This window comes from uncultured Erythrobacter sp., assembly GCF_947499705.1.
GTDB lineage: Bacteria > Pseudomonadota > Alphaproteobacteria > Sphingomonadales > Sphingomonadaceae > Erythrobacter.
In genome coordinates this window covers 670,839-895,480 of record NZ_CANMPJ010000002.1, presented here as the reverse complement: position 1 = coordinate 895,480, position 224,642 = coordinate 670,839, and the positions used below count along the sequence as shown (strand labels likewise).

Below are 224,642 nucleotides of genomic sequence, written 5' to 3'. Positions count from 1 at the left end.
CAGCGCGATCACGCCGTTCGACAGCCAATCGATCACTTTGACTCCGAAATCGGTGCGCAGCACAAGCAGCGCCATCACCGCCTGTAACGCAAAAGCCGATCCAACCACGCGCGGATTGATGCGCCGCTTGCCCGAAGACAGCGTGAAAGCGATGAGTAGAATTGCTGCGATGCCTGCCAAGCTGAACAGGACGGACGTCATATTCTCGTTCACGGCGGTGCCGTTGCCCCCGAATTTCCCTACAGAAATGTCCCATGTGCTCACCGCGAAGGGCGCGCGGGCATGGTGGGTGGCAGTTTGTCACTGTCAGCGCAACTGTGAAACGCGCAGGCAGTGCAAGACTCGTGGGAAAGGTGCGCCCCGCCGACTTCCAATTTCCGGAAGCACACCTTACGCCTGCGACGATGAGCGAAACCAGCCCATCGGCCACCGATACCGCAGCCAATCCACTCGCCAACATGCCTTTGGGCCTGTTCGTCTTCCTGCTGCTCTATGGCGGGATGACGGTGATCGCGGGGGTTGTCGCCTTCAAACAGGTGCAATTGTGGCCCAGCAACCTTGCCGTCGAAGCCGGGATATTTGCGTTCCTGTTGCTGGTGGTGATCTCCAGCACCATCGCGCAGCTTTATGGAAAGAAGATGGCTCAGAAGCTCGTGTGGTGGGGCTTCCTGCCGCTCGGCATGTCGGCGGCGATTATCTGGCTCGTGCTCGGCCTTCCTGCATCACCGGAGATGCTTGAGTATCGCGCCACCGACCTTGCGGCGTTCGAAACGGTGCTCGGCCAAACACCGCGCATCATGCTCGCAGGCCCGGCCGCCTACATTACGTCGCTGCTGCTCAATATCTGGATTTTCGACCGGCTGCGCGGAGACGGCGAGGCAACGACTTTCGGCCTGATGGTGCGCGGTGCGATAGCATCTGCGCTCAGTCAGGCGCTGGATTCTGTGATCTTCGTGACCCTCGCTTTCTACGGCGAGTTCGACATTACCAACCTGCTGATCGGTCAGGTGATTGCCAAGGTTGCGCTGAGCCTGCTGCTGGTGCCGTTCCTGATCACATTCGGCGTAAAAGCCGCGCAATGGCTGGACAGCCGCGGCTGATCCGTCCGCGGTGCTGTACAGCGAGCTGAAAGGCACCCCTCTTCACAAAGAGTGATCTGCCGCTAAGGTGCGCCGCTTGAACGGGCCTTGGGGGACAGTGGCCCGCCAATCAAACAAAGGTTTATTCATCCATGGCCACGCAAGAATTGCCGCACGGGGACAGTGCCGGCACATTTCTCGGACATCCCAAAGGATTGTTCGTCCTGTTCTTCGCAGAGATGTGGGAGCGCTTCTCGTACTACGGAATGCGCGCTCTGCTGATCCTCTATCTTACCAAGCACTGGCTCTTCGGCGACAGCGATGCAGGAATCATCTACGGCGCGTACACAGCGCTCGTTTACATTACGCCCGTGATCGGTGGTTACCTTGCAGACAAGTATCTGGGCCAGCGAAAGGCGGTATTGTTCGGCGCCATTTTGCTCACACTGGGCCATATATTCATGGCGTTCGAGGGGGAACCTGCGGCTGGTACCGAGAACAACCCATTCGTCTTCGTTTTCTGGCTAGCGCTCGCACTTATTATTGTCGGCTCCGGGTTTCTCAAAGCCAACATCTCGGTGATTGTCGGACAGCTTTATCCGAGAACCGATGTACGTCGCGACGGCGCCTATACCATCTTCTACATGGGCATTAACCTTGGCGCCGCGATTGGCGCTCTGCTCTGCGGGTTCATCGGCGAAACCTATGGATGGGCCTATGGCTTCGGTCTCGCCGGGATCGGTATGCTTGCTGGCTTGGTCGTGTTCGTCTGGGGCAAACCGCTCTTGTTGGGTCGCGGCGAGCCGCCTGCCATCCTCGAAAAGAGCAAGGAACTCGCAATCTACGGGTTCGGATTCGCGCTTGTAGCTTTGTGCTGGATCGCGATCCAGTATCAGGACGCGGTCGGGGTCTTCCTTGGCACGTTCGGGGCCGCGCTGGTTTGCTACGTCCTCGCTATCGCCACCTTCCAGCTTCCCTATGGAAGCTATGCGGCGGCTCCTAAACCTGCGATTTATTCCTATGTCGGGCTATCGGCCCTGCTCGTCGTTTCCATGTTCTTCGTTGCCATGGGAAATACTGAGGCGCGCCTGCCCGCAGTCATCGGACTAGGTGGGGTTCTTTCGGTGATGATCTTGCAGATGATTGCGAAGACCGACCACGATCGGGACCGAATCGTCGCGGCGATGTTCCTAATCATTGTGTCGATCGTGTTCTGGGCGCTGTTCGAACAGGCTGGCTCTTCGCTCAACCTTTTCACCGACCGTCATGTGGATCGCGGCGGTGTACCCGCATCGGTGTTCCAGTCCATCAATGCGATCTACATAATCTTGCTCGCGCCGGTCTTCGCAACGCTCTGGACCTGGTTGGGTCAGCGCGGAATGGACCCGTCGACACCGATGAAATTCGGCCTTGGCGTGATTCAGGTCGGGCTGGGCTTTCTGGTGCTGGTCTGGGGTGCAAACAGCGTTGGAGTCGACATTCCGACGCCAGTGATCTTTATCTTCCTGATCTACCTGCTCCACACGACCGGCGAACTGTGTCTGTCGCCCGTTGGGCTTTCGGCCATGAACCGCTTGGCGCCAGCGCAGATCGCTTCCTTGATCATGGGCACATGGTTCTTCGCATCGGCGACGGGTAATTTCGCTGCGGGTCTGATTGCGGCGGCGACCGGTGCTGAAGGTGTCGGGGACGCTTCGGGCAAAGAGGTTGTGCTCGACGTCTATAACACCGTTGGTATCTACGCTGTCGGCATCGGCGTGGTCGTCATGGTCATCAGCCCAATGATCAAGAAACTGATGCATCTAGATACGCTCACCGATGAAGGCGCGCACCTCGCCGGCGAAGCCGAGTTGGGCGAACCGGCTGCCGCGGGCGTTCATCCAGAAGGCGAACTTAAACCCGGCGCTTGATTATGAATTGAGGGGCTGCGCTCCGTGCGCGGTCCCTCAGCTCACGCTTTCCGATATCGCATCCGCACGGTGAAAACCGAATCCCCGGCGAGAATACCGGAACGTCCTAGCAAGCGCCCGTTCTCCCAGTTCGACAAACCAAGCTCCGGCTTGCCCAGCGCAAACTGGCCATCGACCCAGCGCGTGTGATCGTCGCCGACAAACGGACATTCGACCGCGTTGAAGAACCGCTCGTGCTCCGCAGCGTTATCGCTCAGCAGCGTGGCGACGAAGCGCGGGCTGAAGGTGTTGAGCAAAGCGTAGCCATCGGCGAGTGTGTCGATCACTTCGATAGTAATCTCGGGGCAGTCATCCCATTCCCATTCGGTGCCCAGATTCGCCTCGCCCAATGGTACAAGATCAATCGCCTGCACACCGGCAAGTGACTGAACCTGCGGCAGCGTTTCGGCTCCCGCATGGACGATCATCCCGTCCGGATAGCTCTGAACAATCTGCTCGGACGCGGTGACAAGCGCCGCGAGCGCCGCGTCCAAATTCGCGCGAGGCACGCACAGCGTGTTTAGCGTGTTGCAAACCTTGCGATCGAGCGACCGGGCAACGACCGGCGCGATCCTTTCCTCGACCGCATCGTCGCCGACAAACATCCAGGCCCCGCCGCGCCCGTGCAGGCTTACCGGCACTCCGCTCTGCCGCGCAATCGCGCCGAGCATCGCCACCGCCTCGCCCGATCCCCGCGCAACGGCGAGGCCCAACCGGTCATCGCTGAACAAAGCCCAGCCAGCCCCGTGGCTCGTGTGATCGACCAGCGAGACAGCGCCTTGTGGCATCCCCGCCTCTTGCAAGGCAGGCTCAACAACCTGAGCGAGGATTGTGCGCGCCGTCCCGATCGCGTCAGAGCCGATCCGGAAGACCACACTGTTGCCAGTCAGCAGCACGCCGCAGGCGTCCACCACGACATTCGGGCGGCCTTCGAACACAAATCCGACCACGCCCAAGGGCGCGCGGATCAGATCGACCGTGAACCCATCACGCTCGACCGTCTCGATCACCGAATTGCGGAAAACGCCGAGCCCATGCCATTCATCCAGCCCGTCGATCATCGCCTGCCGGGCTTTGTCGTTGACCTTCAAGCGACCAACGGTGCGACCCTTGGCAAGCGCGCGCTCGACATCGGCAGCGTTGGCTTCGCAGATCGCCTGCCACACCGTGTCATCGCGCAATCGGCTCGCAGCCAGCTCAAAGAATTTGAGGATCGCGGCATCGCGGACTTGCGACATAGCGGAAAACGCCTCGAAGGCGTTCGAAACGGCCGTGTCAGCGGCCTTCGCTTCTTCGGGTGCAATGAGCAGCACATGGTTCTGACCGTCACCGCTGCCAACAGCCAACAGCCGCGAACCGGTGGCCAAAGCCTCGACCATCTCGGCCGTCACCACTTCCAGCGAGCCATCACTCATCACCAGAGTGCTGCCCACTGCGGGCAAAGATGTGGCTTCGCTACTCAACCGGATTCTCCATGCGCGTCTTTTGAATGCCTGAGGCACTGATGCATTCCAGCGCCAGCCTCAAGCATAATTCGCATCAAAAGAGAGAGGGGATGGTGAGCCCTGCAGGGGTCGAACCTGCGACCTACTGATTAAAAGTCAGTTGCTCTACCGACTGAGCTAAGGGCCCCCAAACGGGTGGTCGGCATGCTGTGCAGTGCCGATCGGAGCGCTCACCTAGGCAGGGCGCGCGGGCGGGTCAAGCGTGCATTGAAGTGCCGGACCGACAAACCGCTTTCCGGGTCGCGCCAGCCGGGCGCAATTGCGCTGGCCGGGCCAAGCACAAAGCTGCGCTCGCGGAAGTGCGGATGCGGGATCTGGAGGGGCTTGGAATACCAGGCGCCGCTGCTCCACAGCACGATGTCGAGATCGAGCACGCGGTCACCCCAGCGCCGGAACGTACGCCTGCCGAACTCGCGCTCCATTCGCTTGAGCGCGGCAAGCAGCGCTGGCGGGTCGTATTGGCTTTCGAGCAGCGCTGCACTGTTGGCAAAGCGGCGCTGTGCTGCGCCGATGGGTGCGGTGGAGATGATCGGCCCGCGGGCTGTGACTGTGCCGAGCGCAGCCAATTCTTCCATCGCCGCGCGCACGACCTCGCACGGGCGGCCATAGAGATGGTGGCGCCGATTCGATCCTAGCGCGATGAGATAAGTGCTGCTCAATCTCGATCCGCGTCAAATATCTTCGACGATGCGGCCATAGAGGTGTGGGCGGCGGTCGCGGAAGAAGCCCATGCCTGCACGGTGCGTGCGTGCACGGTCGAGGTCGAAAGTGGCGATCAGATAGCCTTCATCGTCCGCGCCAAAGCTTTCGACCAAATCGCCCCATTCGTCAGCGATGAATGAGTGGCCGTAGAATGTCTGAGCCGCGTCCGCTTGTCCTTCCGCTCCGATACGGTTGCTCGCCACCACCGGCATGCAGTTGGAGACCGCGTGGCCGATCATCGCGCGCCGCCACATGCGGCTGGTGTCGAGGTCCGCGTCATAGGGCTCGGAGCCAATCGCTGTCGGATACAGCAGCATTTCCGCGCCTTGCAGCGCCATCACGCGGGCCGCCTCGGGATACCATTGGTCCCAGCAGATACCGACGCCGATGCAAACATTTGCGCCATCTTTGCCCGGCACATCCCAGACCTTGAACCCGTCATTGCCCGGGCGGAAATAGAACTTCTCTTCGTAGCCCGGCCCATCGGGGATGTGGCTTTTGCGGTACGTGCCCATGACAGCGCCATCGGGACCGATCATCGCCATCGTGTTGTAGTAATGCTGTCCATCGCGCTCGAAAAAGCTGGTCGGGATCGAAACCTTTAGCCGCGCCGCCAACTCCTGCATCGCGATGACGCTGGGATGCTCGGCGGTCGGGCGAGCGAATGCAAAGAGCGCTTCGTCTTCTTCGCGGCAGAAATAGGGGCCGGAGAATAATTCGGGCGGCAGGATCAGCTGCGCGCCCTTGGCCGCCGCCTGCTCCACCAAATCAGCAACGGCGGCGATATTGTCCGCTTCGTTGTCTCGATTCAGCGAAAGCTGCAGGGCGGCGACTGTGATCTCGGTCATGCGCCGCCCGTTAGCGTCATTCAGGCTTGCGGAAAAGGAGCGTCATCCGGTCACTTTCACCGATTGCGGTATAGGTGTCGCGGTCCTCGTCACCCTTCGCGTAGCTCGGCGGGAGGGTCCAGACACCGTCTTCATAGTCGGCGGTATCGTTCGGGTTGGCGTTGATCTCGGACGCTTCGACAAATTCAAAGCCCTTGCCCTCGAAAAGCGCGACCAGTTCGTCCTGCTTGAGATAGCCCTTGTTCCCGTCGACATATTCGTCGGCGGCATCGGCTTTCGCGCGGTGCTGCACCACGCCAAGCATTCCGCCCGGCTTGAGCGCGGCAAACAAGGCTTCGGTCTCGCTATCGGCGATGCCCCAGCGCTTGAGGTTGTGCATCATGCGGAAGACCAGCACGCGGTCGACCGTGCCGTTGACCTCTTCGGGGATCGCGTTGCCAAAATAGAACGGCAGCTTCTCCGGTGGAATCTCGGTCGATTCCGATTGCCGGGCAGAGAAAGTTGCGCCGCCCTGACGGACCCGCTCGACAAATTCTTCGCCAAGGCTTGCGCCAGCTTCGGGAGCAAAGCCGACGCCGATATACTGGCCTTCCTGCACTACCAGCGGCGCGAGGATGCGCGTGTACCACCCGCCGCCGGGCGCATATTCGATTACCGTGTGGTCAGGCTCGACCTGAAAGAAGGCGAGCGTTTCGGCAGGGTTGCGAAACTCATCCCGCGCTTTGTCTTCAGAGCGAAGGTCGGATGCCAGCACATCTGCCAGCGCGCTTTCTGACGCAGCCGCTTCGGTGGTTTCTTCGCTGGTTTCTGCTGCCGGGCTGCAAGCGGCCAATGCCGCGACGCCTGCGAGGGAGAAAAGTGTGCGTGCGATCATGGCTTAGTTCGCTTTCTTGAACAGCAGCGTCATACGGTCGCTTTCACCGATGGCGAGATACTCGTCGCGCCGCGCATCGTCTTCGCCCGTCGCCAGCACCGGGGGCAGCGTCCACACGCCGCGTTCCCAATTGGCCGGGTCGTTGGGGTTGGCGTTGATCTCGCTTTCGGCGACCAGCTCAAAACCGTTCGCAGCGAAGATCGCGATCACATCGGCCTTGCGCATATAGCCGCGCTGGCGTGCACCGTAATCATCGTAGCTCGCACCTTCCGGAGCGCGGTGCTGCACAACGCCGACCATGCCATCATCCTTCAGCATCATCCGCGCGGCCTTGAGCACCTGATCGGCAGTGTTACCGATATTGAGCCCATGCATCGAACGGAAGATCACCACTCGGTCGACCGTACCCGCCACGTCTTCCGGCATTTCATCAGTCTCGAACGCAGTCACGTCGCTGGCATCGACGCCCATTCCTTCGGCGAGGCCAGACTTGAATGCTTCAGTCCAGCCTTTGGACCGCGCTTCCTGCGCGCGGGTGCGATAGGTGCGCCCGTCGCTATCCTGATTGAAGGCGACATATTTACCAGCCGGCATCAGGTACGGCGCGAGCACGCGGGTGTACCAGCCGCCGCCCGGGCCATATTCGGCCACCGTCATGGTCGGCTCGATCTGGAAGAACGCCAGCGTCTCGGACGGATTGCGATATTGGTCGCGTGCACGGTCATCATCGCGGCGCTCATGCGCCAACACTTCAGCTAGGGCCGGCGCAGCAGCGTGATCATCGGCTGTTGCGGGAGCAGCAACGGTCAGCATCGCCGCACCGGCGACAACGGCAAACGGAGCAAGAAGAGCAAGTTTCATCTGGGAGCCTCTCTCGAAAAATCCTGTGTGCCTGTCCTTACGCGCTGAGACCGTGAAGACAAGACCAACCGACAGCACTGGCAATGCTGGTCGACCTTCCTATGTCATTCGTCGAAACAGGAGATCGAATTGATGGAACAGGCAATCGTAGCCGGCGGGTGCTTCTGGTGCACCGAAGCGGTGTTCCGCGATGTCATTGGCGTGACCGAAGTCGAAAGCGGCTATATCGGCGGCGACAAGGCTGACCCGACCTACAAGGAAGTGTGCACCGGCTCGACCGGCCATGCCGAGGGTATCCGGGTGACCTTCGATCCGAGCGTCATCACTCTGCCTGAGATTTACGACGTGTTCCTTGGCACCCATGACCCGACCCAGCTTAACCGCCAGGGCGGCGATGTCGGCACGCAATATCGCTCGGCGATATTCCCGCTGTCGGACGAACAAGGCACTGAAGCTGAAGCCGCGATTGGTCGCTGGAATGCCGACAATGGTAAGACAGCAGTGACGACCGTAGAAGGTCTGGATGGCGGCGAGCAATCAATGCCATGGTATCCGGCAGAGGACTATCATCAGGAATATTGGGACGGCGAAGGTCAGCGCAATCCCTATTGCCTCGCCGTGATCCCGCCCAAGATCATGAAGCTGCGCAAGAGCTTCCAGAAGTATGTGAAAGAGTAGCGGCGGCTGGTTGGCTCGGAAGATCGATGGCACGCCAGTTCACAAAGTCGTATTCGCATTCCCATTCCATCGCCGATGATGGTTCGGTCGAATTTGGATGTTCGACCGATACCGCCGAATGGCCTTGGTTGACCCTTGGCTCGCATCATCCGATTGTGATCCAGGCTCAGAATTTCTGGACAAGCGTCGGCGCGATCATGGCACTTGGCGGAATGGAAGACGGTCAGTGGTCAGCGTTGACTTGGACCGACTGGCATTGCGGCGATCCCGGCACCGGAATGGCGGTACGCGGTCGCTACGAGCGCGAAAAGTCCGGCGATGACGAAACCTATGTGGTCGAGTTGTTCGATGCGGAAGGACGACTAATTGTCCGAATGCGAGGCCGGGGTGTCGTGTTTCGCAACCGCAATTTCGAGGAATGGCGCGATAAGGCCAAATCCAAAGCGCAGAAGCAAGCTGACAGCAAGACAATCGAGTTCGCTCCTGCCAACGCTTTGGGACTGGGAGCATCAGAACATGCCCTGATCAGTCAGCTCAAAAATGGCGAAGCGCCATCATTCGATGCCCTTATCACGCCGGAGAATGGGCTTCCTCCGGCCAATCCGATGCTTGGAGGTTCAGGCGATCATGTAAACTCGGTCCATATGATCGAGACTGCCCGGCAGGCGCTCTGCCTGCTGGAAGTTCGCCCGAATGTGGAGGTGATCGGCGGTGAGATGGAGCTTAATCGCTATGTCGAGCTAGGTACGCCGTTTACACTCCAGGTCGCGGACATATCGGGCGGGACCACACGCTTTTCGCTGGAGCAACTTGGCCGGACATGCGCGGTGCTAACCGTTCGGACCTAATCGCAGTTTAGCGCTTTACCCAGCGCCCGACAAAGAACCCGTCCAGCCCGCCTTGGTCCGCCAACATACCCGGATGGGTGCGGACCCAACCTTCTGCGGTCGGCTCGATCCCGTCAGGCAATTCGCCTGAGGTAATCGGCACCGACTCCAGATCGAACGTTGCGTCAATCCACGCCGCTTGCTCTTCGCCTTCTTCGCTTTCCAGCGAGCACACGGCGAAGACCAGCACTGTTCCTTCGCTCATCCACTCGACCGCCCGATGGATCAGCGATTGCTGGATCTCGATCATCTCGCCAATCTGGCGCGGGCCGATGCGGTGGAGCACGTCAGGATGTCGGCGACAGGTGCCGGTCGCCGTGCAAGGCGCGTCGAGCAGTATCGCGTCGAACTTCTTGGCCGGTGTGTAAGTCAGGGCGTTGGCCTTCACGATCTCCGCCTCCAGCCCGGTGCGCTTGAGGTTTTCGCGCAGCATCTCCAACCGCTTTTCACTGATGTCGAGCGCGGTCACCTGCCACCCCGCAGCAGCCAGCGACAGCGTCTTGCCTCCCGGAGCGGCGCATAGATCAAGCGCACGCCGACCTCCCCCTGAACCGAGCAAGCGGGGCGGTATCTGAGCCGCAAGATCCTGCACCCACCACGCGCCTTCATCGTAGCTGGGCATCCGTTCGATAGGCGTTCCGCGCGGCAGGCGGATATGGCCGGGAGCGAGGCTGACGCCGCCCATCGCAACCGTGCGCTCTTGCGTTTCGCCTGCGTCTTTGAGCGCCAGATCAACCTCGGGAGGATCGATCAAACCCGGCGCGATTGCCTCAGCACGATCTTCCCAGCGGGCCAGAACACGGTCGGGCAGTGTCGGCACATCCGGCAGGGATACTTCGCGCTTCATCAGCGTGGAAAACACGCCATGAGCCAGCCTGCGCGGCCCTCCGGCCAGCAATTCCAGCCCTGTCGACACCACCGCATGCGGCGGCGTGTCGAGCCGCAGCGCTTGGGCAAGCATCAACCGAAGCACGCTTCGCGGCTTGGCGTCATCAGGCAGGCGTTTTTTGGTCGCGCTGTCGATCAGCAGATCGAGATCGGTAAGCCAGCGCAGGGTCTCCCCGACAATCGCACGCGCCAACGCCCGGTCGGCAGGCCCTGAGACGCCCTGCATTGCGGCGTTTTCAGCCTGCTCAAGTGTCTCGCCGCGACGCAGCACCGCGTCCAGCAGTTTGAGCGAAGCACGGCGCGCGGGCAGTCCGGATACTTTGGGTTTCGATTGCGGCATGGCCTGCGCGCCTAGCCTTCCTTGAAACCAAGCGCCAGCACGCGCATTCTATTCCTATATGACAAAAGAAAAATCAGCCGCCGCGAAGAACTTCAAGAAGCCCGCGCACTGGACCAACGATCCGCCGCCCAAGCCTAAGGCGGTCGATCCGCTGAAGGATGAGCCGCGTGAGCTATCTCCCACGCGCTACGGCGATTGGGAGCGCGAAGGCATCGCCTGGGATTTTTAGAGAGGCTTGAAGTTCACCTTCAATCCATCCTTAGGCTGAGGGATCGGCCAAGGCTGCCATTCAGGCGAATACCCTTCGGCCACTTCGATCCGATACCGTTGCAGCAGCTGCGCCAGCAGCACCTTAATCTGCATGTAAGCAAAGTGCAGGCCCAAACACATATGCGCGCCGCCGCCAAACGGGACCCAGGCATATTTATGACGCGCCTTCACCTTGTCAGGCGTGAAGCGCATCGGGTCGAAGGTGAAGGGATTGTCCCAGTACTCCTCCGAGTGGTGCGTCCAATAGATGTTGATCCCGCACAATTGACCGGCAGGGATGCGATAGCCTTCGAACTCAAAGGTCTTGAGCGCGCGGCGCGGCATTGAGGGCACCGGAGGGATCATCCGCAGCGCTTCCTTGAATGCCATTTCGGTCAGTTCGAGCTTGCCCATATCGTCATACTCGAGCGAGCGAGGACTGCCGTCCCCATCCGGCCCGCCGGTCACAGCGAAAATCTCCTCGCGCAGTTTCTCCTGCCATTCGGGGTTCTTGGCGAGCAGATAGATCAGCGACGTGCCCGACGATGTGATCGTGTCATGCGCTGCCATCATCAGGAAGCTCATGTGATCAACCACTTCGTCGACCGGCAGCAATGAGCCATCTTCGCGCGTCGCCGTGGCGAACTGACTGAACATGTCCTGCCCGCCGCCTTCAGCCCGGCGGCGATTGGTCTCACGCGTAAGGAAATCGACCATATAGGCCCGGCCATCGACGCCTTTCTTCATCTTTGTGAAGGGCAGCGGTTTGCGGATCGGCGCGACCGAGGCTTGCACCATGTCGACAAACGCGGTGTTGATCTTGTCCGCTTCTGGCCCCCAAGGAATGCCGAGAAAACTGTCAGCCGCGAGATCAAGCGTGAGTTGCTTGATCGCAGGCTGGAATGTCATCGCACCGGCCCAGCCCGAGACCTCTCGCGCGATCCCGCTATTCAGCGATCCGGAATAATGCCGCATAGGCCCAGGCTTGAAAGCAATCGAAAGCGCGCGCCGGTCAATCCGGTGATGATCGAAGTCCAGCAGCATCAGCCCGCGCGGAAACAGCTGATCGAGCACCGGCCCCCAGCCTTGTTCGCTGGAGAAAATCTTGTCTTTGTTGAACAGCACAAGCTCGTTCGCTTCGGCACCGATCAGGGCAACATTCCAACCGCCAAAAGCATGGGTTTTGTAGACCTTGCCGTATGTGTCGACCATCCGCTTGGTATAGGCATGCGGATCGGCCAACTGTTTGAATGTATTGCCAATAACCGGAAGTCCGCGTTCGCCGGGAATGTGAGCTAGGTCCGCGTCAGACGGGATTCCTTCGCTCCAATGGTCGAATGTCGGTGCGGTTGGTGGGGGTTCTGCGAGAGTGGCCATCCCGGTTCCTCTAATTTCGGTTGCTTACAGCAATGTAAATGAGAGGCGGCTCTAAATCCAGCCGGAAAGCTCGCGCCGGAGCAGGCTTTCGAGCATCGTCAGACCGCTACCGCTGACATTGAGGCAATCGAGCACGGCATATTGCTCGCCGCCTGCCTCAACAAACTCGTCGCGACCTTCGAGCGCGAGCTCTTCCAACGTTTCAACACAATCGGCGGCAAACCCGGGCGCAGCGACAACCAACCGCTTGGTGCCCTTTTCACCCTCGGCAATCAGCGTATCGTCGGTCGCAGGCTCAAGCCATTGCGCCGGGCCAAAGCGCGACTGGAATGTCGTTTCGAACCGAACGCCTTCGAATCCTGGCTGGTCGGACAGGCGCTCGCGCAGCAACCTCGCCGTCTTGTGGCAGTGGCAATGATACGGATCGCCGCGCTCCAGCGTGCGCTGCGGCATGCCGTGGAAGCTCAGCAGCATGACTTCGGGTTGGAAATCGAGAGCACTGACCTGCCGACCTAGGTCGCTCGCCAATGCGCCGAGATAGGCATCGTTGTCGTGATAGGGCGGCAGGAACCGCAAGGCCGGTTGCCAACGCATTTCGCCCATGACCCGCGCCACTTCGTCAAACACCGTGGCCGTCGTTGCAGCGCAGTATTGAGGATAGAGCGGCGCGATCAGGATGCGGTCGCAACCCTTTTCGGTCAGCTCTGTCATTCGCTGCTCGATTGACGGCTTGCCATAGCGCATAGCGTAATCGACAACGATTTCCTGACCCATTTCCTCAGCAATCGCTTCGGCCTGCCGCGACGTTATGTCGGCCAAGGGTGAGCCGCGATCGGTCCAAATCTTTGTGTAGGCCTTGGAACTTTTCTGCGGGCGCGTGTTCAGGATGATCCCGCGCAGGATCGGTTGCCAAGCAATCGCGGGAATTTCGATCACGCGCCGGTCGGACAGGAACTGTTTGAGGTAACGCTTGACCGAACCGGGGTCTGGACCATCCGGCGTGCCGAGATTGACCAGCAAGACGCCGATCGACCCGCACTTCGCCGGCGGATGATCGTTGGGAAGGCGTTGAGGCTGCCAGGTCATGAGGTGTGCAACGCCTCAAATCGGCTCTGTATCCGCACCATATAAAGAAGCCGGACTGAAAAAGAGGCGCTCGCGCGGATCATAGACCGCTCGAAAGTAAGGGCAGGCGGCGCAGTCTCAACCCCGTGGCCGAAAACAGTGCGTTGGCAATCGCTGGCGGTGTCACTACCACTCCGAGCTCGCCAGGGTCGAAAGGCGGCGCTTCGCTAGCCATAAACTCGATCGCGATCTCAGGGCAGTCGGCGAGCGTAGGCAGACCCAGGTCGCTGTAGTCGAGACCGGTCGGCATGCCCGCGCGGTATTGGATGGCATTGCCCAGCGCGATGCCGATGCCGAATACCAGCCCGCCTTCGATCTGTTGGCGGGCAATATCTTCGTTCACGATCCGCCCAATGTCGACCGCGACGCTGAGCTTGGTAACGCGCACGCCGCCTTCGCCGGGCCGCGCGGTGGCAACGCAGGCAATCCGGCCACCGTCACTCGCCCCGCCGATCCGGTGACAGGCGAGACCCTGACCGCTCTGGTCCAATCCGCCGTCCCACTCGGCGATCTGCGCCGCGCGCTGGAGGCAGGCGGCGAGCCGGATATCTGCGCCAAGCAACGCCATACGATAGGATAGCGGCTCGCGAGAATGTGCGCTCGCGATCTCATCGATGAAACTCTCGATCGCAAAGGCAGTGTAACTGTTGGAGTTGCCGCGCACCCGGCCAACAGGAAGGCCAATCTCGACCGGCACATGCTCCACCACCACGCTGGGCAGCTCGTAAGGCGGCAAACCACCCTCGCAGGCGAGGACGTCCTTCTTGCCAGTGGCTTCACGGACCGCTGCCGAACTGGTCAGGTTGCCGAACAGGCGGTTGCCGAATTCGAGCGTGCTGGGCGGGCAAGCCAGACGTACGCGCAAAGCGTCGATCTGACCTGAGCCGCCTTGCGCCAGCTGCGCGCCAAGCAGCATGTAAGAGGGCGCACGCGGGCGCGAACGAATGATTTCGTCACGGCGCGGCCAGCTCAATTGCACAGGCTTGCCCAGCTCTCGGGCGATCAGGGCGATCTCAATGGCGTGATCGTGCTCCAGCCGCGCGTCGAAACTGCCGCCAGCAGGCATCGGGTAGAGAGCGACATCTTCGGGACTGAGCCCAATGGCCTTGGCTGCGGCCGACCTGGCTTGCTCCGGCGCTTGACTGGCCATCCATAGTTCGAGCCGTCCATCACGAAGCCGCGCGGTGGCAGTCGCCGTTTCAAGCGGCGCGGCCATCGCTGGGTCAACTTCATACCGGCGCGCAAAATCGACCCGGCCCATGCCCTCTTCGCCAAAGCCAGTTTCGGCGATACGGAAGGAAGGACCACCCTCAAGCATCGTGTCGAGCCGCCCGGCAATATCATCGCTATTGACCGGAAAGCTGGTCTTGAATTGCGGGTCCATCGCATCGAGCGCGCGATTGGCGCTCCACCAATTGTTCGCTGCAACCGCCAGCCAACGTTTGCCTTTGACTGCGCCGACCACGCCGGAGATTCGCGCGCCAGCATCGGCATCGAAATCGGTCAGCTCAGAGCCGTCCGAAGGGCCATGGCGGATCGCTGCATAAACAAGGCCAGGCAGGCGCACGTCGCCAGCGAATTGATAAGACCCGTCGACCTTCGATGGCAGGTCGATGCGTGAAAAGGCGACAGGCAAATCGGCGCCGGTTACCTGCGGCTCCGTATCCAGCAATTCAGGGCGCAGCGGCGGAGGATCGGGTGGTGATCGCTCAGCCGCGCCGGCCGCTAGCTCGCCAAAGGTGGCCGTTTGTTCGCCATATCGAACGAGACCGCGAGCAACATCGCATTGCTCCCAGGCGACATCCCAACGCGATGCCGCTTCCTGCGCCAGCATCGCCCGCGCCGCGGCGGCAGCGGCGCGGCACGGCGCTTCATAGGCAGCGAGCGAGGTACCCTCGGCGGTCGCGGTAAATCGGGATTGGCTGGCGAAGCGCTCGGCGAGAAAGTCATCGGTCGCCTCGGACAATCCCGAGGTAGTTGGGTCCCATAAATGCGACCAACGCTCGGCCAGCGGGACATTCGGATAGGCACCAGACACGGCTGCGGGTTCAACGGCGATCTGCCGCCAGTCTGCGCCCAGCTCCTGCGCGATGATCTGCGGCAGAAGCGTTGTGACACCCTGCCCCATTTCCAGCTGCGGGACGGCGACGGTGACTACGCCGTCTTCGGCCACCTTGAGCCACGCATCGAAAGCATGCTCGCCGTTCGCCGGTTGCAACGGGTTGGGATAGGTGCGCGGCATCACCCACCACGCCACCAGCAGCCCGCCCCCTAGGGCTGCCCCTGCAACCAATCCGCGCCGTGAAACTTCCACCGCGCTAGCCCGCCTTTGCCTCGAGCCAGCCGCGCAATTGCTCGGCTATGGCGGTGAAGGCGGCGGCGTTCTCGTCATCGGCCAGCGCAGGAGGGGTTCCGGCATCGCTTTTCTGGCGTATTTCGAGGCTCAATGGAATGCGGCCTAGGAACGGGATCTCAAGGGTGTCGGCAAATTTCTCGACTCCACCCTGCCCGAACGGATCGCTCGTCTCGCCGCAATGGGGGCAAGCATAGCCCGACATGTTCTCCACCAGTCCGATGATCGGAATGTCCCCCTGTTCAAACAGCTGCCCCGCCCGTGCAGCATCGAGCAGCGCAATATCCTGCGGCGTCGACACCAGCAATGCACCATCGGGCTTGTGCTTTTGCATCATCGATAATTGCACATCTCCGGTGCCCGGCGGCAAGTCGATCAGCAGCAAGTCCGTGTCTTCCCAGCGTGCATCGACGAGTTGCCCGAGCGCGCTGCCTGCCATCGGTCCGCGCCATGCCAGCGCCTTACCCGGATTGACCAGACTGCCCATCGACAGGAACTTGACCCCATGCGGGCTCGAAATCGGGATCAATTGCTCATTCTCGGCCACCGGCCGGTCGCTTTCATTACCGAGCAAACGCGGCTGCGATGGGCCGTAGATATCGGCATCAATCACCCCGACCTTGCGCCCCATCTTGGCGAACGCGACGGCAAGGTTGGTGGTCAAAGTCGATTTTCCGACTCCGCCTTTACCCGATCCGATGGCGATCATCTGGCGGCGCACGCGGTCGCCCATCAGGGCCACCCGAACTTCGTCAACTCCAGGCACGATGCCCATCTTCTCTTGAATTATGGCTTCAAGGTCGTCCCGCGCTTTGCCGAACAAATCGCCCGCCTCGGCGACGATAATCGCGCGGCCTGCGACCATCTTGGCGGATTTCACGCGCGCATCCACTTCGCCCGGCAAAACCGCGCGCAATTGCTCCTCGGAAGGGGCCGAATTTGGGGTCTCGGTCATACCGAAGCGCCTCTAGCACCAAAATCGACCGCTCAACCCCTGTTTTTCGCCAATCCCCATACCTATAAGGGTTGTATGCAAATTTTGGACGGTTTGAGAGAGCGCTTTGGTTTGGCCGGAAAAGGCCTCGCCATGGCTGGCAAGAAAAATCCCTGGGGCGGCGGCAAAGGCGGTGACGATACGCCCGAAACCGGAGATAACGATTCCGGCAAGTCCGGCGGACCGCGCAATCCGTGGCTGCCCGGTGGTGGCGGCTCGGACGATGGCAAGCGGCGCTCGGCTAACATCGAAGATATTTTCAAGAACCGCGGTCCAGAGGGCCCGCGTCGCGGCGGCGGCGGTGGTGGTCCGACGCTTCGCCTTCCACAGCGTCCCGGCGGCAAGAGCTGGGCTCCGATCGTTGTCGTCGCGGTGCTCGTCCTTTGGTTGGCAGCCAGCAGCGTTCACTTCATACAGCCGCGTGAGCAGGGCATAGTGACGTGGCTGGGGAGCAAGTACGCGCGCACTCTTTCACCCGGGACGAATCCTACTTTGCCGTGGCCAATCCAGACTGTGGCCGTTGAGAATGTGAGCGAGATTCGCCGCGAAAGCATCGGTGATGGTGGCGAAAACCTGATCCTTACAGGCGATCAGAACCTCGTCGACCTTAGCTACATCGTGCGCTGGAATATCAAGAACCTAGTGCAGTACCGCTTCCAACTGGCTGAGCCGGACGAAACCCTACGTGAAGTTGCTGAATCGGCCATGCGCGCTGCGGTTGCGGAAACCAGTCTCGATACCGTCTTGTCCGGTTCGGGTCGTGAATCTGTTGAAGCACGGGTAAGCATGCGAATGCAGGAAATTCTTGATGCCTATGGCGCAGGGATCGCCGTGCAGGGCGTTGAAATCGCCCGCACGGAAGCTCCGGAACAGGTCATCGAGGCCTTCAACGACGTGCTCGCTGCACGGCAGGACGCTGAGCGCAATCTCAATGAAGCGCGCCGGTTTGAGCAGCAACAGCTAGCCACCGCGCAGGGTGACGCGGCAGAATTCAACGAGATTTACGAGCAGTATCGCCTTGCACCGGAGGTGACGCGGCGACGGCTCTATTACGAGACCATGGAGCAGGTGCTGTCCAAGACCGACAAAACCGTGATCGGCAGCGACGGAGTGCAGCCTTATCTGCCTCTTAATGAGTTGCAGCGGCGCCAGAACCAAACCCCGACTCCAACAACGCAGCAAGGAGGGCAGTGACCATGACGGACGTCTGGCAGAAATATCGCATCCCTCTCATCGCGATCGGTGTAGCGCTGGCAGCCCTTGCGAGCTTCGTGGTCGTGGTTCCGGAATCGCATCAAGGCGTGGTAATCCGCACGGGTAAACCGGCGAAAGTCATCAATCCATTCAGGCCGGATCAGGCGTTCGGTTCGACGGGTGCAGGCGTGTATTGGCGTATTCCGTTCGTCGAGCAGGTTCAGATGGTGGATCGCCGTATCCTCGATCTGGATATGGAAGGCGAAACCGTGCTGTCGAACGATCAGCAGCGGCTTGAAGTGAACGCCTATGCGCGGTTCCGGATATTCGACCCGGTACTGTTCGTCGAGCGCTCGGGTTCGGAAGCACAGCTGCGCAACCAGCTCGAACCGATCCTCACTTCTGTGCTTCGCCAGGAACTGGGCCGGCGGACATTTGCCAGCCTGCTGACGCCTGAGCGCGGCAACGCGATGGTCAGCATCCGCACGTCGCTCGATCGGCAGGCGCGGCAATATGGCGCTCAGATTCTCGACGTTCGCATCAAGCGGGCCGATTTGCCGCAGGGCACCCCGCTCCAAGCGGCCTTCACCCGGATGCAGTCCGACCGTCAGGAAGAAGCGGAAACCATTCGCGCTGGCGGCCGCCGTGACGCACAGATTATCCGTGCTGAAGCCCGCGCCGAAGCCGCCCGTATTTATGCGGACGCCTATGGCAAGGATCCTGAGTTCTACGATTTCTATCGCGGGATGCAGAGCTATCGCTCGACATTCCTGCAGGGCGAAGGCGAAAGTTCAATGGTGCTGTCGGAAGACAACGAGTATTTCCGGCAGTTCCGCGGCCAGCGCTGATCTTTCCGGTACGGCGCTGGTAACCTAACGCCATTTGCCGACGAACGGTCTATACGATCCGGCAAGCGGCGTGGCGGCCATACCGTGTTCAATCAGCGTTCAGTGCGTCTGGGCGCATGATAGCGGCGTAACTGTTACTGGAACGAGCGTGCCTTTTCGGCCGTTCGGGAACTAGAATAAGGAACAAGAGGACGTGAACAAAGTGCGGTACGTTTATGGACTGACAAGCGCGCTTCTGGTCGGAGGTGCTGCTGTTTCGCTGATCACCGGCCAACCGGCTGGCGCTCAAGTCGCTCAGAACGACGATTCGGTGATGAGCCGCGTCGTCCCCAGCGCTGGCGCTCCGGAGAGCTTCGCCGACCTTACGCAGCAGCTGCAACCGGCGGTGGTCAACATCGCGACGCGCCAGCGGGTCGAAGTCAACAGCAATCCCTTCGCCGGAACGCCATTCGCCGATCTGTTCAACCGGCGCCGTGGTGGCACTCCGCAGCAGCCGCAAACCCGCGAAGCGCAATCGCTGGGTTCGGGTTTCATCATTTCGTCCGATGGCTTTGTGGTGACCAACAACCACGTGGTCGCGCCGAACAATCGCGCCACGCTCGAAGAAATCACGGTCACGATGCCCGATGGTACCGAGTACGAAGCTGAGCTTGTGGGTGCCGATGCGGCATCCGATCTAGCAGTGCTCAAGATCATTTCTGACCAGAGCTTCCCTTTCGTTCAGTTCGGCGATTCGAGCGAATCGCGTGTTGGCGAATGGGTCGTTGCAATCGGCAATCCGTTCGGTCTGGGCGGAACGGTGACCTCCGGCATTATCTCGGCCGTGTACCGCAACACTGGCCAGGGCGGCGCGTATGACCGCTACATCCAGACCGATGCCAGCATCAATCGCGGCAATTCAGGCGGTCCGCTGTTCGACATGCAGGGCAATGTCATCGGCATCAACAATGCGATTTTCTCGCCTTCGGGCGGCAGCGTCGGGATCGGCTTTGCTATCCCAGCTGAAATCGCGGCGCCGATTGTTGATCAGCTTAAGGACGGCCGCGAAATCGAGCGCGGCTTCCTCGGCATCGGGCTCGACTCCATGAGCGACGATCTGGCCGATTCGCTCGGCCTGCCGCGCAATCGCGGCGAGATCATCCAGAATGTTCAAGATGACAGCGCAGCCGACAAGGCTGGCCTGCGTCCGGGCGACATCGTGACTAAGGTCAATGGCCAGGACGTTACGTCCGAACAGACCGTGTCGTTCCTCGTCGCGAACCTCGAACCGGGTGCAGTCGTTCCAATCGAAATCCTGCGCGAAGGTCAGCGTCAAACCGTCAACGCAACGCTCGGCAAGCGTCCAAGCGAAGCCGAACTGGCGCAGCAGGCGCAAGTGTTCGATCCGGAATCGGACGAGCCGATGGACCCGGACGAGACAGACGACACCATCGCGGAAAAGCTGGGCCTGCAAGTGCTCGCCATGACCCCGCAGATCGCGCGTCAACTTGGCGTGGGCCAGGATACAAACGGCCTGGTAATTGGCGCGGTCGATCCGAATTCAGACGCGGGCCGCAAGGGTCTGCGCCGCGGCGACATCATCCTGTCGGCAAACTATCAGGCCGTGGCCACGGTTGATGAACTGCGCGAACAGGTGGTTGCTGCCGAAACAGACAACCGTGATGCAGTGCTCCTGCGCGTTCAGCGCCGCAGCCAACCGCCGCGTTTCGTTCCGGTTCGGCTGCGCTAACGCAGCTTAGGATTGCGACAACAAAAAGGGCGCCGGGGTTTCTCTCCGGCGCCCTTTTTCTATGTCTGAAACTTTCTATTGGCCGTCGTTTAGCCCTTGAGCGCCCTGCGGGCGTGACGGCGTGGGAACTTCTATCGGAGGAGGTCGCGGTGGCGGCGGTGGGTCACCATCGCTCGGCAACTCGCCTCCGGTTGCCTGCTCCAGGAAGTCTTCGCTCGCCGCTGGCGGAGGCTCCGCGCCTTCTCCTCCAGGCCTTTCACCCTCGACGCCGAATGGACTCTCAGATGGATCACGGCGTCCCGGTTCAACCAGATTTCCGTCTTCGTCGATGAAGTAGTAATCGTCGGGATCGCCCAGAAGATATTCCTCATCGGGTTCAAGCTGCCACTCCGGCAGGTTTAGCTCGATATCGAATTTCTCGATCGGGCGGTCTTTCACGGCATAGCGCATATAGGCTGCAAAAGCCTGCGCTGGGGCGCGTCCCCCTTGGAGTCCGCGCACCGCTCTTGCATCATCACGGCCCATCCAGACGCCCGTGGTGATCCCGCTTGAGAACCCAACGAACCAGCCATCCTTGTTGGAGCTGGTCGTACCGGTTTTTCCGGCAACAGGGCGCCCAATCTGCGCCGCTTTGCCCGTTCCGGTCTGCACAGCCGCCTGAAGCAAGTCCGTGATCCCCGCTGCAACATAGTCGGGGACCAACGCGTTTTCCCTAGCCTTCTTATGCTCGTAGAGCAGATCGCCGCTCGCGGTCGTCACGCGGGTGATGCCGTATGGTTCGACCGCCATGCCTTTGGCTGACACCGCTGCAAAGGCGCGGGTCATGTCGATCAGGCGAACCTCTGATGATCCCAGCACCATCGAAGGATAAGTCGAAACCGGCGTGGTGATCCCGAACCGGCGCGCCATCGACGCGACAGTCCCAAACCCGACTTCATTGCCCAGCTGCGCCGCGACCGTGTTGATCGAATACGCAAACGATGTGCGCAAGGTGGTATCGCCGATGTTGCGACCACTGGAATTGCGCGGGCTCCAGCCGTCGATTGTGACCGGCACATCCTTCACATCATCGGTCGGCGTGTAACCCGCCTCAAGCGCGGCGAGGTATACGAACAGCTTCCAGGAAGAACCGGGCTGCCGCATCGCATTGGTCGCGCGGTTGAAATTGGTTTCGACATAATCGGTGCCGCCGACCATCGCGAGGATCGCCCCGTCGCGGTCAAGGCTGACGAGCGCTCCTTGCGTACCCTCGGGCGTGTTCGATTCGATCGAAGCGGTGGCCGCGCGCTGCATTCCCACATCGAGTGTGGTCCACACTTCGATCGGCTCAAAGGTCTCTGGCAGCAGAATATCGAGCTGCGGCAGCGCCCAGTCGGTGAAATAACGCACCGAGTTCTGGCCAGTCTGCTGTTTGAGCTCGACTGTGCCGACATCGACCGACGCCTGATCAGCGGTGATATAGCCTTGCTCACGCATCAGCCGCAGCACAACCTGAGCACGGTCCACGGCGGCCTGCACATCGGCGGTCGGCGAATAGCGGCTTGGCGCTTTGACCAATCCAGCGATGATCGAAGCCTCGGCGACGCTCAGCTCTTTGGCCGGGTGGCTGAAGAACTTTCGGCTAGCGCTGTCGATCCCGTATGCTCCGCCGCCGAAATAGACCTTGTTGAGGTAGAGTTCGAGGATCTGCTCTTTCGAGAATTTCCATTCGAGAGCCATCGCCAGCACTGCCTCGCGCGCTTTGCGGTCGATGGTCCGGTTGTTGTTTAGGAAGACATTTCGCGCCAGCTGCTGCGTAATGGTCGACGTGCCGCCCAGCCGCGCACGTGTGCCCGTGATGCCTTCGATCAGCGCACCGGTCAGCCGAATCGGGTCGACGCCGAGATGCGAATGGAAGCGTTTGTCCTCCACCGCGATCATCGCATTTTTCATATTGTCGGGAATGTCTTTGTGATCGATCCATTCGCCGAAGCTCGGCCCGATCTCGACAATCTCGCTGCCATCGCGTGCACGGACCAGAATAGTCTGAGCATTTTGAGTGGCTTTCAGCTGGTAAAAGCTCGGGATTGATCGCGCCGCAAATCCCACGGCAAAGACCAGAAATATGCCAGCGAGAACCGCGGCGACAGTGCCCCCGATCGCTAGTCTTTTGGTCCAGCGCCAGAAGGGGGAGCTTGGCTTCTTGTCACCGCCGCGCTTCACCTTCTTCTTGCCGGAACTGGATTTGGTCCGGCGCGAGGTAGCGCCCGAACGCTCGGCAGCGGCGCGGCGACTGCCACGCTTACCCTTGTTCTGGAGACCGTCACCCCGTTTCGACATATTTGCTTATGAACTCATCTGCTTTTCGCTTAGGGACGGCCCTGCATAAGCGAGTTCGAACGCCGGGTGAACACACGGTTCAGCCGTTGTCCCTCGCGAATTGGACGATTGGCCTGATTTACGCGCGCATTTCGTCTCAGTCTTCAACGAATTCGAGCGCATCCGAATTGATGCAATAGCGCAATCCGCCCTCTTCGGGCGGTCCATCGGGGAAGACGTGGCCGAGATGGCCGCCGCATTTCCCGCAAGTGACTTCGGTTCGGATCATGCCAAACGAGCTGTCGCGGTGCTCGTCGATCGCGCCATCATCGGATGGCTTGGTAAAGGCAGGCCAGCCGCAGCCGCTGTTATATTTCGCAGCGCTGATAAACAGCCGCGTCCCGCACCCGGCGCACATATATTCGCCGTTCTCGTAGAACTTGTCGTACTTGCCAGAGAACGCGCGCTCGGTGCCTGCTTCGCGGAGAATGTGGAACTGCTCGGCGGTGAGGCGCTGGCGCCATTCGTCTTGTGTGAGAGACATTGGATCGGGATCGGTCATTGGATTACCTCATCATGCGGGACCAATATCGGTTCGTCAGAGACGAACCGCAAGGCCGACCGGCCGCCCGCAGCGGAGTCGAAGACGGTGCGAAACGCCACCCGATCTTTGATCGCATGAGCGAGGATGCCGCACCCCGGACAGGGTGCGAAAAACAAAGAATTTTCTATCCATCCACCAACGCGTAGTGCGCGGGCGGTTTGATCACGTCCATGCGCTCGGTCAGCAGCGGGCGGAAGCTCGGGCGGCTTTTGAACACTGCATACCAGCCGCGCGTCTGTTCGTGCCCGGTCCAGTCGATCCCGCCGAGATAGTCGGCAACTGAGATCTGCGCAGCCGCAGCGAGGTCGGCCATGCTCATCGTCGAACCGGCCAGCCACGGGCGGTTGTCGATCAGCCAATCGATATAGTCGAGGTGGCCATGCGCCATCTTCATCGCTTCGCGTAGCGCCTTGCTGTCGGGCGGCTGGCGCAGCACGATTCGCTTCTTCATCCGCTCGGACAGCAGCGGTGCGGTGACATCGGCGTAAAAATTTTCGTCGAACAAGGCAGTCAGACGGCGGATTTCCGCACGTCCTGTCGCAGTGCCATTAATCATCGGCGAGCGATCGACGGTTTCTTCGAAATATTCACCAATCGCCCGGCTATCGGCGATCACGATCCCGCGATCCTCATCCACGAGCACTGGCGTGCGCCCGGCTGGGTTGAGGTTGAAGAACATATCGGAAGCGGCCCACGGGTCTTCGCGCACCAGATCGTAGGCGATATTCTTCTCACCCATGAGCAGCCGAATCTTGCGGCTGAAGGGGCACAAAGGGAATTGATAGAGTTGAAACATCGCGCTCCGATCAATGCCTCAGCGGCACTCATTCGTCCACATGCTACACGGGCCTGATTGCAAATTCTCCCGCATTGTTTTCGTCATCGATCCAAACGGACCTGCTCCATCGAAGCGCGCATGCGTTCTGCCATATCGCGCAAGGCGGGAAGCATCGTCTGCATGCCCTCGGCCATCCCGCTCATCGCGTTCATGGCATCGGGCAGGCGTTCGGACACTTCGTCGGGTAGATCTTCTGCGCCGGGCGCCAGATCGCGCACCCGCGCATCGGGATCGATCGCTGGCCCTTCGCCGCCGGTGGCTTCATTCACGGCCTCAGCCAGCGGGCCTACCTGCAAATCGAGCAAGGTCCCGACCAGCACCTGCGCGATGGTTGCGGCCTGAGCCTGGAAGTCGGGATCTGCGAGCTGCCGCGACATTTCAGCCAATGCGGTTTCAGGAGCATCTGCCGGAACATCCTCGGCAAATGCGACAGACGGCGTGGTGAGGGCGAGCAAAGTCGCCGCGGCAATGGGCAAAGCGCGCATGACAATTCCTTTCAGCTTTTCGAATTGTCATCCTTCTAATTCATCTTCAATGACCTGAAGCTGAACGCTAGACGCCGGATGCCTCAAGCATCAGCAGGCAGGCGGGCATGACCTGATCGACTTCGCCCGCGTCCCACAGACGCTGCGCCTCTGTGCTGACGAGCCGCGAAACACCTTCGCGGTCGAGGCCCGTATCGTCCATCAGCCGCGCCAGCGCGACCACAAAGAATTCGCGCCCGCGCGTTCCAAGATCGGGCCATTTCTGCGCCGCCTCGTTACCGTTTGACTGCCCATAGGCGACCATCGCGAATGCTGCCGAACAGCGGATCGCGGCTTTGCTTTCCTGCGTTAGTTGGACCGGTTTCGCGTCGGCCTCTGGGGCAGGGCTTTGAGCCGCAAGCAAGGCGGCGACGATTGAGCTGAACATCATGGCGATGCGTTATAGCCAGCGCGATGAACCTCATGCTACCGCCGCGCTGAGTTTTTGATTCAGAGGAGAACCCCGAATGCTCAATCACGTAATGATCGGTAGCAACGACATTGAACGGTCGAAGAATTTCTACACAGCGGTGCTTGGTGTGCTCGGCGCAGGCGAGCCGATGGCGCATGTCAATGACACCGGCCAGACCCGGCTGTTCTACATCCACGATGGAAGCACATTCTCGATCAGCGAACCGATCAACGGCAAGCCGGCAGAGCCCTCCAACGGTTCAACCATCGGTTTCAAGTGCGACAGTCTGGAACAGGTGACGAAGCTGCACGATGTAGCGATCGCCAATGGCGGCACGAGCGTCGAAGACCCTCCCGGCCCACGTGAAGGAACGATGGGCACGATGAACCTTTGCTATTTCCTCGACCCCGACGGCCACAAGATGTGCGGCATCCACCGCGCGTGATTTAGCCAAAGTGTCCGGGCCCACCCGCACCCTCCACCCTTCCACCCGGAGCCTACCGGGATACAATCCGGGTGGAAGGGTGGAGGGCGCGGGTGGTTTGGAACAAGGATCAGCCGGGTGGCTGATCCGCTCGCAATAAGTTCCTAACGGCTTAACTGAAACACCGCGAATTCGGCGCGCCAGTTGGCACCTGCCGCGCCGATTTCGCTTTCATTGGCAAAGAACCAGGCGCGCTCGATCCGGGCGCGCTTTTCTTTTGCCAGATCGCGGAAATCATCGACAGTCACGTGGTGGATGTTCTCAGTCGCGTACCAGCTGACCGGCAGAGCGCGAGTGACCGGCATGCGGCCGCCGAACATCAGCGCCGCGCGGGTGCGCCAGTGGGCGAAGTTGGGGAACGAGACAAACGCCTTTTGCCCCACCCGCAGCAGCTCATCGAGCATCAGATCGGGCCGAATTGCCGTTTGCAGGGTCTGGCTGAGGATCGTGTAGTCGAACGCCTTGTCTGGATAGTTCGCAAGGTCGGCGTTGGCATCGCCCTGCACCACGGAAAGTCCGCGAGTGACGCAACGTTCAACCTTGGCTGGATCGATCTCCATGCCTCGCGCATCGACTTGCTTCGTACTTTCAAGCTCGCTCAGCAGCGCACCATTGCCGCAGCCGATATCGAGCACGCGCGTATTGGGCGCGACATGATCGGCGATCACTGCCAGATCGGGGCGAAGGTCTACGGAGGTCATTCGAGGAACCCCTGAACTACACGGTCGAGCTGGGCGTGTTCGAGCAGGAAGCTGTCATGGCCGTTGGGAGCGGAAAGTTCGACAAAGCTGACCTTGGCGCCCGCCGCGTTGAGTGCGTGGACGATGTGGCGGCTTTCCGATGTCGGATACAGCCAGTCGGTGTCGAAGCTCACTAGGCAGAAGCGCGATGACGTGCCAGCGAAGGCATCGGCGAGCTTCCCGCCATGCTCCTCGGCCAGGTCGAAATAGTCCATCGCACGGGTGATGTAGAGGTAGGAATTGGCGTCAAACCGCTGAGTGAAACCGCTGCCTTGATATCGCAGATAGCTTTCGACCTGAAAGTCTGCGTCGAAACCGAAGCTCTTGCTGTCACGATCCTGCAAGCGCCGCCCGAACTTCTCGGTCAGCCCCTCTTCGGACAAATACGTGATATGCGCCGCCATTCGCGCCACGGCGAGACCGTTGTCGGGCGAGGCTTCGCTCGCGTAGTAATCGCCACCCGCCCATGCCGGATCGGCCATGATCGCCTGCCGTCCGACTTCGTGGAACGCGATGTTCTGCGCCGAATGCCGCGCGGTCGAGGCGATCACCAAGACGCGTTCTACTCGCTCTGGCCAGTTGGCCGCGAGGCTCAGCGTCTGCATTCCTCCCATCGAACCACCAACTACGGTATGGAGCCGGTCGATCTTCAGTCCATCAAGCAGCGCCACAATCCCGCGCACCATGTCGCGGATAGTGATGACCGGGAAACGCATCGCATAGGGCTGTCCATCCGGGCCAATGCTGGCCGGGCCGGTCGAGCCCATGCAGCTGCCGATCACGTTGGCGCAGATCACGTGGAAACGGTTAGTGTCAATCGGTCTGCCTGGGCCAACCATCCGCTCCCACCAACCCGGCTTGCCGGTCACTGGATGCGTACTCGCAACATATTGGTCGCCGGTCAGCGCGTGGCAAATCAGCACCGCATTGGATTTGTCCGCCGCCAGTTCGCCGTATGTCTCATAGGCGATTTGCGCGCCGACAAGCGCCTGCCCGCTGTCGAGCGGGAGATTTTCGGCCATTTTGAAAAGTTGCGAATGGTCAGACATTTTGCGCTATACTGAGGAAAGTGCAGTGGTTGGGCTGATGCCCGGCTTCGCCCCGACAGGCTCAGCACGAACGGATAAGTTTGGGTTTGCCCCCTTAACCGTTCGCCCTGAGCTTGTCGAAGGGCTGTTTTTCTTTCAAGCGGCACGCGATGGAATTGAAACCCACTCCCAAACCCTGGATCGACGCGATCCACGCCTATGTTCCGGGAAGAGCAACCGCGAGCGATGGCCGCCCGCTTGTAAAGCTCTCGGCTAACGAAAATCCGCTCGGGACGAGCCCCGCCGCGTTGGCGGCACTGGAAGAGGCACGCGGAGAGGCGGCGAGCTATCCCGATCCCGACAGCAAAGCACTTCGGGCGAAGATTGCCGAGGTTCATGGACTGGATGCGGACCGAATCGTGTGCGGGACAGGGTCGGGGGAGCTGCTTCATTGCGTGGTGCAGGCATTCGCCGGTGCGGGCGATGAAGTGCTCTGTTCGAAATACTCCTTCTCGCTTTATCCCCTGTTAGCGCAAAAGGTTGGCGCGGTGCCGGTGTTTTCCGACGATGCTGACTATGCTGCCTCGGTCGACAACCTGCTTGCCGCGACAACACCAAACACCCGTCTGGTTTTGCTCGACAATCCCAACAACCCAGTGGGAAGCTGGCTGCCTGCTTCTGAGGTGGAGCGGCTGCACTTCGGTTTACCCTCAGATGTGCTGCTGGTGATCGACCATGCTTATGCCGAATATCTGGCGGACGGCGTCGACGATGGCGGCTTCGCGCTTGCCGCTGCGCATGAGAATGTGCTGGTCAGCCGGACTTTTTCCAAGGCCTATGGCCTCGCCTCGGAACGGGTTGGCTGGGCGACAGGATCGCCGCATCTGATTGATCTTATTAACCGTTTACGCGGAGCTTTCAACGTCAGCCGAAGCGGCCAACGGGCGGCATTGGATGCGCTTGGCGATCAGGACTTCGTGACCGCCAGCCGCGAGCATAATGCTGCCGAGCGCATTCGCTTCGCCGAGGCGATTGCAGCGCTGGGCAATCACGGCCTGCGTGCGGTGCCAAGCGAGGCGAACTTCCTTTTGGTGCTGTTCGAAGGCGATCTGACTGCCGAGACCGCGCGCGATGCGCTGGCCGGGGCCGGATACGCGGTCCGTCATCTCCCTGGTCATGGCCTGCCGCAGGCGCTGCGTATCACTATCGGCAAGACCGAGGACATGACCCGCGTCACCGCAACCTTGCGCGAATTGTGCGGAGAAGCGCCATGACGATCCGCAAAGTTGCCATTATCGGCCTGGGCCTGCTCGGCGGGTCAATCGGCCTCGCCGTGCGCGAACACGCGGCGGAAATCGCCACCACTGGATTTGATCGCGATCCCGATGTTCGCGCAGCCGCAGGCGAGCGCGGTCTCGCGGGCACGATCTGCGAGACCGCTGCTGATGCCGTGCGCGATGCTGATCTGGTGATCCTGTGCGTGCCCATGGGAGCGATGGGCGACGCGGCGCGCAACTTTGCCGATACCGTGCCGCCCAGCGCAATCATCAGCGATGTTGGTTCCTCGAAGCAGGGGGTGGCGGAGACCCTCGCGGCGGCCCTTCCGAACCACACAATCATTCCTGCGCACCCCGTCGCAGGCACCGAGCAGAGCGGGCCGAACGCTGGCTTTGCGACACTCTTCACCAATCGCTGGTGCATCCTCACCCCGCCAGCCGATGCCGACCAGAACGCGGTCGATGCGCTTGACGAATTCTGGACCAAGCTAGGCGCTCGGATCGAGATCATGGATGCCGAGCATCACGACCTTGTACTTGCAGTGACCAGCCACATTCCGCACCTTATAGCCTTCACCATTGTCGGAACCGCAAGCGACCTCGAAGACGTCACGCGCAGCGAGGTTATCAAATACTCTGCAGGCGGTTTCCGCGATTTCACCCGGATTGCTGCGTCGGACCCGGTGATGTGGCGCGACGTGTTCCTGTCGAACAAGTCAGCCGTCTTGGAGATGCTGGGTCGCTTCACCGAGGACCTAACGGCGCTCCAGCGCGCGATCCGGTCAGGCGATGGCGATGCGCTGCACGACCTGTTCAGCCGCACACGCGCAATCCGTCGCTCGATCATTCAGGAAGGTCAGGATGACGAGCGCCCAGATTTCGGTCGCAAGGATCATGGGGAAAAGACCTAGCTCGCCGACGTAGAAATCAATCGGGCGCGTAGCGACCGCAGCGATGCGGCCTTCAGGTCGCGTGAGCGAGGAAAGCCGAGGCGACGGATGTCGCCGCTGGCGTTTGAAGCCAAACAAGAAACTAATTCAAAGCATTAATTGCCGCATGAACGCGCTGCTCGGCTTCTGCCCGGGGCAAGCCAGCCGGCACTATCTCACCGATCCGGTAAGTGATGGTTCCCGACCGTTTCACCGCGCCATTGTAGAGCGGCCCGCTGTTCACAGCGACCGGGACCACGGGCAATCTGAGTAGCTTGTACAGCCCGGCAAAGCCCGATTGCAGTTGGGGTCCATTCCCATGCTCGACCCGCGTGCCTTCCGGGAAGATGACCAGCGGACGTCCCTCGTCGATCCGCTGCTTGGCCGTCGCGATCATGTGCCGCAGAGCCCTTGCCCCCTCGTCGCGCGCGACCGGGACCAGGCCGTATACCTTGGCAGAAAAGCCCCACCCGGGGATGGCGAACAGCTCTTGTTTGGCGAACACCGCCGGAAAGCTCAGCAAGCGCGGCAGATCGATCGCTTCGAAGTAGCTTTCATGCTTGATCGCGATCAGCACCGGCTCGTCGGGCAGAGTGCCGTCGACGACGATGGTGATGCCCAGCAGGTTCTGCACGCACCAGCGATGCCACCGTCCCCATGTCGCCACGACCCACTTCAACCGATGCCGCCCGAACGGAATCGCGACCACAGAAGCGATCACCAGCAACGCGCTGAACCCGTAAAACAACAGGTAGAAAACAAGGCTACGAAGGAGTGCCACAATATTCTCAGAAACCGAACAGACCAGCGATCCAACTGGCGAGCAGCTTGTGATATTCAAGGAACAGGCTGGTCAGGCTCGGCTCCGACGGCACAGCATCGCGCACGACCGTGACGCTATCGGGCAATGTCCGGTCCAATTCTCCGGCAGCGCGGCGCATGTGCCAATCGGTGGTAACGAGGCGCAATGACGTTACCTCATTGTCCTCGACCCACTGCGCGATTTCAGCGGCGTTGGAGCGTGTGTCGACCGCGGCGAAGCCGAGCGTGATGCAGCAATCCATCTGCGCTTGTTCGACTTCGAACTGCGCAGCAAATTCTTCGGGCCGCACTTCGCGATCAACCCCGCTCACGAGCATTCGCTCGGCCAGCCCTTTGTCCAGGACCTCCAGGCCTTGCGCGATCCGCCCGGCGCCACCGGTCGGTACGATAACCGCATCAGTGGTCATTTCCTCGGCCGGTTGCGGCAGCGACACTGTGAACCACAGGAAGCCGAGCGCCCAAATCAGAAAGAATGCAGAGATGATGTGTCTGATCATGTCGCCGCTCTCACAACATCTTCCGGAGCGCGAGCGCAATCGTGATCTTTCCTGTCAGCAGCGCCAACAGGACGCCTCCGATGGGAATGGCCGCAATGATGAGCCAATCGGTCACGCCCAGCCCTCCGCCTGCGATCATCCCGCTGTCGAGCTGCGAGAACTGTTGCCCCAACAGCCAGACTGCCGCCAGGCCGAGCACAAGACCGACAATCCCGCCAAATGCGGCGTCACGAACCACCGAGCGCTGAAAAATGCCGGTCAGCTGGGCGTCCGTACCGCCGAGCAGATGGATGATCTCCACCGTGTCGCTATGATTGGCGAAGGCGCTTCTGGCTGCGAGCCATACGGCTGCGGCGGTTGCAAAAGCGACCAAAGCGATCAGCGCCAAGGCCAGATATTGCAGCGCGGCGAGCGCATCGTAGACCGGGCGCAACCAATCGGATTGCGCATCGACACGCGCGCCTGGAACGGTTTCCTGCAAATAGCTCTGCAAGGCCTCAATTTCGCCCGTCTCCGCTTGCCGCGACAATTCGACATCGATCAACGCCGGGATCGGCAAGTCCTCACTGCTCGCGCCCTGACCCAGCCAAGGTTCCAGCAGCTCGCTGAGCTCTTCCTCGGGCACGACTCGAACGGACCGAACCAAGGTCTGCTCGGCCAAGGCTTCGGCGACGCGCTGCGTTTCCAGCGCGCGTTTCCCGGCGTCGGCTTCGACGATCTGAACCGTAACTGCATTGGACAGATCGCCTCGTGCGCTCTCTGCGAGGTTGCGAAGCGACAATCCACCAGCCGCTGCAACGACGACCAACGCAATTAGGATCGCGATCACCCACGGAATAGGTCCGCCAAAGCGCGTTTGTGGAAGCAAGCGCGACGCCAGATTGCCCCGCAGCGCGACAGCGTCTTTGGTTGCCGCCAATTTCGAAGGCTCTGCGGTGGTCGGCGCTTCGCTCATGGCTGCACCTCGGTCCGCGTTTCACTTGTACCACTTGGTCGCGGCGGGAAACGAAGCGCTCCGGTCGGGTCCGACAAGCGACCTTTATTGAGTCGCATGATCAGCGAATCCGGCACTTTCTTGAGCAGATGCACATCGTGAGTGGCGACAATGACGGTAGTACCAACCCTGTGGTTGAGCGCTTCAAACAGTCGCAGCAATTTGAGCGCCATTTCGGGGTCGACATTGCCTGTCGGCTCGTCGGCAATCAGAATCTTTGGGCGTGCGATCACGGCCCGCGCAATCGCCACGCGCTGCTGCTCACCGCCTGACATCGTCGCGGGGTCTGCTTGAGCACGGTGCGAAAGTCCGACCCATTCGAGCATGTCGGAGACCGGCTTGATCACATCGGCTTCGCGCGCGCCGCTAAGCCTGAGTGGCAGTGCGACATTATCGAACGCAGAAAGGTGGTCGACCAAACGGAAGTCCTGAAACACCACGCCGAGCCGACGCCGAAAATCCGGAAGGCGCACGCGCGGCAGCGTGATGACGTCCTTGCCAAACATGCGGATTGCCCCGCGTGAGGGTCGCTGCGCGAGGTAAAGCAGCTTCAGCAGGCTGGTCTTGCCTGCCCCGCTCGCTCCGGTGAGGAAGTAGAAACTGCCCGGAAATAGCGTGAAGCTCAGATCGCTCAGCACCTCCGGGTCAGTGCCATAGCGCAGCCCGACATTGTCGAATTTCACGATTTCGCTGGCGCGGTCGGTCATCGCCCGCCCCTAACGCAGGCCCGTCTTGCGGGGAAGCCCATCATCACATTCCCCATTATAGGCGCGCTCCAGTGTGGAAAAAAGGCGCGATTCGTCGCTGTAGCGCTGCGGTGCACTTGTGCGGGCGCGGGCCAAGCCTATTGAATCGCATTCGATGATCATCGCCTGTCCTGCCTGCGCGACCCGCTATGCGGTGCCAGAATCCGCCATCGGAGGCGAAGGCAGAACCGTGCGCTGCGCCAAGTGCAAGCATAGCTGGTTCCAGGATGCAGTGCCCCTCGATCTGACCGAACCAGCTCCTGCGACGGCATCCGCGGCCCCACCCATTCCGGCGCCTGCGCCTGCCCCAAAAGAGGAGCCCGCACCGCCGGCGCCTGCAAAACCGGACGCCGAGAAGAGCGGTGAAGCGCCTTCGATCAACCATTGGAAGACCGAAGACCATCCGTCCGATGGCATGGCGACACGCGCTCTACGGCAAGGATTGGCTCAGCAAGAGAGCCCTCCTGAAAGCGAACCGGAAGAAACACCTCCTCCGGTTGATGATGTCGATCCGCCATCCTTCGAAACCGACGAAGATCCGCTGGCCGATCAGACAGCAGATAGCGTGTCCGATTATGACGACCGTTACGATGAAGGCGAAGTGTCGCAGTTTGACTATTCGCCGCCTTTCACCGCACGCCGAAATCCGCTCAAGATGTGGACGGCAGCGGCTGCTATCTTCGCGCTGTTGGCCACGGCCACGATCGTTGCAGTCAATTATTACGGGGCGCCTGATTGGGCTCCGTTCAACCGTCCGACATTCGGGATCGGTCAACCCGATCTGGAACTCGATTTCCCGGCCTCGCAGCAGCGGACCGAGACGCTCGAAACCGGCGAGGACATTTTCCGGGTGCGCGGAGCGATCACCAATTCAGGCCGCGAAACTGTTTCGGTGCCCAGCCTGCTGATCGTTTTCCGGGACGAGCGCGAGCGGCAAGTTGGAAATTGGGTGGTTGTCCCGTCCAAGTCGCAATTAGCGCCAGGAGAAAGCCTGAATGTGACGGAGGCCATCTCCGACATTCCTGCCAACGCAAAAGCCGCCGAAATCGGCTGGTCGCCCAGCTGAACGTCATGCCAAGAACTCAGTTGAATTCGATCCAGACGGTGCCCGCCTTGTCGCGGCGGCGCTGCACGGGAATGTCGGAATTGCTTTCCACCTTTGCGCCATCGCGGGTCATGCGCAGCCGCACTTCCACCGGACGGATCACCCGGGCGCTGGCTGTCACATAGATCGGGCCTGCCGTCCGGCGACCACGCGGCGCATCGGCGATGGCGGGTGCGGCGCTTTGGGCGATCATCACGAAGGCAGCAGCCAAACTCATGCATCATGGTTGACGCGTTATTAACCCTGTTCGCAAGCGTTCTGGCGAGGAAGTCCCCCAGTGGGACATGCGTATGAAGGCTTATTGTGCGGTCTTGCGCGAAAGGGCGTTCAAATCTCTTGCGGTGTCGCAGACCCCTTGCTAGTGGCGCGCTCCTACCGAGGGGCGCCAGACAAAGCGCCCCGGTCTCCCGAGTGCGGTCGTGGCGGAACTGGTAGACGCGCAACGTTGAGGTCGTTGTGGGCTAACGCCCGTGGAAGTTCGAGTCTTCTCGACCGCACCAATTTCTTTTCTGAAAAGCTATGGAACTGTGCTCGGCTTGGCGCGCGCATTGCTGTTTCCATGTCTGGGCAACGTAGCGGCAAGACGCCGGAAATCTCACTTGACCTGTAACCAATCGCGGAAAGCTCCGAATTACCCCTCAGTGTGAGGGGATTTCCATGAATATTCGCGATCTGGAATATGTTGCCGCCGTCGACCGATACCGCAATTTCGGACGCGCCGCAGATTCATGCCATGTCAGTCAGCCGGCGCTCTCGGCTCAAGTGAAGAAGCTTGAGGAGCGGCTTGGCGTCGAATTATTCGCGCGCACCAATAGCGGCGTGAAGACGACCGAAGCTGGCTCACGGATTGTCCTGACCGCCAAGGATGTCCTGAGGTCCGCCCAACGGATTAGCGATACGGCTGCCGAATATCGAGATCCTCTTGCCGCGCCTTTGCGCATCGGTCTGATCCCGACACTCGCCCCCTTTGTTCTTCCCTATCTCAAGAGCTCGATTGGCGACGTCGCAGACGAGCTGGTAACCATTTTCCGCGAACAACCGACCCAGCAAGTGCTTGCCGAACTGGATTCGCGCATGATCGACGTCGGGCTGGTGAGTGGCCCTATCGAAGTGGGAGGATACAAATTCACGCCTGTGATCCGAGAGCCGTTCGGACTGATCGTTTCGAAGCATCATCGCCTCGCCAATGCTAAAGCGATTTCGGCGGACGACATTCCCATCGAGGAATTGCTGCTGGTAACCGAAGAGCACTGCCTGAGAGCGGAGACAGTCGCTCTTTGCCGCGACAAAAATATCGGCATTGATATGCCGGATCAATTGCAAGCCATGAACTTGCTAACCGTATCGCATTACCTTGCGGAAGGTGTTGGCTGTTCGCTCGTGCCGATGCTGGCGCGCCGCATTCTCCAGTGCGCCAACCCCGATATCCGCTTTGTCGAAATTGACGACGAGAACTACGGCCGCGACATCGGCTTCCTCTCCCGCGAAGGATGCCCGCGCGAGCATATCTTGATGGCCTTGTGCGAGCAGATCAGATCGGCTCCGCCAGAAGGAGCTGGCTCACTCCACTAATACCAAATTCTGCCAGTGAGAACTCGGTTCTGAGCGATCAAGCCGGCTTGCAATTGCAAGTCGGCCGCTTGGCGTTCTTCTGAGTTTTTATATTTTTTTCAATGTCTTGAATGATAGGTAGCGCTTATCGCAGCCATCACAAGGTTGTATTATACAGCCCAAGATTCTGACCATAAATGACTGCCTCGGAAGGCGGGTCACCTGACCCCTTAGGCCCGTCTTCCGCCCCTATTTGGATTGAAAGGCAGCACTATGAAAACCCCGAACTACCCAAGGACAGTCCTTACTCCAGGACGCCTCTTCCTAACCTCATCATCGCTCGCGATTCTGGTCGCAGGCTCTGCGCATGCACAGCAGGTTATCAATGATGGCGACGACGCAACTGTCACCTCGGCAGCCGATGGCGAGGCAATCTCCGCTGCTGCAGGCGTGACCAGCACCGTCGATGGCGCACCCGTCGTAGTGGTTGCGAACAATGACGTTACTCTCGACAATGCCGGAACGCTCGCGACCACCGGCGTGACGCAGACCGTTCAGGTCAACCAAGGAACCGCCGGTGCGACAATTAACAATGCAGTGACAGGCCGCCTTGAAGCCGATTCGCGTGTTGTAAATTTCGATGGCACAGACGCGACGCTGAACAACGACGGAGTGATCCTAGGCACCGGTAGCCAGCGCAACGGTGCTGTCTACGGCAACCGCACATCGAACAACATCACGATCAACAATTCAGCCACCGGCTCGATCGACGCAGGCGTGGAAGGCGCCGGGATCGCAATCGAAGTTGGCGGCGGCGGCGCACCACGTGGCGGCTCGATCACCAACGCCGGAACCATCCAAGGGCGCGGCCAAGCCTCGCCAATGGGCGGTACAGCTGGTGACGGCATTCGCTTCTTTGGTCCGGGCCTTGCTCCGGAATACATCTATGAAGGCGACATCACCAATAGCGGGCTGATCAACTCGGAAAGCACCCAGGGAACTGTTGCAGGTATCCGGTTTGCCAACCGTATTGGCTTTCAAGGCACACTGAACAATACTTCGTCTGGCACAATCTCTGGCGCGCAGAACGGCCTGTATTTCGGCAACGACGCCGATCACACCGGCGGCGTTGTGCTCAACTCTGGCGTGATTTCGTCCGACAGCCGCGCGCTTAACATCGATGGCACCGGCCTTGTCGTGAATAACCTTACAGGTGGCCGCATCATCGGTTCCGGCAGCCAGCGGAATGGTACTGTCTATGCGGATAGCACCGCGCAAGATTTCGTGCTCAACAACGCAGGCACCATCGATGCTGGCATGGCCAATCAAGGTGCTGGCTTCTCGGTTGAGCTGAGCGAAGAAGGCAACAACTTCACCATTCTCAACAGCGGCACCATTCAGGGCCGCGGGCAAGCAGGAGCAGGCGCTGCAACCGCTGGTGACGGCCTTCGCTTTGAGCGCACCCGTGTTACGGGGATGCTTGATGGCTCCACCACTGGACTGTTCACCGGAGACATCGTCAATTCCGGTCTGATCAACTCGGAAAGCACGCAAGGCACTACGGCAGGGATTCGCTTCGTCAACGGCACTTCATTCCAAGGCACGCTGACCAACGACGTAACCGGTGTCATTTCGGGCGCGCAGAACGGCCTGTACTTTGGCAACCTAACCCCGGCTGGCGGCGGCGATCACACCGGCAGTGTGGTCAACAACCTCGGCACCATCTCGTCGGACAGCCGTGCGCTGAACCTCGACGGTATTGGTCTTGTGATCAACAACTCAGGGTCGATCCTCGGCACCGGCAATCAGCGTAACGGGACCGTCTATGCTGACAGCACAGCCCAGAACTTTGAGCTCAACAACTTCGAAGACGGCGTGATCGACGCAGGCGAAGGCAATGAGGGCGCTGGCTTCTCTGCCGAACTCAGCGAAGACGGTAACGACTTCTCGATCACCAACGCCGGAACGATCCAAGGTCGCGGACAGGCTGGTGCAGGCGCTGCAACCGCTGGCGACGGCCTCCGGTTTGAGCGCACCCGCGTCGCCGGGATGCTCGATGGCTCGACGACCGGACTGTTCACCGGCGATATCATCAACTCCGGAACGATCTCGTCTGAGAGTGCTCAAGGCACTGCTGCTGGCATCCGCTTCGTCAACGGCGTCTCGTTCCAAGGCACGCTGACCAACGAAGAGGGTGGCATCATCGAAGGGGTCCAGAACGGCCTCTATTTCGGCAATGCTGTGCCAGCAGGCGGCGCTGATCACACAGGCAGCGTCGTGAACAATGCTGGCATTATCTCATCGGACAGCCGTGCGCTGAACATCGATGGGACTGGTCTCGTGGTGAACAATCTCACTACCGGTCAGATCATCGGAACTGGCAACCAGCGCAACGGCACCGTCTATGCAGACAGCACCGCGCAAGACTTCACCTTCAACAATGCGGGCATCGTCGATGCCGGTGAAGGCAATGAAGGGTCGGGCTTTGGTGCGGAGACCGCACCTGACGGCAACACTTTTGACCTCGTCAACTCCGGCGCGATCCAGGGTCGCGGTCAGGCAAGCGCAGCCACAAACGGCGCTGGCGACGGTGTGCGGATTGGTAATGTCGGCAATGTCGGTGTTTTCGACGGAACGATCGTCAACTCCGGTCTGATCAATTCCGAGAGCACACAGGGTACCACTGCGGGTATCCGCTTCGTCAACGGCATCGGGCTGCAAGGCACGCTGACCAACGAAGCAGGCGGCGTCATTTCCGGCGCGCAAAACGGCCTGTACTTCGGCAACCCAGTGGCCGGTCAAGGTGCAGATCACACCGGCGGTGTCGTGAACAACGCTGGCACGATCTCTTCTGACAGCCGTGCATTGAACATCGACGGTATCGGTCTTGTGGTGAACAACTCGGGTTCGATCATCGGCACGGGAAATCAGCGCAATGGTACGGTCTATGCAGACAGCACCGCTCAGAACTTTGAGTTGAACAACCTCGAAGGCGGTCTGATCGATGCTGGTGAAGGCAACGAAGGTGCTGGCTTCTCGGTTGAGCTGGCTTCGGCTGCTGATGGTGGCAACACTTTCGACATCACCAACGCTGGAACGATTCAGGGCCGCGGCACTGCCGCTGCTGGAGTACCGGGAGCCGGTGATGGCCTGCGCTTCGAACGCACGCGCAATATGGGCGCGCTCGATGGCACGTCGGACGGCCTGTTCGTTGGTAACATCACCAACTCGGGCACCATCGATAGTGAAGGTGATAGCGGCACAACTGCTGGCATCCGCTTCGTCAATGGCGTGAGCTTCCAGGGCGTGCTCGATAACTCAGGCACGATCTCTGGCGTTCAAAACGGCCTGTATTTCGGCAACCCAACCCCTGCTGGCGGAGGCGACTTCACAGGAGCCGTCGTCAACAACTCGGGTGTCATTTCCTCGGGCAGCCGCGCGCTGAACATCGATGGCAATGGCCTGACCGTTAACAACTCGGGATCGATCCTGGGTACTGGGGCACAGCGCAACGGCACCGTTTATGCCGATGGCACAGCCAACAACTTCACCTTTAACAACACAGGTGTGGTTGACGCAGATGTTGCTGGCTCAGCGGTTTCGTTGCAGCTCGGCACGGGCGACGGCGACCTCCGTAGCTTCACCATCGTCAACGACGGCACGCTCGCAGGTCGCGGCGAAGCGCAGGCTTCGGGTGCCTCGGCAGGCTTGCGTCTGTTCAACGGCGCTGGTGCAGGAACTACGGTCACGGCTGATCAGGACATCGTCAACACTGGCACTATCTCTGCCGAGACCGGCGCTGCTGTGTCGATTGAAAACGTAGCCTTCACCGGCACCTTTACCAACAGCGGAACCATTACCGGCCCGGTTGCGGTGGACGCGTCGACAGCTCTCGCTGCTCTGAACTTCGTGCAGAATGGCGGTTCGTTGGAAGGCAACTTCATCGGTTCGGCATTCGCGGACACGTTGGCATTCGGAGAAGGCACAGCAACGCTGTCGGGTGATATCCTGGGCGGAGTTGATGTGACGACCGATGCTGCAAGCTCGATCACGGTAAGCGGCGCTCGCTCTATCGAAGGCAACCTGACAGTCGGCGGCACGCTCGGCTTCGACCTTGGTGTCGACTCGCTGGCTGTCGATGGTGATACGGTGCTCGGCGCAGGCAGCGCCGTGAATGTTGCGACGGCGCAGATCGGTCAGGCTGATATTGGCTCGACCATCGACGTTCTGACCGAAACCGGCACTTTCACCAATAACGGTACGGCTGTGAACGTGATCGAAGACGACTTCCTGATCGACTACACGGTCAATCTGGGATCGATCTCGATCACCGCAGCCGCAGCAAACCTTGCCGGTGTGTCGGGAGATGCCAACGTCAACAGCTTCGGCGGTGCAATCACTTCGGCTGCGGCGAACAATCGTCTCTCAGCTCCGGTCTTCGCAGCATTGAACGGCGTGACTTCGGCCACTGATTTCGAAGCAGCGGCGCTTACCTTGCTCCCTGCTATCAATGACGGTGTCACTCGCGAGATTTTCGAGGCTCAGCGTCTCGCCAGCGCGCAAGTGCAGGACCGTCTAAGCGGTAACGGAGTGGGTCTGTGGGGCGAAGCGTTCTACCGCACCGCCGATGCCGATCCAACCAGCCTCAGCTCACTCGGATATGACGCCGACACGCTGGGCTTCACCCTCGGCCTCGACGGGAAAGTTGGCGAAAACACCACTGTTGGTGTGCTCTTCAACTACTCCGACATCGAAGTCGAAGCTGGAGGTCTGGCCGGTGCGGAGAGCGAAATCGACGCGATCCAGATTGGTGCCTATGCCGGGTTCGATCTGGGACAGGCCTATGTCAACGCAGAGCTTGGCTATTCGACAAGCTCCGTCGACAACAGCCGGACCGCGCTTGGTTCGCCGATTACTGGTGAGAGCGATGTCGATGGTGTCTATGGCAGCCTGAATGTCGGTTACAACATTGAGACCGGCGGCGTTGTCATCACTCCAAATGGCGGACTGCGCTACGCTGAACTCTCGCGTGACACCTTCACCGAGAATGGCGGTCTGGGTCTGACGCTCGACAGCGACAGCGCCGATTTCCTCGAAGCTCGGCTCGGCCTGAAAGTGGCCGGCAAAGCGGAAACCGGTGTGATCCCGTTCGCAAGCGTCGACTACGCCTATGACCTGAGCAGCGATCCGCTGGCGGTGAATGGCTCGTTCAACGGCGGCGCAGACACCTTCACCGTGATTGCCGACGAAGCGGGTGACTCGCGCTTCGACATCGCCGCTGGCGTCGACTTCGTGAACGAAGGCGGGTTGTCGATCGGTGCGGAATATCGCGGCCGCTTCGCATCGGACTACCAATCGCATTCAGGAGGTGTGCGGATCCGCTTCGCTTTCTGAACTGACTAAATTGGCTTGGGCTGCCTAGGCCAAGAGAAGCCCGTCGGTGATCCTCCTCACCGACGGGCTTTTTCTATGCGTTCGGCCTCAGGGCTGCAAAACGGGCGGCGTTTCAGAAGGAAGGCCAGAATCCCATGAGCCTCCCAGCGCCAGATTGAGTGTGACCCATTGCTCGATCCGCGCACGGCGCACGGCGACAAGGCTGCGCTCGGCGCCAAACAAGCGCTGCTGAATATTCAACACATCGATCAGGGCGATCTCGCCTTCGGCATATTGCAGCTGCGCCAGCGCATAGGCAGTGCCCGATTCCTCGGCAGCATTTTCAAGAATGACCTCGCGCTGGGCGAGAACCTGCACTTGATCGAGATTGTCCTCGACGTCGCGCAAAGCTCCCAGCGCGGTGCTTGCATACAGAGCGATGGCAGCACGGCGATTGGCATCGGCTTCATCTTCCTGCGCGCCGCGCAATCCGCCATCGAAGATCGGTTGGAGGACATTCCCAACAATCGACCAGAGCAGGTTCGGGCCGTTGAGAATGTCGAACAAATCGGTCGAAGTGCCGCCGCCGCTTGCGGTCAGCGAAACTGTTGGCAGCTGGGCGGCCTTCGCTTGATCAAGACTGGCAAACGCCGCCGCCACTCTACGCTCTGCCGCGATCACATCGGGACGTCGCTCCAGCATTTCTGAGGGCAGACCAGCCGGGGGCGGAGGCGGCGTCTCAGGCAGCTCTTCGACCAACGCAATTCGGTCTGCCGGATAGCGCCCTAGCAACACTTCGAGGGCTCGCCGCGCTGAACGCGCACCACCTAACGCTTGCGCCAAGCTATCGCGGGCAGTTTCCAGATCGGAGCCCGCGGTCGCGGTGTCCTGACGCGACGCGAAACCTTCGCGGTAACGAACCCGGACTATCCTATCGATCTCCGCCAGTGCCTCGACCGTGCGTGTTGCGACGCCAACCTGCTCTTGCGCCTCAATGCTAGCAAAATAGGCCGATGCTACTCCCTGAGCGAGCGCATATTGGGCAAACCGAAAATCGGCCTCGACCGCCTGCGCGCTGGCATAGGCAACGTTGCGACCAGATCGGACGCGGCCCCACAAATCGGCCTCCCACTGCGCCTGCACAGTCCCGGTGTAGACGGGGTCATTCGGCTGAAATGGCTGCGGGCTGTCGGTTTGGTCAACATTCAGCACCCCGTTGATTTGCGGATATAGCGGTGCACGCGCCTGACGTACCAACGCCAGGGCAGAATCGAGGCTGGCAGCAGCGGCGCGAATGTCAGGGTTATTCGCCTGCGCTTCGAGCACCAGCTGACTGAGCACCGGATCGCCAATTGCTTCGATCCAGCCGATCCTGACCTCTCCCGGTATCGCGCCATCGACTGCCCATTGGTCAGGAAGCGTGGGAAGGCTAGCAGCCGTGGCTTCGGCAACGTCTTCATCAGTGCTGAGCGTGGCACAGCCAGCCAGCAATGGGGCTAGAAGCGTCAATGGTAGAAGCGCACGTCTCATCATGCCGGTTGAACCTCCGGATCGCCGTCGCTCAAATCTACCTTATCGGTCTTGTCAGCGGTCTCATCGGTCGAAATCCTGAACACCGTCGCATAGACCACGGGCACAAGCACCAGCGTGAGTGCCGTCGCAAAGGTCAGTCCGAACACCAGCACCACCGCCATCGACTGGAAGAAAGCGTCTAAGAAAAGCGGGATCACCCCGAGCACGGTTGTTCCAGACCCGAGCAAAACAGGCCGGACACGGCTGGCGGCGCTATCAACCAAGGCATCGAAACGCGGCTTGCCTTCGCCAATCTCGAGATCAATCTGATCGACCAGCACAATGGCGTTCTTGATGAGCAACCCCGCAAGGGACAACACGCCGAGGATTGCCATGAATTCGAATGGCACGCCCATGACCACTAGGCCGAATACCACCCCGACCAGCGATAGAGGCACCACAGACCAGATCACCAGCGGTTGTCTGAGCGCGTTGAACAGGAAGATCACCACCAAGATCATTGCGCCAAAGCCAAACGGGATAGCGCTGGCCAATTGCCCATTGGCTTCGGACGAGTTCCCGGACTCGCCATCCCACACCAGATTGTAGCCGGGCGGACGCGGGATCGCGTCGACCAATGGTTCGACCCGCGCTTGAAGGTCGCCTGCGATCACTCCCGGTGCTGGATCGGCCTGCGCCTTGATCGACCAAACATTATCGGTGCGGCGCAACCGGCTGTCGCGCCACACGGTGTTGATCCCGTCGGTCACCTGCTGGACGGGAACCGCGGCGCCGGTCGGACCAATCACCTGGATCGTTCCGATGCCAGAGACATCGAGCCGCTCATTCTCGGGAGCGCGGGACATGATCGGGATCAGGTCGTCATTCTCGCGGTACACGCCGACGCGCTGACCGGAATAATTACGCGCAAGCGCTTCGCCGACATCCGAACGGCTGACCCCGGCACGTCGCCCTTTGACTTCCGAATAGACCGGTTCGATTGCGGGCACAGGCTGACGCCAATTGTCTTTGATCGCGATCGCGCCGCCATCCTGTTTGTAGATCTCCTGTGCTTCCGCCGCGAGACGGCGAAGCACCTGCGGGTCAGGGCCGCTGAAGGTAGCTTCGATCTTCGACCCGCCGCCGGGGCCGAGCACAAAGCGCCAGACCTTGCCCTGCGCCTGCGTGAAATTGTCGTCGATATATTGCTGAACCTCGGGGATCAGCGTGTCGAGCCGCCGGTAGTCGTCGAGCTTGACCAGCATCTGGCCATAGGCAGCGTTCGAGCTTTCGAACTGATAGACGAGCATGTAGCGCAGCGTCCCGCGCCCGACGAGCGTATGGACATGCTCGACCCCTTCAAGCCCCGCAACGTGCTCTTCCAACTTACGCAAGTCGGCATCGGTGACGTCGATATCGGTGCCTTCGGGCAACCAGTAATCGACTACCATTTGCGGGGTGGTCGAGGCCGGAAAGAAACCGGGGGTGACGAGACTGAACCCGGCAACCGAAGCCGCGAACAGAGCAACCGCACCGCCAATTGTTGGCCATCGCAGGCCAATGAGCTTGGCGACCAGGTCCTTGAAACCCTGCATCAACTTGCCCGATGGTTTCTCCTCCATCGGCGTGCCGCCCGAACCTTCGGAGCATTGATCCTCAACCGATTTGAACAGGATCGAACACAGGAACGGAGTGAGCGTGATCGCAAATATCCAGCTGTAGAGCAGCGAAATCAGGATCACCCAGAACAGGTCACCGGTGAATTCTGCGGTATCGCCGGGGGCAAGACCAATCGGCGCAAAGGCCAGAATACCAACCAGAGTTCCGCCAAGCAGCGGCCACATGGACCGCTTCACCACATCACTCGCAATATCGATAATCCGCCGCCCGCGCTGGCATCCGGTGAGAATACCGTCGGTCACCACAATCGCGTTGTCGACCAACATGCCAAGCGCAATGATCAGCGCGCCGAGCGAAATACGGTGCATCGGGATATTGCCCATATACATCGTCCCCAGCGTCGCCGCGATGGTCAGCAACAGTCCGATCCCGATCACGAGACCGGACTTGAGTCCCATGAAAATCACCAGCGCGCCGATCACAATCGCGAGCGCGATGATCACATTGACGACGAAGTCGAGCACCGACTTCTCGACGATCTTTCCCTGATGATAGAATTCGTGAAGCACCATTCCCGCCGGGCGCTGGCGCTCGATCTCAGCCAGCTTTGCCGACAGGTCTTCGCCCACCGCGACAACGTTCGAGCCGGACACCGCAGCAATGCCCAACACCAGAGCCGGTTCGCCGTCGTAATAAGCCAAAAAATCGGGCGGGTCGGCATAGTCGCGCGTGACGGTCGCAATGTCGCGCAATTGCACCACACGGCCATCCGCGGACGAAACCAGCAGGTTTGAAATGGCCTCAACCGAATCGATATCGCCGCTAGGCGTGATAATCAGCCGCTTGCCGTCGACATCGACCGTACCGCCGGACACAACCGTGTTCTGGGTCGAGAGCTGCTGGAAAATCGCATTGACTGTCGAACCAAGCGCAGCCGCATTCTGGCGCGAGATTTCGACATAGATGACTTCATCCTGCTCGCCCGCAATGTCGATCTTGCCGACACCGGGGACTGAAAGCAGATCCTGCCGCAGAGTCTTCGCATATCGGCGCAGTTCGGCCATCGAATAACCTTCGCCGGTGAGCACGTAATAGATCCCGAACACGTCGCCGAACTCGTCGAACACCTGGCTCGGCTGCGCGCCAGGCGGCATATCACCGGCTGCATCGTTCACCTTGTTGCGCAGCTTGGTCCAGATCAGCTGAAGGTCGCTTTTGGTCGGTGATGCCTCGAACTTAATCTCGACCGAAATCTCGGAAAAGCCGGCGGACGAAACCGAGCGGATTTCCTTTACCTCGGCCATATCCTGCAAAGCTTCTTCGAGCGGTGCTGAAACTTCGCGGGCGACCTCTTCAGGGCTGCCGCCAGGATAGGGTGTGAAAATCTGCGCCTGCCGGATCGTAAATTCAGGGTCCTCGAAGCGCGGCATGTTGGCATAGGCGAAATAGCCGGCGAACAACGAAAGCAGGATCACCAGCCACATGACCAACCGATTGCGGATCGAATAGGCGGCGAAATCCATCAAGCTGTCCGGGGCCGACCTATTGCTGCCACGGGCGAACTTTCTCGCCCGCCTGCAAGTATGCCCCGCCCGCAGATACGATCGTATCACCAACCGCAAGCCCGTCGGTCACGACGAGATTCTCACCCACTCCTTCGGCAATCTGCACATTGCGACGCTCAAGCACGAGGTCCCGGCCTTTCACCGCCCAGACATAGCGCTGATCTCCTTCTGCCATCACCGCAGCCAGCGGGACTGAAACCCCCGCAGGCGCTTGGCCCTGGTCGATGTCTTCGGTGTCGAAGAACAAGGTCGCGGTCATCCCGGTAAGGACCACGAGGTCGGATGGCGGGGTAAAGGAGAAATGCCCTTCGAAGGTCTGGGTCGAACTGTCCGCCTGCCCGGTCGCCTCACGGAATGTTGCTTCGAATTGACGTCCCGGTGCGGCATCGAGCTCGATCAGCGTGTTGAAATAGCGCACCCGGTTAGAATTGAGCACAAAGCTCGCCGGGACGTTGACGACCGCCTCGACCGCCTGGCTTTGCAGCACCAGCACGGTCTGCTGCGGCGCGACATTTTGAAATTGCTCGACGCTGGTGCGCCCGACAAAGCCGTTGAAAGGCGCGCGCAGCACCGTATCCGACAGATTCTTACGCGCCGTATCGAGCGATGCCTTGGCGACCTGACGCTGCGCATCGCGACTTTCCACCACACTGCGAGAAATCGCGTCCTCTGCAATCAGACGCAGGGCGCGCTCATATTCGCTGTTGGCGTTGTTGTATTGCGCTTCGGCTTGCTCGACCGCCGCCTGAAAACTACGCGCATCAAGCCGCGCAATCACCTGTCCCCGGCGCAGAGGCGCTCCGTCGATTGCATTCCATTCGGTGATCTGTCCGCCTACCTGAAACGCCAAATCGGTCGTGCGTACCGATCGCACGACGGCAGGCAGACTGTTCGATTGCTGCGTCGATGCTTCGGTCAATTGGAGCAGTTTGGCAGGGCGAGCCCCCTCGGGGACTGGCTCGACATCATTCGCGCCGCAAGCTGTAAGAATGAGAGCCGCGACCAACGGCAAGCCTTTGAGTGCTTTGCTCGAACCAGGAATGCGCATTGCTGCTCCTGTGGCTTGAATGGACAGCGCCCACCGCGCTTTCCAAGCCCTTGGGTAGCCAAGCGCAACCGATTCGCAAACCGGATTTCTGCCTCGCATGGGCGCGCCCTGTCGGATTTCGGTCGGCGGGTTAGACGGACTGCGCCCGGCACGCTACGCGTGGCGCCATGGGCCGAACTGCATCCTCGACCAGCGAAGACAGAGCGTTCGACCTGCTGGTCGCATGCGCCGACTGGCCGCGCAGTGAGCAGCGCAACGCGGTAATTCTTGAACGCTATGAAGCCTACGCTGACCTTGGTGGAGGCTGGAAACCCTTTTTGCTCCTGGTCAAACACCATCAATTGTCGATGCTGGTTGCAGATGCTCTGACGGGGGCCGGGATCGAAGCCCCCGATCGGTTTGGAGTGATCACCGAGCGGCAAAAGATGCTGGCCCTGTCGCTGTCTGGTGAAGCTGTCCGAACGGTGGAAGCGCTTGGTCAGGCCGGGATCGAAGCAATCACGCTCAAGGGCCCGCTCTTGAGCCAGACCCTCTATGGCGACCCCACCATGCGGCAGAGCGTCGATCTCGATCTGCTGGTCGATTGGAGCGATTTTCGAGCAGCACGCCAGGTCCTTGCCTCACACGGCTATCAATTGATGAGCAACGAGCCGCCGTGGGATGACTGGCGCATCGATCATTGGCGCAGATTGGCAAAGGACATCATGCTGTTCCAGCCGGAGCGGCAGATCGCGCTGGAACTGCATCACCGGCTGAAATCCCCAGCGACCCTGCTTCCCGGTCTCGGAAACGCGCAGGCGACCGAGACGGTGGAACTTGCGGGCCGGCAGCTACGAACTTTCAGGCGCGAAGACGTATTCGTCTATTTATGCGTCCATGCGGCGACGTCTTTTTGGAACCGCCTTAAATGGCTGGCGGACATTCGAGCGCTTCTGGCGGGTTTGGATGTCGGCGAAATCGCGCGGCTTCAGGCGCATTCGGAAGGCCTAGCGACCGGGCGCTGCACCGCGCTTGGCCTGATCTTATGCCACCGCCTTTGGGGCCAAGCCTTGCCACCGGAGATTCTGGAACAGCCAGCACGCGATACGCAACTGGCCGCGCTCGAAAATGCGTCGATGGAACGCTTGCGCGGGCCCGAGCGGGGACCCAGCGCGATAGGCAATAGTCTCGACCGCCGGCACCTTGTGCATTTGCGAGATGATCCGGCCTATCGCCGTTCACAGGCGGCGGAGTTCATCTATGATAACGAATTGCTCGAAGAATACCGCATTCCGCAGGCCTTGCGCTTTCTCTACCTGCCGCTGCGGATCATGATGTTCGTCCAGCGCAAGCTGGGCCTGCGGCATAATCCTGCTCGGATCGCGCTCAAACGCGCGGCAGAACGGACCTAGTCTTCGATTCGGCAGAAACGCCCGGCGTAAAAGCCAAGCGGGCGAATATCACCGCGCGATTGAAGCGAGCTGACCTCGCCGAAGATCATCGTATGGTCGCCCGCAGGGTAGCTCGACCAGTGACGGCATTCGATATGCCCGATTGCGCCTGCAATGATCGGTAAACCCGCATCGCTCCAGGCGAAATCGTCTGGCTGCATCAAGGTATCCCCGCGCGACGCGTATCGCTGAGCAAGTTCCTGCTGATCCGCAGCTAAGATGCTGATCGCGAACTCCGGAGCGCTCGCAAAGGCGTCGAACTGGCTCGAACCGTTCTGGATGCTCCAGCACACCAGCATTGGATCGAGTGACACGGACACAAATGAATTGGCCGTGATTCCGCTAGGCGAGCCATCCTGCTGCTTACGCGAAACGATACACACCCCGGTCGAGAAAAGTCCCATCACCCGGCGGAACGCAGCTGGATCAACCGGTGCTGGCGCAACTGTGTCTCGCAAAAGGGTCTCCGTTGTTGACCGGGTGGAATGCGGGCGATCTGTCAACCTGCCCCGCTTGTCAATCGAACGAGCGATATAGGGTTCGGTGCCCGTCGCACCAGTGCCTGGCACGAAATGAGAGCGAATGCGTCCGATTTTCGGGCACTCTTGCGCACGTTGCACGTTCAATGATCAACCACCGCCATTCGGCGGCGACCCTTTGGTGAATGCCAACAATTGCAGGACCGACAAATGATTGATCGCGTTAGCGAAGCTCTGAAAGACTTCCTGAAACAGGAAAGCGCAGGCGGCATCGTTCTGATCGCCTCCGCGCTGCTGGCTCTAATCATCGCCAACAGCCCGCTGGCCGATGCATATTTCGGGACTTTGGGCACCAAGCTCAACGTTTCCTTTGGCGCGTTCGAGATCAATAAAGCGCTGTTGCTGTGGATCAATGACGGGTTGATGGCGATCTTCTTCTTCCTGATCGGCTTGGAGGTGAAGCGCGAGATTATCGACGGGCAATTATCGAGCTGGGACAAAGCCTCCCTGCCGCTCGCCGCCGCCATCGGCGGCATGGCGATCCCTGCCGCCATCTTCGTCGCCTTCAACTGGAACTCCCCCGAAACCATTAGCGGTTGGGCAATCCCGGCCGCGACCGACATTGCCTTTGCACTGGGTATCCTGTCGCTGCTCGGGCCGCGTGTTCCAGTGGCGCTCAAGGCGCTGCTGCTCGCGGTGGCGGTGATCGACGACATTGGCGCGATTACCGTGATTGCACTGTTCTACTCAGGCGAGATCAAGACCGACATGCTGCTCGGCGGCGCAGTGATGCTGGGCCTGCTGTTCGCACTCGGACGCCTGCGGATCGGGTCGGCCATCCCCTATGTGCTGCTTACCCTGGTGATGTGGGTGTTCGTGCTCAAATCAGGTGTCCACGCGACGCTGGCTGGCGTCACCGCAGCTATGATGGTGCCGATGGTATCACGAGGCGGGACGCACCTGCTCGAGCATATGGAGCATGCGCTGCACAAATGGGTGGCGTTCGTGATCATTCCGATCTTCGGCTTTGCCAATGCCGGGGTGACTTTGATCGGTCTGTCGCCTGCGGATCTGCTGCAACCGCTGCCGCTTGGCATTGCACTGGGACTGTTGATCGGCAAGCAGGTTGGCATCGTTGGCTTCGCATTCCTCGCGGTGAAGGCGGGCGTGGCCAAGCTGCCCGATGGCGTGGGCTGGCGCAAGATTCACGCGCTTTCACTGCTTGCAGCCATTGGCTTCACGATGAGCCTGTTCATCGGCAACCTTGCCTTCACCGATCAGGCGCAGGTCGATGCGGTGAAGCTGGGAGTGCTGTCCGGATCGCTGATCGCAGCATTCGCTGGCTTCTTCATGCTGAAAGCGGCATTGCCTGACGTGCCCGCCGACCAAGGCGCAAACAATGGCAAGGATAAGGACGCTGCCCCTGCTTACGCTGAGTGAACCCGCCGCGCGCGCGCTGCGCACGAACGGAATTGAGCTATCCTATTTCGAGTGGAGCGGGCCGGCGGATGGCGATGAGCCGCCGCTGGTCTTCGCCCACGCGACAGGATTCCATGCGCGGGTTTTCGACGCGATCATCGCGCACTTCCCGCACCGCCGAATCCTGTCGCTTGATATGCGCGGGCATGGCCGGTCGACCGGAGGCCTGGTCGAGCATTGGGGAGAAATGGCGCGCGATATCTGCGGGTTCGCCGAGCAGCTGGGCATCGAGAACGCGGTCGGGATTGGGCATTCGATGGGCGCGCATACCTTGCTGCAAGCGGCGCATGACAGGCCCGGAGCGTTCGGCCAATTGGTGTTGTTCGACCCGGTGATCCTCGCGCCTGAGTTTTATGCCCCGAGCGAGCCGCTGTTCACCGCTGGCAACCCGCATCCCGCCAGCCGCCGCAAGCGCGACTTTGCTTCGCCCGAGGCGATGATCGAGCGGTTCCAGGACCGTGATCCCTACGACCTGTTCAACGCCCGCGTGTTCGAGGATTACTGCCGCTACGGGTTGCTCCCTTGCTCCGACGGAGAAGGCTTCGAGCTCGCTTGCCCGCCAGAAGTGGAGGGCAGCGTCTATGCGTCGAGCCGCAGCAATGCGGGCATTCTCGAAACCGCCAAACAGGTCGATATCCCGGTTCTGGTGGTGCGTGCCAAACAGCTCGATCTGATGGATTTCAAGAGCTCGCCGACGTGGCCGCAGCTGGCGTCGATCCTGCCGCAGGGCACCGACATGCACCGTCCGGATCGCACCCACTTCCATCCATTCGAAGACCCAGCCGACGCGGCGCGGATCATCTCCGAAGCGATGGCGGGTTAGGCGACTGTCTTCGCCGCTTCGAGCAGGTCGGCGAAATCATCGCGAGCGCGGCTGATCTCGGCTTCAATCGGCTGTGTCATGTTGCGGCGGATCAGTGCCGCGAGTCCGCCATAGAACTGGATCAACTGTTCGCGCAGGGGATTATCGGCAGCGACCGACTGCGCCAACCAAAGGGCAATACCATGCGCCCGCGCCAAGGGTTCACGCGGCGCACGCTGAGGGGCGCGTTCGAACGCGAGTAATGCCTGACCCAGAGCCGACACAACCTCTTCAAGGCAGATCCGCGTGAGATCGCCGCTGGCAGACGCCTCAATCCGCGCATCAAGATCGACGCGGCGATAGGCCTTGGCCGGGTTTTGGGAGAGCATCTGCACGCGCCTCTATCCTCGGTTGTTGAACTGCTCGACTTGCTGTTCGATGAAGCTGAGGGTCGATTGTGAGATCGCGATGCTTTGTTCGGCGCGGATCAGGTTGCGGGTCAGCCGTTCGCGCAGATTGTCCTGTTGCCCGGCGATGCGCTCCAGCCGCTCGTCATTTCGTTCGACCTGATCCTGATAGCGCTCGATCGAGCCTCCGAGCGAGCCTGGATCGGACAGGCTCGCATTGTCGCGCGCCAAGCCGTCCATCGTCGCGAACACGCCAAATACACCAGTGGTGAACATAGCCGCCGTCGCTTCCGGGCTTGCCGTCAGCGTCTCATTGAGCCGCGCTGCGTCGATTGTGAAGCTGCCATCGCGGTTGAGCGACAGGCCGAGATCGCCCAGCGTGCTCGGTTCACCCTCTGCCGCATTCGGCATCACCACTTCGCTGGTGAGCTGCGAAAGATCGCGCTTCAGTTCGCGTGCGCCCGGGTCGTTACCCAGCGTACCGCCCTGCGCCGCGGCGGTCTCACTGAGAAGGCGCACAACGTCGTTCAAAGCGGCCACAAAATCGTTCATCACGCCCGTGATCGCGCTGCTATCGTTCGAAAACGAAATCGTGGTCGGAAAATTGGTGTTGGTCGCGGTCAGCTCCAGCGTCATGCCTTCGGGCAAGCCGATTACCGTGTTGCTTGCGCTGGCGATCTGCACCGTATCGAGCGAGAACAGCGCGTCCTGCGAAGCCTGGCGCAACTCGCCGGCATCGCTGGCAGGGCTCCATGCCAGATAGCTCAGGTCGCCCGGTGTCGCACTTGGCGAGCCTGCGCTGCTGGTCGGTTCAAGCACGAAGCCATTTACGGCGCCTTCCTGCCCTTTGATCACCAGCTGCGCGCCGCCGGTTCCTTCAGCGACATAGGCGTCGAGCGAACCGCCACTGGCGCTCGATATTTTTGCAGCCAAGGTTGCCAGCGTGTCGGTCGCTTCGACAGTGATGTCGAGCGCGGTTTGGGCGCTGTCTTCGGTGAAGCTGCCGCCCGATACGGTGCCGAAACGGATTTGCAGACTGCCTTCGCCGACCAGATCTTCACCGCTCGAATAGCTCGGCATCACCAAGGTTTGGCTCTGCGCAAGCTGCGTCACTTCCAGCGAGTAACTGCCGCTCGGGTTGCTGCCAGTTGGAGTGGTGACGCTCGCGACCGCCGGATTGCCGATGCTCGCTTGCGGTGAAAGGTCGCCATTGCGGATGCGATCGCCGAGCGCATCGGCGAGGTCTGTCACAGTGGAGCGCAGCAACGACGCAGCGGAAATGCGCGCTTCGAGCGTCTCGTTGCGAGTCTCAAGACTGGTGCGCTGAAACGAAAAACTTGCATCCGACAGGTCATTCGCCAGCTGGACAAAGTCGACGCCGCTGCCCGCGCCAAGCGATCGGATAATGGAGGAGCCAGGATTTTCCATGGCTCGTAGAACGGCAGTTGGCGCCGATGCTTAAGCCGAATTCGCCAGCTTTCCTTCGGCATCGAACCGTAGCTCGGTCGGAACATCGACAATCGGCATTTGCGGATGCTCGCCGCGCTTTAGCGACAGGACAAAAGCGACCAGCGCCGCAATCGCGATGTAAAGCTCTTCCCGCACCATCTGATTGGCGCGGGTGGTGAAGTACACTGCACGGGCAAGCTGCGGATATTGCAGCACCGGCAGGCCCGCCTCGCTCGCCAGTTCGCGCATGGCGAGCGCCGTTTCGCCGCGCCCTTTTGCGAGCACCACCGGGGCGGGTGCGAGCGCAGGATCGTATGTGAGCGCGACCGAAAAATGCATCGGGTTGACCAGTACGAACTGCGCGTCCTTCATCGCCTTGCCGACGCTGCCGCGTGCCAGATCGCGCTGCCGCTGACGCCGCGCCATCTTGACCTCGGGCGAGCCTTCGGCCTGCTTGTTCTCATCGCGCATTTCCTGATGGCTCATCTTCAGCCGCTTGTTCCGCTGGAACAGTTGCAGCGGGTAATCGATCAGCGCGATGATCAGGAGGCCGATCACGAGCAGCCCGACCAGCGAGGTGACTGCATTCCAGGCATAGGCCAGCTGCGCCTGCAGCGACCCGCGCCCCAGACCGAGCAGATCAGGCAGGTTCGCCGCCGCCCAGTATCCCGCGATCCCGCCCAGCAAGATCAGTTTCAGGACGCTCTTGCCCAGCTCAATCAGGCCCTGGACGCCGAATATCCGCTTCAGGCCCGAGATCGGGTTGATCCGCTTGCCCTTGAAACCCATGTTTTCGGGCACCCAGCGCCCTTCGCCCAGCAGCAATTGGGTGGCCGACGTGATAATGATCACCGCGATCCCAATCGCAAAGATCGGCGGCAACAGCACCTCGGCGGCAAAGCCGAACAGCACGCCCGGCGTGAAATTCTCGAGTGTTCCGTGATCGAATCGCAAGCTGGCGAACGCCACGCGTTTTACCCCGTCGAACAACCATGGCCCGGCGCTGAGCAGCACGAAGCCGCCGGTGGCGATGGCGGCGGCGGTAGCGACTTCCTTGGACCGGAGGACGTCGCCTTTCTTAGCGGAATCGGATTTCTTCTTTTCTGTCGGTTCAAAAGTCTTTTCGCCGGAAGTGTCTTCGCTCATGCCGCCGACCCTCCCGGTGCGACCAATTCAGCTGACTGAAGCAGGGCCGCTTCAAGCAAGGCGGTGAATTGCTCGATCACAATCGGCATGACGATGATCAATGCGGTGATCCCGGCAAGGACGCCCGCGGGCAGGCCGAGCGCGAACAGGTTGAGTGCCGGAGCCGAGCGTGAGATCACGCCCGTGACCGTCTGAACCAGCAGCAGCACAACCACCACGGGCAGCGCAATCGCAGCGGCGGTGGCAAAGCCATATCCCATGAACAGCACGATTTCCTTCGCCGTCGCTCCGCCCAGCGCGAACGAGCCAGCAGGCAGTATCCGGTAGCTTTCGATCAGCAATTCGAACCACAGCAAATGCCCGCCAATGGCGAAGAACAGCAGCGTGAGTAGCAGCCCGAAATAGGTGCCCAGCGCGCCCGATTGCGCACCGCTGTTGGGATCGATCGAAGTGGCGATGGCGAGACCCATCGTGCCCGCGATCTGCTCGGCAGCGATCAATGGGACCGCAAAGGCAATTTGCAGCACAAACCCCAGCGCGACCCCGATCACCACTTCCTGCACCACGGCGAGAATGGCGGCGAAGCTCATCATCTCCGGCGGTTCGGACAGCGGCATCCAGATCGCGATAAACACCCCGAAGGCGAGCGCGAGCAGCGCACGCAGTTGGAACGGCACTGTCATCCCGCCCATAACCGGGGCTGCCAGCAAAGCCGCGCCGACGCGGATCGACAGGAACAGCAGATGCCAAAGCTGCTGATCGAGCGAACCGAAACCGGGATCGAGAATGTTCATCGCGCCGGACGATCGAGCCGCTAGATCGCAACGGCGGAGATCTGCGCGAAAATCTCACGCAGGAAATCGCCGAGCAGCGCCATCATGGTGCCGCCCAAGATTACGAATACCAGCGCCACAATCCCGAGCTTGGGGACGAAGGTCAGCGTCTGTTCGTTGACGGAGGTTGCCGCCTGAATGATGCCGACAATCAGACCGACGCACAGCGCCGCGATCAGCACTGGTCCGGCGATCAGCGCCGTAACCCACAAGGTCTGGTCCGCGAGCGCGAGGAGTTGAGCGTCTTGCTGCATGGTCAGACCCTCCTCAGGCGAAGCTCATTGCGAGACTGCCCATCAGCAGCGCCCAGCCATCGACCAGCACGAACAACAGCAGCTTGAACGGCAGCGAGACGATTGTCGGGGACAGCATCATCATGCCGAGGCTCATCAAAACGCTGGCTACGACGAGGTCGATGACCAGAAACGGCAGAAACAGCATGAAGCCGATCTGGAACGCGGTCTCCAACTCGCTTGTCACAAATGACGGGAGCAGGATCGAAAACGGAATGTCAGACGGATCGGCGAACTGTCCCACGCCCGCGAGATCAGCGAACATCAGCAAGTTCGCCTCGCGCGTCTGGCGCAGCATGAAAGCGTGAAATGCCTCGCCCGCGCTGGCGATGGCGGCGTCGGCGCTCAGCGCGCCGCTGGCATAGGGCTCAATCGCGGCGGCATTCACGTCGGTTAGAGTCGGCGCCATCACGAACAGCGACAGAAACAGCGACAGCCCGACCAGCACCTGAGTCGGCGGAGAGCCTTGCAGACCGATGGCCTGACGCAGGATCGACAGCACCACAAGGATGCGCAGAAAGCTCGTCATCATCAGCACCAGAGCGGGCAGGATGGAGAGCAGGCTCATCAGCACGAGCAGCTGCAAGGAGAAGCTTAGCGGCGTGCCTTCGCCTGCGCCTTCATCACTGCCGAGCGCGCGTTCGAGCGCTCCGCCGATGCCGGGCACGTCTTCGGCAGGGGCAGCGCCGGGGGCCGCAAGCGCCGCTTCGGGCAGGCCAAACATGGTTAACGCAGCAAGCGCCAATACGCCCATGATCGCTGGAGAGCGGTTCATCAGTCTTGCTCCGGCGCAGCGACACCGTCGTCGGCGCGCGCATCGGCTTCACTGAGACGCACCAAACCTTGGCGCGAACAACCGAGCAGGATCTCGCGGTCGTGAAACCGCACCACGGCCAGCTTCAATCCGGGCGACAGCAAAGTGGTCTCGATCAGCCGCACTGAGCGCGCCTTACCCTGCACGCCTACCATCCGGCCCTGCAGGTAACGCGTCAGCTTGAGGCTGCCCCAGATCATCAGACCCAGCAGCGGCAGCAGCAGCGCCAGCCGGAGGAAATATTCGACCATCATGCGCCCGTATCCGCCTCATCAAGCGTCGGTACAGCAGGCGTATCGGTGCTTGCAGGTGCGGGCGGTGCGGCGCCTTCCTCATCGCCCGCAAGGCTCACGATCCGCAGAGCGAAGCGCCCGTCCTCCGCCACGACTTCCCCCCGCGCGATCACGCGGCCATTGGCGGTCACGTCGAGTAGCTCGTCGGTCAGCCGGTTGAGCGGCACAACGCTGCCCTCGCCCAGTGCGAGCACCTCTTTCAAAGGCATATCGGTACGGCCGAGTTCGACCGAAAGACGCACGGTGACATCGCCGAAACGATGGAGCGCGGGGTTGAAGGCGGTCATCGGATCGATGCTCCCTGACTGATGCGTGTGAGGCGAATTGCCATGCGATCTTCGAGCGTTCCGACGCTGCCCTGGGCCATCACCTGCGAGCCGATGCGCAAAGGCACATCGCGCGGGACGGCGATCGGAATGCGGTCGCCGGGTGAGAGCTTTTCGAGCTTGCCCAGCGACAGGTCGAATTCGGCCAGCACGGCTTCGAGCGGAAGGGGAATGGCAGCAAAGGGCGCTGCGCCGCCATCGGCAGGTCCGACCGACGAACGGGCTTTTCGTGCGCCTGCCCCCATGCCCGGTAGCAGTCCATCCAGCATATCCTTCGCGACGGCGATCAGCGCTTTCCACTTGGGTCCGTCCGCTTCGCCGAACTCGATTGTGAACGCGGCGCAGGGCGTGGCCAAGCCAAACGGTTTCAACCGAGACGCGCTTTCGCTGCGTATGATCACCTCGCCATTTCCACTCGACTGATCGCCGCTGGCTGTAGCAATCACATCTGCAATCGTGGCAGCGAGCTGATCAACCATCAGACTTGCGGAGCGCGGCAATTGTTCGGGTGACTCGTCGGGTATTTTGCCGGATCCGCCGAATGACCTGTCGGTCAGCGCAATCGCTGTCGCGCAGTCAAATGACAGGAGCATTGTGGACGTGTCCTCGCCGCAGCGCAGCAGGCAATTGGCCGCAATCGCGCCGATCCGGTCGAACACTTCTTGGCCGTTTAGCCATTCCGCGTCGCCTAGTGTCGCGGTGATCTTTCCGCCCGACAGAAGAGCGCCGAGCCCTTCGGACAGAGCCTTGCCGATATCGCGCCGCCAGGCCGCAAGATTGTCGGCGCGCTCTTCCGGGCGCGGACCGCGCATGGTCAGCTCGGCGCAATGCTGCGCCGCTGGCCGTGCGGCCTCGAATGTCTGCGCCATCCTCATTGGACGAGAAACGCTTCGAAATGGACTGAATCGATCCCGCCAAAGCCTTCATGCTCCTCCAGAACGCCGTTGACCGCATCGGTCAGGCGCTTGGAGAGCTTGTCGCGGCCTTCGGGGCTGTAGACGTCTTCCTCGGGCGTCGCGGCCAGCTGCACCAGAAATGCCGAGCGGATCGCCAGTTCATGGTTCTTGACCCATTGCAGCACGCGCCCGTCATGCTGGGTCGAGACCGCCAGATCGACCTGGATCAGACCGGGGGAGTCGGACAGATTGGAGGTGAAGCTCTCTTCGAAACTGTAATAGGCGGTGCGGAATTCGCTACCGCCTTCGCCATAGACTGGATCGCCGGCGTCTTTGTCTTTGCCGCCAGCGGGTGCGTAGGGATCGGCCTCACCTTTGCGCACCAGTTTTGGCACGTCGGGCCCGCTCTCCTCGCCGCCGCCAAGCAGTCCGGCAGCAAATGCGCCATAGGCACCGCCCGCGCCGACGACGAGCATCAGCAGCGCGACGATGATCATCTTCATCATCCCGCCTTTGGGCTTGGCCTCTTCGGCATTGCCGTCGGCTTTGTCTTTCGCCTTGGCCATGAAATCCTATCTCCTCACGCCTGCGACGCCCCAACGGGCGAGGACTCAGGCAAACACTCCGCCGCCTCCAGCGATCGATGAAGGCGTTTCTGCTGCACCGGAACGATTGCTTTCATCGGCCCCGTGCGGTGTGGTGTCCTGCTGGGCCATTCGTGGTTGAGGCGACCCTTGCGATGACCCTGGGGAAGACCCGTAGTTTTGCCCGAATCCGCCCGAATTGCCGGAGAATGTCTGGGAATTGCCGCTGTTTTGGCCCTGTTCCTGACCGCGCTGCTGGTTGTGGCTGGTTGCAGTTTCGCTTGAAGCCGCCACAGCGCGCTCGCCGAGTGCAGCCTGGATCGCTGGAACGAATCCCGGATCGCGGCTCGCAAGTGTGGCGCGCAGATCGCCGCCTGCCGCATCGAGCCGCATGCTGACGAGGCCAAACTCGCCATGCCGCAGCAGGACTTCAGGCCGCGTAGTCCGTCCGGCTTCGCGCGCATCGGCCAGCGCGTCGATAGCTTGCTCGATCTGCGGGATCACGCGCGCTTCGGCTCGGATCTCAGAGGTGGGTGAGAGCGTGCCAGGTGAGGGTTGAAAGGCAGGCGCGGCGGGAGCTGGTGCTGGTTGGGGCTGCGCGGATTGCGCCGTATCAACAATTGTCAGAGAAGTGAGTGCCGCCGGGACGGGCGTTTGGTGTGACGAAAGCGCTGGGCCCGATTCAACTTTTGGAGCGACGCGGGGAGCAAGTTCAGGCTCGGCCTTCTCAATCGCAGCTCGCGGTGGGTCGGCAAGCGGCACTTCGGGTCGCACTGTTATTGGCAAGCGCCGCCGCTTATCATCGGTCACAGACTGGTCGGCGCGCATATTTCTCGGCGGCAGTGGTGCAGCGACCAAGGCCGGCTCTTCCTTAGCAGCAGGAGCTGCCTTTGCTGGCTCTGACTCCAGTTTGGAATTGATCTGCGCAGGATCGATTAGAGCGGCCGGCGCGTCAGTCTGATGCTCGGCGACCGGTCTTGCTGCGGCAACCTTGGCCGCCAACGGAGAATTCTCAGTCTCATGTCCACCCGTATCCTGCTGGGGGTCCGGCAAGTTTTGCGGCTCCTCAGGGCGAAGGTCTGGCCCTGTCTCCGCTGGCTTTGCCGGAGGACCTTTCTGCGACTCTGCAACAAAGGTCGAAACCGCTTCGGGAATTGCTACGATGCTGGTTTCGGCTGGCACAGGGTCGGGCTGCGGCTTGGGCATAGCAATCGGCTGCGTATGTGTAGTCGGCGGCGAAACCGAAATCCCGGCAATGTCCGGCACATCCTTGCCGAGATCAGGCAATCCCCTGCCGGGCTGAGCTTTGAGGTCGGGCGTCGTTATCGTGTCGGCCGACACATCAAAACCTCGCACAACAGGTTCGGTAGCTGGCTCGGGGGTCTTGAACGCGGCTGTGATCAAATCGTCAAACGCGATCGCGGCGCTCTTTGCCCCACCGTCCTGCTCCAGCGACCCGTCCTGCAACAGCTTCGCTGTTGGCGGACCAAACACCGCTTTTGGCGTGTTGGATGGCGCGGTCAATTCGGGCAGAAGTGGAATCATCTCTTGGTCCTTGATGAAGTTTGCTCAGGCCTATGCAGCTTGCGTGCCATTCCTTTGGCCATTCCTTTGGCCATTCCTTTGGCCATTCCTTTGGCCATTCCCTCCGGAATCGGGGTTTTGCGTAATTCTTCGGACCGCATCACGGCCCGGCGCGCTTCGGCGCCGCGCTCTTCCAGGCGCTTCAGGCGGCTTTCGGTTTCGGCGAGCGTTTCCACCTGCCAGTCCGCCTGCTGCCGCGCGTCCTCGCGGGCATTGTCGGCATCCTTGGCAAGACTGGCGAGGCCGCTGGCCAAAGCGCTGAGTTCGCGCAAGTCGGCTGCGACGCCAGTGACCGCACGCTGTCCGTATTCGCGCGCCATGGCCCGGCTGCGTTCGGCGAGCGATGCGCTCTTGGCTTCTTCGTCGAGCGTGTCGGCAAGCGCGGTCATCGCATCGCGGCGGGCGATCCGCGCGAGTATGGTCTGGCGCTCGGTCAGCCGCAACGCTCTGCGTTCACGCATGCGGAATCACGCTGGCCAATTGCGCTTGCGCCTCGGGCAGACTGACCGCTTCCCCGCGCGGTTGCTGAAGAAAGGCATCAATGGGTTGGGAGAGTTCAAGCGCCTGATCGAGCACGGGATCAGAGCCAGCGCGATAGGCCCCCATCATAACGAGATCGCGATTGTCCTCGCGCGTGGCGATCAAAGCGCGAAGTCGCCGCGCGGCCTCGCCGATCTCGGGCGAAACGAGATCCTGCATCACCCGGCTAAGCGAGGCAGGTACGTCAATCGCCGGGTAGTGGCCGCGCTGCGCCAGATCGCGGGACAATAGTATATGCCCATCAAGGATGGCTCGCGCTGTATCGACCACCGGGTCTTGCGCGTCGTCGCCATCGGCGAGCACCGTATAGAGGCCCGTCACTGCGCCGCCGGTCCGCGCAGAATTGCCCGCGCGCTCGACCAGTTTGGTGACCGCAGCCAATGCGGAAGGGGGATAGCCGCGCGCCGCGCCGGGTTCGCCGAGCACTAGCGCCAATTCCCGCGCCGCATGAGCAACGCGGGTAAGGCTGTCGAGGATCAGCATCACGCGCTTACCCTGCGCGCGAAAATGCTCAGCGACGCTGGTGGCATATTGCGCCGCGCGAAGGCGCAAATTCGGTGCATGATCGGCGGGCACCGCGACCACCACCATCCGCCCGCGCTGCGATCCGGCCATATGCCGCGCCACAAAATCCGATACTTCCCGCGCTCGCTCTCCAATCAGCGCGACGACCGTGATGTCGGCGACAGCGTGTCCGGCAATCGTATCGATCAGCACCGATTTGCCGACGCCCGATCCCGCGATCACACCCATTCGCTGACCCACGCCCATCGTCGCAAGCGCGTTGATTGCGCGGATGCCGCAGTCGAAAGGTTCCGTCACAGGGGCGCGTTCGAGTGCACCTTCGCGTCTGCCCGCAAGCGGCCACTGCGTCGCGCAATCCACACTTGGACCGCCATCGATCGGCTGACCAAGGCCATCGACCGCGCGGCCTAACAGCGCTTCGCCCACACGTACCGTGCCCGGATCACCATAAGCACGAACCACCGCTTCGGGCCGCAACAGGACTGTGTCGCCGAGCAGCATCATCAGCGAATGCCCGGCGCGAAATCCTATGACCTCGGCCAGGCTCTCACCCCCTTCTTCGGTCTCGATCGCACCCAGCGATCCGATTGGGAGCGGCAGTCCCGCCACCTCGACCAATCCGCCATCGCAGGCGACCACGCGCCCGGTCAGCACCGGCCCCGCCGTCAACGAGGCGCTGCGCATGCGCGCGAGTTCGAGCTGCAATTCGGCGATCATCCGCGCACGGCCTCGGCAATCGCGCGGCGCCATTCGGCGGGACCATCGCGCACCGCGCCATCCGGCCCTTCGAGCAACAACGACCCGCGCATTTGAGCGGGATCGGCCTGCACTTCCCAATCGGCGAGCGCGTCCTTGCCCAGCATAGCAATGTCGTCGGGGTGCAGGTGCAATGTCGATTGACCAGCCCCGCTGCCGATCCTTCGGGCCGCCCACTGACAGCGCTCGATCAAGCCTTCGCGGTCGACTGCGCTGGCCTCAAGCACCTGCTCGCACAGAGCGATGACGGTGTCGGAAAGCTCGCTCGCCAGGCTGTCGAGCGCTGCCTGGTCGAACGCGCGGAAGGTCAGGCGAATGTCGCGCTGGCGGTCCCGTTCGGCCTTTGCTTCGGCTTCGGCGGCAGCGCGTCCGGCGGCTTCGCCCTCGGCAAAGGCACGGGCTAGGGCATTTTGCTTGGGCTGCTCCGTAGGCGTCTCAGGTATGGACTCGATTTGAGCTGCCGCCGGCGCGGAAGCAAATGGCGACCCGGGCTGAAACCCGTCACGCCCGCTGAGCGCCGCGATCCATTGCGGCTGCGAGCGCTCCGGAGCTGCCAACTGATCAAACCACTCAGACGAATTCGCCATCGTCGCTTCCAATCGCGATTTCACCCTGATCGGCGAGCGCACGTGCGACCTCGACAATCTTGCGCTGTGCGGCTTCGACTTCGCTCTTGGCCAGGCGACCACGCATGTCGATTTCATCCTTGATGCCATCGGCGGCGCGGCTCGACATAGAGGCAAAGAATGGCGCGCGTTGCGCCTCTTTGAGACCCTTGAGCGCGTCCACCAATGCCTCGTTGTCGACATCGCGAAGCAGCCTGCCCATCGCCTGACGATCGAGTTCGAGCAGCATTTCGAAGGTGAACATCTCGTCTTCGATGGCTTCGGCGAGCGCAGGGTCGATCTGGGCAATGCTCGGTAGAACAGTCCGGGCCACTTCGCCTTCGGCGAGGTTGATCAGGTTCGCCGCTTCGCGCGGTCCTCCCAGCGTCAGGGTGTTCGCCCCGAAGCTTGCGCCGATCCGCTGCGAGAGCAGGCTGTCGATCATGCCAATGGCTTGCGATGAGACGGGGCCGATCTGCGCAACCCGGGTAACGACCGCCGATTGCACGTCTTCGGGCAGTGCGGAAAGCACCTCGGCGGCGGGCTCGGGTTCCAGCATCAGCAGCAAAGCCGCGATCACTTGCGGGTGTTCGTCTTCGACCAGTTTCAGCAGCACACTAGGCGCCAGCCAGCGCGCCATTTCGATGCTGCGCGGGCGCGCTTCGGGCTCAATCCGCTGCATCATGCTTTCGGCTTTGGTGCTGCCGAGCGATCGCTCGAGCATGGTGCGAACCTGCGCGCTCCGATCCTTTGCGGGCAGGATTTCGCGGTCCGCCTCGTTGACAAAGTCCCGCAATGCCTCCGCGATCCGTTCCTGATCGATGTCGCCCATGGCGACCATAGCGCTGCCGAGTGTTTCGAGCTCAGTCGGGTCGAGCCGCGCGAGCAGATTGGCAGCCTCCTCGTCACCCAGCAGCATCAGAAATACGGCTGCGCGGTCGACGCGGCTTAGAAGCTGCTTCGGAGCCTCGTCCGGACGTTCTTCTGTTTCGATGGCGTCTTCGCTGGTCATCAGGCCGCTCCCTCACCCGCTTTTGCGGCAGGCGGTTCGAGCATGCGTTGCAGCGCCTCAACCGCGCGTTCCGGCTGCGAGGCGGCGAGACGCCGGGCGAGTTCAACCTGCTGCGGCAGGTCACTTGTTGGATCGCCTGACGTTCCGGCTGCCGCTTCGATCACGATGGGTTTACCGCTCTCATCGGTCAGCTGCTCGGTATTGTCGTCCCCGTCATTTGCTTCGTCCTTTGAACCCTTCACTCGCGTGATCAGCGGCCGCACCGCCAGAAGCAGCACCAGCAACACTGCCAGCAAGGCCACGCCATTGCGCACGGCCATTGCGAACCACGGCTGTTCGTAGAAAGCGAGCGGCTCCATCTCGGTGGACTCGAAAGCGCTCACCACGACCTGCACCTGATCGCCGCGATCATCGCTCGCACCAACTGCGGCGCTGACGAGGTCCTGCACTTGCTCGGCTGTAAGCGGAGAGGCGGCTTCGAGCGCGGCTTCGCTGATGGCGACGGCGACGGAGAGCTTGACCAGACCGCCCGGACGGGTTGCGGTTACCGCCACTTCGCGCCCGAGCTCATAATTGCGCTGGAACGATGTTTCGGTGTCGGTTGGGGTCGCAGCACCTGCTCCTTCTTCACCTTCGATTGCGCCCGGTTCCGGCGCGCCGTCGACCAGTTCCGCATCGGGCGGAGGCGTGTTCGCCGTGACGCCGGGAATGCCGCCCGGACCGGTGCCCGCGGCTCGGGTCGAGTTGCGCTCACTCTCGCTGCGGATCACTCCATCGGGTTCATAGCTTTCACGCGCCGAGGTAATCTCGTTCTGATCGAGTTCGACCTGTACCTGGCTGGAGAAATTGCCTTCGCCGAGCAGCGGTGTCAGCAACGCTGTCACCTGCTCGCGCAATTTCGCTTCGAATTCGCGCTGCAACGTCAGACCATCGAGCGCTGTTTCGCGTTTGGATGAGAGCAGCCGTCCGTTCTGGTCCACCACCCGCACAGCGTCAGACGTCAAACCGGGAACCGAGCCTGAGACGAGATTGACGATCGCATCGACCTGGCTTTGCGACAGCGAACGCCCGCTCACGAGCCGCACCATCACAGATGCGCTGGGAGCGCTGGCGTCGCGCACAAACACAGATCGCTCCGGTGTTGCCAGATGCACGCGGACACCTTCGATCCCGTCGATCTCGCGGATCGTCAGCATCAATTCACGCTCGCGTGCCATCTTAAGCCGCTCGCCTTCGAGCGTCCGGCTGCTGCCGAGCGGGATGGAATCGAGCATATCGCTGGCCCCTTGGGGTGCTGGCAGGCTGCCTTCGGTCGCGACGAGTGATCGTGCGCGATAGAGATCATCTTCGGAAACGGTCATCACGCCGGTGGAACTGTCGATCGAGTATCCAATGCCACTGCGTTCGAGCGTTTCGACCACTTTGGCCCGCTCACCATCGGTCAGGTCGGAAAACAGAATGCGCTGCGGGCCCTGGGCAATCGCGAGGTAGAGCGCCGCGACCGTCGCAATCGCGCCCACGCCCACAATCGCTGGCAAGGCCCGCCGAAACGCAGGCTGGCTGGTGAAACCCGCCAACCGCGCGCGCCAATCGCCCGGTGAGACTTGCGTCAGCCCCGGAGTGTTCGCCGGAAGCCCGCCGCCACCGGCGGTCGCTGGAATAGCTGCATCAGCCACTTATCAGCTCCCCATCCGCATGATGTCTTGATACGCCGACAGCAATTTGTTGCGCACTTGCAGGGTCGCCTCGAAGGCTACGCCTGCTTCCTGCCGCGCCAGCATCACCTGGGCGATGTCGGTCACTTCACCGCGTTCGTAAGCGGTCTGCATGTCGCCCGAGCGTTTTTGCACGGCGCTGACTTGCTCCAGAGCATTGCCGAGCGTGTCGCCGAAGTTTGCGGCGGGCGCGGTAGGCGCAGCCGGAGCTGCGCCTTGAGTCGGTTCAGCCGCCGAGGCCGCGCGAACATTTTTCAGCGCCTGGCTACGCGCCAGCACTTCCTGACGGAGTGCCAACACGTCTTGCAGACCCGAAGTCGGGCGGATCGCGCTCATGCTTCACCTCCCGCGGCAAGCAGGCCGGATTCCCGCATCGAAGCGAGGCGATAGCGCAAAGTTCGTTCGGATATGCCGAGGCTGCGTGCAGTATTGGCGCGGTGGCCTTTGTGATCGTCGAGCGCGGCCAAGATCGCCTGCGCTTCGGATTGGAAAGCAACATCGGAGAGCGAACCACCCGCCGTGCTCGGAGCAGGGATTGTGCCGTCACTGGCGACGCCGCGCACCGGTTGATCGAATACGATATGCTCGGAGCCGATCCGCGCCTCTTCGCCTGCAAGCAGGATCGCCCGGCGAATGACATTCTCAAGCTCGCGAACATTGCCCGGCCAATTATGCGTGGCGAGCAGCGCCAGTGCCTGTCCGGTCAACCATTGTGGCATTCCTGAACGGCAGGCGTGGCGCAGCAACATGCCAAAGGCCAGTGGCGCAATATCGCCGCGCCGATCGCGCAGAGCGGCGAGTTCGAGCGGGAAGACATTGATGCGATAGAGCAGGTCTTCGCGGAACCTTCCGGCTTCGACCTCGGCGGACAGCGTGCGGTTGGTGCAGGCGACAATCCGAACATCGATCTTGATCGGCTTGGTCGCGCCGAGCGGCAGAACCTCGCCTTCCTGTAAGGTGCGCAGCAGTTTTGCCTGAAGTGCGAGTGGCAACTCACCAATCTCGTCGAGCAGCAAGGTTCCACCATCGGCTGCGCGGAATAGCCCTTCGCGCGCGTCGCTTGCGCCGGTGAATGCGCCCTTTCGGTGGCCAAACAGCAATCCTTCCAGCATCGCTTCGGGCATGGCGGCGCAATTGACCGCAACGAATGGCCCGCTGGCCCGCTTCGACATGCGGTGGACGAAGCGCGCGAACACTTCCTTGCCGGTGCCGGTTGGTCCTTCGAGCAGGACGGGAATCTCGCTTTTGGCGATACGCTCGGCGAGCGTCAGCAGCGCGAGACTTTTCTCATCGCCTGCGATCGGCCATCCGCCTTGTGCCGCGCTGGCAATCATGGCCGCGCGCGCCGCATCGAGCGAAGCGGCATTGTAAGAAAGCGCGACGCGATTCTCGCTCAGAGACGAAAGCGACGGAGCCTCAGCCTGACGCAGGTCGAGTTCGACCATGTCGCTGCGGCGACCGCCCGGCGGGCAGTCGAAGCGGCCTTCTTCGCCCAGCAAAAGCCGACCCCGCTGCCAGTTTGTGCCGAGCAGCGGCAAAGTCGGGCCGAGCAAAGCGCGGTGCCGTTCGTGCAGTGCCGAATCCTTTGGTCGAACGTTAAGCATAGTCTGATCGTCAAGCGACGTAGTCATTTCCACACGATTTCCCCTTTGGTGGACATGAATTGCCGCCCCTCCGGCCAAGATATGCAAAACTTAAGCCCCCGTAGGACCACCTATGAGCGTGCGATTGGGTATCTTGGCCTCGCGCGCATACGCGGGATGCCTCTGATCAAACCTTGCCATCGGGGCAGCGAAATCAGCGCTGAAAATTCATGCCCTTAAACATTCCGGCGGATGGTCGCTCTTAGCTCCAGCAGCTGCGGCCCCTTTCGCACTGCATGGACCAATCGGGAGTTTCACCAATGGCAGTTATCAACACCAACGTTTCGGCTCTTCGCGCTCAGAATGCGAGCGCACAGGCCGGCAACATGCTCGGCGACGCAATGGAGCGTCTTTCGACCGGCCGCCGCATCAACAGCGCCAGCGACGACGCCGCCGGCCTGTCGATCGCGACCGGCTTCACCTCTGACATTCGCGGCATCAACCAGGGCATTCGTAACGCCAATGACGGCATCGCTCTGGCACAAACCGCAGAAGGCGCGCTGGAAGAAGTCACCAACATGCTGCAGCGTGTTCGTGAACTGGCGATCCAGTCGACCAATGGTACGCTGGATGCGGAAGATCGCGGTTTCCTCGACACTGAAGTCACCGAGCTTGCGTCGCAAATCAGCGACATTCTTTCGAACACCGACTTTAACGGCGTCACCCTGTTCAGCACGACCAGCGGCACCGACGTAACCGTCGATATCGCCATCGACGCCGGTCGCAGCGTAACGCTGACCAGCACCGCAATCGACGGCACCAACATTGATGCCGCCGCGCTCGACGTATCTTCGAGCACGAACGCTGCAACCGCGATTACCAATGTGGATGCTGCGCTGAGTGATGTGAACACGGCGCGTTCATCGCTGGGTGCCGGGCAGAACCGGCTCGACTCTGCGATCAACAACCTGACCACGACAGCAGCCAACCTGACCGACGCCCGCTCGCGGATCGAAGATGCCGACTTCTCCTCGGAATCGACCAACCTCGCGAAGGCGCAGATCCTGGGGCAGGCTTCGACAGCCATGCTCGCTCAGGCCAACCAGTCGCAGCAGAACGTCCTTTCACTGCTGCGGTAACTGGACCTCGCCATTCGCCCCGCCGGGGGTTGGCAGGCAAGCCCGGGACCGAAAGGTCCCGGGCTTTTGCCGTTGGTGGATTTGAATTCGGGAAGTTCTACGCAGCAGCCTGGCCGAGCCGCGCAAGTGCCTGACCAGCCATACTGGATGAGCTCTTGGTCGCAGCCTGCGCTTCGCCGCGCAAACGCAAAGGTCGAAACACAATCTCGATCATCTGCGGGTCGCCGTTTCGCGGTGCAGCATTGGGTGTGACGAGGATGAGGGCATTCTCGCCAGTGCATTCATAGATCCCCGGCGCGTGCTCTGCCATGGCATCGAGCTGCGCCGCGATTGGCTCAGGCATGTCATCATTGAGAGCCCCACCCTTGAGCGATTTGATCGGCGAACGGGTAACGCTCTCGATCTCAACCCACTCGCAAGCGGCGCCAATCTGGAGCGCGATTGCCTGACCCGCATCGCCGATCGGCAACCGGGCAGCAAAATAGCCGTCATGGGTCGGCTTGGCTGCGATTGATGTTCGGGAACTGTCGGTCGCTCCGACATACAAAGCGGGGATGCCGATCTGGGCGGGCGCAAAGTCGTCATAGGTCAGCCCCAGCCCAAAGCGCATCTGGGTGAACAGCGAGAGCCGCGTGCTCATATCCTCCTGCGCCAGTTCGGCCGGCAGGAACATGCGCGACGAACCCTTCATGTAGAACAGACCGCGGCGCCGCATCCCATCGTGGGCGTGAGCGGCATCAAACAGCGGAACCATGCGCTCGCTGCCCATATTCACGTCATGTTCGAAACTCTTGACCACATCCAATTCGCCTGGTTGCGGCAAAAACATGAAACGGGCGAGCACGCTCGCCGCCGTCTCGCGCCAGCCGCGCTCACTGTACGGATTGTGGACGCGGATAATTGGCGGATCGAGCGCCGCTTTGCCAAAATCGCAAACACCCGCCTGCACCAATGTACGCACAGCGCTTTGCTTGCCTTTGACTGAGCTTTCCTTGCGGATTGGCTCGCCTTCATCGGAGTAATCGATCACCGATCCTAGCTCGCACGTCGCAAGCTGCTCGATCACAGCGACATTGGTGCACAACGCCTCAAGGAAATCGGGCGCAAAATGGCGCGTATCGATCAGGCCCTTCTTGTCCAGACCGCTCGCGGTCATCTCACGCAGCATCAGGTAACGTCCCGCGACATGCACGTCGAATGCGTCTTGCAACAGGCGATCGACCCGGTTCTGCGCCGATCCATTGTACCCCAGGTCGACCAGCATCAGCGTATCGCCCGGCTGCGGATCGACCGCGGCGCGAACATGCGCGACGAGCCGATCCGCAAAGGCGCGCGAGCGCCTGCGGGTGAGCTTCTGCCGCTGACCTCTGCGCAGTTCATTCAGCAAACGGTGGGCGGCTTCGGACTTCTCGGCATCGCTCTCCGGTTCGCCAACAATGCTGGCGATTTCATCATCGGTGAACAGCATCTGTCGCGCCAGCGTGCCGGGATTGAGCCCGTGTTCGAGCGCGACATGTTTCTCATAAGCTTCGCGCGTAGTGAGTGAAGCAGCAGTGGCCACAAAACGGCTAATCTCGACCCGAGCGGTGCTTTCTGCTTCGCCCGCAATCTGGTGCATCAGATGCGGCAAATGCCCGTCGCGCAGCAGGAACAGCCAATGGACTGTGCCGCCGCGCTCCTCCTCGATCTGTTTCGCCTCATCGCGCAGCCATTGCTCGTAACCATAAAACACCGGCCCCAGCACCGTGTAGCCCAGTGCCTTGGCCGGATCGGTGATCTGCGGTTCGTCCCGAGCCAGCAGCGCGCGGTGCGGTTGAAGCCCGCGAATACTGCCTTTAGTTTCGCCCGCAAGTTGCTGACACGCGCGCTCGAAACGCAGTCGCTGCTTGGCCGCCTCACCGAACTGCACAAGATGCAGCGCCGGGATGCCGAGCGCTCGCGCGCCATCGAGATCGGCTTTGCGATTGTCGCCAATATGCAGAACCTCGTGCGCGCGGCACTTCACGGCCTTGAGCGCCCGCGCAAGCAGACCCTGGCTTTTGGATATTCCTGCGGTCGAGGAAACGATGACAGTGTCGATCAGATCGGCCACTTCAGTCCCCGCAGAGGCCGCGATCAGCTCACGCAGCTGCGCGGCATCCAGATAAGTGTCGCTGACGATGATAACTTTGAGCCCTTGCGCTTTGGCGTTGCGCATCAATTCGACCGTCGGCTCAAACGCGAAACAGGCGCGCGCTTCTGCCGCCAATTCCTCCGCAATCGCAGCTTCGCGGGCAGTGCGGTCCGCACCTTCCATTGCATATTCGTAAATGGCAGGTAGCGCGACTTCGTTGCGCCCTCGCAAGGTCGCTTCGGCTTTGCGCGCGCTGGCCTCACCCGCCATCCGTTGGCGCGGTAGCAAGCTATTCAGTTCGGCAAAAACATCGCTAGGCGCATGACAATCCCGCCACAAAAGCGTGTCGAAACAGTCGAGCGAGAGCACTTTGACGCCGCCGGGCGCATGCTCAAGCGCGCTAGGCAATTCGTGCGGCAGGATCGTGTCGGTCATCGTGCTCTCCATCCAGTGATGGCCAGCACGGCTAAACGGACATGGTTTACGAGGTCGGCTGCGTCTCTTCCGTGTTTTCGCTTAGCTGCGGCGCGCGGCGCATTGGGCGGCCACCAGCGGCACCCGGATCAAGCAGCAGAACCGAAATCCGGCGATTGCGCGGATCGGCAGGGTCGCCCGCAATCAGTGGTTCGCGGTCGGCAACGCCTTCGATCCGGGCAAAGCGGTTTTCGGGAATGGCCTGAAGCATCAGCGCCTGACGGGTCGCCTCGGCGCGGCCCGCTGACAGAGACCAGTTGTTTGCGACAATCCCGGAACGCCACGGCAGCGAGTCCGTGTGCCCACGCACGATCAATTGCGCCGACTGATCCTCCAGCGTTTCGCCGATCACTTCTAGCAAGGTGCGCGCTTCGTTGGTCAGGATCGTCGTGCCCAGAGCGAACATCGAAAAGTCAGCGTCATCGACCAAATCGATGCGAATGCCTTCGGGCGAGCTTTGCACGCGGACTTGCCGAACCAAGTGCCGCACACGCTTCTTCTCCTGCAGACGCTGTTCGATCTCTTCGCGGATCTTCTGCATCTTTTCCGCTTTTTGCTCGCCGCGCCCGCCGCCTTCGACCGGGCCACCTTTGGCAGCGCGCGGGATGGTAATGGCTTTGGTGCCTGTTTGCCCGGCCGCGTTGGGATAATTGTCGACGTCGGTGATGGAGCTGCCGCCCAGCATCCCATCCGAACCCGCGCTCCCTTGCCGCATCTTTACCAGCGTCGGCGTGAAGTAATCGGCGAGTCCTTTGCGCTGGTCTTCGGTGGTCGCGCCGAGCAACCACAGCAGCAGGAAGAACGCCATCATGGCGGTCACGAAATCGGCATAGGCGACCTTCCAAGCGCCGCCGTGATGGCCGCCTTCCTCGATCGTGATCTTCTTGACGATGATTGGCGGAAGCGCTGCCGCTGCAGCAAGGCCTTCACTCGACTGGGTCGGATCAGCTTCCGCCATCTCACTTGCCCCGCATCATATCGAGCAACTCGGTCAATTGCGGACGGTGCGCCGGTGGCAGGCCAGATCGCGCGGCTTCGAGCACGAGTGGCTGAGGATAGCCGTGCAGCGAGGCGATGATCACCTGCTTGATCGAATGGAATATCTGCTGATCGTGGGTGTTCACCTGCTTCAATCGGCTCGCCATCGGTCCGGCGAAACCATACGCAAGCAACACTCCCAGGAATGTACCAACCAGTGCGCCGCCAATCATCTTGCCGAGCACTTCGGGGGGCTCGTTGATCGAGCCCATGGTTTTGATCACGCCCAGAACCGCTGCGACGATGCCCAGCGCCGGGAACGCATCGGCCAGCGACTGAATCGCATGCTGCGGCTCATCCATTTCGTGCAGCTGGGTCTTGATCGCATTGTCGATCACATCCTCGACCGCATGGGTATCGAGCGTACCAGAGGAGACGACCATTAGCGTCAGCGGATCGCAAATCAGGTTGCGGACAACCGTGTCCTTTTGCAGGTTCGGATACTCGCTGAAAATCGCCGAGCTTTCAGGGTCGGTCACATGGCTTTCGAGCGCAACTGCGCCTTCGGCCCGCAGCAATTTCATGAGCTTGCTGCACAGTGCAATCGCATCGAGGTGATCCTGATCGGTGTATTTTGGACCTTTGAAGACCTTGCCAAGCCCGCCGCCAAGCAGCTTGATCTCGTGCATCGAGTTGCCAATCAGCGTCGCGCCGAGCGCTGCCCCGCCGATCATCATCATTTCGAGCGGCAGTGCGGCCAGGATCGGCCCCATGGAGCCGCCCGCAAGCATATACCCGCCGAAAACGAGCACGATTAGAACGACGATACCGATCGCGGCGAACACGGCGGTTACTCCTGATTACAGCGCGTTGAACAAGGTCAGCGAGCTGACGCGGGTGAAGGTGGTCTGCGTCGCTTCGAGCGCGGTCAGCGTCTGTTGCAACCGAGCGATGGTGTCGCCGACATCGGTGTCGCCGATTTCCGAACGCTCCTCCGCAGTAGCGATGGAGCGTTCGAATTGGTTCTGCTGCACGACTTCGACCCATGCGAGGCGCGTGCCGATCACGGTCTGGTTGCGGGTCGAGGCATCAAGTGCAGCATCCAGCCCAGTGAGTGCATCGCGCGCGACCGCCCCCGGATCAGCGGCACCGCCGCGCAGGGCGCTGGCCAGTCCGCTTAGCAAAGCAAATGTGTCGGTCGGCGTGCCGCCAACGTCGAATTCAAACACCTGCGGACCGGTTACCCCGCGCTCGATTTCTGTACCGGGTGCCACTGGCACGGCGCCCTGATCACCGTTGCCGTTATAGGTCACGGTTCCATCAGCGGCGCGAGTGTAGGCTGGCGCGCCAGCGGTCCCGGCGAACAAGGGCTCACCAGTCAGTGTCAGCCCATTGGCGCGGGTGAACAGCTCCTCACTGAGTTGCTCAAGTTCGGCAGCGATGGCCTCGCGCGCGCTCGGCCCATTGGTGTCGCTGCCCGCCTGCGAAGCGAGTTCGCGGGCGCGCGAGATGATCTCGCTGATCCCTTCGAGTTCGGTCGCTGCCGAGGTCAGATCCTGCGAAAGCTTGATCGCGTTTTCTTCCTCGATCTCGCGCAGGCCTTCGCTTCGGGCGATCGCCCGCAGTCGTGCCGCTGCTGCGGGGTCCTGCGAGGCGCGATCAAGCCGCTGGCCGGTTGCGATCTGGGTCTGCAGCGTCTCAATCGAGTCGCGCAAGGCGGTCATCTGACCAAGCGAGCGCTGGTAAAATGCGCTGGTGGAATTGTTGATGATGCTCATCGTCTATCGCCTCCTCAACGCAGGCTCAAAACGGTGTCGAACAGTTCGGCGGCGACTTGAATCACGCGGCCATTCGCTTCGAATGCCTGCTGAAGCCGGACGAGATTGGCAGCCTCGGTGTCGAGATCGACGCCGGTTTCGAACAGCAAAGCCCCCTGCGCGCTTTCGGCAATGGTCGCGAGCGCTGCGCGAGTGGTTTCCTGCCCGGAAATCCGGCTGGAAATGCCGAGCAGCAGCGCGTCCGACCCGGCGACCGGGCCATCGCTCGCACCGATGGCAGCGATCAAGGCGGTGAGATTGGTGGCATCGCGGCTACCGGCGGGCGAGCCTGCCGGAGCGGTCGCAAGGCCATTCGGCGATCCGAGCGCGAGCGCAATGTCCGCAGCCGTCGATCCCGAGAAAAGCGGTTGCCCCGGGCTGCCATCCTGCGCGGCGCCATTGGTCTGCGCATCGTTGGCGCGGGTGATCGTCGACAGAGCGATATCGTCGAGCTGCGCCTGGAAGTCGGCCTGCGCGGTCAGGGCCGCACTTCTGCCTGCCAGCGCTCCGGTTCCGGGTGAAACTGCATTTCCATCGAGATCGAAGCTGGCGGTTCCGTCGCCAGCAAAACTCGCCGACAGCGTGCCTGCGCTGGTTCCATCGACCAGCAACGCGCCGCCGCTGTCGCCAAGCCGTACATTCACAACCCCGCGCTCTTCGAAATCGACCGATATGCCGATTTCCTCAGAGAGTGCAGCAAGCGCTGCATCGCGTTGATCGAACAGGGCAAGCTGGCCCGCAGTATCCGGTTCAGTGCGCGTCAGTTGCTCGTTGATCCGCGCCAGGGTCGCCATCTGGCGGTTGACTTCGTCAACGCCCGATTGAACCTGTGATTGTGCCAATCCGCGCGCATCATCCAATGCGCCATTGGCAAGCTGAAAACGGTCGGCGAGCTGACGTGCACTTTCGAGTGCAACCGTGCGCAGCGCCGGATCGAGCGGATCGCTCGCCAGACGTGTCAGTGCTGCTTCGAAATCGACCAACCCTTCGAACAGGCGCGATTGTTCAAGCGCCGTCTCCGACCCGCGCAATCCGGCCAATTCGGCGTCGGCTCGGGCAAGATCGCTGGTTGTGTTGCGAACCTGATCACGGGCAAGCGCATTGTCCGCGCGCTGAATGTTACCGAGGCTCACACCATTGAATGCCGTGCCGGAATACAGCCCGACCGTCGCGCTGCCGACCAGTTCGGACTGGCTCAACGAACGGCGTGAAAAATTGGCATTGCCGGCATTGGCGATGTTCTGCGCCGTGAGCTCCAGCCCCGCGCGCGCCGCCGCCGCTCCGCTGCGGCCAATGGTGATGAGTGAACTGGGCATTATCCGCCCTCTCTGCCATCAACATATTGCGCGAGCTGTTCCTCGATACTCCGTGCAAACCCGAAGGAGCCCGATGAGGAAGCGATTTCGGCGACGTGTTCGTCGCGCATTTTTTCGAATTGCTGGAGCCCGCCGCCGGTCAACGGCGCATCCTCGGCAAAGCTTGCCGCGCGCGCCGTCTCCAGCATCCGGCGGATCATGATCGCCTCGAAACCCTCGGCCGCTTTGCGCAGCTCGAGACGCTCTTTCGAGAGACCTTTCTCCAGCGGATCGGTGCCGAGAGAGGGAGCTGAAAGGATCACAGCACCACCATCTCGGCTTGCAATGCGCCAGCCTGTTTCAGGCTTTCGAGGATCACGACAAGGTCCGCCGCGCCAACGCCCAGAAGGTTGAGCGCATCGACGATTTCGCTCAGCGAAGCCGCGCCGGGCAGCAAGGCGATATTGCTCGAGCGTTCTTCGACGGTAATGTCGGTCGCTTCCTCAATGGCGGTTTCTCCATTGGCGAAGGGCGCGGGTTGGACGACCCGTGGGTTCTCATCGATCCGGATCACCAGCTTGCCGTGGCTCACCGCAGCGGGCGACAGACGCACCGCCTGGTTGATCACCACCGTGCCGGTGCGGCTGTTGACGATGACGCGCGCGGCGGTCTGCGCCGGGGTCACATCGAGCATCTCGATCATCGCCAGTTTGGCGGCGCGCTCATTGCTTCCGAAAGGCAGCGTCAGCTCGATGCTTACGCCATCGGCGATCCGGGCCATGCCGGGAAACTGGGTGTTGATTGCGTCGCGGACCCGCGAAGCAGTGAGGAAATCGGCCTCGTGCAAGTTGAAGCGCAGAGTGCCTTCGCGGTCGAAACCGGTGGCCACGGCACGCTCGACAGATGCGCCGCTGGAGATCCGTCCGACCGTTGTGACATTGACCGAAACTTGCGATCCATCGCGGCCCGACACGCCGAGCCCGCCGACAGCGACATTGCCCTGCGCCATCGCATAAATCTGTCCGTCCCCACCATAAAGCGGGGTCAGCACCAGCGCGCCGCCGCGCAAGCTACGCGCCTGTCCAATGGTCGACACCGTGATGTCGATCCGCTGGCCGGGCTTCGAAAATGCAGGCAGTTCGGCAGTGATGATAACCGCCGCAGCATTGCGCAGGTTCGGGTTCACACCTGGCGGCAATTGCAGCCCAAGTCGCCCGGAAACCCCGCGCATCGCTTCGGTCACATATTCGAGATTGTCGTCGCCGGTGCCTTGCAGCCCGACGACCACTCCATAGCCGGTCAGCTGGTTGGATCGCAGCCCTTCGAACTGGCCGAGATCGCGGATGCGCTCTGCCGAGGCATTGGTCGGGACCAGCGCGAGGAACAGTGCCGCCGCCAGCGCGAGCCATTTGGAATAGGACATCATCGTCTATCTCCTGCTGCGCGCATCAGAACGGCGAAATGAAGCTGAAGAAGCGCGACAGCCAGCCCGGTCGGCTTGCCTGTTGCACCGCGCCCTTGCCCGAATAGATGATCCGGGCATTGGCGACCTGCGAGGACGGCAAGCGGTTGTTCGCGTCGATGTCGATCAGACGGATGCGGCCCGAAAGCTGGACCCATTCATCTCCCTGACTAAGCGACATCTGCTTTTCTCCAACCACTTCGGCGGTTCCGTTGGGGTAGATCGCCGCGATGGTGACCGCGACGGTTCCGTTGAGCTGGCTCTGCTGTGCGGCATTGCCTCCACCATTGAACGACCCCTGGCCCGCAGCATTAAGGGCATTGGGGTTGAGGAAGCTGAGCGGACCGCTGGTCGGCGGGGTCAGGCCAAGGCTACCGCTGCGATCGGTTTGACCCGTGGTGCTTTTGGACGTGCTCGTGTTTTCGACCAGCACGATGGTGACCATATCGCCGAGAGCGCGGGCGCGGGTTCCGACATACAGGCCCGCATATCCCTGACCGGTCTGGAAGATCGAACCAGCGTTGTCGGATTGCTGCTGCGGCACGGGCGCTTGGGACTGCGATACGGCGACAAATCCGCCGGGAGGCGGCGGCGCGGCGAAGCCAGCCTTGGGTCCGCCGCCCATGCCCATACAGCCGGACAAGGCGACCGCGATAATCGCGAGACAAAGCAGATTTTTCATGAGCCTAGACCCCTCAAAGCGTTTGGTTGGCATTGCGCAGCATCTCGTCGACAGAGCTGACCATCTTGGAGTTGATCTCGTAGGCGCGCTGCGCCTCGATCATTTCGACCAGCTCCTCGACAACGTTGACGTTCGAGGCTTCGAGCATGCCCTGACGGACCTGCCCGCGACCATTCAGGCCAGCGGCGCCGACATCGGCCTGTCCGCTAGCTGCGGTCTCAACCAGAAAGTTGTCGCCGATGGCCCGCAGTCCCGCCGGATTGACGAAGCTGGCAACCTGCAACTGACCCACCTGCACGGCGGCAGCGTTTTGATCGGTGGTGGCGCTGACTGTGCCATCGGGGGCAATCGCGATCGAGTTTGCGCCTTGCGGAATCTGGATTGGCGGAGTCACCGCATAGCCCTGCGAGGTGACCAGCTGGCCTTCGGGCGAAAGCGTGAAATTGCCCGCTCGGGTGTAGCCGATCTGGCCGCCAGGCGGCAGCTCGACCTGAAAGAAGCCGGGACCGTCCAGGGCAATGTCGAGGCTGTTGCCCGTGGTGTTCAGTGTGCCTTGGGTGTCAATCCGACTGGTGCCCATCACCTGCACGCCGGTGCCGAGATTGAGACCCACCGCATAGGCCGTCTGGTTGGTCGATTGCTGACCGGCAACGCGCTGTTCCTGATAGGCGAGCGTCGCGAAGTCTGCGCGGTCGCGCTTGAAGCCGGTCGTACCGATATTGGCGAGGTTGTTGGCGATGACACGCATGCGTGCATCCTGAGCCTCAAGCCCGGTGCGGGCGACGTGAAGGGCGGAAGTGGGCATGGAATGCTCCTTTCAAACGTGTGCGGATCAGCGCAGCGACATCAGGCTTGCGCCCGCTTCGTCGATATCACTGGCGGTGCTGATAATCTTTGCGCGCTGTTCGAACGCGCGCTGGGCATCGATCATGTCGACCAGGGTGGCGGCGGTTTCGACATTGGACATTTCCAAGGCGCCGCTGGTGACCGTGGCGGTGGGGTCGAGGGGCAGAACCCCACCGCCAGGCACCTTCAGGAAGCTGTCGACGCCCTTGGCGAGCGCACTTCCTTCAGATGAGGTGAGTTTGATGCGGTCCAGTTCCTGCGCGGGCTGATCGGGCGCAGCCGGATCGCGGGCGAGGACAGTACCGTCCTTGCCAATGTTGATTTCGAACCCGGCCGGCACCGTGATCGGCCCGGCATTGCCGAGCACCGGCAGGCCTTCGCCGTTTTCGAGCACACCCGTGGCAGTGATCCGCAGATCGCCCCGGCGGGAGTAAGTCTCCCCGCCGCCGGGCGCCTGATAAGCGATCAACGCTTTGCCATCGACCGCGATATCGAGCGGTTTGCCAGTGGGATTGACTTTAGAAGGCATCATATCCGCACCGCGCACCGCGCCGCGTGCCACGGCCCGCGCTTCGAGCGAGCCGCCCCGCAATGTCGCCGGAGTCACCTCGAAAATTTCCTTGCGAAACCCCGGAGTCGAGGCGTTGGCAAGGTTGTTCGCGGTCGCCCTTTGACGATCCATCGCGGCATTCATGCCGTTCAGGGCGGAATAGATCATGCGGTCCATGGCGGGTCCCCGGCGCTAATCAGCGATTATCGCTGAAGGTTGATCACGGTCTGCGAGATTGTGGTCGAGGTATCGATCGCCCGCGCATTCGCCTGGAAATTGCGCTGCGCGGTGATCAGAGCGACCATTTCTTCAGCCAGATCGACATTCGAACGCTCTAGAGTGCCGCTCAGGATCTGACCGCGATTGCCGGTGGCTGGACTGTCATACTGCGGAGCGCCGGATATCCCGGTTGCGCGCCATTTGGTCTGGCCGATTGAGCGAAGCCCGTCTGGGGCGGGAAAGGTCGCCAAAGCGATCCGACCAACCGGGTCGCTTGATCCGTCGGCATAGGAAGCGAGTACAATCCCGTTGCTTTCAATCGTCACGCTAGAAAGGTCGGACCCTGCCGCATTGGTGGTTGGCACAACTGCATCACCTGGTGTCGTGCTCGTCACCGTTCCGGTCGCATCGACCGGAAAAGCCTGCAAACGCTGCCCGCTGGGGTCTTGCAGGTTTCCTGCACTATCGATCTGCATGTTGCCGTTGCGAGTGAAGAACACTTCGTTGGTTTCAGTGTTGCGGGTCGTGAAGAAACCATCACCATCGATCGACATGTCGAGGCTGCGTCCGGTTTGCTCGATCGCGCCGAGCGAGAAATCCTGATTGATCGCCGAAACGGTTGCGCCAATTCCGACCGACAGTCGCGGGTCGCTGCTCGATCCGCTGGTCACGATATCGGCGAACTGCGCGTTGCTTTTCTTGAAGCCTGCCGTCTCGGCATTGGCGATGTTATGCGAGATCACCCGCAGATCGGTTTCGGCGTTCTTGAGGCCGTTCAGAGAGGTGTAGAACGAGGTCATGAAAGAGTTCCTTTCGAGGGTAGGATCAGGTGACTTGTGTGATCGCGGCTTGGGCCGCTTCGGCCGCCTGGGTGGCGGCTTCGGCAGCGGCGGTGGATGCAGCAGTTGCCGCTTCCTGCGCTTCGATCAACGCGTCGAGCTTGGTCGAGATTTCGGTTAGCGAACTGCTCGAATCCGTCTGCGCCTGGAGCGAGGAGAATTGCGCCATCTGCGCCAGCATGTCTTCGTTGCTGGTCGGCTCAAGCGGGTCTTGCAGGGTAAGCTGCGTAGTCAGCAACCGCAGGAAGTCGGTCTGATCCAGCGTCGCAAGCTGGTTCTGCGAACTCATCGTGCTCGGTGCATTCAGCAGATCAATCGCGTTCTGCGTACCGGGCGTCGTGATGGTGTTGGCGGTGTCCATAATCAGTTGCTCCTGAGAGTTTCGAGCATCAGCTGCTTTGCGGTGGTGAGCGCCTGAACGAGGTTCTGGTACTGCCGCGCGCTCTCCATGATCTCGACCATTTCGGCGGTCTCATCGACGGGGGCTTCGAACACGTGACCATCAGCATCGGCGAGCGGATGGCCGGGGTCATAGCGTTTGGTCGGGGCGGTCTGTTCGCGCACCAATCCTTCGCTGCGCACGGTCGCGAGGCCCGACGCTTCATCGAGCTCGCTCGCAAACACGGTGCGTAGGGGACGGTACGCATCCTCCTCGCGGGTCGTCACCGATCCGGCATTGGCGAGGTTCGATGCCGCCGCATTCATCCGCACCAATTGCGCGGACATGGCGCGTTCGGTCACGCCGAACAGGGTCATGCGCTGATCACCGGGCATCGTCATTCACCCTTCAGCGCGCGTGTCAGCGTGTTGACCTTGCCCTGCACGAAGCTGAGCGTGGCAGAGTAGGCCACGGCATTTTCGGTGAAGGCGATCTGTTCGCGGCTCAGCTCAACCGTGTTGCCATCCATCGATGGCATGGTCGGCATTTTGTAGACCATATGCGCGTCGGCGCTGGCATTGGCGCTGCTGCCATCAAGCTTGGATTGAAGCGCCGCGGCGAAATCGATGTCGCGCGCTTTGTAGCCCGGAGTCGCGGCGTTCGCGATGTTCGATGCCAGCACGCCCATGCGCTGCGAGCGCAATTCAAGCGCCGCGCCGTGGATGCCGAATATCTGTTCGTTCATGGCCGATGCCTTTCGTACGAGCCGTGAGAAACCAATGGCCAACAGATTGCAGAAAGCGTGCCAAACGCAGCTACAGCTATGAATTTTCGATATTATTCGGGCCGAGCGAACTGCGGTCGGCAAGCGCTTGCCGCAACCATGCAAATCACTGCCCGATTGGATGCAGCCCACTTAATCTGATCGCGCGCGCGCCGTTCTGAGTTGAGACCAAGCGCAGCTAAGGAATTGCACCCGTGACCAGCACTATCGCCCAGATGCTCGATCCGGGCGCTTTGGCCATCGTGCTTTCGGGCACGGTGATCGCGACTGCGGCGCGCTGCGGCTGGAGCGACATGCGCGAAGCGGCAAGCGCACTTGGATCGCTCGGAGAAAGCCGCTTCGATGCGGACGAAAACCGTGTCGCTCTCGCCCGCACCGTCCACGAAATCGAGGCCAAAGGACCGCTTGGTGCAGAAGCGTCTCTGCCGCCCGACCCTTCGCTGGCGAAAGTGGTCGACGCCTATCTGCGTCATCGTTCGATCGAAGCCATGCATACGGTCCGCCGGGCCGAACGCGCCGCGCGCGAAATGGCTCGCAGCGCCGCCATCCGTACGTTCGAATATGCCGGCGAACTCGCACCTGTCTTCGGCCTTGTCGGAACCCTGTTTGCGATCACGCAGCTGACGCCCGGCGAGAGCGACGTGGTGGGCAGCACAATGGGGGCGATCGCCACTGCGGTTCTGTCGACCTTGTATGGCGTGCTGACCGCACACCTGATCTTCATCCCCTTGGCCCGAGCAATCGAACGCCAGGGCGAGGAAGAAGAGCGAGCGCGAGAGCACTTGATCGAATGGCTCGGCGCGCACCTGCGCGATGAAGAGCTCGTGCACGTGCCGCACATCCAAGAGCTGCGAAGAGCCACGCAATGACCCTGCGCGATGCCAATGGCTGGCAGTTGATCCTGGCGGACCTGTCGCTGATCCTGTTCCTCGTCACTATTGCGGCTCTGGCTGAGCAAACCGGCGAGGAGGACGCTGAGACGCCGGCAAGCGATGCTCGCCGCGAAGCTGTGAACGAGAGCGAGCAGGCGGAAGAGCGCTCTTCGACCACGATTGCCCCCGCGCAGGCCTTGTTCCGACAAACGAACGGTGGACCGACCATCAGCCAATGGCTGGCGCAGCAATCGATTGATCCGCGCGCGACGCTAAGTGTGATCGCAACACATGGGGCGGGAGAAGAACAACAGGTGTGGAGCGCCGCAAAGGCACTTGCCGATCAGGCAAAGACCGGATCGGGTGTCAATGTCCGGATCGTGATTCAGCCTGGCGAGGGCCAAGACCTCTATGCCAGCCTCGCATATGACGCGCCGCAATAGCGCGTTACGACCTTTACTGAACGACGATCTGGTTTCGCCCTGTCGACTTTGCTTCGTAAAGGGCCGCATCCGCGCGTGACAGAGCGCTGCGGCTGTCTGCGTCCTCGGTCACTTCGGCGATACCGCCAGAAAACGTGATCCTGCCGAATGGCTTGCCGGTTTCGCGGTTCATCAGCATCTTTCGCGCCATGACCCGCCGGACGACATCAAGCTTGCGCCATGCAGCGTCCTTGTCGAGACCATAAAACAGCAACACGAATTCCTCGCCGCCATGACGCGACACGAAGCACTCGTCATTCGCGATTTCATTCAGAGTGCTCGCAATCGCCACAAGAATGCGGTCGCCCGCATCGTGGCCATGCGTGTCATTGACTGACTTGAAGTGATCGACATCGCAAAACGCGACCGAGAGCGGTTCGCCCTTGTCGCGCGCTTCGGTGGCAGCCGAGGCGAAACGCCGTTCGAAAGCGCGCCTGTTCGGCAGCTTGGTCAAGTGGTCGACATCCGCTTCGATCCGCGCCTTGGCGAGGTTGGAGCGAAGCTCCTGTGTCTCGGCCTGACTGCGCTCCATCGCGGTTTCGACCTGCTCAATCCGGGCAAGCATGGCGCGCGATAGTTCGATAACGTCGGCCATATCGACACCGCCGACCGCATCATCCTCGATCGACTTGGTTGCGTCGGCGATGGCATTGATCTGTGCGCCAAGTGCCTCGCGCCCGTCGCTGGTTTCATCCTGCGCCGACTTCGCCGTCTGCGTGAACCGCATCAATGAATATTCAAGGCGGTCCATCAACTTCTCAAGCTCGCTCATCCGGTCATTGGTGCCCGGATCGAGCCGTGAAATCGTATCGAGCCAGCGTTGATCGATCGGCTCGCCCGCAATCTCGCGCTTGGCAAAAGCTTCGGAAAGCTGGCCATTCGCGCCCGACATTGCACCGCAAACTGCAGCCATATTGGCGCTGGTCACAGCGAGATCGTGTTTCACGATAAAGGCGGTGATTCGATCCAGCAGCTCGCGACGCTCTTCCATCGCGCGGGAACCAGCCGGTTCCATTGGCGGTGCTTCAGAAGGAGCGCTGTCGGCACTCTTATCGCGAGGTTTGCGGCGGACTAGGCTTGGATACGGCATGGTGCGAAGAGTTCCCGATTTTCTGTTCTCTACGCTTCCGGATTACTGGCTGAACTTCACCAACAGCCTTCCTGCGACCTTGCGAACAACCCCTAGTCGGCACGAATTGTCGGACAATCTGATCGCACGGCAAACGCTCCATACACGCTTTGGCATGCCGCTTGCTTCGTGAGTGCCAATCGAAACGCGTGATGGAGGCACACAAAATGCGCTCAATTCTGAACCTATTAGGCTTTACACCGATGGCGATCATCATGTTCGTCCCCTTAGTATCGCCCGCGCTGGCAACGGACGTTCCGGTCGCTTCTGGCTATACCGATCCGGGCGAGATCGACCGCGTCGTCGCCAGTCTTACCGGAGCAGGTGTTGGTCAAATCGGCGGAGCACGCGTTCCGGCGGATCGCCGGTTGCGGCTGGCTCGCTGTGATCAGCCATTGCTGGCGACATGGCACGGCCGGTCCAAAAGCACGGTGCGCGTCGAATGCCCGGCGGTAAATGGATGGCGTATTTTCATCGCCACACGTCCCTTGCCTCAGTCTGCGCAGCCCCAGCGGGTGGTTAAACGCGGCGACCCGGTGACCGTTATTGTGAGAGGCCGAGGCTTCTCGGTCCAACAGACCGGGGAAGCGATGGAAAACGGCGCAATTGGTGACTGGATCGGCATCCGCGTCGCAGCGCGCGGTGCGCGCAACTCCGACCCGGTTCGCGCCCGCATCGAACGACCCGGCCTCGCCATAATTCCGGCAAACTGAATCTTTTTGACGCGCACCCCTTAAACCCACCCGAACCGCGCCGTTCTGGTATTCAGGAATCCACTGGAGACGCACAATGCCCTCTATCGAACTGAGCAAATTGCAAGGCGTGAGCGCCCCGCGATCGCTGTCTGAAAGCGACCGCGCAGCTCTCGATGCGCGCGCCCAATCGCGCACCACATCTACTGAAAACGCTAGCGATAAGCCCGGCGTTTCGATTGAAGTCGGCGCTTCTGTGAGCGCAGGCGAACCGCCCGTCGACGCAGACCGCGTGGCAGAGATCCGCGCCGCTTTGCAGGATGGCAGCTACCCGCTTGTCCCGACCAAGATCGCCGATGCGATGATCGCCGCACGGGTCGGCTTCGGCCTCGCACAATGAACGCCGCAACCACAAACCAGCCTGGTGACGTAACCGGCAATCTGCGGCAAATGATTGCCGTGCTCGAAGAAGAGCGGCAAGCGCTTGCCTCGCTCGACAGCGATGCCCTGACCTGCTCGACGCATGCAAAGGAAGCCTTGTGCGACGCGTTGATGCCAATCGGCCCCGGCGAGTTGAGTGCAGAGGCCCGCGCTCTCGCGCAAACCGCGCAGCAATTGAACGAGGTCAACCGCCGCGTGCGCAACCTGCTCGCTGCCAATGTGGCCGCTCGGCTTGAAGCACTGGGCGGCACCCCGGCAACCTACACACCCGCGCATTTCGCCTCGGCCTGATCTCAGCCATTAACCACGAAACACGGTTTGGCACGCCCATTGCTTAACTTGTGACACTGCGCCCGTCAGCGGCGCGCTTGATGCAACAGGCAAGATGATGGGCAGACAGTGAGCAACCAACCACTAATCACCAATGGTCCCGTCGCCGGTTCGATGATTACCGGTGCCGCGCGCCAGATCGCCCGCGCGGACGGCGCGCCGCCTGTCCAGCGAGCAATCGCCGATGCCGCGCGCCAGACCTCAGTCGACTTCGATTACCTGCTCGCCCAGGCCGAAGTCGAATCCGCAATGAACCCCGAAGCCAAGGCCCGCACATCGAGCGCCACCGGCCTGTTTCAATTCATCGAAAGTACCTGGCTGAACACCATGAAGCGGCATGGGGATCGTTTTGGCTTGGGCGATGTCGCCGCGCAGATTGGCACAACGCGCAGCGGCTCCGCCTACGTCGCCGACCCTGCCCAAAAGCAGGCGATCCTGGCGCTCCGCAAAGACCCGCAGATAGCTTCGCTGATGGCGGCCGGCCTTGCCGAAGACAATCGCGCGCATTTGATGCCGATCCTGGGGCGGCAGCCCGATCACGGTGAACTCTACCTCGCCCATTTTCTGGGTGCGGGCGGCGCGGGACGGTTTCTGTCCGAACTGTCGCATGACCCGAATCAGAGCGCGCCCGACCTGTTCCGCCGCCCGGCGGCCGCCAATCGCGGCATATTCTACGAACGCAGCGGTGCGCCGCGCAGCCTCGCCGAGGTCATGAATGTGATCGATGGCAAGATGAGCCGCGCGCTTGCCCGTGCAGATGATGCGGGACCGGGCGCGGGCCTCGGCGGCTATTCGCAAAGCCCCTATGCACCCTCGCCCTACACCGTCGCCGCAATCACTCCGTCACCTTACATTATCGCCGACGAACAGGTGTTCGAACCGGGAAATCCGCCAGCTATCACCGGGTTCAATCGCCCGGTCATATCACCCCGCGCCACACTGGCTTCAGCGACGCCGGTCACCGCCAATTCGCCCTCAGCCCGTCCGGTCTCCATGTCGAACCTGCTGCGAGCCACTTTGGGTGGGGAGGGAACGCAGCAACTCAGCTCCGAGGGCAGCGCGCAGGTCAAACGCGCCTATGACCGGCTGAAAGCGCTCGGACTATGAGCGCCGCGACCATGACCGACAATCTGCGCGGCGTACCGGCCGCGATGGCTCTGCCAATCGGCATCTTCGCGCTATTCGCGCTGATGGTGCTGCCAATCCCGACCGTGATGCTCGACGTATTTTTCGTGCTCAACATCGCGATCACGGTCGCGGTTCTGATGGTAGCGCTCAATGTCCGCCAACCGCTCGACTTCTCGGCATTCCCGTCGGTGCTGCTGTTCGCCACGCTGCTTCGCCTCGCGCTGAATGTGGCCTCTACCCGCGTCGTGCTGGTCAATGGCCATGAAGGCGGCAACGCGGCGGGGGAGATAATCGAAAGCTTTGGCCAGTTTCTGGTCGGAGGCAATTTCGCGGTCGGTCTGTTCGTCTTCACGATCCTGCTGATCATCAACATGATCGTCATAACCAAGGGTGCGGGCCGCGTGTCGGAGGTTTCTGCCCGGTTCGTGCTCGACGCTTTGCCCGGCAAACAGATGGCCATCGATGCCGATATCGCCGCAGGCCTGATCACCGCCGAAGAAGCGCGCGAGCGACGGTCCCAAGTGACAGTCGAAGCCGATTTCTACGGGTCGATGGATGGTGCGTCGAAATTCGTGAAGGGCGATGCGATTGCTGCGCTGCTGATCCTGGCAGTCAATGTCATCGCCGGATTGGCGCTCGGAATGATCAGCCACGGCCTTTCCGCCGCTGAAGCGGGCGAGCTCTACATCACGCTGGCCGTAGGCGACGCGCTGGTCGCTCAGGTTCCTGCGCTGCTGCTCTCCATCGCCGCCGCAGCTATCGTCACCCGCGTTTCGGACAAGCGCGATCTGACCGGGCAGATTGGCGGGCAATTCTCCGATCCGCGCGGGTGGCTACCGGTCGCCTTGATCTTGCTCGCAATCGGGATGGTTCCAGCCATGCCGCAGATGATCTTCTTCCCCGCCGCCGCGATCGCCGGGGCAATCTGGTGGGGACTGCGCCAGCACAAGGCGCGCCCGGTCGAAGAGAAAGTGCAGGAAGAGGAAGTTCCGCCCGACCGGATCGAACTCGCCGACGTGTCCGACCAGACATTGGTGACAATCGAGCTGGGCTACGGCCTGGTCCATCTGGTCGACAAAGCCAAAGGTGCGCCGCTGCTCACGCGGATCACCGGCATTCGCAAACAGCTTTCGCGCGATCTGGGTTTCGTGCTGCCGCAATTCCGCATCCGGGATTCATTGGATACCGGCGCGCAGGATTACTCTGTACTCGTGGGCGGTGTGACCGTCGCCAGCGGCTCGGTACGGCCCAACAGATTGCTCGCCATCGATGCGGGCGATGTGCGGACTGGACACGGCCTGACGGGCGAAGCGACCCGCGACCCAAGCTTCGATTGCCCGGCAATCTGGATCGATCCGGCGGCGCGTGATCATGCCGTGGCCGAGGGCTTCATGGCGGTCGACCCCAGCACCGTCATCGCCACCCACGCCAATCAGGCCTTGCTTGCCCAGAGCGACCAATTGCTCGGCCCGGAGGAAGTTCGCGACCTGCTCGATGCGCTCAAGGAACGTGCACCCGCACTGGTCGAAGCCGTCCATCCGGAACCGCTTTCGCTTGCCGCGATGACGCGCATTTTCCGTGCGCTGATCGCCGACGGGATCGGCCTGTCTCACCCGCAACCGATCTTCACCAGCCTCGCTCTGGCGCTCCAGAAGACGCAGGACTTTGATGCGCTGATAGACGCCATCCGCACCGATCTGGGCGCAAAGCTCGTCGCGCGGGTCTGCTCATCCGGCGAGTCGCTCAAAGTCGCTACGCTCGACGCGGGCCTCGAAGCCTCGATCCTTGGCGGCATGGCTGATCCGGGCACTGGGCAACCGCTGATCGAACCTGATTGCGGAGCGATGATTGCGCGCAAGATCAACGAATTCATCGCGGAGGCGGATGCCCCGATTGCCTTGATCGTGCAGCCGCCCGCGCGCCGATCGCTGACCAATTTCCTCCGCCAACGCGCCAGCCGCTGCCTTGTCCTGTCGATCAACGAATTGCCCGCGACGCAGGCTGTCGAAGTGGTCGGCGTAATCGGCGCGGAAGATCCAGCTCTAAAACCGGCGCCCGAGACAATCACACCGCCCCTTGAGGGAGAAATGGCGGCATGAAACACGATCCAACCAGCTTTGCGGGCGCGAATCCCGTCGCTTACAGCAACGCCTCGCACGCCGAGGTGGAGGACCGCGTCCGCCGGTTCCTGCCGATGGTCCGCCGCGCCGCGTGGCATGTCTATGGCATGGGCCGCGAAGGACTCGAAGTCGAAGACCTGATCCAGGCAGGCGTCGTGGCGCTGACCGAATGCGCGCAAAAGCACAATGGTCCGGGAGAGGACGGTTTCGCCGCCTATGCCAAGATCCGCGTGCGCGGGGCGATGCTCGATCAGATCCGCAAATTGCTCAATGACACGCGCACCGCCAGAAAACGACGCGCTGCCTATCAGCGGACACTCGACAGTTTGCGCCAGCAGACCGGCCACGAACCCAGCCGAGCGGAAATCGCCAAGGTGATGGGGATCAGCGATGGCGAGCTGCTAGAAATCGAAGCGTCGGGCGTCACGATCTCCTCGATCAGCGATGAGTATGACGATTCCAACACCGCCTTCGCCGCAGAAGAGCCGGACCCCTTCGCGGTCCTATCCGACATGGAAGACCGCGAGCGGTTGATCCGCGCGATGACCGAGCTGCCCGACCGGTTGAAACTGGTGCTGCAACTGTTCTTCGTCGAGGAAATGAACCTGACCGAGATCGCCGCCGTGCTCGAAGTCAGCGTCCCGCGTGTCCATCAGCTACGCGCCAAAGCCCTGAAAGACCTGCGCGCGCTGATGGAGGCGGAAGAAGCCTAACCGTTATTGGCTGCCCCCGTCGGAATGGCCTGCGCCGTCCGCATGGGCAGCCGCTTCGGATCCGACCGCGCCGTTCCCGCCATTGGCCTCCCACCAATAGGGCAACCGCTCGGCATCGCCGGTCTCAACCTCGTTCATGGTCTTGGCATCGTAAAGCCGCCCGCCGAGCATCACGCGGTCGATCTTGTCGGTATCGCGGATGTTCGCGCTTGGATCGGCATTCAGTACCACCAGATCAGCTAGCTTACCGACTTCGAGACTGCCGACATCCTTTGCCATGCCAAGCGATTCCGCTGGCCAGATCGTTGCCGTCTTGAGCGCTTCGACCGGGCTCATCCCGCCGCGTGCGAAGCTCCAGATTTCCCAATGCGCATCGACGCCTGCCTGCTGGCCATGCGCGCCGATGGAGACCTTCACGCCGCGGTCAGCGAACTTCTTGGCTTCGCGTGCGGCATTGTCATCGACGAACGCCCAATCGGGAGCCTTGGTGCGCCGAGCCGTACTGGCGAGCAGCACCTTGGGCGGGGTGTGGATCATCAGCGGGTGATCGAACACGTCGGTCGCCTGCCGCCAGTATGGATCGCCTGCGAGCCCGCCATAGGTGACGTTGAGTGTCGGCGTGTAGTTTGAGTTAGACTGGCTGAAGAATTGCAGCACATCTTCGTAGAACACATCGCCCGGCACATTGTGCTCAATGGTCGAATTGCCATCCGCGATCAGGTTCATGTCCATCCCGAAAAGCGATCCCCCCTCGGCCACAACCAGCATATTCTCCTCGGCAGCCGCGCGCGCGACCATCTGGCGTTGTTCGCGCCGGGGCTGGTTGTAGTTCTTCACCGAGATGCCGCCCTGCGCCTTGATCCGGCGGACATGGGCAAGCGCATCGTCGTAGCTATCGATCCGCGCATAGACGCTCGGTGCCTTGGCGCCGTAGATGATCTCCCCAGTCGAGAAGATGCGCGGGGCGAGCAGCTTGCCCGCCTGCTGGCGCTCGGCGGCTGCGAAGATCAGGCTCGCGCGGCTCGACGGATCGTGGATCGTCGTCACGCCCATCGCGAGGTCCTGAATTAGCCGCCAGTTCTGTTGCGGGATCAAGTCGCCCGTCCCTTGCGGGCCGTGGGCGTGCGCATCGACGATGCCGGGCATGATTGTCTTGCCGCTGGCGTCGATGGTTGTGGCGCCGCTCGGCACACTGACTTCACCTGCTGGACCGATTGCGGCAATCCTGTCGCCTTCGATCACGATCACGCCATTTTCGATTACGCCAGCATCCTGCTGGTCGAGTCCCGCCGCCATTGTCAGAATGCGCGCGCCGGTGATTGCGATGGTTCCGGTCGGCTTGTCCGCACGCACCGTCATCGCCAGTGAGATACCGCCTTCGGGTGGCTCATAGCCGCCCTCGTCATCCTCACCCTTGGGCGCGTTGCGGAAGAAGCCTGCGACATCAGCGGTCTGCAATTTCGGGCCGATGGACCAGAACAAGGTCCGTCCGCCATTGGCCCAGCCGAGATAATCCGCACCGCCGACCGAAACCTTAGTCACCGGCAGCGATCCGCCCTTTTCGCTGACATTCACCGGCTTGCCGCCGGGCAGCAGCGGCATGGCAAACACTTCGTAGTTCTGACGGAAAGCGACAGTCTTGCCATCGGGCGACACGCGGAAATCGTTGGCGAGTTCGCCGCTCGCATGGGTGCGCTTGGCCTCGCCGCCGAGATCGCTTGAAACCAGCGCCAGCTTGCCGCCTTCATTCATGGTCATGAACAGCCGGTCGCCATCGGCACCGAATTGCGGGTTGCCGCCGCTGCGGCTGACCCGAGTGGCTGCACCGCCGCGTGTCGGCATCACGTAGATGCCGGTGTTTTCCGAGTATTCGGGCGAGGTCAGATAGCCGCCGGAGCGCTTTTCAAAAGCGATCATCGAGCCGTCGGGCGAGAAGGCCAGGTTGGCGTAATGGCCCGGCTGTGATGATACCGCGCGTGCATTGGCGCCATTGGCATCGGCGACCACGATCCGGCCCAACGCATCGTCGGACCATTCGACCCACGCCAATTGCGAGCCATCGCGGCTGAACGCCGGGAACGCTTGAACCGTATCACCAGCGGCGGTCAATGGGCGCGGCGCATCGCGGCCGCGTGCCGATCTGAAGTGTAGCCGACCAAGGCTTTCGAACACGACCCGGCTGCCATCAGGCGCAAGCATAGCGAATTTCGGCATGTTGGTGACGAAGCGTTCCGGTGCGACGTCGATCTCCGGATGCGGCGCGTCGGCGATGCCTCGGGTGTCGCTAATCGAAAACGGGATCACCGCATGGTTTGCTCCATCGCGGTCCACCCGGTTGAGCTTACCACCCGCCCAGAACACGATGCTGCGGCTGTCCGGCGTCCAGTCCATATTCGGATAGACCCCGGTCACCGCCCAGGTCTCCTGCACATCGAGATCGAGCGCGCCGTAGATCATGCGCTCCTTGCCGGTGGCGATTTCCTTGATCCACAGCTGCGAAGTATCCTTGTCGCGGCGGACAAAGGCGATCTCGGTCCCGTCAGGCGATGGCGCAGGACGCACCGCGCCGCCATAACCATCGACCGCAGTGGTCACTTCTCCGGTTTCCAGATCGTGTTTCTCAATCGCAAAGATCCCGGCATTGGAATCCTGCGCATAGATAAACTGGTTCCCGCCGGTTGTGTTGCGGGTGTAGTAGATCGCACTGCCATCAGGCGAAAAGACGGGTTCGCCCAGCTCCTTTTGCAGGCTCTCGCTCGCGCGCTCGACCACCTGCACACCGCCCCCGCCGGAGACATGGTACATCCAGATCTCGCCGGTCCCTAGCGAGCGTTGGGTGGTGAAATGCTTCTTGGCCGCAATGAACTCGCCATCGGGCGACCATGTCGGTTGGTTCAACAGGCGGAAGCTTTCCTTCGTCACCTGCCGCTTGTCAGACCCGTCGCGGTTCATCACCCAAATATTGTCGCCGCCGCCGCGATCCGAAGTGAAGGCGATGCGTGATCCGTCGGGAGAGAAACGCGGATGCACTTCCCAAGCCAGCCCCTCGGCAATGCGCGTGGGCGTGCCGCCGGTGATCGGCAGGGTGTAAATGTCGCCAAGCATGGTGAAGGCGAGCGTGTTTCCGTCGGGCGCGACGTCGACATCCATCCACGTGCCTTCGTCGGTCTGGATCGGGACCTGCTCGATAGTCGCGCCGCGCGGAGCCTCGACGTCCCACTTCTCGTCTGTGTCGTCCTGCGCAAGCGCGATGGACGGCATCGCGAGCATGGAGCCTGCTAAAAGGGTGCTTACGAGTTTCGGCGAAAAGCGGCGCATGAGTCTCTCCCTGTGTTGGAACGAGAGACTAGCGACGCGAAAGGATATTGCTAGGGCTGTGTGCCTTCAGAATCCAGCCAATCGAGCCAATGTGGCCGGAGACGGTTTACCAAGAAGAATGCTCCTAGGGCGATCAACCACGGCCAAGTCATTGCATCGATAAATGCCCAGAAGTCACCGACGCAATAAGAATCGCCTCGCATGACGATAACATTGTCTCGACCATTCTGGCATTCCAAGTGATCACGGCCTACGCTCAGATACATAAGAACATTGAGAAACAGCGGGATCACAATAAATCCTCTGGCCAACCAACGAACGGCCTTACGCAAGCCCGATCTCGACCGAGTTGTGCTCACCCAAACAGCCCCCGCTTCGGCCCCAGATACCCGAACAGATACGCCCCAACCTTGCGCATCTGAATCTCCTCGCTGCCTTCCGTAATCCGATAGCGGCGGTGGTGGCGATATATATGTTCGAACGGGGTGTGCCGCGAATAGCCGATGCCGCCATGCACCTGCATCGCCCGGTCCGCCGCCTCGCAGCACAGCCGGTTCGCCCAGTAATTGCACATCGAAACCTTGTCGGAGATCGTCCGTTCGATCTCCTCATGTGGCATGTTGTCCATCTCCCACGCGGTCTTAAAGATCAGCAGACGGAGCATTTCGGCTTGCGTCGCAAGCTCGACCAGCGGGAACTGGATCGCCTGATTGCGCGACAGTTCTTGGCCGAAGGGCTTGCGTGTCCGGGCGTATTTCACGCTTTCGTCGATGCAGAACATCGCCGCGCCGCAGCTTGAGGCCGCCTGCCGGATACGGTTCTGGTGGACGAAGCTCTGCGCCAGCGCCAGGCCCCGCCCTTCGACGCCGAGGATCGCGCTGTCGGGCACCCACACATCCTTGACCGAAAGGCGCGGGTGATCTGTGGGCATATTGAAGGTCCACATCCATTCTTCAATCTCGATGCCGGGATTGGGATTGGGGACGAGGAAACAGGTGATCCCGCTTGCCTGCCCCGCCTCGCCAGCGGTGCGGGCGAACATCGCGCAGTGCGTGGCGACATGCATGCCGGTGATCCACATCTTCTCACCATTGATCAGCCAGCCATCGACGCCATCGCGGGTTTCTCGCACGGCGTGTGTTTCCATGTGGGTCGCGTCAGAGCCATGCTGCGCTTCGGTCAGACCAAAGGCGACGCGGCGGGTGCGCTCGAACCCGCCGAGGATGAATTCCTGTTTCTGCTCCTCGGTCCCCCATTGATCGAACATCGCGACGAAGGGGAAGTTGCCGACGATCGAATGCTCGTTCTGGAGGTCGTTGTGCAGGCCGAGCCCTTTGCGCGCAAAATGCTCGCGGATGACTGCCATCCAGAGGTTCGACCCGTCTTTGCCGCCATATTGCTTGGGCGCAGAGAAACGCCAGTGCCCAGCCTTGTCGGCCCGAGCGGTGGCTACCTTCAGCAGTTCCTCCCAATCCTCACGCGGCAGTCCCCCGCGATCCCAATCGGTCCGCGCATGCTCACGGCGATGGTCGAAGAAGCGGATATTGTCGTTCTGCTCCTCAAGCGGCTTGATCTCGGCCTCGATAAAGGCGTCTAGATTGGCAAGATAGGCCTGTAGGTCGGCGGGAATTGCGAAGTCCATTTAGCTGTCCTCGTCAGATCATTTGAAACGTATCAAAGTGTCCGCGTCATGGGGCGCGCGGGCGCGGGCATACTGCAGTCGCAGAAAGCCGGAGTGAAACCTTGGCTAAGTCCATTTGGTCAGCTCTCCGAACCTGATTGCGGCAACGGCCACTTCTTCAGGGCAGCTTGAATCGCAGGATATTTGGGCGAGTCTTCTCGTACCTTCTCGATCGTAGAGGAGCGCAGGTCCCAGAGCAGCCCAGTATCATCGAGCGAAACTTCACCTGACAGGATTTGCTCGGCGAAATCTGCGCTTGCGTGATACTCGTGCATCGAGGTTTCGCTCCTCGCGATGATGCTTAGTGCGTTGCGAGCAACTGCAAGTTGGAACCGGTCGTGCCCCTCCATCTTGTCTTTGATCGTCGCGAGCCATTCCGAAACCGCAGTTGCAATATCGGCTGCCGAAGCTTCACCAGAGATTCGTTCTTGAGACTTTCGGCATTCGAGCACCTGTTCTCTTGCGTCCTCCGGCGCATCCTCTTCCAACAACATCAGCAGGTCCAACTCCTGCTCGCTCGTCCTCCTTGAGATCACCACCCGCTCCAGCATCCGGTCTTGTCCGCTGCGCCAGTGCTGCGCCATCTTGAGGCAACCGAGCGCCCACCACACGGTGCGGTGGATCAGCCAATAACGGAAACGCTCGCGATCAACTGTGACGCCCGCCTCGGCCTCGTAGGCGGCAAAGTAGTCCTCAAGGCTCCCAAGCCCCAGCGCCGGCCGGTCGTACCGCGCGAAGCGCCATACTGCCATGCAGCCGAACGCCAGATCCTCGTGTCGATCACCGAAATGCGCGAGTTCCCAGTCGAGCACGCCCGTGAGCTTGCCCGGCTCAGCCAACAGGTTGCCCATCCGATAATCGCCGTGGATCAGCACAGGCTCGACCGGATCGGGGCAATTGTCCTCCATCCATTTGAGGCCAAGCGCGATGATAGGGCGGTCGCCACCCGCGTCCATGAATTGCTGTTTCAGATCGGCGATGGCCTGTCGGTAATCCATCACCGGCACCGCGTCCGGTACGTCGCCCGACTTGATCGAGTGTATCCGTGCCAAATCACGCGCCGCATCTTTCAGCAGCGCATCGGCCTCGTCGAATTGCAGGATTTCCTTGGGGCTCGGCGTCCCCGGCAAAGCCCGCATGACGAAGCCGGAACTGATGCCGTCTTCCGGTTCCAGCTCGACCATCACCTCCGGCGCAGTCACCTCTGCCGCCTTCGCCGCGCGGATCACCGCCGCTTCGACATCGTGGCCGTAGGGGCGGTCTTCCATAAATTCGAGGCTGGGCGCCCGGCGCAGCACGAAGTCATCCCCGCCGCACGCAAACCGCCAGCTTTCCATCGTCGCGCCGCCAGTCAGCCGCTGCAAGCCCTCGGGCGCACCCAGCCCAGCTCGTGCGCAAGCCCGCGCCAATCCCACCATCAATTCCTCAGGCGTAGCCGCCATCGCTTTCTTCTCTCCCTATTCGCTGGCATGAGTGCCCCGGAACGCTGCCATTGGGCAAGCCAACAAATGTCAGTTTCGAAACGGGAATGGAAATGAAGAAACGCCATATCGCCCTCGCCGCATTGGGCATCATCGGCATCGGAGCCGGGACCGCCGCCTATGTCGCGACGCCGACGATCCACGAAGGCGCACCGGGCGAAACCCCTGAGCTGGGCCGCTTCGGCGAATACTCGGTCGGCACGCAGGAGCTGACTTTGTCTATGCCGGGCCGGTTGACCTTCGGCACGCTTGGCATGGCGACCGGCGCGACCGAGCCCGAGACGCGCGAATTGCAGGTGCGGGTCTATTACCCGGCAGAGGCGCGATCGGTCGCACCTCAGATCACCTACAGCCACACGATGAACCCGCCGGCGATGGAGCCTGTGACGCTGGAATTCGCCGGGCGCGCGCATGCGGATGCACCTGCGATGGGAACGGAGCAGGTAGGGGGCAAACTGCCGCTTGTCATCATGAGCCATGGCTTCAACGGCTGGAATACGCAGTTCAGCAATCTCGCCGAGCATATCGCGTCTCACGGTTACGTAGTGGCTTCGATTGACCATGCCGATATGACCATCGAGGCGACGAGCGATTTCCTGCTTTCGTTCAGCCGCGTTCTCGTCAGCCGCTCGCTCGATCAGCGACAGGTTTTGGAACAATTGCAGGCGGCGTCCGGGCCTGACGCGGAAGGGTTCAATGCCCTCATCGACCCCGAGCAGGTCGCAGTCATCGGCTATTCAATGGGCGGCTATGGCGCGCTCGCCACCGCGGGCGGGGACTACGATTACGATAGCGAGACCTTCGCGACCGTCCCGAGCGACGCACTCGATCAGCTTCGCGCAGCAGGCAGCGAAGATGTGGGAGTCGGCGCCGTGATCGCCTTCGCGCCTTGGGGTGGGCAGCCCGATAACCGGGTGTGGAGCAGCGAAACGCTGAGCAAGATGACCGCGCCGGTTCTGGTCGTGTCGGGCAGTCAGGACGATGTCTCCAACCATGCCGAAGGCGTGAGCTGGGTGTTCGACCAGCTTACCGGCACCAACCGCCACATGCTGGTGTTCCGCGAGGCACGGCACAACATTGTCGGCAACGCGTTCGATCTGCCCGAAGACGCGCCATTTCGCACCGCCGAGTTCCTGAAAGAACCCGTATGGCGGCAGGGTCGGATCAACGGAATCAACCAGCATTTCGTCACCGCCTTCCTCGATCTCCACCTCAAGGGCGATGAGGACAAGGCCGGCTATCTCGATGTGCCCACAGTCGACGCGAATGCTGGAACGTGGGAAACCAGTTTCGGCGAACAGCTCAACGGCAAGTTCGCAGGCGATAGCGAGCCAGAACATTGGCGCGGATTCCAGCGTCGCTGGGCAGCCGGACTGGAAATGTATTCGAAAGCGGCGGGGGAGTAAGTTACCCCAAAACAAACAGCCGCCCGGATCGCTCCGAGCGGCCGCCTGTAAAATTTGCGCTGATTATTTGAGCTTCTTGCGCATCCGCTTGGCGCGGCTCTTCGGGCTAGGGTGGGTCTTGGTCCACTCCAGACCGCCGCTACTGCCGCCGCTCATCGCGTCGAGCTTCTCGAGAGCGGTCGCGCAGGCCTCTGCGTTGTAGCCCTTCTGCTGCATGAAGGCGAAGGCGTAGTCGTCGGCCTCCTTCTCATGCTTCTGTGAATGCTGCGCGCTCACAACATCGCCGAAGAATCGGCCCAACTCCGAATTGGAGATGCGGCGCACACCGCTGCTGGCAGTGCCTGCGACGCTAAGGGCAGCATCGCGCTGCAACGCGCCCTGCATACGCTTCTTGGTGTGCTTGCGTTGCACGTGACCGATTTCGTGGCCGATGACGTAGCGCACTTCGTCATCGTTGAACTCGTCCATCAGCCCGGCAAAGATACGGATGGTTCCATTGGCCATCGCAAACGCGTTCACGTCGCGCACCAGATACGCCTTGATGTCGAGATCGAGCCCGTCATGGGATTCGAGCCCCTGCGAAAGCGCAGCGAGACGCTGACCATAGGGATCGTCGGGTCCGGCGACCGGGTTCTTGCCATCCATGTCTTCCGACATCTGGTCGAAAAACACCTTCATCTCTTCGTCCGAATACGAAGCCGCCTTGGCGACTTTCTTGGCCGAATTCATGATGTTGCCGAGGCTCTGCGCACCGGCAGGTGCCGCGATGCTTACCCCGCCCAAAAGCGTCGCCATCGCGACGAATTCGCGCCGCGAAGTCGTGCCGTCATTCCTGTCCATAATGTCCTCCCTGCGACTGGATAACTCCCCAGCTTTTATGCCGGGACATTGTCCTTCTTAACAGTGATGACTTGCGGATAGGTGAATTCTTTCAACCCCTCCTTGCCATATTCAGCGCCAAAGCCGGACTGCTTGTGCCCGCCAAATGGCGCGAAGGGTGACAGGTGGAGGAACTCGTTGACCCACACGGTACCGGTTTCGAGCTGCTCTGCAATTTCGACGCCCTTGTCGGGATCGGCAGTCCAAACCGCTCCAGCAAGTCCGTATTCTGAGTTGTTGGCACGCTGAATGACTTCCTCTTCGCTCGAGAATTTCATCAGCGGCATGACCGGGCCGAACTGCTCTTCAGCAACAATCCGCGCGTCTTCTGGCGGGTTGTCGAGGATGGTCAGCGGCACGAAATAGCCGGTTCCGGACGGGTCTTTGTCACCGCCCAGCAGGAACTTGTAGCCATTGTCCTTGGCGTCTTCGATCAGCTCAAGCACGCGGTCATATTGCTTCTTGTTCTGGATCGGGCCGACACCGGTCCCTTGCTCGGCACCGTCACCGACGACAACATTCTTGGCGTAGTCCGCGATTGCCTGTGACAGCTCATCATAAATATCCTCGTGGATATAGATGCGCTTGGCAGCGATGCAGATTTGCCCTGCATTGGAAAAGCTCGACCAGAACAGCTGCTCGGCGACCTTCTTTGGATCGGCATCGGGCATCACGATGGATGCGTCGTTGCCGCCGAGTTCCAGCGTGATCCGTTTAAGATCGCCACTTGCGCCTTCCATGATCTTCTTGCCGGTCGCGGTCGAGCCGGTGAAAGTGATCTTGTCGATATCCGGGTGCGCGGTGATCATCGGGCCAAGATCGTCTTCGCCGGTAATGATGTTGACGACGCCAGCAGGCACCTTGTCCGCGATCAGCTCAGCAATGCGCAGAGTTGTGAGCGGTGTGAAGGGCGACGGCTTGAGGATGATCGTGCAGCCTGAAAGCATCGCAGGAACGATCTTCTGGATCGCCATCATAACCGGGAAATTCCACGGCACGATGCCGCCAACCACGCCAACCGGCACACGGCGGTGACGGTGCAGGCGCGTGTCGGAATCCTCGATGATCTCCTCTTCAAGCTCAAGCGTCGATTGCGCTGCCGAAATACCGGCTGCGCCGTAAATCTCGCCCTTGGCTTGATCATGCGGCTTGCCCTGCTCGCTGGTCAGCAGGCGGAACAGCTCATCGGCGTTTTCCTTGATCGCGCCAGAGATCGCCATGATCGCCGCACGGCGTTCTTCAATCGGCGTTTTCTTCCAGGTCTTGAAGGCAGCGCGCGCTGCGGCGACGGCGCTGTCCAACTCGCCCTGACCGCAAGCGGGGACCTGTCCGATCACTTCTTCGGTCGCGGGATTGACCACGTCGAGCCATTCGCCGGTGTCGACCATCTCGCCGTTGATCAGGTTCTTGTACTGGGTGACCATGATAGTTCCTCTCTCGAATCTCTGCGGGGATTTCTCTCTGCTGGAAGGTGGACCTTCACGCGCAAAAATCAATCGTGAATAGCGATGATGCTGTACCCGCTGCGCCGAGCCGTATCGCCTATCAGTTGCGCTATGCAACCGGCGGCGTATTGAGAGCCGCAAGAGGAGACCCGAAATGCCCGACACCCAACCTGATTTCGTGATCTATGGAAGCCCCGTTTCGCCCTTCGTGCGCAAAGTCGCCGCGGTTTGCATCGAAAAGGAAGTCCCGTTTGAAATCGAGCCGGTCAATGTGTTCGATCCGCCGCAATGGTTCACCGATATTTCACCCATGAAACGCATTCCGGTGCTGCGCGATCGCTCGATCGCGACCGAGGGCGTTGAAGGCACGCTTCCCGATTCCAGCGCGATCTGCGCCATGATCGAGAAGAAACACCCCTCACCCGCGCTATATCCTGAAGATGCTTTCGCCCAGGGCAAGGCGATCTTTATCGAAGAATATGCCGACACCAGTCTCGCCGCGACGGGCGGCCTTGGTATTTTCCGCCCGATTTTCTTTGCGATCAATCAGGGCAAGGAACCGGACGTCGAAAAGGCTCGCACCACGTGGGCCGAGCAGATGCCAGCGATCCTGTCTTACCTCGATACTGCGCTGGGTGATGGCGAATTCTATGCAGGCGAAACGCTGTCGATTGCCGACATTTCGGTCGCCTGTGTGCTGATGCAGATATCACTGGTCGCGGAAACGCCGCTCGACAATTACCCGCGCCTCGCCGCGCATTTCGAGCGGATGCAGGCCCGTCCGTCCATCGCCGGGCCGTTCGCCAAGGCCGATGGCTTTATCCGTAAGGCCTTGCCCGAGCGCTTTAACCTGACTTAAGGCCCCTTCATCTAAGCGATTGTTCACCGCCACAGGGCGAAGGGGAACTCTACGAATATGGCCAGCGAATGGTGCATCGGGATCATCGGGGGATCGGGCCTCTATGCCATGGAGGGCATTGAGGATGAGCAATGGCTTGCGATCGAGACGCCGTGGGGCGAGCCGTCCGATGACATCCTGTGTGGACGCATCGGGGATGTGAAAGTGCGGTTTCTGCCGCGCCACGGTCGCGGCCATCCGGTCTCGCCAAGCGAGCTGAATTCCCGCGCAAATATCGATGCGCTAAAACGCGCGGGCTGCACGGACATTCTGGCGATTTCGGCGGTCGGATCACTGCGCGAGGAAATCGAGCCAGGCCGCTTCGCAGTCGTCGAACAATTCATCGACAACACCAAGGGCCGCGAAAGCACCTTTTTCGGCAGCGGTTTCGTCACCCATGTCTCGATGGCCGATCCGGTCTGCCCGCGCCTCTCCGAAATGGCGGGCAAGGCGATTTCCAAGGCCAGGGGCAAAGTCGCCACTGGCGCGACCTATCTCGCAATGGAAGGCCCGCAGTTCTCAACCCGCGCCGAAAGCCGGTTGTACCGGGCGTGGGGCGCCGACATTATCGGCATGACCGCGATGCCCGAAGCCAAGCTCGCGCGCGAGGCCGAGCTGCCATACGCACTGGTCGGCATGGTCACCGACTACGATTGCTGGCGGGACGGCGAAGCGGTCGATGTCGCGCAAGTAATCGCGCAGATGGAAAGCAACGGCGAACTGGCGCGAACCATGGTGAAAAACTTCATCGAAGCCCTTCCCAAGAAACGCCCCGCTTGCCCCATCGATACCGCGCTGGACGACGCAGTGATCACCGCGCCCGACGAGCACGATCCGGATATGGTGGCAAAGCTGGACGCGGTGGCCGGGCGGCTGCTCGGGTAAGCGAACCCAAGCAGCTCCGGTCCTTTACTCAAAATCGATAGCTCACCCCTGCGCTCAGCACCCAAGGATCAAGGTTGTGATCATTCTCGATCACAAGCGTCTCACCAACGAACCACCGCGCGGTGGTGCCGATGAAGTAGCGCTTTGCATCGAGACTGACGCCGAAGCCATCATCCCCGACGGGAACATCGACACCGGCCTGAAAGACAAATCCGAACTCGTCGGAAAGGGTCGTGTTGGTAACACCGAGCGCGACCGTTCCAGCAGCCGTATCATCGACGTCAAGCCAGATGAAATAGGCAGCTCCCGCACCGACATAAGGCTTGACGCCGCCTACATCGAAATGCGCCTTCGCCGTGACAGTCGCGGGTAGCAAAAGCCCGTCTGACACAAGCTCGGTCCCATCGGGCAAACCAGCAATTGCATCGACATCGTGCTGCGTGGTGCCTGCAATCGTCTCAATCGAGAAATTGTCGGTCACGAAATACTCGACCGCGATTGTGGGCACGAAATTGTCGTTGGCCTTGGTGTCGAGATCAACGGGCAGGCCTACGACATCGACATTGACCTGATCGATTTCGCCATCGGGCAAGACGCCGGTTGCGAGCACTTTGAACTGAACATCGCCGGCGCGATCCTGAGCCATGGCGGGGGTTGCAGCGAGTGCGAGTGCGGCACTCGTCATCACAAGCAGAGTTTTCATTTTTCATCCCAATGAGCAGCAGTGGCCGCCCGTCGCGGCCCAGGGTTGTTGCTGCTTCGAGAGGTCGAATAGCCTGGAAAATAATCGCGCTTCATTGATCCGGATCAAAGACGCGGCTGCGATGATGCAGCACTTCCTTATTCCATTATGGCAACACTCAGCCAATCTCCTGAGCTAGCGAGCATGGCCTCGTTCCGAGCCGCCGTGCCGTTCGGCAATGGTCCCGAGGACACAGCCGAGCGCCTGTGCGCGGTAGGGCGATACCGCGCGCTTGAGCGTGGCCGCGAGCTTCCGGGCAATCAATCGGAGGACAGGCTCGTCTATGTTGCCAGAGGCTGCGCCAAGCTGGTTGCACAGTCGACCGGCGTAACGGCCACCAACACCTGCGAAGCGCACACAAACAACCATGTGCTCGCCTTCCATTTCGCTGACGATATCGTCTCGGTCTTGCGCCAGGCCGATGCTGATTTTCGCCTGGTCGCATTGAGCGATCTTGAGCTCGTCATCTTCCCCTCGAACCAGTTCCTCGATGTTGCGCAAGACGATCCGATCGTGCTGCGCTCGGTGCTGACCCGGTCTCTGCAGGCGCTTCATCGCAGCCGCACCAAGATGATGCAGCTGGGGCACAAATCCGCGCGTCAGCGGATCGCGGACTTCCTCGTTTCGATGGCTGAGCGGATGTGCGGCTGCACCTGCGGCGTGTGCGAACTGTCACTCCCGATGAGCCGCCGCGACATTGGCGACAGTCTGGGCCTGAAGATCGAGACTGTCAGCCGCCAGTTCACCGAACTGCGCGAAGCTGGGTTGGTCGAGACCGAGGGGCGGTCGATCGTGCGCCTCAAAGACATCGCGGCGCTCGCAGCAGAAGCCGGAAACGCCGCGCCGCAGGAAAAACCTCCGCAAACTTGATCCAGATCAAATACCGCAAAATCGCCCCGCGCTAGGCCTCAAGTCAGGCCCCGCACGGGACAAAAGGGATAATCGACATGGAAGGTGTACTTGGACGGTTTGGCATCTGGGCCTTGGTCCTGCTTGCCTGCATTGCCGCAATCGCGGGCGCTCAGGACAGCGGTTTCGCGATCCATATGGGCATCATCGCGCTGGTCGCAGTGCTGGTCATGGTGGTGACGCTGACGAGTTATGACCCGTTGGCCAAGGCGCAGGGCATCTTCAAGATGCCGACCGACCCATCGAAATATGACGATGAAGTCATCCGTTGGGGCATCATCGCGACGATGTTCTGGGGCATCGCGGGTCTACTCGCGGGCGTGTTCATCGCGCTGCAAATGGCATTTCCGGCGCTCAATATCGAGCCCTACTTCAATTTCGGCCGCGTCCGTCCGCTGCACACTTCGGCGGTGATTTTCGCGTTCGGCGGCAATGCTTTGATCGCGACCAGTTTCTACGTCGTGCAGCGCACGTGCCGCACCACTTTGGCCTTTCCGTCGCTCGCGCGGTTTGTGTTCTGGGGCTACCAACTGTTCATCGTGCTGGCTGCCACTGGCTATCTGCTCGGCATCACTCAGTCGAAGGAATATGCCGAGCCGGAATGGTATGTCGACCTGTGGCTGACCGTCGTCTGGGTTGCCTATCTCGCAGTGTTCGTCGGCACGCTGCTGCGCCGCCATGAACCGCACATCTATGTCGCCAACTGGTTCTACCTCGCCTTCATCGTCACAGTGGCCATGCTGCATGTGGTGAACAATCTTGCGGTGCCGGTCAGCTTCCTCGGCGCGCGCAGTTACTCCGCCTTTGCCGGGGTGCAGGATGCGCTGACCCAGTGGTGGTACGGCCACAACGCGGTCGGGTTCTTCCTCACCGCAGGCTTTCTGGCGATGATGTATTACTTCGTGCCGAAGCAGGCCAATCGCCCGGTCTATTCGTACCGGCTGTCGATCATCCACTTCTGGTCGCTGATCTTCCTCTACATCTGGGCCGGCCCGCACCACCTCCACTACACCGCTCTGCCCGATTGGGCGCAGACCCTCGGCATGGTGTTTTCGATCATGCTGTGGATGCCCAGCTGGGGCGGCATGATCAACGGGTTGATGACGCTGAACGGCGCGTGGGACAAGGTTCGCACCGATCCGATCATCCGCATGATGGTGCTCGCGCTCGCCTTCTACGGCATGAGCACATTCGAAGGTCCGATGTTGTCGATCAAGGCGGTGAACAGCCTGTCGCACTACACCGATTGGACCATCGGTCACGTCCATTCCGGCGCGCTCGGATGGAACGGCATGATCACCTTTGCCTGCGTTTACTTCCTCGTGCCCAAACTTTGGAAGCGCGAGCGATTGTATTCGCTGCGGATGATCAATTGGCACTTCTGGCTCGCGACGCTCGGCATCGTTTTCTACGCCGCCAGCATGTGGGTCGCCGGGATTACTCAGGGCCTGATGTGGCGCGAAGTGAACCCGCAGACTGGTTTCCTCGTGAACAGCTTCATCGACACCGTCGTCGCGCTGAAGCCGATGTACTGGATGCGCGCCTTTGGCGGAGCGCTCTACCTCACCGGCGCACTGATCATGACCTACAACATCTGGATGACGATCAACGGGCGTCTGCGCGATGAGGCCGCCCTGGCCGATACTTCGCATAACGAAGCGGCAGACCGACCGATCATCAACCAACCTCAGCCTGAGCCGGCGGAATAGGAGCCAGAACGATGAGCACCACCTCACCCACTGGCGCACCCGATCAGGGCGCCTTTGAAGGCCACAAGAGGCTAGAGAAGAACGTCACTCTGCTCGGCGTCGCGACCTTCGTCACGGTCGCCATCGGCGGCATTGTCGAGATCGCCCCGCTGTTCTGGATCGACAACACGATCGAGGAAGTCGAGGGCATGCGCCCCTACACCCCGCTCGAGCAGGCAGGCCGCGACATCTATATTCGCGAAGGCTGCTACACCTGCCACAGCCAGATGATCCGCCCGTTCCGCGACGAGGTGGAGCGCTATGGCAATTACTCGCTGGCGGCTGAAAGTATGTACGATCACCCGTTCCAATGGGGATCCAAGCGGACCGGACCGGACCTCGCGCGGGTCGGCGGGCGCTATTCGGATGAATGGCACGTCCAGCACCTGAAAGATCCGGAAAGCGTGGTGCCGCAAACGATCATGCCGTCCTACAGCTTCCTGGCGGAAACCACGCTCAAGGTTGCCGACCCAGCCGCCAATCTCAGCGCGCTGCGCACCGTCGGTGTGCCGTACAGCGACACCGATATCGAGCAGGCGGAAAATGATCTGTTCGCGCAGGCCAATCCGGAACTCGACGCGGGCGATCTGGAGGAGCGCTATCCCAAGGCGCAGATCCGCGATTACGACGGCGATCCGAGCCGCGTGACCGAGATGGATGCGCTGGTCGCCTACCTGCAGATGCTCGGTACGCTGGTCGATGTGAACAGCGTCGCCGCGCAGCAGGAACTGGCCGAGGAGACCGGACGATGAGCTTCTACGAAGTCCTCCGCCACTTTGCCGACAGCTACGGACTGGTCGTGATCTTCGGCCTCTACCTGCTGCTGTGCGGTTGGCATTTCCTGCCCCGCGCTCGCGGCCATGTCGAAGATGCCAAACACTCGATTTTCAAGGAAGACGACAATGTCTGATCCCAAAAACCGTGACTCGCGGATCGACGAACCCACCGGCACCGAATTTGTCGGCCACGAATGGGACGGCATCGAAGAGCTCAACACGCCGCTGCCGCGCTGGTGGCTGTGGACCTTCTACGCCACGATCGCGTGGAGCCTTGTCTATGTCGTGCTCTATCCTGCCTGGCCGCTGGTCGAAAAGGCAACCGCTGGGACGCTCGGCTGGTCAAGCCGCGGCGAGCTGGCGAAGGACATAGCGGCAGAGAATGCCAAACAGGCTGGCTTTAGGTCGCAAGTTGCAGCGCTTTCGACGGCGGAGCTGCTCAAACGAAAGGATTTGATGCCGCGCGCCGTCGTTGGCGGCGAAGCAGCGTTCAAAGTCAATTGCGTGCAGTGTCACGGCGCGGGCGCAGCGGGCTACGAAGAATTTGGCTACCCTAACCTAAACGACGATGACTGGATCTGGGGCGGCGATGTTAACGCCATCGAATACACGCTGATCCACGGCATCCGCTGGGAAGGGTCCGACCAGACGCGGCTGAACTACATGCCAGCCTTCGATGGCATCTTCGAGGATGCGCAGATCGACGCGCTGACCAATCACGTTCTGTCGCTGAGCGGAAAGGCTCAGTCCAATACCACCGGCGCTGAACTCTACGCGCAGAACTGTGCATCGTGCCACCAGCCTGCGGGCGAAGGCGATCCCATGCAGGGCGCCCCGGCGCTCAACGACGCGATCTGGCTTTACGGGGATACTCCGGCGCTGGTGCGTCAGCAAATCCTCAATCCTCGTCACGGCGTCATGCCGGGCTGGAGCGACAAGCTTGATCCGGTGACGATCAAGATGCTCGCAGCCTATGTCCATACGCGCGGCGGCGGTCAGGCGCTCGAAGCTGAGGGAGATGACACGCCGGGCGATGCACCCGCCATCATGGAAGATCAGCCGGAAGAAGTCGCGACTACGAATCGGAGCAATGGTCAGCGCTAACACCACCGCACCGGCAACCGAGCCCCGCGACTGGGGCGGAGCTGTGCCTGGAGGAAAGCCCAAGGGCGGCGGCGGATCGGGCGGTCCGCCGCAGCATCAGGATCTCTACGAGAAGCGCAAAGCGGTCCACAACAAGCGGATCGACGGGCCGTTTCGGCGGTTCAAATGGCTCATCATGCTCGTCACTTTGGCGATCTATTACATCACGCCATGGATACGCTGGGACCGCGGGCCCTATGCACCTGATCAGGCGGTGCTGATCGATCTCGCGCATCGGCGCTTCTACATGTTCGATATCGAGATCTGGCCGCACGAGTTTTACTTCGTCGCTGGCATGCTGATCATGGCGGGCGTCGGGCTGTTCCTCGTCACCACAGCCGTGGGCCGCGCTTGGTGCGGCTATGCCTGTCCGCAAACCGTGTGGACCGACCTGTTCCAGCATGTCGACCGCTTCTTCGACGGTGATCGCAATGCCCGGATGCGGCTCGACAAGGCTCCATGGGGCCCGAGCAAGATCGCGCGGCGCACTTCGAAATGGGCGGTCTATCTGCTGATCAGCATGGTCACCGGCGGCGCGTGGATCCTCTATTTTGCCGATGCGCCGACCTTGTTCGTCGACTTCTTCACCGGAGAGGCCGCGCTGGTTGCCTATGCCACCGTCGGCATTCTTACCTTCACCACCTTCTGGCTCGGCGGGTTCATGCGCGAACAGGTGTGCGTCTATATGTGCCCGTGGCCGCGCATTCAGGCCGCCATGCTCGATGAGCAATCGCTGATCGTGACCTACAAGGATTGGCGCGGTGAGCAGCGCGGCAGCCTGAAGAAAGCGCAGAAAGAGCCGGAGAAATACGGCGACTGCATCGATTGCCGCGAATGCGTCGCGGTGTGCCCGACCGGGATCGACATTCGCGAAGGCCAGCAGATCGGCTGCATCACCTGCGCTTTGTGTATCGATGCCTGCGACCGGGTGATGAAGGATATAGGCCGCCCGCGCGGGCTGATCGATTATGCGACGCTCGACCAGTGCGAGCGCGAAGCGGCCGGGGCAACCCCCGAACCAGCTTGGAAAGCACTGCTGCGCCCGCGTCTTTTCATCTATTTCGGCGTCTGGGGCGCGATTGGCCTCGCCATGCTATTCGCGCTCGGAACGCGAACGCACACCGATCTCACCGTCTCGCCCGACCGAAATCCCCCTTTCATGCTGATGAAGGACGGCGCGGTGCGCAATTCCTACACTCTGAGGCTGCGCAATATGGAGGCCCGCCCTCGCGAGATGGAAGTCGCGCTGATCGGCCTGCCCGCAGGCTCGGTGATGTGGACCGACGCGATTAGCGCCGACGATGCCGCCGCCAAACAAGTGATCGAAGTGCCCGCCAACGAAACCCGCGTGGTGCGCGCCTATGTGATGGTGCCCACCGGCGAGATCGCGAGTGAATTCACCTTCCGCCTGACATCGCTTGATGAGCAGCGCGAGCAAGACATCGCCCCGACCAACTTCACCAATCCCGGAGACCTCTGATGGCAACGGCCCCTGACAAACGAGTGTTCACTGGCCGTCACATGCTCGGCGTGATGGTTGGCGGGTTCGGGATCGTCATTGCGGTCAATTTCTACATGGCCAGCCTTGCTGTTGGCGGATTCCATGGGATCGTGGTCGAGAACTCCTACGTCGCCAGCCAGAAGTTCAACGGCTGGCTCGAAGAGGCCGAGAAGTCCCGCGCGCTCGGCTGGGAGGCTATAGCTGCGCGCGACGAAGCCGGTCACGTGGTGATCTCGACGGAAGGTGTGCCAGCCGGAGCCACCGTCAGCGCTGAACTGCGCCGCCCAATTGGTGAGCGCGACTATGCCAGCCTCACCTTCACTTCCCAAGCGGATGGCTCATTTCGCTCAGTCGAGACTGTGAGCAATGGTCGTTGGACAATGCGGCTCACCATCGCGGCAGGGGGTAAGAACTGGACCGAGGAAAGCGAACTCCCGTGAACGCCCCTGTCGCCTTCGCAGACACTAGTTCGGCGGAATTGACCGGCACCCGCTTTACGGTGCCGGGCATGCGCTGCGCCGGGTGCATGGCCAAGATCGAGCGCGAATTGCCCAAAGTCGATGGCATTGCCGCCGCGCGGGTGAACTTCTCAGCCAAGCGCGTCGCCATCGAGCACGATCCGGCACTGGGCGAGGACGCGCTTGGCGACGCCCTGCTGCATCTCGGTTTCGAAGCCCAGCCCATTGCTGACAACCCGCTCGGCAATGACGACAAGGAGCACAAGCAGCTCATGCGCGCGCTCGCGGTCGCAGGCTTCGGCATGATGAACATCATGCTGCTGTCGGTTAGCATCTGGTCGGGCGCGGAAGGATCGACCCGCGAGCTGTTCCACTGGCTCTCCGCACTGATCGCGATGCCGGTGATCGCCTATGCGGGCCGTCCGTTCTTCGCTTCGGCCTGGATGGCGCTCAAATTCCGCCGCACCAACATGGATGTGCCGATCTCGATCGGGGTGATCCTCGCCACCGCGCTCAGTCTCTACGAGACCGTGACCGGCGGCGAACACGCCTATTTCGAAAGCGCTGTGATGCTGCTGTTCTTCCTGCTCGCAGGCCGGGCGCTCGATGCCGAGATGCGCACCCGCACCCGAGCAGGGATCGGCGCGTTGCTCGGGCGGATGGGCAAAAGCGCCAGCGTGATCGGGCCGGATGACACCACGCAGCGGATTGCCGCAGGCGATCTCGAACCCGGCATGCTCGTGCTGGTCGCTGCGGGTGAGGCGCTCGCCGCCGATGGCGAAGTCGAGGACGGCAACAGCGCAATCGACAATTCGATGCTAACTGGCGAAAGCGCGCCTGAGCACGTTGGCATCGGCAGCGTCGTCCATGCCGGATCGATCAACCTAGGCAGCCCGATCCGCGTGCGGCTGACCAAAGTTGCAGATTACACCGCCATAGCCGAGATCGCGCGCTTGATGGACGAAGCGGGACAGTCGCGCAGCAACTATGTCCGCATCGCCGACCGTGCGAGCCGGGCCTATGCGCCGGTCGTGCACATACTCGCTGCGCTGGCCTTCGCCGGATGGATGATCGCCGGGGCAGGCTGGCACCAATCGCTGCTGATTGCGATTGCGGTTCTGATCATCACGTGCCCCTGCGCGATGGGCCTTGCGGTTCCGACAGCGCAGGTGGTCGCATCAGGGGCGCTGCTCAAGCGCGGATTGCTGGTGAAGGATGGAAGCGCACTGGAGCGGCTCGCCGAATGCGATACCGCCATATTCGACAAGACCGGCACGCTGACGTTGGGCGAACCGCAGCCCGACATTTCTGAGCTGACCGACGAAGCACGTTCCGTGGCACTCGGTCTGGCGCAGCACAGCCGCCACCCGCTCAGCCGCGGGCTCGCCGCTGCGCTTCGACGCGAAGGCGTAAGGGCCGCCAAGGTGTCGGACGTCGCCGAGGAGGCCGGTCTGGGGCTTGCCGGCTGGTGGAATGGCAAACCGGTCTCACTTGAACGACCAGATCAGCAATCCAACGATCTGGCGTCGCGTCTCACCTTCGGCGAGGACATCCAAATGCTGTCATTCGCTGATCCTCTGCGAGGTGATGCTGCGGAGACAATCGCGGCGCTCGAACAGGCAGGTATTTCCTCAAGCATCCTCTCCGGAGATCGGGCCATGGCCGTCGAAGCGGTTGCCACCCAACTGGGACTCCCAGCCGCCGGTTCCGCCAGCCCGCAAGACAAACTCGCTTCGCTTGAGGCCTTGCGCGCAGAAGGTCGCAAGCCACTGATGGTCGGTGACGGCCTCAACGATGGTCCCGCCCTCGCTGCTGCCCACGCCTCGATTGCACCCGGCACCGCCTCCGATGCTAGCCAGCAGGCCGCCGATGCGGTGTTCATCGGTGAGAAACTGATGCCGGTTGCTCTTGCGATCCGGGTCGCGCGGCGCACCATGCAGATCGTCAGGCAGAATTTCGGCTTCGCGATTGGCTACAACGTGCTCGCCGTGCCGCTTGCGCTTTTCGGCTATGTTACCCCGCTGATTGCAGCCATCGCGATGTCGGTCAGTTCGCTGGTGGTGGTCGCGAATTCCTTGCGCCTGTCGGGAGCTGCCAAATGACAGGTCTGGCGTTCCTTATCCCCATCGCGCTCGGTCTGGGCGCGCTCGGTCTCGCTGCATTCTTCTGGGCGATGCGAACCGGGCAGTATGACGACATGGACGGTGCCGCCAACCGTATCCTCATTGACGAGGAAGATCAGCAATGAATGGCTCTGCGCTCGCAATCCTCGCAATTGTTCCCTTGGTCACCGGCCCTCTGCCGAGCGAAGCAGAGGACACGCTGACCATGACGCTGTGCGATGGCGGCTCAATCACCATTTCGCTCGGCGACGAGGATGAAATGCCAGCCTCCGACTGCCATCAGAAAGCATGCCATGCAGGCAATTGCAGAAAGCAATTCGATCCAAAGCAAAGACAGGAAGTCGCCTAACCGCGCGTGATCGCTGTGCGGTTAGATCCATATTGATCCGAATCCGCACAATCTTTCAGTTCCGCGATCCAAGAGCGCCGCACCTGGTGATTATGGCCTTGTTTTACCTTCGAAGTTGGGAGAATCGCCCGGTTTCCTAGCGTAAATCACGCCATTTCCCCCACCGGCAAAAATCAGTCCGATCATTGCACTCTATGCGACAAACAGTATCTTTTGACTGTGAAGCAGAGCGCAAACCCATCTCCAGTTCCAGACGCGGAAGATCTTCGCCGCTGGGAGGCGCTTACCGCTGATCAAAAGCAACTGCTCGAAATCGCCGATGATGGCCACCGCGACAATGCAGCGATCGCAGAGGTGCGCGGCGTAGGCGAAGACGCGGTCAACGGCATGCTGCGACGTATTCGAGAGAAGCTTGGCACCAACAACAAATGGCATTCGGTGCGCGAGTACAAGCGGCTGCGCGACCTGTACGGAGAATCTGTACACGGTTTTTCTGGTCTCGAACAAATGCCCGAATCCGCTGATGAGGACTTTGAGGACGCGATCGAAATCCCTCCCGAATTTTTCGCAGACCCCGTCTTTGCGGAGCGATTGGAAAGGGAGGTGTTCGGCTCGCGCCTTGGGGTACAAAGGGCCAAACATCCGGTCCGCACGCAGGTCGCGCTGACGCTCGTTCTGATGCTGGGCTTTGTGGTTTTGCTGGTCCTGATCGCCGCGTTAGCGCTTCTCACGAGCGTTTTCTTAAGCGGCGATGTGCCTTCGTAGATTGTGCAAATGCACCAACGGAGACAACAATGCCGATGACACATGATGAAATGACCGCCCGCGCAATTGCAGTTAGCGATCTTTGCCACGCAGCCGAGAAACAAGCTTACGCGTCACTTGCCGCCACAATGGAACTTGGCTCCAAGATGATGGAATTCTGCGCCGATGTCGGGGAATCTCCCATCTCGTCACGCAAGACTATCGCAGATATCAAATCGTCCATCGACTGCGGCTTTACCGCGCTTGAAAAGGTCGGCAGCGCGCATGTCCGCGCAGAGCACAAGATCAAGGAAATGGGCGACTTCCCACCGCTTTGTCCGAAGCAGCGCGATGAGGGCTCAACTGTTTCGCATCTTCGCGAGGTCGCGTAATCTGTGACCACTGAACTCCAAATCTTGATGGCGGCAATATTTTACCCGCTGTTGATTGCAACTCTAATTGCCGCCTTGATTTGGGGTGGAATGCCGTCGCCAGAAAAGTGGTCGCAGCGCCAGCAATCGGGCCTGCGAAACCAGCTCTGGCGATGGCTCCCATTTGACCGCCATCTGGGACCGGAAAGGCTGGCAGCGCTGACGTTGATATACATGGCGACTGTGCAGAACGTCACCTACGAATTGATGCCGCCGCGCTATCAGACTGTCGATGCCGCGTCGGTTCTGGCGGACATTATCGGGCTTATCGGGCTGTACGCCATATCACGGTCGTCCCGGTCGTATTGGCCGCTCTGCGCAGTGGCGCTTCAGGGCCTGACCATCGGCACGCATCTTGTGCGGCTCGTCATCGATGCCGAGCGGATTATCGGCATTGCATACTCCGTCCTGAAAAGCGGGCCGACCTTGCTGGTTATGCTGACCATTCTGACCGCCACTATTCTGCATCAAATCAAACTTCGCAAAGAGGGGCCGTACCAGCAATGGCGCGATCCCGATCTTTGGGAGGAATTCGAAAATCCGGTGGCCCGCATTCTTGTCGAGCCCGACCCTGAAAAAACCGTGAGGATCGTGTCATGAGTATGAAAAAGGTCGGCGGTGTCGACCGCGCGATGTACAATGCCGGTTTGCGCGAAGGCCGCCTTCAAGGGCGCTCAGAAGCGATGGCGACCGCGTGGCCGATCATGATGGCTTATCTTAAGGAGCGTCAGGACGCCTACGGCTCAAGCCAATTTGGGTGGGCCCCGATCCTGGCCGGGATCGTGGTTCTGCTGTTCGGCCTGGTCGCCCTGCTCGAATCCCAGTTCGAACCGCAGAGCTGGCTCGCGGTTGGCGGTGTCGTATTTCTCGGTTTCGCTGGCATCGTCGGTGGCTGGCTATGGACCCGCAAAGAACAACGCGAAATAAAGATCCGGAGCGAAGCGCACGAAAGAAAGTGGAAAGTGCACCGCAAGTTCGGACCGAGCGCGCTTGAAAAGGGCGTGATCTATTTCGAACCGAAAGGGTCCTAAGCGGTTTTAACCTGCCAGCGCCAATCGGCGTAGCGATTGGGCTCACGGCGAGTGTGCGCAATCAAGCCATAGGTAAAAATGAAGACCTGCGCCCAGCCGGGTGCGACCGTCATGAATACGTAGGTGAACGGCGTCATGCCCTCGATGAGGGCGCGCAGCAGGTGAGCAGAAAGAGCGATCACCTGAAAAGCAGCAACCCAAAAAATGTATCTCCTGTTCGCGACAAGTGCGATCGCGACAAATCCAACAAAGAGCAGCACATCGGTCAGCAGGTCAATCGGCTGTACTGTCCATAGGGCGGCGGCCAGTTCAGCCTCACCCGCAGTCGGCCCATCATACAGGGCCCGAACAACGGTGCTGCTGAAGGTAAGCACAGTCCAAACAGCAAAGCCGATCTTTTCCGGACCGCCTCCCCACCGAAGGCAAGCGAACATTAGCGCCACTGTCCAGACGTCCTGCAGTTCACCACGAAAGTGGCTTGTGTAGACCAGGAACTGGAAGAAAAGGTCGAGCACATCGATCATGTCGATATTGGCCGATCACCCTGACCTTCGATTTCAACCTTCCCATCCGATGCATCGCTCATCGTCGTGGCGAACAAAACAAGAGCGAGGCCAATTGCCGAGATGAGAAACGCCAGCGCCAGGATCGCGGTCACGCGATTCACAGTCGCGTTTGGGCCATTGAGATAATCAGGCACAAGGGTTTCGTCCGCCGAATGGTCGGCGAATTCCTCTGCAACCTCATCAGCCGAATGGATCTCGGTCGCGCTGGAGCGTCTGAATGTCGCGGCGATTCCGGCCTGGGTTTCGACTTTGAAACGGTCCTTGAGCGCTCGAACGATCTGATTCACGCGGCTCTCGGTTATGCCGAGCTCCTCTGCGATGGTCGGGATGTTCTTTCCGGCAACCAGTCCTTCCGCGACCTCGCGCTGCCTTTGCGTCAACTCAAGTTCAAGTGCCACTTTTTCTTTCGCTACTAATTCAGTTACTTCAATGGTTTGACCCTCACTGCAGGGGTGCAGTGCAGAATTCCATAGGTTGGCAATCGATCTGACCCTCGTCAAGCCGAGCCCATAACGGTTGGGGGGCGGGTCTAGTGTTTTCTCGCGATGAGAGAAGCCAACAGATACAACTTTGCAGGAGTGATCTGAAGCCTATGTCCTCAGTCATCACGAGGCAAATCCAGCGGCAGCGAATAGCGTACATCAGGCTCGCAAATACCACTCTTCTCGATCCACCAATTCCCGTTAGGCCGGGCGTCGTCCCCGTCCGAACAGCTTCGCATGGAGAATACTGAATTCGGCTCATCGCCTAAAGGTGAGAGCCGATACGTCCGCACTCTTCGATGTCATCTCGTGTCCAGGGACTAGGTCGCTTTTTTCCTTGTTCACGAGAGAAGCATTGGAGGGTGCGGACAATTGTTTGCTTGGCGAAGCCGACTTCACGCATCCGAGTCTTGCCAATTCTGACAACGATCAAACGACTTGGCTTGCGCCACAAGCCGTGCGGGTCCAGATCGCTGACATCTGGTTTCTTGAGCAGGATTCGCATTGCCCGTGACGTCGCCCGATTTGCCCCCGGCAACCCCAAACATGCTTGACCGCGCGGAGCTGCGCCGCGCCTTTCGCGCCGACGAAGAGGCCTGTATTGCCGAGCGCCTCGAACAGGCAAAGCCCGCCTCCAAAGTGAGGGAGCAAGCGGCTGCGCTGGCCATCGATCTGATCGAAGGCGCAAGGGCACGCAAGGCGAGCGGGATCGACGCGTTCCTGCAGCAGTTCGGGCTCGACACCGAAGAAGGTATCGCGCTGATGTGCCTTGCCGAGGCTTTGCTACGTGTACCCGATCACGAAACCGCCGATGCTCTGATCAAGGACAAGATCGGCACGATCGACTGGGGCGAACATTTGGGCGAAAGCTCATCGACCTTCGTCAATGCCGCGACATTCTCGCTGATGCTGACCGGGGAAGTTCTCGAGCAGCCCGATGCGCACCAGCGCGGCATGGGATCGACGCTGAAACGCGCGGTGAACCGCATGGGCGAACCAGTGATCCGCACGGCGACGTTGCAGGCGATGAAAATTCTTGGCGGGCAATTCGTGTTCGGGCGGAGCATCGAGGAAGCGCTGAAACGCGCCGCGCCGGAACGCGCGAAGGGTCTCACGCACTCGTTCGACATGCTCGGCGAAGCGGCCATGACCTATCCCGACGCCGCACGCTACCGCGAAGCCTATGGCCGCGCGCTCGACCGACTGGCCAGGGAAGCCAAGGGCGGCATCGGCCCATCGCCCGGCATTTCGGTCAAGCTGTCAGCGCTGCACCCCAAATACGATTTCTTCCATGCCGAGCAGGCTCGCGCCGAAATTGTACCGATCGTCAAGGAACTGGCGATGAAGGCGCGCGACGCCAACATCCACTTCACCATCGATGCCGAAGAAGCCGAGCGGCTCGAACTGTCCCTCGACGTCATCGAGATGCTGGTCGGCGATGACGAACTGTTTACCCGCGAAGACGGTTCGCGCTGGGAAGGTTTTGGCCTCGCATTGCAAGCCTATCAGAAGCGCGGCGCTCCTTTGTGCGACTGGGTCGCCAAACTGGCCCGGCGGCATGGGCGCAAGCTGTTCGTGCGGCTGGTCAAAGGCGCCTATTGGGATAGCGAGATCAAGATCAGCCAAGTCGGCGGATACAGCGACTACCCGGTCTTCACCCGCAAGCTGGCAACCGACGTCTCGTATCTCGCCTGCGCGGCGCGATTGTTCGAGCATGACGATGTTATCAAGCCCGCCTTTGCCACGCACAACGCCTACACGATCGCCGCAGTTAAGGAGATGAGTGCAGGTCGTACGTTTGAGTTCCAACGCCTCCACGGCATGGGCGAAGAGGTTTACGACGCGCTGCACAAGCTTGAAGGCAATGCGCCGACACCCGTGCGGATTTACGCACCCGTAGGCGGGCACAAGGAGCTGCTCGCCTATCTCGTACGCCGCCTGCTCGAAAACGGGGCCAACACCAGCTTCGTCAACCGCATGGGCGATGCCGACATTCCGGCGGAGGAACTGGTCGGCGATCCGGTCAGCGAACTCGAAGCCATGTCGCCGCGCCGCAACCCGGCGATCCCGCTACCCAAAGACATATTCGAGGGTCGCTCAAACAGCGCCGGGATCGACCTCGCCGATCCGCTTGTGCTTAGCCCGCTTCAGGCGCAACTGCGCGATTTGGAAGATCGCAGCTGGATCGCTGAACCAACCTTCCCCAGCGATGCGCCCGGAGAGATCGCGCCGATCACGTCGCCGCAGGACACCCGGATCGAAGTCGGCACGCGGCGCGATACGACGCCGGCGGAAGTCGAGGAGGCGATCACACGAGCCGTCGCTATCCAGCCGGGCTGGGACGCGCTGGGCGGAGAGAAACGCGCGGTGCTGCTGGAAGAAGCCGCCGACCTGTTCGAAGCGCACAGCGCCGAGTTCCTGTCGCTGTGCCAGCGCGAAGCAGGCAAGACCCTGCTCGATGCGGTGCTGGAGCTGCGCGAAGCGGTCGATTTCCTGCGCTACTACGCTGCCGAGGCACGCTACCATTTCGCCGAACCGATTACCCTGCCTGGTCCAACCGGCGAAGAGAATACGCTCAGCCTGCATGGGCGCGGGGTGTTTGCCACCATCTCTCCGTGGAACTTCCCACTGGCGATCTTCATCGGCATGGCCTCCGCTGCGCTCGCCGCTGGCAACACGGTTGTCACCAAACCCGCTGAACAGACGCCGCTGATCGCCGCGCTTGCCGTGAAGTTGTGTCACGAGGCCGGTATCCCGCCAGAGGCGCTACAGTTGCTGCCTGGAGCGGGTGAAGTGGGACAGGCCATCACTTCCGATCCGCGGATCGCCGGGGTCGCCTTCACGGGTTCGACCGAGACCGCGCGCCTGATCAATCAGTCGCTCGCCGCGCGCGAAGGGCCGATTGCTACATTGATTGCCGAGACCGGCGGACAGAACGCGATGATCGTCGATTCCTCCGCGCTCCCGGAACAGGTGGTGCGCGATGTGCTGGCCAGCTCGTTCCAGAGCGCAGGCCAGCGCTGCTCTGCTCTGCGGGTGCTGTATCTTCAGGATGATGTGGCCGATTCCATGCTGGAGATGATCCGAGGCGGGTTCGAGGCGCTCCACGTCGGCGACCCTACAAACCTCGCCACGGATGTCGGCCCGGTGATCGATGCGGATGCCGAGGCGGCGCTGGAACGCCATGTCGCGCGCCGCAAGAAGAGCGGTCGGCCAGTGGAACGCATCGCCTTGGGCGAAGACACTGCCAATGGGCACTTCGTCGCACCGACCATCATCGAACTGGATTCGATCCTCGACCTCAATCGCGAGAACTTCGGCCCCGTGCTACACGTGGTGCGGTTCGAAGCGGAAGCACTGGAGCAGGTGGTCGAAGACATCAACGCGACCGGATATGGGCTGACGCTAGGCCTGCACAGCCGGATCGAAGCAACCCGGCGCTTCGTCCAGAGCCGCGCACGCGTCGGCAATTTCTACGTCAACCGCAACCAGATCGGGGCAGTGGTCGAAAGCCAGCCGTTCGGCGGTGAAGGTCTGTCCGGCACTGGCCCCAAGGCGGGCGGCCCGCACTACCTTGCCCGCTTTGCAACCGAACGCGTCACCTGCATCGACACGACGGCGGCGGGCGGCAATGCCAGTTTACTTGCAAGCTGAAACATTTGCGCGATAAGCAGCGAGTTATGAAACGCCTCATCATTCATCTTTTCGCGCTGCTCGCCCTCGTCTGGAGCGGACCGGCGCTGGCCGACGTCCAGATCCACTTCCATTCCTTTAACGGGTCGGTGCTGTTCGGACGCTATCCGCACACCTTCATCGTGCTCGAAGGGGAGCTTGAATCCACCGGCGAGAAAGTGGACGAGAATTACGGCTTTTCAGCGCGCAAAGTAACGCCAGCGATCCTCAGCGGCCCGGTCGAACACATGGTGCTCGCCGAAAGTGCCAAGAATGTGAAGAAGACCAACCGTCACTTCACGATGACGATCACCGACGCGCAGTACCGCAAGATCATTGCCGAGGTGCGCACATGGCAGAACGCGCCGGGCAAATATTACGACCTGGAAAAGCGCAACTGCATCCACTTCGTTGGCAAAATGGCGCAGATCCTGGGGCTACAGGTCGAATACCCGGACAACATGCTGCGACGGCCGAAGAAGTGGTTGAACCACGTGGTGTCGTTGAATCCGAGCCTTGGGGCGAAGAAGGTGAAGTGAGTATGCACCTTTTCCACCTTTTCAAGGGAGGGGATTAAGGGGTGGCTGCGAGGCGTCAGCCTCGTCCTGCCCCACATCAACGCACGCAACTCTCTTCTCTAAAGAGGTGAGGGACTTCAGCAAGACTCCCCCAGCTAAATCCACGCCTCCGCTTGCCGCCCCGACTACAATCGGGAATCACTCACCCATGGCGATTCTCTCAGACAAATGGATTCGCGAGCAGGCGCAATCGAATGGCATGATCGAGCCGTTTGAGGAGGCGCAGCGGCGCGATGGGTGTATTTCCTACGGGCTCAGCTCCTACGGCTACGACGCGCGGGTTGCGCCCGAGTTCAAGATCTTCACCAATGTCGATTCCTCGACGGTCGATCCCAAACAGTTCGACCCGAAGAACTTCGTCGACCGCGAAACCGATGTCTGCATCATCCCGCCCAATTCCTTCGCGCTCGCCCGCACAGTCGAATATTTCCGCGTGCCCGAAGACGTGCTGGTCATCTGCCTCGGCAAAAGCACCTATGCGCGCTGCGGGATCATCGTGAACGTCACCCCGCTGGAGCCGGGCTGGGAAGGCCATGTGACGCTGGAGTTCTCCAATACCACGCCGCTCCCTGCCAAGATTTATGCCAATGAGGGTGCGTGTCAGTTTTTGTTCCTGAAAGGCAACGAACGCTGCGAGACGAGCTACAAGGACCGCGCGGGCAAATATATGGGTCAGCGCGGGGTGACGTTGCCTAGGCTCTAATTGGGGAGGAGGCAGGAGACTCGCCGCAGTGCCAGTCAATCAAGATACTGTGCCTACTCCCAGCTTTGCTTTAGCCATTTCCGCGAAGCGCTCTGGTTCCGGCGGCAGTCATTTAGAAAACACGTTGCCCAAAAGCGCCAGCCTACGAGAATACTCGATACCAGCGACCAGAACGAGGCCGGATGCTATGGCAATGTTCTTGAAAAATAGGGACAGCTCCAATTGAGCAATAACTCCCTCCATCATCCAAAAGCGGTGAAACATCACGTTCGTCGCCAAAGTGAAAACTGCCAACGCAATTGCCGACGGCCATGAACCACGAACACCAAATGCCACGATAAGTCCGCCGATCAATTCGAGCAGAATGACCGCCGGTAACAGCAGGTCCGGCTGCTGTATTCCCGCCTCACTCATTTTCTGCAATGTTGGCTCGTACGAACCCAGCTTATTGCCCGCGCCCAGTACGAACAGGGACGCAAGACCGGCCCGACCAACCGCGTAAGACACGCGCGTAAACGTCATTGCGATTGGGCGGTGCGGCCTTGTGCGATCAAAGTCGCCGTATTGACCCATTCGGCGATATTCGCGACCTTTCCGTCATCATTTATCGTAATTTTGAACACGTAGCGGTTGCGGTATGGGGTGCCGGTTTCTGCAACTCGGAGGTTGCCGTTAGCCTCCATCCAAACGGTCTTTTTGTCTTCAGAGACGGTGTAGGTGCGATCGACAAACTCGATATTCTCGTAATTGGCCGTGACGATCCCGAAATACGCTGTTGCCGGGAAACTCCTGATCGATCCCTCACCGGTTTCTCCGTTCGGGTTGAACATCGCATGGACCATCGCCCCGTCGGCAATAACTTCGCTGACCGCGGACATGTCTTCGGCCAGAACAGCGTCGAACAAGGGATCAACAGCGGTTTCGATCGGGTCTTTTGGATCATGGGCAAGTAGAGGCGAAGACGCCAGAGCGGCAGCGGCGACTGCGACTTTTAGATATTTCATTTTGCAATTTCCTCGTTTGACGGTGGTTTAGGCGGATGAGCGGTTCAGTCCGTCCAGAAGTCTTTCGCCGCTTCCCGGCGTTGTCGGATCGGACTGGCAGGATCGTTGGCGGCGTAAGACGCCCAGCCATGCGCAGCATCGGCTTCTGGAACTTGCCAAGATCCGTTGATGGCGCCGGTCAATGCTGCGCCAAGCGCTTCGAACCCTTGAGCTGTATAAAGGTCGGCCTCGACATTCTTGTTGATCATGAACTTTAGCTGTCGCAGCCCTTGCTGGTTTTTCAGCAGCAGCAATTCCACAAGCGCCTGCGTCTCATCAGCCAACCTGTCGTTCGGCACGACGCGGTTGAATAATCCCAATTCGACACCTCGGCGCGCAGGGTGCAGTGCGCCCAGAAGATTGATCTCTTTTGTCATGCGGCGGCCAATCAGCCGCGCCATGCGCGTGGTTCCTCCCCACCCCGGTGTGATGCCCCAATCAACTTCCGGCATCCCCCATTTTGAGCGTTGCGCGCAAATCACGAAGTCACACGCCATCGAGATTTCCAATCCGCCTCCGACGCAATAGCCGTCGACGGAGGCGATGGTTATCTTGTCGAGCTCTTCGAGCGTGTTGGCCATATGCTGGTACAACCGAACGCGGCGCATGATCTGGTTGGCATCGCCCCAAGCGCCCGAGCCCATTTCGGTCAGGTCGTCTCCTGTACAAAACTGATCGCCAGCACCGCTGATAACGACAATCTTTGTCTCAGGATCGTCTCGCAAATACTCCAGTACAGTCGTAAACTCGGCGGACAGGTTGATGGACAAGGCATTGAAGACCTCGGGCCGATTGAGCGTAACGCGTGCCACGGGACCGTCTTGCTTGAACGTGAGGTCTTCAAAAGGTGGAAGCTTGGCCGCCTGGAGCATTTTCGGTATCCTTATGGAGTTGCAAATAGAGTGCCGACTAGTCACTATCGAATCGCAAGTAACCTATAGGATATCATTTTGCAAGTGACTGATGGAACGGGTGGAACTGCACGTCCTGAGCGGGACTCAGTGGAGCAGGCCGTGGCCGAGATGGGCGACAGCTGGAGCTTCCTCATCCTGCGCGACGCATTTTTCGGCGTCAGGCGGTTCGATGGTCTGTTGAAGACGACTGGTGCGTCGCCGAATATCTTGAGCGCCAGACTGAAAAAACTGGTGAGCTTTGGCATTTTGGAAAAGCGAGCATACCACCAGAAGCCCCTACGCTTTGAATATCGGCTTACGGAAAAAGGCCGCGACCTTTATCCGGCGATCGTCCTATTGATGAAGTGGGGTGATCGCTGGGCCGGGGCCAATGGTGTGGATGACGCAAATTCCGCCGCAAAGCCGCCTATTGCGCTCATCCATCGCACTTGCGGCCTAGCAATTGATCCCATTCTAGAGTGTGACAAATGCGGTGAACCAATAACAGTCCAAGATATGGAATGGAAAGCTATTGGCGACTAATCCACCGTACTTGTTGCCCCCAAATAGCGATCAGGATTTTCCTACATCGAGGCCAGCTGTCATGGTCGACAGGCAATGATGGACGCGCTCACACTGGCCCAGAAGACCGTGAACCGAGTTGGACAAGTGTCAACTTCGTATTTTCGCCACAAGCCTCGGAATACACACTCAAAATACGTCAGATTGGGAGGTGACGCACTGTCAATGATGTCAACTTCGCCGGTGCTCCGCACCCAGCCCTTTGACTCTGCCACCGCTCGCGAGCATTGCGCATAGCCAAAGGAGAAGACCCCATGGCAGACACTGAATTCGATATCATCGTCTATGGCGCAACCGGCTATACCGGCCGCCTCGTCGCCGAGTATCTGAGCAATCACTACGGCAGCAGCGACAACGCCCCGAAATGGGCGATGGCGGGCCGCAGTCAGGACAAACTCGAAGCCGTGCGCGATGAGATCGGTGCGCCTGCCGATACGCCGCTGGTGGTCGCCAACGCTGATGACTCCGCCGATCTCGAAGCCATGTGTGCGCGGACAAAGGTCGTGCTCACCACGGTTGGCCCCTACCAACTCTATGGCGACAAGCTGGTCGCCGCCTGTGTGAAGACCGGCACCGACTACGCCGATCTGTGCGGCGAGCCAGCATGGATGGCTGACAAGATCGCCGAGCATCAGGAGGAAGCCGTCAAAACCGGCGCGCGCATCTGCTTTTCCAGCGGGTTCGATTCGATCCCGTTCGACCTCGGCGTGCTGATGACGCAGAAGGTCGCCATCGAGCGCTTTGGCAAACCTGCCCCGCGCATCCGTGGTCGTGTTCGCGCCATGGCGGGCACGTTCTCTGGCGGCACCGCAGCCAGCCTTGGCGCAACGATGAAAGCGGCGGCCAAGAACCCATCTATCTTCAAGACGCTTGCGAGCCCCTTCGCTCTCACGCCTGGGTTCGAAGGACCAAGCCAGCCAAACGGGATGGTCCCGGCTTATGAGAAGGATCTCGACAAATGGGCCGCGCCGTTCGTGATGGCTCCGATCAATACGAAGAACGTCCACCGCACCAACTTCCTCGCCGGCCATCCCTATGGCGAGGACTTCAAATATGACGAGATGATGCTCACCAGCCCCGGCGAAGCGGGTAAGAAAATGGCCGAAGGCGCGGTCGAAATGATGAAGAACCCGTTCGGCGCAAAACCGCCCAAGCCAGGCGAAGGGCCGAGCAAGGAAGAGCGTGAGAACGGTTTCTATGACGTGCTGTTCGTGGCTGACATGCCTGATGGCGAGAGCGTGCATTACGGCGTGAAGGGCAAGTACGATCCAGGATATGGCTCGACCAGCCGGATGCTAAGCGAAACCGGCATCGCCCTGCTATCGTGCGACAAGCCGGGCGGCATTGGCACGCCGGGCTATTTCCTGGGTGAAGACCTCGTGAAGCGGCTCGAAGAACACGCCGAATTGAGCTTCGCTGCGGAGAATTGAACTGATACAAAAATGGCGGGCCAATCGGATGAACCGACGGCCCGCCATTCCAGTCACGGAGAGGGTGACTTAGAAGCTCAGACGCACGCTCGCTTTGAAATTGCGTCCCGCTAGCGGGACGAAATCCTTGGTGAAGCTGGCATGGCGGCGGCCGGAGACATCGAAGACGTTGTCTGCAGCAAGCTGCACGGTGACGTTTTCATTGTTCGGCAGCGGACGCCAGGCGACTAGGAAGTTGACGAAGGCGAAGTCGTCGGTTGCCGTTTCGAACGCGGCGACCTCTTCCTGAGCGGCGAACCATTGCACTTCGCCGCGGATGTCGAACGCGCTGCTTTGCGCTTCGAGCGCGCCGAGCAGGCTGAGCGGCGGGATGCGCGGAACAGCGGTGCCGTCACCCAGCTCGGCCTCGACATAAGAGGCGCGCAGATCGGCGATCAGGCCAAACGTGCCGGTGTCGAACAGCGGGAAGCTCACCTCGCCCTCAAAGCCGAAATAGTCGGCGTCCTGCTGGAGGTAGACGAAGACAGGCAGGCCGTCTTCTTCATTGCCGGTCTCGGTCAGGTAGATGTAGTCGTCGAACCACTGATTGAAGACCGCAAGGCTGAAGGTTGCGCCGGCGACTTGGCCGCGAACGAACCCTTCGACGCCCCAGGCGCTCTCGGTCTCGAGATTGGGGTCGCCGATTTCAAAGGCCTGCGTCGCGATGTGCGGGCCATCGGAAAACAGCTCTTCAGCCGACGGCGCACGCTCGGCACGCGACACATTGATCCCCGCACGCAGCGCATTGTCGCCTTCGTAGATGAAGCCGAGCGCACCGGAGAAGGTCTGGAAGTCGCGCTGAATGCCAATCGGCGGGGCCTCGACGTCGGTGGTTTCGAAACGGGCTGCGGCTTCGAGCTGGAACGGGCCTGTGCCGAACTCTTGGAGTGTGAAGATCGCAAACTGATCGGTCAGGTTCGGCGGAACGTAAGCTTCAGCGCCTTCGGCGAAGAAGTCACGGTGCAGGTACTGGATACCGGTTGACCCGCGCCATGGACCGGCTTGCTGCTGGACGAATTCAACCCGGGCTTCGATGCTTTCGCTGTCGAATACGGTGCCGACTTCCTCGCCCTCGAATTCGGTGTGGGTGTAGTCGGAATAGCCAACACGGGCTTTCAGCTTGGAGAAGAACCCGTCGCCCAGCGCGATGTCGGCTTTGAAATCGGCGCGGAACTGCTCAAGGTCGATGGTGACGATTTCTTCGCCTTCCTCTTCCTCCTCCTCTTCGCCTTCTTCTCCCTCTTCGCCGTGCGCATGCTCGGTGCCTGGACGGCCCGGCACGCCATAATTGGTGTCGTACCAGCCGATCGACGCGCCAAACGTGCTTTCACCCAAAATCACACCAAAACCGGCATTGACGGTCCATGCCTCACTGGCGCTGTTGGGGACAAAGCCCCGCTGGTCGGCTGCTTCGCGGAACTCTGCGGCCTCTTCGAGCTCGCCTTCCGCTTCCTCTTCGGCTGCTTCTTCGAGAATTTCCGCGCGGAGCTCTTCAGCGATCTGGAAGCCGGCGATCTCCAGGTCTTCGGTTTCGCGCCAACTGCCATCGACATGAAATACGAAGTTCGATCCAATCGGCAGATCGACCGAAGCACCGCCACTGCGCAGGTTGGTGACCGTGTCGACCGCAGCAAGCGCATCGAAGTGGATTTTTTCATCAGGGATGCGCGTCGGGATACGCTTGTCAATCACATTGACCGCGCCGCCTATCGACTGGCTGCCATAGAGCAGCACGGCAGGGCCTCGCAGCACTTCGATACGCTCCGCCGTCAGAGGGTCGATGGTGGTGGCGTGATCGACCGAGGTGTTGGAAACGTCGGCAGTGCCCAGCCCGTCAACCAGCACTCGAACGCGCTCGCCCTGGAAGCCGCGCAGCACGGGCCGCGATGCGCCAGGTGCGAAGCCCGAAGCGGAGACGCCTGGCAGCTTGGTCAGCACTTCACCAATCTGACCGTTCAGGTTGCGCTGGATCTCGTTGGCTTCCAGCACGCTGGTGCCTGCCAGAATGTCGAGCTGGCGCAGTCCTTCCGCGCTAACGATGATGTTACCTTGGTAATCGACCTGGCGGGTATGGAGGTCGTCTTCGACGCGCTCTTCGCTCGATCCGGTCTCGGAACCCTGCTGCTGTTCATCCGCTGCGCCGTTTTCGGCAAAAGCAGGGCTGGCAGCAAGCCCAATGGACAGCGCACTCGCAAGAGCGATGCGTGAGGTAAGGGTTTTCATACAAAACTTCCGTATTGAGAATGTGATAACGTATCATTCCGCTAGCACGCACTCAGACTGGCGCAAGGGTGTTTTTATTGCAGCTCGACGAACGGCGCATTTCTGCCGACCATTGCCAGCCATGTGCGGCAGGAATGGCACACTCACGCGCCAGGCGCACAATTCGAATGTCGGGAAAAATGAAAATGGAGCGGGCGAGGCGATTCGAACGCCCGACCCCAACCTTGGCAAGGTTGTGCTCTACCCCTGAGCTACGCCCGCTCACTGACGCCTCGCAGAGATTGCTGTAATCGCACCTCTCTGCCGGGGAGGCGGCGCGATTAGCAGCGGTCCGCAATGCCTGCAAGCCCTAAGTTTCGCCAATTAGCGCTTGATCACTGCCGCCTGAGCCTCCAGCGAAGGTGCACGCTTCACAAACCGGCGACATGCACCACATGGAGGCATGACCGCAGCGCATATTGAACAACAGGAGCAACCCCCTTGGCCAGCATGGGTCTCAACATCGAAGAACAAAAGGCAGTCGAGAAATTCCGCACGGAAGTTGTCGAGCCATCGCAAAGCAAACTCGTCATCCTAGATTTCTGGGCCGAGTGGTGCGGACCGTGCAAGGCGCTGACGCCGACGCTAGAGAAGGTCGCTGCCGATTACGCCGACAAAGGCGTGATCCTGGCGAAGATCAATGTCGATGAACAGCAGTTCATCGCCAGCCAATTCCAGGTGAAATCGATCCCGACCGTCTACGCGATGTTCCAGGGCCAACCTGTTGCCGACCTGACGAACGCACGGACCGAAACGCAGCTCAAGCAGGTGCTCGATCAGATACTCGAGAAGATTCCGGTGCAAGCCGGTGCAGAGGGCGCAGATGGTCCGCAGGGCCCCTCTGAAGAAGAGATCGCACAATTCATCGCGATGGGTGAGCAAGCCCTCAGTGAAGGCGATGCTCAGCGTGCGGCGGGGATCTTTGCGCAGGTAACTGAATTTGCAGGCGACAATGCTCCGGCGCATGCCGGGCTCATTCGTGCGCTAATTGCGCTCGATCAGGTAGACGAAGCGGGACAGGTGCTGGCGGCCATCGAGGCCGACCCAAAACTCAACAGCGATCCGGCGATTGCCGCCGCCAAGAGCGCGCTGGAACTGGCGGGTCCGCAGGTCGACGATAGCGAACTTGCCGGACTGAAGGCCGCTGCTGCTTCTGCCCCAGACAATATGGACGCTCAGCTTGCCTATGCCGAAGCGGCCTTCGCTGCCAACGAACGTGATGCAGCCGCCGACACATTGCTAGCGATGGTAGAAGCCGATCGCGAATGGAACGAAGGCGCGGCGCGGGCAAAGCTCCTGCAAATCTTCGAGGCGGTTGGCCTTGAAGACGAGTGGGTGGTTGCGGCCCGCCGGCGCCTCTCAAAGATCCTGTTCGGATAAGCGGCCGGATGCCGACACGTCTTTCGATCTTTCCTTTGACCGGCGCGGTGCTGTTTCCGGGCCTTCAGCTGCCGCTGCACATCTTTGAGCCGCGCTACCGGTCACTCGTTGGGGACTCGCTTGTGCGAGATCGCCGGATTGCCATGATCCAGCCCCAGCGTTCGGAGGACGGAGCGCCGCTGTATGATGTCGGTTGTGTCGGGCGGATCGGCGAGATCGAGGCGATGGATGACGGGCGCTATAACTTGATTCTGGAAGGCGAGAGCCGCTTCAAGATGGTGCGCGAGCTCGATGTGACGACCGCTTTCCGGCAGGTGGAAGGCGAGTTGATCGAAGACGATGAGGACGAAGCGCTGAGTTACGCCCAGCGTGGCGGGTTTGAAGACGAAGCGCGTAAATTCGCCGACCGTCAGGGCTACAGCGTGGATTGGGATTCGGTCGAACGGCTTGACGATATGTCGTTGATCAATGGCGTGTCGCAGATCGCTCCGTTTGATCCGGCATCCAAGCAGGCATTGCTGGAGGCGCAGAACCTGTCGGCTCGGTGCGAATTGCTGGTGCAGCTGATGCAGTTCTATGGCCGCCGCGACGGCGACGAAGAGATCATCACCCTTCAATAGGACTTTGGTCCGGAACCGGCATACTACGGAGCAGAGTCGTCAGAACGACGAACGTGTTCCATTCGGCCTTTTTGCGATTGTAGTGCTCGCTCTGCACGACCAGCACCGCGTCCAAAGTCGGCACGATGGCGACGACATTGCCGCCATTGCCCTTCATCATGAATGCAGCCTCGTAACCGCGCGACGACCGGATCGGAATCGCCCACCACAAATAGCCGTAATGGGTATGCACCCCAAGCTGATGCCGCGATGTCAGCGTGGTACGCAGCCAATCCTCGGGCAGAATCCGCTCGCCTTCGCACATGCCGCCATCCATCACCATCCGCGCAATCTTGAGCAGTGCGGTATCCGAGATCGTCAGCTGCCCGCCCGACTGAATCTCGCCGCTGCGCGAAGTGCGCCACTCGGCTCCGTCGATCCCGAGCGGATCGAACAACCGGCGCTGAACATACAGATCAAACCGCTCACCAACCGCCTTTTCGACCACTTGCCCCAGCAGGAAAACACCAGCCGTGCAGTAGGAGAACGGGCCATCGCCATCCGCATCGCGCTCATACTCGCGCGCAGGCAATGCCAGCGCAAAGTCGCGCCATATGCGCTTGCGATACATCTTCTCTTCCTGGCCCGGCGAGCCTCTGTCCCAGTCATTGCAATCGAGCGCCGATGACATCGACAGCAAGTCGCCGACAGTGATCGTGTTATGCGGCTCCCCTCGGTCCGTGCCGAGATAGGGCCAGACCTTCAGGTCTGTACCTTCCAAGTGTCCGTCTGCAATCGCAGCACCAATGGCGAGTGCTGTGATCGATTTGCCAGCCGATTTGATATCGACGCGGTCACCCAACTCGCCTTTGCCAAACCGCTCGCGATATACGGTCTCGCCACCTTGCTCGGCTGCGACTGCGCGGATTTTGCCAAGCTGGCCTGCGCGAATTTGCGCTTCCATTTGCTCGATGGTGAGGTCGGGTATCGGCTGCGCGGCGGCTGGTGTTGCGATCACGGACACGGCCAGTGCGATTGCGACACCAACCTTGTTCAAAGCCTCAAACACAAAAACCTCCTGCGAAGACAGACACAGTTGCGTCAGGCCGAATGAACCGAAACCGAATGACCGCTTGCGACAATCCGTCGCATCACAGCGCTTTGCCGGTTGCACCGAAGTAACTAAACGGTTACTTATGGACATCGCAGCACTTCCAACCAAGGGCGAACGCACAAGGGCGCATATCGTCGCCACCGCTGCCCAGCTGTTCTGGCGTCGCAATTTCCACGGGGTCTCGGTCGATCAGGTCGCCGAGGCTGCGGAGGTCAACAAGGCGACGGTCTATCGCTATTTCGCTGACAAGCGCGACCTCGCGCTGGCCGTGGTGAAGTTCAACGGCGTGGTAACACTCGAAGTGTTCTTCGCTGCGACATTCGACAAGTATTCCGCACCGCAAGATCGCCTCGCAGAAATCTACCGCCTCGCTTACGCTGCGCATGCTGCGGTCCACGCGGACACGGGTGACGTGTTCGGCTGCCCGATGGTCGGCCTAGCGCTGGAGCTGGGGCAGGACATGCCTGAAATCCGCGAAGAAGCGGAGCGGGTCTTCACTCAGGTGGAAGAGTTCCTCATACGGATTGCCCGCGATGCGCTGGCCGCACGCGGCGTTGATGGCGATCCGCAAGCATTGGGGCGCACGCTGATGCAATTGCAGCACGGGGCCTTTGCTTCGTCGCGCCTGTCATCGAACCCCACCCGCATGCTTGACGCCGGCCACGCTGCACTGACCCTGATTGGATTTCCAGACACCCCGATTTTGGAAGAGGAACACCCTGACCCATGAACTTACCGATTTACGCCGCCGCGCTCGGCGCCTTCCTGATAGTCCTGCAGGTCGTCCTGATGTTGAGCGTTGGACTGCACCGCTCAAAGGGACAGTTCCTTGGCATCGGCGATGACAAGGACCTCGAACGGAAGGTTCGCCGCCATGGCAATCTGGCGGAGAATTCCGGACTGTTCCTTGTGGTGATCGCACTGTTCGAGATGCTTGCTGGCCAGACCACCTTCGTGCTGGTGCTGTGCATCGTCTTCGCGGTCGCCCGCATCCTGCACGCGCTCGGCTTTGCATCGCTCGCCGGGTCGCATGGCGAGAACCTGACCGGAGGCCGCAAGGCATTCGCAGGGATGCGCGCGATGGGGGCTTTCGGGACCCTCGGCGTCGCGCTTGGTTCGGCCTATGGGATCGTCAGCACGATTGCCTAAGCGATCGAGCTTGCGGTCGCGGTTCCGATCTCGAACGCGCCCTTAAGCCCGTCGATCACATATTGCGCGGCGAGCGCGGCGAGCAACACGCCGAGCAGCCGCGTAATCACCGCTTCGACCTTGTCGCCCAGCAGCCGGATCAACGGTCCGGCTGCGACCAAGGCGGCGGCGGTGATCACCAGCACCAGCCCAAGCGCGACAAACACTTCGACCGTCTGCTCCACCCCGTCGGCTTCATTCATCAGCAGCATAACCGCCGCAATGGCACCGGGTCCGGCCAGCATCGGCATGGCCATAGGGAAGACCGACACGTCCTCGACCTCGGAGGCGGAGACCTTGTCCGCGCGCTCCGTTCGGCGCTGAGTGCGCTTTTCGAACACCATCTCGAACGCGATCCAGAACAGCATCAAACCGCCAGCGATGCGGAAGCTGTCGAGCTCGATATGCAGCGCGCCCAGCAGGTCTTCGCCAAAAAACGCAAAGATCACCAAGATCACCGCTGCAATCGCAGTCGCTCGCAGCGCCATGATCCGCGCTTGTGCAGCGGTCGCATCTTTGGTCAGCCCGGCATAGATCGGCGCACAGCCGGGCGGATCAATCACTACGAACAGCGTGATAAACGCGGAAATGAAGAGTTCTGGCAGGACCATCCGTCCGGGCCTTTATGCAAGAATGTGAAGATGCAGCGTGCGCTGCCCCTCATCATCCTTCTGGCGGCGATGCAAGGCTTTCTTCGACCGCCGTCACCCATTCACCTTCGTAATAATAGTCGGCGGTGACGTATTTCGTACCGTCGGTGCGGTGCTCCCAGCGCCAGCGCAAAGTGCCATCGCGGGATAGCTGCGCGTTGCTTGCACCGTCTTCACCAATCGGAATGGCTGGCGGCGGCGGCACGCCTTCACCGCGGCTCGGGCAGGTCGCAACCAGCCCGAGGATAGAATCGATGGCCGTCACCACGATGTCGCCGTCTTCGAATTGACGGCGCGGCGGTGGCTGCGGATCGTCGCGTCCGGCCACATCATAGGTCCATTTATAGCTGTTGTCGGCCTGGCGCACCCAGGTCGTAACGTAATTGCCGACAAGACCTTCCTGATCGCGAAACCGCCCAACGCTTAACGCTAGCGCTCCATCGCAGCTCATCACAACCGTGCGCGGCCCCCACTCGACGGGGGTCTCAGGATTTGCGGTCGATTGGAACACAGCCAGTGCAGGGACCGGGCCATTGCGGCCATGAAGCAGCGCGCCGGATGCCGCGAACTGGCCGGCAGCGGTGTACTGGCCCTGCAGCTTGGCTTCGCGGGCATAGGCGACCTCGGTCGCGACGATAGCGCTAGGTTGCGCCTTGCCGGGCGCGCTTGAGAGTACGCGTTCGATCACCTTTACAGGAGGACCTTGCCGAGGAGCAGCGCAAGCAGAAACGGTAGCGACGATTGCGCCGGTAAGCAGGAGAGTGGGCAGCGATTTCATGGGGCCTCCAATGCGGTCAATCATGCCGTGGCCATCGAAGGATTTACTGTTCCTGACCGGGAGCGAGCGAGTCTTCGAGAACCAGCCGATAGGCCGCGCCGTCCCACAGTTCCACGGTCAGTTTCTTGCCCGCTTCCTCATCGAAAGACCAGCGATACCTTAGGCTGGCATCTGCCGAGTGACCCATCCGGGCGATGTTCACTAAAGGCTCCGGAAGCGCATCACACGATGCGGCTTCGACCTGCGGAGCTGCCGGAGCAGGGCGTGGCTCATCTACACCGGCGCCGTGCGAGAGGATCCAGCGCCATTTGCCCCGCGCACTGTCATCACCCGGCGTCTCATAGCGCCAGATCGTGGTGTAATATCCGGGGTGATCGTCCCAACTGATCGAGCCAGTTGCAACTCCGATTGTCCCGTCGCATGAAACCAAGATGCGATGAGCCCGCCAGTTTGTCGGCGGAAACGGCTCGGCAGCGTCCAACCACTCTTTTGCACCAATTGGTCCGGGCGCAAACAGGATCGCGTTTTCTGCCGCAGTAGCTCGCAATGCTGTGAGGACGCCTTCGTCTTGCGCCAAGCGGTTTTGAGCGACATCCGCTGCAAGTACTGGCATTCCAGGTCGCGCGGTGCCAGTTGTGGCGCAGCCAGTAACGGCGACCGCCAAAGCAATTGGCGCCAGCGCTTTCAAAGCTCTTCCGGCACCGAAAGGCCAGCGTTGCGATACGCTGCGACCAGCGTGTTGCGCAGCAGAACGGCGATTGTCATCGGCCCGACGCCGCCCGGCACAGGCGTGATCGCACCGGCTACTTCGCTTGCTTCATCGAAGGCGACATCGCCGACGAGCTTGCCCTTTTCTGCACCAGGTTCAGGCGGCAACCGATTGATACCGACATCAATCACCGTCGCCCCGTCCTTGAGCCAATCCTTGCCGATCATCTCCGGCCGTCCGACCGCAGCGACGACAATATCGGCGCGCTTCACGACTGCGGGCAAATCCTTTGTCCGACTATGGGCAATCGTGACGGTTGCATTGGCATCGACCAGCAGCTGCGCCATCGGCTTGCCGACAATGTTGGAGCGCCCGATCACGACCGCTTCGAGGCCGGACAGATCCCCCAACCGGTCAGTCAGCAGCATCATGCACCCCAGCGGCGTGCACGGCACAAACCCTGACTGGCCTACGCTCAACCGCCCTGCGTTGATCACATGAAAGCCGTCGACATCCTTGTCCGGGCTGATCGAGGCGATAATCGATTGTTCGTCGAGATGATCGGGGAGCGGCAGCTGGACCAGAATGCCATCGACCGCCTCATCGCCATTCAACTGCTCGACCAGCGCCAGCAAGTCTGCCTCGCTGGTGTCCGCCGGCAGGCGATGCTCGAAGCTTTCCATATTGGCTGCAACGGTCGCTTTGCCCTTGCTGCGAACATAGACGTTGCTCGCCGGGTCCTCGCCCACCAGCACGACGGCAAGGCCGGGCTTGCGCCCTGCCGCCTCAGTAAAGCCTAGTGCGTTCTCTCCCACGCGCTCTCGTAAACGCGCGGCAAAGGCTTTTCCGTCGATCCTTGTGGCTGTCATGTCTTCGCTTGAGCTCAGTAGGCGGTGGCAAGGTTGCCGAGGATAATCAGCACGATCTGCAGCAGCAGGATCAGCACCAGAGGCGAGAAGTCGATCGCTCCGGTTGCCGGCATCACATTCCTGATCGGCCGCAAAATCGGATCGAGCAGGCGATTGATGGATTCGTAAACCTGTCGCAGAAATTCGTTGGAGGGGCTGATGACGTTGAATGCGAACAGCAGACCAATCACGAACTGAATGATGATCAGCATCACAAACGCCTGCGTCAGCAGCGAGACGATCTGATAGAGTACGTCTAATCCTTGCATAGTGCGGTAATCTCTCGTTGTTTCGCGCTGGCTGACCGCCCGCGCGTGTTTAGGTCCCGTTGAGGGCGTGTTACCCGACTAATACGGCTTTAGCCACCCCTCACAAGCGTACCGGCACCGCGTGCGGTGAAGAATTCGAGCAGCATTGCGTGGGCTACCCGGCCATCGAGCACAACCGCCGCTTCGCAGCCCGCCTCGACGGCGTTCACGCAAGTTTCCAGCTTGGGCACCATGCCGCCGGTGATCACGCCGTCTTCGCGCAATTTGGCAATGTCTGCTGGCGTCAGATCGGTCAGCAGCTCACCGTTTCCGTCAAGCACCCCCGCCACGTCGGTCAGCAGGAACAGTCGCGCTGCACCCAAGGCCGCCGCAATCGCTCCCGCCATCGTGTCGGCGTTGATATTGTAGGTCGCCCCATCTTCGCCGCCTGCGATCGGCGCAATAACCGGGATCATTCCGGCAGCCACCGCCGTGTCTATTACGCTCGTGTCGACCTCAGCCGGTTCACCAACAAACCCCAGATCGACCACACTTTCGAGCAGGCTTTCGGGATCGCGGGTCGTGCGCTCGACCTTACGCGCAGTCACCAAACCGCCGTCTTTGCCCGACAGGCCCAAAGCTTTGCCGCCTGCCTTGCCGAGCCAACCGACGATTTCCTTGTTGATCGCGCCGGACAGGACCATTTCCGCGACCTTGGCTGTGGCTTCATCGGTAACGCGCAGCCCATCGACAAATGTGCTTTCGACGCCGAGCTTTTCCAGCATCGCGCCGATTTGTGGACCTCCGCCATGCACAACCACCGGGTTGATGCCGACCGCTCGCAGCAGCACGATATCCTCAGCAAAGTCGCGCGCGGCCTGTGGGTTGCCCATCGCGTGGCCGCCATATTTCACCACAAAGGTGCGTCCGGCATAGCGCTGAAAATAGGGCAGCGCCTCGATCAGCACCTCGGCCTTGGCCAACGTCGCCTGGTCGCTATCTGCTGTCATTGCGGTACGCCTTCCCCAGTTCGCCCGCAGCGCGGCGCGTTTCGAATGAAGCTGCGCTTAGCGGCTTCAATCCGCGCTGCAAAGCGGTCGGTTCATGCGGTAGGCTGCAACAGCTTTCGAATTTTGCACTTGGCACTGTAACCGTTTGTTGATTGAGTGCGAATCGCCTGGAGAGCGGCGCGCAATTCGTGCCGTCAGGAATGCTTGGAACGGAGGACACTCAAACATGAACACCACTCGCCTTAAAGGCTCGATTGCTCTCGCAGCTGCTGCCGGTCTCGCCGCAGCTTGCTCGGGCGGCACCGATGCACCGACCGAAGCCACCGCCGCTGGTGAAGGCGCTGCTTCGACTGAAGCCGAAGCACTTGCTTCTGCTGGCAGCGGCGAAAAGGAAAAGTGCTACGGCGTTTCCAAAGCTGGCGAAAATGACTGTGCCGCAGGCCCGGGCACCAGCTGCGCCGGTACCAGCGTTGTCGATTATCAAGGCAATGCCTGGACCTATGTCGATGCTGGCACTTGCCTGACCATCGAAACGCCGAATGGCACTGGCTCGCTCGAAGAGATCGCAGCCTAAGCCGCTTTGGCACCAAGGCGGCTTTATCCGCCTTCGCAAATAAAGAGGCCGCCGGGGCGAAACCCGGCGGCCTTTTGCGTTGCTCACCAAAACTGGCGATCCGCATTTGGTGACCGCCCAGCAGCCCTGCTATCGTGGAACGATGCTCAAACGCCGATCCCGCACTCCCCGGTTCAAGCGCCGCCGCACCGGCGGACGCTTCGCCAGTTGGTGGGTGCTGTGGCGTGTACCTGTGCTGCTATTGATCGTTATGGCAGCATGGTGGTTCGGCGTGCGGCCGGTAATGGAAGAGCAAGGCTGGGTCCGCGTGACGCAGGACTTCGCGCTATGCGGAGAGCGCTCTTCTGAAGCGGCAGGCTGCGTTGTCGACGGCGACACTCTAATCATAGGTTTCGGCAATGATCGCAGGCGCATCCGCCTGACAGGCTTCGACGCGCCTGAACTGGACGGAGCATGCCAGGCCGAACGGGAGGCCGCACAGAAGGCGCGAGGCGCTTTGCACGACTGGATTGGCGAGGGGCCAATCGAATGGAATGGGGCCGACGACCCGCCTTACGATCAATACGGGCGCGAACTGCGCGCCGCACGCCGCGTCGCCCGTGACGGTTCGCGCGAATTCCTCGCTGAAACCATGATCAAGCGCGGTCTCGCGGCAGAAAGCGGCTGGGGAGCCGAGCCAAAGAATTGGTGCTCCGAATAATCCGCTGGGCACAATTGCTTGCACCTGCCGTAACGGAAGCCTAATGGCGCCTTCCCGCTGTGGGATTCACCCCATGCGCAAGATGCCTGAAAGGAGGCGCTGATGTTTACAATGCTCATACCTCCAGAAGGCCGCAATTCGGCGGGGAAACCCGCGCAATCCATCGCCGAACACAACCGAGCCGCTTAGTCCCCGTTTTCTGGAGGTCTGCGGCGCGCGTTCGCTGCATTGCACCTCCCGCAGGGGATTTTCCAAATGTACTTACGATTCACCGTGCCCAAGGAGCACGGCGGAACAGTCACGCGTGCCAAGCTGGCGCCAGGACCGTTCCGGATAGCATCCGATCTTTGGTGGAGCGGTGATCAGGACTGTGATCCGGTTCTGATCGCGCTGCGCCGCGAACTCAATTGGTTCAACGACCAACTTCCGGTGCCGAAGCGCTTTGACGTGAAGGCAAAGGGGCGCTGGTGGGATGATGGCATCTGCTGGTTTCACGACAATGCACGCGAAGCCATCGGCCATATGCAAGTGATGGTCGCTCTGATCGAGGATTGCGGCGTGCCGGTAGCACGTCTGTGGACCCGCAACCCCGGCCAATTACTCTACCGTGATCGCTGGCAGGTCGTGGCCAAGCCTGATCGGCAGCGTCTCAATTGACCCAATCGGATGCGGCCAATTGGTGAGAGTGGCGTATCGCCTCATACGCCACTCTCATAGGTCCGCAGCGGTGCCTCACCGCATCTGGCGGGCAATTGTTCGGGCAATTCGCGCCGTTCGCCGAGCAGCAATCACGGCTCCCAAGGTCGCGATTCCAACCCCTCGCTTGCGGTGCCGTCGTTGCAGGGCTGAGAATGGCGACAAACGCCGGCGAAGAAGGTGGACCCCGGGCATGTTATGCGTGGACCAAGTTGGCTTCTGCTTTCTCAAGGAGCGCAGCGATTTCATCGAGAAGTGACAGGCGCTGTTTCTTCAATCGATCGGTGTGTTCATCGCTGCACGGCTCAATCTCCGCCTCGATCCGGTGGATCGCCCGGTTTACGGCATGGTAGCGGTCAGCCAGCTTGCAGAAATGCGCGTTTCCTGACTTCAGCCTGCGCAGAGTCTCGGCGTCATGAGGAAACTCGTCATGGAGTTCGTGCGGCGTGTGGGCTGACATATCGGAATTCTCCCTTTGGCTTTCGAAGAGAGAATATAGGCGGGCTGGAAAGCAGTCTTTGATGTGGGTCAATTGCGATCGAGGGAACTGACCGGCAAAGATTGCGCTCAGCGCCGAACCAAACGGCATTGTCGCCAGGCTCCTCATGCTGATACGGCGCGGCATGCCTATCTCTCGCACACTCACACTTTCGCCCATCCTTGCCATTGCCTCGCTCACTGCCTGCAGCGAAGAAATCAAGGTCGCACCGCCCAGCTTTGGCCCACAAGACGTGTTTTGGGAGGCGCTGTCGAGCCATTGCGGCAAAGCCTATGCCGGCAAGCTGGTGAGCGAGGACCCCGCCGATGCCGACTTCGCCAGCGCCGATATGCGCATGCATGTCAGCGAATGCAGCGACACGAGAATCGCGATCCCATTTCATGTCGAGCTTGGCGGAAAATGGGACCGGTCGCGGACCTGGCTTATCACGCGCAACGATGCTGGCGGATTGCGGCTTAAGCATGATCACCGGCACGAGGACGGCTCCAGTGATGCGGTGACGATGTATGGGGGGGACACCGCGGAGGCAGGCGTGGAGAACATACAGAACTTCCCGGTCGATGCCGAGAGTATCTCTCTGTTCGAGCGCGAGGACTTGCCCGCCTCGGTGACCAATGTCTGGAGTGTCGAGGTGACGTCAGCGGATACGGACGGCGGAACCTTCGCCTATCAACTGCGCCGGACTGTCGACGGCGGAGCCCCGGAAGATCGCTTCTTCCGGGTTGAGTTTGACCTCAGCGAGGAAGTCGAGGCGCCGCCGCCCGCATGGGGTTGGGAATGAGGACCTCAGTTGCCCCAGTCGCTGGTTTTGTCTCCGCCCCAGTCGCCGCTTTGAAGCCCTGAAGTCATACCAAGATCAGCCCGTACCGAAGCCGGAGCCATGCTTGGGTTGCAGCCCGCGCTGTCGATGTTGTTCATGATCTTCGCAACGCGCACTCCAGTCGTAAAGCTAGGCTCGCGCATGCCGCCGCCGGGCTTCTTGTGGTCTTCAGCAATGTCGACCAGTTTCTCGACTTGATTGGTGCAGTATTCGCCCCAACCATTGACCGCGGCCGCGGGAATACCGTCGTCGCCGTCCGCGCTTGGTCCATCGCCAAGCATGCCAGCCGAATACATCACGCCCAGCACGACTACTGAGCCACCGAAAAACACTTTTCCGAACATCGCGACACCCCTTCATTCAACACCAGTCGGGTATCGCAAATATCGGTAAAGACGCGCTTAATCCCGTTTGGCAGGCGGGTAAGGCTCAGCCGCGCCATGGTCGATGCTGAGGCTTTCGGCGAGGCGAAAGCGCCCCTCTTCGGCGATCCACTGCCAGACATGGATGTAGCGTGCGCCGCCCACTTGCTCCCACCCTTTGTCTCCGCCGCGCCATTCGTGAAAAGTGTGGTGCGCGCGTTCCAGCACGCCCCATTCGCCAAGCGGCGTGACCGTGCGCGATCCGGGAACGAGCAGGCGGCGGTTCTTGTAGCCTGGATTGGCTCCGTCCGGCTCTCGGTCAGCGCATTGTTGCGCGATCGAGGCAAGAAAGGCGTCGCGGCTCGGCACTGCAAGTCCGCCCAAATCATGCAACATGCGGAAGTCCTCGGCGAGAATGCCGCCCAATTCATCCGGTTCGCACCCTTCGAACGCAGCCCAAAATAGCCGAGAATCCAGCTCCGCGATTTGAACGCGCGCGTCCTCGATAGACGGAATCGGCGGCGGTTCGGTGGCGGGCGCAGCCTGTGCTAACATCAGAGCGATTGCCGAAAACATGGGATCTCCTTGAGGTGTGTTATTCGATTAATACACGCGGCATTGACTTGGATCAAGCGACGCAAGGGCTTGCCCTACCGCCCGTCTCAACGATATATCATAGATATGGCTAAAGTTGAGAACATCACCATCCCCAGAGGAAGCCTGTTGGCGGAATTTGGTCCGGCAGAGGCTTATCGCGACTGCTTCCAGTGCGAGGTTCCCGGACAGGTCTCACTTACGCAGTTTATCGAGCGCTTCTATTGTTCCGTCGCCTTTCGACCCGAGCGGATCGTGCTCGGACTGATCGGCAAGGGCGCGAACAATTCGGATGTGCAGGAACTTGCCAGCGGCGCGGCAGACAGCTTCGCAGCTTGGAAGGTGATCGAACGCCGCGACGATGAGATCCTACTCCAGGACTTTCGCGGCACCACTGCCAGCTGGCTCTCGGTCAAGCCGCATGACAAGACGACTACGCTGCTGTTCGGCAGTTGGGTCGGCCAGCCCGATCGCGGGATCGTCAAGACGCTGATGCCCTTCCACCGCTGGTATTCGCGGGTTCTGTTAGGGGGTGTCACTTAGGCCTGCCCCTTAGGGCTGTTCCTGAGCCGACTTTCGTCATCGCCAACGCCAAAGTCGCGCCATGCGATTTGGCGCGATTGTCCTGTTGTCCGCTCTCCTGCTCGGACCACCTGCCTTTGCCGAGAGCGCTATGCCCGCAGCCACTTCGCGAGATAGCGAGCGCGCCACCTTCCCAATCTGCAAGGGTTCGGGCCGCATCACCTGCATCGTTGATGGTGACACGATCTGGTATCGCGGCACCAAGATCCGCATCGCCGACATCGACACGCCTGAAATCTCGCGCCCCGGTTGTGACCGCGAAGCCGCCATTGGTCGCCGTGCCACGCAGAGGATGCAGGCGCTTCTCAACGCCGGCCCATTCACGCTAGCCCGAGGCAGCGGTGGCCGCGACACCGATCGCTATGGCAGAGCCCTTCGCGTGGTGATGCGAGGCGGCAGAAGCCTTGGCGAGACGCTGGTGTCCGAAGGCCTTGCCGAACGGTGGGGCGGACCGCGTATCGCATGGTGTTGACCGATGCCTTCGTGCCTACCACCCACTCGGCCCCGTAGGAAAGCGTCCCGCAGCCTAGCTCGAACCGTGCTATCCTGCCCCGCGACTCGAAATGTACAGGGGAAGACCGGCTATGAACCGCGATGACATGCTCGCCACTATCGGATCCGTTTACAAGGCGCGCGCCACCGGCGACCTGTCGCGCTTTCCGGACTTGTTCGCGCCGCACGCCGAGTTTCGCTTCGTCGGCGATGGCAGCATCATCATGGAGTTTCCCGGCGGAAAGTCGAACCAGCCCGAAGAGGTGGCGAAGGAGCTGTTCGAACAGCTCGACCTGCTCGACTTGCGGATGGAATCATCGACGATCGAAGACGAGCGCGCGGCGATCCACTGGCGCGCGGTGATGCGTTTCAAGGGCGGCGACCCGTTCGAACTGGAATTGTTCGACCTGTGGGAATTCGGCGCTGACGGGCGGATCACCAAAGGCAGCCAGTCCTTCGACACCGCGCGGGTGCAGAACGAGATGGACGACGCCGACATGGCCCGCGCCGCCGAGGAAACCCGCGTCGCGACAGACACTGCGCGCAGTGACGCCGCGCGGGTCGATTCGATGGATTTTGGCATCGGTTCGCGTTGACGCGACGTTGAGGGATCCAGGCCCGGATCCGGCGCTTACTCCCAGCCGAAGTCAGCCTTGATCTGAGCGACCAGCTCCGGCTCCAACTCGGGGAACAGCACGCGGGTGGTGCGGTGGCCGTGCATCACGCCGTCCGTGTCGCGATAGGACCAATCGGACACATCGTAGATCGAAACGCGCACGAAATCGCGATATTGATAGCCATCGGAATGCGGCGAATTGGCAAGCTGCCCTTCGAGAAATTCGCCGTCGAGCCGGACATTGTCGACCCAGATATGCTCCCACCCGTCGAGCGGAAACTTGAACGCAATATCGCGCGTGCCGAACGGCGGGTCGATCAGCACATCGAGCCATTCGTCAATCGTCGCGCGCGCCTCATCCTTGGCCGCATTCATTTCCGCGTCGTCCGTGGGCAGCTCGACAATGGGATCGGGCTCATCAGCAGCCTGCGCGAAGGCCGGCGCAAGCGGCGCAGCAGTGAGCGCGAGGCTCAGGGCAAGAAGGGTCGGTCGAAACGTCATGGTCAAAGCTCCGTATGCATTACGCGCGGCGATAACACGCAACGGTTGAGAAGAGATTGAGCGCTGCGAGTGGCCAAGCGAAGTTGACACAAATGACAGTGTGTCAGGCACCGTTTCTGTAGATTTACCGTTTAGTTTGAAAGGGTTGCGAGCGATTGGCGAAGTTGACACTTCTCCAACTTGAAACACGCTGGTTGGGAAGGGCTTTGGGGCTGCAAGGCGTTGAGGGAAAAGCGAATTCATGGCCCGCGCCTACCACCTCAGCCATGCTGTAGGAAAATGGACGAAGGTTCACCCCCGTCTACGCGCCTAGGCGGTTCCGCAATGTCGTCCCCAGTTGTCTCCAAGATCACAGGAAGCGTTGCAGATACTATTGTCATGCAGTACTTTGAATTCCGGTAGAGTTTTCGCTTTTTTGGGGGTTTGGCGTGCGCGTTTTATTGTCTGTTTTTGTGTCGTTCGCCTTTCTTGTCTCGTCTGTGACGGCATCGTCCCAAGCCGGATTGTCGCCCACCAGTCTGAAGGTCGATGGGCTCAATTTTGAAAGCGAAGTGACAGCCCTTTACCTCGGCGATTTCGGCAATGCGCGCATGGAGCGCGACGGGTCGGCCTATTCGTTCTTGCTCAGCGAGTTCATCAATGCCTATTCGCGCATCTGCCCCAGCCACTTGCCGCGCAACAAAGTCGAACTGACCAAGACGCGCTGCATCGCCGAGACCGTCACCAGAAACGGCTTCGGCGTCGAGACCAACCGATATTGCTCCCAATACGAAACCTATGGAACCGGGCGTTACGCCGATCCCGCGCTGCTGCGCATTTCATCCAACCTCGATGCAAAGCTATCGCGAGAGGTCCTAGGCGACATCATTCCAAGGCAAGGCTCCGATCCCGCCGCCGCGTCGCGCCGCATGACCGATGTCGCATTGTCGGCAAAAGGGGATATGGACCGGCTGCTTGCGCAGAACAGCTGCGGCAGCGCTGCCTTGAAGCGCTTTCAGGCGAACCTCGAACGGTTCGGATCGCAGCAGGCTCCCCTGCGGCTGGCCAATAGCGCAACTCTGGCGACGGTGCGGGGCGGCGGCGGGGCCTATGTGAAGTCCGATTACAGCAAGCTGGTCGATGCGCTGGTCCGGGTAAATGCCCAAGGCTGGATGATGAATCGCTATATCGGCGGCAGCATTTCGCAAGTGTCCGTCAGAACTGGCGCGGACGGCAGGCCGATCCGGATCAATGCACGCTACCGTTTTAACACGCTCGGCCAGGTGTCGAACGGCGCGGTCGATGTGTCATTCGAGAATGGCCGGCCAAAATGCCTGTTTTTCTTCGACGCCCCACAAACCTGCCGCGTGCCAAGTCCGGGCGTTGTGACGGCCTATGAGAAGGGCGAGTATCGTTAGCGGTTTGGAGGTGAAGGTGATCCCTGACTGTCTGAGCAGTCAGATCCTAGAAAAAGGTGGCCAAGCTACTCTCTTCGCGCTTGCGGGGAATCGAAGAGGGCGCATTGCGCCGCGGTGGCCCTTATCGCTCCCCTCCCGCTTGCGGGAGGGGCTGGGGGTGGGCAAAAGCAACACATGCCCAACTGGCAACCCAGAAACACCAAACGCGCCCGCTCGCTACGCCGCGAAGCCACACCAGCAGAACGCGCGCTCTGGGAACACCTCTCCCGCAGCCAGCTCGGCGCAAAGTTCAGCCGCCAGATGCCGGTCGGCCCATACTTCGCCGACTTCCTCTGCCGGGAGTTGAAACTGCTGATCGAACTCGACGGCCACAGCCATGATGTCGCGCCGGAACGGGATGTTACGCGAGATCAGTGGATGGCAGAGAATGGCTACACTGTAATGCGTTTCACCAACGCCGAGGCGAAGGACAACATCGAGGGCGTAGTCCAAGCAATCAGCGCCAAAATCGAAGATTTGCGCAAAACCTAATCCCTCCCGCCTGCGGGAGGGACATGAGACTTAGCGAACGCAGTGAGCTTAGTCGCAATAAGGTGGGCACGTATCTCCACCCTCCCGTTCACGGAAGGGTCTCGAGACTTGGTGAGCCAAAGGCGAACTTAGTCGCAGAGGGGTGGGCGCTCCTTGATCCCTCTTGCTTGCGGGAGGACCGTGAGACTTAGTGAGCGTAGCGAGCTTAGTCGCAACTGGGTGGGCGTGTAATCGAGCAATGGACCAGGCCAAGCCCACCCCTAACCCCTCCCGCAAGCGGGAGGGGAAACTTGGCGAGATCTCTTAGCCATAGTTGCTTCGTCAATCTTCAATGCGGCCAAATGGTTATTCAAAGTGGCCGTTCTTGTCAGTCATACTTAGCAAAATCGACTTGCCCAAAGATCCAGAAGAGCTGGAATGATCGGTGTTTTTTTGGCGAGAATGAGCTGCATACTCCTTTACCCAAGCACTGGGCGGGACATCCATCGGCATTATCATTTCATTCCGAAATTCGAGCGGCCAGTCGGCATTGGCAAGAGTGACCTTATCTGATGGGGGTGGTTCACCTAAAGTACTACCCTCTTTCGTGGAAATATTGGTATTGAAGACATGAAATGTGAAACTCCATTGCCCTACTGGATGTAGATGGTGAGGTTTTAGCTCTCCGATAGCGGCGATGCTGATCGGAGATCGCATGTCGAGTCGAAGAGTAATATCGGGTCGATCTTTCGCAACGACGACCGCACCATGCAACGTAGCCGCGGCGTGAAGTGCCAGCCTTCTTTTTACCGGTTCATAGACCTCATCCCCAAGACCGGTATTCATTACGTCTTGATCTGAAATCCTCTTGAGCATCTGCCGAGCAAGGTCATCTGGGTCGAACAGGTTTGGGATATCCATTTTGCCGAGAAGTTGGTCCGAGAATTTCCTATCTCTCGCTGTCGGTCGTTTCGCCCATTTAAGCCCAGTCTTGGGATCCCATCCTTCGACTGTTCTAATAATCCGCTTGGCTCTTCCCACATACTCGCTAGCGTTGGGCTTTGGAGACACTCGTGATGCTACCAAGGCTCTAGATTTCAACACATTGGCTACATCATTCTCGTCGAGTGAGAGGCTTGCAGTCTGCGCGTATATGAAACGCGCGCTCTCCACGATGGCGCTCACCCAGTTATGATGGTGTCCCTGGTTCCTAGCGCCTCGATGCGCGACAAAATCTCTCAGATCGCGCAGAATGGGCGGAAGCTCGCCCAGTTCTGCAAGGTCAAGGTACAGAGTGTCGAGATCAGACCCTTGAGCCTGACCGGTAATTAGACGTCTGGCATTGGTGGCTGCCCGTTTTCGTAACATTCATTCTCCTGCCCTCAGCGTGACCACAGAGCGGTCGAATGGGAGCAATCCAAAAAAACGAAAGCAGAGCCGCAACTGAGTGGGAGAAAAGAGTCCGGAGTTCTCACTCCGCCGCTTCAACAGCCCCGAACATATCCGGCCCGTCATTCACCGCTTCGCCTTCAGCCGGCGCTTTCGCCTTCTGGCGCTTGTCGAAGCTTGACCATACGGTGTTCCAGTCGCCCTTGGTTGCGCCCTTCGAATATTCGGTCGCGCGGGCTTCAAAGAAGTTGGCGTGCTCGACACCGTTCAGCAGTGGGCTGAGCCATGGCAGTGGGTGCTCGTCGATCATGTAGATCGGCTGAAGATTCAGCTGACCCAGACGCCAGTCGGCGATGTAGCGGATATATTTCTTGATATCCTTGGCCGTCATCCCTTCGACCGGGCCCATTTCGAAGGCGAGATCGATGAAGGCGTCTTCAAGCCGCACGGTCTTCTGGCAGATATCGATGATGTCTTCCTTCACCGCCTTGGTCAGGCAGTCGCGCTCTTCGCAGAAGGTGTGGAACATCTTGATGATGCCTTCGCAGTGCAAAGTCTCATCGCGGACCGACCAGCTGACGATCTGGCCCATGCCCTTCATCTTGTTGAAGCGCGGGAAGTTCATCAGCATCGCGAAGCTGGCGAACAGCTGCAGCCCTTCGGTGAAGCCGCCGAACATGGCGAGCGTGCGCGCGATATCCTCATCGGTGTCGACGCTGAACTGGTGCATGTAATTGTGCTTGTCGGCCATTTCCTCATATTCGAGGAAGGCGCTGTATTCGCTTTCGGGCATGCCGATCGTGTCGAGCAGGTGGCTGTAGGCCGCGATATGCACCGTCTCCATATTGGAGAAGGCGGCGAGCATCATCTTGATCTCGGTCGGTTTGAACACGCGGCCATATTTGTCGTGATAGCAATCCTGCACCTCGACATCGGCCTGGGTGAAGAATCGGAAGATCTGGGTGAGCAGGTTGCGCTCATGCTCGGTGATATTCTGCGCCCAATCGCGGCAATCCTCTCCCAAGGGCACTTCCTCGGGCATCCAGTGGATCTGTTGCTGGCGTTTCCAGAACTCGTAAGCCCATGGGTATTCGAACGGCTTGTAGGTGTTCCGGGCTTCGAGCAACGACATCTTGTGGTTTCCTTATCGCGTGTTGGCTTACCCATATAGGGAATCAGAGCTGCGAATCGAAGGCAAGGGGGTAGATTTACGCGGGGATAAACCGTGCTTTTTCTGAGTCGAACGGTGTGGGCCCGGTGCCCTCTTGCAGCATGCTCAACGGATTAACGTGTGCGCCGCGCAAGTGTGCCGTATTTTTGCGGATCTGGCAAAGGCCTGCAAGGTTTCGGGCCGAGGCTAACGGTGCCTTAAGCATGGCGGGCTAAGGCGGGGTCATGGGGGCGATCCAGACAATCTCTGCGGCAGATGCGGCACCTGCCGAGCCGGAACCGGTGAGCGGGTCCGATGCATCGTCGGAGATTGCGCTCGAGAGCGTGGACCGAATCATCGAAAGCGCCGAACCGCTGCGCCGCTGGCCCGATGCGATCCGCAGTCGGTACCAGGAAACCGTCACCAAGCGATTTTACCAGGAACAGCATTTCCTGTTCATGCTGGGCCTGCTGTCGTGCCTTGCCACGATTGCCGTCGATTATCTGATTGCGCCGTCCGTCGCCCGGGACGGGTTCGTCTACCGGGTGCTGGCCGTCTGTCCGATAACTCTGGTCGGGCTGTACGCCGCGTCCCGCAGGTGGACGATCCTGACCAAGATCTGCATGACCGCCGCGCCCAGCGCCTTCATCGCGGTGCTTGTCGTGCTGGCAGTGAACCTGCCCCCGGAGAACACCGCGCAGTATCTGACGGCCACTCCGCTGATTGTGGGCCTTGCCAATATCGTGATGCCCTACACGATGCGGGAGCTGGTGCTGTTCAACGCCGCCCTGATTGTCACTGCGGCTACGGCGCTGGTCCTCGGCTCGCCATTCCCGCTCGTCGCCTATCTCGACTACCTCGTCCTGCTGACGGTTGTCGCGCTTTCGACCTTGCCGATCGCCCTTCGGTTCGAACGATTGCGGCAGCGGAATTTTGTGCTCAATTTGCGGTCGACCATGACCTCGGAAAAGCTGCTCCAGGCAAATGAGCGACTGCGCGCGCTTTCGGAGCGAGACCCGCTGACCGGCCTGCCCAATCGCCGCTGTTTCGAGCGCGTGTTCGAAGAGATGGTCGAACAGCGCCTGTGGGCGAACACCACGGACGGAAAGCCGCAAGGCCGGATCGCGGTGTTGATGATCGATCTCGATCATTTCAAGGCCTTCAACGATACCCACGGTCATCAGGCAGGCGACGGATGCTTACGACTGGTCGGACACGAACTCGGATCGCTGCTCGACAAGGCCGGAGGCGTAGCGGCGCGCTATGGCGGCGAAGAATTTGTCGCGGCTGTGTACGAGGAAGCGCTCGGCGATATCGGCCGCGTTGCCGAAGAAGTGCGACACCGGATTTCGACAATGCTCGTGCCGGTAGGCCCTTCGGGCAAGTCGATCGTCACCACATCCATCGGCATCGCTCTCGCCCCGATGGACGGCGAAGTGAACCGCGAAGACCTGATCGAAACCGCCGACGCCGCGCTATACAACGCCAAGCGCGCTGGCCGAAACCGGGTCAAAGCGATCGAAATCGACTCGCCGGTGGGCGCCTGCGCCTGACGAGGATTTGACCGGCTGTTTGGGCCCGCAAGGCGGCAGTTCGTTGGCTGACTCCAGTTCCATCGAACACCCTGAATAGCTTCAACAAGTTGCAAGAAGCGCAACCTCGAACCGCTCCCCAATTTCGAAAAACCACGGAATTCTGCTAAAAACCGGGCGGGGAGAGACATTATGGGGGCGGTCCGAACGCTTGGACTGGCGGCTGCATTCATCGGCAGCGCGGCCATGACGCAGGATGTTATTGCGGTGCGCGATCTGGGCACGCGGCAGGCGGGTGAGCAGTACGAACTGACGCTGACCGCACAGAACCTAAACTGCGAAAAGCCGCAGGACTTCGAATTCCAGCTCGACAATATGCCATGGCTCAGCGCCGACGGACCGCTGATCGTACGCGGACTTGGCCCTGGACAAAGCAAATCGATCCAGGCGACGCTCGATTTCCAATACACCGAACCGGGTATCCATTACGGCCGTGTCACGTCGCGCTGCATCACCTGCGGTTGGTACGTCTTTGCCGCCTGCAACGAACAGGCACAGGACGTCGTGCTCAAGATCACGGTTGAAGACCCCTCCGCGCCGGGTCCGCAGAGCTTTGCCGACATCAATCCCTATGCCGGTATGGCACCGCGCCAACCCGTAGCGGTTAGGCTCGCGCAGCCTGTTAGCGATGACAATGTCCGCGTTCTGAAAAGCGGCGACAAGAAGGAGCTCGAAAAGGCCCGTGCGGGATTGCGCCAGGCCGAAGCACGAGGGCAGGCGGCGCAAAATGCGCTCGCAAACGCGCAGCGCGCCAAATCCGATTGCGAACGCAAACTGGCGCGATTGAAGGCAGAGGCAGCTGCCGCTCAGAGTGCCGCCGACAGCGCCAAGCAGGAATCGCGCAGCGCAGCAGACGCGGCGAAGGCGGCAGAGAAATCGCTTAAGGACTTCGAGAAAGACAATCGCAAAGCGCTGAAGAGCGTCGATGATACAGCGCGGGCCGTGGTGGTCGCCGTGCGCTATCGCGATGCTGTGGAGAAAGAGGACGGGACCGGGACAGGCCGCTACCAACGCGCGCAGGAACAGGTCGACCGCTTTCAGGAAGAGCACTTCGCGGCGCTGCGCGAGCACACCGCAATCAGCACAAGCCGGGATCAGCGCAAAGCCGCTGCCGACAAAGCCAAGCAAGACGCCGCCGATGCGTAGACAAAGGCAAAGACCACTGCCGATGCCGCCAAGACCGCGCACCAAAAGGTGAAAGACCAAATCAAGATCTGCGGCGGCGCAGCAGATGCCGTTGTGACCGCACAAGGCAATCTCGACGATGCACGCAAATCGGCCGCCGATGCTGTGCGCACCGCCAACAAGGCTGAAACGAAGGCGGCGGGGCAAGCGCTGGACCGGCTCAAGGACCGAATCAAGAAGCAAAAGCAGAAATGCAAGCGAGAAGAGGAATCGGCCAAAGCCGAAATGGCGAAGTGGGAAGAAGCGATCGAGGCCGGACAAAAGCTCAAGATGCTCGAGGATGATGGTGGGCGTGCCGCTTCGCAATTGAAGGCGATCAACGACAGGATCTGGGCTGCGGCTCAGGACCTGGCGCAGGATCACACCATCGCCACGGTCGACAATCAAGGCAATCTTGGTGTCGCCAATGATGAAACAGCCGACCTGCCCAGCGCCGACACCGCCGAAGACATGCTGGACCGCGTGACTACCCTAATGGGGTGGGCGGTTGACGGGATCAGCAGCATGCGAGGCAGCAAAGGCGTGCCTGATTGGGGGCAATCGCAAGTGCTGGGCGGAATGAAAGCGCTCGGAATGAACATGCAAGGCATGGTCCATGCGATCCGCAATCCCAACACGAATCTCGCGCAGCGCAACCGGCTCGGAGCGGCGTTGCAGGGCAAGGAGAACTATCTCGAAGCCGAAATGCGGGAGAAAGGCATCGGCAAGAACGCCAAGGACCGCACGGAAATTCTCAAGAAGATCGACACGCTCTTCAACAATCGCGATTACGAACAAGAGCTGATTGCGCGGTTTGCAATGCATGCCGCACGCTGCGCGGCGGAAACCCGCGCTCTGGAACAACAGCGCGCCGAATTGGAAAAGCAAGTCGCGCGCAAATAGGCTCGATGGGATTCAGTCGCCGCGGCTTTTCTTCGATCCGAAGAATGATCCGCCGCCCAGAACCGTGATGCCCAGGAAGAACCCGAAATCGTACCAGCGGCCTTTGTTCGGTACGGCGTAGACCGCGATATCGGGGTTGAACAGCGAACCGATCCACGACCACGGGAAGATAAATCCGTGCCACAGACCCCAGAGGAATCCCGGCGTGTCTGGTTCCTGGCTCACAGTGGCGTCGATCTGGCTGGCGCAGGCCGACAGCAGCAGCGCGAGCGCGCCAGCGGCTAGGATTCGACCCGTATTACTCATCCCAGCGCCGCAACCAGAATGACGACCCACATCACCGGCAGTGCAATCGATGCCATGCCGATATGCAGAGCCCCGGCATTGGCCGCATGACCCGCCGTGCCGCGTACCAACCGGAGGCCGTTCAATAAGAATGCGAGAAAGATCAACGTCCCGATCGCGCCGATCCATAGTGGTGGTTGCATGACAATATCTCCCGTCCAATGCGCCGAAGCGCGAACGATCCCGGGAACGGTTATGTCACAGAACTTCCTGCGCGCCCAGTTCTGGCATGACGAAGGTCAGAAATACGTAGGCGGCGATGGGCAGCGTAATCGATAACGCTGCGGCGGTGTAGGCTGCTGAAACGGGCATTTTCCCGGAACCGTACCAGCGCAAGAACAGCGGAAGCTCGATCAGCGCAAATCCGATCAGAATGAGGGGGATCAATTGGCCGAGCGTCATGGCCTCAGACTAGACTCGCGGTTGCGGCGTGCCAATGGCTTCAGCAGAAGCGTTGCGGCAGGGCGTCCGGAACGATCTCGAATTCGCCCGGCGTTGCGTCGGCGGACGTGTCGGGCACATGGCTCGCCTTGAATTTCTCAACCTGTTCCGGCGTCAGCGGCGTGGCAAAAGTCACACCGACATTGTCATCATCGATCCAGCGGATCGCGGCCCGGTGTGGACCCGAGCCGGCGACATAGATCTGCAGCGGTGCGCCAACGGTCAGTTTGTGCGAGCCAACGGGAAAGCGGCAGCCGCCTTCCGACAGGTCGCTCAGCGTGACATCGACCGGATCGCCAAGCCCGGTGAAATACCGGCCTGCGACATTGATGGATTTGCGAGGTGTCTTCCGTGTGCGCATAGCGGCAAGGTTAATACGGCAAGGGCCTTAAAGCCGCGTAAAAGCGAGCGGATATGAAAAGCCCCCGCGAAGCTGATGCTTGCGGGGGCTATTCTGATGAAGATCGCGCGGAGCGTTACTGACAGCTCAGGCATTCCTCGTAATCGGTCTGCTGCTCGCCGAGTTCGGCTTTCAGCTCGATTTCGGGCGCTGCTGCCGTGTTGTCGGCTTCGACACCGCCGGCAAAGCCTGCGCGCTGGATCGATTTCGAGCGTAGGTAATACAGCGACTTGATGCCTTTCTCCCATGCCTGGAAGTGCAGCATCATCAGATCCCACTTGTCGACGTCCGCCGGGATGAACAGGTTCAGCGACTGCGCCTGATCGATATAGGGCGAACGGTCGGCAGCGAATTCGAGCAGCCAGCGCTGATCGATTTCAAAGCTGGTCTTGAAGCTCGCCTTTTCCTCTTCGCAAAGGAAATCGAGATGCTGGACCGAGCCGCCATTTTCCAGGATCGAATTCCAGACATTGTTGGAATCCTTCGATTTTTCACGCAGCAGCTTTTCCAGATACGGGTTCTTCACGATGAAGCTGCCCGACAGGGTTTTGTGCGTGTAGATGTTCGCCGGGATCGGTTCGATGCAGGCAGACGTGCCGCCGCAGATGATGCTGATCGACGCGGTTGGCGCGATTGCCATCTTGCAGCTGAACCGCTCCATTGCGCCCATTTCGGCGGCGTCCGGGCATGGCCCGCGTTCTTGCGCAAGCAGCATTGAAGCTTCGGATGCCTTGGCCTGAATATGCTTGAACATTTTCAGGTTCATCGCTTTGGCCATGGCGCTTTCAAAACCCAGTCCCTTTTGCTGAAGGAACGAGTGGAAGCCCATCACGCCCAGACCAACCGAACGCTCTCGCTCGGCGGAATATTTGGCGCGCGCCATCTCGTCGGGTGCGCGGTCGATATAATCCTGCAGGACGTTGTCGAGCATGCGCATCACGTCTTCGATGAACTGCTTGTCGCCGTTCCACTCATCCCACTTTTCAAGGTTGAGCGAAGAGAGGCAGCACACAGCGGTGCGATCGTTGCCGAGGTGGTCGACACCGGTTGGCAGTGTGATTTCGCTGCACAGGTTCGAGGTCGAAACCTTGAGGCCCAGATCGCGGTGATGCTTTGGCATCATGCGGTTCACCGTGTCGTTGAACACGATATAGGGCTCACCGGTCGCGAGGCGGGTCTCGACGAGCTTCTGAAACAGCGAGCGCGCATCGACTTTGCCGCGCACTTCGCCGGTCTTGGGTGATTTCAGCTCGAACTCGTCACCACCCCGAACCGCTTCCATAAAGTCGTCGGTCAGCAGCACGCCGTGGTGGAGGTTCAGCGCCTTGCGGTTGAAGTCGCCCGATGGCTTACGAATTTCGAGGAATTCTTCGATCTCCGGGTGCGAGACATCAAGATAACATGCCGCCGAGCCGCGCCGCAGCGAGCCCTGCGAAATCGCCAGTGTCAGCGAATCCATCACGCGCACGAACGGAATGATACCGCTGGTCTTGCCGTTCAGGCCGACCGGCTCACCGATGCCGCGAACATTGCCCCAATAGGTGCCGATGCCGCCGCCCTTCGAGGCGAGCCAGACATTCTCGTTCCAGGTGCCAACGATGCCGTCGAGGCTGTCGGAAACCGAGTTGAGATAGCAGCTGATCGGCAGGCCCCGTCCCGTACCGCCATTCGACAGCACCGGGGTCGCAGGCATGAACCACAGGTTCGAAATATAGTCGTAAAGGCGCTGAGCATGCTCGGCATCGTCGGCGTAGGCATCGGCGACGCGCGCAAACAGATCCTGATAGCTTTCACCGGGAAGCAAATAGCGGTCGGTCAGCGTTTCCTTGCCGAACTCGGTCAGGTTGGCGTCACGTGCGTCATCGGTCTGAACATCGAACCGGCGCGCATTCACAGTCTTGCTGTCGGGAATGGCTGCAGACTTGGCGGCTTCCGCCACGGCACCGGCCAGCGCTTCGCCTGCTTTCGCGGCGATCAGCTCTTCGCTGCCCTTGTCGCTCTTTTCCATGGATACAGCTTTCTTGTTTTCTTCCGGCTGCCCCAGCACCTCGCCCGAATCGGCGTCGGTTAGCACTTCTGCAGACACATTATCGCTCGCTTTGAATTCCATCTTTGGCCCCGCTTCGAGTTCCCCGAATCGGTCGCCGGCCCCTTCTAGCGAATGAAGGCCTTTGTTCCGATTCTGTTCTATACAGACCTTTCAACACAAAACCCACAGCTTCCGCAGTGGGTTTTCAGCCAATCGGTCCTGTTCGGGGCCACTTTCCACCCTCTCCAGCGACTCCCTCCCCCTCGCAAACCCTCCACGTTGGGATATGGGTATTGCGTGAACGATCACTAGGTCTTGTGGGTGGGCGACCCCGAACAACCACTAGATACTGAATCACCAGCGAGTCGCGCGCAAGAGGGTAAATGTCGAATTAACAAAAGTTGCAGCTTTGTGACGAGGTGTATTACTTTGCTGCAACGCCGCGACGCGGCGGAAATGCTAGGCTTGTGAAGTGCGCAAGTCCTAAAATGAATCTGCGAAAAAATTTAAGCGGGCAAAACCGGTAACCAGAGCCTTTGAATCAATCGAATCGAGCTTTGAAACTTTTGAATCAATCGGCGCGAAGGAGCGAACTCGACGATGAACCGGAAAGCAATGCGGCAATGCGTGGATGGACCAGTGCTGCGCAGATCATTGGCTGTGTCGATTGTGGTCGGCACGGTCTTGGTGGCGATCAATCAGGGCGACGTGATTCTGTCCGGGGCTACGCCGAACATCTGGAAAGTCGTGCTGACCTATATCGTACCATTCTGCGTCGCGACTTATGGCGCCTACAGCGCGTGCGTAGCGCATTCGATGATGGCTGACTGAGCTGCGCCCATGCTCGAACCTGTCCCCGAAGACGTGCTGCAGGATTTGCATCGCCGCCATGCCGAACCGCAGCGGCACTATCATGACTGGTCCCATATCGAGGCGCTGCTGGGTCACTTGGATGGGATCGCCAGCCAGCTGCATGACCCGCAAGCGGTTCAATACGCCATTCTGTTTCATGACGCGGTCTACGATCCGAGAGCGAAGGACAATGAGCGCCGCAGCGCCGAGTTGCTGATCACAGCCGCTCCACCACTGCCGCGGCGAAGCCTCGCCAACGCCTGCCGCATGATCGAGGCGACCGAGGGGCATTTCCTGCCGGACGACCTCGAGGATGAAGCGCGCGACGACTGCGCGCATTTCCTCGATATGGATCTCGGCATTCTCGGCGCGTCACCTCAGCGCTTCGCCATCTACGAAGATCAGATCCGGCGCGAGTATGCGCATGTGCCTGACGATGCCTTTCGCGAAGGCCGGGGGCAGGTGCTGCGCCACTTTGCGGAGCGCGAAACGCTCTATTTCAGCGAATGGGGCAAAGACCGTTTCGAAGAACAGGCGCGAAGCAATCTCGCGCGCTCGCTGGCAGCGCTCGAAGGTTAGGCCGCTTCGGCCTCCCTCGCCGTGGCACCCTTGGCATGGTCGGCGATCTCGCCCGCAAGTCGGTCGATCAGTTCCACTGGCAGATCGTGACCCCAGCCGGGAATAGTCACCAGCTTTGCGCCGGGAATGTGCCGCGCTGTTTCCTTGCCGCCATCCAGCTTCACCAGCGGATCGTCCTCACCATGCAGCACCAGCGTTGGAGCTTTCACGTTCCGCAAACGTGCGCTGCGATCGCCATCATCGATGATCGCGGCCATTTGGCGGGGGAGACCTGGCGGGTAGACGCTGCGCTGGACCATTGCGGTCACTCGCGCTTGGCGCCGCTCGGGATCGGCAGGGAAGCCGGGGCTGCCAATTGTCTGCTGAACATTGATCCCGTGCGCAACGAGGGCCGCTTCGTCCATGGAGACCAGCGGCGCCGTAAGAGCTTTGATCGCGGGCCTGTCCGCCTGCGGAAGTTTGGGATTGCCTGTGGTCGACATGATCGAAGTAAGCGAATGCAGCCGCTCGGGATGGTTCACCGCCATTAGCTGCGCGATCATCCCGCCCATCGAAGCGCCAACGACATGCGCGCGTTCGATCTCCAGCGCTGCAAGCAAGCCCGCGCCATCGGCGGCCATATCGGCCAAAGTGTAAGGGACGCGTGCGGGAAAGCCGATCAGTTTGCGCAGCACCTGCATCTTGAAGCCGGGAGCCCTCGTGCCTTCCATCTTCTGGCTCAGGCCGATGTCGCGATTGTCATATCGGATCACACGGTAGCCGTGGCCAACCAACTGGTCGACAAACTCATCGGGCCACAGCAGCATCTGCGCACCCAGCCCCATTACCAGCAGGATCGGCTCACGGTCTTGATCGCCGTGATCGTCGTAGAACAGTTCGATCCCGGTGTTCGGCGTGGTGATTGTTGGCATGAAAGGCGACTTCCCTGTTTCTGGTCTTTTGCTGCTTGGCCGCAGCGCTTAGAAACAGGCATGCCGCAGACAAACGCACGCCGCAACCCGAGCTCGCCTAATAGGGACTGGTGACGAGAGCGGGGTGCGGCGTGGGCAGCCACCCGAATCGCAATCCGGGTGGCCGCATTACTTGGCGGTTCGTGGTTTCAGGGGCCTCTAGCCTCCAAGTAAGATGTATTCGCTATCGCCGTCTGCAGCCGCCAATTGCGCGCCCAGGGTCTTGTTCAAATCAGCTTTGAGCTGCTTGTGAACCTCCATGCTGCTGGCAAAGAAGATGTTCGCCAGGAACTGCGCGCCGTCCGCATTGTTGACCGGAACCGTATCAAGGTCATTCAACCGCCTGACCGCGTAGGTCGCAGACTTGCGCGCGGCCCAGTTGCCGTTGCCACGCAGCACTTCGATGTCTTCCGCCTTGCCGTCAGCACCAAGCGTGAAGGTGACCTGCACCACTGCATCGTTGGGACGGCTGTTGTTCGGTATCGGTGCATTCTTGAGCGAGCGATTGATCCTGGCCGTGGTGGCGGCCTGCCATTCTTCCATCGCAGCTTGCGAGGTCACGACGATACCGTCGGATTTCTCACCAGCGAGAGCAGGAGCAGCAAATGGAATCGCAAATGCGAGCGCGGCAGCGGGCAGCACCGCAAGGTGCTTTGTCAACGTGTTCATCGATTCATCCTCAATCTCAAATTCATGGATGATCGATCGCAAGGACCGTTATAGCCGAGCACCAGTCCCTCAACTCGCGCAGTGGCTCTATTGGTCGATCAGGCACAGCATTTATGCGGGGGTGTTGTTTATCGCTGTGTCAAAACGGTATGTGCCCCATTTGCACGATTATTTCAATCGCGTATCTTCAATTCGTCGAATGTTTCGCTGAGTGGCGATTTTGCGCAGACAAACTGCATATGAGGACGGACAAACGTAGTCGGGTGGCTCAGGGCCCGTCGTTCGTCGATCCATTGTCACTGACGACGGGCCAGACACTCACAAATGCCGTGATGCCATCGTCGACGTCAGCGGTGCAGTCGACCCGGACAATCTGGAAAACGCGATAGGCGCGCATGGCCGCACTTTCGAGCACATCTCCCGGCTTGCAATCATCCGCTGATGCAAAGCGACCGGCAAAAACTTCGCGCGTGGACATGGTCGACATGCGCCTCCGATCAGCGACGTTTTCAGCCATAAAGGTCGTCATGCGAGCAAACCGCTGCGCGATTGTCGTCTTGTCGATCCCGAAAGTGATGCCGCCGGGATAGCTTAGAGTGTAGCCAGTTTCGGTTTCACCCAGCGTCGGTTCGACCAAAGTCAGCTCGATTGCGCTCCAGACCAATCCGCCGCGTTCGGTCAAGATCGAAATCGGGTTGATCACCGTGGCACCTGCATCGCGTTTCACGACGTGATCGAGTGGGTCGCCGTCTACATCGTATTCGAGCGTCCGCTCAGCGCGGTCGACCAGCCAGAACTCTTCCTCACCCGTCGACAGATCAATCGCGACCAGAAACGTCTCGGTCCGCATGCTATCGTATAAGCCGAGATTGTCGGACGAGCTGCGCAGCACGAACAAATGCGTTTCGCTCAGCCCGAACGGCGTCTCAACAATGTCGATAATGTCTGGAGGGGTTGCGAAGGCAGGGTTTGGTGCGCTCAGAGCAAGAGTGCATCCAGCAAGCCAGGCGAGCGAGAGCTTTGTCATAGGTGCGGTTTAGGCCCGATCGGCTTGGCTGGCTATTGCGGCGGCGTGCGCCATTCCGGCCCGCTGATCAAAAACTCGCGCGCTTCGAGCTGGTCCAGCACGCCGTCCTTCTCGGCCAGCACGCGCAGCGGCACCACCGCCAGGGTCACGCCTTCACTGCCTGCTGCGCCAGCAATCTTGTCGGTCCATTGGTCGCGGATTTCCTCACCTACTTCCGCATCCGCCCACGGCCAACATTGTCCGAGCGCGATCTCAAGCGGGTTGGCCATGACGGCTGGCACATCGAACTTTCGCCAATCGTCGCCGCGCTGCGCGATGATCTCCTGCCCCGCTTCGGTCGCGGTCATCGCCGCCTCGAGACAGGGGATGTGGCTGGCCGGTTCGGCCTCAGCGAGATTGTCGAGCAGGTCTTCGCCGCGAAACCGCTCTGGCCGGTCGATCGGGACATCGACTTTGTCGGCGGCTTTGCGCACCACCTCGGTCGCATCCTTGGTCGTCGAGTCGTCGAAATCGAGCCGCCGCGCGAGCAGATCGAAGCTCGTCATCAGGAACGAGCCTCGATCGTAATCCTGATCGTATTCCGTTTCGAGCGCGGCAAGACGCGCGCGTTGAGCCTCATCAAGATAATCTGCGGCGACGTTCTTCTCGGGCAGCTTGGTAAAGCTCCCCCCGCGAAAGATCAGCCGCAGCACATCACCGGGAGAAAACTTGGGCCGCGCGCGGATGATAACTCGCTGCGCCTCTGCGGTGGCTTCCTTGAGCCGGTCGGGCTGCCACGGTGTCGATTTGGGCACCGCGCGGATTTCACCGACAAGGATGACAGTGCCGGTCGGCGTATCGATAGTCCACATCGGCGCGCCTGAGCGCTGCGCGGTGACGACGATGGAGTTGGGGGCGGGTGGTTCTTGGGCGGATAGTGGAACGGTCAGCCCAGCGAGCACAGCGAACGTAAGAGTCAAGCGAACAACCATGGCGCTACATTCGTAAGGGTGTTCGGATTGCCGTTCGATGTACAGAAATTAGATCAGGCTACCAAGCAGCAAGCCCGTGCAGATAATGTCTCACACGGTGCAGATGATCGCCCCAATGCGACTGATAACCAAAGCGAAACTCCCAGATCGCGTCAGCCTCTGCGCCATTTTTGAACTCCCAGAGCACTTTTGTCAGGTCATTGGCAATTTCAGCCAGTTCGGAAGTTGCGAAAGTGCACACGGGATCTTGATCGTGTCCTCCCTTAGAGTCGACCAACCAGATCACATCGTCTCCTTCAAAAAAGCGCGCGGCGTTGCGACTGAATGCAGCCTCATCAATGCCCGGTGCCTCAGTCGGATTCTCCGACAAGGGTTCAACGTCAGGGGTTTCGAAGTAGACTTGCACCAGACCATCCAATGAGACTGCAACGTCGCGCAAATCGGAGGAGATATTGTCGGGCTGGAAATGCGAAAGATAGCGGTGGATCGCCGACTCAATTCTTGTCCGGTGCTCGTTCAAGGCACCAGCACCGTATCCTGCACCGCCTCCGACGTTTCCGGATAATCCATCGTATAGTGCAGCCCGCGGCTTTCGTGCCTTGCCAGCGCGGATTTCACGATCAGTTCCGCCGCCTGAAGCAGGTTGCGCAGCTCGATCAGGTCGGTGGTGACGACGAAGCTGCCGTAGTAATCCTCCACCTCCTGCTTGAGGAGCGCGATGCGGTTTTGTGCGCGTTCCAGCCGCTTGGTGGTGCGGACAATGCCGACATAGTTCCACATGAAGCGGCGAATTTCGGTCCAGTTCTGCTTGATCACGACCTGCTCGTCCGAATCTGAGACGCGGCTTTCATCCCATGGCTTGATCGCCGGTGGATCACCCAGTTTGTCCCAGTTCGCCAGAATGTCGCTCGCCGCCGCCTCGCCATAGACGAAGCATTCGAGCAGGCTGTTCGAGGCCAAGCGGTTCGCGCCGTGCAGGCCACTTTCGGTGCATTCGCCCGCCGCCCACAGGCCAGGGAGATCAGTCCGCGCATCCAGCCCCACGACCACGCCGCCGCACGTGTAATGCTGCGCAGGGACGACCGGGATCGGCCCAGTGGTCATGTCGATACCAAGGCCGCTGAGCTTCTCGTGGATCGTCGGGAAGTGCTCTTTCACAAATTCGGGCGGCTGGTGACTGATATCGAGATGCACGTAGTCGAGGCCAAAACGCTTGATCTGATCGTCGATCGCGCGGGCGACCACATCGCGCGGGGCCAGCTCCATCCGCTCTGGATCGTAATCCGCCATGAAGCGGTGGCCGGTCTCGGGATGGAACAGCCGCCCGCCCTCGCCCCGCACCGCTTCGGTGATCAGGAAGTTCTTGACCTCGAGATTGTAGAGGCAGGTCGGGTGGAACTGCATCATCTCCATGTTGGAGACCCGCGCACCCGCTCGCCAGGCCATCGCGATTCCATCGCCGGTTGCCCCGCGCGGCGCGGTTGAGAATTGGTAGACGCGCCCTGCGCCGCCCGCTGCAAGCACAGTGGCGCGCGCCACATGCCGCTCGACCCGGCCGGTCTCCTCATTGAGCGCATAAACGCCCCAAACCCGGCCCGCAGCGGAGAACTTCTCGCGGTGGCGGTCGGTGATGAAGTCGATGCAGGTGCGGCCCGGCAAAGTGGTGATGTTGGGGTTGGCGTCGGCAGCTTTCAGCAGCGCCTCCTGCACCGCCCAGCCGGTCGCGTCGTCGACATGCACGATCCGGCGGTGCGAGTGCCCGCCTTCGCGGGTGAGGTGCAAATCGCCCGAATCTTGATTGAACGGCACGCCCAGCTCGACCAGCCGATCAATGCTCGCCGGAGCCTGTTCGATCACGAACTCGACCGTCTCAAGGTCGTTCAAGCCTGCGCCTGCAACCATCGTGTCGCGCACGTGGTTTTCGAATGTGTCGCCCGCATCCAGCACGGCGGCGATCCCGCCTTGCGCCCAGGCGGTCGATCCGCCCGTCAACGATCCCTTGGCGAGTACCAGGACACGCTTGGTCTCGGCCAGCGCCAGCGCAGCGGTCAGCCCGGCAGCGCCGGAGCCGATAATAATGACGTCGTATTCGTTGTTCATCGCCAAAGCCTTGCCGCGCAATGCGGGCCCGGGCAAGGCTCACGAGTACCAGACAGCAGGCGAATCCTAGTGGCTGGGCACTTTGCGATAGGGGTCCGCCGCAAAACCGGCATGGCTTGCCGCAGTTCAGGTTCAGCAGTGGAGCCAATGCGCCCGCAATGAGGTAATTACCGTACGAGCGCGCGCCGCGAGTCGCATAAAAACAGGGGTTCACGGCCGTTCGGGCCGATCGAAAAGGACACCCTCTTCATGTCCGCTCTCACCAAAGCGATGTGTCTGGCTGGCAGACACAGACCAAATTCGAACAAAATCAGGTGGTTCGGCGGCCGCTATATCGGCAAATGCCAAGGCTGTGGCAAATCGCTCCACCGGATATCGCATGGTCGCTGGCGGCCCGAGGAAACCAAGCCGCACATCATCCATGTGCTTCGATCACGTCATAAGGCGTAGCAATCGAGATCCATCGCTACACTGACTTCGCCCGGGTAGCTCTGAGCTATGGCTGAAAGACTGGCGTCGATCGGCATGAGCGAGCGATCCATATTGTGGGTCAGCACCAGCCGCCCTGGTTCCAGCGCACCGGCCAAGTCGCCGATCTGCGCAGGCGTCCGGTGCAGCCCGCGCGGCTGGCCGTCCTCGCCATTGATCACGTGATGCGCGAACAGGATCGTGGGCTTGCTGCCGGTCAGGTCGGCAAGGAACCGCTCGCTCAGCGCGCTTTGATCGCCGGTGATAACAAAGCTCTTGTCTCCGATCTCAATGGCGTAACCGAGCGCGGGGACTGGACCGTGATGCACCGGATGCGCCATCACGGAATAATCGTTGGAAACGTCCAGGCCGATGGGATCAGCTGACCCTTCAGCAGTGGTGATCTCGCGCACCGACAATTCCGGCTTGTTTTCGGTGCCGTCTCCATAGCCGCCATTATAGGCGAACGCACCGCCCTCTTTGCCAAGCAAGCGCTGCGTGAAGGCGGACATACCAGGGAAACGCGGCGCGGCATCGGGGCCGACTAAGACGAGCGGCTCACTGCGCCCTTCGAACCCGCCCGAATTGAGCACATCGATCAGATCGCCCGCATGATCTGCGTGGAGATGCGTCACCAGAATTGCGTCCAGCGTTTCGAGCTTACCGCCAGCCTCGGCATAGCGCAGGAAGCTGCCCGAGCCTGCATCGATGAGGAGGCGCGGCTCGCCGTCGATCCACAACAGATAGGAAGTACCAGCGCGCGCCGCTTCGGCAATCGGGCCGCCGCTGCCTAGCACTTGCAGGGCCGCGCCTTCGGTGGCGCAGGCGGCTGGTTGTTCGGCGCGTGGAATGCCGCTTGCAATGTCAGCAGGCGAGCTTTCGGGTGAGGTGCTCTTGTCGTCGAAAGCGAGAAATCCGCAGCCAGAAAGGCTGAGGGCCGCGCATGCTGCAAGTGTCGTACGCATTTCGCTAACTCCCAATTCTAAGCACCCGTTCCCGTCAGCTGCACAAACACGTCCTCAAGGTCAGCCTCTCGCGTTGTCACATCCTCGACCGTGAGACCCTGCTCCTGCAGGATCGCGAGCACCTGTCCGGCGTTCAACTTGTCCTTGTCATAGGTAACCTCGACGCCGCGCTCTCCCGCCAGTTCGACCTTCGAAAACGCTTCGTGCGATGGTGCCTGAGCCAAGTCATTCGCCACAGTGACAGCGACGATCTTTTCACGCGCCATCTCGACCAGCTCACGGGTTGGCTTATGCGCGATCAGTTCGCCGTGATTGATGATGGCAATCTCGTCGCACAACTCTTCTGCTTCTTCGAGATAGTGTGTGGTCAGGACCACGGTCACGCCTTCACGGTTCATCTCGGTTACGAGTTCCCACAGCTGGCGGCGCAGTTCGACGTCGACGCCTGCGGTCGGTTCGTCGAGGACAAGGATCGGCGGCGAATGGACCATCGCTTTGGCCACCAGCAGGCGGCGCTTCATTCCGCCCGAGAGCGTGCGGGCATAGGCGTTGCGTTTGTCGGCAAGGCGTACGGCGGCGAGCAATTCCTCGCTGCGGCGGTCCTTTGCCGGGATGCCATAAAAGCCACCCTGATTTTCGAGCACTTCATAGGGCGTAAAGAAGGGATCGAAGACGATTTCCTGCGGCACGATCCCGATCGCGCGGCTCGCATTGCGGCGCTGCTGATCGATGTCGAAACCCCAGATCTCGGCCGATCCGCCGGTCTTGTTGACCAGCCCGGCGAGGATGTTGATCAGAGTCGATTTGCCAGCGCCATTGGGTCCGAGCAGACCGAAGATCGAACCTTCGGGCACGTCGAAACTCACACCCCCCAGCGCGAGCTTTCCTTCCGCCTCTTCGCCCTTCGCACCCTTTGGCGCGGCATAGCGTTTGACGAGATTGTCGATCCGAATTGCAGGAGCATCAGCCATCGCCGCAGCCATAGAGATGCACCCGGCGCACGCAAGAGCCCTAGTCAGGCAGCGGGGTGAACGCGGCCGCTTTTGCTACCTCGATATTAACCAAGTTTGGTCGCCATGCCGACATACCTAGACCGCTATTGGAGCGCAGTGATGAGAAGCCTTTCTTCGATCCTGCGCGCCTGCGCCAAGGGACGGTTCGCTGTTTGCGGCTCGTTTGCGGCTGCCCTTGCTCTCACCCCCACGGGTGCGGCTGCGCAATCGGAATCGGCGTCATTTGACGCGCGGGCTGCACTGATCGAGCCGCTCACCATCACCAAGCTCGCCGATCTCGATTTTGGCGACATTATCGGCAGCAGCGGGGGCACGATCGTGCTGACCCCGGATGCGTTGGCGACCTGCACCGCCAGTGCAGGATTGGTGCAGACCAATCAATGTCAGCCAGCCGTTTTCGGCGGGTCAGCGAGTTTCAACCAGCGCGTGCGTATTCGCCGCCCGGTCGGCAACACGATTACGCTCACTGGCCCCGGCGACGACATGACCGTCACCGACATCACGATCAACGGCTCACCAAGCCTCCGGCGCGTCCGGTCGAACCCGAACTGGGAACGGTTCCGTATCGATACATTGGACGGAACATTCATTTTTAGGGTCGGCGGCACGCTCAATGTGAACCCCAATCAGGGACCTGGGTTGTACACGGGTACGTTCGAAATCCGCATCGACTATCAGTGATTGAAAAGTGCGCGGTGCGCGATTATTCGCTCACGCCATGAACACACCGCCACCTGAAGTCATCCTGGTCGATACCAAACGCGTCAGCTGCGACGGCTCCAGCGGCATTCGCGGCGGAGATAATTATCGCCCCGCAGCGCTCGGCCACCCGCGCATCTATCTTGAGATCGACGAGCATGGATATGTCGATTGCGGCTATTGTGATCGGCGCTTCGTGCTCAAAGGCGGCCCGGCGGAAGGTGCCGACCATGCCAGCCTGCCTGACATTTCCGAAGGTTCCGACCCCGGTCACCGGTGAAATTTTCGATCATCAGTAATCCGCCAAAGTAATGCGGAATTAACGACGGTCTCAAAGCAATATTAACGGTCCCACCCTAATAGCCTTGTTCAAAGGACTAACAGGGCCGCACAATGCATCGAATAGTTTCCAGGGTTTTGCTTTTATGGGCTGCACTGCTTGCAAGCGCAGTGCCTGCATATGCGCAAGACGCCGATAGTGCGGACGCGCAGGCGTTTCTCGTTACGCCGCTCAGTTTCGTCAAACAGACTGATCTCGATTTCGGGCTGATTATCCCAACCAACACCGCTGGCACTGTGGTGATGGATTCCACCGGTGCCGTGTCCACCACTGGCGGTGTTACTCAGGTGGATGGATCACAGATTCCGGCACGGTTCTGGGGCTTTGGCCAGTTCAATCAGCGCGTGCTGATCAATATCGATGCCAACACCTATCTGCTGACCCGCGATGGCGGGACCGAGACCATGCTGCTGGACCGCGTGACGATTGGCAGTCGCCCGCCAATCCTGATCACCACCAACCCGCGCCGCTTCCGCATCGCCAATCCTGATGGCTTTTTCAGCTTCACGATTGCCGGACGTTTGCAGGTCGGCGCGAACCAGGAACCTGGCGTCTACAACGGCGAGTTCACTGTCACACTCGAATACGAATGATCTGATTCCGGCGAAAACCGGTAAGAATTCGAAACATTGGTGCTCATTGCACGTTCAGGCAAGAGACGTAGTCTCATATTGCTGAACCTGAGGAGATGTTCGATGCTTCGCCTGACCCGCTCAACCCGCGTTCCCGCTCTTGCCATTGGAGCCGCCGCTGCTGGCCTCGCGCTGACCGCCGCGCCGCCCGCGCTTGCCGAGGAAGAAAAGCCCGAATCCACCGAGATGACCAAGGGCGAAAAGAAACTGGCCAAAATGCTGGAGGGCCGCGTTGCCGGGGAACCGCAACGCTGCATCCGTACCCGCCTCAATGACCGTCTTCGCGTGATCGACAAAACTGCCTACGTCTATGGCAGCGGCCGGACGATCTATGTCCAGCGCACGCGCAATCCAAACGATATCGACCGCGACGACATTGTGGTTTCGCGCCGGTTCAATTCCAGTCAGCTGTGCCGCCTCGACGTGGTGACCACTGCCGATCGTTTGGCGGGCTTTTTCACAGGAGCGGTCTTCTTCGAAGACTTCGTGCCTTACACACGCGCAGAACAAGCCGAAAGCTGATCATTGAAGGCGTAGTCCAACCCCGGATTGCGCTTTGGAATTAGATGAAGAGCTCCTCGTTCTTTTGATCGAGGTCCATCGGTGCCGCACCCGCAAACCGCGGGAGCACGTCGATGGAGTCTTCGTCAGCCCGCCTAAGGGGCGATGCGCAATCATTCTCCAGCCTCGCATTGCAGCGCGCCAATTCGTTGATCGAACCGACATAGTGCTGAAGCACGCGCGCCGAGATTGGGTCGGTCTCGCGCAAGCTACCCTTCAGGTCAGGATCGTCCCAAACGGCATCGCTTTCGCGAATTCGCTGCGCCTGGGCGTGCAGTTCAGCAACAGACGGCATTCCATCGAACGCTTCGCGGCGGCGGCGTGATTGGATTGGATCTGCACTGCGCTGCATCGATTTGGTTGCGACGTGCTCCTTTGCCCGAGGATTGCACCCACCGGGTTCAGGAATTCCAGCGCTTCGATCAGCATAGTGCTCAGTATCGTAGGGCGCACCGGGTGCAGGGACCATGACATCCCTCGGCCCGAAGATCAGCGTCCGCTCAGCCTGGCAATCCGCGCTTGCAGGCGCCGCGACAGTGGCCAAATGGTCATCATCAGGACCGGAGCCCTCCATCAGTTTGCGGACCCGCGCCGCGCCATACATCTCGCCCAAAAACCAGCTAATGATGCACGGTGCCGCCACCATGATGGCCCAGATTTCGAGCGATATAAAATGCTCCACACGCAGCTCCCTTCGCCGCCAGAATCGCGGCCAAGAGCGCGTTCGACGGATGTCCAAGTTCAGACCCCCGTCCTGAAGAGTCGATTTTCTGCCGCTTTGTCGAAGTGCCTCCCACAGCGCTTCGGCAGCAGAACCGAAAAATCCAAGACGCAGAAACACTACCGCACCTCAGGGGTTTCCGGTATTCGCAGGACTACGTAGTCGTCCGTTAACTCGCTGAAATCACTTGGCTCTGCAAAATCTGAGCATAGGGCAAATTACGCAGTGACGCTTTCGCGCGCCATACCGTTCATCCGCGCCAGGATCGCATCCGCCTCGCTCATGATCCCGTCTATCAGCTCCTGGCAGGTCGGAATGTCGTTGATGAGACCGGCGACCATGCCGCAGCTCCACGCACCTTTGTCCATCTCGCCTTCCATCATGATCGACGGATAGACCCCGGCGACCTCTGGCAGGATGTCCTGGATCGTGATCGCGTCGCCCAGCTCCTTCTCTTTCTCGAGCAGGCGTTCCACCGCATCGTTGGCCAGCACGCGCTCGGTGTTGCGCAGCGGGCGCATAACAAGGCGGGTGTCGAGTTCGGAGGCTTCGACAATCGCCTTCTTCACATTCTCGTGCACCGGTGCTTCCTTCGTGGCGATGAAGCGCGTGCCCATGTTCATGCCCTGCGCCCCCATGGCGAGACTGGCGACGAGCGAGCGGCCATCGGCCATGCCGCCCGAGGATACGAACGGAATCTCCAGCTCATCGGCAGCGCGGGGCAGCAGGATGAAGTTGGGAATATCGTCTTCGCCCGGGTGACCGCCGCACTCGAAACCATCGACGCTTACTGCGTCGCAGCCAATATCCTGCGCCTTGAGCGAGTGCCGCACGCTGGTGCATTTGTGGATCACCTTGATCCCGGCATCCTTCAGCGGGCCGAGCAGCTCCACCGGGTTGCGTCCGGCGGTCTCCACCACCTTCACGCCGCCATCGATCACAGCCTTGAGCAGCCCCGGATAATCAGGCGGGGTCAGTGTTGGCAGGATCGTAAGGTTCACGCCGAACGGCTTGTCGGTCATGTCGTGGCAGCGGGCAATCTCATTAGCGAGTTTCTCGGGAGTACCCTGGGTCAGACCGGTGATGATTCCGAGGCCCCCAGCATTGGAAACCGCCGCTGCCATCTCGGCAAAGCCGACATAGTGCATGCCGCCCTGGATAATCGGGTGCTGGATGCCGAACATTTCGGTGATGGCGGTTTTCATTGTGTTGTCCTCCCGGAGTCGTTTTCGAGCGGGAAACAAGCCGAGAAATGTGGGCCTTGCAAGCGCGCTTTTGGTAAGGCCCCAAGCCGTAGCGTCAGCAGCGCTTCATCTGAGCCCGCCCATTGACTAAGCTCGCTCGACCACGACACCGAGGCTGGACATGGCAACAGAAGAAGACACGAACATTCCCGGCATCCCGGACCTGTTTATGGCCAGCATCATTGCGTCGGGTATCGTGTTTCTGACGGTCTTGGTTCTGTTCATGGTGCTCGCGCTGTTCGGCAGCGCCCCCGGTTCCGCCTTCGCGATCTTCATCTATGGCGGCTTCTATGGTTTCATCATCACTGCGATATTGACCTTCGTCCTTATCGCCCCCTTGGGAACCGCATTTGGTCTGGCCCTGCGACAGTTCGCGCCGCCCGGCCACTGGCACGGCGCGGCAATCGGCGCGCTGGTTGCAACAATTCTATGCGGGCTCTTGCTTTCCCAAGGTCCCTCGACCTTCCTTCAGGATGGCGGCAATCTGATCATGGTCGGGATCTTCGTGGCCATTTCCGCAGCCGCTGGTTGGGTGGCTCAGCGCACAGTCCTGCATTGGCCGGAGCCCCGCTAACTCCACCTTATGGGGACGATCAATCCTGCGACGTGGCCAGTATCTGGCGCGTGCTGATGGCTGTCACACCGTCATGCCGCGCCAACTGATCACGCAGGTCGGACAGCTCGGACACGGTCTCGGCTTCGCAATAGACAAGCGCGTCGATGTCGCCTGAGAGGCAATAAACTGCTTCAACGTTTGGCAGCTCTTTGATGACGAGCACTTGCTCCGATTGGGCGGCGCTTGTTTCAAACTGTAGCGTAAAAAAGGCACGAACCTCGGGCAGGGCTTCACGGTGGAGCCTGACCGTATAGCCCTTGATAGCGCCGATCTCTTCAAGCTTGGCAATGCGATCATGCGTGGCGCTGCGCGACAGGTCGATATCCCGGGCGAGCGAGACGAGGCTCGCACGCGAATTTGCCTTTAGCGCTTTCAGCAGAGCGCGGTCTTTGTGGTCCAGATCGAAGATGTATCTCTCCCGGTTCGACAGTTGCGTTGGCCGGACAAAATCCTGTTTCACCGGCATCATGCTGGTAGTCCCAGCCCGATTGCCCAGCATATCTACGTCTCCCCGCCAAAGGAGGCCAGTATGGAACTCACCACATTCACGATATTCGCGATCACAACTCTGGTCGTGGTCTTCACACCCGGCCCGGCAGCGATCACCGTTACCGCGCAAGGGTCGGACAATGGGTTCGCCCGCGCTCAATTCGGAATCATGGGCATTGCCAGCGCGAATGTGATCTACTTTGCCCTGTCGGCGACCGGGATCGCAGCGCTTATCATCGCTTCCAACTGGCTGTTTACGATCATCAAATGGGCCGGTGTCGGCTATCTTGCCTATCTCGGTGTGTCGGCTTTGCTGAGCAAAGCGGGCGTGCTGCGGGTCGAGAGGGGTGAGCCGGAGAAACGCACAACGATGTTTGCGAAAGGCTTCGTCGTCGAGTTCGCCAACCCCAAGGCGCTCCTCTATTTCGCTGCGATCCTGCCGCAGTTCCTCGACGCAACCGCACCCATCGCGCCGCAGATCCTGATCATGGGGCTGACGACGCTGGTGCTCGATATCGTGGTCTATTCGGTTTACGCAGCATTGGGCCAGACGATTGCCCGCAGCGGCGTGAAACCGTGGGTACTCAAGTCGCTAAATCGGGTAGCGGGCGTAGCGCTGCTGGTCGCGGCCTTCCGGATCGCGCGGGTGAGCAATTGATCGGTCAATCGACCGGATCACGCTCGATCGGCCCCGTCTCGCACAGATCGCTGACAACGCAGATTTCGCATTTCGGCACGCGTGCGCGGCACACGCGTTTGCCGAATTGGATCAGCCAGAAATGGCCATTGGCCAGCGCCCATTCGGGGCTGCGCTCTTCTAGCTGCTGAGCGGTCTTTTCCGCTGTCTTTGCCTCGGTCAGTCCGATCCGATTGCACACGCGGTGGACATGCGTATCAACCGCGATCACGTCTTTGCCGAAGGTAAAGCTCATCACGATATCGGCGCATTTTCAGCCGATCCCGGGCAAGCCCATCAGCCCTTTGCGGGTGTCCGGCACGAAGCCGCCATGCTCCTCAATCAGCGCGGTGCAGAACTTGCGGATATTGCGCGTTTTGTTGTTGTAAAGGCCGCACGGTTTGATCGCCTCGGCAATCGCTGCATCTTCCAGCGCAAGCATTTCTTCCGGCGTCCTCGCCAGCTTGAACAACGCCTTCGTTGCGGCGGCTGTGTTGCGATCCAGCGACTGGGCCGAGAGCATGCAGGAAATGCAGGATCGAAAGGCATCGGGCTGACCCTTGGGGCCCTTCGCACCCTTTGTCCGTCCCGGCATCGCCTCCGACAGGCGGCGGTAGATTTCGTCTGTCGCGGGCCGATCAAGCATCCCCGTCCACTCGCTCAAGCGCCACGTCGCGGATGCGGTTTCCGTCGAGCCTCATTCCGTCCACCTGACCGGTTTCATCTCGCTCCAGCCGCAGCCGGTAATTGCCTGCGCGAATGTCATTGGGAGCGACCAGGCGGCCGTCGAACCGATTTCCTCCGGCGCGAACCGTCACGACATCGCCCTCGACCGCCTCGACAGACAGGGCGAACCCGGTCTCGTCATTGCGATACCGGCCCAGAATTTGATCGCCCTCGTTACCATCGAGCGTGAGCGCGGGTAGCCGGCTGCCGATCAGAGTGGCCTGCTGCGGGAAAAAGATGCGCATCCGTGCTTCGCCGTCCTGATCGCGATCAAACGCCATCTTGAGGTCGGCATTGCTTTCATAGGCGAACAGATTCCCCTCTTCATGGATCAGCCGCACGGGATCGCGGCCTTCAATTTCGCGGAATAGCTCGCCATCGCGTTCGACCACCCGGATCAGTGTTCCGCTGTCGACATCATACAGGCCGAGTACGTCAGCGTTGGCGGGCCTCGATTGCAGTTGCGCGGGCCCTGCAGGGAAGGTGGCGTCGGCCTGAAACTCGTCGGCTAGCAGCGCATCGCTGATGGCATTTCCGAGCGGTACGACACCGATTTCGGCCGTGTTGCCGATTACGACAATCGCGAGGTTGTGCTCCGGGAACCGGCTGAGGAATGCGTTGTATCCGCCCGTGCTACCGACATGCGAGACCCGCGCGAGACCCCGATAGGTGCCGACTTCAAGCCCGTAGCCATATTCGCCGGGGAGGTTGGCATCGGGACGGGACTGGCTCTGAGCGATCAGGTCCGCTGACAACGAAGAGCCTGCGCGCTGCAATTGCTGCTCCCATGCAAGCTGATCCGGCAAGGTCGTGAACAGAAACCCATCGCCAAACAGATTGGCAATCGCGGGATCTTCAAACCATTGGCCGTAATTGCCGTAGGCGCGCGCGCGGTTGGGCACGATCTCGCCATAGCGACCGCGCCATCCGGTGCTTGCCATATCGAGCCCTTCGAAAAACGCGCCGGCATAGTCGTCGAAATCCTCGCCCGATGCTGCAGCAATCAATTCGGCGAGAATGATGTAGTTCGAATTGCTGTAGAGATATGCGCTGCCAGGCGCGAAGTTCAGGCCAGTCTGACGATTGAGCAAATCGATAGCGTCGCGATTACGAAGGCGGTTTTCGTACCACGTCAGCCCAGTGAGGCCCCAAAGGTCATAGATGTCCCGGACACCGCTGGTGTGCGTGATGAGATGGGTTACCGTAATCGTTTGCTCGATCTCCGGCAGAACACCGGGGAGATAGGTGCGGAAATCGGAATCAAGGTCGATTTGACCCTGAACGGCCAGATCGAGCGTCATTAGCGCGACATACTGCTTAGCATTCGAGGCAATGTTAAAACGACTTTCCGGCCCGAGCGGCGTCTTGTGCGACATATCTGCCAGCCCGGCATACCGCGCCAGCACGGTCTCGCCATCGCGTACAATGCCAACCGCAACACCCGGCACATTTTCCGTCTGAAGCCCGGCAAAAATCGCATCGATCCGCCGCTGTTCGTTGGCAGACAGTGGTTCTGCTTTGGTTGCTATGGCCGACATAAGCGCCGCCATTGAAACAAAGACTCCAATGACCGCTCGCAACATACCTGTCTCCTTTGTTGCGCTTAGCTACGAGCGACGTTGGAAAATTGCTTCAAACTTTTGTTTTGATCAATGTCAGCACAATCCCGCCGATGATCAGGCCTCCACCAATTGCCAAGCGCGCGGTTAGCGGCTCGGCCAGAAAGAGCGCCCCGCCGAATGCCGCTGCTATCGGAGTAGCCAATTGCACGCTGGCAACCGTCGCAAGGCCCAATCTCGGCGTAACCTTGTACCAGAGGACATAGCCCAGGCCCGAAGTCACCGCGCCCGAGATAATTGCGAGAACCACACCCTGCTGACTGGGCAAATCGCTATCGAGCAGCAGCATCGGCAGAACGAGGATGCTGGCTATCAGGAAGTTGCGCGCCGTGCTGCCGGTGGCTCCTCCGGCCAGACTGGCCGACCCGCGCCCGATCAAGGTGTAGGCTCCCCACGCGATCCCCGCTGCTGCCATCAACAGGCTTGGCATCAGGGCCGAAGGTCCGATCCGGGCAGCCTCCCACGGTGCGATCAGCCAGACCATTCCGGCCAGCGCGATAACAACGCCGAACCAGCCTGAAATCAGCAATCGCTCGCCGCGCCAGACGCCCGCGCCGAGAATCGTCGCCTGCACGAAGCCGAACAAAACAACGGCACCAATCCCGGCTTCGAGGCTGAGATAAGCGACCGAAAACCCTGCGACATAGACGGTCAGCGCCGCAGCGCCTGGCAGGTCCGCCCGAGTCGGTTTCGCGCCAAGGAATGGCAGCAAGACGATTGCGCCCGCCGCCAGCCGAATGGCGGAATACGCCCCCGCCTCGATCGCGCCATCCGCCAGCGCAGCCCGCGCGAGCAGCGAGTTGCCGGCGAACGCCGCAATGGCGAAGGTTGCGAGTACCGCTGTCAGCAGCGCATTCGATTTGGTCACGAGTTTCGGCCAGTCTCGCAATCCGCGCGCACCGGGCAGCCTTCGCATTCGGCCCTGCGCGGACGGCAGTGGGTTTGGCCGAGTTTTTTCAGCAGCAAGTGATGCTCGTCCATATCAGCAGCCGACCATTCTTCGGGCACAATTGGCATCAGCGCGTCATATGTCTTGGCGGTATCGGCTTTGGCCGGGACAATCCCCATGCGCTGCATAATCCGGCGGTGATGCCCGTCGATCACCATCGCGCGGCGATTGAACGTGCTGGCGTTCATCACTCCGGCGGCATTCTTGCGGGCTACACCAGGGAGCGTTTCGAGCCATACAATCGCTTCGGCGGTGTCGTAGTTGGAGAGGTGCCTCAGATCGACGCTGCCCCTTTCCGCGATGATTGCGCCAAGGCACTGATTGAGCCGCTTCGCCGCAACGCTTGGAAAAGTCTGACGTTGAAGCCGCGCTTCGAGGTCGGCAACCGGCGCCTCTGCAACCGCATCCCACGATCCGTATTCGGCGATCAGCGCATCGGTCGAGGCGTTGGAAGCAGCAGTCTTGGTCTGCGCTCCGATCACCCCGTGGACCAGCACCCATACCGGATCACGGCGCTTGTCCGGCGGGCGAACGATCCGTCCGAACCGCTCGATCAGCGCGGGCTGCGAGCGGCGCAGCACATCGGTGCGGTCATCCGGGCCGAGATCAAGCTGCATGAGTTCGAATTGCGCGCCGCACGCCCCAGCCTGCCAGCGCGAAAGCGAGACAGGGGAGCCAGACCCATTTCAGCTCGGACATGAGCGTGGCCAATCCGCGCGCCGAGAAGAAATTGAGCCCAATCGGCGAGACCCTAATGGGCGTGTAGGGCGCAAAAATGCGGGTGTTGTCCCAAGGCCACCATAAGGCCGCGCCCAACCCGCCGCTGGTCAGCGTATCGAGCAGTCCGTGGCTCGCCATCGCGAAAGTGAGGAACAGGAACGCGGTAAGGCTGCGCGCCTCTCGCCAGACCAGCGCCAGACCCCCAGCGCATATTCCCGCAAAGGCAATCGAGTGAGTCGCGCCGCGGTGCCCCCATTCGTCGGCATATTCGATCCCGAGCGCGAAGCCCGCCACATCGGCATCGGGAAGGATCGCAAACACCGCACCAGCGGCTGCCAGTTTCGGCGAGATCCGCGCGCCTCCCGCTGCGGCAGCGACCGCCAACGGCACGACCGCGTGGGTGAAAATTGTCGGCAAAAGCCGCTTACCGCTCGAAAGCGAGCGAGAATGTCACAGGCACAGCGGGTGTGATCGAAGGGAGTCCGGCAAGTTCCTGAAGCTGGTCCAGTCCCTCGGTCAGGTCGAGCGCGTCGGCATAGATGATCACCGGCTCGGTCGAGACGGCGAGCACGCGGTTGTCAGCCACGCGGGTGACTTCCAGCTCTGCGTTGATGTTGGTCGAGACACCCTTCACCGCGACTGTCGCGGCGAGCGTTTGCACGGTGCTCTCACCCACACCAAGTGCTTCGAATGCAGCGGGATCGACCTGTGCGGTAATCGTCGCGGTCGGGAATTTGGCAACGTCGAAGAACACCTCGCGCATCCGCTCATCACGAATATCCACACCGGTGCTGACCGTGGCGAGATCGATCTCGATTGTCGCCGCACCGTCCGGAGCAACCGTGCCGGTCAGGCCGGTGAAATCGTTGGCCTCAGCAATCTCGCCCGATTTGACAGTGACGTAAGAGAGGCGCGAGGCCTCGCTGTCGATGCTCCAAGTGCCTTCCGCAAGCGGCGTGGGCGCTTCGGTTTCGGCGGGGGAGCAGGCAGCAAGGCCGACTAGTGCGGCGACAACGGCGACTTTGATGGGTTTGATCACAAAAAGACCTTTGTTTCGACTTTGAATTGCGTGGTGTTTGGTACCACAATGCCGAGAGCGCTCAATGGTTGCGACTTGCAGCGCAAACAAGATCTGATCGTCGCGCGGAGCCAGCCTCGGCTGGCTCGCTCAATCCAGACCGTCAGTCGCCAATCGTAAATGTCATGAAGGCAAGCTTGTTGCCGTCTGGATCGCGCGCATAGGCTCCATAGACGTTGGGGCCATACATTGGTCGCGGCCCCGGGGCGCCCTCATCCGTGCCGCCATTCGCCAAGGCTGCGGCGTGCGCCGCATCGACGATGGACGTGTCCTCGACATGAAGCCCGGCCGTGTGTCCGTTACCAGGCGCGGCCGCTTCGCCATTCTGGGTCTTGGTAACCCACAGCTGAAAACCATCGGGCATCGCATAGCTGCGGGTCATGCCTTCGAAGTCACCAGAAACCTTGGCACCCAAGGCGGACATGACGGGGTCGTAGAATTTGAACGATTGCTCAAGATCATTCGACCCGACGGTGATGTAGCATTTCGTCACAGTCTCACTCCCACTCGATGGTTCCCGGCGGTTTGCTGGTATAGTCATATACCACCCGGTTAATCCCCTGCACCTCGTTGACGATCCGTGTCGCCACCTGCGTCAGGAAGCTCGCGTCGAAGGGGTATACATCCGCCGTCATGCCATCGGTTGAGGTTACAGCGCGCAGGCCGCAGACGCTGTCATATGTCCGCCCGTCGCCCATTACGCCGACGGTCTTGACCGGCAGCAGCACCGCGAAGGCCTGCCAGATCGCATCGTACAGCCCGGCATTGCGGATCTCTTCGAGGTAGATCGCATCTGCCTTGCGCAGGATGTCGCAGCGTTCTTTGGTCACTTCACCGGGGATGCGGATCGCAAGGCCGGGGCCCGGGAAAGGGTGACGCCCAACAAAGGCTTCGGGCAGGCCGAGTTCCCGGCCCAATTCGCGCACTTCATCCTTGAAAAGTTCGCGCAGCGGCTCGACCAGCTGCATATTCATGCGCTCTGGTAGGCCGCCGACATTGTGGTGGCTCTTGATCGTCACGCTTGGTCCGCCGGTGAACGAGACACTCTCGATCACGTCGGGATAGAGCGTACCCTGCGCGAGGAAATCCGCCCCGCCGACGGCTTTGGCTTCTTTCTCGAACAGGTCGATAAACGCGCCGCCGATGAATTTGCGCTTCTTTTCCGGGTCGGTCTGGCCCGCCAATCCACCCAGAAATTCTTCTTCCGCGTTCACGTGGACGAGCGGGATATTGTAACTGTCGCGGAACAGGGCAACGACCTGTTCGGCTTCATTCATCCGCATCAGCCCGTGGTCGACGAAGACACAAGTGAGCTGATCGCCGATCGCTTCGTGGATCAGCACGGCGGCAACTGCTGAATCGACACCGCCGGACAATCCGCAGATCACGCGGCCAGAACCAACCTGCGCGCGGATTTCCTCAATCTTGGTCTTGCGGAACTCGGCCATGGTCCAGTCGCCCTTGAGCCCGCAGACATGCCGCACGAAATTGGCGAGCAGCTTCCCGCCATCAGGGGTGTGGACGACCTCCGGGTGGAACTGGGTGCCGTAGAACTTGCGTTCCTCATCGGCGATCACCGCGAAAGGCGCGCCGTCGGATGTGGCGACTATCTCGAAACCAGGTGCGAACTGGGTGACCTTGTCGCCGTGGCTCATCCAGACCTGATGGCGTTCGCCTTCTTTCCAGAGACCGTCGAACAAAGCGCATTCCTTGGTGACGGTCAGGTAGGCGCGGCCAAACTCGCCGCCTTCGCCGGTTTCATGACCGGGGCGCACTTCCCCGCCCAGTTGCGCGCTCATCACTTGCTGGCCATAACAAATGCCGAGGATCGGAATGCCCGCCTCGAAGAAGCTCTGCGGCGCGCGGGGCGATCGTTCGTCGGGTACACTCGCCGGGGAGCCGGAGAGGATGATCCCTTTAGGCTTCATCCGCCGGAATGCTTCCTCGGCCATGCTGAACGGCGCGATTTCGGAATAGACCCCGGCTTCGCGCACGCGGCGCGCGATCAGCTGGGTTACCTGACTGCCGAAATCGACGATCAGGATCGAATCTGGGAGATGCTCTGCGTCCATGGCGGGGAGTTACGGTTGCTCCCCGACGCTGTCCAGCATGGCAGCGCAGCTATTGCACCGAAGCGAACGGGTGCCGCGATAACTGCACCAAATCACGCGCCTTTTGTCTGGAACCAATCATCCACCTTCGCATTTGCACAATGATCTTGTGCGTCGCACAATTACAACTGGAGTTTCAGATCATGCGTTTCACCCTTCCCCTTATTGCCCTTGCCGCTGTCGCTGCACCTGTCGCTGCTGCACCGCTGGCCGCTGGCCGCTGACAAGACCATCACCGTTTCGATCGCCTATGGCGACATCGACCTTTCCACTGCCGAAGGTCGTGCGAAACTCGAAAAGCGCGTCGAAGCCCGTCTGCGCGATGCCTGCACCATCGAAACCAACTCGCGCTATGGCTATGGCCGCGACATCGTGGATCAAAAGTGCGTCGCCGAAGCTCGCACCGCCGCGCTGAACGAAGCCGAGCGTATTGCAGCTACTGATGCACGCGGCGGCCGTCAGGTTGCCGCCAACTAAGGCGCACCGACTAAGTCATTGACTTAAGTCACTGGCAAATTTTGCAATTCAGGGCGGCCGTCGGAGTAATCCGGCGGTCGTTTTGCGTTGCTCCACCCGCACATGGAATGTGAGTTGCAAAAAACGCAACCAAACTGCGCATTTTCGCATTTGCGTTCGATGCAACAGAACACCATTTGGCTCTCACGACACGGGTTCAGGCACCTCTCTCCAGCCGACCCTTGTCGCTTGGCAGTTCAAGACCGCAACAGCGGCGATGGGCTTGCCAGCCTGCTAACCGCCGAAGCGCGGCCCGGCGATCTGATTGTGAGCAAGGTGTTCCAGCGCCTTCCCCCGCTCGCTTGATCGCACATTCAGCGTCTCCCCCACGCTGAGGGCCTCGATATGGTGACATGGCCCAGCTTTCGGGCCGAGGGTTCGATACGCCCGGATGAGCGTATTGGGATCAACCCTCCACCACCGGCGACGCAGCGAGCGAGACGCGGCCACCACAGTCCTCCCCCCCCAACAGGTGGCCGCGTCTCAATCACCCAATTAGAAGATAGTTGATCGGATTATGCGATTGCGTTGATCGGTAATCATCATGCATCGGAGAGTAACAGTATTACGCATGCGGTCGTATTTGTCCCTGTGAGCACGGCGCACCGCCGCGCAGAATTACAGGAGTACGAAACATGGACATCTTCACTGAAAAGGCGATCTCGTTCGTCATTGCTCTCAGCATCAGCGCAGTTTCATTCAACTCGCTGATCGCCTGACCCCGACGTTAAGGCAATCCAATAACCAGGAGCCGGGAAGCGCAAAAACTGCCGCTTTCCCGGCTCCTTTGCTTTAAAAGACATATCCGAAGCTCAAATTTTATTTAGTTGCGTATGTAACGAAATGAGCGGTGGCGGCGAATAAGGTGACAACGCAAACACAGCGTAAGTTATTCAGAGAGGTCGTCATGAAATTTCTTAATACCAAATTCCACGGAATTATCGATTACCTGGCAGCAATCGGTTTGATTGTCGGTCCACTTGTGCTTTTCCCTGCTGGAACCGCTAGCCTGGTTACCGCCATTCCAATTGTCGCAGGCATCGCTCTTATCGCGTACAGCCTGATCACCGATTATTCGGCAAGCGCGCGGCGGATCATCCCATTCAGCCTACATCTCGCGATTGACCTGATGGCAGGCACTGCCTTTGTCGCCCTGTCATTCCTGCTTGGCCTGACCGGCATTACGCAGACCTTTTACCTCGTCATGGGCGTTGCCGTGATCGCTGTTGTTTTGGTCAGTGAGAATGAAGAGGCGCAAACCACACTAGCGGCGGCCTGACACCTGAAGGTCGAAGAGCTGTTCGGCGGCGGACTGTTACCCCGCAATTCCTCGCCGGACAGCTTCTTCGCGCAAATCTGTTTTGAGCAATTTACCGATATGGCTGCGCGGCATTTCATCAATTGGATGAAGCGCAGACAGGCGCTGGGTCTTGCCCAATCGCGCATTGACTGCGGCCATAACTTCATCGGCACTGCGTGCATCTGCTGACAGAACAACAAAGCCAACCGGCGTTTCACCCCATTGCCGTGATGCGATGCCGACTACGGCCGCCTCGACCACATCATCCTCTCGCTCCAGTTCAGCCTCAAGATCGCTCGGATAGATGTTGAACCCGCCGGAAATAATCATGTCCTTGGCGCGGCCAACCAGTTCCACGAAACCCTCTTCATCAACGCGCCCGATATCGCCCATCCGCATCCAAACCTCGCCGTTCGGGTCGGTCCACTGCGCTTCGGCGGTCTTGTCCGGGCGGTTCTTGTAGCCCGACATCATCGTCTGCGAGCGCCCGATCAGATTGCCGGGGGTGCCTGGTGACACTTCGTTGTCCTCGTCGTCGAGCACCTTCACCTCGCTGCCGGGCGCGGGCCGGCCAACCGTGTGAAGCTTGTCAGGAAATTCGTGCGCTGCGAGCAGGCACACGACACCGCCCTCCGTCATCGAGTAAATCTCGATCAGCCCGCCCGGCATTCGGCCTAGCACTTCTCGCTTCAACTCGGCGGAGAACGGAGCGGAGGTGCAGTATTTCATCGCCAGCGCCGACAGGTCGAACTCGTCAAAAGCCGGGAAATCCATCAACCGCTGGTATTGTACCGGAACCAGCATGGTGACTGTCGTGCGGTCGGCCTGTGCATGTTCAAGCCAGCGGGCGCAATCGAACTTGCCCATCACCCGGATCGTGCCGCCCGCTAGCAACGGCGCGAGGAACGCCACCATCGTCGTGTTCGAATAGAGCGGCGTCGAAGCCAGCGAGCGCACGGGCAAGCCAGCTTCGAGGTAGGACAAAGCCGTCGCACCAAATTGTCGCCAGCGCATCTGGTGCGAATGGACAATACCCTTGGGAATGCCAGTCGTGCCGCTCGAATAGATGATGTTGAAGGGATCCCCCGGCTCGGGCTCGAAATCGGGCGTAGTGCTGCCGGGAGGCGCCATCCATTGGTCGATTTCTTCCAGAGGCACGCGGATCAAGTCAGCCATGAAATCGGGGCCGAGTTCCGCTGCTTTGCCAGCGTCGATGAACAGGTGCCGTGCGCCGGAATCGTTGGCCATGCCCTCAAGTTGTTCCGGCGACGCGCTGGTCGTCAGCGGCGCGGCCACTCCTCCGGCTCGTACAGCAGCCAGAAAAGCCAGCGCGTAATTGACCGATGACTTACCCAGGATCGCAACCGATTGCCCGCGCTTGAGACCAGTTTCCACCAGCCGCGCCGCCAACCGCTCGACCTCCCCGATCAGCTCGGCCCAATAAACTTCGCGGCTCTCATCAACCAACGCCAGTGCGTCGGGCTGCACGCGAGACCAGTCACGCAAAATGCCGGTGAAAGAGCCAAATGGCTGGGCGAGCTGAGATGCCATCAAATCGGTTGTCATAGCGCGCAGCCTTACCCGCCGCACCAGCGGTGGAAAAGCCCATTCGAAAACGCTTGGGCGTTTGGGTTTCGCCCTCGTAGCGCCTATATAATCGGCATGAACGAAAACACTTCCGACAACACTCCAGGCACCACCCCGAATGAGAAAATGCAGGGCGAATACGGTGCCGATTCCATCAAGGTTCTCAAGGGCCTGGATGCGGTCCGCAAACGTCCTGGCATGTATATCGGCGATACCGATGACGGCTCGGGCCTGCACCACATGGTGTTCGAGGTGTCGGATAACGCCATCGATGAAGCGCTGGCGGGGCATTGCGACCTCGTTTTGATCGAATTGAACCCCGATGGCAGCGTCTCGGTCGAAGACAATGGCCGCGGCATTCCCGTGGGGATGCACAAGGAAGAAGGCGTTTCCGCAGCCGAAGTCATCATGACGCAGCTGCATGCGGGCGGTAAGTTCGAGAACACCTCGGACGATAACGCTTACAAGGTCTCTGGCGGCCTGCACGGCGTGGGCGTGTCGGTAGTGAACGCGCTCAGCGAATGGCTGGAGCTGGTGGTCTGGCGCGACGGAAAAGAACACTGGATGCGGTTCGAAGACGGCGATGCGGTCAAATCGCTCGAAATTCGCGGTGATGCGCCCAAAGTCGACCAGAACCCTGATGATAACGGCTTCAAGAAGGGTACACGGGTTACCTTCAAGGCCTCGACCGAGACCTTCAAGAACGTCACCGAATTCGATTTCGAAAAGCTTGAGCACCGTTATCGCGAGCTGGCCTTCCTCAACTCAGGCGTTCGCATCTTGCTGCGCGACAAGCGCCACGAAGAGATCGCCGAACACGACCTTTACTACGAAGGCGGCATCGCAGCCTTCGTCAAATATCTCGATCGCAACAAACAACCGCTGGTTGCCGAACCGATTGCCGTGTCCGCGAACAAAGACGGGATCGGAATCGACGTCTCGCTCCAGTGGAATGACAGCTATTACGAAAACGTGCTGTGCTTCACCAACAACATCCCGCAGCGCGACGGCGGCACGCACCTTGCCGCCTTCCGTGCGGCGCTGACCCGCACGCTCAACGGCTATGCCGACCGCGAAGGGCTCCTCAAGAAGGAAAAGGTCAGCCTGACCGGTGAGGATATGCGCGAGGGTCTCTCCGCGATTGTCAGCGTGAAACTGCCCGATCCCAAGTTCTCCTCGCAGACCAAGGATAAGCTGGTCTCCTCCGAAGTTCGCTCCCCGCTAGAAAGCCTCATGGGCGAGAAGATGACCGAGTGGCTCGAGGAAAACCCCGCCGACGCCAAATCGATCATCCAGAAGATCATTGACGCCGCCGCCGCACGTGAGGCCGCCAAGCGCGCCCGCGAAATGAGCCGCAAGGGCGCGATGAGCATTGCCAGTCTGCCGGGCAAGCTCGCCGATTGTCAGGAGCGCGACGCGACCAAGGCGGAACTGTTCCTGGTCGAGGGCGACTCCGCTGGCGGGTCGGCCAAGCAAGGCCGCGACCGCAAGACACAGGCGATCCTCCCGCTCAAAGGTAAGATCCTAAACGTCGAGCGTGCGCGGTTTGATCGGATCATTTCGTCGAAGGAGGTCGGCACGCTGATCCAGGCGATGGGCACCGGAATTCGCGACGAGTTCGACCTTGAAAAACTGCGCTATCACAAGATCGTGATCATGACCGACGCCGATGTCGACGGCGCGCATATCCGCACGCTGCTGCTCACCTTCTTCCACCGCCAGATGCCCGACATCATCCGGGCAGGGCACTTATTCATCGCGCAGCCGCCTTTGTTCAAGGTGTCGAAGGGCCGCAGCGAGGTTTATCTCAAGGATCAGGGCGCACTCGATCGCTATCTGGTCGATGCTGGGCTGCAAGGCCGCATTCTTGAGACGTCCGGCGGCGCTCGCTCAGGCGAAGACCTGCGCACATTGGTCGACCAGGCGCTGCGCCTGCGCAGCCTGCTTGGCTTTATACCGCGCCGTTACGATCCAGCCATCGTTGAGCAGATGGCGCTGTCGGGCGCGCTCAATCCGGATCTGTCGGCAAAGGACCGCGCTGCAGCGCTCGAACAGACGGCACAGCGCATGCAGTTGGGCGATACTGAGGCCAAATGGACCGCAACCATGCTTGAGGATGGATCGGTACGCTTCGAGCGGCTGTGGCGCGGCGTGACCGATGTTCACGATGTCGAGGCCCGTTTCCTGACCAGCGCCGAAGCGCATAAATTGCACGGCCTCGCCGGACCGCAAGCCGACGCTTACGCCTCACCCGTCCGTTTGGTGAAAGGCAGCGACGCGGCCGAAGAGCCCGAAACCGTTCCCGATGACGATGTCGAAGCCGATGACACGCCGGCAATTGCGGGCGACGATACGATTTCACGCCCGACACAGCTGCTCGACTCGGTGTTCGCCGCCGGGCGCAAGGGCCTTGCGATAGCCCGCTACAAAGGCCTCGGCGAAATGAACGCCGAGCAGCTTTGGGAAACTACGCTCGACCCAGAACATCGCATCCTGTTGCAGGTGAAGGTCGAAGACGCCGATGTGACCGACGAGATTTTCACGCGCCTGATGGGCGACGTAGTCGAACCGCGCCGCGAGTTTATTCAGGACAACGCTCTCAACGTCGCGAATTTGGATGTGTGATCGGATTTATCCAACCGTTCAGGAACTTGAACCGTTTGCCGCTGTAGTGAGAAGGAAACGAATTGGCGGATAAAGATCAGAGCGACATGACCGGTGAGCAGCATCACACCAGTGAACTCCAACACGTCAGCTTCCTGCTGGTAGTTGCCGCCGTCACGGTCATGCTGCTTTGGATCGCGTGGCCCTTCGCCACCCCTCTGCTGTGGTCGGCGCTTGCCGCGATCATGTTCCAGCCTCTGTATAAGTGGTCGCTGATCAAATGCCGTGGGAAGCGAAACCCGGCAGCACTCCTCACGCTCGGTGTAATCCTGCTCGCGGTCATCCTGCCAGCCCTGTGGATCGGCACGCTTGTGGTGCAGGAAGCGCTGGAGCTCGTGGCCGCGCTGCAACGCGATCCGATTGATCTCGCCGCCTGGGCCAATCAGGTTTACGGTATGCTCCCGACTGCCGCTCAGGAAATGGTCGATGAAAGCGGCTGGACCGATATGTCCGAAGCCCAGAACCGCTTGCAGGAGATCCTTGGTGAAAGCGCCGGGATGCTCGCCAGTCAGGCCTTCTCGATCGGCAGCGGCGCGCTGAGCTTCCTGCTGAGCTTTGGCCTTGGTCTCTACGTCCTGTATTTCCTGCTGCGCGACGGATCGCGCATTGGCGAAACCATCCTGCACTCTGTGCCGGTCGAGCGTGAAATCGCCGACCGCTTGGCTGAGCGATTCCTCGGCATTGTTCGCGCCGTGATCAAGGGATCGGGTGTTGTCGGACTGGTTCAGGGTACGCTGGGCGGGATCACGATGATGATCGCTGGCGTGCCATCGGCGCTGCTGCTTGGCGTGATGATGGCGATCCTCGCGCTGATCCCGGCGGTCGGGACTGCGCTTGTCTGGGCGCCGGTTGGTATCTGGCTGCTGGTCTCAGGCGAGATCTGGCAAGGCGTATTCGTGCTCGGTTCAGGCTTCATCATCATTAGCTCCGCCGACAATGTCCTACGCCCGATCCTGGTTGGCCGCGACACCGGCATTCCGGACTGGATCATCCTCGTCACCACACTCGGCGGGCTGTCGATTGCGGGTTTCTCAGGCATCGTCCTTGGCCCGCTAGTTGCCGGTCTGTTCCTCGCCAGCTGGTCGATCCTGCAGGAGCAGCGCGCCGAAGACGAAGAAGCTGCCGAAAAGTACCGGATGAAAGTCGGTGTCGACGGCAAGGCACTTAGCGAAGAGGAAATGGCCGGGAAACGCCGCCTGATGGCCGAATCCGAGAGCGTCTGAGCCATGCGGTCAATCGTTGAACCGGGCAGTCAGGGCGAACAAGTCGGCAGGTTGCTCCTTGCCGTGATCGTTGTTCTGGCGCTGCCCGCGCTGCCGTTTGGCAATTACCTGATCTATCCGTTCATGATCCTGACCACGTGGTTCCACGAAATGGGCCATGGCATGTCAGCCGAGCTCATGGGGCAGGATTTCCAGCGACTGCTGATCTATCGCAACGGATCAGGCTTAGCCGAAAACCTCGTTTCGTCCGATATTTCGCGCTTTACGCAGGCCGCTATTGCTGCGGGAGGCCCATTGGCACCCAGCTTTGTTGGCGCGGGCTTGATTCTCGCCAGCGCTCACAAGAAGTTATGGCGACCGACGCTCGTTGCAATGGCAGTCGCGATCTTTGCGTCGGTGATCATCTATGTCCGCAGTAACGTTGGCGTGGCGGTGCTTCCCTTAGTGGGAGCATTGCTGGTGCTGATCGCATGGCGGGCCCAGGACGGATTTGTGCGTTTCAGCCTCCAATTCCTGGGTGTTCTAGGAGCGATGAGCATGCTGCGCGACTTCAACTACCTGTTCACCGAGGAAGCGGTGATCGGCGGGCAGCGCATTCTGTCCGACACCGGCCAGATCGAAGCCGCGCTGCTGCTTCCGCATTGGTTTTGGGCTGCCGCGATCATTGTGACATCGGCGCTGATGGTCGGGTTCAGCTTGAAATACGCGCTCTCTGACAGGCGTTTGCGCCCACCCCGCCCGAAGCCGCCCAAGAATGTGCTGCAGTTCCGGCGCCCTGATCGCTGATCCTGCGGTCCGCCCTTTGGGCGAAAATGCTAATCCCGCCCGTGGGCCGCTGGTTGTAGACTGCACCGCATGTCCGACAATGCAGCAACCGAAACCACACAAACTCTGGCCGATCGGATCGCGATCGAAGACCTGCTCGCACGCTATTGCCGCGGGATCGACCGCTGCGACGCGGAGGAGTTGGAACAGGTCTTCGCCGACGATGCGCGTATCGATTACGGCGATGGCCCAAAACCGCGCGGAGAGACGATTGCGGGCCTGATGGAAGGGCTCAGAGCAATGCGGCTGACCCAGCACAATATCGGCAACACCATCTGCCGGATCGCCGGCGTCCGGGCCAAGGCCGAGACTTATTGTGTGGCGCTGCACATCTTGCCGGGCGTAGACGAGGATACCGAATTGGTCGTGGGAGGCCGTTACCTCGATACGCTGGTGAAGGTCGAGAACACTCTTGGCGCGCATGAATGGCGCATCGCAGAGCGGCTCTACATCATGGATTGGAACCGGCAGGGGCCTGCGACGATGCAGACGTCAGGCGGGCTGTTTGAGACGCTCGCCCGGCGCGGAAAACGTCAGCCGGACGATCCATCGTGCGATTGGTGGGCGGAAGGCGTCTAGGACGCGACCCGCAATGTGTTCACACCAGCTGCCCCGTCACCAGCTTCGGCAGACAGGCCGATAAACACCGTGTCGATGATCCGCGCGAGCTTTTCCTCGGTCAACTTGTCACCGAGATAGATCATAGCATCGGGCAGTGTGTAGTTCGAGATCATCTGATTGATCAGCGACAGGGTCTCGTCGATCTCCAACCCGGCAAAGAAGCCCTCCGCCTGAGCCTGTACGATCAGTTCACACTGATAGTGATCGGCGAGATCGACATAGGACCGCACCCGCTCGAAATTGGCCGCGCCCATTTCGCAGATGATAGTGAAAAACTCCGGATCTTCGCGGAACCGATCGCGGTTGATTAGAAAGCGCCGACGGAAAAACTCATACATCTTGCGGATCGGCGGCAGATCGGTCGCCAGCACCTCTTCCATCACCGCCATATGCGGTTGCAGCCACGTCTTGGCTATCGTGTCGAAAAGATCGTCATAGTCTTCGAATAGCTGCTCAAACCGGCTGCGCGAAAGGCCACTTTCCGTCATGGCGAGCGTGTATGAAATCTCGGAGCCGCGCTCCTTCACAAGTTCGAGCACCATCTGCGCGATGCGTTGGCGTTCACTTTCTCGTGTCTGTTCGTTCAGTACCATGCTGCGCGAACCCTCCTGACCTTGCTTGCGCATAAATAGGGAGCGGAGCGGGAGGCTTAAAGATACATCTTGGACTTTTTTGCGCGTCGCGAATTCGCAGTTTGGCAGCGCGCCAATTACATGTCGTTCTTACCCGCAATGATATCGCGCGCCTGCTGTTCGAGCACCTTGTAGCGATCGAGATCGGGGATCTTGGACCGGAACCATTCGGCAATCTTGAGCAGGTCTTCGCCGTAATTGCCGCTCGGCATCATCGGTTGGCTGAAACCGATCCGCATTTTCTCGTTATCGGCATAGGCAAGGACGATGGGGACGCCAGCAGCCTTGGCGATGTTGTAAAAGCCGGATTTCCACTTGCCGTCCGACTTGCGTGTGCCTTCACAGGCCATCACCAGATTGAGCTCTTCGCGGCTCTCATATTCTTCTTTGAGCTGCTCAATCGTGCCGCCCGCCTTGGACCGATCGACGGCAATTCCGCCCATATCGAGCATGAAGTTGCTCATGATCCCTTCAAACAGAGTGTGCTTGCCCATGAAGTTGGGTTGCACCTTCTCTTCATGGGTCGCGCCCGCAAAGAACACAAAGTCCCAGTTCGAGGTGTGCGGCGCACCCGCGATGACGCATTTTTTCACGCCTTCAGGAAAGCGTTCCTCAATCCGCCAGCCTTTCCATTTGTAGAGGAACAGGATGATCCGGTTCACGATCCGCGACAGCAGGCCGACATTGCGTGTTTCGTTGTGTTTCAAGTGCGTTGCTCTCCCCCGAGGCGCTATGACTAGCAGTTACGTAGGGGAATGCGATAGGGTTTCAGTCAATCGTAGTAGTGCGATCCATCAGCACGATAGAACTCACCTTCTACGCCTTGTACGCGCGCGCCAAGAGCTTCGGCGATTTTGCATGCCTTTGCCAAGATTGCGAGTTCATGACCTCCGCCGAATCTGATGGCGCCGCGGTCCCATGAGAAACATGTGTTGTCACGCTCGCCGCCCTTTGACGGACCTTCCCAAAATGCCGTCCCATCGCCTTCGATGCGGATTTGCTCACCCGTCTTAGGGTTTTGCGCCATCACGACTTCTTCGATCGTCAAGTCCGGATCGGAACGACAAAGCTCGATCCACGTATTGAGGTCTATCGGATTGTCCTCGTCCATCCAAAATTTGCGACGGTGTATGATGAGCTCGTACACCATGGCATCACATCCTGAACACACCAAATGCGGGCCGCTCGGCAATCGGCGCTTCCAGCGTCGCCGCAAATGCCAGCCCAAGTACATCGCGCGTCTGCACCGGGTCGATCACCCCGTCATCCCATAGCCGCGCGGTGGCGTAGTAGGGGTTGCCTTCATCCTCGTATTTCTGGCGGATCGGGACCTTGAAGGCCTCGGCCTCTTCTTCAGACCATGAATCCGCGTCGCGGTGGACGGTCGCGAGCACAGAAGCCGCCTGTTCGCCGCCCATCACGCTGATGCGGGCATTGGGCCAGGTGAACAGGAAGCGCGGGGAATATGCGCGGCCTGCCATGCCGTAATTGCCAGCACCGAAGCTGCCGCCGATCACTACAGTGATCTTGGGCACGGTCGCAGTGGCAACGGCGGTGACGAGCTTTGCGCCGTGCTTGGCGATGCCTTCCGCCTCGTATTTCCCTCCGACCATAAAGCCGCTGATATTCTGCAGGAACAGCAGCGGAATACGGCGCTGGCAGGCTAGCTCGATAAAGTGCGCGCCCTTCTGCGCGGATTCGCTGAACAGCACACCATTGTTCGCAAGGATCGCGACCGGCATCCCCCAGATATGCGCGAAGCCGCACACCAGCGTGGAGCCATAGTGCTGCTTGAATTCGTGGAACTCGGAGCCGTCGACCAGCCGCGCGATGACCTCTTTCACATCGTAGGGCGCACGCACATCGTCGGGCACGATGGCGTAGAGATCGTCGGCATCGAATTTCGGCGGGCGCGGGTCTTTCAGAGAGATGTCTCTCGCCGCGCCAGTGTTCTCGCCGAGATGACTGACAATATCGCGCACGATGGTGAGCGCGTGCTCGTCATTCTCGGCAAGGTGATCGACCACGCCCGATTTCTTGGCATGCAGATCGCCGCCGCCAAGGTCTTCAGCGGTAATTTCTTCCCCCGTTGCCGCCTTCACCAGCGGCGGCCCGGCGAGGAAGATCGTCCCTTGGTTGCGCACGATTACCGTTTCGTCGGACATGGCCGGAACGTAAGCCCCGCCAGCAGTGCAAGACCCCATCACGCAGGCAATCTGCGGGATACCGAGCGCCGACATATTCGCCTGATTGAAGAAGATGCGGCCAAAGTGATCGCGGTCCGGAAACACCTCTGCCTGATGCGGTAGGTTCGCCCCGCCGCTGTCGACGAGGTAGATGCACGGCAGGCGGTTCTCCTGAGCGATCTCCTGCGCGCGCAGGTGCTTCTTGACCGTCATCGGATAATAGGTGCCGCCTTTGACGGTGGCATCGTTGCACACGATCATCACCTGTCGGCCCGACACCCGCCCGATCCCGCAGATCAGCGAAGCGCCGTTGATGTCACCTTCATACATCCCGTTGGCAGCAAGCTGGCCGACCTCAAGGAAAGGCGATCCCGGATCGAGCAACCGCTCCACCCGCTCGCGCGGAAGCAGCTTGCCCCGCGACACATGCCGATCACGCGAGCGCTCCGGCCCGCCCAGCGCAGCTTCGGCGACTGTAGCGCGCAAGTTTTCAGCCAGAGTCTTGTTATGCGCGACACGCGCCTTGGCATCGGGGCTTTCACGGTCGAGCTTTGAAGTGAGGACAGGTGCGGTCATCTATAGGCCCCGATCAATGCTAATATTCCGGCGATCCCCATGGGTATCCAGCCGGGATGTTTGAAATGCGATGTCGCGATATCGGCCAGACCCAATCCGATCCAGAACAATCCGATCACGATGATAAGCGCGCGCGGGGTCTCCGGCCAGACGACTACCGCAGCGCAAAGCACCATAAACGCAGAAAGCGAGTGCCAGAGATAGCGCAGCAGCGTCGGAGCGATCTCCATATCCGGGTGCGGGTTGCCGCCGGAGAGGATGGGTCCAAGCACCGAACTAGCCCCGCCGGTCGAGTGCGCAATCGCGACGAGGGCCATGACGGCGGCTGACAGCCAGAGCCAGATCATTCGGCGGGTTTCCATATCAGGCTTCCCCAAAGCCCCACCAACGACACAGCAAACGCTACTCCGATCAGCGCGGTCAGCAGGCCGAGGTCGAGATTGCCCGAATTGGCAGATGCCGGATCGAACACTTTGCCGAAGAAACTGCCATACATCATCCCGGCACAGGACGCCCATCCGGCGACAAATACGCCCCAGCGGATGCGGCTGGGGCTGGCCATCAAGATGGCTCCGATCAGCAGCAATCCACCCATGAAGAAATCGTCGAGCACGAACATGATCGGTCGCCCGGCTCCCCAACTGCGGATCACCTCGCCGATCATCAGCGACAGCGCCAATCCAGCGCCGAGGAGGCGGAGCACGCCGAGGCTCACCCCGGCAAGTCTCCTGGCTCCAGCCCCTTCACAATGATCGATTCCGCCGTGCTGCCCGCATCGCGGAACTTCCCGATCTCCTTGTATTCAGGCGAAAGGAGCCACGCGAACAGCTTGGGCTTGTCGGGGAATTCCATCAGGACGGAGCGCGTCGCGGTCCACTCACCGCCGAGCACCTGAGGTTCTTCATCGACGCTGAGCATTGTGCCTTCGAACTTGTCGAAGATCTCCATAAAGCGAGCTTCGTATTTGTCGTACTCGGTACGGTCGTGGATGGTCATGCGGGAGATCATGTAGACGGGCATCTATTGGCTCCGATAGTCTAGAGGTCGAGCATTGTACTGAGAATGGGCGAGAAAGGTGGGTGTTTGCTGAAAGCACCGTCAACGGGTGCCCTTCTGCATCATTGTGACGTCGCCAATCTGTTCCCGCAACTGGTCGCTCAATCCTCTGCAAATGTCTTCCAGCGCGTCGCTTTCGTCCAGCGACCAGGTAGACGCGTAGGCCAGTGCGCCGTGCCTTGCGACATCGGCGAGGAACCGTCCAAAATGATATGCGCCCTTCAGCTGGTAGGCCGCGATGGCAACTTCAGGACGGCCGCCTTCGCCGATTTTTGCCTCGACCAAGTTTGGCCGTGCGTCGATCTCTTCTCGGCTGCTCACCCCGCCGCCCCGATCAATTCGCGCCCGATCAGCATCCGGCGGATTTCGTTCGTCCCCGCGCCGATATCCAGCAGCTTCGCATCGCGCATATAGCGCTCCACCGGCCAGTCGAGCGTGTAGCCCGCGCCGCCCAGTGCTTGCACGCTTTCGGCTGCGACACGGAACGCGTTCTCAGAGGACAGCAGGATCACACCCGCCGCATCGAAACGCGTCGTTTGACCCGCATCGCAGGCCTTTGCGACCGCGTAAGTGTAAGCGCGAGCCGATTGCAGCGCGACATACATGTCAGCGACCTTGGCTTGCATAAGCTGGAAGCTGCCGATCGGTTTGCCGAACTGCTTGCGCTCGCGCAGATATGGGATGACCGTGTCGAGGCACGCCTGCATGATGCCGAGCTGCAATCCTGCAAGCACCACGCGCTCGTAATCCAAACCGCTCATCAGCACGCCGACCCCGCCATTGACCGGGCCCATCACGTTTTCCTCAGGCACTTCGCAATCGTCGAACACCAGCTCAGCCGTGGGCGAACCGCGCATACCGACCTTTTCGATCTTCTGGCCAATGGAGAACCCGGGCATGTCCTTTTCGATCAGGAAGGCGGTGATCCCGCGCGATCCGGCGCTGCCATCGGTCTTGGCATAGACGACCAAAGTGTCCGCACAGGTGGCGTTGGTGATCCAGAACTTGGTGCCGTTGAGAACATAGCCGCCTTGGACTGCTTCGGCCTTGAGCTTCATCGAAACCACGTCAGAGCCAGCCGAAACCTCGGACATGGCGAGGCTGCCAACATGCTCACCGCTGATCAGCCCGGGGAGGTATTTTGCCTTTTGCTCTTCATTGCCCCAACGGCGGATCTGGTTGAGACACAGGTTCGAGTGCGCGCCATAGGACAGGCCGAGCGAAGCGCTTGCGCGGCTGACTTCCTCGACTGCGATGACGTGCTCGAGATAGCCGAGGCCCAACCCGCCATCTTCTTCCTCAACGGTGATGCCGTGCAGACCAAGCTCACCCATCGCCTGCCACAGTTCATCGCGCGGGAAATAGTCCTCGCGGTCGATCTTTTCGGCCAGCGGGGCGATCTGTTCATCGGCGAAGCGGCCAACGCTGTCGCGGATCATCTCGGCGCTTTCGCCAAGCTGGAAATCGAAATCGGGGGTAGCGCGCATAATGCTCTCGGGGCCTTTTCGTTTGATACCGCGCCCATATCAGCGCGCGGCTCCTACGCAAACCGAGAGCCGCAAATCACGTTCGGCATTTCTCCCGAATTTGTCAGCCCGGTGCTTTCCTGTATTGGCAGGCTGGACGGGAGCAAAGCGTGACACTGCTCGATCAGAAACCTTGGCCAGCGGACATGGCTCCTGCGCAGGAATTCTGCGACGAGGAGAACCGGCTGCGCCTGCTCGCCAGCTTTGGGCTAGGCGATCTTCAAGGCGATCCTGAACTTGATCGGATAGCCCGCTTTGCGGCGCATTTGTGCGAAGCGCCCTCGGCTGCAATCAGCCTGGTCGAAGAAGAACGTCAGGTGTTCCTCGCCCGTGAAGGGATCGACGTCACCGAAACGCCCCGCGCTACGAGCTTTTGCGCGCACACAATGCTAGGGTCGGACATTCTCGAAGTGCTTGATGCCACGGGAGATGAGCGGTTTTCCAGCTTTGCGCTCGTCACCGGCGACGCGCATTTGCGCTATTATGTCGGGGTTCCGCTGATTTCGTCCGAGGGCGTCCCGATCGGTGCCTTATGCGTCAATGACATCGCTCCGCGCGACAAGGGCCTCAACGATTTCCAGGTCGAAGGCCTGATAACGTTGGCCGAAGCCGTCAAACGGCGGATCGAAACCCACCGAAGCGCCAACATTGCGACCACCGAATTGGCAGCAAGCGCCGCGCGGCTGCAATTCATGCTCGACAGCGTGCCCGACATTGCCTGGGCCGCAACCGCCGCTGGCCAATTCGACATGTTCAATGCGCGCTGGACCGAAGTGACGGGCATGCCCAATCCGAAGACAGTCGAAGACTGGCGCCCGGTGGTGCATCCGGACGACTTTGAACCGTCTGTCGCGAAATTTGGCGAAGCGGTCGCAGCGGCAGCTTTGTTCGAAGACGAATGGCGCATGCTTATGCCCGATGGTAGCTATCGCTGGATGCTGACCCGCGCAGTGCCATCCTCGGACGATCCCGAAACTGCGCGCTGGTTCGGCACGATCACCGATATCGACGAACGTTATCGCATCTCCGAAGAACGCGAATTGCTGGCGGGCGAATTGGCACATCGGATCAAGAACATCTTCGCCGTGATCACCGGACTGGTAGCATTGCACGCGCGCGGCGATGAGGCCGCTCAAGGCTTTGCCAGGGTCCTCAACGAAAATATCCTCGCCCTTTCACGCGCGCAGGACTTTGCGCTGCGGGTCGATACCGGCGATGGCGATGAGTTGAAGAGGTTGCTCGAAGTCTTGATGGCGCCCTATGGCGCGCCAGGGTCCGATGCCGTTTCGGTATCCGGTGACCGCGCAGAATTCGGCCCCCGCGCTGCGACGCCGCTTGCATTGGTGTTCCACGAATTGGCGACAAACTCGGCCAAATACGGAGCGCTGAGCGTTGCCGATGGTCGGATTGCAATTACCATTCGCCGCGATGATGAGAATGCCATCATCGGCTGGGAAGAGATTGGGGGGCCACCTGCATTGCCCCCTGACGGCGCAGGATTTGGTTCGCGGCTCATGGAAATGTCCATTCGCAACCAGTTGGGGGGTGGCTTGACGCAAGACTGGCGCAGCGAGGGGCTACGGGCCGAAATTGCGATCCCGCTTGAACGGCTGGCCCAATAGGCGTTAGCCCGCTACGCCATCCACGAATGACCGCTCCAACTACCAAGCCGCTGCTGAATTTCGAGAATGTCACGCGCCATTATGGTGAGGTGATTGCATTGGGCGGGGTGTCTTGCGCGATCGATGCGGGCAGTTTCGTCGCGTTGGTCGGCGCATCTGGCTCGGGCAAATCAACGCTGCTGAAAATGGTAAACACGCTGGCTACACCCAGCCGCGGCAAAGTCTTGTTCGGCGGCGAGGATGTGACGCACCTTAAGCAATCGAAGCTGCGGCGCCGGGTCGGCTATGTGTTTCAAGGGATCGGCCTGTTCCCCCATTTCAAGGTCGGCGAAAACATCGCGATCGGCCCCAGGCTCGACGGTGAGAAGCTGCCGGCGGAGCGGGTCGCCGAGCTGCTGGAACTGGTCGAGTTGGAGCCGGACATGGCCAGCCGCATGCCCGATGAACTGTCCGGTGGTCAGCGCCAAAGAGTGGGCGTGGCCCGCGCGCTCGCGAACAAGCCTGAGCTGCTGCTTATGGACGAGCCTTTCGGCGCCCTCGACCCGATCACCCGCGATGCGCTGGGCGAAAAGGTGCGCGAGCTGCATGAGCGGCTCGGCCTGACGACAGTGATGGTCACCCACGACATGGCCGAGGCCTTGTTGCTGGCCGACCGAGTGCTGGTGATGGATGCAGGTCAGCTGGTCGCCGATTGTACGCCGCAGCAACTCCTCGCTGGTGAAGGCGGAGAGATTGCGCAGGGCCTCGTCGCGGTGCCGCGCCAGCAGGCCGAAAAACTTGCCAAGATGGAAGCCAGCGGCGCATGAGCGGCTTCTGGGAAATCCTGTTTGGCCTTGGCGACAAGCTGGCTGCGCATGTTGTGCTTGCAGCAAGCGCCATTGGGCTAGGCATCATCGTCGCCTTGCCGCTGGCCGTCTGGGGCAGCCGTTCGCAGCCGGTGGCGCGGATTGCGCTTGGCTTCGCGAGCCTCGTCCAGACTATTCCGGCGCTGGCGTTGCTTGCGTTGTTCTTCCCCATCCTGCTCAGCCTGCGTGCCGTGTTCGGCGAAGATCTGCCCACGCTCGGTTTCCTTCCAGCCCTGCTGGCGCTGGCGCTTTATGCTTTGCTGCCGATCCTCCGAAACGCGGTTACCGCGCAGGCCAATCTCGATCCGGGCGTGCTTGAGGCAGCCGATGGTGTGGGCATGACCAACTGGCAGAAGCTCACATTGGTAGAAGCCCCGCTCTCTGCACCGTTCGTGATGGCGGGCATCCGCACAGCAAGCGTTTGGACTATCGGGGCGGCCACGCTCTCGACCACCATCGGTCAGCCCAGCCTTGGCGATCCGATCTTCGCCGGATTGCAGACGCAGAACTGGGCGCTGGTGCTGGCCGGATGCTTCGCCAGCGCCGCACTGGCATTGACGGTCGACATGCTGCTCGGATTGATCGAGCGCGGTCTCGCGAACCGTTCGCGCTGGCAATATGGCGCGGGAATGGTCGCCGTCGCGTTCGGCCTGATCGCCGCTTTAGTCTATCAGTCGGGCGGCGATGACGACGACACGATCGTGATCGCCTCCAAGCAGTTCTCCGAGCAATATATCCTCGCGCAATTGATCGGGTCGCGGCTTGAGGATGCTGGCTACTCAGTCGAGTATCGCGACGGCCTAGGCTCCGCGGTGGTCCACAGCGCCGTCGCCTCCAGCAGCATCGACACTTCGGTCGATTACACCGGCACGATCTGGACCAACGAGATGAAGCGCACTGATCAGGTCGGGCGCGACGAAATGTATGAAGAGATCAAGGCCTGGGACATGCGCGAAAACGGCGTGCTTGTGCTTGGCCGATTGGGTTTCGAAAACGCCTATGCTTTCGCGATGCGGGAAGACCGCGCAGCGGAGCTTGGCGTGACCTCGCTTGAAGATCTGGTGCCGGTTGCGCGCCAACTAACCGTGGGCGGCGATCCGGAATTCTTCGAAAGGCCCGAATGGATCGCGGTGCGCGATGCGTATGGCTTGCGGTTTGATGAGACGCGCAATTTCTCGCCGACCTTCATGTACAACGCGCTGCGTTCGGGCGAGGCGGATGTGATCAGCGCCTACACCTCCGACGGACGGATCGCGGCGGACAGGTTAGTGGTGCTCGAAGACCCGCGCGAAGCCCTGCCGAGCTACGACGCAATGCTGATGCTGTCCCCGCGCGTCGCCGGAGATCAGGCGCTTATCGCTGCGCTTGAACCGCTGGTAGGCGCGATCAGCGTGGAAGCGATGCGCGAGGCGAACTACGCCGTAGATCGCGAGGATGAAGACAAAATGTCGCCAAAGGATGCGGCGGCGGAATTGGCTGCGAAGATTGGACTCTAACGCGCCTTGCGCCAAATCTGCGTCTGGCAGAACGGGCCGATGCAGCCTTTGACTTCAATCGTATTTGCGCTCTTGCGCCGGATGACGGAACGGTAGCTCTTGCCGGTGTTGGGATCGTAGATAGTCCCGCGCCACAAATCCGACTCTTCCTTGAAATTGGTGAGCACCGGCAGCCCCAGCAACTTGCGCTTCTTCAGCTTCGGGTTGGGGTTGTAGATGTCGCGCTGATCCGGGCCATCGGGCGGTGTGATCAGGAAACGTACGATTTTGCCGCAAGTGCTCGCGCCGCACTTACCAATCAGGACGATCCCATCTTTGTCCTCCGTCACCCAGCGTCCGTTGATTGAGTCTGCCGCATTCGCAGGGGCGGCAAAAAGCGCAAAGCACGCGGCGACAAAGGGTAACAAATGGCGCAGAATCATGGCTCTCTCCGAGGGCGAGTCATGATCAGTACGCATGAATGCGACGAAAGGTTACATCCGGCTCAGTCGAAGCCGACTCCAAACGGCCAGCGCCGCCCGCAAATGCCAAGCACCTTGAACAATGCACCCATTTGATCGTCGGCGACCAGCCGGTCGTATTGCCGATCCAGCTTGTCGGCCTCTCCGGGCGATTTGCGCTTGAGCGCTTCGTGCCGGACATCGATCCCCATCTGGCGGAGCCATTCGCCCTGCATTTGCAGGCCCATCACATCGGCACCATTTTTGGCCGCGACTTCCTGCAGCATCTCGAAATCGACATGCGCGGTCAGGTCGGCCTCGCCGGGATGCGTGAGCGGATCGACCTTCTTGTGCTTCTTGAGCGCCTGGAGCGTTGAACCCGCACGCAGTTCGGTCGGGCCGTAATCCATGATCAGCGCGGCGCCGCCCTGGTTGGTCAGACGCTGTGCAATCTCGGCCATCACCGTTGCCGCCGCCGGACTGGTTTCGATCATCGAGCCTTGCGAAGCGTTCTTCCAGCTGGTCGGCACGACCGAGTCCATCGGCTTGTCGCCAGCGACGAACACGAAACGGTCATCGTCCAGCCCGACCATCCGCTCATGCCAGCCTTGAGCGGAGCGAACCAGCTGGTGAACAGGCAGCGCGTCGAAGAATTCGTTTGCGACAATCAGCAGCGGGCGGTCTTCGGGTAGCGTCGACAGATCGTTATGGAACCGGACCGCCGGGAAGGCCTGACGCTGAATCTTGCGCAGCTCGATCGAGCCTTCGACAAAGTGCAGATGCGGGTCGAAACCGTATTTACTGGCAGCGCGCAACACATCCTTGGTCAGCGTCCCGCGACCCGGGCCGAGCTCGACATAGTGGATGTTGTCCGACTGGCCCATCTTCACCCACAGATCGGCCAGCCATAGACCGACCAGCTCGCCGAACATCTGGCTGACTTCGGGCGCTGTGATGAAATCGCCTTCTTCGCCGAGCGGATCACGGCTCGCATAATAGCGCGCGTTACTCTCACCCATATATTGCGCGAGGCTGATAGGGCCGGTTTCGCGGATCAGGCGGCGGAAAGTTTCGCCGAGATTTTCGGCCTTGGCGCGCTCCGCTTCTTCCTTGGCCTTGGCTTCAGCGGCAGCTTTCTCTTCGGCTTCCTTCTTGGCCTTTGCTTCAGCCGCAGCCTTTGCTTCGGCTTCCTTCTTGGCTTTGGCCTCGGCAGCAGCTTTCTTTTTCGCCGCAGCTTCCGCTTCTTTCTTGGCCTTGGCCTCGGCCGCAGCCTTCTTTTTCGCTGCGGCTTCCGCTTCTTTCTTGGCCTTGGCCGCTGCTTCCTTTTCAGCTTTCGCTTTTGCTGCCGCCTCGGCTTTCGCCTTCTTCTCGGCCTCTTGCTTGGCCTTGGCTTCAGCCTCGGCTTTGGCTTTTTCCTCGGCCTCGCGCTTCGCCTTTTCTTCCGCGTCTTTCCTGGCTTTGGCCTCTGCGGCGGCCTTCGCCTTGGCCTCGGCCTTTCGCTTGGCTTCTGCCTTTGCTGCTGCCTCAGCCGCGGCCTCTTCTGCCTTGGCGCGAACCTCTGCTTCGGCGACGGCCTTGGCGCGCGCTTCGGCTTTGGCTTTCTCTTCGGCTTCCTTCTTGGCCTTCGCTTCAGCCGCAGCCTTTGCTTCGGCCTCCTTCTTGGCTTTGGCCTCAGCGGCAGCTTTCTTTTTCGCCGCAGCTTCCGCTTCTTTCTTGGCCTTGGCCGCTGCCGCCGCTTCAGCTGCCGCCTTGGCCTTAGCTTCCGCTTCAGCCTTCGCCTTCTCCTCGGCCTCTTTTTTCGCTTTCGCTTCGGCGTCCGCTTTGGCCTTAGCCTCTGCTTCTTTCTTCGCCTTCTCGGCCGCTGCCTTGGCTTTGGCCTCTTCTTCTGCCTTTGCCTGAGCCGCAGCCTCTGCTTCGGCTCTCGCTTTTTCCGCAGCAGCCTTTGCCACTTTCTCAGCTTCGACTTTGGCGTCGGCAGCGGGTTTCGCCCCAGCTTCAGCCAGACTCAGCACCAAAGCCTCGGTGCCGTCCGGTTCAATCAGCGTAAGTTTGGGACGCCACAGGCGCGGATCGTCGTCGAGGATCAGGCCGGCGTTCAGGCCGTCTGCGGAGTGCTCCCCGCGCCCGTGCCAACCGGCTTGCGGGTCACCGCGTAAAGCGTGACAATCAATCCAATCAAGATCAGCGGTACTGACAGCCATTGCCCCATCGATAGCCCGGTTTGAACTGCAAAGTCAGCCAATTGTGCATCCGGTTGACGGAAAAATTCGTTAACAAAGCGCGCCACTCCCATACCGAGCGTGAAAACACCGACAAGCAGACCCGGGCGATAACGCGCCTTGGTCTTCCAAAACAGCACGAGCAAGATCACGAGCAGCGCCAAACCTTCGAGCCCAGCCTGATAGAGCTGGCTGGGGTGGCGCGGCACTTCGTCAGCACCCGGAAACACCATGCCCCACGACACATCGGTCACGCGGCCCCACAATTCACCGTTGTTGAAGTTCGCCAGCCGCCCGAGCAGCATGCCCATCGGCACACTGACGGCGATGTAGTCGCACACGCGCAGGAAATTCAGCTTGTCGCGCCAGGTCACAAAGATGATCGCCACGACCACCCCGACAAGCCCGCCATGAAAGCTCATCCCGCCATCCCACATGCGTAATAGCTTCCAACTGACAAAGCCTTCGCCCGAAAAGTCGGTGAAGGCGCTCGGAATGCCGGTGTCACCGCCGGTATAGAACGCGGCGTAACCCAGCCGTCCACCCAGGATCACGCCGAGCGTGCAATAGAAGAACAGATCGTCGGCATGGCGCTGCGCCATCGGCGCACCGGGCGTCTTAAGCGCTTTCAGCGTGTGCCAATAGGCAAAAATCACCCCGATCAGATAGGCCAACGAGTAGAAGCGCAGCGTGAAAAACCCGAAGATATCGATCCCCGGCTTCAGCCCCAGATCCGACCAGTAAATCGGATCGGCAGCGCCGCTTGCAGCAAGTAGTGACAGCACGAAGCGAACCTCTTAATAGCGTTAGCCGTGCCGTATCGGCAGGCTTGCCGGGCGGCTTGTGGCACAGCGAATGGTTTGGGGGAAGCCTGACGCGAGCCGTCATTATTCAGGTGCCGCTAAGAGGCGGCGCTGTCGAACAGACTTGCAAAGTCGATTAGGAGAGAATTCTGCATGCCCACCCAGTTGGACACTGCGCTTGAAGCAATCATCGGAGAGCTGACCAAGGAAGGCCAGCCGTTTGCAACCGTTCCATTCGAACGCGGCGGAGCGGAAATGCCCGCATTCGCCGTCGCTCCGCCTACATTGGCGCATTACTTCGCGCATTTCTGCAACGAGCATAAGGATGTCCCCTTCCTGGTCGATGGCGATATCCGGATGACGTTCGGCGAATCCTACGCTGCCGCGGTGTGCGTGGCTCAGGGTCTCGCGACGCAGCATGGCCTTGAAAAAGGCGACCGTGTCGGAATTGCAGCACGCAACTCCAGTAACTGGATCATCGGCTATATGGGCATCGTGATGGCCGGCGGCTGCGCGACCTTGCTCAACGGTTTCTGGTCGGGCGAAGAGCTGGCTTACGGCATCGATCTGGCCGAGTGCAAAATCGTGCTCGCCGATGAAGGCCGCGCCAAACGCTTGGAAGGCCACGAACATGGCGCCAAGATCGTGATGATCGGTCATGATTCAGCCCCCGCAGAGGGTCTCGCCAATTGCTGGGCCGTACCGGGCGCAGATGCTCCGGCTGTTGCGATGGCCATGCTCGGCCAAATCGGGCCAGACGATATTGCGAGCATCCTCTATACCTCGGGCTCGACCGGCAAATCCAAGGGTGCATGGTCCGATCATCGCGGCGTCGTGCACGGCGTGATGAACTATGTCGCTCAAAGCGCGATGGCCAAACTGCTGCTTGAGAGCCAAGGCCAAGATCTTTCGGCCCAGCCGTCGGCTCTGGTCGCCGTTCCGCTGTTCCACGTGACCGGCGAAGTGCCGCTGTTCCTGCAAAGCTATGCGATTGCGCGCAAGCTGGTATTGATGCCGAAATGGAATGGTGGCGAAGCGCTCCGTTTGATGGCCGAAGAAAAGGTGACCTATTTCGTCGGCGTTCCGCTGATGAGCTATGAAATCGCCAGCCACCCCGACCGCGAGAAATACGACCTGTCGGCGTGTAAGAGCTTCGCCGCTGGCGGCGCTCCGCGCCCGGTTGAGCACGTCACCAAGATCAAGGAAGCGTTCCCCGAAGGCTTCCCGCTACTTGGCTACGGATTGACTGAAACGAACGCGGTGGGCTGCGGCAATTTCAACGAGAACTACATCGCCAAGCCCGGATCGACCGGCAAAGCCAGCGTGCCGATGGTCGATCTCGCGATCCTCGACGATGATGGGAACAAGCTGCCTCAGGGCGATGTCGGCGAGGTGTGCATCCGCTCGGTCGCCAACTTCCGCGGCTATTGGAACAACGATGAAGCGACAGACGCCGCCTTCACCGACGATCAGTATTTCCGAACCGGCGATCTCGGCTATCTCGACGAAGACGAGTACCTCTTCATCGTCGACCGCAAAAAAGACATCATCATTCGCGGCGGCGAGAACATCTCATGCATCGAAGTGGAAGACGCCGTCTACGCGCACGACGATATGGCCGAATGCTCCGTCTTTGGCCTGCCTGATGAGCGTATGGGTGAAGTCCCGGCGGCGGTGTTCCGGACCAAGCCGGGTCGTGATGCGATGAGCCCAGCTCAGCTGCGCGAATTCCTGCTCACCCGGATCGCTCCGTTCAAGGTGCCACTGGAAGAGCATATCTGGGTCGTCACCGATGTGCTTCCGCGCCTGGGCACCCAGAAGATCGACAAGAAGACGCTGCGCGAAGAATACACGAAGAAGCTCGTCGCGGCATGATGCACCGCGCCGCGTCTCGCCGACACCGTTGAGGTTGAACCGATGAGCACGCGGCGCGTCCCCAATCAGCGCGCGATCCTGGATCGCCGTGCACTGGCCGAGGCCATCTCGGCACTTGCCGAGGAGCAAGGCGAGGAGGCTCGCCCGGCAATACTGGAAGCGCTGCGAGACGCGCTCGACAATGGCCGCGCTGAACTCGCTCGGCGGCTCGCGGAGAAACCGTCCGCAGGCTACGAATGCGTCCATGGCCATTCGTTCCTGGTCGATCAGATCGTGCGGGTCATTCACGACTACATAGTTGAGCACGTCTACCCGGTGCCCAATCGCACCGCGGCAGAGCGGCTCGCGATCCTGGCGGTCGGCGGATATGGCCGCGCCGAAATGGCGCCGCATTCCGATGTCGACATCGCCTTCATCACCCCGATGAAGCGCGCGCCGTGGTGCGAGCAGGTGATCGAGGCGATGCTTTATCTGCTGTGGGACCTTGGCCTTAAAGTCGGCCAGTCGAGCCGCACCATCGCCGACAGCATGACCATGGCGAAGGAAGACCTGACCATCCGCACCGCACTGCTCGAAGGCAGGTTGGTGTGGGGCGATCAGGAGCTTTACGAGGAACTGCGCCAGCGCTTCTGGACCGATGTCGTGAAAGGCAGCGAGCGGCTGTTCCTGACGCAAAAGCTGGAAGAGCGAAACCAGCGGCACAAGCGCATGGGCGACAGCCGCTATGTCGTCGAACCCAATGTAAAAGACGGCAAGGGCGGACTGCGCGACCTTCAGACGCTGTATTGGATCGGCAAGTATATTCACCGCGCCGAAACCGCTGCTGAACTGGTTGGCGTTGGGCTGCTGACCCCAACCGAATATCGCAGTTTCCGCCGCGCCGAAGGGTTCCTGCTCGCCGTGCGCAGCCACATGCACACGATAACGGACCGCGCCGAAGACCGCCTGACGTTCGATCTGCAGCGTGAAGTCGCGGCGCGCATGAACTTCGCCGATCGACCCGGCAAAAGCGCGGTCGAACGTTTCATGCAGTTCTATTTCCTGCAGGTAAAACGCGTCGGCAATCTGACCGGTGTTTTCCTGTCGCATCTCGACGAGGAATTCGCCAAAAAACGCGTGCGCGGCGGGTTCTTCGCAGGCTGGAACACGAAGCCGCGCGTGCTCAAAGGCTACGTCGTCGATGGCGGACGGATCAAGGCACCAAGCGACGACTGGTTCCACAAGGACCCGGTTCGGCTAATTGAGATATTTCAGCTGGCCGAAGCCGAAGGGCTCGAAGTGCATCCCGATACGATGCGGCAAGCAGATCGGGATTCGAAACTGATCAAGGCCACAGTCCGCAAGGACAAGCGGGCTAACGCGCTGTTCCTCGACTTGCTCGGCGGACGCAAGGATCCGGAATCGGCGCTGCGCTGGATGAACGAAGCGGGCGTGTTCGGCCGGTTCGTGCCAGACTTTGGGCGGGTCAATGCGCAGATGCAGTTCGACATGTATCACCATTACACAGTCGACGAGCACACGATCCGCGCGATTGGCTTGCTTTCACAAATCGAGCGCGGATTGCTCGCAAAAGACCATCCGCGCGCGACCAAGCAGATTCACAAGGTTGCCTCGCGCCGGGCGCTGTTCGTTGCCGTGCTGTTGCACGACATCGCCAAGGGGCGCGGCGGTGATCATTCCGTGCTCGGAGCGGAAGTCGCACATGAACTCTGCCCGCGTTTCGGGCTGGATCAGAAGGAAACTGAGCTGGTTGCGTGGCTGGTGTTGCAACATTTGCTGATGAGCTCGACCGCGCAAAAGCGCGATCTGACCGATCCCAAGACGATCGAGGATTTCGTGGCCGAGGTGAAGACCGTTGATCGTCTGCGCAATCTCGCGATCCTGACGGCTGTGGACATTCGCGCAGTCGGCCCAGGCACATGGAACAGCTGGAAAGGCCAGCTGCTCGGCGAACTCTATGACGCGGCGCAAGAACGTCTGCGTCTGGGTCATAAGCGCCATGGCCGTGCCGAGCGCGTTCACGCCAAGAAGGCTGGCGTCGCTGCGATTCTGGGCCAGAAAGCGGGCCTGATCGACGAAGTCGGCGAGATGATGAGCGACGCCTATTGGATCGCCGAACCCGAGGATATCATCGCCAAGAACTTCATCCAGTATGAGGAAGCACAGCGGATCGAAGAGCACCTGTCGATTCATTGCGAAGCCGACGAAGAACGCGGTGCGACTTTGGTCAGCGTGATCGCCGCGGACCATCCGGGCCTGTTCTACCGCATCGCCGGCGGGATCCATCTCGCTGGTGCAAACATCATTGATGCCCGTATTCACACCGCGATGAACGGCTACGCGGTAGACAATTTCCTGGTGCAGGACCTGCACGGCGAACCCTTCCGCGAGGACAGCCAGATTGCGCGCCTCAAGAAAGGCATCCGCGACGCGCTGTTGGCGCAAGTGGAGCTGGTGCCCAAGCTCGCCGCGCGCCCGCTATCGCATTCGCGCGCAAAGGCATTTGAAGTCGCGCCGAACGTGAATTTCGACAACACCGCTTCGAACAATTTTACGGTGGTCGAAGTAACCGCACGCGACCGTCCGGCTCTGCTCAACAGGCTCGCCCACGCACTTTACCGTGCCAATCTGATGGTCCAGTCCGCACACATCACAGCCTATGGCGAAAGCGCCGCCGACACGTTTTATGTGACGGACCTGACGGGCGCGAAGATCACTGCACCCGACAGGCTGGCGGAGATCGAAGCCATGTTGTTGGATGCCGCCAGCGATCAGCGGCAGCGCGAGCACGAGAACGCCTGATTCCCATACCACTTTGCCGCCGTTGCAGTCTTGCTACAGTCCAGACGGCAAATTGAGTTGCAAGCGCTGAACTTATTTTCTAATTCCCGTCGCCCTAATCTCTGGGAGAGAGAAAAAATGGCACTGCTTACCCCCGCGCGGTCCCTAACCGCACTTCTACTTTGCACCGCAGCTACGTTCCCCTTTGCCGCTCAAGCACAAGATGCTGACGCGACCGAGGAAGGCGCTGAGGCCGCCGAGAATACAATTCTCGTCACCGGTTCGCGCATCCGCCGCCAGTCACAGGGCGATCTGGCATCGCCGCTGGCGACAATTGGTCAGGAAGCGATTTCGGACATTGGCGCGCAGAACATCGGCGAAATCGCCCAATCGCTCACCATCAACAGTGGCGCGCAAAACAACCCTGACGCTTTCACCCAAGGCGGAACGACGGGCACATCGAATATCAACCTGCGCGGTCTGGGCGTTGCCTCGACTCTGATCCTGCTGAACGGGAAACGGCAAACTTTGTCGTCCGCCCCGACCAATGACGGCATCAACTTTGTCGATACCAGTTCGCTGGTACCGCTGATCGCGGTCGAGCGGGTCGAGATCCTGAAGGACGGCGCGTCCTCGCTGTATGGTTCGGACGCAGTTGCAGGCGTGGTGAACTTCATCACGCGCGACAATTACGAAGGGCTTCTGGTTTCCGGAGAATACACCGACCACCTCGGGACCGGAAACTACTCGGAATACAACATTCAGGCTCTGGCCGGATTTGAAGTCGGTGACTTCAACCTGATTGGCGCGATCAGCTATATCGACCGCTCTCCGCTCACGACCGCTGAGCGCCGCCTGTCTGAGCCAGCAGACGATACGTCCGCGCTTGGTAATCCTGGCGCCTTCTTCGGGGTACCGGGCGTTCCCGCAGGCGCACCATTCATTGATCCGGGTTGCGCGGGCGCAGGCGGATTCCCGAGCCCAGCGAGCGCGGCAACCGCTGCACTGGTTCCACAAGGCATCGGTTTCTGCGGTTTCGATTTTGGTGAGTTCTTCAACCTCGTCCCGGACGAGCAGCGCGTTACCGCCTTTGTCGCAGCCAATGCAGACCTGTCGGACAGCGTGCGTTTCAGCGCCGAAGTCGGTTACTCCAACAACGAAGCGGTTCGTGGCAACTCGCCGACCTTCCCGTTCCTGCAGTTGGGCCAAGCGGTTGTCCCTACATTCAACCCGAACAACCCTTTCGGCGCCAATGTCGTGTTCTTCGGCCGTGCCAGCGGCAATGGCGGCGAAGTCTCACCGGCTTCCTTCGAATCCGAGACATTGCGGATTTCAAGCACGCTGGAAGGCGACTTCGACGGCTTCCTGACGAACGGCCTCTGGAATGTCAGCCTGACCTATGCCGACAACAGCTTTACGGCCAACACCGAAGACACCGTGCGTGATCGGTTCGCGTGTTCGCTGCGCGGCTTCAATGCCAGCCCCGCGTTCAACGCAGCAACGGGGCTCGATTGTACTGCCAGCAACCCGTTCCTGACCGCCAATGGCGCGGCAATTCCTGCCGACGGAACGTTCTTCAATCCCTTCGCGACAGCTTTGGCTGGCGGAGTTAACGCCAATGCGGCGCTGCTCGATTACGTCACCGAGTTCTCGACTTCGAACCGCGGTGCGGAATTGTTCGTCGCTGAAGGTTTCGTGTCGGGCGAGCTGTTTGACCTTCCAGCTGGCCCCGTCGGCATCGCGATCGGTGCGCAATATCGCGACCAGCGGATTTCGGCGGACTTCGATGACATCACCCTCAATGATGGCTTTGCCTTCCTGATCGGTGAGCAGGCCTTCTCTGGCGGGCAAGATGTCTACGCCATTTTCGGCGAATTGAATGTTCCCGTCCTCGATTGGGCAGAACTGCAACTAGCGCTGCGGTTTGAAGATTATGGCGATGAAGGGGGCAGCACGCTCGATCCCAAGATTGCTGTGCTGTTGCGCCCAGCCGATTGGATCTCGCTGCGTGGGTCGTTCTCGACCTCGTTCCGTGCACCGTCGACCTTCCAGCTGCAGGGCCAATCGACCACGCTGCAACAGGTTTCGGACCCGGCCAATGGCGGGGCCAATGCCTTCGTCGCTGTGCGCGCGGTCGGCAACCCGAACCTCATCCCTGAGGACTCTACCGCCTATAACCTCGGCTTCACCATCGAGCCGATTTTCGGGTTCGAGATCAGCGCCGATTACTACAACTTCGAATTCCAGGATGCGATCGTTCAGACCGCAGCGCAATCGATCGTGAATGCTGATCCGAACGGACCCAACATCATTCGGAGCCCGGCTGGTACGATCATCCAGGTCAACAACAGCTACGTAAACGCAGCCAGCGTCACCACGTCCGGGATCGATTTTTCGGTCCGCTATCGGATCGATGCCGGCTTCGGCACAATCACGCCGAGCTTCGAAGGCAACTACGTGATCGAATACGATCTCCAGACAGCAGTTGGCGGTCCGATCATTGATGGTGCGGGCAACCGCAACTTCACCAATTTCGGCTCACCAACTCCGGACCTGCGCTTCAATGCAGGGCTGCAGTTTGAAACCGGCGCACACTCGCTCAACATCTTTGGTCGCTACATCGACAGCTACCTCGATGATCAGAATGGCGGAGCGGACATCGACAGCGATTTCCGGGTCGATGTTCAATACAGCGTCGCGATCAATGAATTCTTCGATCGCGACAAGCTGCTGCAACTGACCGTTGGCGCCCGTAACATCTTCGATGTGACGGCACCTCGCGTCGCGACCAATGGCGGCTTTGACAGCCGCGTCCATGATCCGCGCGGAGCATTGGTCACAGTTGGATTGACCGGCGAATTCTAACGCCGCCTGACTTCAGGCTGAAGTAGGAAGGGCGCTCTGGCAACAGGGCGCCCTTTCTTTTTTGGCGTCGCCGTAGCCACCCACACCCTCCGCCCTTCCACCCGGAACCTACCGGGACACTATCCGGGTGGAAGGGCGGAGGGTGTGGGTGGCTTGGCCGTTAGCTATGAACGCGCCCCGAACAACGCCGTCCCAACCCGGACATGTGTCGCACCGAGTTGAACCGCAGTTTCATAATCTCCGCTCATGCCCATGCTCAGACCTTCGACGCCATTGTCGTCAGCCAGCTTCGCGAGCAGTGCAAAGAACGGCGCAGGTTCGATGACGGCGGGCGGCAGGCACATCAATCCGGCGACAGGAATGTCGGCGTCGCGCACCTTGCCGATAAACTCCGGTACTTCGCTGATCGGGCAACCGCCTTTCTGGTCCTCGTCTCCGATATTGACCTGAACGAAGCACGGCACGCGCTTGCCCGCCTTGTCCATCGCCTTGGCGAGCGCCTTGAGCAGGCTCATCCTGTCGAGCGCGTGGATGCAGTCAAACATATCCACCGCGTCTTCGGCCTTGTTCGATTGCAACTGGCCAATCAGGTGCAGCTCGGCGTCGGGATAGGCTTCGCGCAATTCCGGCCATTTGCCTTGCGCTTCCTGAACGCGGTTTTCGCCGAACACACGGTGCCCTGCCTCTAGCAGCGGAGCGATCCGCTCAGTCGGATGGGTCTTGCTGACTGCGATCAGGGTCACATCCTCGCGTTTGCGGCGGGCGATTTTGCACATGCGCGCGATATTGGCGTCGACTTCTGCGAGACGAGTTGCTGCACTTTCCATGGCGGCGCGATATAGCGCGCGAATGGCGCGAAACCAGTCCCTGCCTGACATCTGGCTTATCTCCGATGAGCGGAACGATGCCGTTCTGGAAAGCGCGCTGCGTGGGCTGCCGCGCGGGTCCGGCTTTATTTACCGCCACTATCACCTCGATGATCCCAACCGTTGGGACCGGTTCCGCACCTTGTGCCGTGTCGCGCGCGCATGCGATCATACGGTGATACTCGCCGACAGCGCACTGACCGCGACCGAATGGGGCGCAGATGGGATCTACGGATCGCCTCGCTCGCTATGTCCGCGCCGTCGGGATATGCTGCATCTGGCGACGGCGCATAACCTTGCAGAGATCGGAATTGCGAACCGGCTTGGAGCGGATGCGGTTCTGTTGTCTCCGGTTTTCCCAACCACGTCGCATCCCGGAGACAAAGTGCTCGGACCGGCGCAATTCCGACTGCTGGCAGAACACTCGCAAGTCCCTGTAATCGCGCTCGGCGGGATGTCGACCGAACGCGCTTGGTCGCTAAAATGGCCGCGTTGGGCCGCGATCGACGGCCTGAGTTAGCTCGCTCACCCCATCTCAGGGCGCTTGACCCGGACTCGCCTAGGATTCATGGTGTGTTCCGATAGGAGGGTCCAAAGGCAAAGTCATGGCTTCGCGAGCAATCAACACCCGTAAATCGACCGCAGACTGGCGCGCCGGACTGCGCCGTTCGCTGCGCCGCGCCGCGCAGATGACAGGCGCCGGTGTGCTGTTGATGGCGATGATTTTCCTCACGCTTTCGCTGATCAGCTACACCCAGACCGACCCCAGCCCTTCGACCGCTGCAGCACCCGACCAGATCAGCAACTGGATGGGCAGCGCCGGTGCCTGGACCGCAGACCGCGTGCTGTTCGCCTTTGGTCTGCCAGCAATCCTTTTGCTCCCATTGCTCTACATCTCCGCGCGCAAACTGTGGCGCGACGTCGAGAATGACGACGATCTGGAAAGCGTGGATGAGAGCACGCGCTGGTGGCTGCCCACCGGTTTGCTGCTCATCGCCATGGTGCTGTTCGGCACGGTCCTGTCGCTCGCCTTCGACAATGCAGGCGGCACTTTGCCCGCGCAATTAGGCGGAGTTTCCGGCTTGCTCGGCGCGTCTGCTATCGAGGCGTTAGCCTCGCGGCTGGGCGAAAGCGCATCAGGCTGGGTGATCCTTGGCTTTGCGCTTGCATGCCTCGCCGGGGCCACTGGCCTACTGACGCGGGTTTTCGCGATCGATTGGCGGGCATTGCTGACACTGCCCAATTTCCTGACTGACGGTGACGGAATTCTATCGAAACTGCCCTTCTTCAGACGGTCCGGGCAACTGGCCCTGCCGGGACGCGAAATTGATGACGCGGTGGCCGCTCCCAAATCGCGCCGCAAGCCCAAGGTGGAAGCGGAAGCCCGCGCCGAACCGGCACCACGCCGATCGCCAGAAATTACAGATCCGTCGGCACCGCCGAAAAAGGCCGCTCCGGCAAAGCAAAACCAGCGCGACATGTTCGCCAATTACGAGCTGCCCAGCCTCGAATTGCTGGCCGAGATTCCATCCGACAACGCGCCCAAGCTCGATAAGCTCGCGCTCGAACGCAACGCCCGGCTGCTCGAAAACGTGCTCGATGATTTCAACGTAAAGGGTGAGATCACCGCCGTTCGCACCGGGCCGGTTGTGACGATGTACGAGCTGGAGCCTGCTCCCGGTATCAAAGCCAGCCGCGTGGTTGGCCTGGCCGAAGATATCGCCCGCAACATGTCGGCGATCTCGGCCCGCGTCTCACCGATCCCCGGCAAAACCGTGATGGGCATCGAACTGCCCAATGCCGACCGCCAGATGGTGATGCTGAAGGAGCTCGCCGCTTGCGCTGCTTTTGCGGAATCCAAAGGCAATCTGCCGATCATTTTGGGTAAGGATATCGCAGGCGAACCGATCATCGCCGACCTTGCGGCCATGCCGCACTTGCTGGTGGCCGGGACGACCGGGTCGGGCAAGTCGGTCGGGCTGAACTGTATCCTGCTCAGCCTGCTGTATCATTTCACGCCCGCCGAATGCCGTTTGATCCTGATCGATCCCAAAGTGCTCGAGCTGAAGAGCTACGACGATATTCCGCACCTGCTCTCGCCAGTAGTGACCGAGCCTCACAAGTCGGTCCGCGCACTCAAATGGGCGGTCGAGGAGATGGAGCGCCGGTATCGGATGATGAGCTCGATCAATTCGCGCAACATCAACAGCTTCAACGACAAAGTCCGCGCTGCCGCCGCGAAAGGCAAACCGCTAGGCCGCAGGGTGCAGACCGGCTTCGATCCAGACACGGGCGAGCAGCTCTACGAAGAAGAACAGCTCGATTACCAGCCGCTGCCACAGATCGTGCTGATCGTCGACGAACTTGCCGATTTGATGGTGACGGTCGGCAAGGAAATCGAAGTACTGATCCAGCGGCTTAGCCAGAAATCACGCGCCGCCGGCATCCATCTGATCATGGCCACCCAGCGCCCTTCAGTCGACGTCATCACCGGCGTGATCAAGGCCAACCTGCCAACCCGGATCAGCTTCAAGGTCACCAGCCGGATCGACAGCCGCACGATCCTGGGCGAACAGGGCGCCGAACAGCTGCTGGGCAAGGGCGATATGCTCTACAAGCCGAACACAGGCGCGATGGTGCGTGTGCACGGCCCATTCGTTTCGGATGAGGAAGTCGAAGCGGTCGCCGATTTCTGGCGCGCACAAGGTTCGCCTGAATATGTCGATGCCGTCACCGAAGAACCCGAAGATGGCGGCGGATTGAACTTCGAAGACGATTTGACCGCTTCGGACAGCCCGGAAGAGCGCAAGTATCGTCAGGCCTGCCAGATCGTGATCGAGAATCAGAAGGCGTCCGGTTCGTGGCTCCAGCGCCAGATGGGTGTCGGCTACAACACCGCCGCCAAATGGATCGAGCGGATGGAAAGCGAAGGTCTCGTCGGACCCGCCAACCATGTCGGCCGCCGAGAGATCTTCCGCGATCAGGATGGCAATCCACTTTGATGCGGCACACGGGTCAGGCCGATTAGCCCCAGCGACAGTTCACTATCCGTGATCGGCAGGATGCAGTTCGCCGGCGAATGGCGCGAATATCAGGCGCGCGTCCTCGCTGAAATGGAAAGTCACCTAGGGGACGATCGGCTGCACGTCGTCGCCGCGCCCGGTGCAGGCAAGACGGTGCTCGGTCTCGAAATCGTCCGGCAGCTTGGCAAGCCAGCGCTGGTTTTCGCGCCAAGTCTGGCCATTCGCGATCAATGGGGCGAGCGGCTGGTGCCGCTGTTCATGGCAGAGATGCCGCCTGAAAACGACATCTCTCGCAATCTTGCCGATCCGCGCGCCTTAACCCTTTCGACCTATCAGTCGCTCGACAGCTTTCGGCGCAGCGACGATCTGACGGATCTGATCGCGACCTTGAACGAAAAGGGCCCGCTCACGCTGGTGCTCGATGAAGCGCATCACCTGCGCCGGGCATGGTGGGAGTGCCTCGACCGGTTGGCGAAAGAGTTGAACGACGTGACCATCGTCGCGCTGACCGCCACGCCGCCCTACGATGCTAGCTTCGCCGAGTGGAAGCGGTACGAGGCGCTATGCGGCCCCATCGATCTCGAAATCGGCATCCCGGAACTGGTACGTAACGGAGACCTGTGCCCGCATCAGGATCATCTGGTGCTCTCGCGCCCGACCGAGGATGCACTCGCAGTGCTCGCACGGCGGCACAAGGCAATCGGCGATCTCCAACTGGAATTGATCAATGACGACGAATTGCTTGAATGGCTCGCCCGGCACCCTTGGCTGACCGATCCCGACGCGCATATCGAAGACATCCTCGAAGCGCCGGAAATGCTTTCGGCGGCGCTCATTTTGCTTGGTTCGGCTGGGCGGAAACTACCGCGTGAACCGCTCGATCTGCTTGGCGTTTCCGCAAGCGATCTCCCTCGCCCGTCGCTGTTCTGGCTGGAGCGGCTGCTTGACGGTCTGTTGTTCCGGCACAAACAGGTTTTTGTGCTGGACCAGGAGCGGCGAGAGACATTGCACAATCGTCTGCAGCGTCACGGTCTGATCGAAGGTGGCAAGGTACGGCTCCAGCATACCCGCTCGGTGTTTCGCCTGCTGGCTTCCAGCCTTGCCAAACTCGATAGCATCGCAGAGATCGCCGAAACGGAACACGGTAAGCTGGGCGACGAGCTGCGGATGGTGGTGCTGTCCGATCATATTCGCGCAGGCGAGTTGCCGCGCAGCCCCGAGGCCGAATTCAAGCCTGCGAAGCTGGGCGTGATCCCAATCTTCGAAAGCCTGCGACGGGCTGGCATAGCGGAAGCGAAGATCGGTGTATTGACCGGCAGTCTGGTAATCATCCCGCGCTCGGCCATGGAGGCGCTCGGAGAGGTCGCCGAAAGACTGGGGATGCCGCGCGGTTCCGTTCGCTGCAAAGACATTAAGGCGTGCCCCGGGCATGTCGAGCTGCAGCCTGTGGGAGGCAACAGCGCTGACCAGATCAGGCTTGTCACTGCGCTGTTTCTAAGTGGCGAAGTTCGGATACTGGTCGGTACTCAGTCGCTGCTAGGGCAGGGATGGGACGCGCCCGCGCTCAACAGCCTTGTGTTGGCCAGCAACACCGCGTCCTTCATGCTGTCGAACCAGATGCGCGGCCGGGCGATCCGGATCGACCCGCACCAGCCGGATAAGGTCGCCAATATCTGGCATCTCGCAACGATAGAGCCTGATGAGAGCACCTTGGCGCAGGCGGTCACGGCGTCACTTAATTGGGGCGCGTTCAACGATGGTGGTTCTGGCGGCGTGTCCGATATCGGCGTGGTCGCAAGGCGATTTCGAGCGTTCGAGTGTATTTCGAACGGCGAGGCGAGATTGATCGAAAGCGGGCTCGGGCGGTTGGACATCGATCCGGCGCAGAGCATTGCCACTTTGAACCGGCAAGCCTTCGCCATAGCGGCGGACCGCGCGGGCATCGCGTCGAAATGGTCTACTTCACTGGGTGATGGAGAAGCGCGCTCTCGAGTGCGCGAAACCGCCGCGCCCAACTATGCGCCGCGGCGCCTGAGCTGGTTCGACACCCTCCATTCCGCTGCATGGAGCGCAGGAAGCACCGCCGCTTTGGTCGCGGGAAACGAACTGCGCGCGGTCGCATCGTTCGAAGGGCTCGGCATGGTCGCGATGGGCGCCGCCGGTATAGCAACGCTCGCCAGCCTGCCCCGCCTTGCCAAAGCCGCTCGGCTCGCCTGGCGCAATGGATCGCTCGAGGGAAGCCTCGGCGAAGTGGCGCAAGCGATCCTTCGTGGTCTCGCCGAAGCGAAGATCATTGCCGCTTCGGAAGTCGACGCCGCGCGGATCGACATCCGAACCAGCGTCGACGGACGCAAGGATGTTATCGTCGCAGGCGTCAGCCGCGCGGCCGAGCGTGCGGTCATGCAGGCCATCGCGGAAGTGCTCGGGCCGGTCCAGAACCCGCGTTACCTATTGGTGCGCAAATCGTGGCTCGGCCCGAAACGGCGGACCGACTACCATGCAGTTCCTGCGGCGCTCGGTGCGCGCAAGGAATATGCCGAGGCCTTCCTGACTATCTGGAAGTCCCAGATCGGCTCGTCCAAGCTCGTCTTCACCCGCAACCGCGAAGGCAGACAGGTGCTGCTGCGGGCGCGGATGAAATCGCTCGCAGCAGGGTTCCAGCGCTCGGTGGATCGAAGGTCGGCATGGCTCTAGGCCACGCTCAGAGCCACCGTGCGACTAGAACCCTTCGCTGTTCATCACCGTCAAATTGCTGACTGTCTCGGCGCTGGCGGCTTGCACCTCATCGGAAGCCGGGACCAGGCCAATCGCGGTCAGCGGACCGCCCGCGCTCCAGCTTTGCGACCATTGGTTCAGGTATTCCTGAATGCCCGGCGTCACACCGATATGCGCCTTTTTCACATAGATGTAGAGCGGGCGCGATGCGGGATAGCTTTCATCGGCGATGGTCTCTGCTGTTGGCAGAACGCCGCCGACGGGTAGCGCCTTCACGCTGTCGGGATTTTCTTCGAGATACGAATAGCCGAACATGCCAATTGCGCGCGGATTGTTGGCGATCTTACGGACGATCAGATCGTCCTGTTCGCCTTGATCGATATACGCGCTGTCTCCGCGCAGGGCGTGGCAGTTTTGTTCGAATGCAGTCGGGTCGCTTTCCTCCAGCGCCGCCATCGCGCCGTTGGTTGTGCAGGCGGGCTGCAGAATGATGTCGAGCAGCGCGTCACGCGTGCCCGATGTCGCCGGAGGTCCGTAGACGGTGATCGGCTCGTTCGGCAGCGAGCCATCGACGTCCGACCAATTGGCGGCGGTTTGTTCTTCGCCGAACGGGTTCGCCGCAAGCGCGCGGTAAATGATGCTCGGCGACAACTCGATCTCGATCCCGTCATCGATCGACGAGGCAAAAGCGATCCCGTCACGTCCAACCTTGATCTCGATGATCTCGGAGACGCCGTTATTGCTGCAACCGTTGAATTCGGTGACGGTCATCCGGCGTGAAGCGTTGACGATGTCGGGCGTGTCAGGGCCTTCGCCCGCGCAGAATGTCTCGATCCCCTCGGTCGAACCGGTGGATTCGATGGAAGGGGCCGCCATGCCTTCATTCGCCGCGACGAAGTCCGCCGCAACCTTCTCGGCAAAGGGGAAAACCGTCGATGATCCGACTATCGAAATGGCGTCGACGCCGGCGTCTTCCTCGGTTTCACCGCAGGCTGCCAGTATCGCCAGTGATGCGCCGACCAAAAGGAGGCGCGAATCTCTAAGAAGGTTCGATCGGGGGGTTTTCGTGTTCATCGGGTCCTCCAGTGTCATCGGGGGGTGGCGAGTGTTTCGGTCAGTTCTCTTGCAGCGCGGCTTCTGCGGGTGCTTCCGCTGGCGCTTCACCTGTCAGGTCTTCGCGGGTCATCGTCAGCAATTCATTCACGCGCCGCTCGTTCAGGCTCATTTCCTCGGACGGTGACGCGACCAGACCAATCTTGGCCAGCGGCCCATCTTTGGTCCAGTTCTTGACCCATTCCTGCAGATAGAGATCAAGGCCGGGGATGGCGCGCATATGCGCTTTCTTCACATAGACATAGAGCGGGCGAGCGCCCGGATAATCGAAGCTCGCAATGTTGTCGTAAGTCGGATCGACACCGTTCATCGGCAGGCCTTGCACCTTGTCGGAATTTTCATCGAGATACGAGAAACCAAAAACCCCGATGGTGCGCGGATTGGCTTCGATCTTCTGAACGATGAGATTGTCCTGTTCGCCCTGATCGGAATAGGCGCCATCGGATCGCACTTCGGTGCAAATCTTCTGGTGCTCATCCTCGTCGCTTTCCTTGAGCGCTTTCATCGCCGGATTGGTGTCGCAGCCAGCCTCCAGCACGAGTTCTTTCAGCGCGTCGCGCGTGCCCGATGTGCTCGGCGGGCCGTACACTAGAATGGGTTCATCGGGCAGTGACGGATCGACATCTGCCCAGGTCTGCGCAGTCTGCTCTTCGCCATAAGGGCGCGCAGCCAGCGCTTCGTAAACAGTCTTGGGCGAGAGATTCAGCTGAATTCCGCCAATTGCTGAGGCGAAGGCGATCCCGTCGAGCCCGACTTGGAGTTCGATGATGTCTTTGACGTTATTGGCCTGACATTTGTCGAATTCGCTGAGCTTCATCCGGCGCGACGCGTTGGCCATGTCGGGCGTATCCGCACCCACGCCGGAGCAGAAAAGCTGCATCCCGCCGCCCGTGCCGGTCTGCTCGATCAGCGGGGAATTGTATTCGGGATTGGAGCGGGCGAAGCTTTCTGCGGTTTGTTTGGCGAAGGGATAGACCGTCGAGGAGCCAACTGCGCGAATGGATTCGCGCGATCCGCCGCCGCTGTCGCAGCCGACAAGCGTTAATGACGCGGCACCAAGCATGCCGACAATCATCCCGATACGTGCGCGGCGCTCACTCATGTCTGTCCCCAAAGTCAAAATGCATTCCGCAGGCTAAGACCCAACTATGACACGGACGTGACGCGCGCTCTGCCCAGCACCGATCAAGGGAGCTCATGGTTAAGAGCATTGCAACCCCTCAAGGCTAAAGCGCTTGGGATGGGAATCCCCACCCTCTCGAAGCTTTTTGCGCCCGTGATTGCGTTGCTTTTTGCCGCCGCGATGGCGTTTCCGATTGCCTCTGCGCGGGCAGAAACGCCCTGCTTCGCCTCGGTTCCGCCCGATATCGGTCTGGAAAGAATCCCGGAAGGTCAAATTGAGTGGAAGTGTGATCGCACTGCAATCAATCTCGACGCCTGGCGTAACGTCGTCCGATTGGACATCGCGCCGGAGAATGAACCGCGCTTCGCCATAAGCCGCGCAGCGAAATTTTCCAGCATGAGCATCGGGGTTGAAACCGCTTCCGGGGTCAGCTGGTCGCACACCGATTTCGACAACATTGAAGCAACTTTCTTCGACCGCCAGTTTGCTGTCCCGCTGCCGGATCACGAAGGACAGGCGAGCGCTGTCTACGTCGTGATCGAAGGGGCCACACAAGCGACAACTTTCGACTATCTGCACCTAGCCGATCAGCTTCCCGGATCGAGCCGCGCCGATATCGGGCTGTTGATTGTCGTCGCACTGTTCACGGGCATGATGTTGATGCCGATCCTGTTTGATCTGGTGGGCTACCGAATTCTGCGCGAAACCTTCATGCTATGGCACGCCCTACTGGTCATCACTCTCGCCGTGCAGTTGGTGTGCAGCTACGGCCTTTATGTCGCATTCGTTCAGATCAACCTGCCAATGGTGAGGGCAGTGACCATCGGCAGCTTCAGCCTGATGGTTTTTGCCGCGGTGATGTTCTCATTGCGATTCATAGAACCTGATCGTGTGCCAAGCTGGCTCCGAGCGACCATAGTGTGGCTGACGCTGGCATTTGTCGCGATATCCTGCGTCCACCTTGCAGGGATAGAAGGACTGGGGCGTTGGCCGTCGGTGTTCTATTTCACATCCGGTGCGCCACTCGGTATTGCCGTGGTGGCCATGCTCTACACAGCTTTGCGCAATGGCAGCCGCACCGCGCGTTTCCTTGCGATTGGCCTGAGCCCACTGCTGTTTGTCGCGATGATCCGGGTCGTCAGCTTTACCCTGCCCGGCGTGCCCACAATTGACGCCAACGAACTGCTGATTGCGGCCACCCTGATCGAGGTATGCGCCACGGGGCTGGGGGTCGCCAGCCGTTTCCTCGCGCTGAAGCGCGAACGCGATCACGCCCATGCTGTTATGGACGAGCTCGGCGACATGGCCGAACATGACGCGCTCACTGGGCTGCACAACCGCCGCATCCTCGACACCCGCTTCGGAGAACTGCGCGAAGAAGGCTTCGATACTTTCGCGCTGATTGATCTCGACCACTTCAAGGACATCAACGACCGCTATGGTCATCTGGTCGGCGATACGGTCTTGACCGCCTGCGCCGAAGCGATCCGAGGCTCGGATCGCGACACGATGGCGATGCGCTTGGGCGGGGAAGAATTCGTCATCATGCTGCGCGGTGCGCAATCGGTGCAGCGTGCCGAGGCGCTGAGACAATCGATACCCATGCGTGTTGGGAGCGACGTCGAGGGGCTCGATCACCCTGTGACGGCGAGCATGGGTGTGATCGAAATGCCAGGCGGAGCGGATGCAAAGGTCGCCTTCGACGAGGTTTACGCCCGTGCCGATGCGCTGCTCTATGAAGCCAAGGCCTCGGGACGGAATCGGATGCTGCACGAGCAGATGGGCGTGTGCGCTCCGCCATTGAGCCAGCGCCCCGAAGAAGCGGCTGCCGCCTAGCTTTCAAGAAACGGCGCGATCACCTCTGGCCTTACGCGAGCAAGCCGCCCGCTGGCCTTGTCAAGCATCGCCCATGTTGTGCGTGCCGAGACCAGCACCTTGCCCGCCTCATCGGTAAACTCGACACAGCGCAGCGATTTTGCGCCTTTGGGCGGATCGGGAATCCAGGTTGCGCCGGTCGCACTCTCGCCCTCGGCAATATTGCCGCGATAATCGATCTCGTGCCGGATCACGACCCAGAAGAACGCCGCATGATGATCCGGGTCCGCAACAGCCGCCCAGTGCTGGGTGGCGAGGTCTTGAATCCACTGCACCCAGACCGAATTGTTGACGTGGCCAAGCTCGTCAATGTGCTCCGGCGCGGCGGTGAAGGTTCGGGTGAAGCGAGTGGTCATTGCTCCCCCGTCCGCTTGCGGGAGGGGGCCGGGGGGTGGGTTGGCGTGCGCATGCATTGCCTCATGCCCACCCCTAACCCCTCCCGCAAGCGGGAGGGGGATAATCTCACTCGCCGTCCTGTTCTTCAGTCATCCCCATCTGCCAGAGAATGAAGCTGTACTCCTCCGCTGTCTCATAGAGCGAGTTCCAGCGGCCCGACTTCCCGCCATGGCCTGCGCCCATATTGGTCTTCATCAGCAGCACATTGTCGTCGGTCTTCACGTCGCGCAATTTGGCGACCCACTTCGCAGGTTCCCAATAGGTCACGCGCGGATCGTTCAGCCCTGCGGTGACCAGCATCGGCGGATAGTCCTGCGCCCTGACTTGATCATAGGGTGAGTAGCTGAGGATGTAGGCAAACGCCTGTTTGTCCTCGATCGGGTTGCCCCATTCCTGCCATTCGCCGGGCGTCAGTGGCAGCTCGGCATTGAGCATCGTGTTGAGCACATCGACAAATGGGACATGCGCAACAATCGCGCCGTATTGCGACGGGTCTTGGTTGACGATGGCGCCCATCAGCTCACCACCAGCTGAGCCACCGCTCGCGGTGACTTTGCCTTCGGCGGTGTAGCCCTTTGCGATCAACCCGCGCCCGACATCGACGAAATCGTTGAAGGTGTTGGTCCGCTCGTTGAGCTTGCCTTGCAGATACCAGCGCCGCCCCAGATCGTCGCCGCCGCGAATATGCGCGATGGCATAGGCAAAGCCGCGATCCACCAGGCTCAGCCGCGTGGTCGAGAAACCCGGCGGCACCGCATAACCATAAGCGCCATAGGCGTAGAGGTGCAGCGGTCCGCCTGCTTCACGATCCTTGCGCATCACCACACTGACCGGAACCATCGTCCCGTCGCGCGCTTCGATCTCCAGCCGCTCGGTTGTATAGAGCGAGGCGTCATAGCCGCTCGGAATTTCCTGCTGCTTCAGCAGTTCGAGCGAGGCGCTGGCGACGTCATAGTCATACACCGAATCCGGCGTGACCATGCTTTCATAACCCAGCCGCAGCCTGGTCTGATTGTATTCCGGATTGTTTGAAAGCCCGGCGCTGTAGCTTGCTTCGGGAAACGTAATCGGCGTGATGTCGAGCGGCGCATCGTACTGGCGCAGTTGAATTTGATCTAGGCCGTTCAGTCGCCCTTCGGTGACGAAGAAGTCCTTGAACAGCTCGAAGTCAGTCAGGTAAAATTCGTTCGACCCGGCAATCACCGTTTGCCAATCGCCGGGGCTTTCAACCGGCGCCTTGGCGAGGCGGAAGTTGATATGTTCGTCATTGGTCCAGACGAACAGTTCGCCATCACGAATATCGACGCCGTATTCTACGCCCTTTTGGCGCGGCTTCACCAGCACTTGCTCACCGGTTGGATCGGCCGCTGAGACAAACCGCACTTCGCTGGTTTCATTGTCACCCGTCGAGATGATCAACCAGTCTTCCTGCGCAGACAGACCCGCTCCGACACCAAAGCTCTCGTCGTCCTCTTTGTAGAGGACCACATCGTCTTCAACCGGCGTGCCGATGACGTGCAGCTTGGCCTCAAGCGTGCGCCAGTTTTCGCTCGACGGGCCGTAGACCAGCGCCGTGTCGTTCGCGACCCAGGTCAGGCTGCTGCGCAGGTTCGGAATCTCGTCGGGCAGCAATTCGCCGGTTTCCAGATCCTTGATCCGCGCAGTGTAGCGCTCCGACCCATTGGTGTCGGTCGAATAGGCGAGATAGCGCCCGTTCTTGCTGACCGACGCTGCGCCGAGGCGGAAATATTCGAGACCTTCGGCCAGCTCGTTCTCATCCAGCATCAACTGCGGCTCAGCACTTTCGGGCGCGCCGACCGGCTTGCGGTAGTGCTTGCGGTACTGCGAACCTTCTTCGAATTCTGCCCAATACAGGAATTCGCCCCGGCGCTGAGGCACGGTGCTTTCGTCTTCCTTGATCCGCGCGCGCATCTCGGTGAACAGCGCCTCGGTCATCGCTTTTTGCGGGCCCATCTGCGCTTCGAACCACGCATTCTCTGCCTTCACGTAATCGAGCACATCCTCGTCATCGACGGTCGGATAGGACTTGTCATACAGCCAATCATACGGGTCGGAGATGGTAATGCCGTGATGGGTGTAGCTGTGCTCGCGCTTTTCCGCGATGGGCGGGGCGCTGGGTACGGCATCTGCAGGTGTGGTCACGCTTGTATTATCCTTATGATTGTCGGCCTGCGCCGCGCTCCACGGGATCATTGCGAGCGAAGCGGCGAATGTCAGCTGGGCGATCCGGGAACTTGTCATGGGCTTGGCGTCCTGTTGGGCAGCGAGCTTGGGTAGAAAGCGGCCTCAATCCGAACTATGTTGCGACCTATCGAGAAACAAGCCTGCGCTGCACAAGGCCGCGCGGCCAGACAGGAATCGACCAGATGCTGATGCTTACCCACGAAGCCCGCCTTCAGGCTCTGCGCGAAGAGCTCAAACGGCGCGATCTGCAAGGATTCATCATCCCGATCTCGGATGAGCATATGAGCGAATATGTCGGCGAATATGCTGAGCGACTCGCGTGGCTGACCGGGTTTGGAGGGTCGGCTGGGTTCGCTGCAGTGACCCTCGATCACGCGGCGATCTTTGTCGATGGACGCTACACCGTGCAGGTGCGCGATCAGGTCGATGGCAACCTGTTCGACTATCGCAGTATCCCCGGCGACAGTCTTGGCGGGTGGCTGAAAGAGGTTTGCGAGAACGGAGCGCGGATCGCCTACGATCCTTGGCTACACACCTGGAATTGGGTCGCCTCACTGGAAAAGCAGGTCGAACCGGCAGGCGTCACGATGGTCCCCGCAGACAGCAACCCGATCGACACGGTTTGGGCTGACCAGCCTGCGCCGTCGGACGCGCAGGCCATTGTCCACGAGGAAGACCTCGCCGGTCGTTCATACGCCGACAAGCGCGCCGCAATTGCCGATTGGCTGACGCAGGAGGGCCACGATGCGGTGGTGATCCCGGCGCTCGATTCGATCGCGTGGTTGCTCAATATTCGCGGCGGAGACGTGGCGCATACGCCGGTCGCACTGTCCTATGTCATCGCGCACAAGGATGGCCGCGCGGAATTGTTCATCGCGCCCGAGAAGGTCACGCCTGAGCTGACACAGCATCTGGGCAACGCCGTGGTGATCCGCGACCGCGACCAGTTCGAGACCGCTCTTGGCGAGTTCTCCGGCAAAAGCGTGAGTGTCGATCCGGATTTCGGCGTGGTCGGGATTGCGCAAGCGCTGCGAGCGGGCGGTGCCAACTTCACCTTCAAGCAGGACCCGACGATCCTCCCCAAAGCGGTCAAGAACGCGCGTGAACAGCAAGGTCACCGCGACGCGCAGGCGCAGGACGGCGCAGCTGTTTCTCGTTTTCTGCGCTGGTTGGAGGAAACCGCCCCATCGGGCGAGGTCGATGAGCTGACCGCAGCCGCCAAACTCGAAGGATTCCGCCGCGCGCATGGCGATCTGCGCGACACATCGTTCGATACGATCTCCGCTGCTGCCGGACACGCCGCGCTGCCGCATTACAAGGTGGACGAGGACAGCAATATCCCGATCCCTCCGGGCTCGATCTATCTGGTCGATTCGGGCGGCCAATATCCGGCTGGGACAACCGACATCACCCGCACAGTCTGGGTCAATTCAGCGGATGGTTCAGCTCGACCGTCGGCTGAGATGATCGACCGCAATACGCGTGTACTCAAGGGACATATCCAGATCGCGCTCGCTGTCTTCCCGCAAGGCACAACCGGCGGTCAGCTCGACATACTGGCGCGGCAATATCTCTGGGAGGCAGGTGTCGACTACGCCCACGGCACCGGCCACGGGGTTGGCAGCTTTCTCGGCGTGCATGAAGGCCCTCAGCGCATTGCCAAGCCTTCGGGTGGGCAGGCCGGGACCAGTCAGGAATTGTTCGCCGGGATGATCCTCTCGAACGAGCCTGGCTATTACAAACCCGACGCATTCGGCATTCGGATCGAGAACCTTGTGCTGACGGAAGAACGCCAGATTGATGCTGCGGAGGGCCGATATCTCGGCTTTGAAACACTCACCTTCGTGCCGCTCGACCGCAAGTTGATCGACAAGACGCTGCTGACCGAGAGCGAAATCGCGTGGGTCGATGAATATCATGCAAAGGTCCGCGCGCTGATCGCTCCGCAGCTTTCTGGCGACGATCTGGCATGGCTGGAGCGCGAAACCGAGGCGCTTTAGACACTTAGATCGGACGCTTGTCGCACCGCGTTTGTTCCACTAATGTTCTCATATCGCGAGTCGCGCGAAGCGACTGCTCAATCGGAGGAACGAACATGATCGGCTACGTCACCCTGGGAACCAACGACCTGCCCCGCGCTGCGAAATTCTACGATGCGATTGCCGAGCATTTCGGCGTTGGCCGGATGATGGAATTCGACACGTTCATCGCTTGGGGCGCAATGGGAGGCGCTCCGGGCGTGGCGGCTACCAAGCCGTTCGATGAGCAAGAGGCGACTGTCGGCAATGGCACCATGGTGGCGCTGCAGGTCGACAACCCTGAGAAAGTTCAGGCGGTTTACGACACCGCGCTAGCGAATGGCGGCAGCGACGAAGGCGCGCCCGGTGCACGCGGCGATGACGGTTTCTATGCAGGCTATTTCCGCGATCCCGACGGGAACAAGCTGAACGCATTCTGCATGACGGAGCCCGCATCATGAGCGCGCGCAAGCTGAGCGATAGCTTCTTGCATCTGGGGCCCAGTAAAGATGGCATGGGCGCTACCGCCGTGCCCCAGCCACCCTTTTCCGGAATGGAATGGTACGAACAGTATGGCGCGCGTCATGGCGGCGACGGTCCAGAGGGAAGGCTGGTCTCGCAGCACACTTTCACCGAAGCGTGGGACAGTTGGGAAATGCACCCCAAAGGCTCCGAAGTCGTAATCTGCACCCATGGCGCGATGGCCCTGACGCAGGAATTTCCGGACGGTTCGCGCGAAAAGATCGCGCTCGCAGCGGGCGAATATGCGATCAACCCGCCGGGCGTGTGGCATATCGCCGATGTTGAAGAGACCGCGACCGCGATCTTCATTACCGCTGGCGAAGGCACCGAGCACCGTCCCCGCTAGGCCACTCAAAGCGCGCATGTCTTGCGCCCAGATGAACCGAATGACCGCCAGCCTTGCGGCCCGCTGAACGCATGCGCAATCGCGATACAAGCCGCGACAAAGTAACGCGAATCCGGGATAATCCTGCGACACGGCTCCGCTAGAACGGTTCTCGTGAGTTGCGGTGAGGTGCCGATGCGACAAACCCTCCCATGACGACCGGCAGCGACGAAATTCTGTTGCTGCCAACCTTGTCGCTGTTGTGTCCCCTCGCAGCAGTTTGGTGCCTTGCCGCAACTCTTATAAAGAACCGATCAATTGGAGAATTTGGATGCGTAAACTGACACTCACACTTTCGGCTGCCGCGCTCGCGCTTGGCGGCGCAGGCATCGCCGTTGCGGCTCATCATGCAGGCGGCCATTCGGCTGACGCCAATGGCGACGGAGTCGTCAGCCTCGAAGAAGCCAAGGCCAAGGCCAATGAGCGCTTTGCCAAAATGGATGCGAATGGCGACGGACAGCTCGACCAGAGCGACCGCGAAGCCAAGCGCGCCGCTCGCTTTGCCGCAGCCGACACCGACGGCAATGGCGAACTGACTGCCGCCGAAATGACTGCCGCCCGCGAAGCGCGACGCGCAGAACGGTCTGAGCGCCGGGCTGCAAAGCAGGCCGAGCGTTTCGAGCGCATGGACACCGATGGCAGCGGCGGGATCAGCGAAGCTGAAATGCTCGCAGCCCTCGAGGCTCGCAGTGAACGACGAGGCGAAGCTCGCGGCGAACGTCGTGGTAAACGAGGCGAAATGCGCCGCAGTGGCCGAGGCGGCGGCAAAGGCAAGAACCGCGCAATGCGGATGCTAAAGCAAGCCGACACCAACAACGACCAGATCGTAACGCGCGCCGAGTTCGACACCGCGATGGAAGCGCGCTTCGCCAAGGTCGACACTGACGGCTCCGGCACGATCACAGCCGAAGAGCGTGAAGCTGCGAAGGAAGCCCGCAAAGCGGCCCGCACTGAACGTCGCGGTCAGCGCCGCGGCAATCGCGGGGCCTGAATTCTGAACTTGACCGCTTGAGAACCCGGGACCGGCAGCTACCGCAAATGCGGCAGTGCATGCCGAGCCGGGTTCTCCTATTGCGAGGCTACGATGACCGAAGAACCCACTTCGATCCTGCTGGTCGACGACGAAGCGACACTGCGCGAGCCGCTGGCCGAATATTTGACGGGTCAGGGTTTTGCGGTAACCGAAGCAGAGAGCGCCGCTGCCGCTCGGAGCACGCTCAACGAAGCGGCACCCGATATCGTGCTCCTAGATATCATGATGCCGGGTGAAGACGGTCTCTCCTTCTGCCGTCATTTGGTTGAGACCCGGCAGCTACCGGTCATCTTCCTGACGGCGCGCGGCGAATCAACCGACCGGATCGTCGGCCTCGAACTCGGTGCCGACGATTACGTCGTCAAACCGTTCGAACCGCGCGAGCTCGTGGCCCGCATTCGCACCGTGCTTCGCCGGGTGGCTCGCGGACCAAGCCACGAAACCCAGGTGGAGGATTGGCATTACGCTTTCGAAGGATGGGTGCTCGATCCGCTCAAGCGCAAATTGACCGATCCCGAAGATGTCAAAGTGCCGATCTCGACGGCCGAATTTCGCCTGCTGCGCGCGTTTCTGGACAATCCGCGCAAAGTGCTCGACCGCGACTGGCTGCTCGATACGGTTCAGGGCCGGACGGCGCATCTGTTTGATCGCGCGGTCGACAACCAAGTCAGCCGCTTACGCCGCAAAATCGAAGTCGACAGCCGCAATCCCTTGTTGATCCAGACCGTGCGCGGTGGAGGCTATCGCTTTTCCGCGCAGGTCAAACGCATCGCCCCGGAAGCTGAGATGTAATGCCTGTAATGCGGCGTTTCCTCCCTCAAAGCCTGCTCGGTCAGGTCATGCTGGTTTTGGCCGTCGGCCTGTTCATCGCGCAAGGCATTTCCGCCTTCTTGCTGTATCAGGCAAGCGAACAGCGCCGAGAAACCGCATTGGTCAGCGCACTGGCATTCCGATTGGTTGCAGACGGAGCGAACCCACAGCGCGAGGAACGTCGCCGCGCGCGGCTTGCCGAATTGCGCGAACAGGGGATCGAACGAAGGGGACCTCGACGCGACAGACCCCTGCCCCGGCGGCCACGACTGGGAATCGAACGCACCGCTGAATCGCCTATCGCGGTCAATGAAGCGCGTCTCTCAAGCTTCGAAACCGGTCTGCGTGATGTGCTCGATCAACAGGGCATAGAGGCCGGTCAGATCCGCGTCACCCGGCGCATCGCCAGCGATGATCCGTACATTCGAGAATTGGCGGAACTGCGCCCCGCGCTGCGCTCACCAGACTGGATCAAGCGCGGTATTCTAATCGCATCCGTCGAACGCGCCGACCGCAGTGGCTGGATCACCGTGCGTTCGCCGGAACCGCGGCGCCCAACCGGCGGAATCGCGACACTGATCTTCCAGACGCTCGTCATTCTCGGCGTGCTCGTTCTGCTCTTATACCTCGTACTACGGCGGATCACACGCCCACTCGCAGTGCTGACCGACAGAGTGAGCGACTTTTCGCGCAACCCCGACCGCGTGGTTGAAATCGAAGAAAGTGGTCCCGCCGACACCAGGCGTTTGATCGCGGCGCACAATGCGATGGAAACGCGGATCGCGGCACTGCTTGACGAGAAAGACGTGATGCTCGGCGCCATCGGGCATGATCTCAAGACACCGCTCGCCGCGCTGCGTGTGCGGATCGAGAGCGTCCCGGACGAAGTTCAGCGCGAGCGCATGGCAGACAGCATCGAAGACATCACGCGCACGCTTGACGACATCCTTTCGCTCGCCCGCGTCGGACGAAATGGCGGACCGTCCGAAGCCCTCGATCTGGGGGCAATGGCAATTGGCGTGGTCGAGGAGTTTGAGGATCTCGGCGAACCAGTGACAATCGGCGATCCGCCCCGCGTCGTGGCGAAGGTGCAGGAGACATGGCTCAAGCGCGCGCTTCGTAATCTGATCGGCAACGCGGTGCGTTACGGCAACGTAGCCGAAGTTGCGTTACTCGAAGACAACGGGGCAGCAGTCTTGCGGGTCGAGGACACCGGCCCAGGTATTCCTCCAGAGCAGATCTCCGACATGCTCGAACCATTCACGCGCGGAGAGGCATCGCGAAACCGCGCAACCGGCGGAGCAGGGCTGGGCCTGACGCTCGCGCGTGCCATTGCCGAACAGCATGGCGGGACACTGGTGCTGACCAATCGGGCAGAAGGCGGGCTTCGCGCGGAATTGCGCTTGCCGATTGAGCACTCAAACGCGTAACCGCAGCCAACTTCGGCACGAAAAGGCGGGTATGACAGACACACTCTATGGATCGCCCGCGTCGCTGTTTTCGGGCAAGGCACGCGCCTATCTCGATTGGAAAGGCGTCGACTACGCCGAGATCGCGCCCAATCTGGAAATTCGTAACGACGTGATCGTTCCCGCTGTAGGCCGGATGATCATCCCGGTCATGAAGCTGGGCGACGGCGCCATCCTTCAGGATACGTCGCTGATCATCGATCACTACGAAGCGGCGCAAGGCGGCCCTTCGGTCTATCCCGATACGCCGCGCCAACACTTTGCCGCGCGGCTGCTTGAGTGTTTCGGCGATGAATGGCTGGTGATCCCGGCGATGCATTATCGCTGGAACTACAACGAGGATTGGATCTACGGCGAATTCGGCCGGAGCGTCGCCCCGGATGCGCCGCCCGAACAGCAAGTGGCGGCTGGCAAGATGGTGGGGACGCCGTTCAAGGGCTTCGTGCCGATGCTGGGCATCAACGAGGCCACTATCCCCGCAATCGAATCCAGCTACGAAGCATTGCTTGCTGATCTCGATGCGCACTTCACCGTGCACCCCTTCCTGTTCGGCACCCGCCCGTCGATCGGCGATTACGGGCTTATCGGCCCGCTTTACGCGCACCTCTATCGCGATCCTGCCTCGGGCGAGATCATGGAGCGGCTGGCCCCGCGCGTAGCCGATTGGGTGAGGCGTATGGTCAAGCCTGAGGCGCCTCTGTCGGGCGAGTTTCTGGCGAATGATGAAGTGCCTGAAACACTGATGCCAATCCTCAAGCGAATGATGGCAGAGCATCTGCCGTTCCTCGCAGAAACCGCGCAATTGTTCGGCGAATGGCACGCCCAGAACCCAGACGCGGAGATACCCCGCGGGGTTGGCATGGCATCCTTCACTATCGAAGGCGTCGGCGGCGAAGGTGCGGCACGGACATTCAGCCTGTGGATGCTCCAGCGCGCGCTCGACTATCTCGGTTCGCTCGGTGGCGACGACCGTGCCGCCTGCGACAATCTGCTGCGCGAGGTTGGCGGCGAAGCATTGATCGACTTCACAATGCCGGTGCGTCTGGCTTACGAGAACCACACCCTGACGGTGGCCTTCGACTAGTACCTAGCGCATCAATCCGCCGATCAAATTGCGCACAAAGCGCCCCGCGATCGGCCCGGCGAGATCGGTCGCGATCGAACCCGCAGCCGATGTAATGCCAGAGCGCATTGGATTGGACCGGCTCTTCTTGCCGAGCACTGCCGCAGCTGCAGCTCCAGCCATTCCGCCGGCCGCGACCTTGGTCCCGCGTGAGATTGCCTTTTCCCAGATGCTCTTGGTCTTGCGGGGCTGCTTCCGAACCTCTTCCTCGCCCTTTTCGGCGACTTCCTCAGCCGTCTCGGCAGCGTCGGCGGTCTTTTGCGCGAGCACTTCCTCGGCGCTTACGCGGTCCACCGCTTCGTCATATTTGCCATCGAACGGGCTGACCGACTGAATGATCGCGCGTTCCTTCTTGGTCACCGGGCCGAGCCGCGAGCGCGGCGGCTTGATCAGTGTCCGCTGCACGATAGTCGGCGCGCCCTCCTCATCGAGCGTGGAGACCAACGCCTCGCCGACCTTCAGCTCGGTGATCGCTTCCTCGACATCCAATTCTTCGTTGATGCGGAATGTCTCCGCCGCCGCCTTGATCGCGCGCTGATCGCGCTTGGTGAAGGCGCGCAGAGCATGCTGCACCCGGTTGCCGAGCTGGCCCGCAACTTCTTCGGGAATGTCGATCGGGTTCTGCGTGACGAAGAACACCCCGACACCCTTGGAGCGGATCAGGCGGACGACCTGCTCGATTTTCTCCTGCAACGCCTTGGGCGCGTCATCGAACAGCAGGTGTGCCTCGTCGAAGAAGAACACCAGCGTCGGTTTCTCCGGATCGCCGACTTCGGGGAGAGTCTCGAACAGTTCCGCGAGCAGCCAGAGCAGGAAGGTCGCATAAAGCTTTGGACTGCGCATCAACGTGTCGGCGGCGAGCACATTGACATAGCCGCGCCCTTGCTCGTCCACTTTCAGGAAATCGTCGATCTCCAGCGCGGGTTCGCCGAAGAAGTGATCCGCGCCTTGCGCTTCGAAACTCAGCAATTGGCGCTGGATCGCGCCGACCGATTGCTTCGAGACATTGCCGTATTTGCCTGACAGCTCCTTGGCGTTCTCATTGGCCCATTGCAGCATCGACTGCAGGTCACCGAAATCGAGCAACAGCAGGCCATTGTCGTCGGCATGGCGGAAGACGATTTGCAGCACGCCTTCCTGCGTCTCGTTCAGATCGAGCAGCCGCGCGAGCAGCAGCGGGCCCATTTCCGAAATCGTAGTGCGGATCGGATGGCCCTGCTCGCCAAACAGGTCCCAGAAGATCACCGGATTATCCGAGTAACCGTAATCATCCATGCCGAGTTCCTTGGCACGGCCTTCCAGCTTGTCAGCATGCTTGAACTTGGGGCTGCCAGGCATCGCGATGCCGGACAGATCGCCTTTCACATCCGCGACGAACACAGGAACACCATTGGCGGAGAAACTCTCGGCGAGGCCCTGCAGCGTGACCGTCTTACCCGTGCCGGTCGCACCCGCTATCAATCCGTGCCGGTTCGACCGGCTCAGCGCGAGGTTTTGATTTTCGCCGTTGCCA

General features: G+C 60.6%; 224 protein-coding genes, 3 tRNA genes and 1 pseudogene (2 of these 228 cut by a window edge). 97 read left to right on the top strand and 131 right to left on the bottom strand.

The features are described 5' to 3' along the window. A protein-coding gene (locus Q0837_RS17305; protein WP_298471841.1) for a nucleoside transporter C-terminal domain-containing protein crosses the window boundary here: on the bottom strand, positions 1-201 show its 5' portion. Its footprint begins 1,263 nt before the window's first position; 201 of the gene's 1,464 nt are visible here — the first part of the coding sequence; it begins with the start codon at positions 199-201; the stop codon falls past the left edge of the window. Between the two features lie 203 nt (positions 202-404). Between Q0837_RS17305 and Q0837_RS17300 the strand changes: the two genes are divergently transcribed. After that, entirely contained in the window at positions 405-1,100 is a 696-nt protein-coding gene (locus Q0837_RS17300) for a queuosine precursor transporter (protein ID WP_298471625.1), read from the top strand. 131 nt (positions 1,101-1,231) lie between these two features. Continuing rightward, positions 1,232-2,989, top strand: a complete 1,758-nt coding sequence (locus Q0837_RS17295; protein WP_298471623.1) for a peptide MFS transporter — start codon at positions 1,232-1,234, stop codon at positions 2,987-2,989. A 41-nt stretch (positions 2,990-3,030) separates the two neighbouring features. On the opposite strand, the gene Q0837_RS17290 is transcribed toward Q0837_RS17295, so the two are convergent. From Q0837_RS17290 to Q0837_RS17265, 6 genes are all read right to left on the bottom strand, one after another. Next, positions 3,031-4,491, bottom strand: a complete 1,461-nt coding sequence (locus Q0837_RS17290) for an aldehyde dehydrogenase family protein (RefSeq protein WP_298471620.1) — start codon at positions 4,489-4,491, stop codon at positions 3,031-3,033. A 93-nt stretch (positions 4,492-4,584) separates the two neighbouring features. Further along, positions 4,585-4,660: transfer RNA gene (locus Q0837_RS17285), tRNA-Lys, on the bottom strand. Between the two features lie 43 nt (positions 4,661-4,703). Then, the gene (gene folK / locus Q0837_RS17280; protein ID WP_298471617.1) at positions 4,704-5,192 is read right to left on the bottom strand and encodes a 2-amino-4-hydroxy-6-hydroxymethyldihydropteridine diphosphokinase; all 489 of its coding nucleotides are present in this window, start codon (positions 5,190-5,192) and stop codon (positions 4,704-4,706) included. Between the two features lie 12 nt (positions 5,193-5,204). Next, positions 5,205-6,083 (bottom strand): N-carbamoylputrescine amidase, encoded by an 879-nt coding sequence (gene aguB / locus Q0837_RS17275; RefSeq protein ID WP_298471615.1) that lies wholly within the window; start codon positions 6,081-6,083, stop codon positions 5,205-5,207. 16 nt (positions 6,084-6,099) lie between these two features. Next, positions 6,100-6,957, bottom strand: coding sequence for a methyltransferase (locus tag Q0837_RS17270; protein WP_298471613.1), 858 nt, complete (start codon positions 6,955-6,957; stop codon positions 6,100-6,102). Between the two features lie 3 nt (positions 6,958-6,960). After that, positions 6,961-7,818 (bottom strand): hypothetical protein, encoded by an 858-nt coding sequence (locus Q0837_RS17265; RefSeq protein ID WP_298471612.1) that lies wholly within the window; start codon positions 7,816-7,818, stop codon positions 6,961-6,963. A gap of 132 nt (positions 7,819-7,950) precedes the next feature. On the opposite strand from Q0837_RS17265, the gene msrA reads away from it, so the two are divergent. Then, a complete protein-coding gene (gene msrA, locus Q0837_RS17260) occupies positions 7,951-8,496 on the top strand; it encodes a peptide-methionine (S)-S-oxide reductase MsrA (RefSeq protein ID WP_298471610.1) in 546 nt (181 codons plus the stop codon). 26 nt (positions 8,497-8,522) lie between these two features. Beyond that, positions 8,523-9,344 carry a hypothetical protein gene (locus tag Q0837_RS17255; RefSeq protein WP_298471607.1) on the top strand — a complete coding sequence of 274 codons (822 nt, stop codon included), beginning with the start codon at positions 8,523-8,525 and terminating at the stop codon, positions 9,342-9,344. Between the two features lie 7 nt (positions 9,345-9,351). Here Q0837_RS17255 and Q0837_RS17250 read toward each other — a convergent pair whose 3' ends face one another. Next, positions 9,352-10,611 carry an RsmB/NOP family class I SAM-dependent RNA methyltransferase gene (locus Q0837_RS17250; RefSeq protein ID WP_298471604.1) on the bottom strand — a complete coding sequence of 420 codons (1,260 nt, stop codon included), beginning with the start codon at positions 10,609-10,611 and terminating at the stop codon, positions 9,352-9,354. Between the two features lie 58 nt (positions 10,612-10,669). Between Q0837_RS17250 and Q0837_RS17245 the strand changes: the two genes are divergently transcribed. Continuing rightward, on the top strand, positions 10,670-10,840 hold the full coding sequence (locus Q0837_RS17245; RefSeq protein WP_298471601.1) for a DUF1674 domain-containing protein: 171 nt from the start codon (positions 10,670-10,672) through the stop codon (positions 10,838-10,840). Here the strand turns inward: Q0837_RS17245 and Q0837_RS17240 are convergent. The 4 genes from Q0837_RS17240 to Q0837_RS17225 all read right to left on the bottom strand — a co-directional run bounded on the left by Q0837_RS17240 (position 10,837) and on the right by Q0837_RS17225 (position 16,670). Beyond that, positions 10,837-12,237 carry a cytochrome P450 gene (locus Q0837_RS17240; protein ID WP_298471597.1) on the bottom strand — a complete coding sequence of 467 codons (1,401 nt, stop codon included), beginning with the start codon at positions 12,235-12,237 and terminating at the stop codon, positions 10,837-10,839. The genes Q0837_RS17245 and Q0837_RS17240 overlap by 4 nt on opposite strands. A gap of 51 nt (positions 12,238-12,288) precedes the next feature. Then, positions 12,289-13,323, bottom strand: coding sequence for a ferrochelatase (gene hemH / locus Q0837_RS17235; RefSeq protein WP_298471594.1), 1,035 nt, complete (start codon positions 13,321-13,323; stop codon positions 12,289-12,291). A 79-nt stretch (positions 13,324-13,402) separates the two neighbouring features. Further along, positions 13,403-15,676: a molybdopterin cofactor-binding domain-containing protein gene (locus tag Q0837_RS17230; RefSeq protein WP_298471591.1), complete on the bottom strand. Its 2,274-nt coding sequence runs from the start codon at positions 15,674-15,676 to the stop codon at positions 13,403-13,405. A gap of 4 nt (positions 15,677-15,680) precedes the next feature. Continuing rightward, the gene (locus tag Q0837_RS17225; RefSeq protein WP_298471588.1) at positions 15,681-16,670 is read right to left on the bottom strand and encodes an Mrp/NBP35 family ATP-binding protein; all 990 of its coding nucleotides are present in this window, start codon (positions 16,668-16,670) and stop codon (positions 15,681-15,683) included. Between the two features lie 132 nt (positions 16,671-16,802). Here Q0837_RS17225 and hflK point away from each other — a divergent pair, with 132 nt between their 5' ends. The 3 genes from hflK to Q0837_RS17210 all read left to right on the top strand — a co-directional run bounded on the left by hflK (position 16,803) and on the right by Q0837_RS17210 (position 20,480). Beyond that, entirely contained in the window at positions 16,803-17,903 is a 1,101-nt protein-coding gene (gene hflK, locus Q0837_RS17220; RefSeq protein WP_298471585.1) for a protease modulator HflK, read from the top strand. Between the two features lie 2 nt (positions 17,904-17,905). Continuing rightward, on the top strand, positions 17,906-18,751 hold the full coding sequence (gene hflC, locus Q0837_RS17215) for a protease modulator HflC (protein WP_298471582.1): 846 nt from the start codon (positions 17,906-17,908) through the stop codon (positions 18,749-18,751). A gap of 193 nt (positions 18,752-18,944) precedes the next feature. Beyond that, the gene (locus Q0837_RS17210; RefSeq protein WP_298471579.1) at positions 18,945-20,480 is read left to right on the top strand and encodes a Do family serine endopeptidase; all 1,536 of its coding nucleotides are present in this window, start codon (positions 18,945-18,947) and stop codon (positions 20,478-20,480) included. A gap of 75 nt (positions 20,481-20,555) precedes the next feature. On the opposite strand, the gene Q0837_RS17205 is transcribed toward Q0837_RS17210, so the two are convergent. From Q0837_RS17205 to Q0837_RS17185, 5 genes are all read right to left on the bottom strand, one after another. After that, positions 20,556-22,799, bottom strand: coding sequence for a transglycosylase domain-containing protein (locus Q0837_RS17205; protein WP_298471576.1), 2,244 nt, complete (start codon positions 22,797-22,799; stop codon positions 20,556-20,558). A gap of 136 nt (positions 22,800-22,935) precedes the next feature. Continuing rightward, positions 22,936-23,340 (bottom strand): peptide-methionine (R)-S-oxide reductase MsrB, encoded by a 405-nt coding sequence (gene msrB, locus Q0837_RS17200; RefSeq protein ID WP_298471573.1) that lies wholly within the window; start codon positions 23,338-23,340, stop codon positions 22,936-22,938. A gap of 166 nt (positions 23,341-23,506) precedes the next feature. Then, a complete protein-coding gene (locus tag Q0837_RS17195; RefSeq protein ID WP_298471570.1) occupies positions 23,507-24,178 on the bottom strand; it encodes a glutathione S-transferase family protein in 672 nt (223 codons plus the stop codon). 83 nt (positions 24,179-24,261) lie between these two features. Beyond that, complete coding sequence (locus tag Q0837_RS17190; RefSeq protein ID WP_298471566.1) at positions 24,262-24,705, bottom strand: hypothetical protein; 444 nt, start codon at positions 24,703-24,705, stop codon at positions 24,262-24,264. A 67-nt stretch (positions 24,706-24,772) separates the two neighbouring features. Next, positions 24,773-25,135, bottom strand: coding sequence for a hypothetical protein (locus Q0837_RS17185; protein WP_298471563.1), 363 nt, complete (start codon positions 25,133-25,135; stop codon positions 24,773-24,775). Between the two features lie 76 nt (positions 25,136-25,211). Between Q0837_RS17185 and Q0837_RS17180 the strand changes: the two genes are divergently transcribed. Further along, positions 25,212-25,601, top strand: a complete 390-nt coding sequence (locus Q0837_RS17180) for a VOC family protein (RefSeq protein ID WP_298471560.1) — start codon at positions 25,212-25,214, stop codon at positions 25,599-25,601. 143 nt (positions 25,602-25,744) lie between these two features. Here Q0837_RS17180 and metW read toward each other — a convergent pair whose 3' ends face one another. Together metW and Q0837_RS17170 are read right to left on the bottom strand one after the other, a co-directional pair. Further along, a complete protein-coding gene (gene metW, locus Q0837_RS17175; protein WP_298471558.1) occupies positions 25,745-26,341 on the bottom strand; it encodes a methionine biosynthesis protein MetW in 597 nt (198 codons plus the stop codon). Continuing rightward, positions 26,338-27,402 carry a homoserine O-acetyltransferase gene (locus tag Q0837_RS17170; protein WP_298471555.1) on the bottom strand — a complete coding sequence of 355 codons (1,065 nt, stop codon included), beginning with the start codon at positions 27,400-27,402 and terminating at the stop codon, positions 26,338-26,340. Before Q0837_RS17170 ends, metW begins: the two co-directional genes overlap by 4 nt. A gap of 176 nt (positions 27,403-27,578) precedes the next feature. On the opposite strand from Q0837_RS17170, the gene Q0837_RS17165 reads away from it, so the two are divergent. Both Q0837_RS17165 and Q0837_RS17160 read left to right on the top strand, forming a co-directional pair. Next, the gene (locus Q0837_RS17165; RefSeq protein ID WP_298471553.1) at positions 27,579-28,682 is read left to right on the top strand and encodes a histidinol-phosphate transaminase; all 1,104 of its coding nucleotides are present in this window, start codon (positions 27,579-27,581) and stop codon (positions 28,680-28,682) included. Beyond that, a complete protein-coding gene (locus Q0837_RS17160) occupies positions 28,679-29,596 on the top strand; it encodes a prephenate/arogenate dehydrogenase family protein (RefSeq protein WP_298471550.1) in 918 nt (305 codons plus the stop codon). Before Q0837_RS17165 ends, Q0837_RS17160 begins: the two co-directional genes overlap by 4 nt. A gap of 121 nt (positions 29,597-29,717) precedes the next feature. Here Q0837_RS17160 and Q0837_RS17155 read toward each other — a convergent pair whose 3' ends face one another. From Q0837_RS17155 to ftsE, 4 genes are read right to left on the bottom strand one after another with little or no spacing between them, the layout of a single operon-like run. Continuing rightward, positions 29,718-30,395 carry a 1-acyl-sn-glycerol-3-phosphate acyltransferase gene (locus Q0837_RS17155; protein ID WP_298471547.1) on the bottom strand — a complete coding sequence of 226 codons (678 nt, stop codon included), beginning with the start codon at positions 30,393-30,395 and terminating at the stop codon, positions 29,718-29,720. A gap of 7 nt (positions 30,396-30,402) precedes the next feature. Continuing rightward, positions 30,403-30,933: a YdcF family protein gene (locus Q0837_RS17150; RefSeq protein ID WP_298471544.1), complete on the bottom strand. Its 531-nt coding sequence runs from the start codon at positions 30,931-30,933 to the stop codon at positions 30,403-30,405. A gap of 10 nt (positions 30,934-30,943) precedes the next feature. Beyond that, complete coding sequence (locus Q0837_RS17145) at positions 30,944-31,888, bottom strand: cell division protein (protein WP_298471541.1); 945 nt, start codon at positions 31,886-31,888, stop codon at positions 30,944-30,946. Then, a complete protein-coding gene (ftsE, locus tag Q0837_RS17140; protein ID WP_298471539.1) occupies positions 31,885-32,634 on the bottom strand; it encodes a cell division ATP-binding protein FtsE in 750 nt (249 codons plus the stop codon). Before ftsE ends, Q0837_RS17145 begins: the two co-directional genes overlap by 4 nt. Before the next feature lie 154 nt (positions 32,635-32,788). On the opposite strand from ftsE, the gene Q0837_RS17135 reads away from it, so the two are divergent. Further along, positions 32,789-33,739, top strand: coding sequence for an MJ0042-type zinc finger domain-containing protein (locus tag Q0837_RS17135; RefSeq protein ID WP_298471537.1), 951 nt, complete (start codon positions 32,789-32,791; stop codon positions 33,737-33,739). 16 nt (positions 33,740-33,755) lie between these two features. Here the strand turns inward: Q0837_RS17135 and Q0837_RS17130 are convergent, their stop codons facing one another. Further along, complete coding sequence (locus tag Q0837_RS17130) at positions 33,756-33,995, bottom strand: hypothetical protein (protein WP_298471534.1); 240 nt, start codon at positions 33,993-33,995, stop codon at positions 33,756-33,758. A 196-nt stretch (positions 33,996-34,191) separates the two neighbouring features. Here Q0837_RS17130 and Q0837_RS17125 point away from each other — a divergent pair. The 3 genes from Q0837_RS17125 to Q0837_RS17115 all read left to right on the top strand — a co-directional run bounded on the left by Q0837_RS17125 (position 34,192) and on the right by Q0837_RS17115 (position 40,723). After that, positions 34,192-34,278, top strand: a tRNA-Leu gene (locus tag Q0837_RS17125). A 157-nt stretch (positions 34,279-34,435) separates the two neighbouring features. Next, positions 34,436-35,350 carry a LysR substrate-binding domain-containing protein gene (locus Q0837_RS17120; RefSeq protein WP_298471532.1) on the top strand — a complete coding sequence of 305 codons (915 nt, stop codon included), beginning with the start codon at positions 34,436-34,438 and terminating at the stop codon, positions 35,348-35,350. A 252-nt stretch (positions 35,351-35,602) separates the two neighbouring features. Continuing rightward, the gene (locus Q0837_RS17115; RefSeq protein ID WP_298471530.1) at positions 35,603-40,723 is read left to right on the top strand and encodes an autotransporter domain-containing protein; all 5,121 of its coding nucleotides are present in this window, start codon (positions 35,603-35,605) and stop codon (positions 40,721-40,723) included. Between the two features lie 87 nt (positions 40,724-40,810). Here the strand turns inward: Q0837_RS17115 and Q0837_RS17110 are convergent, their stop codons facing one another. The 3 genes from Q0837_RS17110 to Q0837_RS17100 are packed head-to-tail and all read right to left on the bottom strand — an operon-like array spanning position 40,811 to position 46,447. Continuing rightward, entirely contained in the window at positions 40,811-42,235 is a 1,425-nt protein-coding gene (locus Q0837_RS17110; RefSeq protein ID WP_298471527.1) for an efflux transporter outer membrane subunit, read from the bottom strand. Beyond that, entirely contained in the window at positions 42,232-45,357 is a 3,126-nt protein-coding gene (locus tag Q0837_RS17105; RefSeq protein WP_298471525.1) for an efflux RND transporter permease subunit, read from the bottom strand. Before Q0837_RS17105 ends, Q0837_RS17110 begins: the two co-directional genes overlap by 4 nt. A gap of 19 nt (positions 45,358-45,376) precedes the next feature. Continuing rightward, the gene (locus tag Q0837_RS17100; RefSeq protein WP_298471523.1) at positions 45,377-46,447 is read right to left on the bottom strand and encodes an efflux RND transporter periplasmic adaptor subunit; all 1,071 of its coding nucleotides are present in this window, start codon (positions 46,445-46,447) and stop codon (positions 45,377-45,379) included. Between the two features lie 167 nt (positions 46,448-46,614). Here Q0837_RS17100 and Q0837_RS17095 point away from each other — a divergent pair, with 167 nt between their 5' ends. Beyond that, entirely contained in the window at positions 46,615-47,838 is a 1,224-nt protein-coding gene (locus Q0837_RS17095; RefSeq protein WP_298471520.1) for a nucleotidyltransferase family protein, read from the top strand. On the opposite strand, the gene Q0837_RS17090 is transcribed toward Q0837_RS17095, so the two are convergent. Further along, complete coding sequence (locus Q0837_RS17090; protein ID WP_298471518.1) at positions 47,835-48,335, bottom strand: flavin reductase family protein; 501 nt, start codon at positions 48,333-48,335, stop codon at positions 47,835-47,837. The genes Q0837_RS17095 and Q0837_RS17090 overlap by 4 nt on opposite strands. Positions 48,336-48,566: 231 nt before the next feature. Here Q0837_RS17090 and nhaA point away from each other — a divergent pair, with 231 nt between their 5' ends. Continuing rightward, a complete protein-coding gene (gene nhaA / locus Q0837_RS17085) occupies positions 48,567-49,796 on the top strand; it encodes a Na+/H+ antiporter NhaA (protein WP_298471516.1) in 1,230 nt (409 codons plus the stop codon). Further along, positions 49,756-50,658, top strand: coding sequence for an alpha/beta hydrolase (locus Q0837_RS17080; RefSeq protein ID WP_298471514.1), 903 nt, complete (start codon positions 49,756-49,758; stop codon positions 50,656-50,658). The genes nhaA and Q0837_RS17080 overlap by 41 nt, the downstream gene beginning before the upstream one ends. On the opposite strand, the gene Q0837_RS17075 is transcribed toward Q0837_RS17080, so the two are convergent. Genes Q0837_RS17075 through Q0837_RS16990 form a run of 18 tightly spaced genes read right to left on the bottom strand, consistent with a single transcriptional unit; the run spans position 50,655 to position 66,046 of the window. Then, positions 50,655-51,032: a hypothetical protein gene (locus tag Q0837_RS17075; RefSeq protein ID WP_298471513.1), complete on the bottom strand. Its 378-nt coding sequence runs from the start codon at positions 51,030-51,032 to the stop codon at positions 50,655-50,657. The genes Q0837_RS17080 and Q0837_RS17075 overlap by 4 nt on opposite strands. Before the next feature lie 6 nt (positions 51,033-51,038). Beyond that, entirely contained in the window at positions 51,039-52,472 is a 1,434-nt protein-coding gene (gene fliD, locus Q0837_RS17070; protein WP_298471510.1) for a flagellar filament capping protein FliD, read from the bottom strand. Positions 52,473-52,502: 30 nt separating this feature from the next. Beyond that, positions 52,503-53,639 carry a flagellar biosynthesis protein FlhB gene (locus Q0837_RS17065; protein ID WP_298471507.1) on the bottom strand — a complete coding sequence of 379 codons (1,137 nt, stop codon included), beginning with the start codon at positions 53,637-53,639 and terminating at the stop codon, positions 52,503-52,505. Next, entirely contained in the window at positions 53,636-54,433 is a 798-nt protein-coding gene (locus tag Q0837_RS17060; RefSeq protein ID WP_298471504.1) for a flagellar biosynthetic protein FliR, read from the bottom strand. The genes Q0837_RS17065 and Q0837_RS17060 overlap by 4 nt, the downstream gene beginning before the upstream one ends. Before the next feature lie 20 nt (positions 54,434-54,453). Beyond that, positions 54,454-54,726, bottom strand: a complete 273-nt coding sequence (locus Q0837_RS17055) for a flagellar biosynthetic protein FliQ (RefSeq protein WP_298471501.1) — start codon at positions 54,724-54,726, stop codon at positions 54,454-54,456. A 13-nt stretch (positions 54,727-54,739) separates the two neighbouring features. Beyond that, positions 54,740-55,489 (bottom strand): flagellar type III secretion system pore protein FliP, encoded by a 750-nt coding sequence (fliP, locus tag Q0837_RS17050; RefSeq protein ID WP_298471836.1) that lies wholly within the window; start codon positions 55,487-55,489, stop codon positions 54,740-54,742. Between the two features lie 50 nt (positions 55,490-55,539). Beyond that, positions 55,540-55,833 (bottom strand): flagellar biosynthetic protein FliO, encoded by a 294-nt coding sequence (locus Q0837_RS17045; protein WP_366519658.1) that lies wholly within the window; start codon positions 55,831-55,833, stop codon positions 55,540-55,542. Then, on the bottom strand, positions 55,830-56,159 hold the full coding sequence (gene fliN, locus Q0837_RS17040; RefSeq protein WP_298471500.1) for a flagellar motor switch protein FliN: 330 nt from the start codon (positions 56,157-56,159) through the stop codon (positions 55,830-55,832). The genes Q0837_RS17045 and fliN overlap by 4 nt, the downstream gene beginning before the upstream one ends. Next, entirely contained in the window at positions 56,156-57,067 is a 912-nt protein-coding gene (locus Q0837_RS17035) for a FliM/FliN family flagellar motor C-terminal domain-containing protein (RefSeq protein ID WP_298471499.1), read from the bottom strand. The genes fliN and Q0837_RS17035 overlap by 4 nt, the downstream gene beginning before the upstream one ends. Before the next feature lie 2 nt (positions 57,068-57,069). Continuing rightward, complete coding sequence (gene fliL / locus Q0837_RS17030) at positions 57,070-57,660, bottom strand: flagellar basal body-associated protein FliL (RefSeq protein ID WP_298471498.1); 591 nt, start codon at positions 57,658-57,660, stop codon at positions 57,070-57,072. A gap of 45 nt (positions 57,661-57,705) precedes the next feature. Further along, the gene (locus tag Q0837_RS17025) at positions 57,706-59,223 is read right to left on the bottom strand and encodes a hypothetical protein (RefSeq protein WP_298471495.1); all 1,518 of its coding nucleotides are present in this window, start codon (positions 59,221-59,223) and stop codon (positions 57,706-57,708) included. Then, complete coding sequence (locus tag Q0837_RS17020; protein ID WP_298471492.1) at positions 59,220-59,723, bottom strand: hypothetical protein; 504 nt, start codon at positions 59,721-59,723, stop codon at positions 59,220-59,222. Before Q0837_RS17020 ends, Q0837_RS17025 begins: the two co-directional genes overlap by 4 nt. Beyond that, positions 59,716-61,011, bottom strand: a complete 1,296-nt coding sequence (locus Q0837_RS17015) for a FliI/YscN family ATPase (RefSeq protein ID WP_298471830.1) — start codon at positions 61,009-61,011, stop codon at positions 59,716-59,718. Before Q0837_RS17015 ends, Q0837_RS17020 begins: the two co-directional genes overlap by 8 nt. Before the next feature lie 29 nt (positions 61,012-61,040). Further along, positions 61,041-61,670 carry a FliH/SctL family protein gene (locus tag Q0837_RS17010; RefSeq protein ID WP_298471489.1) on the bottom strand — a complete coding sequence of 210 codons (630 nt, stop codon included), beginning with the start codon at positions 61,668-61,670 and terminating at the stop codon, positions 61,041-61,043. Beyond that, positions 61,654-62,700 (bottom strand): flagellar motor switch protein FliG, encoded by a 1,047-nt coding sequence (fliG, locus tag Q0837_RS17005; RefSeq protein WP_298471487.1) that lies wholly within the window; start codon positions 62,698-62,700, stop codon positions 61,654-61,656. Before fliG ends, Q0837_RS17010 begins: the two co-directional genes overlap by 17 nt. Next, a complete protein-coding gene (gene fliF, locus Q0837_RS17000) occupies positions 62,700-64,376 on the bottom strand; it encodes a flagellar basal-body MS-ring/collar protein FliF (protein WP_298471485.1) in 1,677 nt (558 codons plus the stop codon). The genes fliG and fliF overlap by 1 nt, the downstream gene beginning before the upstream one ends. Positions 64,377-64,379: 3 nt before the next feature. Next, on the bottom strand, positions 64,380-64,751 hold the full coding sequence (gene fliE, locus Q0837_RS16995) for a flagellar hook-basal body complex protein FliE (protein ID WP_298471482.1): 372 nt from the start codon (positions 64,749-64,751) through the stop codon (positions 64,380-64,382). Then, positions 64,748-66,046, bottom strand: coding sequence for a sigma 54-interacting transcriptional regulator (locus Q0837_RS16990; RefSeq protein WP_298471479.1), 1,299 nt, complete (start codon positions 66,044-66,046; stop codon positions 64,748-64,750). The genes fliE and Q0837_RS16990 overlap by 4 nt, the downstream gene beginning before the upstream one ends. A 272-nt stretch (positions 66,047-66,318) precedes the next feature. Here Q0837_RS16990 and Q0837_RS16985 point away from each other — a divergent pair, with 272 nt between their 5' ends. Then, positions 66,319-67,137 (top strand): flagellin, encoded by an 819-nt coding sequence (locus Q0837_RS16985; protein WP_298471476.1) that lies wholly within the window; start codon positions 66,319-66,321, stop codon positions 67,135-67,137. Between the two features lie 97 nt (positions 67,138-67,234). Here the strand turns inward: Q0837_RS16985 and Q0837_RS16980 are convergent, their stop codons facing one another. Genes Q0837_RS16980 through flgB form a run of 14 tightly spaced genes read right to left on the bottom strand, consistent with a single transcriptional unit; the run spans position 67,235 to position 79,536 of the window. Further along, on the bottom strand, positions 67,235-69,685 hold the full coding sequence (locus Q0837_RS16980; RefSeq protein WP_298471474.1) for an HAD family hydrolase: 2,451 nt from the start codon (positions 69,683-69,685) through the stop codon (positions 67,235-67,237). A gap of 46 nt (positions 69,686-69,731) precedes the next feature. After that, entirely contained in the window at positions 69,732-70,682 is a 951-nt protein-coding gene (locus Q0837_RS16975; RefSeq protein ID WP_298471472.1) for a flagellar motor protein MotB, read from the bottom strand. Position 70,683: 1 nt separating this feature from the next. Next, entirely contained in the window at positions 70,684-71,547 is an 864-nt protein-coding gene (motA, locus tag Q0837_RS16970; protein ID WP_298471469.1) for a flagellar motor stator protein MotA, read from the bottom strand. Between the two features lie 15 nt (positions 71,548-71,562). Next, a complete protein-coding gene (locus Q0837_RS16965; protein WP_298471467.1) occupies positions 71,563-72,480 on the bottom strand; it encodes a flagellar biosynthesis protein FlgL in 918 nt (305 codons plus the stop codon). Between the two features lie 14 nt (positions 72,481-72,494). Then, entirely contained in the window at positions 72,495-73,835 is a 1,341-nt protein-coding gene (gene flgK, locus Q0837_RS16960) for a flagellar hook-associated protein FlgK (RefSeq protein WP_298471465.1), read from the bottom strand. Beyond that, a complete protein-coding gene (locus Q0837_RS16955) occupies positions 73,835-74,137 on the bottom strand; it encodes a rod-binding protein (RefSeq protein WP_298471463.1) in 303 nt (100 codons plus the stop codon). Before Q0837_RS16955 ends, flgK begins: the two co-directional genes overlap by 1 nt. Next, on the bottom strand, positions 74,134-75,240 hold the full coding sequence (locus tag Q0837_RS16950) for a flagellar basal body P-ring protein FlgI (protein WP_298471461.1): 1,107 nt from the start codon (positions 75,238-75,240) through the stop codon (positions 74,134-74,136). Before Q0837_RS16950 ends, Q0837_RS16955 begins: the two co-directional genes overlap by 4 nt. Before the next feature lie 22 nt (positions 75,241-75,262). Next, complete coding sequence (locus Q0837_RS16945) at positions 75,263-75,958, bottom strand: flagellar basal body L-ring protein FlgH (RefSeq protein WP_298471458.1); 696 nt, start codon at positions 75,956-75,958, stop codon at positions 75,263-75,265. Between the two features lie 13 nt (positions 75,959-75,971). Next, complete coding sequence (flgG, locus tag Q0837_RS16940) at positions 75,972-76,763, bottom strand: flagellar basal-body rod protein FlgG (protein ID WP_298471456.1); 792 nt, start codon at positions 76,761-76,763, stop codon at positions 75,972-75,974. 27 nt (positions 76,764-76,790) lie between these two features. Beyond that, complete coding sequence (locus Q0837_RS16935) at positions 76,791-77,531, bottom strand: flagellar basal body rod protein FlgF (RefSeq protein WP_298471453.1); 741 nt, start codon at positions 77,529-77,531, stop codon at positions 76,791-76,793. Positions 77,532-77,557: 26 nt separating this feature from the next. Then, a complete protein-coding gene (locus tag Q0837_RS16930; protein ID WP_298471450.1) occupies positions 77,558-78,373 on the bottom strand; it encodes a flagellar hook basal-body protein in 816 nt (271 codons plus the stop codon). A 25-nt stretch (positions 78,374-78,398) separates the two neighbouring features. Then, a complete protein-coding gene (locus tag Q0837_RS16925) occupies positions 78,399-78,773 on the bottom strand; it encodes a flagellar hook capping FlgD N-terminal domain-containing protein (RefSeq protein WP_298471447.1) in 375 nt (124 codons plus the stop codon). 2 nt (positions 78,774-78,775) lie between these two features. Then, entirely contained in the window at positions 78,776-79,192 is a 417-nt protein-coding gene (gene flgC / locus Q0837_RS16920) for a flagellar basal body rod protein FlgC (RefSeq protein ID WP_298471444.1), read from the bottom strand. Then, the gene (gene flgB, locus Q0837_RS16915; RefSeq protein ID WP_298471441.1) at positions 79,189-79,536 is read right to left on the bottom strand and encodes a flagellar basal body rod protein FlgB; all 348 of its coding nucleotides are present in this window, start codon (positions 79,534-79,536) and stop codon (positions 79,189-79,191) included. The genes flgC and flgB overlap by 4 nt, the downstream gene beginning before the upstream one ends. Before the next feature lie 233 nt (positions 79,537-79,769). On the opposite strand from flgB, the gene Q0837_RS16910 reads away from it, so the two are divergent. Together Q0837_RS16910 and Q0837_RS16905 are read left to right on the top strand one after the other, a co-directional pair. Further along, a complete protein-coding gene (locus Q0837_RS16910; protein WP_298471438.1) occupies positions 79,770-80,444 on the top strand; it encodes a MotA/TolQ/ExbB proton channel family protein in 675 nt (224 codons plus the stop codon). Continuing rightward, positions 80,441-80,890, top strand: a complete 450-nt coding sequence (locus Q0837_RS16905; RefSeq protein WP_298471435.1) for a hypothetical protein — start codon at positions 80,441-80,443, stop codon at positions 80,888-80,890. The genes Q0837_RS16910 and Q0837_RS16905 overlap by 4 nt, the downstream gene beginning before the upstream one ends. Positions 80,891-80,903: 13 nt before the next feature. Here Q0837_RS16905 and Q0837_RS16900 read toward each other — a convergent pair whose 3' ends face one another. Then, a complete protein-coding gene (locus tag Q0837_RS16900; protein ID WP_298471432.1) occupies positions 80,904-81,944 on the bottom strand; it encodes a GGDEF domain-containing protein in 1,041 nt (346 codons plus the stop codon). Positions 81,945-82,017: 73 nt separating this feature from the next. Here Q0837_RS16900 and Q0837_RS16895 point away from each other — a divergent pair, with 73 nt between their 5' ends. The 7 genes from Q0837_RS16895 to Q0837_RS16865 all read left to right on the top strand — a co-directional run bounded on the left by Q0837_RS16895 (position 82,018) and on the right by Q0837_RS16865 (position 87,482). Then, on the top strand, positions 82,018-82,191 hold the full coding sequence (locus Q0837_RS16895; RefSeq protein ID WP_298471430.1) for a hypothetical protein: 174 nt from the start codon (positions 82,018-82,020) through the stop codon (positions 82,189-82,191). A 34-nt stretch (positions 82,192-82,225) separates the two neighbouring features. After that, positions 82,226-82,771: a flagella basal body P-ring formation protein FlgA gene (locus tag Q0837_RS16890; RefSeq protein ID WP_298471428.1), complete on the top strand. Its 546-nt coding sequence runs from the start codon at positions 82,226-82,228 to the stop codon at positions 82,769-82,771. A gap of 76 nt (positions 82,772-82,847) precedes the next feature. Beyond that, positions 82,848-83,150 (top strand): flagellar biosynthesis anti-sigma factor FlgM, encoded by a 303-nt coding sequence (flgM, locus tag Q0837_RS16885; RefSeq protein WP_298471426.1) that lies wholly within the window; start codon positions 82,848-82,850, stop codon positions 83,148-83,150. Next, a complete protein-coding gene (locus Q0837_RS16880) occupies positions 83,147-83,482 on the top strand; it encodes a flagellar protein FlgN (protein ID WP_298471424.1) in 336 nt (111 codons plus the stop codon). The genes flgM and Q0837_RS16880 overlap by 4 nt, the downstream gene beginning before the upstream one ends. Before the next feature lie 108 nt (positions 83,483-83,590). Continuing rightward, positions 83,591-84,628 carry a transglycosylase SLT domain-containing protein gene (locus tag Q0837_RS16875; protein ID WP_298471422.1) on the top strand — a complete coding sequence of 346 codons (1,038 nt, stop codon included), beginning with the start codon at positions 83,591-83,593 and terminating at the stop codon, positions 84,626-84,628. Continuing rightward, complete coding sequence (locus tag Q0837_RS16870; RefSeq protein WP_298471420.1) at positions 84,625-86,748, top strand: flagellar biosynthesis protein FlhA; 2,124 nt, start codon at positions 84,625-84,627, stop codon at positions 86,746-86,748. Before Q0837_RS16875 ends, Q0837_RS16870 begins: the two co-directional genes overlap by 4 nt. Then, complete coding sequence (locus Q0837_RS16865) at positions 86,745-87,482, top strand: sigma-70 family RNA polymerase sigma factor (RefSeq protein ID WP_298471418.1); 738 nt, start codon at positions 86,745-86,747, stop codon at positions 87,480-87,482. The genes Q0837_RS16870 and Q0837_RS16865 overlap by 4 nt, the downstream gene beginning before the upstream one ends. 3 nt (positions 87,483-87,485) lie before the next feature. Here the strand turns inward: Q0837_RS16865 and Q0837_RS16860 are convergent, their stop codons facing one another. The 3 genes from Q0837_RS16860 to Q0837_RS16850 form a co-directional block, all read right to left on the bottom strand. Beyond that, positions 87,486-90,800: an amidohydrolase family protein gene (locus Q0837_RS16860; RefSeq protein ID WP_298471416.1), complete on the bottom strand. Its 3,315-nt coding sequence runs from the start codon at positions 90,798-90,800 to the stop codon at positions 87,486-87,488. A gap of 355 nt (positions 90,801-91,155) precedes the next feature. Further along, positions 91,156-92,442: an acyl-CoA dehydrogenase family protein gene (locus tag Q0837_RS16855; protein WP_298471414.1), complete on the bottom strand. Its 1,287-nt coding sequence runs from the start codon at positions 92,440-92,442 to the stop codon at positions 91,156-91,158. A gap of 119 nt (positions 92,443-92,561) precedes the next feature. Further along, positions 92,562-93,923 (bottom strand): phosphotransferase, encoded by a 1,362-nt coding sequence (locus Q0837_RS16850; protein ID WP_298471411.1) that lies wholly within the window; start codon positions 93,921-93,923, stop codon positions 92,562-92,564. A gap of 92 nt (positions 93,924-94,015) precedes the next feature. On the opposite strand from Q0837_RS16850, the gene Q0837_RS16845 reads away from it, so the two are divergent. Next, positions 94,016-95,368 (top strand): dienelactone hydrolase, encoded by a 1,353-nt coding sequence (locus Q0837_RS16845; RefSeq protein ID WP_298471408.1) that lies wholly within the window; start codon positions 94,016-94,018, stop codon positions 95,366-95,368. A 63-nt stretch (positions 95,369-95,431) separates the two neighbouring features. On the opposite strand, the gene Q0837_RS16840 is transcribed toward Q0837_RS16845, so the two are convergent. Then, positions 95,432-96,208, bottom strand: a complete 777-nt coding sequence (locus Q0837_RS16840; protein ID WP_298471405.1) for a M48 family metallopeptidase — start codon at positions 96,206-96,208, stop codon at positions 95,432-95,434. A 35-nt stretch (positions 96,209-96,243) separates the two neighbouring features. Beyond that, on the bottom strand, positions 96,244-97,671 hold the full coding sequence (locus Q0837_RS16835) for an aldehyde dehydrogenase family protein (protein ID WP_298471402.1): 1,428 nt from the start codon (positions 97,669-97,671) through the stop codon (positions 96,244-96,246). Positions 97,672-97,846: 175 nt separating this feature from the next. Between Q0837_RS16835 and Q0837_RS16830 the strand changes: the two genes are divergently transcribed. Next, the gene (locus Q0837_RS16830) at positions 97,847-98,551 is read left to right on the top strand and encodes a glutathione S-transferase family protein (RefSeq protein WP_298471400.1); all 705 of its coding nucleotides are present in this window, start codon (positions 97,847-97,849) and stop codon (positions 98,549-98,551) included. Between the two features lie 57 nt (positions 98,552-98,608). Beyond that, on the top strand, positions 98,609-99,475 hold the full coding sequence (mtnP, locus tag Q0837_RS16825; RefSeq protein ID WP_298471397.1) for an S-methyl-5'-thioadenosine phosphorylase: 867 nt from the start codon (positions 98,609-98,611) through the stop codon (positions 99,473-99,475). A gap of 28 nt (positions 99,476-99,503) precedes the next feature. Here mtnP and Q0837_RS16820 read toward each other — a convergent pair whose 3' ends face one another. After that, positions 99,504-100,178 (bottom strand): OmpW family outer membrane protein, encoded by a 675-nt coding sequence (locus Q0837_RS16820; RefSeq protein ID WP_298471394.1) that lies wholly within the window; start codon positions 100,176-100,178, stop codon positions 99,504-99,506. Between the two features lie 183 nt (positions 100,179-100,361). Here Q0837_RS16820 and Q0837_RS16815 point away from each other — a divergent pair, with 183 nt between their 5' ends. From Q0837_RS16815 to Q0837_RS16750, 14 genes are all read left to right on the top strand, one after another. Then, a complete protein-coding gene (locus tag Q0837_RS16815) occupies positions 100,362-101,087 on the top strand; it encodes a Crp/Fnr family transcriptional regulator (RefSeq protein WP_298471392.1) in 726 nt (241 codons plus the stop codon). 77 nt (positions 101,088-101,164) lie between these two features. Then, entirely contained in the window at positions 101,165-102,835 is a 1,671-nt protein-coding gene (gene ccoN / locus Q0837_RS16810) for a cytochrome-c oxidase, cbb3-type subunit I (protein WP_298471390.1), read from the top strand. 11 nt (positions 102,836-102,846) lie between these two features. Further along, complete coding sequence (gene ccoO / locus Q0837_RS16805) at positions 102,847-103,626, top strand: cytochrome-c oxidase, cbb3-type subunit II (protein WP_298471388.1); 780 nt, start codon at positions 102,847-102,849, stop codon at positions 103,624-103,626. Beyond that, the gene (locus Q0837_RS16800; protein ID WP_298471385.1) at positions 103,623-103,784 is read left to right on the top strand and encodes a cbb3-type cytochrome c oxidase subunit 3; all 162 of its coding nucleotides are present in this window, start codon (positions 103,623-103,625) and stop codon (positions 103,782-103,784) included. The genes ccoO and Q0837_RS16800 overlap by 4 nt, the downstream gene beginning before the upstream one ends. Further along, entirely contained in the window at positions 103,777-104,754 is a 978-nt protein-coding gene (gene ccoP, locus Q0837_RS16795) for a cytochrome-c oxidase, cbb3-type subunit III (protein ID WP_298471382.1), read from the top strand. Before Q0837_RS16800 ends, ccoP begins: the two co-directional genes overlap by 8 nt. Next, on the top strand, positions 104,741-106,273 hold the full coding sequence (gene ccoG / locus Q0837_RS16790; protein ID WP_298471380.1) for a cytochrome c oxidase accessory protein CcoG: 1,533 nt from the start codon (positions 104,741-104,743) through the stop codon (positions 106,271-106,273). The genes ccoP and ccoG overlap by 14 nt, the downstream gene beginning before the upstream one ends. After that, a complete protein-coding gene (locus Q0837_RS16785; RefSeq protein ID WP_298471378.1) occupies positions 106,273-106,734 on the top strand; it encodes a FixH family protein in 462 nt (153 codons plus the stop codon). Before ccoG ends, Q0837_RS16785 begins: the two co-directional genes overlap by 1 nt. Further along, positions 106,731-108,854, top strand: a complete 2,124-nt coding sequence (locus Q0837_RS16780; protein WP_298471375.1) for a heavy metal translocating P-type ATPase — start codon at positions 106,731-106,733, stop codon at positions 108,852-108,854. Before Q0837_RS16785 ends, Q0837_RS16780 begins: the two co-directional genes overlap by 4 nt. Next, entirely contained in the window at positions 108,851-109,000 is a 150-nt protein-coding gene (ccoS, locus tag Q0837_RS16775) for a cbb3-type cytochrome oxidase assembly protein CcoS (RefSeq protein WP_298471372.1), read from the top strand. The genes Q0837_RS16780 and ccoS overlap by 4 nt, the downstream gene beginning before the upstream one ends. After that, positions 108,997-109,224: a hypothetical protein gene (locus Q0837_RS16770; protein WP_298471369.1), complete on the top strand. Its 228-nt coding sequence runs from the start codon at positions 108,997-108,999 to the stop codon at positions 109,222-109,224. Before ccoS ends, Q0837_RS16770 begins: the two co-directional genes overlap by 4 nt. A 219-nt stretch (positions 109,225-109,443) precedes the next feature. Continuing rightward, positions 109,444-109,989: a hypothetical protein gene (locus Q0837_RS16765; protein WP_298471366.1), complete on the top strand. Its 546-nt coding sequence runs from the start codon at positions 109,444-109,446 to the stop codon at positions 109,987-109,989. 29 nt (positions 109,990-110,018) lie between these two features. Next, complete coding sequence (locus Q0837_RS16760; protein WP_298471364.1) at positions 110,019-110,360, top strand: hypothetical protein; 342 nt, start codon at positions 110,019-110,021, stop codon at positions 110,358-110,360. Positions 110,361-110,450: 90 nt separating this feature from the next. Further along, positions 110,451-110,999, top strand: a complete 549-nt coding sequence (locus Q0837_RS16755; protein ID WP_298471362.1) for a hypothetical protein — start codon at positions 110,451-110,453, stop codon at positions 110,997-110,999. Next, positions 110,996-111,430 carry a hypothetical protein gene (locus tag Q0837_RS16750; protein ID WP_298471360.1) on the top strand — a complete coding sequence of 145 codons (435 nt, stop codon included), beginning with the start codon at positions 110,996-110,998 and terminating at the stop codon, positions 111,428-111,430. Before Q0837_RS16755 ends, Q0837_RS16750 begins: the two co-directional genes overlap by 4 nt. On the opposite strand, the gene Q0837_RS16745 is transcribed toward Q0837_RS16750, so the two are convergent. Next, positions 111,427-111,954 carry a hypothetical protein gene (locus Q0837_RS16745; RefSeq protein ID WP_298471358.1) on the bottom strand — a complete coding sequence of 176 codons (528 nt, stop codon included), beginning with the start codon at positions 111,952-111,954 and terminating at the stop codon, positions 111,427-111,429. The two genes, Q0837_RS16750 and Q0837_RS16745, sit on opposite strands and share 4 nt — an antisense overlap. After that, a complete protein-coding gene (locus Q0837_RS16740; protein WP_298471355.1) occupies positions 111,951-112,394 on the bottom strand; it encodes a LuxR C-terminal-related transcriptional regulator in 444 nt (147 codons plus the stop codon). Before Q0837_RS16740 ends, Q0837_RS16745 begins: the two co-directional genes overlap by 4 nt. A 630-nt stretch (positions 112,395-113,024) precedes the next feature. Between Q0837_RS16740 and putA the strand changes: the two genes are divergently transcribed. The 3 genes from putA (at position 113,025) to dcd (ending at position 117,431) form a co-directional block, all read left to right on the top strand. Next, the gene (gene putA, locus Q0837_RS16735) at positions 113,025-116,132 is read left to right on the top strand and encodes a bifunctional proline dehydrogenase/L-glutamate gamma-semialdehyde dehydrogenase PutA (protein ID WP_298471353.1); all 3,108 of its coding nucleotides are present in this window, start codon (positions 113,025-113,027) and stop codon (positions 116,130-116,132) included. A gap of 26 nt (positions 116,133-116,158) precedes the next feature. Beyond that, on the top strand, positions 116,159-116,689 hold the full coding sequence (locus Q0837_RS16730; RefSeq protein ID WP_298471350.1) for a hypothetical protein: 531 nt from the start codon (positions 116,159-116,161) through the stop codon (positions 116,687-116,689). A 187-nt stretch (positions 116,690-116,876) separates the two neighbouring features. Further along, positions 116,877-117,431, top strand: a complete 555-nt coding sequence (dcd, locus tag Q0837_RS16725; protein ID WP_298471348.1) for a dCTP deaminase — start codon at positions 116,877-116,879, stop codon at positions 117,429-117,431. 108 nt (positions 117,432-117,539) lie between these two features. Here dcd and Q0837_RS16720 read toward each other — a convergent pair whose 3' ends face one another. The 3 genes from Q0837_RS16720 to Q0837_RS16710 are packed head-to-tail and all read right to left on the bottom strand — an operon-like array spanning position 117,540 to position 119,346. Then, complete coding sequence (locus tag Q0837_RS16720; RefSeq protein ID WP_298471345.1) at positions 117,540-117,953, bottom strand: DoxX family protein; 414 nt, start codon at positions 117,951-117,953, stop codon at positions 117,540-117,542. Then, positions 117,950-118,435, bottom strand: a complete 486-nt coding sequence (locus Q0837_RS16715; RefSeq protein ID WP_298471342.1) for a nuclear transport factor 2 family protein — start codon at positions 118,433-118,435, stop codon at positions 117,950-117,952. The genes Q0837_RS16720 and Q0837_RS16715 overlap by 4 nt, the downstream gene beginning before the upstream one ends. A 44-nt stretch (positions 118,436-118,479) precedes the next feature. Then, positions 118,480-119,346: an enoyl-CoA hydratase/isomerase family protein gene (locus tag Q0837_RS16710; protein ID WP_298471339.1), complete on the bottom strand. Its 867-nt coding sequence runs from the start codon at positions 119,344-119,346 to the stop codon at positions 118,480-118,482. 150 nt (positions 119,347-119,496) lie between these two features. Between Q0837_RS16710 and Q0837_RS16705 the strand changes: the two genes are divergently transcribed. Both Q0837_RS16705 and Q0837_RS16700 read left to right on the top strand, forming a co-directional pair. Continuing rightward, complete coding sequence (locus Q0837_RS16705; protein ID WP_298471827.1) at positions 119,497-119,910, top strand: helix-turn-helix domain-containing protein; 414 nt, start codon at positions 119,497-119,499, stop codon at positions 119,908-119,910. 293 nt (positions 119,911-120,203) lie between these two features. After that, complete coding sequence (locus Q0837_RS16700) at positions 120,204-121,379, top strand: trans-acting enoyl reductase family protein (protein WP_298471336.1); 1,176 nt, start codon at positions 120,204-120,206, stop codon at positions 121,377-121,379. Between the two features lie 69 nt (positions 121,380-121,448). Here Q0837_RS16700 and Q0837_RS16695 read toward each other — a convergent pair whose 3' ends face one another. Continuing rightward, positions 121,449-123,641, bottom strand: coding sequence for a TonB-dependent receptor (locus tag Q0837_RS16695; RefSeq protein WP_298471333.1), 2,193 nt, complete (start codon positions 123,639-123,641; stop codon positions 121,449-121,451). Positions 123,642-123,827: 186 nt separating this feature from the next. Further along, positions 123,828-123,902 (bottom strand) — tRNA-Gly (locus Q0837_RS16690). 228 nt (positions 123,903-124,130) lie between these two features. Here Q0837_RS16690 and Q0837_RS16685 point away from each other — a divergent pair. Next, complete coding sequence (locus Q0837_RS16685; RefSeq protein ID WP_298471825.1) at positions 124,131-125,060, top strand: tetratricopeptide repeat protein; 930 nt, start codon at positions 124,131-124,133, stop codon at positions 125,058-125,060. An 8-nt stretch (positions 125,061-125,068) separates the two neighbouring features. Further along, a complete protein-coding gene (locus tag Q0837_RS16680) occupies positions 125,069-125,680 on the top strand; it encodes an LON peptidase substrate-binding domain-containing protein (protein ID WP_298471331.1) in 612 nt (203 codons plus the stop codon). On the opposite strand, the gene Q0837_RS16675 is transcribed toward Q0837_RS16680, so the two are convergent. Beyond that, positions 125,667-126,728 (bottom strand): serine hydrolase, encoded by a 1,062-nt coding sequence (locus tag Q0837_RS16675; RefSeq protein WP_298471327.1) that lies wholly within the window; start codon positions 126,726-126,728, stop codon positions 125,667-125,669. The genes Q0837_RS16680 and Q0837_RS16675 overlap by 14 nt on opposite strands. 127 nt (positions 126,729-126,855) lie before the next feature. On the opposite strand from Q0837_RS16675, the gene Q0837_RS16670 reads away from it, so the two are divergent. Together Q0837_RS16670 and Q0837_RS16665 are read left to right on the top strand one after the other, a co-directional pair. Further along, the gene (locus tag Q0837_RS16670; RefSeq protein WP_298471324.1) at positions 126,856-127,503 is read left to right on the top strand and encodes a TetR/AcrR family transcriptional regulator; all 648 of its coding nucleotides are present in this window, start codon (positions 126,856-126,858) and stop codon (positions 127,501-127,503) included. Beyond that, the gene (locus tag Q0837_RS16665; RefSeq protein ID WP_298471319.1) at positions 127,500-127,922 is read left to right on the top strand and encodes an MAPEG family protein; all 423 of its coding nucleotides are present in this window, start codon (positions 127,500-127,502) and stop codon (positions 127,920-127,922) included. Before Q0837_RS16670 ends, Q0837_RS16665 begins: the two co-directional genes overlap by 4 nt. Here the strand turns inward: Q0837_RS16665 and Q0837_RS16660 are convergent. The 6 genes from Q0837_RS16660 to argB form a co-directional block, all read right to left on the bottom strand. After that, positions 127,919-128,566: a MarC family protein gene (locus tag Q0837_RS16660; RefSeq protein WP_298471822.1), complete on the bottom strand. Its 648-nt coding sequence runs from the start codon at positions 128,564-128,566 to the stop codon at positions 127,919-127,921. The genes Q0837_RS16665 and Q0837_RS16660 overlap by 4 nt on opposite strands. Before the next feature lie 58 nt (positions 128,567-128,624). Further along, complete coding sequence (locus Q0837_RS16655) at positions 128,625-129,389, bottom strand: hypothetical protein (RefSeq protein WP_298471316.1); 765 nt, start codon at positions 129,387-129,389, stop codon at positions 128,625-128,627. A 43-nt stretch (positions 129,390-129,432) separates the two neighbouring features. Then, entirely contained in the window at positions 129,433-130,002 is a 570-nt protein-coding gene (locus Q0837_RS16650; RefSeq protein ID WP_298471313.1) for a hypothetical protein, read from the bottom strand. 71 nt (positions 130,003-130,073) lie between these two features. Further along, complete coding sequence (gene folD, locus Q0837_RS16645; RefSeq protein ID WP_298471311.1) at positions 130,074-130,967, bottom strand: bifunctional methylenetetrahydrofolate dehydrogenase/methenyltetrahydrofolate cyclohydrolase FolD; 894 nt, start codon at positions 130,965-130,967, stop codon at positions 130,074-130,076. Between the two features lie 14 nt (positions 130,968-130,981). Continuing rightward, a complete protein-coding gene (locus Q0837_RS16640; RefSeq protein ID WP_298471308.1) occupies positions 130,982-131,275 on the bottom strand; it encodes a YggT family protein in 294 nt (97 codons plus the stop codon). 89 nt (positions 131,276-131,364) lie between these two features. Continuing rightward, positions 131,365-132,264, bottom strand: a complete 900-nt coding sequence (gene argB, locus Q0837_RS16635; protein WP_298471304.1) for an acetylglutamate kinase — start codon at positions 132,262-132,264, stop codon at positions 131,365-131,367. A gap of 226 nt (positions 132,265-132,490) precedes the next feature. Between argB and Q0837_RS16630 the strand changes: the two genes are divergently transcribed. The 3 genes from Q0837_RS16630 (at position 132,491) to Q0837_RS16620 (ending at position 134,195) form a co-directional block, all read left to right on the top strand. Next, positions 132,491-132,838 carry a DUF2282 domain-containing protein gene (locus tag Q0837_RS16630; RefSeq protein WP_298471302.1) on the top strand — a complete coding sequence of 116 codons (348 nt, stop codon included), beginning with the start codon at positions 132,491-132,493 and terminating at the stop codon, positions 132,836-132,838. Between the two features lie 142 nt (positions 132,839-132,980). Next, a complete protein-coding gene (locus Q0837_RS16625; protein WP_298471300.1) occupies positions 132,981-133,538 on the top strand; it encodes a hypothetical protein in 558 nt (185 codons plus the stop codon). A gap of 255 nt (positions 133,539-133,793) precedes the next feature. After that, the gene (locus Q0837_RS16620) at positions 133,794-134,195 is read left to right on the top strand and encodes a hypothetical protein (RefSeq protein WP_298471297.1); all 402 of its coding nucleotides are present in this window, start codon (positions 133,794-133,796) and stop codon (positions 134,193-134,195) included. Between the two features lie 235 nt (positions 134,196-134,430). Here Q0837_RS16620 and Q0837_RS16615 read toward each other — a convergent pair whose 3' ends face one another. Continuing rightward, positions 134,431-134,694 carry a DUF465 domain-containing protein gene (locus Q0837_RS16615; RefSeq protein WP_298471294.1) on the bottom strand — a complete coding sequence of 88 codons (264 nt, stop codon included), beginning with the start codon at positions 134,692-134,694 and terminating at the stop codon, positions 134,431-134,433. A gap of 163 nt (positions 134,695-134,857) precedes the next feature. Between Q0837_RS16615 and Q0837_RS16610 the strand changes: the two genes are divergently transcribed. Further along, entirely contained in the window at positions 134,858-135,514 is a 657-nt protein-coding gene (locus tag Q0837_RS16610; RefSeq protein WP_298471291.1) for a hypothetical protein, read from the top strand. Between the two features lie 5 nt (positions 135,515-135,519). On the opposite strand, the gene Q0837_RS16605 is transcribed toward Q0837_RS16610, so the two are convergent. Both Q0837_RS16605 and Q0837_RS16600 read right to left on the bottom strand, forming a co-directional pair. After that, positions 135,520-135,897 (bottom strand): hypothetical protein, encoded by a 378-nt coding sequence (locus Q0837_RS16605; RefSeq protein ID WP_298471288.1) that lies wholly within the window; start codon positions 135,895-135,897, stop codon positions 135,520-135,522. Between the two features lie 57 nt (positions 135,898-135,954). Then, entirely contained in the window at positions 135,955-136,491 is a 537-nt protein-coding gene (locus Q0837_RS16600) for a DUF4440 domain-containing protein (RefSeq protein ID WP_298471285.1), read from the bottom strand. A gap of 105 nt (positions 136,492-136,596) precedes the next feature. Here Q0837_RS16600 and Q0837_RS16595 point away from each other — a divergent pair, with 105 nt between their 5' ends. The 3 genes from Q0837_RS16595 to Q0837_RS16585 all read left to right on the top strand — a co-directional run bounded on the left by Q0837_RS16595 (position 136,597) and on the right by Q0837_RS16585 (position 138,179). Beyond that, complete coding sequence (locus Q0837_RS16595; RefSeq protein WP_298471282.1) at positions 136,597-137,052, top strand: hypothetical protein; 456 nt, start codon at positions 136,597-136,599, stop codon at positions 137,050-137,052. Positions 137,053-137,113: 61 nt separating this feature from the next. Continuing rightward, entirely contained in the window at positions 137,114-137,563 is a 450-nt protein-coding gene (locus Q0837_RS16590; protein ID WP_298471279.1) for a thermonuclease family protein, read from the top strand. A 112-nt stretch (positions 137,564-137,675) separates the two neighbouring features. Continuing rightward, positions 137,676-138,179, top strand: a complete 504-nt coding sequence (locus tag Q0837_RS16585; RefSeq protein WP_298471276.1) for a nuclear transport factor 2 family protein — start codon at positions 137,676-137,678, stop codon at positions 138,177-138,179. A 35-nt stretch (positions 138,180-138,214) separates the two neighbouring features. Here the strand turns inward: Q0837_RS16585 and Q0837_RS16580 are convergent, their stop codons facing one another. Next, entirely contained in the window at positions 138,215-138,700 is a 486-nt protein-coding gene (locus tag Q0837_RS16580; RefSeq protein ID WP_298471273.1) for a DUF2314 domain-containing protein, read from the bottom strand. A 479-nt stretch (positions 138,701-139,179) separates the two neighbouring features. On the opposite strand from Q0837_RS16580, the gene Q0837_RS16575 reads away from it, so the two are divergent. Together Q0837_RS16575 and Q0837_RS16570 are read left to right on the top strand one after the other, a co-directional pair. Then, on the top strand, positions 139,180-140,097 hold the full coding sequence (locus Q0837_RS16575; RefSeq protein ID WP_298471270.1) for a hypothetical protein: 918 nt from the start codon (positions 139,180-139,182) through the stop codon (positions 140,095-140,097). 174 nt (positions 140,098-140,271) lie between these two features. Continuing rightward, on the top strand, positions 140,272-140,628 hold the full coding sequence (locus Q0837_RS16570; protein ID WP_298471267.1) for an endonuclease domain-containing protein: 357 nt from the start codon (positions 140,272-140,274) through the stop codon (positions 140,626-140,628). Between the two features lie 345 nt (positions 140,629-140,973). On the opposite strand, the gene Q0837_RS16565 is transcribed toward Q0837_RS16570, so the two are convergent. After that, complete coding sequence (locus tag Q0837_RS16565) at positions 140,974-141,975, bottom strand: hypothetical protein (protein WP_298471264.1); 1,002 nt, start codon at positions 141,973-141,975, stop codon at positions 140,974-140,976. Positions 141,976-142,078: 103 nt separating this feature from the next. Continuing rightward, positions 142,079-143,128: a ribonucleotide-diphosphate reductase subunit beta gene (locus tag Q0837_RS16560; RefSeq protein ID WP_298471261.1), complete on the bottom strand. Its 1,050-nt coding sequence runs from the start codon at positions 143,126-143,128 to the stop codon at positions 142,079-142,081. A 263-nt stretch (positions 143,129-143,391) separates the two neighbouring features. Here Q0837_RS16560 and Q0837_RS16555 point away from each other — a divergent pair, with 263 nt between their 5' ends. The 3 genes from Q0837_RS16555 (at position 143,392) to Q0837_RS16545 (ending at position 146,805) form a co-directional block, all read left to right on the top strand. Further along, positions 143,392-144,699, top strand: a complete 1,308-nt coding sequence (locus tag Q0837_RS16555; RefSeq protein ID WP_298471259.1) for a GGDEF domain-containing protein — start codon at positions 143,392-143,394, stop codon at positions 144,697-144,699. 171 nt (positions 144,700-144,870) lie between these two features. After that, complete coding sequence (locus Q0837_RS16550) at positions 144,871-145,884, top strand: hypothetical protein (protein WP_298471257.1); 1,014 nt, start codon at positions 144,871-144,873, stop codon at positions 145,882-145,884. A 48-nt stretch (positions 145,885-145,932) separates the two neighbouring features. After that, positions 145,933-146,805 carry a hypothetical protein gene (locus Q0837_RS16545; protein WP_298471255.1) on the top strand — a complete coding sequence of 291 codons (873 nt, stop codon included), beginning with the start codon at positions 145,933-145,935 and terminating at the stop codon, positions 146,803-146,805. A 12-nt stretch (positions 146,806-146,817) separates the two neighbouring features. Here Q0837_RS16545 and Q0837_RS16540 read toward each other — a convergent pair whose 3' ends face one another. The 5 genes from Q0837_RS16540 to Q0837_RS16520 all read right to left on the bottom strand — a co-directional run bounded on the left by Q0837_RS16540 (position 146,818) and on the right by Q0837_RS16520 (position 150,101). Next, the gene (locus tag Q0837_RS16540; protein WP_298471254.1) at positions 146,818-147,111 is read right to left on the bottom strand and encodes a hypothetical protein; all 294 of its coding nucleotides are present in this window, start codon (positions 147,109-147,111) and stop codon (positions 146,818-146,820) included. Beyond that, positions 147,108-147,293 (bottom strand): hypothetical protein, encoded by a 186-nt coding sequence (locus tag Q0837_RS16535; protein WP_298471252.1) that lies wholly within the window; start codon positions 147,291-147,293, stop codon positions 147,108-147,110. The genes Q0837_RS16540 and Q0837_RS16535 overlap by 4 nt, the downstream gene beginning before the upstream one ends. Positions 147,294-147,348: 55 nt before the next feature. Then, a complete protein-coding gene (locus tag Q0837_RS16530) occupies positions 147,349-147,552 on the bottom strand; it encodes a hypothetical protein (RefSeq protein WP_298471249.1) in 204 nt (67 codons plus the stop codon). Between the two features lie 40 nt (positions 147,553-147,592). Further along, positions 147,593-147,952 carry a PilZ domain-containing protein gene (locus Q0837_RS16525; protein WP_298471247.1) on the bottom strand — a complete coding sequence of 120 codons (360 nt, stop codon included), beginning with the start codon at positions 147,950-147,952 and terminating at the stop codon, positions 147,593-147,595. Between the two features lie 115 nt (positions 147,953-148,067). Then, the gene (locus tag Q0837_RS16520; RefSeq protein ID WP_298471244.1) at positions 148,068-150,101 is read right to left on the bottom strand and encodes a ribonucleoside-diphosphate reductase subunit alpha; all 2,034 of its coding nucleotides are present in this window, start codon (positions 150,099-150,101) and stop codon (positions 148,068-148,070) included. Between the two features lie 519 nt (positions 150,102-150,620). On the opposite strand from Q0837_RS16520, the gene nrtS reads away from it, so the two are divergent. Both nrtS and Q0837_RS16510 read left to right on the top strand, forming a co-directional pair. Beyond that, the gene (nrtS, locus tag Q0837_RS16515; protein ID WP_298471241.1) at positions 150,621-150,851 is read left to right on the top strand and encodes a nitrate/nitrite transporter NrtS; all 231 of its coding nucleotides are present in this window, start codon (positions 150,621-150,623) and stop codon (positions 150,849-150,851) included. A 9-nt stretch (positions 150,852-150,860) separates the two neighbouring features. Further along, positions 150,861-151,451 (top strand): hypothetical protein, encoded by a 591-nt coding sequence (locus tag Q0837_RS16510; RefSeq protein WP_298471238.1) that lies wholly within the window; start codon positions 150,861-150,863, stop codon positions 151,449-151,451. Here Q0837_RS16510 and Q0837_RS16505 read toward each other — a convergent pair. The 8 genes from Q0837_RS16505 to Q0837_RS16470 all read right to left on the bottom strand — a co-directional run bounded on the left by Q0837_RS16505 (position 151,448) and on the right by Q0837_RS16470 (position 159,572). After that, positions 151,448-152,362 carry an alpha/beta fold hydrolase gene (locus tag Q0837_RS16505; protein ID WP_298471236.1) on the bottom strand — a complete coding sequence of 305 codons (915 nt, stop codon included), beginning with the start codon at positions 152,360-152,362 and terminating at the stop codon, positions 151,448-151,450. The two genes, Q0837_RS16510 and Q0837_RS16505, sit on opposite strands and share 4 nt — an antisense overlap. 198 nt (positions 152,363-152,560) lie before the next feature. Further along, positions 152,561-153,070, bottom strand: coding sequence for a hypothetical protein (locus tag Q0837_RS16500; protein ID WP_298471234.1), 510 nt, complete (start codon positions 153,068-153,070; stop codon positions 152,561-152,563). A 268-nt stretch (positions 153,071-153,338) separates the two neighbouring features. Then, the gene (locus tag Q0837_RS16495) at positions 153,339-154,097 is read right to left on the bottom strand and encodes a hypothetical protein (RefSeq protein WP_298471232.1); all 759 of its coding nucleotides are present in this window, start codon (positions 154,095-154,097) and stop codon (positions 153,339-153,341) included. Between the two features lie 32 nt (positions 154,098-154,129). Further along, entirely contained in the window at positions 154,130-155,068 is a 939-nt protein-coding gene (locus Q0837_RS16490; protein ID WP_298471230.1) for a TraB/GumN family protein, read from the bottom strand. 58 nt (positions 155,069-155,126) lie between these two features. Continuing rightward, positions 155,127-155,588, bottom strand: a complete 462-nt coding sequence (locus Q0837_RS16485; RefSeq protein WP_298471229.1) for a DUF5063 domain-containing protein — start codon at positions 155,586-155,588, stop codon at positions 155,127-155,129. Then, positions 155,585-157,168, bottom strand: a complete 1,584-nt coding sequence (gene nadB / locus Q0837_RS16480; protein WP_298471227.1) for an L-aspartate oxidase — start codon at positions 157,166-157,168, stop codon at positions 155,585-155,587. The genes Q0837_RS16485 and nadB overlap by 4 nt, the downstream gene beginning before the upstream one ends. 437 nt (positions 157,169-157,605) lie before the next feature. Continuing rightward, positions 157,606-158,601 (bottom strand): MBL fold metallo-hydrolase, encoded by a 996-nt coding sequence (locus Q0837_RS16475; RefSeq protein WP_298471226.1) that lies wholly within the window; start codon positions 158,599-158,601, stop codon positions 157,606-157,608. Positions 158,602-158,618: 17 nt separating this feature from the next. Then, positions 158,619-159,572 (bottom strand): ABC transporter ATP-binding protein, encoded by a 954-nt coding sequence (locus Q0837_RS16470; protein WP_298471224.1) that lies wholly within the window; start codon positions 159,570-159,572, stop codon positions 158,619-158,621. A gap of 141 nt (positions 159,573-159,713) precedes the next feature. Between Q0837_RS16470 and Q0837_RS16465 the strand changes: the two genes are divergently transcribed. From Q0837_RS16465 to Q0837_RS16450, 4 genes are all read left to right on the top strand, one after another. Further along, positions 159,714-160,295, top strand: a complete 582-nt coding sequence (locus tag Q0837_RS16465; protein WP_298471222.1) for a DUF4402 domain-containing protein — start codon at positions 159,714-159,716, stop codon at positions 160,293-160,295. Between the two features lie 37 nt (positions 160,296-160,332). After that, positions 160,333-160,593, top strand: coding sequence for a zinc-finger domain-containing protein (locus Q0837_RS16460; RefSeq protein ID WP_298471219.1), 261 nt, complete (start codon positions 160,333-160,335; stop codon positions 160,591-160,593). Between the two features lie 170 nt (positions 160,594-160,763). Continuing rightward, entirely contained in the window at positions 160,764-161,246 is a 483-nt protein-coding gene (locus Q0837_RS16455) for a DUF4402 domain-containing protein (protein WP_298471217.1), read from the top strand. Positions 161,247-161,348: 102 nt separating this feature from the next. After that, on the top strand, positions 161,349-161,807 hold the full coding sequence (locus tag Q0837_RS16450) for a hypothetical protein (protein WP_298471215.1): 459 nt from the start codon (positions 161,349-161,351) through the stop codon (positions 161,805-161,807). A 40-nt stretch (positions 161,808-161,847) separates the two neighbouring features. Here the strand turns inward: Q0837_RS16450 and Q0837_RS16445 are convergent, their stop codons facing one another. Both Q0837_RS16445 and Q0837_RS16440 read right to left on the bottom strand, forming a co-directional pair. Continuing rightward, positions 161,848-162,528, bottom strand: a complete 681-nt coding sequence (locus Q0837_RS16445) for a hypothetical protein (protein ID WP_298471214.1) — start codon at positions 162,526-162,528, stop codon at positions 161,848-161,850. A gap of 257 nt (positions 162,529-162,785) precedes the next feature. Next, positions 162,786-163,772: a nitronate monooxygenase family protein gene (locus Q0837_RS16440; RefSeq protein ID WP_298471212.1), complete on the bottom strand. Its 987-nt coding sequence runs from the start codon at positions 163,770-163,772 to the stop codon at positions 162,786-162,788. A 160-nt stretch (positions 163,773-163,932) separates the two neighbouring features. Between Q0837_RS16440 and Q0837_RS16435 the strand changes: the two genes are divergently transcribed. Continuing rightward, a complete protein-coding gene (locus Q0837_RS16435; protein WP_298471210.1) occupies positions 163,933-164,385 on the top strand; it encodes a hypothetical protein in 453 nt (150 codons plus the stop codon). A gap of 19 nt (positions 164,386-164,404) precedes the next feature. On the opposite strand, the gene Q0837_RS16430 is transcribed toward Q0837_RS16435, so the two are convergent. Then, positions 164,405-164,926, bottom strand: coding sequence for an Lrp/AsnC family transcriptional regulator (locus Q0837_RS16430; protein ID WP_298471208.1), 522 nt, complete (start codon positions 164,924-164,926; stop codon positions 164,405-164,407). A 30-nt stretch (positions 164,927-164,956) separates the two neighbouring features. On the opposite strand from Q0837_RS16430, the gene Q0837_RS16425 reads away from it, so the two are divergent. After that, positions 164,957-165,574 (top strand): LysE family translocator, encoded by a 618-nt coding sequence (locus Q0837_RS16425; protein ID WP_298471206.1) that lies wholly within the window; start codon positions 164,957-164,959, stop codon positions 165,572-165,574. 4 nt (positions 165,575-165,578) lie between these two features. On the opposite strand, the gene Q0837_RS16420 is transcribed toward Q0837_RS16425, so the two are convergent. The 9 genes and pseudogenes from Q0837_RS16420 to guaA all read right to left on the bottom strand — a co-directional run bounded on the left by Q0837_RS16420 (position 165,579) and on the right by guaA (position 172,756). After that, entirely contained in the window at positions 165,579-165,668 is a 90-nt protein-coding gene (locus tag Q0837_RS16420; protein ID WP_298471820.1) for a hypothetical protein, read from the bottom strand. A 63-nt stretch (positions 165,669-165,731) separates the two neighbouring features. Then, positions 165,732-166,115 (bottom strand): annotated as a pseudogene (gene nth / locus Q0837_RS16415) (endonuclease III); the annotation flags it as partial. 115 nt (positions 166,116-166,230) lie between these two features. Further along, on the bottom strand, positions 166,231-167,856 hold the full coding sequence (locus Q0837_RS16410) for a serine hydrolase (protein ID WP_298471204.1): 1,626 nt from the start codon (positions 167,854-167,856) through the stop codon (positions 166,231-166,233). Between the two features lie 94 nt (positions 167,857-167,950). Next, on the bottom strand, positions 167,951-168,805 hold the full coding sequence (locus Q0837_RS16405; RefSeq protein ID WP_298471202.1) for a DMT family transporter: 855 nt from the start codon (positions 168,803-168,805) through the stop codon (positions 167,951-167,953). Next, positions 168,802-169,503, bottom strand: a complete 702-nt coding sequence (nth, locus tag Q0837_RS16400) for an endonuclease III (protein ID WP_298471201.1) — start codon at positions 169,501-169,503, stop codon at positions 168,802-168,804. Before nth (Q0837_RS16400) ends, Q0837_RS16405 begins: the two co-directional genes overlap by 4 nt. Then, entirely contained in the window at positions 169,493-170,023 is a 531-nt protein-coding gene (locus tag Q0837_RS16395; protein WP_298471199.1) for a metal-dependent hydrolase, read from the bottom strand. The genes nth (Q0837_RS16400) and Q0837_RS16395 overlap by 11 nt, the downstream gene beginning before the upstream one ends. Before the next feature lie 7 nt (positions 170,024-170,030). Further along, positions 170,031-170,645 carry a YceI family protein gene (locus Q0837_RS16390; RefSeq protein WP_298471197.1) on the bottom strand — a complete coding sequence of 205 codons (615 nt, stop codon included), beginning with the start codon at positions 170,643-170,645 and terminating at the stop codon, positions 170,031-170,033. A gap of 142 nt (positions 170,646-170,787) precedes the next feature. Then, positions 170,788-171,177, bottom strand: a complete 390-nt coding sequence (locus tag Q0837_RS16385; RefSeq protein ID WP_298471195.1) for a VOC family protein — start codon at positions 171,175-171,177, stop codon at positions 170,788-170,790. A 4-nt stretch (positions 171,178-171,181) separates the two neighbouring features. Continuing rightward, positions 171,182-172,756 carry a glutamine-hydrolyzing GMP synthase gene (gene guaA / locus Q0837_RS16380; protein ID WP_298471193.1) on the bottom strand — a complete coding sequence of 525 codons (1,575 nt, stop codon included), beginning with the start codon at positions 172,754-172,756 and terminating at the stop codon, positions 171,182-171,184. Positions 172,757-172,966: 210 nt separating this feature from the next. Here guaA and Q0837_RS16375 point away from each other — a divergent pair, with 210 nt between their 5' ends. Next, on the top strand, positions 172,967-173,272 hold the full coding sequence (locus Q0837_RS16375) for a UrcA family protein (protein ID WP_298471192.1): 306 nt from the start codon (positions 172,967-172,969) through the stop codon (positions 173,270-173,272). 946 nt (positions 173,273-174,218) lie between these two features. After that, a complete protein-coding gene (locus Q0837_RS16370) occupies positions 174,219-174,590 on the top strand; it encodes a hypothetical protein (protein ID WP_298471190.1) in 372 nt (123 codons plus the stop codon). Between the two features lie 36 nt (positions 174,591-174,626). Here Q0837_RS16370 and Q0837_RS16365 read toward each other — a convergent pair whose 3' ends face one another. Further along, a complete protein-coding gene (locus Q0837_RS16365) occupies positions 174,627-176,177 on the bottom strand; it encodes a class I adenylate-forming enzyme family protein (RefSeq protein ID WP_298471188.1) in 1,551 nt (516 codons plus the stop codon). Between the two features lie 147 nt (positions 176,178-176,324). Between Q0837_RS16365 and gyrB the strand changes: the two genes are divergently transcribed. From gyrB to Q0837_RS16345, 4 genes are all read left to right on the top strand, one after another. Continuing rightward, entirely contained in the window at positions 176,325-178,823 is a 2,499-nt protein-coding gene (gene gyrB / locus Q0837_RS16360; RefSeq protein ID WP_298471818.1) for a DNA topoisomerase (ATP-hydrolyzing) subunit B, read from the top strand. A gap of 62 nt (positions 178,824-178,885) precedes the next feature. After that, entirely contained in the window at positions 178,886-180,085 is a 1,200-nt protein-coding gene (locus Q0837_RS16355) for an AI-2E family transporter (RefSeq protein ID WP_298471186.1), read from the top strand. Positions 180,086-180,088: 3 nt separating this feature from the next. After that, a complete protein-coding gene (locus tag Q0837_RS16350; RefSeq protein WP_298471183.1) occupies positions 180,089-180,871 on the top strand; it encodes a M50 family metallopeptidase in 783 nt (260 codons plus the stop codon). A gap of 69 nt (positions 180,872-180,940) precedes the next feature. Continuing rightward, positions 180,941-181,489: a nuclear transport factor 2 family protein gene (locus tag Q0837_RS16345; protein WP_298471182.1), complete on the top strand. Its 549-nt coding sequence runs from the start codon at positions 180,941-180,943 to the stop codon at positions 181,487-181,489. Here Q0837_RS16345 and Q0837_RS16340 read toward each other — a convergent pair. The 9 genes from Q0837_RS16340 to Q0837_RS16300 form a co-directional block, all read right to left on the bottom strand. Continuing rightward, complete coding sequence (locus Q0837_RS16340; protein ID WP_298471180.1) at positions 181,486-182,124, bottom strand: hypothetical protein; 639 nt, start codon at positions 182,122-182,124, stop codon at positions 181,486-181,488. The genes Q0837_RS16345 and Q0837_RS16340 overlap by 4 nt on opposite strands. A 116-nt stretch (positions 182,125-182,240) precedes the next feature. After that, positions 182,241-182,870: a lysophospholipid acyltransferase family protein gene (locus tag Q0837_RS16335; protein WP_298471179.1), complete on the bottom strand. Its 630-nt coding sequence runs from the start codon at positions 182,868-182,870 to the stop codon at positions 182,241-182,243. Positions 182,871-182,935: 65 nt separating this feature from the next. Continuing rightward, complete coding sequence (locus Q0837_RS16330; RefSeq protein ID WP_298471178.1) at positions 182,936-183,313, bottom strand: hypothetical protein; 378 nt, start codon at positions 183,311-183,313, stop codon at positions 182,936-182,938. 4 nt (positions 183,314-183,317) lie between these two features. Next, entirely contained in the window at positions 183,318-184,925 is a 1,608-nt protein-coding gene (locus Q0837_RS16325) for a carboxyl transferase domain-containing protein (protein ID WP_298471176.1), read from the bottom strand. Then, on the bottom strand, positions 184,922-185,287 hold the full coding sequence (locus Q0837_RS16320; RefSeq protein WP_298471174.1) for a hypothetical protein: 366 nt from the start codon (positions 185,285-185,287) through the stop codon (positions 184,922-184,924). Before Q0837_RS16320 ends, Q0837_RS16325 begins: the two co-directional genes overlap by 4 nt. Next, positions 185,269-185,628, bottom strand: a complete 360-nt coding sequence (locus Q0837_RS16315; protein WP_298471173.1) for a hypothetical protein — start codon at positions 185,626-185,628, stop codon at positions 185,269-185,271. The genes Q0837_RS16320 and Q0837_RS16315 overlap by 19 nt, the downstream gene beginning before the upstream one ends. A gap of 8 nt (positions 185,629-185,636) precedes the next feature. After that, the gene (locus Q0837_RS16310) at positions 185,637-185,945 is read right to left on the bottom strand and encodes a DUF1330 domain-containing protein (RefSeq protein ID WP_298471172.1); all 309 of its coding nucleotides are present in this window, start codon (positions 185,943-185,945) and stop codon (positions 185,637-185,639) included. A 78-nt stretch (positions 185,946-186,023) separates the two neighbouring features. Next, a complete protein-coding gene (locus tag Q0837_RS16305) occupies positions 186,024-186,302 on the bottom strand; it encodes a DUF5076 domain-containing protein (protein WP_298471171.1) in 279 nt (92 codons plus the stop codon). Next, the gene (locus tag Q0837_RS16300; RefSeq protein ID WP_298471169.1) at positions 186,299-187,468 is read right to left on the bottom strand and encodes an isovaleryl-CoA dehydrogenase; all 1,170 of its coding nucleotides are present in this window, start codon (positions 187,466-187,468) and stop codon (positions 186,299-186,301) included. Before Q0837_RS16300 ends, Q0837_RS16305 begins: the two co-directional genes overlap by 4 nt. A 149-nt stretch (positions 187,469-187,617) precedes the next feature. Between Q0837_RS16300 and Q0837_RS16295 the strand changes: the two genes are divergently transcribed. From Q0837_RS16295 to Q0837_RS16285, 3 genes are read left to right on the top strand one after another with little or no spacing between them, the layout of a single operon-like run. Next, positions 187,618-189,129: an HWE histidine kinase domain-containing protein gene (locus Q0837_RS16295; protein ID WP_298471168.1), complete on the top strand. Its 1,512-nt coding sequence runs from the start codon at positions 187,618-187,620 to the stop codon at positions 189,127-189,129. Positions 189,130-189,155: 26 nt separating this feature from the next. After that, positions 189,156-189,935, top strand: coding sequence for an ATP-binding cassette domain-containing protein (locus Q0837_RS16290; RefSeq protein WP_298471167.1), 780 nt, complete (start codon positions 189,156-189,158; stop codon positions 189,933-189,935). Next, positions 189,932-191,470, top strand: coding sequence for a glycine betaine ABC transporter substrate-binding protein (locus Q0837_RS16285; protein ID WP_298471165.1), 1,539 nt, complete (start codon positions 189,932-189,934; stop codon positions 191,468-191,470). The genes Q0837_RS16290 and Q0837_RS16285 overlap by 4 nt, the downstream gene beginning before the upstream one ends. Here Q0837_RS16285 and Q0837_RS16280 read toward each other — a convergent pair. The 3 genes from Q0837_RS16280 to lgt form a co-directional block, all read right to left on the bottom strand. Continuing rightward, positions 191,467-191,892, bottom strand: a complete 426-nt coding sequence (locus Q0837_RS16280) for a DUF2147 domain-containing protein (protein WP_298471163.1) — start codon at positions 191,890-191,892, stop codon at positions 191,467-191,469. The genes Q0837_RS16285 and Q0837_RS16280 overlap by 4 nt on opposite strands. A 62-nt stretch (positions 191,893-191,954) precedes the next feature. Then, on the bottom strand, positions 191,955-194,111 hold the full coding sequence (locus tag Q0837_RS17590) for an SAM-dependent methyltransferase (protein ID WP_366519699.1): 2,157 nt from the start codon (positions 194,109-194,111) through the stop codon (positions 191,955-191,957). After that, positions 194,006-194,914 (bottom strand): prolipoprotein diacylglyceryl transferase, encoded by a 909-nt coding sequence (lgt, locus tag Q0837_RS16270; protein WP_298471161.1) that lies wholly within the window; start codon positions 194,912-194,914, stop codon positions 194,006-194,008. The genes Q0837_RS17590 and lgt overlap by 106 nt, the downstream gene beginning before the upstream one ends. A gap of 171 nt (positions 194,915-195,085) precedes the next feature. Between lgt and Q0837_RS16265 the strand changes: the two genes are divergently transcribed. From Q0837_RS16265 to Q0837_RS16255, 3 genes are all read left to right on the top strand, one after another. After that, entirely contained in the window at positions 195,086-196,807 is a 1,722-nt protein-coding gene (locus tag Q0837_RS16265; protein WP_298471159.1) for a class I adenylate-forming enzyme family protein, read from the top strand. Between the two features lie 42 nt (positions 196,808-196,849). Beyond that, the gene (locus Q0837_RS16260) at positions 196,850-199,609 is read left to right on the top strand and encodes a [protein-PII] uridylyltransferase (RefSeq protein WP_298471158.1); all 2,760 of its coding nucleotides are present in this window, start codon (positions 196,850-196,852) and stop codon (positions 199,607-199,609) included. 117 nt (positions 199,610-199,726) lie between these two features. Continuing rightward, positions 199,727-202,453: a TonB-dependent siderophore receptor gene (locus tag Q0837_RS16255; RefSeq protein WP_298471157.1), complete on the top strand. Its 2,727-nt coding sequence runs from the start codon at positions 199,727-199,729 to the stop codon at positions 202,451-202,453. 164 nt (positions 202,454-202,617) lie between these two features. On the opposite strand, the gene Q0837_RS16250 is transcribed toward Q0837_RS16255, so the two are convergent. Next, positions 202,618-203,280 (bottom strand): YggS family pyridoxal phosphate-dependent enzyme, encoded by a 663-nt coding sequence (locus Q0837_RS16250; RefSeq protein ID WP_298471156.1) that lies wholly within the window; start codon positions 203,278-203,280, stop codon positions 202,618-202,620. Between Q0837_RS16250 and Q0837_RS16245 the strand changes: the two genes are divergently transcribed. From Q0837_RS16245 to Q0837_RS16235, 3 genes are all read left to right on the top strand, one after another. Next, positions 203,279-203,839 carry a thiamine phosphate synthase gene (locus Q0837_RS16245; RefSeq protein WP_298471155.1) on the top strand — a complete coding sequence of 187 codons (561 nt, stop codon included), beginning with the start codon at positions 203,279-203,281 and terminating at the stop codon, positions 203,837-203,839. The two genes, Q0837_RS16250 and Q0837_RS16245, sit on opposite strands and share 2 nt — an antisense overlap. A gap of 85 nt (positions 203,840-203,924) precedes the next feature. Beyond that, a complete protein-coding gene (locus Q0837_RS16240; protein WP_298471154.1) occupies positions 203,925-206,321 on the top strand; it encodes a DNA translocase FtsK 4TM domain-containing protein in 2,397 nt (798 codons plus the stop codon). A 60-nt stretch (positions 206,322-206,381) separates the two neighbouring features. Next, positions 206,382-209,036 (top strand): DEAD/DEAH box helicase family protein, encoded by a 2,655-nt coding sequence (locus Q0837_RS16235; RefSeq protein WP_298471152.1) that lies wholly within the window; start codon positions 206,382-206,384, stop codon positions 209,034-209,036. 24 nt (positions 209,037-209,060) lie between these two features. Here Q0837_RS16235 and Q0837_RS16230 read toward each other — a convergent pair whose 3' ends face one another. Next, positions 209,061-210,131: a substrate-binding domain-containing protein gene (locus Q0837_RS16230; RefSeq protein WP_298471151.1), complete on the bottom strand. Its 1,071-nt coding sequence runs from the start codon at positions 210,129-210,131 to the stop codon at positions 209,061-209,063. A 40-nt stretch (positions 210,132-210,171) separates the two neighbouring features. Further along, positions 210,172-211,272 (bottom strand): substrate-binding domain-containing protein, encoded by a 1,101-nt coding sequence (locus Q0837_RS16225; protein WP_298471150.1) that lies wholly within the window; start codon positions 211,270-211,272, stop codon positions 210,172-210,174. Positions 211,273-211,473: 201 nt separating this feature from the next. Here Q0837_RS16225 and Q0837_RS16220 point away from each other — a divergent pair, with 201 nt between their 5' ends. After that, positions 211,474-213,129 (top strand): diguanylate cyclase, encoded by a 1,656-nt coding sequence (locus Q0837_RS16220; protein ID WP_298471148.1) that lies wholly within the window; start codon positions 211,474-211,476, stop codon positions 213,127-213,129. Here Q0837_RS16220 and Q0837_RS16215 read toward each other — a convergent pair. Beyond that, a complete protein-coding gene (locus tag Q0837_RS16215) occupies positions 213,126-213,524 on the bottom strand; it encodes a thioesterase family protein (RefSeq protein WP_298471147.1) in 399 nt (132 codons plus the stop codon). The genes Q0837_RS16220 and Q0837_RS16215 overlap by 4 nt on opposite strands. Positions 213,525-213,630: 106 nt before the next feature. Then, positions 213,631-215,826, bottom strand: a complete 2,196-nt coding sequence (locus tag Q0837_RS16210) for a S9 family peptidase (protein ID WP_298471145.1) — start codon at positions 215,824-215,826, stop codon at positions 213,631-213,633. A gap of 125 nt (positions 215,827-215,951) precedes the next feature. On the opposite strand from Q0837_RS16210, the gene Q0837_RS16205 reads away from it, so the two are divergent. The 7 genes from Q0837_RS16205 (at position 215,952) to Q0837_RS16175 (ending at position 223,090) form a co-directional block, all read left to right on the top strand. Then, a complete protein-coding gene (locus Q0837_RS16205; protein ID WP_298471144.1) occupies positions 215,952-217,769 on the top strand; it encodes an aminopeptidase P family protein in 1,818 nt (605 codons plus the stop codon). Between the two features lie 95 nt (positions 217,770-217,864). Further along, entirely contained in the window at positions 217,865-218,248 is a 384-nt protein-coding gene (locus Q0837_RS16200) for a VOC family protein (RefSeq protein ID WP_298471143.1), read from the top strand. After that, complete coding sequence (locus tag Q0837_RS16195; RefSeq protein ID WP_298471142.1) at positions 218,245-218,655, top strand: cupin; 411 nt, start codon at positions 218,245-218,247, stop codon at positions 218,653-218,655. Before Q0837_RS16200 ends, Q0837_RS16195 begins: the two co-directional genes overlap by 4 nt. Before the next feature lie 310 nt (positions 218,656-218,965). Next, positions 218,966-219,685 (top strand): hypothetical protein, encoded by a 720-nt coding sequence (locus Q0837_RS16190; RefSeq protein WP_298471140.1) that lies wholly within the window; start codon positions 218,966-218,968, stop codon positions 219,683-219,685. A gap of 93 nt (positions 219,686-219,778) precedes the next feature. Continuing rightward, complete coding sequence (locus Q0837_RS16185) at positions 219,779-220,519, top strand: response regulator (RefSeq protein ID WP_298471139.1); 741 nt, start codon at positions 219,779-219,781, stop codon at positions 220,517-220,519. An 8-nt stretch (positions 220,520-220,527) separates the two neighbouring features. Further along, positions 220,528-221,967: an ATP-binding protein gene (locus Q0837_RS16180; protein ID WP_298471138.1), complete on the top strand. Its 1,440-nt coding sequence runs from the start codon at positions 220,528-220,530 to the stop codon at positions 221,965-221,967. Positions 221,968-221,998: 31 nt separating this feature from the next. Next, complete coding sequence (locus Q0837_RS16175; protein ID WP_298471136.1) at positions 221,999-223,090, top strand: glutathione S-transferase family protein; 1,092 nt, start codon at positions 221,999-222,001, stop codon at positions 223,088-223,090. A gap of 3 nt (positions 223,091-223,093) precedes the next feature. On the opposite strand, the gene Q0837_RS16170 is transcribed toward Q0837_RS16175, so the two are convergent. Beyond that, positions 223,094-224,642, bottom strand: the 3' portion of a protein-coding gene (locus Q0837_RS16170; RefSeq protein ID WP_298471134.1) for a helicase HerA-like domain-containing protein. The gene runs 26 nt beyond the window's last position; the window shows 1,549 of its 1,575 coding nt (coding positions 27-1,575); its start codon lies beyond the right edge, outside the window; the stop codon is at positions 223,094-223,096.

Bases quoted from the DNA above. Each gene is read 5' to 3' on its own strand.
- Q0837_RS17300 (WP_298471625.1), top strand. From the start codon at position 405: ATGAGCGAAACCAGCCCATCGGCCACCGATACCGCAGCCAATCCACTC.
- Q0837_RS17295 (WP_298471623.1), top strand. From the start codon at position 1,232: ATGGCCACGCAAGAATTGCCGCACGGGGACAGTGCCGGCACATTTCTC.
- aguB (WP_298471615.1), bottom strand. From the start codon at position 6,083: ATGACCGAGATCACAGTCGCCGCCCTGCAGCTTTCGCTGAATCGAGAC.
- Q0837_RS17270 (WP_298471613.1), bottom strand. From the start codon at position 6,957: ATGATCGCACGCACACTTTTCTCCCTCGCAGGCGTCGCGGCATTGGCC.
- Q0837_RS17265 (WP_298471612.1), bottom strand. From the start codon at position 7,818: ATGAAACTTGCTCTTCTTGCTCCGTTTGCCGTTGTCGCCGGTGCGGCG.
- msrA (WP_298471610.1), top strand. From the start codon at position 7,951: ATGGAACAGGCAATCGTAGCCGGCGGGTGCTTCTGGTGCACCGAAGCG.
- Q0837_RS17255 (WP_298471607.1), top strand. From the start codon at position 8,523: ATGGCACGCCAGTTCACAAAGTCGTATTCGCATTCCCATTCCATCGCC.
- Q0837_RS17250 (WP_298471604.1), bottom strand. From the start codon at position 10,611: ATGCCGCAATCGAAACCCAAAGTATCCGGACTGCCCGCGCGCCGTGCT.
- Q0837_RS17245 (WP_298471601.1), top strand. From the start codon at position 10,670: ATGACAAAAGAAAAATCAGCCGCCGCGAAGAACTTCAAGAAGCCCGCG.
- Q0837_RS17240 (WP_298471597.1), bottom strand. From the start codon at position 12,237: ATGGCCACTCTCGCAGAACCCCCACCAACCGCACCGACATTCGACCAT.
- hemH (WP_298471594.1), bottom strand. From the start codon at position 13,323: ATGACCTGGCAGCCTCAACGCCTTCCCAACGATCATCCGCCGGCGAAG.
- Q0837_RS17225 (WP_298471588.1), bottom strand. From the start codon at position 16,670: ATGACCGAGACCCCAAATTCGGCCCCTTCCGAGGAGCAATTGCGCGCG.
- hflK (WP_298471585.1), top strand. From the start codon at position 16,803: ATGGCTGGCAAGAAAAATCCCTGGGGCGGCGGCAAAGGCGGTGACGAT.
- hflC (WP_298471582.1), top strand. From the start codon at position 17,906: ATGACGGACGTCTGGCAGAAATATCGCATCCCTCTCATCGCGATCGGT.
- Q0837_RS17205 (WP_298471576.1), bottom strand. From the start codon at position 22,799: ATGTCGAAACGGGGTGACGGTCTCCAGAACAAGGGTAAGCGTGGCAGT.
- msrB (WP_298471573.1), bottom strand. From the start codon at position 23,340: ATGACCGATCCCGATCCAATGTCTCTCACACAAGACGAATGGCGCCAG.
- Q0837_RS17195 (WP_298471570.1), bottom strand. From the start codon at position 24,178: ATGTTTCAACTCTATCAATTCCCTTTGTGCCCCTTCAGCCGCAAGATT.
- Q0837_RS17190 (WP_298471566.1), bottom strand. From the start codon at position 24,705: ATGCGCGCTTTGCCCATTGCCGCGGCGACTTTGCTCGCCCTCACCACG.
- Q0837_RS17185 (WP_298471563.1), bottom strand. From the start codon at position 25,135: ATGATGTTCAGCTCAATCGTCGCCGCCTTGCTTGCGGCTCAAAGCCCT.
- Q0837_RS17180 (WP_298471560.1), top strand. From the start codon at position 25,212: ATGCTCAATCACGTAATGATCGGTAGCAACGACATTGAACGGTCGAAG.
- metW (WP_298471558.1), bottom strand. From the start codon at position 26,341: ATGACCTCCGTAGACCTTCGCCCCGATCTGGCAGTGATCGCCGATCAT.
- Q0837_RS17170 (WP_298471555.1), bottom strand. From the start codon at position 27,402: ATGGCCGAAAATCTCCCGCTCGACAGCGGGCAGGCGCTTGTCGGCGCG.
- Q0837_RS17165 (WP_298471553.1), top strand. From the start codon at position 27,579: ATGGAATTGAAACCCACTCCCAAACCCTGGATCGACGCGATCCACGCC.
- Q0837_RS17160 (WP_298471550.1), top strand. From the start codon at position 28,679: ATGACGATCCGCAAAGTTGCCATTATCGGCCTGGGCCTGCTCGGCGGG.
- Q0837_RS17150 (WP_298471544.1), bottom strand. From the start codon at position 30,933: ATGATCAGACACATCATCTCTGCATTCTTTCTGATTTGGGCGCTCGGC.
- Q0837_RS17145 (WP_298471541.1), bottom strand. From the start codon at position 31,888: ATGAGCGAAGCGCCGACCACCGCAGAGCCTTCGAAATTGGCGGCAACC.
- ftsE (WP_298471539.1), bottom strand. From the start codon at position 32,634: ATGACCGACCGCGCCAGCGAAATCGTGAAATTCGACAATGTCGGGCTG.
- Q0837_RS17135 (WP_298471537.1), top strand. From the start codon at position 32,789: ATGATCATCGCCTGTCCTGCCTGCGCGACCCGCTATGCGGTGCCAGAA.
- Q0837_RS17130 (WP_298471534.1), bottom strand. From the start codon at position 33,995: ATGAGTTTGGCTGCTGCCTTCGTGATGATCGCCCAAAGCGCCGCACCC.
- Q0837_RS17120 (WP_298471532.1), top strand. From the start codon at position 34,436: ATGAATATTCGCGATCTGGAATATGTTGCCGCCGTCGACCGATACCGC.
- Q0837_RS17115 (WP_298471530.1), top strand. From the start codon at position 35,603: ATGAAAACCCCGAACTACCCAAGGACAGTCCTTACTCCAGGACGCCTC.
- Q0837_RS17110 (WP_298471527.1), bottom strand. From the start codon at position 42,235: ATGATGAGACGTGCGCTTCTACCATTGACGCTTCTAGCCCCATTGCTG.
- Q0837_RS17105 (WP_298471525.1), bottom strand. From the start codon at position 45,357: ATGGATTTCGCCGCCTATTCGATCCGCAATCGGTTGGTCATGTGGCTG.
- Q0837_RS17100 (WP_298471523.1), bottom strand. From the start codon at position 46,447: ATGCGCATTCCTGGTTCGAGCAAAGCACTCAAAGGCTTGCCGTTGGTC.
- Q0837_RS17095 (WP_298471520.1), top strand. From the start codon at position 46,615: ATGGGCCGAACTGCATCCTCGACCAGCGAAGACAGAGCGTTCGACCTG.
- nhaA (WP_298471516.1), top strand. From the start codon at position 48,567: ATGATTGATCGCGTTAGCGAAGCTCTGAAAGACTTCCTGAAACAGGAA.
- Q0837_RS17080 (WP_298471514.1), top strand. From the start codon at position 49,756: ATGGCAAGGATAAGGACGCTGCCCCTGCTTACGCTGAGTGAACCCGCC.
- fliD (WP_298471510.1), bottom strand. From the start codon at position 52,472: ATGGAAAATCCTGGCTCCTCCATTATCCGATCGCTTGGCGCGGGCAGC.
- Q0837_RS17065 (WP_298471507.1), bottom strand. From the start codon at position 53,639: ATGAGCGAAGACACTTCCGGCGAAAAGACTTTTGAACCGACAGAAAAG.
- Q0837_RS17060 (WP_298471504.1), bottom strand. From the start codon at position 54,433: ATGAACATTCTCGATCCCGGTTTCGGTTCGCTCGATCAGCAGCTTTGG.
- Q0837_RS17055 (WP_298471501.1), bottom strand. From the start codon at position 54,726: ATGCAGCAAGACGCTCAACTCCTCGCGCTCGCGGACCAGACCTTGTGG.
- fliP (WP_298471836.1), bottom strand. From the start codon at position 55,489: ATGTTTGGCCTGCCCGAAGCGGCGCTTGCGGCCCCCGGCGCTGCCCCT.
- Q0837_RS17045 (WP_366519658.1), bottom strand. From the start codon at position 55,833: ATGATGGTCGAATATTTCCTCCGGCTGGCGCTGCTGCTGCCGCTGCTG.
- fliN (WP_298471500.1), bottom strand. From the start codon at position 56,159: ATGACCGCCTTCAACCCCGCGCTCCATCGTTTCGGCGATGTCACCGTG.
- Q0837_RS17035 (WP_298471499.1), bottom strand. From the start codon at position 57,067: ATGGCGCAGACATTCGAGGCCGCACGGCCAGCGGCGCAGCATTGCGCC.
- fliL (WP_298471498.1), bottom strand. From the start codon at position 57,660: ATGGCCAAGGCGAAAGACAAAGCCGACGGCAATGCCGAAGAGGCCAAG.
- Q0837_RS17025 (WP_298471495.1), bottom strand. From the start codon at position 59,223: ATGATTCCACTTCTGCCCGAATTGACCGCGCCATCCAACACGCCAAAA.
- Q0837_RS17020 (WP_298471492.1), bottom strand. From the start codon at position 59,723: ATGCGTGAACGCAGAGCGTTGCGGCTGACCGAGCGCCAGACCATACTC.
- Q0837_RS17015 (WP_298471830.1), bottom strand. From the start codon at position 61,011: ATGCGCAGCGCCTCGTTGACGGCGGGGCCGGTGCTGACCGGGCGCGTG.
- Q0837_RS17010 (WP_298471489.1), bottom strand. From the start codon at position 61,670: ATGGCGAATTCGTCTGAGTGGTTTGATCAGTTGGCAGCTCCGGAGCGC.
- fliG (WP_298471487.1), bottom strand. From the start codon at position 62,700: ATGACCAGCGAAGACGCCATCGAAACAGAAGAACGTCCGGACGAGGCT.
- fliE (WP_298471482.1), bottom strand. From the start codon at position 64,751: ATGAGCGCGATCCGCCCGACTTCGGGTCTGCAAGACGTGTTGGCACTC.
- Q0837_RS16990 (WP_298471479.1), bottom strand. From the start codon at position 66,046: ATGACTACGTCGCTTGACGATCAGACTATGCTTAACGTTCGACCAAAG.
- Q0837_RS16985 (WP_298471476.1), top strand. From the start codon at position 66,319: ATGGCAGTTATCAACACCAACGTTTCGGCTCTTCGCGCTCAGAATGCG.
- Q0837_RS16980 (WP_298471474.1), bottom strand. From the start codon at position 69,685: ATGACCGACACGATCCTGCCGCACGAATTGCCTAGCGCGCTTGAGCAT.
- Q0837_RS16975 (WP_298471472.1), bottom strand. From the start codon at position 70,682: ATGGCGGAAGCTGATCCGACCCAGTCGAGTGAAGGCCTTGCTGCAGCG.
- Q0837_RS16965 (WP_298471467.1), bottom strand. From the start codon at position 72,480: ATGAGCATCATCAACAATTCCACCAGCGCATTTTACCAGCGCTCGCTT.
- flgK (WP_298471465.1), bottom strand. From the start codon at position 73,835: ATGCCCAGTTCACTCATCACCATTGGCCGCAGCGGAGCGGCGGCGGCG.
- Q0837_RS16950 (WP_298471461.1), bottom strand. From the start codon at position 75,240: ATGATGTCCTATTCCAAATGGCTCGCGCTGGCGGCGGCACTGTTCCTC.
- Q0837_RS16945 (WP_298471458.1), bottom strand. From the start codon at position 75,958: ATGAAAAATCTGCTTTGTCTCGCGATTATCGCGGTCGCCTTGTCCGGC.
- flgG (WP_298471456.1), bottom strand. From the start codon at position 76,763: ATGCCCACTTCCGCCCTTCACGTCGCCCGCACCGGGCTTGAGGCTCAG.
- Q0837_RS16935 (WP_298471453.1), bottom strand. From the start codon at position 77,531: ATGGACCGCATGATCTATTCCGCCCTGAACGGCATGAATGCCGCGATG.
- Q0837_RS16930 (WP_298471450.1), bottom strand. From the start codon at position 78,373: ATGACCTCGTTCTACACCTCTCTGAACGGCCTCAAGAACGCCGAAACC.
- Q0837_RS16925 (WP_298471447.1), bottom strand. From the start codon at position 78,773: ATGGACACCGCCAACACCATCACGACGCCCGGTACGCAGAACGCGATT.
- flgC (WP_298471444.1), bottom strand. From the start codon at position 79,192: ATGACGATGCCCGGTGATCAGCGCATGACCCTGTTCGGCGTGACCGAA.
- flgB (WP_298471441.1), bottom strand. From the start codon at position 79,536: ATGAACGAACAGATATTCGGCATCCACGGCGCGGCGCTTGAATTGCGC.
- Q0837_RS16905 (WP_298471435.1), top strand. From the start codon at position 80,441: ATGACCCTGCGCGATGCCAATGGCTGGCAGTTGATCCTGGCGGACCTG.
- Q0837_RS16900 (WP_298471432.1), bottom strand. From the start codon at position 81,944: ATGGAACCGGCTGGTTCCCGCGCGATGGAAGAGCGTCGCGAGCTGCTG.
- Q0837_RS16895 (WP_298471430.1), top strand. From the start codon at position 82,018: ATGGTGCGAAGAGTTCCCGATTTTCTGTTCTCTACGCTTCCGGATTAC.
- Q0837_RS16890 (WP_298471428.1), top strand. From the start codon at position 82,226: ATGCGCTCAATTCTGAACCTATTAGGCTTTACACCGATGGCGATCATC.
- flgM (WP_298471426.1), top strand. From the start codon at position 82,848: ATGCCCTCTATCGAACTGAGCAAATTGCAAGGCGTGAGCGCCCCGCGA.
- Q0837_RS16880 (WP_298471424.1), top strand. From the start codon at position 83,147: ATGAACGCCGCAACCACAAACCAGCCTGGTGACGTAACCGGCAATCTG.
- Q0837_RS16870 (WP_298471420.1), top strand. From the start codon at position 84,625: ATGAGCGCCGCGACCATGACCGACAATCTGCGCGGCGTACCGGCCGCG.
- Q0837_RS16865 (WP_298471418.1), top strand. From the start codon at position 86,745: ATGAAACACGATCCAACCAGCTTTGCGGGCGCGAATCCCGTCGCTTAC.
- Q0837_RS16860 (WP_298471416.1), bottom strand. From the start codon at position 90,800: ATGCGCCGCTTTTCGCCGAAACTCGTAAGCACCCTTTTAGCAGGCTCC.
- Q0837_RS16855 (WP_298471414.1), bottom strand. From the start codon at position 92,442: ATGGACTTCGCAATTCCCGCCGACCTACAGGCCTATCTTGCCAATCTA.
- Q0837_RS16850 (WP_298471411.1), bottom strand. From the start codon at position 93,923: ATGGCGGCTACGCCTGAGGAATTGATGGTGGGATTGGCGCGGGCTTGC.
- Q0837_RS16845 (WP_298471408.1), top strand. From the start codon at position 94,016: ATGAAGAAACGCCATATCGCCCTCGCCGCATTGGGCATCATCGGCATC.
- Q0837_RS16840 (WP_298471405.1), bottom strand. From the start codon at position 96,208: ATGGACAGGAATGACGGCACGACTTCGCGGCGCGAATTCGTCGCGATG.
- Q0837_RS16835 (WP_298471402.1), bottom strand. From the start codon at position 97,671: ATGGTCACCCAGTACAAGAACCTGATCAACGGCGAGATGGTCGACACC.
- Q0837_RS16830 (WP_298471400.1), top strand. From the start codon at position 97,847: ATGCCCGACACCCAACCTGATTTCGTGATCTATGGAAGCCCCGTTTCG.
- mtnP (WP_298471397.1), top strand. From the start codon at position 98,609: ATGGCCAGCGAATGGTGCATCGGGATCATCGGGGGATCGGGCCTCTAT.
- Q0837_RS16820 (WP_298471394.1), bottom strand. From the start codon at position 100,178: ATGAAAACTCTGCTTGTGATGACGAGTGCCGCACTCGCACTCGCTGCA.
- Q0837_RS16815 (WP_298471392.1), top strand. From the start codon at position 100,362: ATGGCCTCGTTCCGAGCCGCCGTGCCGTTCGGCAATGGTCCCGAGGAC.
- ccoN (WP_298471390.1), top strand. From the start codon at position 101,165: ATGGAAGGTGTACTTGGACGGTTTGGCATCTGGGCCTTGGTCCTGCTT.
- ccoO (WP_298471388.1), top strand. From the start codon at position 102,847: ATGAGCACCACCTCACCCACTGGCGCACCCGATCAGGGCGCCTTTGAA.
- Q0837_RS16800 (WP_298471385.1), top strand. From the start codon at position 103,623: ATGAGCTTCTACGAAGTCCTCCGCCACTTTGCCGACAGCTACGGACTG.
- ccoP (WP_298471382.1), top strand. From the start codon at position 103,777: ATGTCTGATCCCAAAAACCGTGACTCGCGGATCGACGAACCCACCGGC.
- ccoG (WP_298471380.1), top strand. From the start codon at position 104,741: ATGGTCAGCGCTAACACCACCGCACCGGCAACCGAGCCCCGCGACTGG.
- Q0837_RS16785 (WP_298471378.1), top strand. From the start codon at position 106,273: ATGGCAACGGCCCCTGACAAACGAGTGTTCACTGGCCGTCACATGCTC.
- ccoS (WP_298471372.1), top strand. From the start codon at position 108,851: ATGACAGGTCTGGCGTTCCTTATCCCCATCGCGCTCGGTCTGGGCGCG.
- Q0837_RS16770 (WP_298471369.1), top strand. From the start codon at position 108,997: ATGAATGGCTCTGCGCTCGCAATCCTCGCAATTGTTCCCTTGGTCACC.
- Q0837_RS16760 (WP_298471364.1), top strand. From the start codon at position 110,019: ATGCCGATGACACATGATGAAATGACCGCCCGCGCAATTGCAGTTAGC.
- Q0837_RS16755 (WP_298471362.1), top strand. From the start codon at position 110,451: ATGCCGTCGCCAGAAAAGTGGTCGCAGCGCCAGCAATCGGGCCTGCGA.
- Q0837_RS16750 (WP_298471360.1), top strand. From the start codon at position 110,996: ATGAGTATGAAAAAGGTCGGCGGTGTCGACCGCGCGATGTACAATGCC.
- Q0837_RS16745 (WP_298471358.1), bottom strand. From the start codon at position 111,954: ATGATCGATGTGCTCGACCTTTTCTTCCAGTTCCTGGTCTACACAAGC.
- putA (WP_298471353.1), top strand. From the start codon at position 113,025: ATGCTTGACCGCGCGGAGCTGCGCCGCGCCTTTCGCGCCGACGAAGAG.
- Q0837_RS16730 (WP_298471350.1), top strand. From the start codon at position 116,159: ATGAAACGCCTCATCATTCATCTTTTCGCGCTGCTCGCCCTCGTCTGG.
- dcd (WP_298471348.1), top strand. From the start codon at position 116,877: ATGGCGATTCTCTCAGACAAATGGATTCGCGAGCAGGCGCAATCGAAT.
- Q0837_RS16720 (WP_298471345.1), bottom strand. From the start codon at position 117,953: ATGACGTTTACGCGCGTGTCTTACGCGGTTGGTCGGGCCGGTCTTGCG.
- Q0837_RS16715 (WP_298471342.1), bottom strand. From the start codon at position 118,435: ATGAAATATCTAAAAGTCGCAGTCGCCGCTGCCGCTCTGGCGTCTTCG.
- Q0837_RS16710 (WP_298471339.1), bottom strand. From the start codon at position 119,346: ATGCTCCAGGCGGCCAAGCTTCCACCTTTTGAAGACCTCACGTTCAAG.
- Q0837_RS16705 (WP_298471827.1), top strand. From the start codon at position 119,497: ATGGGCGACAGCTGGAGCTTCCTCATCCTGCGCGACGCATTTTTCGGC.
- Q0837_RS16700 (WP_298471336.1), top strand. From the start codon at position 120,204: ATGGCAGACACTGAATTCGATATCATCGTCTATGGCGCAACCGGCTAT.
- Q0837_RS16695 (WP_298471333.1), bottom strand. From the start codon at position 123,641: ATGAAAACCCTTACCTCACGCATCGCTCTTGCGAGTGCGCTGTCCATT.
- Q0837_RS16685 (WP_298471825.1), top strand. From the start codon at position 124,131: ATGGGTCTCAACATCGAAGAACAAAAGGCAGTCGAGAAATTCCGCACG.
- Q0837_RS16680 (WP_298471331.1), top strand. From the start codon at position 125,069: ATGCCGACACGTCTTTCGATCTTTCCTTTGACCGGCGCGGTGCTGTTT.
- Q0837_RS16670 (WP_298471324.1), top strand. From the start codon at position 126,856: ATGGACATCGCAGCACTTCCAACCAAGGGCGAACGCACAAGGGCGCAT.
- Q0837_RS16665 (WP_298471319.1), top strand. From the start codon at position 127,500: ATGAACTTACCGATTTACGCCGCCGCGCTCGGCGCCTTCCTGATAGTC.
- Q0837_RS16655 (WP_298471316.1), bottom strand. From the start codon at position 129,389: ATGAAATCGCTGCCCACTCTCCTGCTTACCGGCGCAATCGTCGCTACC.
- Q0837_RS16650 (WP_298471313.1), bottom strand. From the start codon at position 130,002: ATGCCAGTACTTGCAGCGGATGTCGCTCAAAACCGCTTGGCGCAAGAC.
- folD (WP_298471311.1), bottom strand. From the start codon at position 130,967: ATGACAGCCACAAGGATCGACGGAAAAGCCTTTGCCGCGCGTTTACGA.
- Q0837_RS16640 (WP_298471308.1), bottom strand. From the start codon at position 131,275: ATGCAAGGATTAGACGTACTCTATCAGATCGTCTCGCTGCTGACGCAG.
- argB (WP_298471304.1), bottom strand. From the start codon at position 132,264: ATGACAGCAGATAGCGACCAGGCGACGTTGGCCAAGGCCGAGGTGCTG.
- Q0837_RS16630 (WP_298471302.1), top strand. From the start codon at position 132,491: ATGAACACCACTCGCCTTAAAGGCTCGATTGCTCTCGCAGCTGCTGCC.
- Q0837_RS16625 (WP_298471300.1), top strand. From the start codon at position 132,981: ATGCTCAAACGCCGATCCCGCACTCCCCGGTTCAAGCGCCGCCGCACC.
- Q0837_RS16620 (WP_298471297.1), top strand. From the start codon at position 133,794: ATGTACTTACGATTCACCGTGCCCAAGGAGCACGGCGGAACAGTCACG.
- Q0837_RS16615 (WP_298471294.1), bottom strand. From the start codon at position 134,694: ATGTCAGCCCACACGCCGCACGAACTCCATGACGAGTTTCCTCATGAC.
- Q0837_RS16610 (WP_298471291.1), top strand. From the start codon at position 134,858: ATGCCTATCTCTCGCACACTCACACTTTCGCCCATCCTTGCCATTGCC.
- Q0837_RS16605 (WP_298471288.1), bottom strand. From the start codon at position 135,897: ATGTTCGGAAAAGTGTTTTTCGGTGGCTCAGTAGTCGTGCTGGGCGTG.
- Q0837_RS16600 (WP_298471285.1), bottom strand. From the start codon at position 136,491: ATGTTTTCGGCAATCGCTCTGATGTTAGCACAGGCTGCGCCCGCCACC.
- Q0837_RS16595 (WP_298471282.1), top strand. From the start codon at position 136,597: ATGGCTAAAGTTGAGAACATCACCATCCCCAGAGGAAGCCTGTTGGCG.
- Q0837_RS16590 (WP_298471279.1), top strand. From the start codon at position 137,114: ATGCGATTTGGCGCGATTGTCCTGTTGTCCGCTCTCCTGCTCGGACCA.
- Q0837_RS16585 (WP_298471276.1), top strand. From the start codon at position 137,676: ATGAACCGCGATGACATGCTCGCCACTATCGGATCCGTTTACAAGGCG.
- Q0837_RS16580 (WP_298471273.1), bottom strand. From the start codon at position 138,700: ATGACGTTTCGACCGACCCTTCTTGCCCTGAGCCTCGCGCTCACTGCT.
- Q0837_RS16570 (WP_298471267.1), top strand. From the start codon at position 140,272: ATGCCCAACTGGCAACCCAGAAACACCAAACGCGCCCGCTCGCTACGC.
- Q0837_RS16565 (WP_298471264.1), bottom strand. From the start codon at position 141,975: ATGTTACGAAAACGGGCAGCCACCAATGCCAGACGTCTAATTACCGGT.
- Q0837_RS16560 (WP_298471261.1), bottom strand. From the start codon at position 143,128: ATGTCGTTGCTCGAAGCCCGGAACACCTACAAGCCGTTCGAATACCCA.
- Q0837_RS16555 (WP_298471259.1), top strand. From the start codon at position 143,392: ATGGGGGCGATCCAGACAATCTCTGCGGCAGATGCGGCACCTGCCGAG.
- Q0837_RS16550 (WP_298471257.1), top strand. From the start codon at position 144,871: ATGGGGGCGGTCCGAACGCTTGGACTGGCGGCTGCATTCATCGGCAGC.
- Q0837_RS16540 (WP_298471254.1), bottom strand. From the start codon at position 147,111: ATGAGTAATACGGGTCGAATCCTAGCCGCTGGCGCGCTCGCGCTGCTG.
- Q0837_RS16535 (WP_298471252.1), bottom strand. From the start codon at position 147,293: ATGCAACCACCACTATGGATCGGCGCGATCGGGACGTTGATCTTTCTC.
- Q0837_RS16530 (WP_298471249.1), bottom strand. From the start codon at position 147,552: ATGACGCTCGGCCAATTGATCCCCCTCATTCTGATCGGATTTGCGCTG.
- Q0837_RS16525 (WP_298471247.1), bottom strand. From the start codon at position 147,952: ATGCGCACACGGAAGACACCTCGCAAATCCATCAATGTCGCAGGCCGG.
- Q0837_RS16520 (WP_298471244.1), bottom strand. From the start codon at position 150,101: ATGGAATTCAAAGCGAGCGATAATGTGTCTGCAGAAGTGCTAACCGAC.
- nrtS (WP_298471241.1), top strand. From the start codon at position 150,621: ATGAACCGGAAAGCAATGCGGCAATGCGTGGATGGACCAGTGCTGCGC.
- Q0837_RS16510 (WP_298471238.1), top strand. From the start codon at position 150,861: ATGCTCGAACCTGTCCCCGAAGACGTGCTGCAGGATTTGCATCGCCGC.
- Q0837_RS16505 (WP_298471236.1), bottom strand. From the start codon at position 152,362: ATGCCAACAATCACCACGCCGAACACCGGGATCGAACTGTTCTACGAC.
- Q0837_RS16500 (WP_298471234.1), bottom strand. From the start codon at position 153,070: ATGAACACGTTGACAAAGCACCTTGCGGTGCTGCCCGCTGCCGCGCTC.
- Q0837_RS16495 (WP_298471232.1), bottom strand. From the start codon at position 154,097: ATGACAAAGCTCTCGCTCGCCTGGCTTGCTGGATGCACTCTTGCTCTG.
- Q0837_RS16490 (WP_298471230.1), bottom strand. From the start codon at position 155,068: ATGGTTGTTCGCTTGACTCTTACGTTCGCTGTGCTCGCTGGGCTGACC.
- nadB (WP_298471227.1), bottom strand. From the start codon at position 157,168: ATGAACAACGAATACGACGTCATTATTATCGGCTCCGGCGCTGCCGGG.
- Q0837_RS16475 (WP_298471226.1), bottom strand. From the start codon at position 158,601: ATGCGTACGACACTTGCAGCATGCGCGGCCCTCAGCCTTTCTGGCTGC.
- Q0837_RS16470 (WP_298471224.1), bottom strand. From the start codon at position 159,572: ATGGCTGATGCTCCTGCAATTCGGATCGACAATCTCGTCAAACGCTAT.
- Q0837_RS16465 (WP_298471222.1), top strand. From the start codon at position 159,714: ATGAGAAGCCTTTCTTCGATCCTGCGCGCCTGCGCCAAGGGACGGTTC.
- Q0837_RS16460 (WP_298471219.1), top strand. From the start codon at position 160,333: ATGAACACACCGCCACCTGAAGTCATCCTGGTCGATACCAAACGCGTC.
- Q0837_RS16450 (WP_298471215.1), top strand. From the start codon at position 161,349: ATGCTTCGCCTGACCCGCTCAACCCGCGTTCCCGCTCTTGCCATTGGA.
- Q0837_RS16440 (WP_298471212.1), bottom strand. From the start codon at position 163,772: ATGAAAACCGCCATCACCGAAATGTTCGGCATCCAGCACCCGATTATC.
- Q0837_RS16435 (WP_298471210.1), top strand. From the start codon at position 163,933: ATGGCAACAGAAGAAGACACGAACATTCCCGGCATCCCGGACCTGTTT.
- Q0837_RS16430 (WP_298471208.1), bottom strand. From the start codon at position 164,926: ATGCTGGGCAATCGGGCTGGGACTACCAGCATGATGCCGGTGAAACAG.
- Q0837_RS16425 (WP_298471206.1), top strand. From the start codon at position 164,957: ATGGAACTCACCACATTCACGATATTCGCGATCACAACTCTGGTCGTG.
- Q0837_RS16410 (WP_298471204.1), bottom strand. From the start codon at position 167,856: ATGTCGGCCATAGCAACCAAAGCAGAACCACTGTCTGCCAACGAACAG.
- nth (WP_298471201.1), bottom strand. From the start codon at position 169,503: ATGCAGCTTGATCTCGGCCCGGATGACCGCACCGATGTGCTGCGCCGC.
- guaA (WP_298471193.1), bottom strand. From the start codon at position 172,756: ATGGACGCAGAGCATCTCCCAGATTCGATCCTGATCGTCGATTTCGGC.
- Q0837_RS16370 (WP_298471190.1), top strand. From the start codon at position 174,219: ATGAAATTTCTTAATACCAAATTCCACGGAATTATCGATTACCTGGCA.
- Q0837_RS16365 (WP_298471188.1), bottom strand. From the start codon at position 176,177: ATGACAACCGATTTGATGGCATCTCAGCTCGCCCAGCCATTTGGCTCT.
- gyrB (WP_298471818.1), top strand. From the start codon at position 176,325: ATGCAGGGCGAATACGGTGCCGATTCCATCAAGGTTCTCAAGGGCCTG.
- Q0837_RS16350 (WP_298471183.1), top strand. From the start codon at position 180,089: ATGCGGTCAATCGTTGAACCGGGCAGTCAGGGCGAACAAGTCGGCAGG.
- Q0837_RS16345 (WP_298471182.1), top strand. From the start codon at position 180,941: ATGTCCGACAATGCAGCAACCGAAACCACACAAACTCTGGCCGATCGG.
- Q0837_RS16340 (WP_298471180.1), bottom strand. From the start codon at position 182,124: ATGGTACTGAACGAACAGACACGAGAAAGTGAACGCCAACGCATCGCG.
- Q0837_RS16330 (WP_298471178.1), bottom strand. From the start codon at position 183,313: ATGGTGTACGAGCTCATCATACACCGTCGCAAATTTTGGATGGACGAG.
- Q0837_RS16325 (WP_298471176.1), bottom strand. From the start codon at position 184,925: ATGACCGCACCTGTCCTCACTTCAAAGCTCGACCGTGAAAGCCCCGAT.
- Q0837_RS16320 (WP_298471174.1), bottom strand. From the start codon at position 185,287: ATGGAAACCCGCCGAATGATCTGGCTCTGGCTGTCAGCCGCCGTCATG.
- Q0837_RS16310 (WP_298471172.1), bottom strand. From the start codon at position 185,945: ATGCCCGTCTACATGATCTCCCGCATGACCATCCACGACCGTACCGAG.
- Q0837_RS16300 (WP_298471169.1), bottom strand. From the start codon at position 187,468: ATGCGCGCTACCCCCGATTTCGATTTCCAGCTTGGCGAAAGCGCCGAG.
- Q0837_RS16290 (WP_298471167.1), top strand. From the start codon at position 189,156: ATGACCGCTCCAACTACCAAGCCGCTGCTGAATTTCGAGAATGTCACG.
- Q0837_RS16285 (WP_298471165.1), top strand. From the start codon at position 189,932: ATGAGCGGCTTCTGGGAAATCCTGTTTGGCCTTGGCGACAAGCTGGCT.
- Q0837_RS16280 (WP_298471163.1), bottom strand. From the start codon at position 191,892: ATGATTCTGCGCCATTTGTTACCCTTTGTCGCCGCGTGCTTTGCGCTT.
- Q0837_RS17590 (WP_366519699.1), bottom strand. From the start codon at position 194,111: ATGGCTGTCAGTACCGCTGATCTTGATTGGATTGATTGTCACGCTTTA.
- Q0837_RS16265 (WP_298471159.1), top strand. From the start codon at position 195,086: ATGCCCACCCAGTTGGACACTGCGCTTGAAGCAATCATCGGAGAGCTG.
- Q0837_RS16260 (WP_298471158.1), top strand. From the start codon at position 196,850: ATGAGCACGCGGCGCGTCCCCAATCAGCGCGCGATCCTGGATCGCCGT.
- Q0837_RS16255 (WP_298471157.1), top strand. From the start codon at position 199,727: ATGGCACTGCTTACCCCCGCGCGGTCCCTAACCGCACTTCTACTTTGC.
- Q0837_RS16245 (WP_298471155.1), top strand. From the start codon at position 203,279: ATGGCGGCGCGATATAGCGCGCGAATGGCGCGAAACCAGTCCCTGCCT.
- Q0837_RS16250 (WP_298471156.1), bottom strand. From the start codon at position 203,280: ATGGAAAGTGCAGCAACTCGTCTCGCAGAAGTCGACGCCAATATCGCG.
- Q0837_RS16240 (WP_298471154.1), top strand. From the start codon at position 203,925: ATGGCTTCGCGAGCAATCAACACCCGTAAATCGACCGCAGACTGGCGC.
- Q0837_RS16235 (WP_298471152.1), top strand. From the start codon at position 206,382: ATGCAGTTCGCCGGCGAATGGCGCGAATATCAGGCGCGCGTCCTCGCT.
- Q0837_RS16230 (WP_298471151.1), bottom strand. From the start codon at position 210,131: ATGAACACGAAAACCCCCCGATCGAACCTTCTTAGAGATTCGCGCCTC.
- Q0837_RS16225 (WP_298471150.1), bottom strand. From the start codon at position 211,272: ATGAGTGAGCGCCGCGCACGTATCGGGATGATTGTCGGCATGCTTGGT.
- Q0837_RS16220 (WP_298471148.1), top strand. From the start codon at position 211,474: ATGGCGTTTCCGATTGCCTCTGCGCGGGCAGAAACGCCCTGCTTCGCC.
- Q0837_RS16215 (WP_298471147.1), bottom strand. From the start codon at position 213,524: ATGACCACTCGCTTCACCCGAACCTTCACCGCCGCGCCGGAGCACATT.
- Q0837_RS16210 (WP_298471145.1), bottom strand. From the start codon at position 215,826: ATGACAAGTTCCCGGATCGCCCAGCTGACATTCGCCGCTTCGCTCGCA.
- Q0837_RS16205 (WP_298471144.1), top strand. From the start codon at position 215,952: ATGCTGATGCTTACCCACGAAGCCCGCCTTCAGGCTCTGCGCGAAGAG.
- Q0837_RS16200 (WP_298471143.1), top strand. From the start codon at position 217,865: ATGATCGGCTACGTCACCCTGGGAACCAACGACCTGCCCCGCGCTGCG.
- Q0837_RS16195 (WP_298471142.1), top strand. From the start codon at position 218,245: ATGAGCGCGCGCAAGCTGAGCGATAGCTTCTTGCATCTGGGGCCCAGT.
- Q0837_RS16190 (WP_298471140.1), top strand. From the start codon at position 218,966: ATGCGTAAACTGACACTCACACTTTCGGCTGCCGCGCTCGCGCTTGGC.
- Q0837_RS16185 (WP_298471139.1), top strand. From the start codon at position 219,779: ATGACCGAAGAACCCACTTCGATCCTGCTGGTCGACGACGAAGCGACA.
- Q0837_RS16180 (WP_298471138.1), top strand. From the start codon at position 220,528: ATGCGGCGTTTCCTCCCTCAAAGCCTGCTCGGTCAGGTCATGCTGGTT.
- Q0837_RS16175 (WP_298471136.1), top strand. From the start codon at position 221,999: ATGACAGACACACTCTATGGATCGCCCGCGTCGCTGTTTTCGGGCAAG.